The organism is Demequina muriae, from assembly GCF_030418295.1.
GTDB classification, from domain to species: domain Bacteria; phylum Actinomycetota; class Actinomycetes; order Actinomycetales; family Demequinaceae; genus Demequina; species Demequina muriae.
In genome coordinates this window covers 284,486-512,442 of record NZ_JAUHQA010000001.1, presented here as the reverse complement: position 1 = coordinate 512,442, position 227,957 = coordinate 284,486, and the positions used below count along the sequence as shown (strand labels likewise).

The 227,957-nt window shown below is 68.7% G+C and carries 207 protein-coding genes and 2 pseudogenes (2 of these 209 running past the window's edge); 134 read left to right on the top strand and 75 right to left on the bottom strand.

Annotated elements, in window-relative coordinates:
* A protein-coding gene (locus tag QQX02_RS02370) for a cation-translocating P-type ATPase (RefSeq protein ID WP_301140979.1) crosses the window boundary here: on the bottom strand, nt 1-44 show its 5' portion. It extends 2,542 nt beyond the left edge of the window; the window shows 44 of its 2,586 coding nt (coding positions 1-44); it begins with the start codon at nt 42-44; its stop codon lies off the left edge, out of view.
* Between the two features lie 251 nt (nt 45-295).
* On the opposite strand from QQX02_RS02370, the gene tig reads away from it, so the two are divergent.
* Nucleotides 296-1,651: a trigger factor gene (gene tig / locus QQX02_RS02365; RefSeq protein WP_301140978.1), complete on the top strand. Its 1,356-nt coding sequence runs from the start codon at nt 296-298 to the stop codon at nt 1,649-1,651.
* Between the two features lie 139 nt (nt 1,652-1,790).
* Here the strand turns inward: tig and QQX02_RS02360 are convergent, their stop codons facing one another.
* Nucleotides 1,791-2,339, bottom strand: a complete 549-nt coding sequence (locus QQX02_RS02360; protein WP_301140977.1) for a DUF4190 domain-containing protein — start codon at nt 2,337-2,339, stop codon at nt 1,791-1,793.
* 118 nt (nt 2,340-2,457) lie between these two features.
* The gene (locus QQX02_RS02355) at nt 2,458-2,934 is read right to left on the bottom strand and encodes a DUF4190 domain-containing protein (protein ID WP_301140976.1); all 477 of its coding nucleotides are present in this window, start codon (nt 2,932-2,934) and stop codon (nt 2,458-2,460) included.
* Nucleotides 2,935-3,158: 224 nt separating this feature from the next.
* Here QQX02_RS02355 and QQX02_RS02350 point away from each other — a divergent pair, with 224 nt between their 5' ends.
* The 4 genes and pseudogenes from QQX02_RS02350 (at nt 3,159) to QQX02_RS02335 (ending at nt 7,216) form a co-directional block, all read left to right on the top strand.
* Nucleotides 3,159-3,776 (top strand): ATP-dependent Clp protease proteolytic subunit, encoded by a 618-nt coding sequence (locus QQX02_RS02350; RefSeq protein ID WP_084631650.1) that lies wholly within the window; start codon nt 3,159-3,161, stop codon nt 3,774-3,776.
* Between the two features lie 17 nt (nt 3,777-3,793).
* Nucleotides 3,794-4,447 (top strand): annotated as a pseudogene (locus tag QQX02_RS02345) (ATP-dependent Clp protease proteolytic subunit); the annotation flags it as partial.
* 400 nt (nt 4,448-4,847) lie between these two features.
* Entirely contained in the window at nt 4,848-6,110 is a 1,263-nt protein-coding gene (clpX, locus tag QQX02_RS02340) for an ATP-dependent Clp protease ATP-binding subunit ClpX (protein WP_301140974.1), read from the top strand.
* Nucleotides 6,111-6,688: 578 nt separating this feature from the next.
* Entirely contained in the window at nt 6,689-7,216 is a 528-nt protein-coding gene (locus tag QQX02_RS02335; RefSeq protein ID WP_301140973.1) for an endonuclease domain-containing protein, read from the top strand.
* Nucleotides 7,217-7,273: 57 nt separating this feature from the next.
* Here the strand turns inward: QQX02_RS02335 and valS are convergent, their stop codons facing one another.
* From valS to QQX02_RS02320, 3 genes are all read right to left on the bottom strand, one after another.
* Nucleotides 7,274-10,051: a valine--tRNA ligase gene (gene valS, locus QQX02_RS02330; protein WP_436968493.1), complete on the bottom strand. Its 2,778-nt coding sequence runs from the start codon at nt 10,049-10,051 to the stop codon at nt 7,274-7,276.
* A 146-nt stretch (nt 10,052-10,197) separates the two neighbouring features.
* The gene (locus QQX02_RS02325; RefSeq protein ID WP_301140970.1) at nt 10,198-10,959 is read right to left on the bottom strand and encodes an anti-sigma factor; all 762 of its coding nucleotides are present in this window, start codon (nt 10,957-10,959) and stop codon (nt 10,198-10,200) included.
* A 2-nt stretch (nt 10,960-10,961) separates the two neighbouring features.
* Nucleotides 10,962-11,627, bottom strand: coding sequence for a sigma-70 family RNA polymerase sigma factor (locus tag QQX02_RS02320; protein WP_301140969.1), 666 nt, complete (start codon nt 11,625-11,627; stop codon nt 10,962-10,964).
* A 203-nt stretch (nt 11,628-11,830) separates the two neighbouring features.
* On the opposite strand from QQX02_RS02320, the gene QQX02_RS02315 reads away from it, so the two are divergent.
* The gene (locus QQX02_RS02315; protein ID WP_301140968.1) at nt 11,831-12,247 is read left to right on the top strand and encodes a carboxymuconolactone decarboxylase family protein; all 417 of its coding nucleotides are present in this window, start codon (nt 11,831-11,833) and stop codon (nt 12,245-12,247) included.
* Between the two features lie 16 nt (nt 12,248-12,263).
* Here the strand turns inward: QQX02_RS02315 and QQX02_RS02310 are convergent, their stop codons facing one another.
* Nucleotides 12,264-13,235: an HAAS signaling domain-containing protein gene (locus tag QQX02_RS02310; protein WP_301140966.1), complete on the bottom strand. Its 972-nt coding sequence runs from the start codon at nt 13,233-13,235 to the stop codon at nt 12,264-12,266.
* Entirely contained in the window at nt 13,232-13,570 is a 339-nt protein-coding gene (locus tag QQX02_RS02305) for a PadR family transcriptional regulator (RefSeq protein ID WP_301140964.1), read from the bottom strand. Before QQX02_RS02305 ends, QQX02_RS02310 begins: the two co-directional genes overlap by 4 nt.
* Before the next feature lie 111 nt (nt 13,571-13,681).
* Between QQX02_RS02305 and QQX02_RS02300 the strand changes: the two genes are divergently transcribed.
* The 3 genes from QQX02_RS02300 to QQX02_RS02290 all read left to right on the top strand — a co-directional run bounded on the left by QQX02_RS02300 (nt 13,682) and on the right by QQX02_RS02290 (nt 15,849).
* Nucleotides 13,682-14,077: a phage holin family protein gene (locus QQX02_RS02300; RefSeq protein ID WP_301140963.1), complete on the top strand. Its 396-nt coding sequence runs from the start codon at nt 13,682-13,684 to the stop codon at nt 14,075-14,077.
* 156 nt (nt 14,078-14,233) lie between these two features.
* Nucleotides 14,234-15,694, top strand: a complete 1,461-nt coding sequence (locus QQX02_RS02295; protein WP_301140962.1) for an NAD(P)/FAD-dependent oxidoreductase — start codon at nt 14,234-14,236, stop codon at nt 15,692-15,694.
* 11 nt (nt 15,695-15,705) lie between these two features.
* Complete coding sequence (locus QQX02_RS02290; RefSeq protein WP_301140961.1) at nt 15,706-15,849, top strand: hypothetical protein; 144 nt, start codon at nt 15,706-15,708, stop codon at nt 15,847-15,849.
* A gap of 31 nt (nt 15,850-15,880) precedes the next feature.
* On the opposite strand, the gene QQX02_RS02285 is transcribed toward QQX02_RS02290, so the two are convergent.
* The 5 genes from QQX02_RS02285 to QQX02_RS02265 all read right to left on the bottom strand — a co-directional run bounded on the left by QQX02_RS02285 (nt 15,881) and on the right by QQX02_RS02265 (nt 22,210).
* Nucleotides 15,881-17,503: a cation:proton antiporter domain-containing protein gene (locus tag QQX02_RS02285; protein ID WP_301140959.1), complete on the bottom strand. Its 1,623-nt coding sequence runs from the start codon at nt 17,501-17,503 to the stop codon at nt 15,881-15,883.
* Between the two features lie 47 nt (nt 17,504-17,550).
* The gene (locus QQX02_RS02280; protein WP_301140958.1) at nt 17,551-19,290 is read right to left on the bottom strand and encodes an alpha/beta hydrolase; all 1,740 of its coding nucleotides are present in this window, start codon (nt 19,288-19,290) and stop codon (nt 17,551-17,553) included.
* A 103-nt stretch (nt 19,291-19,393) separates the two neighbouring features.
* Nucleotides 19,394-20,026 (bottom strand): biliverdin-producing heme oxygenase, encoded by a 633-nt coding sequence (locus tag QQX02_RS02275; RefSeq protein WP_301140957.1) that lies wholly within the window; start codon nt 20,024-20,026, stop codon nt 19,394-19,396.
* A gap of 55 nt (nt 20,027-20,081) precedes the next feature.
* Nucleotides 20,082-21,338 (bottom strand): arginine deiminase, encoded by a 1,257-nt coding sequence (locus tag QQX02_RS02270; RefSeq protein WP_301140955.1) that lies wholly within the window; start codon nt 21,336-21,338, stop codon nt 20,082-20,084.
* A 44-nt stretch (nt 21,339-21,382) separates the two neighbouring features.
* Complete coding sequence (locus QQX02_RS02265) at nt 21,383-22,210, bottom strand: DeoR/GlpR family DNA-binding transcription regulator (RefSeq protein WP_301140952.1); 828 nt, start codon at nt 22,208-22,210, stop codon at nt 21,383-21,385.
* 230 nt (nt 22,211-22,440) lie between these two features.
* Here QQX02_RS02265 and QQX02_RS02260 point away from each other — a divergent pair, with 230 nt between their 5' ends.
* From QQX02_RS02260 to QQX02_RS02230, 7 genes are all read left to right on the top strand, one after another.
* Entirely contained in the window at nt 22,441-23,730 is a 1,290-nt protein-coding gene (locus QQX02_RS02260) for an ABC transporter substrate-binding protein (protein ID WP_301140950.1), read from the top strand.
* Nucleotides 23,731-23,814: 84 nt separating this feature from the next.
* Nucleotides 23,815-24,822, top strand: a complete 1,008-nt coding sequence (locus QQX02_RS02255; RefSeq protein ID WP_301140948.1) for a carbohydrate ABC transporter permease — start codon at nt 23,815-23,817, stop codon at nt 24,820-24,822.
* Between the two features lie 3 nt (nt 24,823-24,825).
* Nucleotides 24,826-25,722: a carbohydrate ABC transporter permease gene (locus tag QQX02_RS02250; RefSeq protein WP_301140947.1), complete on the top strand. Its 897-nt coding sequence runs from the start codon at nt 24,826-24,828 to the stop codon at nt 25,720-25,722.
* 52 nt (nt 25,723-25,774) lie between these two features.
* Nucleotides 25,775-26,635, top strand: a complete 861-nt coding sequence (locus tag QQX02_RS02245) for a ketose-bisphosphate aldolase (protein WP_301140946.1) — start codon at nt 25,775-25,777, stop codon at nt 26,633-26,635.
* A gap of 13 nt (nt 26,636-26,648) precedes the next feature.
* Nucleotides 26,649-27,884 (top strand): ADP-dependent glucokinase/phosphofructokinase, encoded by a 1,236-nt coding sequence (locus tag QQX02_RS02240; RefSeq protein ID WP_301140945.1) that lies wholly within the window; start codon nt 26,649-26,651, stop codon nt 27,882-27,884.
* Nucleotides 27,881-28,885, top strand: a complete 1,005-nt coding sequence (locus QQX02_RS02235) for a class I mannose-6-phosphate isomerase (protein ID WP_301140944.1) — start codon at nt 27,881-27,883, stop codon at nt 28,883-28,885. The genes QQX02_RS02240 and QQX02_RS02235 overlap by 4 nt, the downstream gene beginning before the upstream one ends.
* Nucleotides 28,886-28,983: 98 nt before the next feature.
* Nucleotides 28,984-29,391, top strand: a complete 408-nt coding sequence (locus tag QQX02_RS02230) for a ribonuclease E inhibitor RraB (RefSeq protein ID WP_301140943.1) — start codon at nt 28,984-28,986, stop codon at nt 29,389-29,391.
* A 58-nt stretch (nt 29,392-29,449) separates the two neighbouring features.
* Here QQX02_RS02230 and QQX02_RS02225 read toward each other — a convergent pair whose 3' ends face one another.
* From QQX02_RS02225 to QQX02_RS02210, 4 genes are all read right to left on the bottom strand, one after another.
* Nucleotides 29,450-29,683 carry a TM2 domain-containing protein gene (locus tag QQX02_RS02225; protein WP_301140942.1) on the bottom strand — a complete coding sequence of 78 codons (234 nt, stop codon included), beginning with the start codon at nt 29,681-29,683 and terminating at the stop codon, nt 29,450-29,452.
* A 61-nt stretch (nt 29,684-29,744) separates the two neighbouring features.
* The gene (locus tag QQX02_RS02220; protein ID WP_301140940.1) at nt 29,745-30,437 is read right to left on the bottom strand and encodes an alpha/beta fold hydrolase; all 693 of its coding nucleotides are present in this window, start codon (nt 30,435-30,437) and stop codon (nt 29,745-29,747) included.
* Nucleotides 30,438-30,449: 12 nt separating this feature from the next.
* Nucleotides 30,450-31,454, bottom strand: a complete 1,005-nt coding sequence (locus QQX02_RS02215; RefSeq protein ID WP_301140938.1) for a LacI family DNA-binding transcriptional regulator — start codon at nt 31,452-31,454, stop codon at nt 30,450-30,452.
* Nucleotides 31,455-31,493: 39 nt separating this feature from the next.
* Nucleotides 31,494-32,852: an MFS transporter gene (locus tag QQX02_RS02210; RefSeq protein WP_301143631.1), complete on the bottom strand. Its 1,359-nt coding sequence runs from the start codon at nt 32,850-32,852 to the stop codon at nt 31,494-31,496.
* A 136-nt stretch (nt 32,853-32,988) separates the two neighbouring features.
* Between QQX02_RS02210 and QQX02_RS02205 the strand changes: the two genes are divergently transcribed.
* From QQX02_RS02205 to QQX02_RS02195, 3 genes are read left to right on the top strand one after another with little or no spacing between them, the layout of a single operon-like run.
* Entirely contained in the window at nt 32,989-34,023 is a 1,035-nt protein-coding gene (locus QQX02_RS02205) for a serine hydrolase domain-containing protein (RefSeq protein WP_301140936.1), read from the top strand.
* The gene (locus QQX02_RS02200; RefSeq protein ID WP_301140935.1) at nt 34,020-34,661 is read left to right on the top strand and encodes a nucleoside/nucleotide kinase family protein; all 642 of its coding nucleotides are present in this window, start codon (nt 34,020-34,022) and stop codon (nt 34,659-34,661) included. The genes QQX02_RS02205 and QQX02_RS02200 overlap by 4 nt, the downstream gene beginning before the upstream one ends.
* Complete coding sequence (locus QQX02_RS02195; protein ID WP_301140933.1) at nt 34,658-34,858, top strand: hypothetical protein; 201 nt, start codon at nt 34,658-34,660, stop codon at nt 34,856-34,858. The genes QQX02_RS02200 and QQX02_RS02195 overlap by 4 nt, the downstream gene beginning before the upstream one ends.
* Before the next feature lie 72 nt (nt 34,859-34,930).
* Here QQX02_RS02195 and QQX02_RS02190 read toward each other — a convergent pair whose 3' ends face one another.
* The 4 genes from QQX02_RS02190 to QQX02_RS02175 all read right to left on the bottom strand — a co-directional run bounded on the left by QQX02_RS02190 (nt 34,931) and on the right by QQX02_RS02175 (nt 38,427).
* Nucleotides 34,931-35,617: a hypothetical protein gene (locus QQX02_RS02190; protein WP_301140931.1), complete on the bottom strand. Its 687-nt coding sequence runs from the start codon at nt 35,615-35,617 to the stop codon at nt 34,931-34,933.
* Between the two features lie 415 nt (nt 35,618-36,032).
* Entirely contained in the window at nt 36,033-37,112 is a 1,080-nt protein-coding gene (locus tag QQX02_RS02185) for a hypothetical protein (protein ID WP_301140930.1), read from the bottom strand.
* A 3-nt stretch (nt 37,113-37,115) separates the two neighbouring features.
* Nucleotides 37,116-37,640, bottom strand: a complete 525-nt coding sequence (locus tag QQX02_RS02180; RefSeq protein ID WP_301140929.1) for a DUF6318 family protein — start codon at nt 37,638-37,640, stop codon at nt 37,116-37,118.
* Between the two features lie 181 nt (nt 37,641-37,821).
* Nucleotides 37,822-38,427 (bottom strand): hypothetical protein, encoded by a 606-nt coding sequence (locus QQX02_RS02175; protein WP_301140928.1) that lies wholly within the window; start codon nt 38,425-38,427, stop codon nt 37,822-37,824.
* 143 nt (nt 38,428-38,570) lie between these two features.
* On the opposite strand from QQX02_RS02175, the gene QQX02_RS02170 reads away from it, so the two are divergent.
* The 5 genes from QQX02_RS02170 (at nt 38,571) to QQX02_RS02150 (ending at nt 43,797) form a co-directional block, all read left to right on the top strand.
* Nucleotides 38,571-40,046 (top strand): glycoside hydrolase family 32 protein, encoded by a 1,476-nt coding sequence (locus tag QQX02_RS02170; RefSeq protein ID WP_301140926.1) that lies wholly within the window; start codon nt 38,571-38,573, stop codon nt 40,044-40,046.
* 168 nt (nt 40,047-40,214) lie between these two features.
* Entirely contained in the window at nt 40,215-40,889 is a 675-nt protein-coding gene (locus QQX02_RS02165) for an SDR family NAD(P)-dependent oxidoreductase (protein ID WP_301140925.1), read from the top strand.
* An 83-nt stretch (nt 40,890-40,972) separates the two neighbouring features.
* Nucleotides 40,973-42,199 carry a mechanosensitive ion channel family protein gene (locus QQX02_RS02160; RefSeq protein ID WP_301140922.1) on the top strand — a complete coding sequence of 409 codons (1,227 nt, stop codon included), beginning with the start codon at nt 40,973-40,975 and terminating at the stop codon, nt 42,197-42,199.
* 81 nt (nt 42,200-42,280) lie between these two features.
* Nucleotides 42,281-43,240 carry a 5'-nucleotidase gene (locus QQX02_RS02155; RefSeq protein ID WP_301140921.1) on the top strand — a complete coding sequence of 320 codons (960 nt, stop codon included), beginning with the start codon at nt 42,281-42,283 and terminating at the stop codon, nt 43,238-43,240.
* Entirely contained in the window at nt 43,237-43,797 is a 561-nt protein-coding gene (locus QQX02_RS02150; protein ID WP_301140920.1) for a uracil-DNA glycosylase family protein, read from the top strand. The genes QQX02_RS02155 and QQX02_RS02150 overlap by 4 nt, the downstream gene beginning before the upstream one ends.
* A gap of 14 nt (nt 43,798-43,811) precedes the next feature.
* On the opposite strand, the gene QQX02_RS02145 is transcribed toward QQX02_RS02150, so the two are convergent.
* A complete protein-coding gene (locus tag QQX02_RS02145) occupies nt 43,812-44,219 on the bottom strand; it encodes a hypothetical protein (protein ID WP_301140919.1) in 408 nt (135 codons plus the stop codon).
* A gap of 186 nt (nt 44,220-44,405) precedes the next feature.
* On the opposite strand from QQX02_RS02145, the gene QQX02_RS02140 reads away from it, so the two are divergent.
* A complete protein-coding gene (locus QQX02_RS02140; protein WP_301140918.1) occupies nt 44,406-45,299 on the top strand; it encodes an endo alpha-1,4 polygalactosaminidase in 894 nt (297 codons plus the stop codon).
* A 41-nt stretch (nt 45,300-45,340) separates the two neighbouring features.
* Nucleotides 45,341-46,459, top strand: a complete 1,119-nt coding sequence (locus QQX02_RS02135) for an alpha/beta hydrolase (protein WP_301140917.1) — start codon at nt 45,341-45,343, stop codon at nt 46,457-46,459.
* Here the strand turns inward: QQX02_RS02135 and QQX02_RS02130 are convergent.
* On the bottom strand, nt 46,456-47,133 hold the full coding sequence (locus QQX02_RS02130; protein ID WP_301140915.1) for a DUF6308 family protein: 678 nt from the start codon (nt 47,131-47,133) through the stop codon (nt 46,456-46,458). The two genes, QQX02_RS02135 and QQX02_RS02130, sit on opposite strands and share 4 nt — an antisense overlap.
* Before the next feature lie 119 nt (nt 47,134-47,252).
* On the opposite strand from QQX02_RS02130, the gene QQX02_RS02125 reads away from it, so the two are divergent.
* From QQX02_RS02125 to QQX02_RS02110, 4 genes are all read left to right on the top strand, one after another.
* Nucleotides 47,253-47,666, top strand: a complete 414-nt coding sequence (locus tag QQX02_RS02125) for a hypothetical protein (RefSeq protein WP_301140914.1) — start codon at nt 47,253-47,255, stop codon at nt 47,664-47,666.
* Nucleotides 47,667-47,733: 67 nt separating this feature from the next.
* Nucleotides 47,734-48,171, top strand: coding sequence for an NAD(+)--rifampin ADP-ribosyltransferase (gene arr, locus QQX02_RS02120; protein ID WP_301140913.1), 438 nt, complete (start codon nt 47,734-47,736; stop codon nt 48,169-48,171).
* A gap of 51 nt (nt 48,172-48,222) precedes the next feature.
* Nucleotides 48,223-48,993, top strand: coding sequence for an SDR family NAD(P)-dependent oxidoreductase (locus QQX02_RS02115; RefSeq protein WP_301140912.1), 771 nt, complete (start codon nt 48,223-48,225; stop codon nt 48,991-48,993).
* Between the two features lie 8 nt (nt 48,994-49,001).
* A complete protein-coding gene (locus QQX02_RS02110) occupies nt 49,002-50,438 on the top strand; it encodes a DUF2252 domain-containing protein (protein WP_301140911.1) in 1,437 nt (478 codons plus the stop codon).
* Between the two features lie 398 nt (nt 50,439-50,836).
* Here QQX02_RS02110 and QQX02_RS02105 read toward each other — a convergent pair whose 3' ends face one another.
* Entirely contained in the window at nt 50,837-51,862 is a 1,026-nt protein-coding gene (locus tag QQX02_RS02105) for an NYN domain-containing protein (protein WP_301140910.1), read from the bottom strand.
* 90 nt (nt 51,863-51,952) lie between these two features.
* Nucleotides 51,953-52,930, bottom strand: coding sequence for a nuclease-related domain-containing protein (locus QQX02_RS02100; protein ID WP_301140909.1), 978 nt, complete (start codon nt 52,928-52,930; stop codon nt 51,953-51,955).
* Nucleotides 52,931-53,015: 85 nt separating this feature from the next.
* On the opposite strand from QQX02_RS02100, the gene QQX02_RS02095 reads away from it, so the two are divergent.
* The 3 genes from QQX02_RS02095 (at nt 53,016) to QQX02_RS02085 (ending at nt 58,602) form a co-directional block, all read left to right on the top strand.
* Nucleotides 53,016-55,607: an McrB family protein gene (locus QQX02_RS02095; protein ID WP_301140908.1), complete on the top strand. Its 2,592-nt coding sequence runs from the start codon at nt 53,016-53,018 to the stop codon at nt 55,605-55,607.
* A gap of 3 nt (nt 55,608-55,610) precedes the next feature.
* On the top strand, nt 55,611-56,849 hold the full coding sequence (locus tag QQX02_RS02090) for an McrC family protein (protein ID WP_301140907.1): 1,239 nt from the start codon (nt 55,611-55,613) through the stop codon (nt 56,847-56,849).
* Nucleotides 56,850-57,060: 211 nt separating this feature from the next.
* Nucleotides 57,061-58,602 carry a hypothetical protein gene (locus QQX02_RS02085; RefSeq protein WP_301140904.1) on the top strand — a complete coding sequence of 514 codons (1,542 nt, stop codon included), beginning with the start codon at nt 57,061-57,063 and terminating at the stop codon, nt 58,600-58,602.
* A 10-nt stretch (nt 58,603-58,612) separates the two neighbouring features.
* Here QQX02_RS02085 and QQX02_RS02080 read toward each other — a convergent pair whose 3' ends face one another.
* The 7 genes from QQX02_RS02080 to QQX02_RS02050 all read right to left on the bottom strand — a co-directional run bounded on the left by QQX02_RS02080 (nt 58,613) and on the right by QQX02_RS02050 (nt 76,706).
* Complete coding sequence (locus QQX02_RS02080; protein WP_301140903.1) at nt 58,613-60,742, bottom strand: DEAD/DEAH box helicase; 2,130 nt, start codon at nt 60,740-60,742, stop codon at nt 58,613-58,615.
* Nucleotides 60,739-61,998: a BREX system ATP-binding protein BrxD gene (gene brxD / locus QQX02_RS02075; protein WP_301140902.1), complete on the bottom strand. Its 1,260-nt coding sequence runs from the start codon at nt 61,996-61,998 to the stop codon at nt 60,739-60,741. The genes QQX02_RS02080 and brxD overlap by 4 nt, the downstream gene beginning before the upstream one ends.
* Nucleotides 61,995-64,727: a BREX-2 system phosphatase PglZ gene (pglZ, locus tag QQX02_RS02070; RefSeq protein WP_301143629.1), complete on the bottom strand. Its 2,733-nt coding sequence runs from the start codon at nt 64,725-64,727 to the stop codon at nt 61,995-61,997. Before pglZ ends, brxD begins: the two co-directional genes overlap by 4 nt.
* A 32-nt stretch (nt 64,728-64,759) precedes the next feature.
* A complete protein-coding gene (locus tag QQX02_RS02065; protein WP_301143627.1) occupies nt 64,760-68,458 on the bottom strand; it encodes a DUF6079 family protein in 3,699 nt (1,232 codons plus the stop codon).
* Entirely contained in the window at nt 68,455-72,003 is a 3,549-nt protein-coding gene (gene pglX / locus QQX02_RS02060; RefSeq protein ID WP_301140901.1) for a BREX-2 system adenine-specific DNA-methyltransferase PglX, read from the bottom strand. The genes QQX02_RS02065 and pglX overlap by 4 nt, the downstream gene beginning before the upstream one ends.
* Complete coding sequence (pglW, locus tag QQX02_RS02055; protein WP_301140900.1) at nt 72,000-76,106, bottom strand: BREX system serine/threonine kinase PglW; 4,107 nt, start codon at nt 76,104-76,106, stop codon at nt 72,000-72,002. Before pglW ends, pglX begins: the two co-directional genes overlap by 4 nt.
* A gap of 240 nt (nt 76,107-76,346) precedes the next feature.
* A complete protein-coding gene (locus tag QQX02_RS02050) occupies nt 76,347-76,706 on the bottom strand; it encodes a nucleotide pyrophosphohydrolase (RefSeq protein ID WP_301140899.1) in 360 nt (119 codons plus the stop codon).
* Nucleotides 76,707-76,921: 215 nt separating this feature from the next.
* Between QQX02_RS02050 and QQX02_RS02045 the strand changes: the two genes are divergently transcribed.
* The gene (locus QQX02_RS02045) at nt 76,922-78,763 is read left to right on the top strand and encodes a DUF2075 domain-containing protein (protein ID WP_301140898.1); all 1,842 of its coding nucleotides are present in this window, start codon (nt 76,922-76,924) and stop codon (nt 78,761-78,763) included.
* A gap of 274 nt (nt 78,764-79,037) precedes the next feature.
* Here the strand turns inward: QQX02_RS02045 and QQX02_RS02040 are convergent, their stop codons facing one another.
* From QQX02_RS02040 to QQX02_RS02030, 3 genes are read right to left on the bottom strand one after another with little or no spacing between them, the layout of a single operon-like run.
* A complete protein-coding gene (locus QQX02_RS02040) occupies nt 79,038-79,733 on the bottom strand; it encodes a hypothetical protein (RefSeq protein ID WP_301140897.1) in 696 nt (231 codons plus the stop codon).
* Between the two features lie 25 nt (nt 79,734-79,758).
* Nucleotides 79,759-85,704: a DUF4011 domain-containing protein gene (locus QQX02_RS02035; protein WP_301140896.1), complete on the bottom strand. Its 5,946-nt coding sequence runs from the start codon at nt 85,702-85,704 to the stop codon at nt 79,759-79,761.
* Nucleotides 85,705-85,743: 39 nt separating this feature from the next.
* A complete protein-coding gene (locus tag QQX02_RS02030) occupies nt 85,744-86,052 on the bottom strand; it encodes a hypothetical protein (RefSeq protein ID WP_301140895.1) in 309 nt (102 codons plus the stop codon).
* A gap of 83 nt (nt 86,053-86,135) precedes the next feature.
* Between QQX02_RS02030 and QQX02_RS02025 the strand changes: the two genes are divergently transcribed.
* The 18 genes from QQX02_RS02025 (at nt 86,136) to QQX02_RS01940 (ending at nt 104,837) form a co-directional block, all read left to right on the top strand.
* Nucleotides 86,136-86,594 carry a hypothetical protein gene (locus tag QQX02_RS02025; RefSeq protein WP_301140894.1) on the top strand — a complete coding sequence of 153 codons (459 nt, stop codon included), beginning with the start codon at nt 86,136-86,138 and terminating at the stop codon, nt 86,592-86,594.
* A gap of 117 nt (nt 86,595-86,711) precedes the next feature.
* Nucleotides 86,712-87,398: a DUF8548 family protein gene (locus QQX02_RS02020; protein ID WP_301140893.1), complete on the top strand. Its 687-nt coding sequence runs from the start codon at nt 86,712-86,714 to the stop codon at nt 87,396-87,398.
* A gap of 32 nt (nt 87,399-87,430) precedes the next feature.
* Nucleotides 87,431-87,913, top strand: coding sequence for a GNAT family N-acetyltransferase (locus QQX02_RS02015; protein WP_301140891.1), 483 nt, complete (start codon nt 87,431-87,433; stop codon nt 87,911-87,913).
* Nucleotides 87,914-88,078: 165 nt separating this feature from the next.
* A complete protein-coding gene (locus QQX02_RS02010; protein ID WP_301140890.1) occupies nt 88,079-90,730 on the top strand; it encodes an AMP-binding protein in 2,652 nt (883 codons plus the stop codon).
* Nucleotides 90,731-90,776: 46 nt separating this feature from the next.
* Nucleotides 90,777-91,838, top strand: coding sequence for a hypothetical protein (locus QQX02_RS02005; protein WP_301140889.1), 1,062 nt, complete (start codon nt 90,777-90,779; stop codon nt 91,836-91,838).
* 295 nt (nt 91,839-92,133) lie between these two features.
* Complete coding sequence (locus QQX02_RS02000) at nt 92,134-92,643, top strand: hypothetical protein (protein ID WP_301140888.1); 510 nt, start codon at nt 92,134-92,136, stop codon at nt 92,641-92,643.
* 63 nt (nt 92,644-92,706) lie between these two features.
* Complete coding sequence (locus tag QQX02_RS01995; protein WP_301140886.1) at nt 92,707-93,768, top strand: PrsW family glutamic-type intramembrane protease; 1,062 nt, start codon at nt 92,707-92,709, stop codon at nt 93,766-93,768.
* Nucleotides 93,769-93,945: 177 nt separating this feature from the next.
* Nucleotides 93,946-95,739, top strand: a complete 1,794-nt coding sequence (locus tag QQX02_RS01990) for an HNH endonuclease signature motif containing protein (protein WP_301140885.1) — start codon at nt 93,946-93,948, stop codon at nt 95,737-95,739.
* 101 nt (nt 95,740-95,840) lie between these two features.
* Complete coding sequence (locus QQX02_RS01985) at nt 95,841-97,139, top strand: MFS transporter (RefSeq protein WP_301140883.1); 1,299 nt, start codon at nt 95,841-95,843, stop codon at nt 97,137-97,139.
* Nucleotides 97,140-97,300: 161 nt separating this feature from the next.
* A complete protein-coding gene (locus QQX02_RS01980) occupies nt 97,301-97,615 on the top strand; it encodes a hypothetical protein (protein ID WP_301140882.1) in 315 nt (104 codons plus the stop codon).
* A 191-nt stretch (nt 97,616-97,806) separates the two neighbouring features.
* Nucleotides 97,807-99,063, top strand: a complete 1,257-nt coding sequence (locus tag QQX02_RS01975) for a 4Fe-4S dicluster domain-containing protein (protein WP_301140881.1) — start codon at nt 97,807-97,809, stop codon at nt 99,061-99,063.
* Between the two features lie 25 nt (nt 99,064-99,088).
* Complete coding sequence (locus QQX02_RS01970; protein WP_301140880.1) at nt 99,089-99,961, top strand: FAD/NAD(P)-binding protein; 873 nt, start codon at nt 99,089-99,091, stop codon at nt 99,959-99,961.
* A 15-nt stretch (nt 99,962-99,976) separates the two neighbouring features.
* The gene (locus tag QQX02_RS01965; protein ID WP_301140879.1) at nt 99,977-100,951 is read left to right on the top strand and encodes an NADH-quinone oxidoreductase subunit B family protein; all 975 of its coding nucleotides are present in this window, start codon (nt 99,977-99,979) and stop codon (nt 100,949-100,951) included.
* A complete protein-coding gene (locus QQX02_RS01960) occupies nt 100,948-102,255 on the top strand; it encodes a Ni/Fe hydrogenase subunit alpha (protein WP_301140878.1) in 1,308 nt (435 codons plus the stop codon). Before QQX02_RS01965 ends, QQX02_RS01960 begins: the two co-directional genes overlap by 4 nt.
* Nucleotides 102,252-102,779, top strand: a complete 528-nt coding sequence (locus QQX02_RS01955) for a hydrogenase maturation protease (protein ID WP_301140877.1) — start codon at nt 102,252-102,254, stop codon at nt 102,777-102,779. Before QQX02_RS01960 ends, QQX02_RS01955 begins: the two co-directional genes overlap by 4 nt.
* Nucleotides 102,770-103,117 (top strand): HypC/HybG/HupF family hydrogenase formation chaperone, encoded by a 348-nt coding sequence (locus QQX02_RS01950; protein ID WP_301140876.1) that lies wholly within the window; start codon nt 102,770-102,772, stop codon nt 103,115-103,117. Before QQX02_RS01955 ends, QQX02_RS01950 begins: the two co-directional genes overlap by 10 nt.
* Entirely contained in the window at nt 103,117-104,040 is a 924-nt protein-coding gene (locus QQX02_RS01945) for a DMT family transporter (RefSeq protein WP_301140875.1), read from the top strand. Before QQX02_RS01950 ends, QQX02_RS01945 begins: the two co-directional genes overlap by 1 nt.
* The gene (locus QQX02_RS01940) at nt 104,037-104,837 is read left to right on the top strand and encodes a DUF6390 family protein (RefSeq protein ID WP_301140874.1); all 801 of its coding nucleotides are present in this window, start codon (nt 104,037-104,039) and stop codon (nt 104,835-104,837) included. Before QQX02_RS01945 ends, QQX02_RS01940 begins: the two co-directional genes overlap by 4 nt.
* A 17-nt stretch (nt 104,838-104,854) precedes the next feature.
* On the opposite strand, the gene QQX02_RS01935 is transcribed toward QQX02_RS01940, so the two are convergent.
* Nucleotides 104,855-105,328, bottom strand: coding sequence for a DUF6328 family protein (locus tag QQX02_RS01935; protein ID WP_301140873.1), 474 nt, complete (start codon nt 105,326-105,328; stop codon nt 104,855-104,857).
* Between the two features lie 434 nt (nt 105,329-105,762).
* On the opposite strand from QQX02_RS01935, the gene QQX02_RS01930 reads away from it, so the two are divergent.
* Nucleotides 105,763-106,860 carry an Ltp family lipoprotein gene (locus QQX02_RS01930; protein ID WP_301140871.1) on the top strand — a complete coding sequence of 366 codons (1,098 nt, stop codon included), beginning with the start codon at nt 105,763-105,765 and terminating at the stop codon, nt 106,858-106,860.
* 44 nt (nt 106,861-106,904) lie between these two features.
* Here the strand turns inward: QQX02_RS01930 and QQX02_RS01925 are convergent, their stop codons facing one another.
* The 5 genes from QQX02_RS01925 to QQX02_RS01905 all read right to left on the bottom strand — a co-directional run bounded on the left by QQX02_RS01925 (nt 106,905) and on the right by QQX02_RS01905 (nt 112,600).
* Nucleotides 106,905-109,913, bottom strand: a complete 3,009-nt coding sequence (locus tag QQX02_RS01925; protein WP_301140870.1) for an AAA family ATPase — start codon at nt 109,911-109,913, stop codon at nt 106,905-106,907.
* A complete protein-coding gene (locus tag QQX02_RS01920; RefSeq protein WP_301140869.1) occupies nt 109,910-111,124 on the bottom strand; it encodes an exonuclease SbcCD subunit D in 1,215 nt (404 codons plus the stop codon). Before QQX02_RS01920 ends, QQX02_RS01925 begins: the two co-directional genes overlap by 4 nt.
* 73 nt (nt 111,125-111,197) lie before the next feature.
* The gene (locus QQX02_RS01915) at nt 111,198-111,698 is read right to left on the bottom strand and encodes a hypothetical protein (protein WP_301140867.1); all 501 of its coding nucleotides are present in this window, start codon (nt 111,696-111,698) and stop codon (nt 111,198-111,200) included.
* Between the two features lie 85 nt (nt 111,699-111,783).
* Nucleotides 111,784-112,368 carry a SecDF P1 head subdomain-containing protein gene (locus tag QQX02_RS01910; protein ID WP_301140865.1) on the bottom strand — a complete coding sequence of 195 codons (585 nt, stop codon included), beginning with the start codon at nt 112,366-112,368 and terminating at the stop codon, nt 111,784-111,786.
* 46 nt (nt 112,369-112,414) lie between these two features.
* On the bottom strand, nt 112,415-112,600 hold the full coding sequence (locus QQX02_RS01905; protein WP_301140864.1) for a hypothetical protein: 186 nt from the start codon (nt 112,598-112,600) through the stop codon (nt 112,415-112,417).
* 34 nt (nt 112,601-112,634) lie between these two features.
* Between QQX02_RS01905 and QQX02_RS01900 the strand changes: the two genes are divergently transcribed.
* The gene (locus QQX02_RS01900; protein ID WP_301140863.1) at nt 112,635-113,282 is read left to right on the top strand and encodes a DUF6226 family protein; all 648 of its coding nucleotides are present in this window, start codon (nt 112,635-112,637) and stop codon (nt 113,280-113,282) included.
* Between the two features lie 83 nt (nt 113,283-113,365).
* Here the strand turns inward: QQX02_RS01900 and QQX02_RS01895 are convergent, their stop codons facing one another.
* From QQX02_RS01895 to QQX02_RS01875, 5 genes are read right to left on the bottom strand one after another with little or no spacing between them, the layout of a single operon-like run.
* Nucleotides 113,366-114,385 (bottom strand): aldo/keto reductase, encoded by a 1,020-nt coding sequence (locus QQX02_RS01895; protein WP_301140862.1) that lies wholly within the window; start codon nt 114,383-114,385, stop codon nt 113,366-113,368.
* A complete protein-coding gene (locus tag QQX02_RS01890; RefSeq protein ID WP_301140860.1) occupies nt 114,382-115,422 on the bottom strand; it encodes an NAD-dependent epimerase/dehydratase family protein in 1,041 nt (346 codons plus the stop codon). The genes QQX02_RS01895 and QQX02_RS01890 overlap by 4 nt, the downstream gene beginning before the upstream one ends.
* On the bottom strand, nt 115,419-116,312 hold the full coding sequence (locus tag QQX02_RS01885) for a carbohydrate ABC transporter permease (RefSeq protein ID WP_301140859.1): 894 nt from the start codon (nt 116,310-116,312) through the stop codon (nt 115,419-115,421). The genes QQX02_RS01890 and QQX02_RS01885 overlap by 4 nt, the downstream gene beginning before the upstream one ends.
* Entirely contained in the window at nt 116,309-117,265 is a 957-nt protein-coding gene (locus tag QQX02_RS01880; protein ID WP_301140858.1) for a carbohydrate ABC transporter permease, read from the bottom strand. Before QQX02_RS01880 ends, QQX02_RS01885 begins: the two co-directional genes overlap by 4 nt.
* A gap of 21 nt (nt 117,266-117,286) precedes the next feature.
* Complete coding sequence (locus QQX02_RS01875; RefSeq protein WP_301140857.1) at nt 117,287-118,570, bottom strand: ABC transporter substrate-binding protein; 1,284 nt, start codon at nt 118,568-118,570, stop codon at nt 117,287-117,289.
* 264 nt (nt 118,571-118,834) lie between these two features.
* On the opposite strand from QQX02_RS01875, the gene QQX02_RS01870 reads away from it, so the two are divergent.
* Together QQX02_RS01870 and QQX02_RS01865 are read left to right on the top strand one after the other, a co-directional pair.
* Nucleotides 118,835-119,842, top strand: a complete 1,008-nt coding sequence (locus QQX02_RS01870) for a LacI family DNA-binding transcriptional regulator (RefSeq protein ID WP_301140856.1) — start codon at nt 118,835-118,837, stop codon at nt 119,840-119,842.
* Nucleotides 119,843-120,059: 217 nt separating this feature from the next.
* A complete protein-coding gene (locus tag QQX02_RS01865; protein WP_301140854.1) occupies nt 120,060-120,446 on the top strand; it encodes a hypothetical protein in 387 nt (128 codons plus the stop codon).
* Nucleotides 120,447-120,470: 24 nt separating this feature from the next.
* Here the strand turns inward: QQX02_RS01865 and QQX02_RS01860 are convergent, their stop codons facing one another.
* Nucleotides 120,471-121,811 (bottom strand): MFS transporter, encoded by a 1,341-nt coding sequence (locus tag QQX02_RS01860; protein ID WP_301140853.1) that lies wholly within the window; start codon nt 121,809-121,811, stop codon nt 120,471-120,473.
* Between the two features lie 171 nt (nt 121,812-121,982).
* Between QQX02_RS01860 and QQX02_RS01855 the strand changes: the two genes are divergently transcribed.
* A complete protein-coding gene (locus QQX02_RS01855; protein WP_301140852.1) occupies nt 121,983-122,444 on the top strand; it encodes a hypothetical protein in 462 nt (153 codons plus the stop codon).
* The gene (locus QQX02_RS01850; protein ID WP_301140850.1) at nt 122,441-122,953 is read left to right on the top strand and encodes an aminoacyl-tRNA deacylase; all 513 of its coding nucleotides are present in this window, start codon (nt 122,441-122,443) and stop codon (nt 122,951-122,953) included. Before QQX02_RS01855 ends, QQX02_RS01850 begins: the two co-directional genes overlap by 4 nt.
* 99 nt (nt 122,954-123,052) lie before the next feature.
* Here QQX02_RS01850 and QQX02_RS01845 read toward each other — a convergent pair whose 3' ends face one another.
* Nucleotides 123,053-123,622: a dienelactone hydrolase family protein gene (locus QQX02_RS01845; protein ID WP_301140849.1), complete on the bottom strand. Its 570-nt coding sequence runs from the start codon at nt 123,620-123,622 to the stop codon at nt 123,053-123,055.
* A gap of 80 nt (nt 123,623-123,702) precedes the next feature.
* Here QQX02_RS01845 and QQX02_RS01840 point away from each other — a divergent pair, with 80 nt between their 5' ends.
* A complete protein-coding gene (locus tag QQX02_RS01840; protein ID WP_301140847.1) occupies nt 123,703-126,063 on the top strand; it encodes a hypothetical protein in 2,361 nt (786 codons plus the stop codon).
* Nucleotides 126,064-126,087: 24 nt separating this feature from the next.
* On the opposite strand, the gene QQX02_RS01835 is transcribed toward QQX02_RS01840, so the two are convergent.
* The 6 genes from QQX02_RS01835 to glsA form a co-directional block, all read right to left on the bottom strand.
* Nucleotides 126,088-126,909, bottom strand: coding sequence for an anti-sigma factor (locus tag QQX02_RS01835; RefSeq protein ID WP_301140846.1), 822 nt, complete (start codon nt 126,907-126,909; stop codon nt 126,088-126,090).
* Nucleotides 126,906-127,520, bottom strand: a complete 615-nt coding sequence (locus QQX02_RS01830; RefSeq protein ID WP_301140844.1) for a sigma-70 family RNA polymerase sigma factor — start codon at nt 127,518-127,520, stop codon at nt 126,906-126,908. The genes QQX02_RS01835 and QQX02_RS01830 overlap by 4 nt, the downstream gene beginning before the upstream one ends.
* 75 nt (nt 127,521-127,595) lie before the next feature.
* Nucleotides 127,596-127,805 (bottom strand): hypothetical protein, encoded by a 210-nt coding sequence (locus QQX02_RS01825; protein WP_301140843.1) that lies wholly within the window; start codon nt 127,803-127,805, stop codon nt 127,596-127,598.
* Nucleotides 127,806-127,959: 154 nt separating this feature from the next.
* Entirely contained in the window at nt 127,960-128,103 is a 144-nt protein-coding gene (locus QQX02_RS01820; RefSeq protein ID WP_301140841.1) for a hypothetical protein, read from the bottom strand.
* 114 nt (nt 128,104-128,217) lie between these two features.
* Nucleotides 128,218-129,921 (bottom strand): cytochrome c biogenesis protein CcdA, encoded by a 1,704-nt coding sequence (locus QQX02_RS01815; protein WP_301140840.1) that lies wholly within the window; start codon nt 129,919-129,921, stop codon nt 128,218-128,220.
* 44 nt (nt 129,922-129,965) lie between these two features.
* Entirely contained in the window at nt 129,966-131,762 is a 1,797-nt protein-coding gene (gene glsA, locus QQX02_RS01810; RefSeq protein WP_301140839.1) for a glutaminase A, read from the bottom strand.
* 81 nt (nt 131,763-131,843) lie between these two features.
* On the opposite strand from glsA, the gene QQX02_RS01805 reads away from it, so the two are divergent.
* From QQX02_RS01805 to QQX02_RS01785, 5 genes are all read left to right on the top strand, one after another.
* Nucleotides 131,844-132,674, top strand: a complete 831-nt coding sequence (locus tag QQX02_RS01805) for a patatin-like phospholipase family protein (RefSeq protein WP_301140837.1) — start codon at nt 131,844-131,846, stop codon at nt 132,672-132,674.
* The gene (locus tag QQX02_RS01800; RefSeq protein WP_301140835.1) at nt 132,671-133,756 is read left to right on the top strand and encodes a 1-acyl-sn-glycerol-3-phosphate acyltransferase; all 1,086 of its coding nucleotides are present in this window, start codon (nt 132,671-132,673) and stop codon (nt 133,754-133,756) included. Before QQX02_RS01805 ends, QQX02_RS01800 begins: the two co-directional genes overlap by 4 nt.
* A 50-nt stretch (nt 133,757-133,806) precedes the next feature.
* Nucleotides 133,807-134,277: a methyltransferase family protein gene (locus tag QQX02_RS01795; RefSeq protein WP_301140834.1), complete on the top strand. Its 471-nt coding sequence runs from the start codon at nt 133,807-133,809 to the stop codon at nt 134,275-134,277.
* A gap of 303 nt (nt 134,278-134,580) precedes the next feature.
* Nucleotides 134,581-135,336, top strand: a complete 756-nt coding sequence (locus QQX02_RS01790; RefSeq protein WP_301140832.1) for an SDR family oxidoreductase — start codon at nt 134,581-134,583, stop codon at nt 135,334-135,336.
* A 48-nt stretch (nt 135,337-135,384) separates the two neighbouring features.
* Nucleotides 135,385-135,945, top strand: a complete 561-nt coding sequence (locus tag QQX02_RS01785) for a helix-turn-helix domain-containing protein (RefSeq protein WP_301140831.1) — start codon at nt 135,385-135,387, stop codon at nt 135,943-135,945.
* A 67-nt stretch (nt 135,946-136,012) separates the two neighbouring features.
* Here the strand turns inward: QQX02_RS01785 and QQX02_RS01780 are convergent, their stop codons facing one another.
* From QQX02_RS01780 to QQX02_RS01765, 4 genes are all read right to left on the bottom strand, one after another.
* Nucleotides 136,013-137,284, bottom strand: coding sequence for a PQQ-dependent sugar dehydrogenase (locus QQX02_RS01780; protein WP_301140830.1), 1,272 nt, complete (start codon nt 137,282-137,284; stop codon nt 136,013-136,015).
* A gap of 41 nt (nt 137,285-137,325) precedes the next feature.
* The gene (locus tag QQX02_RS01775) at nt 137,326-139,041 is read right to left on the bottom strand and encodes an MFS transporter (protein WP_301140829.1); all 1,716 of its coding nucleotides are present in this window, start codon (nt 139,039-139,041) and stop codon (nt 137,326-137,328) included.
* Nucleotides 139,042-139,224: 183 nt separating this feature from the next.
* Nucleotides 139,225-139,842 (bottom strand): hypothetical protein, encoded by a 618-nt coding sequence (locus QQX02_RS01770; RefSeq protein ID WP_301140828.1) that lies wholly within the window; start codon nt 139,840-139,842, stop codon nt 139,225-139,227.
* Nucleotides 139,839-140,720, bottom strand: a complete 882-nt coding sequence (locus QQX02_RS01765; protein ID WP_301140827.1) for a class I SAM-dependent methyltransferase — start codon at nt 140,718-140,720, stop codon at nt 139,839-139,841. The genes QQX02_RS01770 and QQX02_RS01765 overlap by 4 nt, the downstream gene beginning before the upstream one ends.
* Before the next feature lie 82 nt (nt 140,721-140,802).
* Here QQX02_RS01765 and QQX02_RS01760 point away from each other — a divergent pair, with 82 nt between their 5' ends.
* Both QQX02_RS01760 and ileS read left to right on the top strand, forming a co-directional pair.
* On the top strand, nt 140,803-142,347 hold the full coding sequence (locus QQX02_RS01760; protein ID WP_301140826.1) for an FAD-dependent oxidoreductase: 1,545 nt from the start codon (nt 140,803-140,805) through the stop codon (nt 142,345-142,347).
* Between the two features lie 396 nt (nt 142,348-142,743).
* On the top strand, nt 142,744-145,977 hold the full coding sequence (gene ileS, locus QQX02_RS01755) for an isoleucine--tRNA ligase (protein ID WP_301140825.1): 3,234 nt from the start codon (nt 142,744-142,746) through the stop codon (nt 145,975-145,977).
* A gap of 30 nt (nt 145,978-146,007) precedes the next feature.
* On the opposite strand, the gene QQX02_RS01750 is transcribed toward ileS, so the two are convergent.
* From QQX02_RS01750 to QQX02_RS01735, 4 genes are all read right to left on the bottom strand, one after another.
* Nucleotides 146,008-146,484, bottom strand: coding sequence for a hypothetical protein (locus QQX02_RS01750; protein ID WP_301140824.1), 477 nt, complete (start codon nt 146,482-146,484; stop codon nt 146,008-146,010).
* 68 nt (nt 146,485-146,552) lie between these two features.
* Nucleotides 146,553-147,098: a hypothetical protein gene (locus QQX02_RS01745; RefSeq protein ID WP_301140823.1), complete on the bottom strand. Its 546-nt coding sequence runs from the start codon at nt 147,096-147,098 to the stop codon at nt 146,553-146,555.
* Nucleotides 147,095-148,936: an alpha/beta hydrolase gene (locus QQX02_RS01740; protein WP_301140822.1), complete on the bottom strand. Its 1,842-nt coding sequence runs from the start codon at nt 148,934-148,936 to the stop codon at nt 147,095-147,097. The genes QQX02_RS01745 and QQX02_RS01740 overlap by 4 nt, the downstream gene beginning before the upstream one ends.
* An 86-nt stretch (nt 148,937-149,022) precedes the next feature.
* Nucleotides 149,023-149,385, bottom strand: a complete 363-nt coding sequence (locus tag QQX02_RS01735; RefSeq protein WP_367304223.1) for a DUF6507 family protein — start codon at nt 149,383-149,385, stop codon at nt 149,023-149,025.
* A 70-nt stretch (nt 149,386-149,455) separates the two neighbouring features.
* Here QQX02_RS01735 and QQX02_RS01730 point away from each other — a divergent pair, with 70 nt between their 5' ends.
* The 4 genes from QQX02_RS01730 (at nt 149,456) to QQX02_RS01715 (ending at nt 152,486) form a co-directional block, all read left to right on the top strand.
* Nucleotides 149,456-150,862 carry a bifunctional folylpolyglutamate synthase/dihydrofolate synthase gene (locus QQX02_RS01730; protein WP_301140820.1) on the top strand — a complete coding sequence of 469 codons (1,407 nt, stop codon included), beginning with the start codon at nt 149,456-149,458 and terminating at the stop codon, nt 150,860-150,862.
* The gene (locus QQX02_RS01725; protein ID WP_301140818.1) at nt 150,859-151,356 is read left to right on the top strand and encodes a DUF4233 domain-containing protein; all 498 of its coding nucleotides are present in this window, start codon (nt 150,859-150,861) and stop codon (nt 151,354-151,356) included. The genes QQX02_RS01730 and QQX02_RS01725 overlap by 4 nt, the downstream gene beginning before the upstream one ends.
* Nucleotides 151,353-151,841: a hypothetical protein gene (locus QQX02_RS01720; RefSeq protein WP_301140817.1), complete on the top strand. Its 489-nt coding sequence runs from the start codon at nt 151,353-151,355 to the stop codon at nt 151,839-151,841. The genes QQX02_RS01725 and QQX02_RS01720 overlap by 4 nt, the downstream gene beginning before the upstream one ends.
* Nucleotides 151,842-151,907: 66 nt before the next feature.
* Nucleotides 151,908-152,486 (top strand): dihydrofolate reductase family protein, encoded by a 579-nt coding sequence (locus tag QQX02_RS01715; RefSeq protein WP_301140816.1) that lies wholly within the window; start codon nt 151,908-151,910, stop codon nt 152,484-152,486.
* Between the two features lie 14 nt (nt 152,487-152,500).
* Here the strand turns inward: QQX02_RS01715 and QQX02_RS01710 are convergent, their stop codons facing one another.
* On the bottom strand, nt 152,501-153,010 hold the full coding sequence (locus tag QQX02_RS01710; protein WP_301140815.1) for an adenine phosphoribosyltransferase: 510 nt from the start codon (nt 153,008-153,010) through the stop codon (nt 152,501-152,503).
* Nucleotides 153,011-153,069: 59 nt separating this feature from the next.
* Here QQX02_RS01710 and ndk point away from each other — a divergent pair, with 59 nt between their 5' ends.
* Nucleotides 153,070-153,495 carry a nucleoside-diphosphate kinase gene (gene ndk, locus QQX02_RS01705; protein WP_301140814.1) on the top strand — a complete coding sequence of 142 codons (426 nt, stop codon included), beginning with the start codon at nt 153,070-153,072 and terminating at the stop codon, nt 153,493-153,495.
* Between the two features lie 66 nt (nt 153,496-153,561).
* Nucleotides 153,562-157,131: a chromosome segregation protein SMC gene (gene smc, locus QQX02_RS01700; RefSeq protein ID WP_301140813.1), complete on the top strand. Its 3,570-nt coding sequence runs from the start codon at nt 153,562-153,564 to the stop codon at nt 157,129-157,131.
* A 24-nt stretch (nt 157,132-157,155) separates the two neighbouring features.
* Here the strand turns inward: smc and QQX02_RS01695 are convergent, their stop codons facing one another.
* On the bottom strand, nt 157,156-158,451 hold the full coding sequence (locus tag QQX02_RS01695) for a hypothetical protein (protein ID WP_301140812.1): 1,296 nt from the start codon (nt 158,449-158,451) through the stop codon (nt 157,156-157,158).
* Nucleotides 158,452-158,562: 111 nt separating this feature from the next.
* On the opposite strand from QQX02_RS01695, the gene QQX02_RS01690 reads away from it, so the two are divergent.
* The 23 genes from QQX02_RS01690 to QQX02_RS01580 all read left to right on the top strand — a co-directional run bounded on the left by QQX02_RS01690 (nt 158,563) and on the right by QQX02_RS01580 (nt 179,192).
* Nucleotides 158,563-158,952: a hypothetical protein gene (locus QQX02_RS01690; RefSeq protein WP_301140811.1), complete on the top strand. Its 390-nt coding sequence runs from the start codon at nt 158,563-158,565 to the stop codon at nt 158,950-158,952.
* A gap of 34 nt (nt 158,953-158,986) precedes the next feature.
* Nucleotides 158,987-160,102, top strand: a complete 1,116-nt coding sequence (gene ftsY, locus QQX02_RS01685; protein ID WP_301140810.1) for a signal recognition particle-docking protein FtsY — start codon at nt 158,987-158,989, stop codon at nt 160,100-160,102.
* 157 nt (nt 160,103-160,259) lie between these two features.
* Complete coding sequence (locus tag QQX02_RS01680; RefSeq protein ID WP_301140809.1) at nt 160,260-161,507, top strand: ammonium transporter; 1,248 nt, start codon at nt 160,260-160,262, stop codon at nt 161,505-161,507.
* Between the two features lie 2 nt (nt 161,508-161,509).
* Nucleotides 161,510-161,848, top strand: coding sequence for a P-II family nitrogen regulator (locus QQX02_RS01675; protein ID WP_301140808.1), 339 nt, complete (start codon nt 161,510-161,512; stop codon nt 161,846-161,848).
* Between the two features lie 19 nt (nt 161,849-161,867).
* Nucleotides 161,868-163,664 (top strand): [protein-PII] uridylyltransferase family protein, encoded by a 1,797-nt coding sequence (locus QQX02_RS01670; protein WP_301140807.1) that lies wholly within the window; start codon nt 161,868-161,870, stop codon nt 163,662-163,664.
* 175 nt (nt 163,665-163,839) lie between these two features.
* A complete protein-coding gene (gene ffh / locus QQX02_RS01665; RefSeq protein ID WP_301140806.1) occupies nt 163,840-165,429 on the top strand; it encodes a signal recognition particle protein in 1,590 nt (529 codons plus the stop codon).
* Entirely contained in the window at nt 165,429-166,511 is a 1,083-nt protein-coding gene (locus QQX02_RS01660; RefSeq protein ID WP_301140805.1) for an amidohydrolase family protein, read from the top strand. Before ffh ends, QQX02_RS01660 begins: the two co-directional genes overlap by 1 nt.
* Nucleotides 166,512-166,625: 114 nt before the next feature.
* Nucleotides 166,626-167,981, top strand: coding sequence for a ferredoxin reductase family protein (locus tag QQX02_RS01655; protein WP_301140804.1), 1,356 nt, complete (start codon nt 166,626-166,628; stop codon nt 167,979-167,981).
* 4 nt (nt 167,982-167,985) lie between these two features.
* The gene (locus QQX02_RS01650; protein WP_301140802.1) at nt 167,986-168,462 is read left to right on the top strand and encodes an FMN-binding protein; all 477 of its coding nucleotides are present in this window, start codon (nt 167,986-167,988) and stop codon (nt 168,460-168,462) included.
* Nucleotides 168,463-168,492: 30 nt separating this feature from the next.
* Nucleotides 168,493-169,251 (top strand): FAD:protein FMN transferase, encoded by a 759-nt coding sequence (locus QQX02_RS01645; protein ID WP_301140800.1) that lies wholly within the window; start codon nt 168,493-168,495, stop codon nt 169,249-169,251.
* 60 nt (nt 169,252-169,311) lie between these two features.
* Nucleotides 169,312-169,989 carry a hypothetical protein gene (locus tag QQX02_RS01640; protein WP_301140799.1) on the top strand — a complete coding sequence of 226 codons (678 nt, stop codon included), beginning with the start codon at nt 169,312-169,314 and terminating at the stop codon, nt 169,987-169,989.
* A 159-nt stretch (nt 169,990-170,148) separates the two neighbouring features.
* Nucleotides 170,149-170,703, top strand: coding sequence for a 30S ribosomal protein S16 (rpsP, locus tag QQX02_RS01635; RefSeq protein ID WP_301140798.1), 555 nt, complete (start codon nt 170,149-170,151; stop codon nt 170,701-170,703).
* A gap of 2 nt (nt 170,704-170,705) precedes the next feature.
* Nucleotides 170,706-170,936, top strand: a complete 231-nt coding sequence (locus tag QQX02_RS01630; RefSeq protein ID WP_301140797.1) for a KH domain-containing protein — start codon at nt 170,706-170,708, stop codon at nt 170,934-170,936.
* A gap of 214 nt (nt 170,937-171,150) precedes the next feature.
* Complete coding sequence (rimM, locus tag QQX02_RS01625) at nt 171,151-171,690, top strand: ribosome maturation factor RimM (protein WP_301140796.1); 540 nt, start codon at nt 171,151-171,153, stop codon at nt 171,688-171,690.
* Nucleotides 171,691-171,692: 2 nt separating this feature from the next.
* Complete coding sequence (gene trmD / locus QQX02_RS01620; RefSeq protein WP_301140795.1) at nt 171,693-172,373, top strand: tRNA (guanosine(37)-N1)-methyltransferase TrmD; 681 nt, start codon at nt 171,693-171,695, stop codon at nt 172,371-172,373.
* Between the two features lie 168 nt (nt 172,374-172,541).
* Nucleotides 172,542-172,889 (top strand): 50S ribosomal protein L19, encoded by a 348-nt coding sequence (rplS, locus tag QQX02_RS01615; protein ID WP_062137053.1) that lies wholly within the window; start codon nt 172,542-172,544, stop codon nt 172,887-172,889.
* A 91-nt stretch (nt 172,890-172,980) separates the two neighbouring features.
* Nucleotides 172,981-173,607, top strand: coding sequence for a signal peptidase I (gene lepB, locus QQX02_RS01610; RefSeq protein WP_301140794.1), 627 nt, complete (start codon nt 172,981-172,983; stop codon nt 173,605-173,607).
* Nucleotides 173,607-174,284: a ribonuclease HII gene (gene rnhB / locus QQX02_RS01605; RefSeq protein ID WP_301140793.1), complete on the top strand. Its 678-nt coding sequence runs from the start codon at nt 173,607-173,609 to the stop codon at nt 174,282-174,284. The genes lepB and rnhB overlap by 1 nt, the downstream gene beginning before the upstream one ends.
* A gap of 69 nt (nt 174,285-174,353) precedes the next feature.
* Nucleotides 174,354-174,680 (top strand): DUF2469 domain-containing protein, encoded by a 327-nt coding sequence (locus QQX02_RS01600; RefSeq protein WP_062134871.1) that lies wholly within the window; start codon nt 174,354-174,356, stop codon nt 174,678-174,680.
* A 61-nt stretch (nt 174,681-174,741) separates the two neighbouring features.
* Nucleotides 174,742-175,395: a TetR family transcriptional regulator gene (locus QQX02_RS01595; RefSeq protein ID WP_301140792.1), complete on the top strand. Its 654-nt coding sequence runs from the start codon at nt 174,742-174,744 to the stop codon at nt 175,393-175,395.
* A 43-nt stretch (nt 175,396-175,438) separates the two neighbouring features.
* Nucleotides 175,439-177,064 (top strand): MDR family MFS transporter, encoded by a 1,626-nt coding sequence (locus tag QQX02_RS01590; protein ID WP_367304222.1) that lies wholly within the window; start codon nt 175,439-175,441, stop codon nt 177,062-177,064.
* A gap of 128 nt (nt 177,065-177,192) precedes the next feature.
* Nucleotides 177,193-177,783: an ArsR/SmtB family transcription factor gene (locus QQX02_RS01585; protein WP_301140791.1), complete on the top strand. Its 591-nt coding sequence runs from the start codon at nt 177,193-177,195 to the stop codon at nt 177,781-177,783.
* Nucleotides 177,780-179,192 (top strand): MFS transporter, encoded by a 1,413-nt coding sequence (locus QQX02_RS01580; protein WP_301140789.1) that lies wholly within the window; start codon nt 177,780-177,782, stop codon nt 179,190-179,192. Before QQX02_RS01585 ends, QQX02_RS01580 begins: the two co-directional genes overlap by 4 nt.
* Before the next feature lie 79 nt (nt 179,193-179,271).
* On the opposite strand, the gene QQX02_RS01575 is transcribed toward QQX02_RS01580, so the two are convergent.
* Entirely contained in the window at nt 179,272-179,991 is a 720-nt protein-coding gene (locus QQX02_RS01575) for a hypothetical protein (protein WP_301140787.1), read from the bottom strand.
* A gap of 86 nt (nt 179,992-180,077) precedes the next feature.
* Between QQX02_RS01575 and QQX02_RS01570 the strand changes: the two genes are divergently transcribed.
* Nucleotides 180,078-180,737 (top strand): recombinase family protein, encoded by a 660-nt coding sequence (locus QQX02_RS01570; protein ID WP_301140786.1) that lies wholly within the window; start codon nt 180,078-180,080, stop codon nt 180,735-180,737.
* 232 nt (nt 180,738-180,969) lie between these two features.
* Here the strand turns inward: QQX02_RS01570 and QQX02_RS01565 are convergent, their stop codons facing one another.
* The gene (locus tag QQX02_RS01565; RefSeq protein WP_301140785.1) at nt 180,970-181,878 is read right to left on the bottom strand and encodes a hypothetical protein; all 909 of its coding nucleotides are present in this window, start codon (nt 181,876-181,878) and stop codon (nt 180,970-180,972) included.
* A gap of 151 nt (nt 181,879-182,029) precedes the next feature.
* Nucleotides 182,030-182,620, bottom strand: a complete 591-nt coding sequence (locus tag QQX02_RS01560) for a hypothetical protein (protein ID WP_301140784.1) — start codon at nt 182,618-182,620, stop codon at nt 182,030-182,032.
* 83 nt (nt 182,621-182,703) lie between these two features.
* Here QQX02_RS01560 and QQX02_RS01555 point away from each other — a divergent pair, with 83 nt between their 5' ends.
* Nucleotides 182,704-183,855, top strand: a complete 1,152-nt coding sequence (locus QQX02_RS01555) for a hypothetical protein (RefSeq protein WP_301140783.1) — start codon at nt 182,704-182,706, stop codon at nt 183,853-183,855.
* On the opposite strand, the gene QQX02_RS01550 is transcribed toward QQX02_RS01555, so the two are convergent.
* Nucleotides 183,842-184,468 carry a recombinase zinc ribbon domain-containing protein gene (locus QQX02_RS01550; RefSeq protein ID WP_301143623.1) on the bottom strand — a complete coding sequence of 209 codons (627 nt, stop codon included), beginning with the start codon at nt 184,466-184,468 and terminating at the stop codon, nt 183,842-183,844. The two genes, QQX02_RS01555 and QQX02_RS01550, sit on opposite strands and share 14 nt — an antisense overlap.
* A 347-nt stretch (nt 184,469-184,815) precedes the next feature.
* Here QQX02_RS01550 and QQX02_RS01545 point away from each other — a divergent pair, with 347 nt between their 5' ends.
* The 5 genes from QQX02_RS01545 to QQX02_RS01525 all read left to right on the top strand — a co-directional run bounded on the left by QQX02_RS01545 (nt 184,816) and on the right by QQX02_RS01525 (nt 189,832).
* On the top strand, nt 184,816-185,172 hold the full coding sequence (locus QQX02_RS01545; RefSeq protein WP_301140782.1) for a YraN family protein: 357 nt from the start codon (nt 184,816-184,818) through the stop codon (nt 185,170-185,172).
* Nucleotides 185,169-186,686: a YifB family Mg chelatase-like AAA ATPase gene (locus QQX02_RS01540; protein WP_301140781.1), complete on the top strand. Its 1,518-nt coding sequence runs from the start codon at nt 185,169-185,171 to the stop codon at nt 186,684-186,686. Before QQX02_RS01545 ends, QQX02_RS01540 begins: the two co-directional genes overlap by 4 nt.
* A complete protein-coding gene (gene dprA, locus QQX02_RS01535) occupies nt 186,683-187,936 on the top strand; it encodes a DNA-processing protein DprA (protein ID WP_301140780.1) in 1,254 nt (417 codons plus the stop codon). Before QQX02_RS01540 ends, dprA begins: the two co-directional genes overlap by 4 nt.
* A gap of 65 nt (nt 187,937-188,001) precedes the next feature.
* Nucleotides 188,002-188,991: a tyrosine-type recombinase/integrase gene (locus tag QQX02_RS01530; protein ID WP_301140779.1), complete on the top strand. Its 990-nt coding sequence runs from the start codon at nt 188,002-188,004 to the stop codon at nt 188,989-188,991.
* 7 nt (nt 188,992-188,998) lie between these two features.
* The gene (locus QQX02_RS01525; RefSeq protein WP_301140778.1) at nt 188,999-189,832 is read left to right on the top strand and encodes a sigma-70 family RNA polymerase sigma factor; all 834 of its coding nucleotides are present in this window, start codon (nt 188,999-189,001) and stop codon (nt 189,830-189,832) included.
* 118 nt (nt 189,833-189,950) lie between these two features.
* On the opposite strand, the pseudogene QQX02_RS01520 reads toward QQX02_RS01525, so the two are convergent.
* Nucleotides 189,951-190,223, bottom strand: a pseudogene (locus QQX02_RS01520) (peptidoglycan DD-metalloendopeptidase family protein); the annotation flags it as partial.
* 504 nt (nt 190,224-190,727) lie between these two features.
* Here QQX02_RS01520 and rpsB point away from each other — a divergent pair.
* From rpsB to QQX02_RS01440, 16 genes are all read left to right on the top strand, one after another.
* Nucleotides 190,728-191,822, top strand: a complete 1,095-nt coding sequence (gene rpsB / locus QQX02_RS01515; RefSeq protein ID WP_301140777.1) for a 30S ribosomal protein S2 — start codon at nt 190,728-190,730, stop codon at nt 191,820-191,822.
* Nucleotides 191,823-191,831: 9 nt separating this feature from the next.
* Nucleotides 191,832-192,671 carry a translation elongation factor Ts gene (gene tsf, locus QQX02_RS01510; protein WP_301140776.1) on the top strand — a complete coding sequence of 280 codons (840 nt, stop codon included), beginning with the start codon at nt 191,832-191,834 and terminating at the stop codon, nt 192,669-192,671.
* Between the two features lie 59 nt (nt 192,672-192,730).
* On the top strand, nt 192,731-193,480 hold the full coding sequence (pyrH, locus tag QQX02_RS01505) for a UMP kinase (RefSeq protein WP_301140775.1): 750 nt from the start codon (nt 192,731-192,733) through the stop codon (nt 193,478-193,480).
* A gap of 23 nt (nt 193,481-193,503) precedes the next feature.
* Nucleotides 193,504-194,061, top strand: coding sequence for a ribosome recycling factor (frr, locus tag QQX02_RS01500; RefSeq protein ID WP_301140773.1), 558 nt, complete (start codon nt 193,504-193,506; stop codon nt 194,059-194,061).
* Between the two features lie 28 nt (nt 194,062-194,089).
* Complete coding sequence (locus tag QQX02_RS01495) at nt 194,090-195,064, top strand: phosphatidate cytidylyltransferase (protein WP_301140771.1); 975 nt, start codon at nt 194,090-194,092, stop codon at nt 195,062-195,064.
* Entirely contained in the window at nt 195,061-196,170 is a 1,110-nt protein-coding gene (rlmN, locus tag QQX02_RS01490) for a dual-specificity RNA methyltransferase RlmN (RefSeq protein ID WP_301140770.1), read from the top strand. Before QQX02_RS01495 ends, rlmN begins: the two co-directional genes overlap by 4 nt.
* The gene (locus QQX02_RS01485; RefSeq protein ID WP_301140769.1) at nt 196,170-196,724 is read left to right on the top strand and encodes a DivIVA domain-containing protein; all 555 of its coding nucleotides are present in this window, start codon (nt 196,170-196,172) and stop codon (nt 196,722-196,724) included. The genes rlmN and QQX02_RS01485 overlap by 1 nt, the downstream gene beginning before the upstream one ends.
* Nucleotides 196,721-197,869 carry a 1-deoxy-D-xylulose-5-phosphate reductoisomerase gene (gene dxr / locus QQX02_RS01480; protein ID WP_301140768.1) on the top strand — a complete coding sequence of 383 codons (1,149 nt, stop codon included), beginning with the start codon at nt 196,721-196,723 and terminating at the stop codon, nt 197,867-197,869. The genes QQX02_RS01485 and dxr overlap by 4 nt, the downstream gene beginning before the upstream one ends.
* Before the next feature lie 24 nt (nt 197,870-197,893).
* A complete protein-coding gene (locus tag QQX02_RS01475; RefSeq protein ID WP_301140766.1) occupies nt 197,894-199,204 on the top strand; it encodes a M50 family metallopeptidase in 1,311 nt (436 codons plus the stop codon).
* Between the two features lie 45 nt (nt 199,205-199,249).
* A complete protein-coding gene (ispG, locus tag QQX02_RS01470) occupies nt 199,250-200,404 on the top strand; it encodes a flavodoxin-dependent (E)-4-hydroxy-3-methylbut-2-enyl-diphosphate synthase (RefSeq protein ID WP_301140765.1) in 1,155 nt (384 codons plus the stop codon).
* Nucleotides 200,401-201,321, top strand: a complete 921-nt coding sequence (locus QQX02_RS01465; protein WP_301140764.1) for a GNAT family N-acetyltransferase — start codon at nt 200,401-200,403, stop codon at nt 201,319-201,321. Before ispG ends, QQX02_RS01465 begins: the two co-directional genes overlap by 4 nt.
* Before the next feature lie 103 nt (nt 201,322-201,424).
* Entirely contained in the window at nt 201,425-202,567 is a 1,143-nt protein-coding gene (locus QQX02_RS01460; RefSeq protein WP_301140762.1) for a sensor histidine kinase, read from the top strand.
* Nucleotides 202,564-203,250 carry a response regulator gene (locus QQX02_RS01455; protein WP_301140761.1) on the top strand — a complete coding sequence of 229 codons (687 nt, stop codon included), beginning with the start codon at nt 202,564-202,566 and terminating at the stop codon, nt 203,248-203,250. Before QQX02_RS01460 ends, QQX02_RS01455 begins: the two co-directional genes overlap by 4 nt.
* A 119-nt stretch (nt 203,251-203,369) precedes the next feature.
* On the top strand, nt 203,370-204,056 hold the full coding sequence (locus QQX02_RS01450; protein ID WP_301140760.1) for a hypothetical protein: 687 nt from the start codon (nt 203,370-203,372) through the stop codon (nt 204,054-204,056).
* Nucleotides 204,057-204,253: 197 nt separating this feature from the next.
* Nucleotides 204,254-205,528, top strand: a complete 1,275-nt coding sequence (locus QQX02_RS01445; protein WP_301140759.1) for a choice-of-anchor U domain-containing protein — start codon at nt 204,254-204,256, stop codon at nt 205,526-205,528.
* Between the two features lie 88 nt (nt 205,529-205,616).
* Nucleotides 205,617-207,410, top strand: a complete 1,794-nt coding sequence (locus tag QQX02_RS01440; protein WP_301143621.1) for a proline--tRNA ligase — start codon at nt 205,617-205,619, stop codon at nt 207,408-207,410.
* A gap of 37 nt (nt 207,411-207,447) precedes the next feature.
* Here the strand turns inward: QQX02_RS01440 and QQX02_RS01435 are convergent, their stop codons facing one another.
* Both QQX02_RS01435 and QQX02_RS01430 read right to left on the bottom strand, forming a co-directional pair.
* Nucleotides 207,448-208,518, bottom strand: coding sequence for an alpha/beta hydrolase (locus tag QQX02_RS01435; RefSeq protein WP_301140757.1), 1,071 nt, complete (start codon nt 208,516-208,518; stop codon nt 207,448-207,450).
* 102 nt (nt 208,519-208,620) lie between these two features.
* Nucleotides 208,621-209,613 carry a hypothetical protein gene (locus QQX02_RS01430; protein ID WP_301140755.1) on the bottom strand — a complete coding sequence of 331 codons (993 nt, stop codon included), beginning with the start codon at nt 209,611-209,613 and terminating at the stop codon, nt 208,621-208,623.
* Nucleotides 209,614-209,705: 92 nt separating this feature from the next.
* On the opposite strand from QQX02_RS01430, the gene rimP reads away from it, so the two are divergent.
* The 16 genes from rimP (at nt 209,706) to QQX02_RS01350 (ending at nt 226,026) form a co-directional block, all read left to right on the top strand.
* Nucleotides 209,706-210,170: a ribosome maturation factor RimP gene (rimP, locus tag QQX02_RS01425; protein ID WP_301140754.1), complete on the top strand. Its 465-nt coding sequence runs from the start codon at nt 209,706-209,708 to the stop codon at nt 210,168-210,170.
* A gap of 51 nt (nt 210,171-210,221) precedes the next feature.
* On the top strand, nt 210,222-211,250 hold the full coding sequence (gene nusA, locus QQX02_RS01420; RefSeq protein WP_301140753.1) for a transcription termination factor NusA: 1,029 nt from the start codon (nt 210,222-210,224) through the stop codon (nt 211,248-211,250).
* 12 nt (nt 211,251-211,262) lie between these two features.
* On the top strand, nt 211,263-211,544 hold the full coding sequence (locus QQX02_RS01415; protein ID WP_301140752.1) for a YlxR family protein: 282 nt from the start codon (nt 211,263-211,265) through the stop codon (nt 211,542-211,544).
* 136 nt (nt 211,545-211,680) lie between these two features.
* Nucleotides 211,681-214,395 (top strand): translation initiation factor IF-2, encoded by a 2,715-nt coding sequence (infB, locus tag QQX02_RS01410; protein ID WP_301140750.1) that lies wholly within the window; start codon nt 211,681-211,683, stop codon nt 214,393-214,395.
* Nucleotides 214,395-214,856 (top strand): 30S ribosome-binding factor RbfA, encoded by a 462-nt coding sequence (gene rbfA, locus QQX02_RS01405; protein WP_301140749.1) that lies wholly within the window; start codon nt 214,395-214,397, stop codon nt 214,854-214,856. The genes infB and rbfA overlap by 1 nt, the downstream gene beginning before the upstream one ends.
* Nucleotides 214,840-215,814 (top strand): tRNA pseudouridine(55) synthase TruB, encoded by a 975-nt coding sequence (truB, locus tag QQX02_RS01400; protein WP_301143620.1) that lies wholly within the window; start codon nt 214,840-214,842, stop codon nt 215,812-215,814. Before rbfA ends, truB begins: the two co-directional genes overlap by 17 nt.
* A 5-nt stretch (nt 215,815-215,819) precedes the next feature.
* Complete coding sequence (locus tag QQX02_RS01395) at nt 215,820-216,794, top strand: bifunctional riboflavin kinase/FAD synthetase (protein ID WP_301140748.1); 975 nt, start codon at nt 215,820-215,822, stop codon at nt 216,792-216,794.
* 39 nt (nt 216,795-216,833) lie between these two features.
* Nucleotides 216,834-217,607 carry an amino acid ABC transporter ATP-binding protein gene (locus QQX02_RS01390; protein WP_436968492.1) on the top strand — a complete coding sequence of 258 codons (774 nt, stop codon included), beginning with the start codon at nt 216,834-216,836 and terminating at the stop codon, nt 217,605-217,607.
* A gap of 63 nt (nt 217,608-217,670) precedes the next feature.
* Entirely contained in the window at nt 217,671-218,546 is an 876-nt protein-coding gene (locus tag QQX02_RS01385) for a glutamate ABC transporter substrate-binding protein (RefSeq protein WP_301140747.1), read from the top strand.
* Nucleotides 218,547-218,608: 62 nt separating this feature from the next.
* On the top strand, nt 218,609-219,262 hold the full coding sequence (locus tag QQX02_RS01380) for an amino acid ABC transporter permease (RefSeq protein WP_301140746.1): 654 nt from the start codon (nt 218,609-218,611) through the stop codon (nt 219,260-219,262).
* The gene (locus QQX02_RS01375; RefSeq protein WP_301140744.1) at nt 219,259-220,116 is read left to right on the top strand and encodes an amino acid ABC transporter permease; all 858 of its coding nucleotides are present in this window, start codon (nt 219,259-219,261) and stop codon (nt 220,114-220,116) included. Before QQX02_RS01380 ends, QQX02_RS01375 begins: the two co-directional genes overlap by 4 nt.
* Before the next feature lie 151 nt (nt 220,117-220,267).
* Complete coding sequence (gene rpsO / locus QQX02_RS01370) at nt 220,268-220,537, top strand: 30S ribosomal protein S15 (protein ID WP_062134782.1); 270 nt, start codon at nt 220,268-220,270, stop codon at nt 220,535-220,537.
* Between the two features lie 320 nt (nt 220,538-220,857).
* Nucleotides 220,858-223,077 carry a polyribonucleotide nucleotidyltransferase gene (locus QQX02_RS01365; protein ID WP_301140743.1) on the top strand — a complete coding sequence of 740 codons (2,220 nt, stop codon included), beginning with the start codon at nt 220,858-220,860 and terminating at the stop codon, nt 223,075-223,077.
* Nucleotides 223,078-223,350: 273 nt separating this feature from the next.
* Nucleotides 223,351-224,670, top strand: coding sequence for a M16 family metallopeptidase (locus QQX02_RS01360; protein ID WP_301140742.1), 1,320 nt, complete (start codon nt 223,351-223,353; stop codon nt 224,668-224,670).
* A 126-nt stretch (nt 224,671-224,796) separates the two neighbouring features.
* Nucleotides 224,797-225,540, top strand: coding sequence for a 4-hydroxy-tetrahydrodipicolinate reductase (dapB, locus tag QQX02_RS01355; protein WP_301140741.1), 744 nt, complete (start codon nt 224,797-224,799; stop codon nt 225,538-225,540).
* Nucleotides 225,541-226,026: a hypothetical protein gene (locus tag QQX02_RS01350; protein ID WP_301140739.1), complete on the top strand. Its 486-nt coding sequence runs from the start codon at nt 225,541-225,543 to the stop codon at nt 226,024-226,026.
* Nucleotides 226,027-226,035: 9 nt separating this feature from the next.
* On the opposite strand, the gene QQX02_RS01345 is transcribed toward QQX02_RS01350, so the two are convergent.
* The 4 genes from QQX02_RS01345 to QQX02_RS01330 form a co-directional block, all read right to left on the bottom strand.
* The gene (locus QQX02_RS01345) at nt 226,036-226,530 is read right to left on the bottom strand and encodes a GNAT family N-acetyltransferase (protein ID WP_301140737.1); all 495 of its coding nucleotides are present in this window, start codon (nt 226,528-226,530) and stop codon (nt 226,036-226,038) included.
* Nucleotides 226,531-226,570: 40 nt separating this feature from the next.
* Nucleotides 226,571-226,894 (bottom strand): AzlD domain-containing protein, encoded by a 324-nt coding sequence (locus QQX02_RS01340; protein ID WP_301140736.1) that lies wholly within the window; start codon nt 226,892-226,894, stop codon nt 226,571-226,573.
* The gene (locus QQX02_RS01335; RefSeq protein WP_301140734.1) at nt 226,891-227,589 is read right to left on the bottom strand and encodes an AzlC family ABC transporter permease; all 699 of its coding nucleotides are present in this window, start codon (nt 227,587-227,589) and stop codon (nt 226,891-226,893) included. Before QQX02_RS01335 ends, QQX02_RS01340 begins: the two co-directional genes overlap by 4 nt.
* An 84-nt stretch (nt 227,590-227,673) precedes the next feature.
* On the bottom strand, nt 227,674-227,957 hold the final stretch of the coding sequence (locus tag QQX02_RS01330; protein ID WP_301140733.1) for a GNAT family N-acetyltransferase. Its footprint extends 352 nt past the window's final position; the window shows 284 of its 636 coding nt (coding positions 353-636); its start codon lies off the right edge, out of view — the gene reads right to left on this strand; it ends in the stop codon at nt 227,674-227,676.

The following is a 227,957-nucleotide window of genomic DNA, read 5'->3' as shown; positions in this document are numbered from 1 at the left end:
GGCCCCGAGGCGTCGCGGGGCGTCCGCGCGAACAGGGCAGCCACGACAGTCCTTCCGCCAGGGGTGGATGGGTCTCCTCCAGTCAACCGTGCGGCCGCGCCCCGCCCGCGGGACCTAGGTCGCAGCGCCGCCCGCGCATCGGCGCTCCATCCTCCGCCCGCGCATCGGCCGCCTCATCGCCCAGAGCGAACCCGTTTGGGCGCGAGCGTGCATCGCGACTAGACTCGATGGGTTGCCCGACTGCGGTATGCCCGCATACGGCGAGGCCATCACCCCCATTCACAGGAGCACATTCGTGACCAGCGCCATCGAGAAGATCGACGCCACGACCGTCAAGCTGACGGTCAACCTGACCGAAGAGGACATCAAGCCCTCGCTCGACCACGCCTACCAGCACATCGGCGAGCAGGTGCAGATCCCCGGCTTCCGCAAGGGCAAGGTGCCGCCGAAGATCCTCGAGCAGCGCGTGGGCAAGGGTGCCGTCATCGAGCACGCCGTCAACGACGGCCTGCCCGGCTGGTACTCGGCCGCGGTCGAGGAGCAGGGCATCCGTCCGTTCGGCCAGCCCGAGGTCGAGGTCACCAAGGTGCCCGGCGCCGAGGACGGCGACGACAGCCTGGAGTTCACCGCCACGGTGGAGATCCGCCCCGAGGTCGAGCTGCCCAAGGCAGAGGACATCACCGTCGAGGTCGAGCCCGTCGAGGTCTCTGACGAGGACGTGCAGGAGCGCCTGGACCAGCTGCGCGAGCGCTTCGGCTCGCTCAAGACGGTCGACCGCCCCGTGGCCGACAACGACTACGTCACCATCGATCTGGCCGCCAAGCTCAACGGCGCCGACGTCGACAACGTGCAGGGCACGTCCTACCAGGTCGGTGCGGGCAACATGCTCGAGGGCCTGGACGACGCCCTGATCGGCCTGTCGGCCGACGAGGAGACCACGTTCGAGGCGCCGCTCGCCGCTGGCGACAACGCCGGCGAGAAGGCGCAGATCACCGTCAAGGTCACCGCCGTCAAGGAGCGCGAGCTCCCCGAGGTGGACGACGACTTCGCTCAGCTCGCCTCCGAGTTCGACACCGTGGACGAGCTGAAGGCGGACCTGCGCGAGCAGGCCGGTCGCATCAAGGCGAACAACCAGGCCGTCGAGGCTCGCGAGAAGCTCATCGACGCCCTCAAGGACGCCACCGACTTCGAGCTCCCCAAGAAGGTCATCGAGAACGAGGTCCACACGCACCTCGAGAACGAGAACCGCCTCGAGGACGACGAGCACCGCGCCGAGGTCACCGAGGAGGCGCACAACGCGCTGCGCGCGCAGATCCTCCTCGACCAGCTCGCCGAGGACCTCGAGATCGAGGTCGAGCAGAACGAGCTCCTCGACTACCTGCTGAACGCGTCGCGTCAGTACAACATGGACCCGAACGAGTTCATCCAGCAGGTGGAGAAGTCCGGCCAGATCCCCGCGATCGTCGCCGAGGTGGCCCGTTCCAAGGCCACCGCCTTCGCCCTGCGCCGCGCCACCATCAAGGACACCGCCGGCAACGCCGTCGACCTGTCCGCGGTGATCGGCTCGCTCGAGGATGAGAAGAAGGATGACGACATCGACGAGGCCGCTGTCGCAGCCGCCGTTCAGGACGCTGCGGGCGACGACAAGTAATCGTCAGTTCGCGCACAAGAGCCCGGGCGACCACCTGAATTCAAGGCATGGTCGCCCGGGCTCTTTGCTGTGCGGAATGCGCGGCTGTCTGCAGTGAGCTGACGCTGTCAGCGTGCATCCGGCCGATGCGCGGGCCGGGTCAGGCGGTCAGGCCAGCAGGTCTGCCGACGGCCTGGATCTCGATCGAGGTGTTCGAGCTGGTGCACCAGTCCGCGGGGTTGTCGCCGCCGCACTCGGAGCCGAGCCAGCCGAAGAACGCGATGAGCGCGATGATGCCGGCAACGCCCAGCACGAGCACCACATAGCTGATGATCAGGCCGGCGAGCCCGAACCCGCCGTTGTCCGCTTCGCCCTTCCGCGCGGCGCTGCGGCCCATGTGGCCCAGGATCACGCCGCCGATCGCGGTGACCCAGGTGAACAGGCCGATGATGGCGAGCACCAGCGAGGTGATGTTCATCCAGTTCTTCGCGGTCTCGGGACGAGGACCGGTCGGCGCCATCGAGGGGCCCGTGCCGTAGGGCTGGGCGTACTGGGGTTGGGCGTACTGGGGTTGGGCGTACTGGGGCTGCCCGTAGGCGGGCTGTGCGTACTGCGGCTGCTGCTGACCCGGCTGCGGCGCCCCGTTGTCCTGAGGCACTGTGCTGTCCTGAGGCGGCTGCTGCATGGGGTCGTCTGGTGTGGTGCTCATGGGATGCTCCTTGGGTCTCGTGATCCCTCCCAGATGAGCGTAGGCCTGGCGCCCGGCGACCGCATCGGCCGAGCGCCTGAGATATCAGCCCCAGACGTGAGGGTTGACCCGGAGGGGGTCAGTAGGTGGAGCTTCCCGCCACGAGGAACGCGCCGACGAAGATGACGTACGCGACGATCGCGAGCAGCCCCAGCGCGAGGAACACATACCCCGTGATGAGCCCCGCCAGGCCCAGGCCGCGGTTGTCGGCCTCACCCTTCTTGACGGCGTTCAGGCTGAGGTGACCGAAGATGATGCCGGCGATGCAGCCGATGCCGGTGACGATCGTCGAGAGCGACGCCACCAGGGCGACGATGCCCATCCAGTTCTTGGCCTGGCGCGGGTTCGGGCCGGCGTAGGGCAGCGGGTACCCCTGCTGATACTGGCCCTGGTCGTAGCCGGGCTGGGCGTACTGCGGCTGCTGGGCGTACTGCGGCTGGGCGTACTGGGGCGCCTGCGGAGCGGGCTCGCCCCAGGCCTCCGGCTGCGGTGCCGAGTGCTGCGCGCCGCCGTTCTCGGAGCTGCGGGCGAACGGGTCGTCGGGCGTGGTGCTCATGGGTGCTCCCTGGTCTGGTGATCGTCCACCGACGAGCGTAGTCCTGAGGCGCCCCCGCGGCACCCGCCACGCGCCTGGTGCCGGCCCTTCCCGGCGGGGAGGACGACTGGGCCCCGGCACCCGCATCGGCCGTTCACCCCGTAGCGAAAACCAGGGGGAACTGGCATGGATGCGCGTGCGTCGCCGTTAGGTTTGACGCAAGACCACAGGACGAGAGGACGAACGTGAGCGACACGATCACGGCACGCGGCGACGGCGGAGGCATGGGTCTCAACGACTCGATCTTCAACCGGCTGCTGCGCGAGCGCATCATCTGGCTGGGCGATGAGGTGCGCGACGACAACGCGAACGCCATCTGCGCACAGCTCATGCTGCTCGCCGCGGAGGACCCGGACAAGGACATCTACCTGTACATCAACAGCCCCGGCGGCTCGATCACCGCGGGCATGGCGATCTACGACACGATGAAGTACATCAAGCCCGACGTCGCCACCGTGGCGATGGGCATGGCGGCCTCGATGGGGCAGTTCCTGCTCTCGTCCGGCGCCCCGGGCAAGCGCTTCGCGACCCCGCACACGCGGGTGTTGATGCACCAGCCCTCGGGCGGCATCTACGGCACCACGACGGATGTGCGCATCGGCGCCGAGCTGATCATGCACATGAAGAAGGTGCTCTCCGAGCTGACCGCCGAGCAGACCGGCAAGTCGGTCGAGCAGATCACCAAGGACGCGGACCGCGACCGCTGGTTCACCGCCGAGGAGGCCCTCGAGTACGGCTTCGTCGACAAGGTGATCATGCACGCGGCCGATGCCGGCGACGAGTCTCAGGGAGGCAACGCGTGAGCGACATCACCCAGGCCATTCAGGCTGCTGGACGCACCGGCGGCTACGGCGGCTCGGCCCCCGCGGGCCCCAGTTCGCGGTACATCTTGCCCTCCTTCGAGGAGCGCACGGCCTACGGCTTCAAGCGCCAGGACCCGTACGCGAAGCTGTTCGAGGACCGCATCATCTTCCTCGGCGTGCAGATCGACGACGCCTCGGCGGACGACGTGATGGCGCAGCTGCTCGTGCTCGAGTCCCAGGACCCTGACCGCGACATCACGCTGTACATCAACTCGCCCGGAGGCTCGCAGACCGCGCTCACCGCGATCTACGACACCATGCAGTACATCAAGCCGCAGGTGCAGACCGTGTGCCTCGGCCAGGCCGCCTCCGCGGCTGCCGTGTTGCTGGCGGCGGGCCAGCCCGGCAAGCGTCTCGCGCTGCCGAACGCCCGCGTGATGATCCACCAGCCGCGCATCGAGGGCGGTGCCCGCGCGCAGGCCTCGGACATCGAGATCTACGCCGAAGAGATGGTCCGCATGCGCGAGTGGCTCGAGTACACGCTCGCCAAGCACACCGGCCAGACCGAGGAGAAGATCCGCGACGACATCGAGCGCGACCGCTTCCTCTCGGCCCAGGCCGCCAAGGACTACGGCCTCGTGGACCAGGTGCTCGAGTCCCGCAAGGGCGTCGACACGGTGGCTCCGGATGACCGTGCCTCGGCCCCCGTGCTCGGGTCGGCCAAGGACGGCGCCGCCAAGGACGCTGGCAAGAAGGACGGCGGCTCCTCGGAGCCCGACGCCAAGCCGGACCAGACCAAGTAGTCGCGGCTTCTGACCGCGCACTGACGGCCGCCCCCGATTCGTCGGGGGCGGCCGTTCGTCGTCCGGGCCAGTGGCCGCGCACCCATCCGTCAGCCCGGCCGATGCGAACCCTAGGTGAGGCTGCTTCGCCCCCCTCGCGACCGCATCGGCCGGGTGCCGGCAGGCGCGGTGAGCCGAGGGCGAACGCGCGGGGCGGCGAGTCGCCCGGCACGTGTCGGACAGCGTGGGTAGCCTGGACGAAGATGGCCACGGCCAGAAGGAGGCCTTGATGACTCGACCGGCGGACAGCGGCGACCTGCTGAAGTGCTCGTTCTGCGGAAAGACGCAGAAGCAGGTGCGCAAGCTCATCGCGGGCGGTGGGGTGTACATCTGCGACGAGTGCATCGAGCTGTGCAACGAGATCATCGAGGAGGAGTTCGCCGAGGCGGCGCAGACGGAGTTCGCCGAGCTGCCCAAGCCGCGCGAGATCTTCGACTTCCTGGAGCAGTACATCGTGGGGCAGGAGTCCGCCAAGCGGGCGTTGTCGGTCGCGGTGTACAACCACTACAAGCGCGTGCGTGCCGGCGAGGGGACGTCGACCGTCGCCGAGGACGGCATCGAGATCGCCAAGTCCAACGTGCTGTTCATCGGTCCCACGGGAACCGGCAAGACCTACCTGGCGCAGACCCTCGCGCGCATGCTCAACGTGCCGTTCGCGATTGCCGACGCCACCGCGCTCACCGAGGCCGGCTACGTGGGCGAGGACGTGGAGAACATCCTCCTCAAGTTGCTGCAGGCCGCCGACTACGACGTCGAGAAGGCGCAGCGCGGCATCATCTACATCGACGAGATCGACAAGGTCGCCCGCAAGGCGGAGAACCCGTCGATCACGCGCGACGTGTCCGGCGAGGGCGTGCAGCAGGCGCTGCTCAAGATTCTGGAGGGCGCGCAGGCCTCCGTGCCTCCGCAGGGGGGCCGCAAGCACCCGCACCAGGAGTTCATCCAGATCGACACCACGAACGTGCTGTTCATCCTGGGCGGCGCGTTCGCGGGGCTCGAGGAAATCATCTCGTCCCGCGTGGGCCGCAAGGGCATCGGCTTCGGCGCTCAGCTGAAGGAGGCCGACAACTCGGACCTCTTCTCGTACGTCACGCCCTCCGACCTGCACAAGTTCGGGCTGATCCCCGAGTTCATCGGGCGCATGCCGGTCATCGCCACCGTCTCGCCGCTGAACATCGACGCCATGGTCTCCATCCTCACCGAGCCCAAGAACGCGCTGGTCAAGCAGTACCAGCGCATGTTCGAGCTCGACGGCGTGGAGCTCGAGTTCGACCAGGCCGCGATCGAGGCGATCGCGGAGCAGGCTCTCGAGCGTGGCACCGGAGCACGCGGGCTGCGCGCCATCATGGAGGAGGTCCTCCAGGGCGCGATGTTCGAGGTCCCCGGCCGTGACGACGTGGCCCGCGTGGTCGTGACGCGCGAGGTCGTGATGGACCGCATCACCCCGGCGTACATCGAGCGCGAGGTCGAGCGCGAAGAAGGCGCCGCCTAACCCTGTCCGGCACTCATTGTCGCCTATGGAGCACATTGGCGCCCTGTCCGGCGCTGGTTGACGTCTCACTGGAGTCGTAGCGGCTGTCCCCGTCGGCGACGCTACGGCCTGGTTCCACAGACCAGCGGAGGATCGACGCTCCATGCCACCGCAGTCCAGGTACTCGTGGTCCCATGCGAACGCTCAGAGTTGTGCCACGGGCCGATGCCAGTACCGACTTCCTCGATCTCGTTCGACAAGATCCACGTGCGTTCACATTCGCTGAGCTGGTTTCGATGTCGTCGCCTCGTGCGGTGCGGGGTGCGCTCGCTCGCGGCCAACTCGTGCGGCTCTTGTACGACTCCTACGTCGCTGCAGAGCATCAGGGTTCCTTCCAGGCACGCGCCGACGCAGTCCTAGCGTGGCCCGGTGTGACGACGGCGCTAGGCGGAACCTCCGCGCTGTACCTCTGGGGAGCCTGGCCCGAGCCGCCGGCCCGGGTCGACCTGTGCATCGGCGCGCATGACCACGTTCGCGCTCCCCGGTGGGTGCGAGTCCGTCATGTCTCGTATTCGCTACCGACCGAGAAGCGTCACCGCATGGCCACGGTAGCGCCGCCGATAGCGGCAGTCCAAGCGTTCGGCGACCTTCCCGTCTCCAGACGTGGAGAAGCACTCTTTCACCCTCTCCGCGCGGGAGTGGTGAGCCCCGAGGACCTTCGCGATGCAGTAGAAATCGTGCCGCGGGTGCGAGGACGCAAGGACTTCTTGCGCCTGCTCGACGCCGTCGCCGCTGGCGCTGAGTCTTGGCTCGAGGCTGAGGGGATGCGTCGAGTCTTCAACACCACGGAGTTCGCACAGCTGTTGCCGCAACACGTGCTCGACGTCGATGGTGTGCGATATCGGGCGGACCTCTATGACACGAACACGCGAACCGTGATCGAACTCGATGGAAGCCAGTTCCACGACTCCAGCCCGCGACGCGTGCGCGACTTGCGCCGCGACGCGGCGTTGGCGTCGATCGGCATTCTGACGATTCGGCTCAGCTATCGCGACGTGGTGGAACGTCCGGAGTGGTGCCGTCGAACCGTCCGCGCCGCCCTCGATGCGCGCGCTAAACGTCCATGAGCGCCGGATAGGAGGTCGGGACGGCCCAGAGGCGACAATGAGTGCCGGACAGGAGAACTAGTCGGCGAAGACCACGTTCTCCGTGCGCATCACCGACGTGTCCGCGATCGACGCGCCGGAACCGTCCTCGGGTCCCTCGCCGTCGACACCCGGGTCCAGCGCCGCTTCCGCGTCCACGATCTGCAGCGCGCGCACGCGGCCAGCCGCCATCACGTCGGCCTTCGCCGCGAACACCGCAGCGACCTTCGCCTCAGGCACCAGCAGATCCACCGATACCAGCTCGGTGCGCTGAGAGACCTTCGCCTCGGATTTGATCTTGCGCAGCGTCGCGAGGGCGGCGCCTGCGGCGTCCACGAGGGTCGCGTTTGGCGCGTCGCCGGCGACGGCACGCAGCGTCTCGGACGTGGGCCACGGGGCGCGGTGCACGGTCTCGGGCCGGAACCATGACCACACCTCTTCGGTCGCGAACGGCAGCACCGGCGCGAACAGGCGCAGGAACGTCTCCAGCGCGATGGTCAGCGCGGCACGGGCCGATGCGGCCTCGGGCGAGCACTCCGCGAACGGGTCGATCGCCTCGCCGGGTGCCGCGCCGTCGTACGCGCGCGTCTTCACCAACTCCACGTAGTCGTCGCAGAAGGTCCAGAAGAGCGACTCCGTGAGCTCCAGAGCACGCGTGTGGTCGTACGCCTCGAGCGCGGCGCCGGCCTTGTCCACGACGTCGGCGAGCCCGGCCAGGAGCGCACGGTCCAGCGGCTGCGTGACGAGCGAGTGCGCAGATTCGGAACCGCCCAGCACCCCGCCGGTCACGTGAGCGGTCGCCCGCAGACCCTCCTCGAGCGACTCGTCGGCCGCTGTGGCGATGCCGGTCGCACCGAGGACGAACTTCGAGGCGTTCAGCACCTTCATCGCGAGGCGACGGCCCACCTTCATCTGGCCCTCGTCGAAGGCCGCATCGGTGCCCAGGCGAGCCGATGCCGCCCAGTAGCGCACCGCGTCGGACCCGTGGGTCTCGAGCAGGCCCATCGGCGTGACGACGTTGCCCTTGGACTTCGACATCTTCTTGCGGTCGGGGTCGAGGATCCAGCCGGAGATCGCGGCGTGCTTCCACGGCAGCGTGCCGTGCTCCAGGTGGGAGCGCACCACGGTCGAGAACAGCCAGGTGCGAATGATGTCCTGGCCCTGGGGACGCAGGTCCATCGGGAAGACCTTCGCGAAGAGCGCGGGGTCGGTGCGCCACCCGCCCACGATCTGCGGCGTCAGCGACGACGTCGCCCACGTGTCCATGATGTCCATCTCGCCCACGAAGCCGCCGGGCTGGTCCCGCTGGTCCTCGGTGAACCCCGGCGCAGCGTCCACGGACGGGTCCACGGGCAGGGTGTCCTCGGCCGGCACAATGCGCTGGTCCCACACGGGCTCGCCGGCCTCGTCGAGCGGGTACCACACGGGGATCGGCACGCCGAAGAACCGCTGGCGCGAGATCAGCCAGTCGCCGGTGAGGCCGTTGACCCAGTTCTCGTACCTCTTGCCCATGTGCGCAGGCACGAAGTCCAGCTCGGCGCCACGCTCCAGCAGCAAGCCGCGCAGCTCGGCATCGCGACCGCCGTTGGCGATGTACCACTGGCGCGAGGTCACGATCTCGAGCGGCTTGTCGCCCTTCTCGTAGAACTTCACGGGGTGCGACACCGGGCGCGGGTCGCCATCGATGACGTCCGCCTCGCGCAGCATCTCCACGACGCGCTGCTGAGCCGAGAACACCGTCTTGCCCGCCAGCTCCGCGTACGCCGCCACCGCAGCTGGCGAGTCCACGCCTGCCGGTGCATCGGCCGCGAACCGTCCGTCGCGTCCCAGCACCGAGCGCATCGGCAGGTCGAGTTCGCGCCACCAGATCACGTCGGTGACGTCACCGAACGTACAGATCATCGCGATGCCGGAGCCCTTCTCGGGCGAGGCCAGCCGATGCGCCACGACGGGCACCTCGACGCCAAAGAGCGGCGTGCGCACGTGCTTGCCGAACAGCGGCTGGTAGCGCTCGTCGTCGGGGTGCGCCACGAGGGCCACGCATGCGGGCAGCAGCTCGGGGCGGGTGGTCTCGATCCACACGGAGTCGTAGGAGCCGGTGGCCTCCTCCGTGTCCGCCGCGGGCTCGAAGGCGACGCGGTGGTAGGCGCCGGGGCGCTCGCGGTCCTCGAGCTCGGCCTGCGCGACCGCGGTCCGGAACGTCACGTCCCACAGCGTGGGGGCCTCCGCCTGGTACGCCTCGCCGCGAGCCAGCGACCGGAGGAACGCCTGCTGGGCGACGGCCTGCGCATCGGGCTCGATGGTCTGGTAGGTCCGCGACCAGTCCACCGAGAGCCCGAGGTGACGCCACAACGCCTCGAACTGCTTCTCGTCCTCCTCGGTGAGCCGCTCGCACAGCTCGACGAAGTTGCGACGGGAGACGGGCTGCTGGTCGGCGGCCTTGATCGACTTGCCTTCGCCGCCCACGTGCGGGGGCTCGAAGCCGGGCTCGTACGGGAGGGTCGGGTCGCATCGGACGCCGAAGTAGTTCTGCACGCGGCGCTCGGTGGGCAGCCCGTTGTCGTCCCAGCCCATCGGGTAGAACACCTCGCGGCCGCACATGCGCTGGTAGCGGGCGATCACGTCGGTGTGGGTGTACGAGAACACGTGGCCCACGTGCAGCGAGCCGGAGACAGTGGGGGGAGGGGTGTCGATCGAGTAGATCTGCTCGCGGTCCTTGGTCTCGTCGAACCGGTACGTGCCCTGCGACTCCCAGGCCTCGTTCCAGCGGTCTTCGAGTCCGTCGACGGTGGCCTTCTCTGGGATACGCGCAGTCATGGGGGCCATTCTTTCAGAACGCGGCCGATGCGCGGGCACAGCAGTCTGCGGGCGCCAGCGACGCTCAGCGTCCGCCAGGAATCACGGACCTCCGAATCGCGACAAGCACCGACCACTGGGACGCTAAGGCGGGGAAGGGCGTGCGGTTAGAGCTCGACGGCTGTCACGACTTCCGTCGGCGTCGTCGACCCGCCCTCGGGCTCCACGCTCACCGCGACCGCGGCGGCGCCGTCCAGGTCCGTGATCCACGCCAGGGCGAGTTCACCGTCGCCGAGCACAGGACCGGGCACGGGGGCCGAGCCATCCGCCGGCACCACCCACACCTGGTAGGTCTCGCCGTCGGGAAGGTCGGGGGTGTCGCCGATGAGTGCGACTCCGCCCTCTGCCTGGGACACGTGCAGGGTCGCGGCGCCCAGTCCGAGGGCATACTCGATCGAGTCATCGGCCGTGCGCACGCGCTCGGCCTCCTCCGCGAGGGCGCGTTCGTCGGCGCCGCTCGCGATGAACCCGATGCCCACGGCCACCACGGCCAGCACGCCAGCGGCGGCGACCAGCAGCCGCGGGCCGATGCGGCGGCGACGGCGATCGGCCGATGCGCGGGCCGCGTCGAGCGACGCGGGCGCAGCGGGGGAGTCTGGCGTCGTCGTCGATTCGGGCGCAGCGGCGTCCTCGGATACCGGCACCTGGGCGGTGCGGGCGATCTCGTCGAACACTGAGCCGTGCAGGCTTGCGGGAGCGACCGTCGACGCGTCGTCGCCGGGCTCGGCGAGGGCGTCGAGCGTGCCGTCGAGGCTGGCGAGCTCCGACTGGCACTCGTCGCAGTGGGCAAGGTGCTCCTCGAAGCGGCGAGTCTCGTCGTCGTCAAGGGCGTGGAGGGCGTAGGCGCCGACCATCTCGTGCAGATCCATGGCTATCCCTCCTCCAATGCGTCGCGTAGCCGTTTCATACCGTCTCGTATTCGGGTCTTCGTGGTGCCGAGCGGCACTCCGAGCCGTGCCGCCACTTCTGTCTGGGTGCATCCGCCGTAGTAGGCGAGCTCGATCGCCTCCCGCTGAATGTCCGTCAGCGTGTCGAGCGCTCCTCGCACTCGCTCCGACTGCCAACGTCGGAAGTCGACCTCCACCACGGTGTCCTGGTCCGCAGGCATCTCCTCGCGTTCAGCGACGGCGGCCTCGGCCTCCATCTGCTGACGCTGGCGCTGCTCGCGGCGCACACGATCAACGGCACGCCGATGCGCGATCGTGAGCATCCACGTCTTGGCGCTGCCGCGGCCGGGCTGGAACTCCGGAGCCTTGCGCCACGCCTCGACCAACGCCTCCTGAGCGATGTCCTCGGCCATGCCAGGGTCCCGCACGATCCGCAGTGCCAGCCGGTACACCGGCGTCGCCATCGCGGCGTACACCCCCTCGAACGCCTGAGCCGAGCCTCGGCCCGACGCCACCAGCAGGTCGTCCAGCCGCTGAGCGGCAGAGGCGTCCGGCTCGTGGCGCGACACGCGGGGCACGTCGTCGCTGACGGCGTGCAGGTGGCGTCGCTCCATGGGCGACCTCCGTTCGGGGCGGACGGCGGCGTTCATCTAGGCTCCCCCATCGAAGCATCGATGCAGTGGATCTCGGACCATCGCCGCGCCGTGCCGCCGCTCAGAAAGAGGCACGGCGCCGCGACTGTGACCGAGGTTCGCACGCGGAGGGGCGCCGGATTGGTCGGCGTCCTCCGAGGCGCCGGAGGATCACCAGGGACGGTGGCGCCGTGTCGGTGCAGGTTGGTAGCGTCGCCGTCGTGAGTGTCGCGAAGGTCAGTGCCGAGTTCCTCAGGTCCCTCGAGGGCTTCGACGCGACGGCGGGCAGCGAGCTCAAGCCGCGCCTGCGGGAGATGATCCGGCTCCGCTGCTCGCACATCAACGGCTGCACCTTCAGCGTGCGCCTGCATTCGGAGCAGCTCGCGGCCATGGGCGAGCGCCCCGAGCTGATTGCCGCTCTCGCGCGCCCCGTCATGCTGATGCGGGAGGATCTGGTGAGCGAGGGGGACGCCGCCGCGCTGCGGTTCGCCGAGATTCTCACCGACTACCCGCGCGGGCTCGAGCCCGCCGCTCGCGACGAGGCCGGCCAGTTCTTCACGAGGAAGCAGCTCGGCGCCGTGGTCGAGACGGTCGCGCTGGTCAACGCGTGGAACCGGGTCACGCGCGGGATGGAGTAGCGCTCCGCGCTCCCGCTCATCGAGGCGCGTGCCGTGCCCGTCGCCAGCCGGTCACGATGTCAGCGACGACCACGACGAGCACGCTGATCCAGAGCACCGTCTGGAATTGTTCGAGCGAGAGGGGCGAGGCTTCATCGGGCCATCCGAGCTCGTCGAATCGGTCCGTGTTGAGGAACGTACCCCCGAGCATCGACGGTGCGAGCAGCGCTGCCGTCGCGACGTTGAGCGCGAGCGAGACCCACCAGTCGCGCATGGTCCAGTGCCCGCGTGCGTGACGTGCGATCACGGTGACCAGCTCGATGACCATCAGCGCGAGCAGTGCTGGGAGAGTGAATGCCCAGAGCTCGGGATTGATGATCGGCTGGCCCGCGCTCGCGCCCCACCACAGCCCGTACTGCTGCCAGATGATCAGCGCCGCCGTCACGGCCAGGGCGACGGACGATCCCACCGTGTCGGACCAGCTCACGTGCGCCTCGGGGACGGTGGGCATGCGCTCGACCGTCCAGGGCGTCGTCATCTCCTCGATCTCCTTCTGGCTGGCACGATCAAGCACAGCGAAGACCACCGTCACCCAGAAGCCGATCATGATCGCGGTGGTCCACGCCGCTTCGAGCGCGGTGCCGACGACGGTCGCAGCGGACTCATCGTCGATGGCCGTCGCGATGCCGACGACGACGGCGACGATGGGCACGACGATGGATAGCAGCAGCACCGTGAGGCGCTTCCACTGGAGGTACAGGCGCGGCCCGATGAGATGGAGGGGCCTGTCGGCATACGTGGCCGCGAGCGCCTCGGGGTCGCCCATCGCGTTCAGGACTGCGGTCTCGGCGGCCGATGCGGGGTCGGTTGAGTCCGCGAACTCGCCAGCCTCGAGGCGCGCCTCGATGGCATCGGCGATCGCCGCGCGGAGATCCGCCTCGACGTCGCCGCGTTGGGCGGCGGGCGTGCGCGACAGGGTGGCGGCGACGTAGCGGTCGGTGAGGGTCATGAGTGCTCTCCGGTCTGATCGAGGGCGGCCGTGAGGGATGCCCAGTCCTGGCGAAGCACGGCGATGAGCTCCTCGCCGGCGGGGGAGGTGCGATAGGTCTTTCGCGGGCGTGCCTGGGTCGTGTCCCACTCGAAGGTGAGGAGGCCCTGCTTCTCCAGGCGGCGCAGCAACGGGTACAGCGTGTTGGCCTCGACGTCGAGCCCGAGCGCCGCAAGCCTCTCGATCAGGTGATAGCCGTAGTCGGGCGCGCTCGCGAGCAGTGCGAGGCACGCGAGTGACGACGTGCCACGGCGCAGTTCTTGGCGGTGTGCGGCGACGAGCGCAGAATCGAGCATGCACCACACGATACTGTGTGACGCACACTATTGTCTAACGATCGCGCCACGAGGGTCCGGAGTGCCCCGTTCGTCGCGCGCAGGGACCTGCTCAGGAGTAGCGTGCCGATCATGATCCGATTTCTGATCCGTGTGCTGATCTTCGTCGCGTCCTCTGCCCTCGGGCTCTGGGTCGCATCCCTGCTCCTCGACGACTTCGAGATCACCGTGTCCGGGTTCGTCACCGTGGTGGTGATCTTCGCGATCGCCCAGTCGATCCTGTCGCCGTTCATCCTGAAGATGTCGATGCGCTACGCCAACGCTTTCACGGGTGGCGTGGGGCTGGTGTCGACCTTCGTCGCACTGCTCATCGCGACGCTGGTGGGCGACGGGCTGGAGATCACCGGCGTCACCACGTGGGTGATCGGCACCCTCATCGTGTGGCTCGTCACGGCGATCGCCACCCTGCTGTTGCCGCTGTGGTGGCTCAAGGAGCGACGCGACTCGAAGTCGACCGCCCGCGGCTAGACCCCGCATCGGCCCTTCGCACCCCTCCGGGCCGTCCCCAGCGAGCGCGCGCACCCCTGGCGGGACTTCGGTCCCCCCATGTGCGGCGCCCAGGGGCGTATACCGGAACTATGTCGTGGCGTTCCGCGCCGTGATCAGCGAAGAAGGTGATCGAGCATGGCTCGTGTCGTGGTTCTGGGTGCGGGAGTCTCGGGTCACACCGCAGCCCTGTATCTGAAGAAGCGTCTCGGCAAGGCCCACGAGGTGGTGGTCGTTTCCCCGAACGCCAAGTACAACTGGATCCCCTCCAACATCTGGGTGGGCGTCGGACGGATGTCTCCCCAAGATGTCGTGTTCCCCTTGGCCCCGATCTATGCCAAGCACGGCATCAGATTCGTCCAGGCGAAGGCCTTCGCGCTGTGGCCCGAGGGCGATGCGGAGGACGACCGTCCTGCTGTCGAGGTCGAACTCACCTCTGCCGAGAAGGCGGGCGAGGTCGACAAGATCCGCTACGACTACCTCATCAACGCCACAGGCCCCAAACTCAACTTCGGCGCCACGCCTGGACTGGGTCCGGACGAGGGCAACACCGTGTCGGTGTGCACCCCAGCCCATGCCGAAGACGCGCACGTCAAGCTGCAGCAGGTCATCGCCGCCTGCAAGAACGGCGAGGACAAGCGCGTAGTCATCGGCGTCGGTCACGGCACGTGCACCTGCGAAGGAGCGGCCTTCGAGTACACCTTCAACGTCGAGCACGAGCTGCGCGAGGCGGGCGTTCGCGATCGCGTCGAGCTCGTCTATCTGACCAATGAGAACGAGCTGGGCGACTTCGGCGTGGGCGGGATGCAGTTCGAGCAGAACGGCTTCCGGACCACGAGCCAGCTGTGGACCGAGTCGCTGTACCGCGAGCGCGGCGTCAAGGCGGTCACGGGCGCCGCCGTCACGAGCATCGAACCGGGCGTCATCCACTACGACCAGCTCGACGGTTCGCACAACGACCTGCCGTATGACTTCGCGATGCTGCTTCCGCCCTTCAAGGGCGCCGACTGGAAGGCCTACGACCGCGCGGGCGAGGACATCACCGACACCGTGTTCGCGCCATCCGGCTTCATGAAGGTCGACGCCGACTACGCCAAGCGGCCGTTCGAGGAGTGGACCGCGAAGGACTGGCCCCGTACGTACCAGAACCCCACGTACCCGAACTGCTTCGCGGTGGGCATCGCGTTCGCCCCGCCCCACCAGATCTCGAGGCCCCGTGCCACGCCGGAGGGCCTGGCAGTGGCGCCGAGTCCGCCCCGAACCGGCATGCCGTCGGGGACCATCGGCAAGGTCGTCGCGTTCTCCATCGCGGACATGATCCTCAAGGGCGCTACGGTCCCGACCCATGCGGCGTCGATGGCCGAGATGGCGGCCGCATGCGTGGCCTCGGCGGGCACGGGCATGCGCTCCGGCACCGCCGCCGCGATGACCATGAGCCCCGTGGTCCCCGACTGGGAGAAGTATCCGGAGACGGGCCGCAACCTCAAGGAGACGTTCGGGGAGATCGGCCTCGCCGGTCACTGGGTGAAGCGGCTGCTGCACACGCTGTTCATCTACAAGGCCAAGGTCAAGCCAGGCTGGACCTGGATCCCCGAGTAAGGAGGCACGCCATGGATACCACCAACGAGCGCATCGCCCAGGCGCCGCTTCCCACGCCGCAGGAGCTGCGGCGCCGGCGCAACCCCGTGTTCCAGTTCTTCCGCTTCATGCGCATCAACTGGACCATGTGGAGGCTCGCCCGGAAGTCGCACTGAGGGCCTCAGAGACCAGCCGCCACCCGGGGGGCTAGGCCCGGGAGTCCGCCTCCGCGACCATGAGGTCAGCCGTCTCGTGCACGCCCACGATGACGCGGTCGGCGCCCATCTCCGTCAGGTACTCAACGTCCACGTCGCGGTGCCCGCGGCCGATGATCCGTGCCTCGGGTCGCATCGCGCGGGCCTTCGACACGATGGCGCCGGCGTTCAACGGGTCGGGGATCGCGACGATGACGACCGTCGCGGCGTCGATGCCCGCAGCCATGAGCACCTTCGCGCGCACGGCATTGCCCAGGATCGCCTCGCGGCCCTGCTCCCGTAGGGTCTCGACCCGGCGCTCGTCATCGTCCACGACGACGGTGGGGACGCCGCGTGCCCACAGGCCCTCAGCGACCCGCGCACCCACGCGCCCGAATCCCACGACGAGCACGTGGTCCTCGCCCTCGTACTCTCGTGGCGCATCGGCGATGGGCACCACATCCTCCGTCTCGCGGTAGGCGCGGGTGGCCCAGGCGAACAGCAGGGGGTTGGCGATGATCGACAGGATGGCTCCACCGAGCACCAGGTCTCGCGCGTCGCCGGAGAGGATCTCGAGGTCCGCCCCGAGAGTGACGAGGATGAACGAGAACTCGCCGATCTGCGCCAGCGCCGCGGCCACGACCAGCGCCATCTGCTTCGAGTACTTCAGGGCTCTGACGATGGCGAACGCCACCACGGTCTTGCCCGCGACGATCACGAGGAACGTGCCCAGCAGCGCCAGCGGCTGCTCGATGATCACGCGCCAGTCGAACAGCATGCCGACCGCGACGAAGAACAGCACAGCGAAGGCCTGCCGCAGCGGCAGAGAGTCCTCGGCCGCGCGATGGGAGAGGTCGGACTCGCGCAGGATCATGCCGGCGAAGAACGCGCCGAGCGCGAAGGAGACGTCGAACAGGTAGGCCGCGCCCACGGCCACGCCGATGCCGAGCGCGAGCACGCTGAGCGTGAAGAGCTCGCGCGAACCCGAGTCGGCCACGCGCCCGAGCAGCCACGGAATCGCCCGCCGTCCGACGACGACCATCAGCGCGACGAACGCGCCCACCTTGACGATGGTCCACGCGAGCTCACCGGCCAGCGCCCCCGGGCCGCCGACGTCGGAGGCCAGCACGGGGATCATCACCAGCGCGATCACCATCGCGAGGTCCTCGACGATCAGCCATCCGACCGCGATGTGGCCGCCCCGAGTGTCGAGGAGCTGCTCGTCCTCAAGCGCCCGGAGCATCACGACGGTGGACGCCACCGACAGCGCGAGTCCAAACAGCATCGACGCCCCGAGATCCCAGCCGATCCACAAACCCAAGCCGGTGCCGAGCGCCGTCGCGGCCGTCATCTGGGCGATCGCGCCCGGGAGCGCGACCTTGCGCACCGCGAGCAGCTCCCGGAACGAGAAATGGAGTCCCACCCCGAACATCAGCAGGATCACGCCGATCTCCGCGAGCTCCATCGCCAGCTCGGTGTCCGCTTCGTAACCGGGGGTGAAGGGGCCGATGACGATGCCGGCCGCAAGGTAGCCGACGATGGGAGACAAGCGCGCCTTCTGGGCGAGAAATCCCAATCCGAAGGCGACGACCAGGCCCGCAGCGATCGTGGTCAGCAGCGGGGCATGGTGCAACATGGGGTGATTCTACGTGGTCGAGATTTCGCGCAGAATCCGCCGGTGAGTCAGTCGGCGAGCAGGGATCGCTGGTCGTCGAGGCGCTCCGCCCGCTGCCTCAGATGCTCGCCCAAGGCGTCCGCATCGGCCGCATCCCAGCCCTCCGGCCGGGTGACGCCCGCCCATGCATCGAGGTTCGCGCGGTGCGTGTAGAGGTGCCCGTAGCCCTCGGGGATCGAGCCCGCCGCAGGCATGTCGAGCAGCACCTGCCACATGGTGACGATGGGGTACCAGGCCATCGTCTCGGCCACGTCGGGTGCGCGCTGGCCGGGCTCCAGCCACTCGGGGCTGGTGAAGGCCAGCGTCCCGTCGAACCACGTCACGGGGTCGGAGCCATGCTGCAGGTACACGAGGCGGGTGGGGCCCCAGGTGCCGCCGGCGTCGAGCCCGTACTGCTCCGCGGTGAACCGCACGGTCCGGCCCTGGTTGAAGACCGGCTGCCACGGCGGCGTGCCGGTGTCCCGCGCCGCGGTGATCTCGGTGTGCATCTCGTTGATGAACGGCGGTCCCACCATCAGCGCGCCGTCGATCGGCTCATTGAGGATGTCCACGCTCGACAGCACGGCTTCGACACCGGTGGAGCCGAGCGACAGGCCGTAGAGGTAGAACTGAGGGCGATCGTCCTCGGGAAGGGTCGCCCAGTAGTCGTGCACCGTGCGGAACACCACTCGCGAGGTCTCCCGGACCACGTCCTGGTCCGCGAGGAGCGAGATCCAGCTGGGCAGATACGAGTACTGGACCCCTGCGATCGCGGTGTCGCCGTTCCACAGGTATTCGAGCGGGTCGACGCCGGCGGGGTCGAGGTATCCGGTGCCGGTGACCGTGGCGAGCACCAGGATCTCTCGGTCGAAGGCTCCGGCGCGCTGCAACTCGTCGAGTACCAGTTCCGCGCGTTCCTCGAGAGTGTCCGCGGACCGCAGCCCCACGTACGCCCGGATGGGCTCGAGCGCACCGCCGCCCGTGTACTCGTCGATGTCCTCCGCCGAGGGGCCGCTCGCCACGAACGATCGGCCCTGGCGCCCCATGTGCTCGAAGTCGACGGCCGATGCGGGGGAGCCTGAGCGCTCGGGCTGCAGCGGCTGCTCGTCGCCTGGGTTGGACTGCAGGTCCCGGCCGGAGAAGATCCAGTTCGACGTCGTGAAGAAGGCATTGACGAATGCCCCGGACAGCACCCACCACAGCACCGCGACCAGGATCACGCCGGCAAGCGTCACCGCGAGCCGTCGGGGAAGCCACCGATTGAAGAGATCGTCGGCCTTGCGGAACAGCAGCCGCAGGGACCGTGCGATGACCAGCACGAGAGCCGCGACGGCGACCGCGACGATCGCGATGACGGGCCACACCAGGGGCGACAGGGGCTCCATGCCGAAGGCCAGTCGGGTCTGGTTCTGCCAGCCCACGTATCGCCAGATCGCCAGGGATGCCTGGAGTGCGATCAGGGCGAGCGAGACCGACAGCAGCGCGACGCGCACCCGCCCACGGGCCTGCGGCACGCTCAGGAACCGCATCAGCGCGTACGCGCCGGCCCCGAGCCCGTACCCGATCATGAACGCGACGCCCGAGTTGAGCCCCTGGGCGTAGCCGGCGCGGGGCAGCAGCGACGGCGTGAGGGAGATGGCCAAGAAGTACAGCCCGATGACAATGCCCACCGCAGAGAAGCTCGCCTCGAACACGCGCGGGGCTCGCCGGCGTGGCGCTGGGGGGCCGCTGAGCCGGGCGTAGGCGCGATCCCGGATTCCGGTGGTCACCACGCCTCCCCTCTGATGGTGCAGGGTCGTCGAGTGCTGTCGTGACTCGAGGCTATCCGATGCGGCGCCGTCGCTTGCGGGCCGTCAGGCCTGGGGTCTCCGGTCAGGCAGGTGTGGGGGCGCCCAGCTGGTCGAAGATCGCCGCATTGAGGCGGAAGGCCACCAGCGCCTCATCGACAAAGGCCTGCTCCTGCGCAGGGCTGAGCTCCAGAGCGTCCAACGCCGCACGGTACTCCGTCTTGAAGCGGGGCGCGGCGGCGATCTGCTCGAACCGATAGAACGACAGCTGCTGGGGCGTCGCGCCGTAGTGGCGCGCCATGAGTGCGCCGATCGCCTGGCCGCCGGACAGGTCTCCCAGATACCGCGTGTAGTGGTGCGCGAGGTAGCGCGGGACGTCGATGACGGGAATGGCGCGGAGGTGCGCGGCATAGGCGAGTGCGGCGTCGATGACCGGTCGGCTCTCCCAGTCGGCGGCGCCCAGGTGCGCCAGGTCGCTCGCGATCGACGGGAAGCGGTCCAGGCGGGGGTCGTTGAGGGGCGCGGGATCGCGGGGCTGGGGTGCCCTGCTCTCCAGTGCGCGGTAGACGTGGGCGAACTGGATCAGATACCGGGTGTAGGCCGCGAGGTCGAGCTCGCCGTCCATGAGCCGCGTGATGTAGCCGCGGGTCTCAGCGGCCCGGTGCTCGGCCGCCGTCGCCTCTCGGATGCGCACGGACAGCGTGCTCGCGGGGGTCATGCGGCCGAGTGTAGCCCGCAGGCCTCTGCCGCCACGGCGTCACCCGGGCCGGGCGTCAGAGTGGGTCCCGCACCAGCGGCTGGGTCATGCAATGCGCGCCGCCGCGGCCGCGGCCCAGCTCGGAGCCCACGATCTCGAGCACGTCGATGCCGGCCTCGCGCAGCAGCGCGTTGGTGTGGGTGTTGCGGTCATAGGCCACGACCACTCCGGGCTCGAGCGCCAGCACGTTGTTGCCCGAGTCCCACTGCTGACGCTCGGAGGCGTAGCGGTCGCCGCCGGTGGCGATGGTCCGCAGCTTCTTGAGGCCGAGCGCGTGGGCGACCACCTCCGTGAAGGGGAGGTTCTCCCGCACCACGTCCAAGGTGACGGGCGCATCGGCCGGGAAGAGGGAGTAGGTCTCGATCCCGTCGACGATGCCCGGGAAGACGGTGGCGACGTCGCGATCGGCCATGGTGAAGACGGTGTCGAGGTGCATCGCCGCGCGCAGCTTGGGCATCTTCGCGACGATCACCCGCTTGGCGGCGCCGGCCGTGAACAGCGACGTGGCGACCTGCGTGATGGCCTGGCGGCTCGAGCGTTCGGACATGCCGATCAGCACCACGCCGTTGCCGATGGGCATCACATCGCCGCCCTCGAGGGTCGCGAGCCCGTGGTCGCGCTCGGGGTCGCCCCACCAAGTGGTGACGTCGCCCGCGAAGTCGGGGTGGAACCGGTACACGGCCTTCATGATGAGCGTCTCGGCATGCCGCGCGGGCCAGTACAGCGGGTTGAGGGTGACGCCGCCGTAGATCCAGCTGGTGGTGTCCCGCGTGAACAGCGTGTTGGGCAGCGGCGGCATCAGGTAGTCGCGCATGCCCGACTCCTCCCGCACCAGCTGCAGGCTGGGCGCGGCGAAGTCGATGGGCAGGTCGGAGGTGGACAGGCCGCCCAGGACGTAGCGCGCGAGCACGTGGGGGTCCAGCAGGTCCAGGAAGGCGCGAACGTCCGGCACCAGGCCCAGCCCCACCTCGTCGGGCGTGATCTTGCGGTCCATCAGCCAGGTGCGCGCCTCGGGGATCGCGAGCGTCTGGGCCAGGATCTCGTGGAGCTCGAGCACCTCGATGTCCCGCTCGCGCATGAGCGAGATGAACTCATCGTGGTCGCGGCGCGCGTTGTCGACCCACATCACGTCGTCGAACAGCAGGGCGTCCGCGTTCGACGGGGTGAGGCGATTGTGGGCGAGGCCGGGGGAGCAGACCAGCACCTTGCGCAGGCGCCCCACCTCGGAGTGGGCGCCGTAGCGGTCCTGAGGCTTGACAGGGGCCTGAGTCATGAAGAAAACGTAACACCGGGGGAGGCCGTGCGACCGGACCACCGCTACTCGGGACAGATCACCTCGACGCCCGCTGCGGCGAACGCGTTCATGTACTCCGTGCCCGGCATCTGATCAGTGATGACGTAGTCCGCCATCGCCAGGGGAGCGAACTGGGCGAACAGCTTGCGATTGAACTTCGACGAGTCGATCATCACCGCGACGGTGTCGCCCGCCTCCATCATGTCCCTCATCATCGTCGCCTCGGCGACGTTGGACGTGGAGAAGCTCGCCGTGTTGACGCCGCCCACGGCGATCAGCGACAGGCGGCAGCGCACATCGAGGTCGACGCCGCCGGCGAGGCCACCGAGGTGGACGGGGCCGATGCTCACGTGATCATGGGTGCGCACCGTGCCGCCGAACACGTACAGATTGCGGATGCACTCCGGGTCGATCTCAGTGGAGAGCAGCAGGTTGTTGGTGGCGATCGTCAGGCTGCGGTGATCGGCCAGGTGTCGAGCGAGCGCGAGGGCGGTGGTGCCGCCGTTGATCATGATGGTGTCGCCGTCGTCGACGAGGCCCGCCGCCAGCTCGCCGATGGTCTCCTTGGCCGCCATCTGCACCTGCTTGCGCAGGTCGAGCGCAGTCTCCGGCTTGGCGCCGGACTGCGGGCTCACGGCACCTCCGTGGGTGCGAATGACGAGTCCGTCCGCGTCGAGACGGTCGAGGTCGCGCCGGATCGTGTCGGGCGAGACCGCGAACTTCTCGGCGAGCTCAGCGACCGTCACCTGCCCCGCGTCCGTGATCGCGTCCACGAGGTCGGCCTTGCGCCCCGCAGGCAGGCGACGCCCCGCATCAGTGCGCGGGCGATGCGCGGAATCTGCACGTGTCATGACTGAAGTTGTAGCACAAAAAAGCATGAAACAGCAGTGACTTTGGGTCCGCCAGGGCGGGAGGGCCGCAGACTCCCCGAGCGCCGATGCGGTTTTGTGACTTTTGATGCTTGACAACTCGCAAGAGGCCGCACTAGCGTGAGTAAAACCGCAGAAAAGCGCAAAGTGGCGCAGGCGCACTCCGCGTCAGAGCGGTCACTGATTGGAGAGACATGAGCAAGGAAGCTCGTATGAGGAAGTGGATCGGGGCGACAGCCGCGATCAGTGCGCTCGCGCTGGTCACCGCTTGCAGCTCCGAAGGCGCCTCGGATGGCCCGAGCGATGGTGACGGTGGCGGCAACGGCGAGACCGTCACGCTCGAGTTCGCGCAGTGGTGGGAGCCCGAGCTCCCGGAGGGCGTGCTGCGCGGCCTGATGGACGATTTCGAAGAGGCCAACCCTGGCATCGAGGTGGAGCTCCTGTCCGGCCCCTACGCCTCGACCCGTGAGCAGGTCGTCGCCGGTGCGGCGTCCGGCACGATGTCCGACGTGGTCGGCCTCGACGGCGCGTGGGTCAGCGACTTCGTTGACCAGGGGTCGATCGCGGACCTCACGGCACTGATGTCCGACGCCGGCTACGACGACGGTGAGCTCGCGAGCCAGGTTCAGCTGGGCGGCTCGACCTACATGATCCCGGTGGTGAACTTCGCGTACATGCTGTTCACCAATGACGGCCTGCTGGCCGATGCAGGCGTCGACGCAGCGCCGTCCACGCGCAGCGAGTTCGAGGCCGCGGCCATCGCCGTGTCCGAGAGCGACGAGAACACGAGCGGGTGGATTCTCCCGCTGTCGCTCGAGACCCCCAACGGCATCCAGAACGACGTGATGTCGTGGGCCTGGGCGTCAGGCGGGTCGATGCTCACCGAGGACGGTGCGCCCGACGTCAACAACCCCGAGGTCCAGAGCGCTGTCGACTTCGTGGTCGGTCTGGACGAGGCCGGCGCCATCGCACCGGGCGCCGCCACGCTCAAGGAGCAGGACAAGGTCGAGGAGTTCAGCAGCGGCCGCGTGGGAATGATGATCTCGTCCCTCGCGCACATCAACACGCTGCGCGAGTCCAGCCCCGACCTCGACTTCTCGCTCCACGCGGTTCCCGCCGAGGACGGGTACGCGGGAGAGCGCGGCACTCCGTACGCCTCGTGGGGCATCGGTGTCGCCGAGAACTCCGAGAACAAGGAGGAGGCGTGGAAGCTCGTGGAGTTCCTCATGAGCGCCGACGCCAATGGTGAGCTCGCCAACGCGGCCAACGCGTTCCCGGGCAACAGCACCGCAGTGCCGGAGTTCGTGACGCAGGACGAGATCTTCCAGTCCGCGTTCGACGTCTGGAACGAGGGCTACCCCGCCAACGAGTTCGTGGGACTGCCGGTCGCCGAGCAGCTCATGCGCGACATGGCAGAGGAGCTGCAGCGAGTCCTCAACGGAGACATCTCCGTCGAGGATGCGCTCACCGCGACCCAGACCAAGTGGGAGTCGCAGTTCTAGTCCGCTGACCCCGTCGGCCGCGCCCAGGCACCCCCACCATGGGGCGCGGCCGACGGACCCTCCCCAACAGATCAGGTGAAACTCGTGACACACCCCCCCGAGACCACGGAAGCAACGGCCGCAGCGCCGCTCGCGACCGCGCCGGCCAGCGCCGGCTCCGGCGACGGCGGCACCGGCGACGAAGCCGGCCCGACGCGCGGACGATGGCGAGGCCGACGGAGCTACCGCGGCACCGTGGCGCCGTACGGCTTTCTGACCCCCACGTTCGTCCTGCTGCTCGTCCTGATGGTGACGCCCATCGCGATGGTGATCGGCTACTCGTTCGTGGACCGCGTCATCATCAACCCCAACTCGGACTTCGTGGGCTTCGAGAACTACGCCCAGGTGCTGGGCGACCCCGTGTTCTTCAAGGCGGTCAGCAACACCGCGATCTTCGCGGGCGCGTCCGTCATCGCGCACTTCGTGCTCGGCATGGGCTTCGCGCTGATGCTCAACTCGCCCATGATCAGCAACCGGCTCAAGGCGGTCTACCGGGCCATCTACATCCTGCCGTGGCTGTTCACCGTGGCGATCGTCGCCGTGCTGTGGCGCATGCTGCTGTCGCCCAACGGCATCGTCAACTTCTTCGTCACCGAACTGGGGTTCGCGGAGGAGGAGATCGCGTGGCTGTCCGACCCGTCGCTCGCCCTGCCGGCGATCACATTCATCAACATCTGGGCCGGCTACCCGTTCTTCATGGTGTCGCTGCTCGCAGGACTGCAGGGCATCTCGAGCGAGCTCTACGAGGCCGCACGGCTCGACCGCGCGGGCCCCGTCAAGCAGTTCTTCAACGTCACGCTTCCTCAGCTGAAGCCCATCATCATCTCGATGGCGCTGCTGGACTTCATCTGGACCACCCAGCAGTTCGCGCTGATCTGGATGACCACCGGCGGCGGCCCCATCGACGCCACGGAGATGGTCTCCACGTACACCTACAAGCTGGCGTTCTCGACCTATGACTTCGCCGTCGCATCGGCCTCCGCCGTGATCATCTTCCTGCTGTCGATGACGCTGGCCTTCTTCTACGTCCGCCACCAGAAGTCGAGGGACTGACCCATGACTGCCACCAAGACTTCCCTGTCCGCCCCCACTCAGCTCGAGGTGCCCACCCGGGCCCACGTGATCCGTGCGCGCAAGCGCAAGAAGGCCGGACTGATCGCCGCGCTCACCATCGGTGCGCTGTTCCCCGCGCTGCCCGTGGTGTGGATGCTGTCGAGCTCGTTCAAGCCCAACGGGCTGATCTTCGAGTACCCGCCGCGCCTCATCACCGAAGGGTTCTCGTTCGACGCGTACGTCGCCATCCTGACGGACCCCGAGAAGCTCCGGTTCTTCTTCAACAGCTACTTCATCGCCGGGTCGGTGACGATCCTCACCCTGTTCGTGGCGGTGCTCGCCGCGTACGCGTTCTCCCGCTACGAGTTCAAGGGCAAGCGCATCATCAACGTGGTGGTGATCTCGGTCCAGGCCGTGCCGCCCATCACGCTGCTGATCCCGTACTTCGGTCTCGTGGTGGTGCTGGGGCTGTACAACACCTATCCCGGGCTGATCCTCACCTACATGGTGTTCACCCTGCCCTACGCGATCATCATGATGACCGGGTATTTCAACACCCTGCCGCGTGAGCTCGACGAGGCCGTCAAGGTCGACGGCGGCAGCCCCTGGACCGCACTCTGGCGCGTGCTCGTGCCGATCTCCGTGCCCGGCATGGTCTCCGTGGGCGTCTACACCTTCATGATCGCGTGGAACGAGTACCTGTTCGCACTCACCCTGACGCGCACGAACGACATGCGCACCGTGCCCATCGGCATCCAGCTGCTCATGGGCCAGCACGCCTACGACTGGAACCAGATGATGGCGATGAGCGTGCTCGGCTGCATCCCGGTGCTGATCCTCTTCCTGTTCTTCCAGCGATATTTCATCGGCGGCATGACCGCCGGTGCAGTGAAAGCGTGAGCCACCCCGAGCTCTCGACATCCCCCAGCACATCACCCGAAAGGAACCACCCATGCTTGTCACCGGCGACGACCTTCTGAAGGTCGCCAACCAGCACTCCTTTGCCATCCCGGCATTCAACATCTCGGACTGGGCCATGAATCGGGGAATCTTCGAGATCGGCGAGGAGCTCCAGTCGCCGCTGCTCATCGCGATCCACCCCGACGAGCTCGCCCACGTGGGAGACGAGCTGGTGCTCGCCATCCGTGAGCGTGCGCACCGGTCGAGCGTCCCGGTGGCGATCCACTTCGACCACGGCGCGACCATCGACCAGATGCTGTGGGCCATCCAGTCCGGCTTCACGTCCGTGATGCTCGACGGCTCGATGCTGCCGTTCGACGAGAACGTCGCCCTCACGCGCCGCGCCGTCGAGGCCGCGCACGCGGTGGGCCTGTCCGTCGAGGGCGAGCTCGGAACCATCGGCAAGACCGACTCAGAGGCCGAGGATGGCGCGGACGAGATCATCTACACCAAGCCCGACGAGGCAGTGAAGTTCGTCGAGGCCACCGGCGTGGACTCCCTCGCGATCGCGATCGGCACCTCGCACGGCATCTACCCGTCGTGGATGAAACCCGAGCTGAAGCTCGACCTGCTCCAGGAGATCAAGGCCGCGGTCAGCGTGCCGCTCGTGCTGCACGGCGGCTCGAACAACCCCGACGCCGAGATCGGTCAGGCGGCGAAGATGGGCATCAACAAGATCAACATCTCCTCCGACATCAAGGTGGCGTATCACGTGAAGATGCGCGAAGTGCTGGCGGACGGTTCGGTGCGTGAGCCCAACACCATCCAGCCCCCGGCGGTCGAGGCGATGAAGGCGGAGGCCGCGCACAAGATCCGCCTGTTCGGCTCCGACGGCAAGGCCGGTCTCTACTGAGACCCTGGGCAGCATGATGACCTCCTCCACCACGCCGAGCCCGAGCGCCACGGTGCTCGGGCTCGGCGGCTGCCTGGACTACGAGACCGTCTGGGACTCCGCCGTGATGACGGGCCTGGCCCGCGACCACGGCATCGGCCGCGACGACCTCGTGCGAGGCGACGTGATCGAGACCGAGCGCGACCTGGTGCGCTCGATCCTCGCGTTCGTGCGCGACGGCGTGGGCGGCGAGCGCGCCGTCGCCAGCCACGACGTGGTGGAAGCGGTCGCAGGACGGCACGAGCGCCGCGTCACCCTGGGCGGCACCTCGGTGCGTGCGGCGCTCGCGATGAGCGCGGTCGGCATCCCCTCGACCCTCCATCTGGTCGCGGAGGACGACCACGTGCGTGCGCTGCTCCCCGACGACGTCGAGTACATCTGCTCCCGCGACGCCGACGCGATCAACCCCCACCTGATCATGCAGTTCCCCGCGGGCGCGCGCGTTGAGCTCGCGGACGGCACCGTGGTCGAGTCGCAGCGTGCGAACCGGCTCATCTACGTGTGCGATCCGCCCAACCGCGAGATGGCGCTCGCTGACGAGTTGGGCGACCTGCTCGCCACGGCGCAGGTGTTCCTGATCTCCGGCTTCAACTCGATGACGGACCAGCCGATGCTCGTCCGGCGCATGCGCGAGCTGCGCGACGCGATGGAGCGGCTGCCCGCCGAGGCCACCGTGGTTTTCGAGGACGGCGGATACCACGTGCCCGGGTTCGAGCGCATCGTGATCGACGCCATCACGGACCGCGTGGACGTCTACGGCATGAATGAGGACGAGCTGCAGGCCTACGTGGGCCGGCCGGTGGACCTGCTCGACCCGGTGGACGTCGCGGCGGCACTGCGCCGGGTCCGCACCATCGTGCCCGCGCGCACGCTCGTGGTCCACACGCAACACTGGGCGCTCGCGCACGGGACGGCCGCCGCGACGATGGCGGCCGCGCTGGAGGGCGGCATCGACATGGCGAGCGCGAGGTATCTGCACGGCGACGGGCTCGACATCGCGCGGCTCGCCTCCGTGCGCGAGGTGCCGCGTCAGAGCGCCGGCGAGGAGTTCTCGCTCAGGCTCGCCGCGATGCTCGGCACGGACGTGGCCTGTGTGGCTGCACGCGAACTGGTGACCGATGCGCCCACCACGATCGGTCTGGGCGATGCGTTCGTGGGTGGCCTCGTCGCGTCGCTCGCCACCGGCGTCGCCCAGGGTCGCTCGTCGTGACCACAGCCGCGCGCGCGTGGATCCTGCCGGCGAACCAGCCGCCCGCCCGGTTCTACGCCGGAGGAGAGCGCATCGCGGCGTTCCGCGGCACCGGCCCCGCTCAACCCCACACACCCGAGGACTGGGTGGGGTCCGTGACCACGCTGTTCGGCCACGACCGGCTGGGGCTGAGCACGCTTGCTGACAGCACGCTGCTGGCCGATGCCGTCCGCGCCCACCCGGTGAGTTGGCTCGGTGCCGACCACGTCGCGAGGTACGGCGACGACCCCGCGGTGCTCGTCAAGCTTCTCGACGCGGGCCAGCGGCTCCCGGTCCACGTGCACCCGGACGTGCCGTTCGCGCAGCGTCACCTGGGACTCGGCCACGGCAAGACGGAGGCGTGGATCTTCCTCGAGCCCGCGCCGGTGTGGCTGGGGTTCGTCCGCGACGTGTCGCGGGAGGAGGTCCGCTCGTGGGTGAGGGACCAGGATGTCGACGCCATGCTCGGCGCGATGCACCGTCTCCAGCCCGCCGCGGGCGACGCGGTGCTGGTCCCTGCCGGCACGCCGCACGCGATCGGCAGGGGCGCGCTCGTGGTCGAGCTCCAGGAGCCCACTGATCTGTCGGTGCTGATGGAGTGGAAGGACTTCGCGATCGACGGCGTGCGGGACGGCCATCTGGGCCTGGGATTCGACGTCGCGCTCGAGGCGCTCGATCGCCGCGGTCGCGAGCTGATCGAGGTGGCGTCGTGGCGCGAGTCGAGCGCCGAGGACGACGGCGCACTGCTGCCGGGCGCGGCGGAGTTCTTCCGCGCGGAACGGCTGCGTGGCGACTCGCGCTGCGACGCGGGGTTCTCCGTGCTGGTCGTCGCCGACGGTGAGGGGGTGCTGGTGCCCGCACACGGGCCGGAGATCCCGGTGCGACGGGGCGTGACCCTCCTGACCCCGCATGCCGCCGGCGACCTGTCGCTGGAGGACCGCGGTGGGCTCGAGGTGCTCCGCTGCCGTCCACCCGCCGCGTGAGCGCGCGCAGGCCGACCCGGCCCGCGCATCGGCCCCGTGCAGTGAAGCCCAGGAGACTCGCGTGTCGAGTCCCGGTCGCGAGCGACTAGCGTTGGCCCATGGGATTCCTCTCGCGTTTCACCGGCGCACGCAAGCGTGTGGATCCGTACGGCCTGTACGAAGACGACTCGGCTCAGCTACAGCGGTTCGTCGATGCGGGGGCGGACGTCTCCGCGCCGCGCGACAGCGAGTTCTCCGTGACGTTCAAGGACGAGGACAAGGCGCGTGCCGCCGCGAAGGAGCTCGGCGAGCGTCGGTTCCCCGGCGAGCTCGTGGAGCCGAGCCACGGCGTCGACGAGTGGTCCATCATCATCTACGGCCGCGACGAGCCGCTGGTGCCCGACTTCCTGCGGGAGACCGTCGACGTCGCTGAGGGCATCGCGACCACCCACGGCGGCGAGTACGAGGGCTGGGCCGCGCTGTACACCGCCGAGGAGAAGGCAGGCTGGGGCATCGAGCCCCTCTGACCGTCAGCGCTGTCGGGCGGCCGATGCGGGGGCGGGCTTCAGCGCCTGCGCGATGATCTCAGCGGATGCCGACCGCGCGCTGGGCGTTGATCGCCCTCGTCTGCGACGGCAGGGTGAACAGGTCGATGATCCAGCCCACGCCGAACACGCCCGCAGTGAGCAGGTAGAGCAGGCCGCGCCCGATCTTGCCCAGGTAGAAGTGCTGCACGCCGAAGAGTCCCAGGAAGAACCACAGGATGTAGGCGAGCAGCAGGCTCTTGGGCGCGTGGATGGCGGTCGAAGGCATGCTCATGGCCTCAGGCTACGCCCATGCACCCGCAGCGGTGCGTGCGAAGCGCGACGCGCAGCTCGGCTCAGCTCATGATGTGGGCGGCGGTGGCCCGATGCGCGGGCGGCAGGTCCTGCGGCCGGTGCTCTGCGCCGGGCACGACGAGGTGGGTGGCGCCGCGGCTCTCCAGGTGCCGGGCGACGTCCTCATAGATGTCGTCCCAGCCGCCCGTGATGACCAGGGTGGGCACGTGCATGGTCCACTTGCGATCCAGGGGCGCCTCCCACGGCGCGCCCGCCTGGCGCATCGTGCGCCCCACCGCGTCCGTCAGCGGATCCTCGCGGTGCATGCGGCCGCCCAGCGCAGTCAGCAGCCGGTACCCGAGCTCGGCGTCGGTGCAGTCGAGGTCGGCGCGGCAGGCGAAGATGGGGCCTACTTGGGCGATGTGGGCCTCGGTCGCGGGAGTGTGGCGCGTGAGAGCCAGAGCCGCCGGCTCGAACAGCGTGAGGCTGGCGATGCGCTCGGGGTAGTGCTGCGCCGCGAGGAGCGCCCCGTTGCCGCCGAAGCTGTGGGCGATGACGTGCACCGGGCGGGTCGCGCTGGCGCCCTCGACTGCCCAGTCGGCGTGGTCGGCGAAGCCGCCGTTCGCCTCGCGGAAGTCGTGGAAGCGGGCGCGCTTTGCATCGAAGTCCGGCACGGCGCTCTCCAGGTAGCGCACCAGGTGGCGCCACGCCTCGGGGCCACCGGAGGCGATGCCTGGCAGGAACGCGACGTCCATGGGATCAGTGTGTCAGGAGGCCGGTGGGGTCGCGGGGTGAGGCGGTGCCGAGACGACGTTCCCGTCGGAGTCCAGCACCACGTTCTTGGCGGGGCTGGTGTCGCCGTCGATCCGTGCGAGCAGCAGACGTGCCGCGTGCGCGCCGATCTCGCGGGCGGGCAGCGGCACGGTGAGGAGGCTCGAGAGCGGGAGGGAGAAGCGCGGCAGCATCTCGCAGGCGGACACGGTGATCTCGCCCGGGTTGATGCCGCGCCGCACCATCGCCGCGAGCATGCCCACGGCGGTGAGGTTGTTGGCGGCCACGATGCCGTTGGGCGGAATCGGCAGGTCGAGGAGGTAGTCCAACGCGTCCGCCCCGCCCTCGGGCTGGAAGTCGGTCCAGACCAGGTACTCGTCGAGGGCTCCGCCGTTGCGCTCGCACACCTCGCGCCATGCCTCCGCGCGAGCACGGGCGGTCTCAGCGTGCGGGGGGCCAGTGATGCACGCGACGCGGCTGCTGCCCTGGGCGAACTGCCACTCCGTCGCCTCGGCCGCTCCGGCGAAGTTGTCCGCCATCACCGCATCGGCTCGCGGGTCCTCGATGTGGCGGTCGACGGCGACCACCGGCCGGCCCTCGTCGAGCAGGGGCACGAACGCCGTGCCCGTCGAGGACGGCGCCACGATCGCGCCCGGCATGCCCTCGTCCTGGATCACTTGGACGTACGAGGCCTCGTAGTCGGGGTTGTCATCCGTGTTGCACAGCACCAGCGAGTAGCCCGCCTGGCGCATCACGCCCTCGGCGCCGCGGGCCAGGGCGGTGAAGAAGGGGTTCTCGATGTCGGGGATGACGAGCGCGACCATCTCGGACTGGTTGGTGCGCAGGGAGCGGGCTCGGCGGCTGGGCCGGTACTCGAGGTGAGCGATGGCCTCGCGGACGCGCGTCTCGAGCTCGGGACGGACGGCTGTGCCGTTCATCACGCGACTCACGGTCGCTGGCGACACCTCGGCGTGCGCGGCGACCTCGTAGATCGTGGCCATCCGCTTACCTTAGGGGGACTTATCTGAGTGGGAGAGGACCTACGGCCCTGGCTCGCCGGGCTGCGCCGCCGCCTGCTCCTCCACGTCGGTGGGCGCCACCGGGTTGCGGATCCCGAGCCACGAGATCGCCGCGCCCGCGGTCATCGCGATCGCCGTGGCCCACATGGCGCGGTGGAACCCGTCGAGGTCCAGCGCGCCGCCCACGATCGCGCCCACCGCCGCGATGGCGATGAGTCCCGCGATGCGCGAGATCGCGTTGTTGGTCGCGGACGCGATGCCCGCGCGGGATGGTTCGATCGCACCCAGGATCGCAGCGGTGAGCGGCGACACGGTCAGGGTCAGGCCCAGGCCGAACACCACGATGCCCGGCAGCATCTGCCACCAGTAGTTGAAGTCGTCGCCGACCGCGAGCATCATCAGCGACCCCACCGCCATGCCGAGTGGACCGGCCGTCATGAACAGGCGCGGACCGAACCTCCCGGCCCACGCGCCCGCACGCGAGGACAGCGCGATCATGATGAGCGTGATCGGCAGCGACGCGAGGCCCGCCAGCGTCGCCGAGAGCCCCGCCTGCTCCTGCAGATAGACCACGATGACGAAGCCGCTCAGCGACAGCGCACCGTAGATCATCCAGGTGGAGAGGTTCCCCCACGCGAAGTTGCGCACGCGGAACATGCTCAGCGGGAGCATCGGCTGCCTGGCCGTCGCCTGTCGCCACAGGAACCCCGCTGAGGCGAGCGTGCCGACTACCGCGGGCACCCACACGAGCGGGTCGCCCCACCCCAGGTTCGGCTCCTCGATGAGTGCGAACACGATGCCGCCCAGGCCCGGGACGCACAGGAGGGCGCCCAGGTAGTCGATGTGCGCATCGGGCAGGCGGGCGTCGCGCTGCTGGAGGCGGGTGAGCAGCCACAGGCACGCCGCGATGGGCAGGACGTTGATGAGGAACACCAGCCGCCACGACGCGAGGTCCACGAACAGCCCGCCGATGATGGGGCCCGCGATCATGGCGCCGGCGGTCGCACCCGTCCAGGTGCCGATGGCCTTCGCCTGCGCCGCGCCGCGGAAGTTCGAGGTGATGAGCGCGAGCGAGCTCGGCACCAGCATCGCGCCGGCGACGCCCTGCAGCAGCCGCGCGATGATCAGGAATGGCGCGCTGGGCGCGACGGCGATCAGCACGGACGTGACGCCGAACGCGATCAGGCCCCAGCGAATGACGCGGATGCGGCCGTACGTGTCGGAGATCGACCCAGCGACCAGGATGAACGCGCCCAGGGTGATGAGGTAGGCGTCGACGGTCCACTGCTGCGTGGTGATGCCGCCGCCCAGCTCGTCGACGATCGCGGGCAGCGCGACGGTCACCACCGTGCCGTCGAGGAAGCTCACGAAGCTCGCCATGATGGCGATCCACAGGATGAGCGTCTGCTCGCGGGGGACGTCGGTCACGCCGGGCAGCCCGGCCGATGCTGGGGAGGGCACGGTGTCAAGCGTACGGCCGATGCGCGGGCCGGGTCGTGGCGGTAGCGTCAGAAGCATGAGAATCGATGACCCTGAGCTCGCCGAGGCGATCGACGTCGCCGCGCGCGAGGACGACTTCAGCGGACTCGTATCGGTGCATCGGGACGGCGAGCAGATGCTGGCTCGCCCGTACGGATACGCGCACCGCGCGCACCAGGTCCCCGTGACCCCGCTGACCCGGTTCGGGATCGCCAGCGGGTCCAAGGCCTTCACTGCGCTCGCGGCCGTGCGGCTGGTCGAGAGCGGCACGCTGTCGCTCGAGGCGCCCGTGCGACGGTGGCTCGGCGACGACCTGCCGCTGGTCGACGAGAGCGTCACGCTGGAGGAACTGCTGACCCACACCTCGGGCATCGGCGACTACCTCGACGAGAGCGGGGACGCCGATATCTCCGAGTACGTCCTCACGCGCCCGGTGCACACGCTGGTGACCGCCGAAGACTTCCTGCCCGAACTCGAGGGCCACGCGCAGCAGGAGGTGCCGGGGGAGACGTTCCGCTACAACAACGGTGGCTTCATGGTCGCGGCGCTCATCATCGAGCGTGCGTCCGGCGAGGCGTTCCAGGAGGTGGTGGCGCGGGAGGTGTTCGCGCGGGCCGGCCTAAAGGAGACGGCGTACGAGCGCTCCGACCGGTGGCCCGGAGACGTCTCTCTCGGGTATCTCGAGGAGACCGGGGACTGGACCAACGTGCTGCACCTGCCGGTACGCGGGGGCGGCGACGGCGGGGCCGTGACGAGCGCGGCGGACCTGGACCGGTTCTGGCGGGCGTTCGCGGACGGGCGCATCGTCAGCCTGGACTTCGCAGCCGAGATGATGCGCGCCCGCCACGACGTGCCCGACGAGGGCATGCGGTACGGGATGGGGTTCTGGCGGCACCCGACAGGGCCGCAGTGGATCATCGAGGGCTACGACGCGGGGGTGTCATTCCGTTCGACGTTCGACCCGGAGACCCGCGTGACCGCGACGGTGTTCGGCAACACGTCCGAGGGCGCGTGGCCGGTCATCGGCGCGGTGGCGGCGCGGCTGTTCCCCGACGCGGTCGAGGGCGTGTGACGTCGGTCGAGCCGCTGGTCGCGAGGGCGCGCTCCCTGGTGGCCAATGCGGGCGGCGGCCGGGTCGTGCTCGGTATCGTGGGCGCGCCCGGATCGGGCAAGTCCACGCTTGCTGATGCGGTGGCGGCTGGCGTCGGTGCGGCCGATGCGGTGGTGGTCCCCATGGACGGGTTCCACCTCGCGCACACCGAGCTCGAGCGCTTGGACCGGGTCTCGCGCAAGGGTGCGCCGGACACATTCGACGCCGCGGGGTTCGTGGCGCTGCTGCGCCGGATCGTCGCGCGCGACGAGGACGTGGTCTACGCGCCCGAGTACCGCCGGGACCTCAGGAACGGGGTCGCCGGTGCGATCCCGGTGCCGCGCGACGTGCCGCTGGTGATCGTCGAGGGGAACTACCTGCTGCTGGACTCGCCTCCGTGGGACCAGGTTGCTGGCCTGCTCGCAGAGTCGTGGTTCGTGGAGATCGACGAGGCCGCCCGCCTCGAGCGGCTGATCGCGCGGCACGTGGCGTTCGGCCGCACACCCGAAGCCGCGCGGGCGCACGCCCTGGGCAGCGACCAGCGCAACGCCGAGCTCATCGCCGCCTCCGCGCATCGGGCGGACCTCAGGGTTGCGCCGTCGCCTACGGTGGATCGATGAACCGACAGAATCGAGCGACCCTGATCAATGCCGGCAGCGGTGCGATCGTCGCCGTGGTGCTCGTCCTGGCCTTCGACATGCCCGTCTCGAACGCGATGATCGTCCTGGGCCTGTGGATCATCGCGGGCGCGGCGATGCGCATCCTGATCGAGTACGTGCGCGTGCGGCGCAGGGCCCGCGACTTGCCCGAGAGCTGACGGCTGCGGCCATGATTTGCGGCCATGATTGCTACGCAGGGCGCGCCGCAGGCGAGATGGTGGGCGTGACGACTACGCAGGAGGCTCAGCGCTCTCGAGCGCGGTGAGCCAGTCGGCCCAGAACTCCTTCCATGGCTCGGTGGCGGTCGGCTCCGCGATCTTCTCGTGGCTGACGGTGAACCGCGTTCCCGCCGGGGCCGAGTCAAAGTTGAACAGCACCGACCCCAGCGCGGCACCGTCCTTGGCGTCCGTCAACGCATAGCGGGGCGACTTGACCCCTGCCTTGGACGTGCGGGTCGCGACCACGTCGGGAAGCAGCGCCGCGCGCGACTCATCGTCCTCGATCAGGGCTTTGAGCGCATCGGGCGTGGCGGCGATGGTGCGCGAGCGGGAGATGGTGAACGTGCCGTCGGGCATCTGACCGGGCAGGCGCTTGCCGGTGATGCGCTCGTAGCCCACCGTCACGCCTTGTGCCCACCAGCCGCCGATCTCCGTGGTTGCCATCAGCCAGGCCGCGATGTCGGTGTGGGTGGCGTCGCGGCCTGGGCCGGCGTCGATGAGGGCGACCCACTCGTCCCAGACGCGGCCGGTGGCCTTGTGTACCTGTGCGTCGGTGGACTCGGGCTGCGAGACCCAGCCGGCTGGCGCATCGGCGCTGCTGGGCTGGGGGAGGAGGGCGCGGCGTGCGGCGGAGTACTTCTCGCCGGTCTTCGCCATGCGGGTGCGGATGCGCTTCTTGAAGGACTCTTGAGTGGTCATGGGAACTCCCGTGGGTCAAGCGCGTTCCCCGTCGCTCGCGCCGGCCGGGCCGCGCATCTGACACGGCAGTTCGTCCGCGTCGAGCACTCTCAGGTCCCCTTTGCCTCCACCGGCGGGCCGGTCTGCGGCAGCGCGAGTGCCGCATCGGAGGTCAGGCGAGACGGGTCGCCTGCGAGGTTCAGAATAGCGCCGATGCGCGGGGTTCGCGGGGTGTGGCGGGCGTCGGTGCGCGGGCGGATTGCCGATGCGACGGGCATCGCGACAGTAAGGAGTGCGGAGGTCGCATCGCCGTTGACACGACCCCCGCAGTCCTGCACGCGACTCGAGGCCGCGTGACTGACCGCCATCGTGTCAGCACTGCGGGTGATGGTGTGACGTTGTGAGGGCTCACACGCGAACCGTGACCTGATCGTTGCTATTCGGAGGCTGCGCTGCGTTCGCTGGAGGTCCAGCTCCGCCCGTCTGCGCGGGCGTCGAGATAGGCGTCGATGGCGTGGTCGGGGATCAGGTGGTTCTCGATGCCGTCGGCGTCGGGGTCCGTGAGAGTTGGGGCCGCCCGGGCCGGTCCGGTTCCGGTCGCGCAGTCGCCGCTCGTGTCGCAGTCGACCAGCTGCACGCGGGGGTTGAAGATGTGGATCGAGGTCGAGTCGGAGGTGGTGGTCGCGGTTCCCGGGGCCTCGGCCCAGGTGGAGCCGCCGTCGAGGCTGTAGTGCCCGGTCCACGTGGTGGCGAGCGTGAGCGCGGAGCGGTGCTCGTGTCGATCGAAGGTGAGGGGCTCGCCTCCGGCGTCGTAGCCGCGGCTGGTGTCTGAGGTCGTCAGCTCGGCGCCGTCCGACGTGGTCCAGGTGAACCGCGTGGGCGTGGCGCGCAACAGCACCGGGGTGCCGAGGACGGTGACGGCGCTGGTTTGCGGCTCGGCGCTCGCGACCGGGATCACGCCCATCGATGCGATGGCCCAGCCGGTCGCGGGCTCGGTGGTGTAGCTGGTGGGGGTGATGGTCATGGCGCGCCAGGCGCTCGCGATGGCCGCGGGGAGGGGGCTGGTGCCGCATTCGTAGCCGGTGATCTGGGTCCAGGGGCCGTAGCCGCCGTCGTCGAGGGCGCGCGACACCCAGAGGGGTGGGATCACTGTTGAGGCCGCAGGGCAGTCGAGTTCCGGAGTCTCGTATGCCTCCGTGCAGGCGGGGATCTCGCCCGGCCACTGGCGGGTGATGGGGGCCGTGCCTTCTAGGAGCACGAACCAGTCGTTGCACATCTCGCGCCGCTGGTAGCGGTCTTGAGGGGTGTCGGATGACGAGACTGGGGTGGTGTCGAAACGCGGCTCAGTGCCACCACCGCCGTAGCCGACCTCCACATTCGCTTGGCAGGTGTTGGCGTTCCACTCGTGTTCGTTGGGGCGGTCGCTGCCCCGGCATTCTTGAGCCGCCGCAACAGGAGAGACATGAATCGACGCGACGACAAGAAGTAGCAGTGCGAAGAGCCGCGTCGTCCTCATCGCCTACAGCTCCTGCGAGCCCACGTCGCGCACAGACCACGCTTCGCCGTCATGGTCCATAAGTACTGCAACGGTGTGCCTTGACTCAGGTACGTCGAAGACCGGTGCACCTTGGTCATTCAGGACAGTTGCTGCGTCGACCACAATGTCGAACTCCACTTGCCAGGTGCCGTCGGTTTGGAGCCCTCCACGAGGATCAGCGTCCTGGACCTTGATCTGGCCGCCCGTGAGCGTCTCATTAGCGGAGTCCAGAGATCGTGCGTAGTCGAGCGCACTCGTGCAGAAGGTGCAGGTGTCGCTTGACATCGCCTCGAAGAGACGCGTATCTCCATCGAGCACCATCGCCCGAGATTCGGTGACCAGAGTGCTTGCATACGCGAATGCACCCCAGATGTCTGCGGTCATTGCGCCGTCGGGGAGCGCCGCGATCACATCTTCCTCGGTGAGCGCCGTCGCAGATGGCGACGGGGTTGGCGAGGGGCTCGGAGACTCGCTCAGCGCCGGTGTCGCGGTGGGCGTCTCGGTCACGATTGGATCGGGGTCGCCAGCGCATCCGCCCACCACGAGCACGGCCGCGACCAGCGCGACCACAAGCCTGGACCGTCCCCACCCGCGGTTCATGGGCGCGACATTACCGACATACCGCGTTGAGCGACAGGGTCGGGGCGAACCTGGGGATAGCGAGAATGCACCTCGGGCCCCTGTCCTGTCATGGCTGCTCGTCGTCGAGTCGAACCGCGACGTCATGGACTTGCCAGTAGCCATCGTCGAACTCCACGACGCTGATGACGATTGCCTGTCCACCCGGCTGCATGTCGAGTTCAACGCCTTCCGGGCTGTAGGTGTACATATCGGTGAGTTCGACCTTCTCCTCCACCCACCAGAGCCCGTCGTCGTCCTGGCCGCCCATCGGATTCGCGTAAACGTCTCCCCATGCGTAGGTGCCGCCCTCGACGGTGGCATCGGTGTGCCTCGCACTATTCGAAGTATCGAGCGACTCGACACAGGTCCCGCATTGTGGATGGCTGAGGTGCGCGAAGAGGACTGCGTCACGATCCGACTCGAAGATCCTCGTGCTGAGGTCGAGGTAGAACCGCGCGAATACCGCGGCACCGAGCAGGTCCTCTGTCCGTGCCAGTGGGGGCAAGGATTCGATGATCTCCCCGGAGGTAAGCGCAGAGAGGGCCGGAGCCGATGTCGGAGTGGGTGTCGCGCTCGTCGCGGTGGGTGACGGCGAGCCAGCACTGACGGGATCAGGCGTCAGCGAGCACGAGCTCGCCGTCAGTGTTGCCGCGGCGAGCACGACCGCGATCATGGACTGTCGATGCCGGAGGTTCATGGCCGCGACGCTAGTGACGTAGTGGGAGCGACTGCGGCACAGTCGGCGAAACTGTGGACAACCTCCGAACCACCGGCCCTGTGCACGCGCATCGTCCGCCGTGAAATAGGGTCGTGACGGTGGAATCACCGACGACTGACGCACCCGAACTCGACTCACCCGGCGACCGCATCGGCCCTCCGTCGCCGCGTCCCGTGTGGCACCTCACTCCCGAGCGCAACTGGATGAACGACCCCAACGGGCTGGTCCACGTCGACGGCGTGTTCCACGCGTTCTTCCAGTACAACCCCGGTGGGGCGGGCTGGGGCAACATGAGCTGGGGCCACGCGGTGAGCGAGGATCTGCTCACGTGGCGCGAGCTCGACGTCGCGATCCCGTTCACGGACAACGAGCAGGTGTACTCGGGTTCGGCGGTGATCGACCACGGCAATACGTCGGGGCTCGGAGACGGCGTGACCGACCCCGTCGTCGCGATCTACACGGCCGCCACGACCGACAGACTGCAGGCGCAGGCGCTCGCGGTCAGCCGCGACCGGGGCATGACGTGGGAGCGATACGCCGGCAACCCCGTGCTGGACCGCGGCTCGCGCGAGTTCCGCGACCCCAAGGTGTTCCGCTACTCGGGAGGGGACGGCCCCGCGCGCTGGATCATGGTCGCGGTCGAGGCCGTCGCCCACGAGGTCCTCATCTACTCGTCCGAGAACCTGCGCGACTGGACGTGGGAGAGCAAGTTCGACGTCCCCATGCCGCTCGACGAGCTCTGGGAGTGCCCCGACCTCATCTCGCTGCCGCTCGACGGCGAGGAGCGTTGGGTAATGCTGCTGTCGACGCACAGCCACGACCCCGCCAACACTCAGGGCTCGCGGATGCGGTGGTTCCTGGGCGACTTCGACGGGCACCGATTCGTGCCGGCGCCGGGGGAGCAGTGGCGGCTGCTTGACCTGGGCCGCGACTTCTACGCCGGGGTGACGTTCGCGGATGCGCCCGACGGTCGCCGCCTCATGCTCGGGTGGATGTCCAACTGGCAGTACGCCCGCGAAGTGCCCACGGAGCCATTCCGCGGCGCGATGTCGTTGCCGCGCGAGCTGTCATTGCGACGGGCCGATGCGCGGGCTGGCTCCGGCGGCATCGACCTGGTGCAGACTCCGGTGGTCCCGGAGGGGCTCGAGTGGCGTCCGGTGGATGTCGCCGCCCACGAGCCCGCCGAGGTCGAGGTCGGAGTGACCGGGGTGCTGTCCGTCGAGGCCGACCTGGCGGGCGGCCGCACGCTGGCGCTGGAGCTGTGCTCGGGCGACGAGGTGCTCGCGACGGTGACCCTTGACGGCGCGTCGCGCGAGCTCGTGTTCGACCGGCCGGCGCCCGGAGGCGAAGGGGTCCACGAGACGTTCCCGAGCGTGCGGCGGATGCCACTCGGTGGCGACGGCAGGCTCGCGTCCGTCCAGATCTTCCTTGACGCCCACCTGGTGGAGATCTTCGCGTGCGATGGCGCGGCGGTGATGTCGCATCAGGCCTTCGTGGGCGCCGACGGGTGGCGCGTGCGGGTGGCTGGCGACGCGTCGGCGCAGGTGATGGTGGGGGCGACCGACACTGAGTGACCGGCAGGATCCGCGAGCTGCTCCGATCCGACACTGAGCGCCCGCTGCGACGCTAAGGCGGAGATGGGGCGAGGGGTGGGCCCGGGCGAGGGGCGGGCATCCGGAATGGGCTCAGGCCGGGGTCGCGTTAGGTTGAGCAGTAGATCCCCCTGTCGAAAGGACTCAGCCATGCCCACCATCGCGATCGTCGGAGCAGGACCCAACCTCGGAGGCGCCGTCGCCCGCCGGTTCGGACGCGAGGGGTACTCCGTCGCCCTCATCTCGCGCGACCAGGCCAAGCTCGACAGCCTCGCCGAGGCGCTCGCGGAGCACGGCATCACCGCCAAGGGCTACTCGGCGGACGTCAAGGACGGCGCCCAGCTCGAAGCGGCGCTCGCGAACGCCGCTGCGGAGCTCGGCCCCATCACCGCCCTCCAGTACAGCCCCCTGCCGTCGCGCGACTACCTCAAGCCCGTGCTCGACCTCACGCCGGAGCTCGCGCTCGAGGCGCTGCAGTTCTCGGCGCTCGGTCTCATCCACGCCGCGCGCGCCGTCCTGCCCTCCATGCGCGAGGCCGGCGAAGGCAGCATCATCCTCATCAACGGCGGCACCTCCGTGAAGGCCCGTCACGGCTTCGCGGGCACCTCCGTCGCCTTCCCCGCCGAGAGCGCCTACGGCGAGATGCTGCACGATGCGCTTGGCGAGGAGGGCATTCGCGTCACCCAGCTGGTGATCCCCGGCTCGATCCCCAAGCTGCAGCTCGAGAACGGCCTCGACGACGTCGCGGAGAAGATCTGGGAGCTCCAGACGTCGGGCGAGGACTTCCGCACCATGCTGATCCCGCTCGAGGACGGCCGCGAGTAGCCCCCACGCTCGACGCACAGAGAGGCGGCTGACGGCCGGCTCGGTAGAGTCGTATGCCAGCGGCCTCATCTCTTGGGAGACTCATGTTCGACGACTGGCTCGAGTACGCGATCCACACGGCGGCTTCCGTGGGAGTGGCGGTGGCTGCTGGGCTGGTGATCAAGCTGGTCATGCGGCTGGTGTCGCGCCGGCAGTCCTGGGCCAAGGCTCTCGTTCTGCACACACGTCGCCCCTTCTGGGCGCTGGTGCTGCTTGCCGGAGTGTGGGTCGGGGTGCGGGACTCGTTCCCCGCGGACGACTGGCTCCCCATCGTCTCCCGGTTGCTGACGATCCTGGTGATCGGCGCATCGGCGTGGCTGCTCGCCGGCCTTGTCGAGTTCGTGGCCGACCTGGCGCTCGACTACAACCGCATCGACGTGCCGGACAACAGGCTCGCGCGACGGCTCCGCACCCAGACGCTGTTAGTGCGGCGGCTCGCGATCGTGATCATCGTCATCGTCGCGATCGGCGCCGTCCTGCTGACCTTCGATTCGGTGCGCGCGCTGGGAGCGAGCGTGCTCGCATCGGCCGGTATCGCGACCATCGTGGCCGGCCTCGCCGCGCAGTCCCTGCTCGCGAACATGTTCGCGGGCCTCCAGCTGGTGTTCAGCGACGCGATGCGCGTGGACGACGTGATCGTGGCCGAGGGCGAGTGGGGTCGCGTGGGCGAGATCACGCTCAGCTACGTGGTGCTCGAGCTGTGGGATGACCGGCGGCTGGTGCTGCCGTGCACGTACTTCACGACCACGCCGTACGAGAACTGGACGCGCCACGGTTCGGAGCTGTTGGGCTCGGTGGAGTTCGATCTGGACTGGCGGGTGTCGCCGCAGCGCATGCGCGAGCACCTCAAGGAGGTCCTCGACGAGACGACGCTGTGGGACGGGCGCGCACAGGTGCTGCAGGTGACCGAGGCCGTGGGCGGATACGTGCGAGTGCGCATCCTCGTCACCGCCGCTGATGCGCCCACACTGTTCGATCTGCGCTGCTACGTGCGCGAGGCGATGGTGATGTGGCTGCAGAGCAACATGCCCGATGCGGCGCCCGCGCAACGCGTGATCGTCGCCGAGCCGGGTGATGCGCCCAGGGCCCGGCGCCCGCGCAAGAGCGACCCGACGGCGACGTCCGAGATTCAGGGCCTGTTCACTGGCAGCGCGGAGGCCGAGGAGCGCGCGACCCAGTTCACGAGCGGCATGGCGCGCGAGGTGCGCGAGCGGGAGGCCGAGGAGCATCCGGCCGATGCGGACTCCGGAGATGAGTCCGCTCGTTCCTGAGCGCTCGGGAGGGGTGCGTGCGCATCGGCCGGGCAGATAGGCTCGAGTCTCCGCCTGCGTCACCCGCCTTGGAGGTTTTCGATGCCCGCCTATGACCTCTCCGGTCGGCTCGTGGTGGGTGTCGCGTCCAGCGCGCTGTTCGACCTGACGGAGTCCGACGCGTACTTCCAGGCGCACGGCGAGGCCGCCTACGCCGAATACCAGGACCGCAACGTCGACGTGCCGCTCGAGCCCGGGCCGGCGTTCCCGTTCATCCAGCGCCTGCTGCAGCTCAACGACCTGAGGCCGGGGGACTCGCTGGTCGAGGTGATCGTGCTGTCGCGCAACGCGGCGTCGACGGGGCTGCGCGTGATGCGGTCCGTCGAGCATCACGGGCTGCAGGTGACGCGCGCCTTCTTCACGCAGGGCCGGTCGCCGCTGTCATACATCCCCGCGCTCGGCATGAGCCTGTTCCTCACCCAGAACAAGGACGACGTCTGGGCAGCCGTGCGCGCAGGCCATCCCGCCGGGCACGTGCTGCCCAACACCGCCGCCTACGAGGACTCGGACAAGTCGCTGCGCATCGCCTTCGACTTCGACGCGGTGCTCGCGACCGACGAGTCCGAGCGCATTTTCCAGACCGAGGGCATGGCTGGGTTCGTCAAGAACGAGGTCGCCAAGCGCGACGTGGCGCACTCGCCGGGCCTGCTCAAGCCGTTGCTCGAGGACCTCAACCGCATCCAGCGGCTCGAGCAGGAATTGCAGGCGGCCGATGCGACCTACGAGCCACGCGTGCGCGTCGCCTTGGTAACGGCGCGGGCTGCACCCGCCCACGAGCGCGCGGTGCAGTCGCTGCGGTCGTGGGGCGTCACCGTGAACGATGCGTTCTTCCTGGGCGGCATCGAGAAGGCGAAGGTGCTCGAGGTCATGCGCCCGCACCTGTTCTTCGACGACCAGGACGGGCACCTGTCGGGGGCCTTGGAGCACGTCGCGGGAGTGCACGTGCCATACGGGGTGGCGAACGAGGCGCTGGAGGATGCCGCTCCCGTGGAGAGCGCGTGACCGACCTCGTGGGCTACCAGGCCCGGGAGTCCTGGATGGGCGACGAGTACGTCACTCTCGGCGACGTCTGGCCTACGGCGGCGCGGGCAGCCATCGTCGGCTTGAACCCCTCGCCCGTGAGCGTGAAGGCCGGCCACTACTACCAGGGCAGGGTGGGTCAGCGGCAGCTGCGGCGCATCGGGGATGTGGCGGGCTGGAATCTGCCTGCAGGCGTCACTCAGTTCGAGGAGGCCGCGCTTGATGCGGGCTTCGGACTGACCGACATCGTGAAGCGACCCACCGTGGGTGAGCGCGACGTCTCCTCAGCCGAGCTTGACTATGGACGCGACGTGCTGCGCGCCAAGCTCGAGGAGCGCGGTGTCGGCCTCGTCATCTGCGTCTTCCGCCATCCGGTCGAGGCGCTACTCGGGGAAGCCGGGATGCCAGGGCTCCAGGGCGCCCGCACCGCATCGGGCGCACGCGTGTTCCGGATGCCGGGACCCTTCGACGCCGCTGACAAGGCCGATGCGGTGATGCAGGAGCTGCGCGAGCTCTTGGACGAGTCAGCGGACGCGTAGACGCCGGTCCGCGCTCAGTCGCACGTTCCGCAGATGCCCGTCGCCGGGAGCTCGGTGTAGCAGGTGGGGCACGGCTCGCGCTGCTCGTCGGCACGGTTGCGACGGGTGCCGCCCCCGCTGCCCCCGCCGATGCTGTTCGTCGGGAGCGGGACATGGGAGTAGGTGCCGGGCGCTGTCCGGAGCTCGACGAAGCCCGAGTGCAGCCACGCGAGCGCCGGTGGCCCGTCGCGCCCCTCGAAGGCCACGTACTGGCGGCTCTTCACTGGCATGTAGATGCGCCCGTGCTCGAACGTCGCGAGCGTCTCGCGGGCGAGCTTGTGATTCTCGACGGGGATCCGGAACTCCTTGAGCGCCTGCTCGACGTTCTCGAAGTACTGACGAGGGCTGTCATCGTCGATCGGTGCCGTAGGCGCTTCAGTCATGTCACTGACCTTACGGCGCTGGACGGGTGCCGCCTCGCGGCGGTGCGCTCCGTCGGCGGGCGCCCGAGCGCGGAGGCGGGTGCGATCTGGGCATTCCAGGAAATCCTAGAATGGCGCGACGGCACCCCACGAGGCCCGGCCCGCGACGCGGGTCGGCGGTGATGCCCGGCGAGAAGGGTCGAGCGCATGGGGCGTATCACCAGGCGTGACGAGCCGTGCTCGCAGGTCGCCCACGTGGGCCTGGGCCGGAAGGCGCGTGCGCTCGCGGTGGTGATGGTCGGCGCGCTCACGGTGGCCTCGTGTGCGGGCGAAGCGGACTCGGTGGAGGTGGAACTGCCGCCCACCGAGGGCGTGGTCGATTATCAGTTGGGTGGCGCGTACGACACGGTGGACGCGGGGGCCGGGCCGGTCGGCATCGACGTGGTGGTCCGCGACGCGACGGCCGAGCCCCTGGAGGGCGCCTACAGCGTCTGCTACGTCAACGGCTTCCAGACTCAGCCTGGCGAGGCGGAGCAGTGGCTCGTGACTCCGGAGCTGCTGCTTCGCGATCAGGCCAGCGAGCCGGTGGTGGACCCGGACTGGCCCGACGAGTTCATCCTCGACCCGTCGACGCCGACTCAGCGGGAGGGGATTCTCGACGTGCTGTCGCCAGTCATTGCGGGGTGTGCCGAGGCGGGCTTCGACGCCGTGGAGATCGACAACCTCGACACGTGGACACGGTTCGACGGGGTGTCCGAAGACGGCGCCCACTCCCTGGCCCGCGCCTATGTGGAAGTGGCGCACGAGCACGGTCTGGCGATCGCGCAGAAGAACGCCGCCGAGGTCACGCAGGTCGCCAAAGAACAGTTGGGCTTCGACTTCGCCGTGGCCGAAGAGTGCGCGGTCTGGGACGAGTGCGCAGCGTATGCGGACGTGTACGGCGAGCACGTGCTCCAAGTCGAGTACCCCGATGCGCTCGCCGAGGCGGGCATGACGTTCGCCGAGGTCTGCGGGCTGCCAGGCACGGCGCCGCTCACGGTGCTGCGCGACCGCGACCTGGTCGCCGCGGGCGAGCCCGGGTACGTCTACGAGTCGTGTTGAGCGCAGTCGTGAGCGGCGAAGGGAAGCGCTAGATTCGCGATATGAGCACGCTTCGGGGGACGCGTCCTGCCTGGTCGGCCGCGATGGTCGTGGTCGCCGTCGCCCTGGCCGGGTGCGCCGACACGGGGGACCCTGTGGTCACGTCCTCGCCGCCTCCTGAGGCGACGCCCGCCCAGAGCACCGTGTTTGAGTTCGAGTCCCAAGAACTGTCCGGCAACCTGTTGGGCGCCTCGACCGAGATCACCGTCGGCATCCTGCTGCCCGATGCGTACGTCACCTCCGACGACCCGCTTCCCGTCCTTTACTTCTTGCCCGGCTACACCGCGTACGACACGGCCGCGGACATGCCCGACGTCCTCGGCGAGGCACTCAATGCGACTGAGCCCATGATCGTCGTGACCATCACGGGCGCCAATGAGCTGGGCGGCAGTTGGTACACGGACTCGGATGCCATTGGTAACTGGGAGCAAGCCGTGGTGACCGAAATCGTGCCGTACGTGGATGCGCACTACCGGACCCGCGCATCGGCCGCATCGCGAGGCCTTGCCGGGCACTCGATGGGTGGATATGGCGCGCTCACCATTGGGATGAGGCATGCCGATGTGTTCGGCTCGATGTTCGTGATGGCTCCCGCGGTGGCGGGGGAGGAGGGGATTGGTGCGCCTGCGCTCTTCGGGTCGCCGTCGAACGCGCGAGCGGTGCTATCGGCGCTGGAGGGTCTTGAGGGTCTGGACGGCGAGGAGTTGCTGAGCGCCATGTCGACGTCGCCGGCGGGCTTCCCGCTTTCGTATGGCACGGCGTTCGCGCCGTCGCCGGAGCCGCCGTACTTCCAGTACCCGTACTCGCTGGTCGACGGTGAGGCCGTGCGCGATGACGACGTGTGGGCGCTGTGGGAGGCGGGCATCGGGGGCATCGACGTCGAGATCGCCCAGCACCGCGAGGCGCTGCTGTCTCTCGAGGCGCTGGGGCTGGACTGTGGCTCGAACGACGAGCTGCGCTGGATCGTGGACGGCTGCGACTTCATCGACGCGGAGCTCACCGCGCAGGGCGTGCCGCACACGTATACGGTGCACGACGGCACCCACACCAGCCTGTTCGACCAGCGGATGACCGACGTGGTGCTGCCGTTCTTCGCGGAGGCGTTTGCTGGGTCGTCCTAGGCCTTGTCGGTGGCGCAGGGCGGGCCGTCCGGGACGGTGCCGCGGCTCCACAGCACCACGTCGATCACTCGGAGCGGGCTCACCAGGGAGTTGACGCCGGCGGCGCGTCGCCACTGCTTGGCGGTCGTCCACAGGTCCCGCCGACCATCGGTGAACAGAGCCTGCATGGCGGCCCAGTGCTCGTGAGGATTGCTGACCTCCATCTGTTCGGCGACCACGGACCCGTACGCGGGGACGAGCTTGCCGCGCTTGCGGGCGAGCAGCTTGCTGACCGAGACCGGACCGAAGCCGGGCGCCTGGCTCCAGTGATCCCAGAGCTTCGCTGCAGGCCCGCCGTCCTTAAGGAGTTTGGTGCCGCTCTTGGTTCCGATCTTCGCCTTGACCGGGAGCTTCTTGAGCAGCTTCTCGGTCTTCTTGAGGTTGCGCTTGTTGAGCATCCACACGGCGGCCGGGCCTGGGACGGGTGAGGTGAGGGTGGCCAGCGCCACCAGGTCGCCGGGGCTGACGGTGTTGACCTTGGACTTCTTGTCCCAGGGGTGCCCGATGGTCTCGAACTCGGCGCCGCTGTCGGGGCTCGAGCAGTCGCACTTTCCGAAGTAGTGACGCAGTCGCGAGACGGCGTCGTCACGGTCGCCGACGGTCAGGGTCGTGGAGCCTTGCGATGTCGTGTTCATCCTTCGACCGTACGCGCAGGTTGCGGGAAGCGCAGATCCACGGCACATCGGGCTCCAGCGTCGGCCAGATCGTCTCCGGTGACAACGGTGGCTACACGGGTGGAGAGTAGGGTTCGGGCATGAAGCTCGGACGCCTTTCCCTACCCCAGCGAATCTCAGCTATCGCGATTGCGGTGGTCATTCTGGGTGCTTTTCTCCCGTGGTTCTCGATCCTCGGTGTGAGCGTGATCGGTATCGAAGGAGATGGGCTCATCACCCTGGCGCTCGCCTTGGCAGGAGCGGTGATTCTGGTGCTGACGACTGGCGTCGTGGGGCGTGAGCGTAGGCCGGGTCGTGCGTCACAGATTGCTCTGCTCGTGCTCGCGATCCTCGTGGCTTTCGTGGGGTTCTATGACACGAACGGCGCTGCGGCGATGGGCCTGTACCTGACGCTGTTCGCGGGCATCGCCTGGGTGGTCGGAGCGGTATGGCAACTGAATCTCGGAGGCCGGGGACGCTACTCGCGGGCGTTCGGGCCTCCCGGGCAGGACTGATCGCGGCGGCTCGTGTCCGAGGCCGACGACGGGGCCGTGGGCGTCAGGCGCCAGGAATGGGGGAGGAATGACGACGGAGGAAGTGCCACAACCCTTTGAGGTCTACGGGGACGGCGAGACGTACCTGCACGGCACCAAGGTGCTGCGACGAACGGGGGACGTCCTGACGCCGGGATATGCGTCGAACTACCGCTCGGACCGGGTGGCGAACCACCTCTACATCACGAAGACGCTGGACGCCGCGACCTGGGGAGCGGAGCTCGCTTCGGGCGAGGGACGCGGCCACATCTACGTCGTCGAACCTGTCGGCGCGGTTGAAGACGACCCCAACGTGACGGACAAGCGCTTCCCTGGAAACCCGACGATGTCCTACCGGACCCGCGAGCCGGTCCGCGTCGTGGGGGAGCTGCTCGACTGGGTGGGTCACCCGGTCGAACAGGTGCAACACATGCGGGACTCGCTCGCGGATCTCGAGCGGCGTGGCGAGGCCATCATCGACGACTGAGTGCGTCGCGCAGCCGGTCTACAGTGACTGGTGGAACAAGGGAGTTCATTCATGGGTACGTCACTGTCGCAATTCGATCTCGCCGGCCGCACGGCGGTCGTCACCGGAGCGACCAGGGGACTCGGTCGCACGTTCGCCCTAGCGCTTGCCGAGGCCGGGGCCACCATCGTGATCGTCGGCCGGGATGCCGATGCTGCGGCCTCCGTCGCGGCGGAGGTCGCCGACCGCGGGCGCGAGAGCGTGGTGGTGCTCGGGGATGTGACCGTCCGTGCCGATGTGGAGCGCATGCTTGCCGAGGCTGTCAGCGCATTCGGAAGCGTCGACATCCTTGTCAACAACGCGGGCACATGCATCCATAAGCCCGCGCTCGACGTCACCGACGACGAGTGGCGTCAGGTCATGAGCGTCAACGTCGACGGCGTGTGGCTGGGCTGCCAGGTTTTTGGCCGGCATATGGTCGACCGGGGCAGTGGTTCCATCATCAACATCGGCTCGATGTCGGCGCAGATCGTCAACCGGCCGCAGTGGCAGCCCGCGTACAACGCGTCGAAGGCGGCCGTTCACCACCTCACGCGCTCGCTCGCGGCCGAGTGGGCGCCTCTCGGCGTGCGCGTGAATGCGCTCGCCCCCGGCTACATGCGGACCGACATGTCGCCCGTCGACGAGCCGCAGTTCCAGCGCTACTGGAAGGCCGATGCGCCGCTCGGCCGGGTCGGCGAGCCCGACGAGCTCGCGGGGGCGATCGTGTACCTGGCGTCGGACGCCTCGTCGTTCGCCACGGGCACGGTGTTGACCGTCGACGGCGGATACACCGTCTTCTGAAGTAGGGGATGAATCACGTGGGCAAACAAGCGACCGAAGGTCACGATGTCGTCAGCGATGGCGACACCGACCGGCTCGCATACCAGTCGCTGCGCAAGCGTCCGGCCGACCGTTCCGAGCGCTACGCGCTCGGCAAGGCCCTGCGCAAAAAGGTGCCGAGGAGCTCGCTGGGCGAGTGGCGCATCGGCCGCGAGGACCGCGACCCCATCGCACTCGTGGAGGAGAACCATGAGGGACGCATCCCGGAGCTGGTCGCTGTGCGGGTGGCGCGGATGGCTGCTTCGCCGTACGGGTTCCTTCGCGGCTCCGCGGTGGTGATGGCCGATGACGTGGCACGGCTTCCCGCGACCGGGATCACGCCGGTGGTGTGTGGAGACGCGCACCTGGGCAATGTGGGCTTCTACGCCTCGCCCGAGCGCGACCTGGTGCTGGATCTCAACGACTTCGACGAGGCGCACCCTGGCTCGTGGGAGTGGGACCTGCGCCGGCTGGTGGCGAGCACCTGGGTGGCAGGCCGCGAGACCGGCGCCTCGGAGAAGAAGTGCAAGCAGGCGGTGCTCACATGCGCGCGGTCGTATCGCGAGGAGATCCGCTATCAAGCGAACCAGGCTCTCTTCACCCGCTCGTTCGAGCGACTCGACATGGACCGGATGGCCCTCCACGAGACGGGCAGTTCGCTGGACTCCGAACTCAAGCGGGCGGCGAAGCGGGCGCGCAAGCGCACCTCGGACCGCGCCCTGCCCCGCTTCACCACGGAGAACGGCGGCGCCCGCCAGATTGTCGAGGAGCCGCCGCTCATCACCCGGCTGCCCGAGGCCGAGGCCGAGATGGTGGCCGAAGGGCTCGATGAGTACCTGATGACTCTCGACCCGCACTGGCGGCGCCTGCTCGGTGGCTACACGCTCGTCGACGTGGCCCACAAGGTCGTGGGTGTGGGGTCCGTGGGCCTGCGCGCGTATGTGGCGCTGCTCGAGGGATCGAGCAAGGAGGACGTGATCTTCCTTCAGCTCAAGCAGGCTCGGAGGTCGGTGCTCGCGCGGCACGTGCACGGCGACAAAGCACTGCACGAGCACCAGGGTCAGCGAGTGGTGGAGTATCAGAAGGCGCTGCAGACCGTGAGCGATCCACTGCTCGGATGGACCACCGTGGATGACCGGCAGTTCTACGTGCGGCAGTTTCGCAACATGAAGGGCGCCGTGTCGCTCAAGAACATCTCCGGGAAGGCGCTCGCGAACTACGCGGGCATCGCCGGTCGCCTACTCGCGAAGGGCCACGCGCGCACCAGCGGCGCGTCGATGATCGCCGGCTATGTGGGAAAGGGCACCAATCTGGACAAGGCGATGGCGACGTTTGCCCGTGCGTATGCGGATCAGACGGAGGCCGACCACGAGGCGCTGCTGGCCGCGGTCGAGAGTGGCCGGATGCCGATCGCCGAGGGTGCGTAGCGGGAAAGGCTGGCGCGTGTCGACTTGTGACGAAAAGCCCGACCACTGTTGATACTGGCGCCACGCCCGTGGCCGCTGACGGTTGACGCACCGCCGAAGTCCCCATCTCCCCATCCCGCCGTCGACAACCGCAGGAGACGCAGCACCTGGCGACGAGCGCGTCCTGTGCGGTACGGGCTACAGGGGGCCGATGCGCGGGCGGCTTGGGAGCGGCCGGTGTCGGTTCTCGATTTGCACTCCCGGATTTCGCTGGATGCCGTGAAGGCGACCTGTTCGCGCCCGCGTAGATCGATACCCGGCAAGGAGCTGGAGCGACCCCCAGGAGCAGGCCATGCGGCACCGTGCCACCGTGCGCGCACGGTCGGGGAAGAGGTGTCTCCGGCTATTCGCTCGTCCCGCTACACGTCTTGCGCATCCATCTCGGCCCAGAAGGCGTTCCTTAGGCCGTGTCGTTCGGAATCGGTCAGCGAGTAGATCTGCAACACATCAGAGAGGTCCCGCAAGAGGGTTGAGTCGAGTTCCCGCGGGATAGAGGGACGGCTCGCTTTCAGTTCCACCAGTTCCGCCTGGGTCGCGGAACCAAGGAATGCTCCAAGGACTGCCCGCACCACGCGCTGGGTGGCTTCCTCGCGCTCGGACGGATCCACGTCGTTCAGCGGAGCATGGCCTTGCGGTGTTGCCGAGGGTGCGTCGCCTGACGCTGTCGAATAGACCGGAACAGCGGCGGGAGGGGGTGAAGTGGGGCGGACTGCGGTTGGCTTTGGCCTTGCTAGTTCAACAGGGCTCGGGTGGCGTAGCGCGGCGTCGACATCGTGTGGGATCACGGGCGCGGACGCCTCGAGCACGTTGGCAACTGCTCCTGCCAGGATGGTCTTGGCAATACGTTTGGCGATTGCTCCTTCGAGCATTTCCGAATTGAGGAGATCGAGTCTGTCCGCAGCTGCGTGCAGGTGGCGGGACACGCCGTGCGGGCGCCCTGTGGCATCTGGAACAGCGAGCACGATCACCTCGACGCCTGTGACCTGTGCCTGGTCGACTGCCTCCGTCAGGTCGTCATCACCCGAGATCAAGACAAGTGTGTCGATCGCGCCATTGCGTGCGTGAGTCACCATATCGAGGCCAATCTTGAGGTCTACGCCCTTCTGCTGGCCCTCGTTGCCGATGCGTCCGAGCCGGAGCTTCACCCGCGGGACCATCTCGATGACGCGCTGGTCGCTGTCGGGCGACTGGTTCGGCGCTGCGTCGTACCAGTAGGAGCGCAGCACGGGACGCCCGGCGATCTCCTCAGCCTGGCGGAGAACTCCGTTGATGAGTTTCGGGTAGTCCGGCTGGATACCTTGCCGAAACGAGCTCCCGGTAAGTCGTGTGGCTGCGGACGCCAGCAGATAGCCCGCATCGATGTAGACGGCTGCGTTGGACCTCATCGGTGCAGTTCTCCTCAATCGTGAGATTGTTCCTCGGTCCAACGTAGCGGTCGCCGACGACGTCTCGGTTGTACCAGTTACTTCCGCCGCTCATTCAATGGTTCGCCATGTCGTCGATCGGCGGGCGGTGTCGAACACGGCCTCGACCTGTTCCGGCGACAGAACGGCCGGCCGCTTCTTGAACCATTTGGGCAGGTCCCACTTGTCGAGCACGCGCACGTCGTCGGGCATCTGCTTGTAGGTCACCTCCGGGACGAGCGAGCCCGTGAGCACCACCACGCAGCCCACGACTGGAACCTCGAAGTCGAGCTGCGCGTCCAGGAGCTTCTTGGCCCGCCCGGCCTCGTGCCGAGAGTTCCGGAGGTAGGGGACAGGCTGGCCGTTCACGCGCATCTGGTACTTGGCTACCCAGATCTTCTTGCCGGCGTGCATCTTGCTGTTGACCGTGAAGACGCCGCCGGGCCCGATAGCGATGTGGTCGATATCCGAGTCACTTTTGCCGACCGGCACGCTGTGCAGCACGTGCCAGCCCTTGTCCCGGAGCTTGTCGAGCTTCGCCCCCACGTACTCCTCACCCTCGGCGCCTTTGCGCCACGCTCGCTCGTCGGTGTGATTGTCGAACACGTAGCGGTTGAGGGCAGCGAACACCTTGGAGCGGTCCTTTGAGGCGGTCCATTCGGCCTCGGCCAGCTTTCGCACGCCTTCACCCGGCCGATGCGCGGAGAGATCGGTCCACTCGGGTTCAGCTTCCTTCGGCGGGGCGGGCGCAACGGGCACGGCCACCGATTGCGCACCGTCTTCGGCGAATGCGGCAGCAGAGGCGGCTTGAACGGCTTGTACGTCCTCCTGCTTGCTTGCACCCATGAGGGGGAGATTGGGCGGAGTGATCTCGTTGTCCGCACACCACGCGAGCGCGGCGGCCTCGATCGCGTCACGGTCAGCGCCCTCGTCGAGCACATGCTCTCCGGACGCGAGGTCGAGGTACCCGACCTTGGTGCCGTCGGCGTCGGCGAAGTAGGCGCGGTCGTGCCCGTAGCGCTTCCAGCGCCGCACCTGGTAGATCGGCATGGCCTAACCGTAGGCGACTTCGAACACCGCATGGAAGCCTCATGTGACGAGTCCCGCTACTGTGACGGTGTCGAAAGGTTGCTCCATGTCGGACACGCCCGTTGAACTCACGCCCGCTGATCTCGCCGCCGAGTTGGGAGTGAGTCCACGCGAGGTGAGACGCTTTCTCAGGCGCGAGTTCGCCCGTCCCGAAGAGACGCACGACACTCCTTGGCAGGTCACTGCGGACGAGGCACGTGCGGTACGCGAGCGCTTCGCGCCCCTGGGGGCCGAGCGCAGTCAAGACCTCGGTGATGATGCGCGGTGGCGCGAATTCGCTGAGATTGCGCGAGATGTGCTTGAGGCGGGGCGCGTGGATATCGACCGCTACGAGCGCGAATACAAGGGAGTCGTCCGCGACCGCATGCGTGCAGCGCGGGATGCGGTCTCTGAGGGCCGCGACGGATGGGTCGCGGAACTCGCGGCGGCCTTGGATAGCGGCGAGAACCTGGTGTTTCACATCACTAGGGCCCGCTTCAGGGACTTACTCACCGAGCATCCGTCTTCCACACGCGCCCAGTTGCTCGAGCTTTGGGAGAGTGAGGGATCGCCCAAGGGCGTCGCGGCTTTCTCTGCGTTTGTTCGAGAAGCCAGACAGGATCTCGGCCCCGGCGATGCCGTTGCCCTCGCGTCGAACCTGTTGTTGGCCGTGGCAGACGTCGCACCGTTCCGCGCACGACCGGTTGCGCGCGCACTGCGGCTCGTCGGCGCAGAGCCCGCGCCTGCCGCGAACGTGGCCGCACGGTGGTCGCAGTTCATCGGCATGTTGACCAGGGCTGATATCGCACTCGAGGCGGCGGGCATTGAGCCTGACGACCGGATTCACACGCAGAGCATCGTCTGGACCCTGATCGAGTACGACGCGGCGGACATCGCGGACGGGCCGTTGGCGGACCGGGTGCGCCAGTGGCGCGGCGAAACTCAAGGACATGTGCGCGGCAACCGCATCAATGCTGTTGTGGAAGATGCCGCGTGGTCGATCCTCGAAGCGGGGCTGCGCATGGACGCGTCGCCTCTCACGGGAGGCGCTTCCGTGTGGACGGCTGAGGCTGCAATCGAGGTCGCGACTCGCATTTCGCAGCAACCACCGGGAGACCAGGCCCCCGGCTTCTACGAGCAGTTGAAGCTGCAGTTCGACGGCGCGTCGGTCGAGGCCGTGCAACTCCTTGCCGAGTTGCAGTTCGTCCGTCAGTTGGCGACGTCAAACGTTGGCCTTGCAGGGGCCCACAAGGCACTTGCGGTGTGCAATGGAATTGCCGCGACCGAGTGGGTACTCCCAGACGCGCTTGAGACGGCGTTCTCCGAGGAGGGCGTGTTTGGGGGCGGTGCGTACTTCAACCAGAGCCAGTGGCGTCATCTCATCTTTGCGGCACGGATGGTCGCCGAGTGGCGAGCTCTCGAGGTACCCGAGAGGGCGAAGTTGCTCAGCGACCCGTGGGAGTGGCTGGACTTCCTCGAAGGAGTCGAGGGGCCGACTGCCGCAGATTCACACATGCGAATGGTGCTCTGCTACGTCGCGTGGCCGAGCTACTTCCATCCGATCGTGTCGAGCGACCACATCAAGCGAATCCGGAAGGCATTCGCGCGCTTTCTCGGTGGGCAGCGGGGATCCCGGAATGTCGATATCCAGCGCGACCTGTTCGCGATTGACAGAGGCTTGCAGAGCGAAACCGGGACTGAGTATCTGAGCTTCTACGACTCTCCATTCCGAGAGCAGTGGCTCGAAGGAGAGAGCGAGAGTGGCAAGGGCGATGGGCCGAAGGTAGGTGTCAGCTTCGCGGATGTGGCGCATCGTGTTGCCGAAGACCTCCATATGACGCCCGCCCAGTTGGGCAGGATCGCGCGCGTGCTCGAGAGTCGTCGTCAAGTCGTGTTCTACGGCCCGCCCGGCACCGGCAAGACGTATGCGGCGCGCAAGCTGGCTCTGGCGATCGCCGGGTCGGAAGATGCGGTACGGCTGGTGCAGTTCCACCCGTCCTACTCCTACGAGGACTTCTTCGAGGGCTTTCGGCCGCGGGGTGGGGAGCATGACGGCGGCTTCTCTCTGCAGCGCGGACCTCTCCGGCTTCTCGCGGCTAGCGCTGCGGACAACCCTGATCAGCCGCACTTCCTCATCATCGATGAGATGAATCGGGGCAACCTCGCCAAGGTGTTCGGCGAGTTGTATTTCCTGCTTGAGTACCGGGGTGAGACTGCCTCACTGCTCTACAGTCCGAAGACCCAATTCAGCCTGCCTGACAATCTCCACATCATCGGCACGATGAACACCACCGACCGTTCGATCGGACTCGTTGATGCCGCAATCCGTCGTCGTTTTGCGTTCATGGAGTTCCACCCGGACACCGCGCCGGTCTCAGGCGTCCTGGATCGCTATCTCGCCGCCTCTGATGGCGACCCACGGCTTGCCACCTTGCTCGGGCGTCTGAACGCGCTTATTGAGGAACGTGATCTGCGCATCGGCCCCTCGTACTTCATGCGAGATGACGCGAGGACGGCCGAAGGGCTCCGCGACATCTGGGATTTCGACATCCTTCCACTCCTGTTTGAGCACTACTACGGGCACCGGAGCCCTGCGGCTATCCGTGAGGAGTTCTCGCTCGACCTGCTCCTGGGTACGTCGGGCGGGCAGGAGGCGTAGCCGATGCCGCAGACGGTCGTGCTCGACGAGTTGCGCGACGACGGGGCCACGGTGCGCTGCTCATCGGACGTGGCTGCTGCGCTCGACTCGACCGGGCTCGTCCGGGTAGAGCCACTCATAGGGGGCGATTACCGAGTTCTTCCGCGAGGCAAGGTCGGAGTGACTCGCATCGGTGATCTCCAAGTCGAGGTGCACCCGAAGGATAAGGTGCCGCTCGCATCGGTCCTCTTCTTGCTCGGGTATGCCGCTGACCCCTGGTTTCGAGACGAGAACGTTGAGATGGGACGTGACGACGATCTCTTCACTGCGATCGCCGAGGCGCTTGTCAGGCAGGTGAGTCGCGCTGTTCTGCGCGGGGTGCACCGCGGCTACGTCACGGTGGACGAGACTTCAAGAACCTTGCGCGGGCGCATTCGGATGGGGGACCAGGTGCGCCTGCACCACGGGCGATCGGTGCCGGCAGAGATCACATACGACGAGTACAGCGCCGACATCGCTGAGAATCGCATTCTCTTGAGCGCACTGCACCGGGTGCTGCACATCCCGCGGCTCGGTGATGAGACATATGCCAGAGCCTCCGCATTGACCGCCGTGTTCGAGGGGGTGAGCGAGATTGAAGTGCGGGGGCCACTACCGCCATACAAGCTGACGCGACTGACCGAGCGCTACCGTCCCGCGCTAACGCTTGCTGAGCTTGTGCTGAGGCATCAGTCGCTGAGGCTCGGTGATGCGTATGGTCTCGTCGGGGCGTCATTCGTGGCATCGATGGAGACCGTCTACGAGGACTTCGTCGGTGTGGCGTTGCAGGAGTCGTTGAGTCGCTATCGGGGTCGTACAACGCTGCAGTACGGAACCCGGCTGGACGAGCCGCAGATCGGTGTGCCTGCGGTAACGATGAACGTCGACGTCGTGCACGAAGTTGGTTTGAAGCCCGTGATCGTCGCGGATGCGAAGTACAAGGCCGAGTCGATGTCTGGACGGTTTCCGAATACCGACAAGTACCAGATGCTTGCCTACTGCACGGCGCTCGGGGTGGACCGCGCGTGGCTCGTCTACGCGGCCGGCGGAGCGCCAGTAGTGCGCAGGGTGCGCAATGTCAACGTCGAGATAGCCGACTGGTCGCTCGACTTGGCGATGTCGCCAATCGAGATCTTGGCGCAGGTGCAGGCACTGGCCGATGCGATGGCAGAGAGAGCGGGACTGGCTCGACAAATGGCTGCCACAACGCTGCAGACACGATGATGAGATCCCGAGATCCTTCGCGATCTGCTCGACGGGTCTGCCGCAGCTGTAGGTGACTCCTTCACCTGCCCCACAACCGGCTTCTGCGACTGTGAGGGGGTCGACTGAGGAGTCAACCACACCTGGGTCTGTCAAACCCGGGCAAGTCCAGACCGCACCAAATGGGGCCACAGCACCAGGCGCCTCGACCCGACACCACTAAGGTCGCAGTATGAGCGGGGAGCATATCGAGAGAATCGACACTGTACTTGTCGAGATCGAGCCGGGCACAGCACTGGTTTTCGGCACGCCTCCTCCGGGCCAACAGGTCGCTCCGTTCACGCTCCTGCCGGATTTTGATCGCAAGGACATTCAACGGCAGGTCGCGACGTCCATTGCCGCTGGAAGCGTCGCCGCTCAAGCGGCACAAGCGATGTCAGAGGCAAGTGGCCTTGTGCGGCTCGCGCCAGAGACGCTCGCTGCCATCAACTCAGGCGCACAACCCATTGCGAGCGGGGGCTACAACATTGGCGTCTTGGCCGGCGAAGGCGGGAAGTTCAGCTCGCAAGTCCTATGGGCTCCGGCATCCGCGGGGGGAACCGCCGCTGTTCTTGCGAGCGTAGGGCCGGCCGTCACACTTCTTGCTATCCAGGTCCAGCTCAATGAGATCTCGAAGATCTCCGAGCACACTCTGGCGCAGACGCAGCAAGTGCTGGGTACGTTGCGCGCCGAGCAGTGGGCCGAACTGAGCGGACTGGATCGCGCGGTCCAGCAGGCCGTCAGTGAAGCCATGCTCGTTGGCGCCGTGAGCACGGATATTTGGGACAACGTGCGAGCGCGTGAAGCGGACCTCGGCAAGCAACTTGACCTCTTCCAGAAGGCAACGGACTCGCATGTCCGGCAGCTTGGCCAGGCGCGTGACCACGCCAAGCGCCGCGACTACCTCATTGACAACGGAGAAGCGATACTTCAGGACGCACATGGGGCCGTCGTGGCACTCAACGCCTGGTTCAGGTACCAGGCGCTCCGTGCGAGTTGGGTGAGGTCCAGGATTCCTGAAGATCCCAGCAACGAAGTGCTCTTCGACAAGATCGTTCTTGACGCGAGGGTTGGACACAAGCGCTCGCTTGAGAACATCGGATTGCTTCTCGACGCGCTCGAGCGGGAGTTGTGGATCGCACACACGTTGCCGGGCAACAGGACTCTCCCCTTCTTGGGCAAGCGGAAATCGGCACGGGAAGCCGCAGAGATGGCCGCGGACCTTTCCGAAGCACTGCAGGCGATCGGCGCACCTGTCCGGTCGCCGAGAGATGACGTGGCGTTGCCGTCCACAGTCTGCTTTGGAGACGACGAAGCGCCGGACGCACTTGCCTCTGTTCTGCGCTGGCGCATGGAGCGAGACGAAACCGTCGAGGCTATTGCTCAGGGGCGCAATCGACTCCGGCGGCGAGAACTGATCGTGCTGACCTCTGAGCGATTGCTGAGTGCTCAACGTGCCGAGTTCGAGCGCCACGGCGTTTTTGATGTCGATGTCAAGGTGTCTGACATTCGCTACGTGAGACGCCGCGCCGACACGTCGGGCGCCCGTCTGGACGTGGTAACACGAGACCTAGACCGGTCTTGGGGTTTCGAGTCCACAGCTGCTGCCTCCGGAGAGTTTCTCAGTTTCGTTGCCTTGCTTCAGCGCCACATGAGGGTCCCCGATGCGGAGCGGGATGGTCTCCGAGAGCACCTGCCCCCTGCGCTCGAAGCGCACCAACTCGCAGACCGCTAGATGTGAAGCCTCAGGGGGTGGGCGACGGCAGGCCCTGAACCCATGTCCGCGGCACGGCCACTACCCGCGACGCGCATTCCGTATCGCCCACACGCGACGCCAGCGTCGCGATAGCGAGCCCTTCCGGAAGTGCTGCCGAGAACTTGAGCCCCCTCAATGCTTCCGGCCTGATTTCCGGGAGCGCCGCTTCTACATCCGCAGCGCGAAGCCGGTCGGCGAGAACCTCCGGAGTCGTTTCAGTACTAAGGCGGATGCGGAACGCGTGTGGTGACTGCACTGGGTCAGCGATGTCCCCGAGAGCCGCCGCGAGTGTGGCGTTCGCACCAGTTCCGGCCCAGGTCCACCACTCGACGTCACCCTTGCCGCTCTCGCGAAAAACCACCGAACCGGCCCCAGAGACCATTGGGGAGAACCTGTCGCGCGCCTCCGCCAGGGCATCGCTCGCGCGGCGAGAAATCGTCACACGCGGATCGCTTCCTAACAGCACCTCGCGCTGCGCCTGGCACAGCCGATACCCAAGCCCAAGGCCCGCGCTGAACCACTTGGACCGCCCCGCGATGTCGCTCGCCTCAACGAAGCAGCGCTTTCGTTTCCAGTCGATGTGGGTGACGCGCCACGACCGACCAGCCAACAAGACGATCCGAGGTCCGTCGACCTTGACGGTCAGCATAGAGGGGTCGACAGAGCCGAGTTCTTCGCGGCCGCGGACCACAGTGAACTCTGGCGAGGCAGTGAAGACCGCCACGAGATCCATGAAGTTGCGCCTGCCGAAACGCCTCTCGGCTTCGGGCCCGATGAACATCATGCCGCCGTCTAGTTCAAGGAATCCCTCATCGATAAGCCATGACACGATTTCCTCGGTGTCCATATGAGGTCCAAAGACCTCGAGGCCACCCCACCACTCGCGCCAGGTAGAGCGGCCAACACGATGCTCTTGAAGGCAGAGTGCAAGCACCTGTTGGGCCACAATGTGCCGAGGGTTTGGAGGCGCTGCAATGCGCTCCACGAAGCCTGACGACCACAAATGTAGGAGCCCCGCCGCTTGGAGCAAGGCGGTGGGGGTCGTCGCGAGAAACAGAGCATTGCGCGTGGCACCGTCGCGTCTCCCCGTACGTCCAATCCGCTGGAGAAACGACGCTACGGTTGAGGGAGAGTCGATCTGGATCATCCGATCAAGGTCGCCGACGTCGATGCCAAGTTCGAGCGTAGAGGTCGACACGATCACGCAGTCACGGGCCTCGGCAAATGCCTGCTCGGCACGATGGCGTTCGTCGCGGGACAGGGACGAGTGGGACACAAAGGTCGTGATGTCGCGTTGACGCAATGACCCAGCGAGTTCCTCGACCGCGCGGCGCGACTCGCAGAAGACCAGGCGCTTCTCGCCTCGGTGCAACTGAGCAATGACAGTCGCCGCATTGTCCAGCGATCCGACAAAGTCCAGGGTCACCTCACCAGGCGGCGGCGCGTCAGCGACTCCAGCACTCACGATGCCTGGCGCAATCACGGTGGCAGGTCTTTTTCCAGCATGGGACCCCTGGAGCCACGAAATGAGCTCGTCAGGGTTGCCAACCGTAGCCGACAAGCCCACTCGCTGAATCGGATGCCCGGCAAGGCGCTCAATCCGCTCTAGCACAGAGAGAAGGTGCCAGCCACGGTCGTCGCCTGCGAAGGCGTGCACTTCGTCGACAACAATCGCCTGGACCCCGGAGAAGAGCTCATGCGCGTCGACTTTGGTCGACACCAACATGGCCTCGAGCGACTCTGGCGTGGTGAGCAGAATGTCAGGCGGGTCTCGAAGAATGCGCTGCCGCTGACCCTGCGCTGTGTCACCGTGCCATAGTTGCGCCCGCCGGCCGAGCCAAGAGGTGTAGCCGTCCACGCGAGGCTCCAAGTTGTTGAGCAGCGCTCGGAGCGGGCAGACGTAGAGAATCGACAGGCCGGACCATCGTTCGGCCGATGCGCGGGTGAGCAGCGGGAACAGCGCCGCCTCGGTCTTCCCTCCAGCAGTTGGTGCGAGGAGAAGCGCATCGTCGCCCCTGCTCACCGGCGCGATTGCTTGCTCTTGCAGCGGTCGGAGCGACGGCCATCCCAACGTGTTAACGATGTGGTGCACGAGCACCGGGTCGAGTTCGTCGCTCACAGTTCGACGTCGTCGACCGACGATGCCGCATTGCGCTCGACATCGGTCATCTCCGAGCCCGAGACGGTGGGGGCGTAGTGCACACGGGGATCAAAGTCATCGAACTGTTCGACGCGGTCCAGCACGTCTGCGACCAGCTTCTTGAGAAACAGGCGCGGTGCGACACCCGCCCGGCCGCCCAATGAGCCGGTGACCGCGGCGGCGAGGTCACCGATGTACTGATCGTCGACGACGGACTTCAGCCGCTCTGATTGGGATCCGGACGCATACAGGTCGCGGACGGAGGTGCCCACCTCTTCGAGCATTGGCCGGGTGAAGCCGGGAAGCCTGATTTGCACAGCTCGGGGGTTGTCGAAGCGCGCGTCGGTCGTGAAGTCGGTGGCGATGCGTTGCGCGAGTGGGGGGAGCCGTTGCATCCCCTGCGTGCCATCGAAGAACGCCGGCGTGCCCGTGATCACAAGGTAGAGACCCGGGAATCGACCTCCATCTACTTCGTCGACGAGTTGACGCAGCGCATTGAGCGCCTTCTCGCGGACGTCCGTGCGGACGCGTTGGAGGGTCTCGACTTCATCGAGGACCAGCACGAGGCCCGGGTGACCCGAGTCGCGCAACACGGTGAGCAGCCCCTGGAGAAAGCCGAGCGCGCCAAAGTGGTCCAGGTCGCCCCGTACACCCGCGCTGCGGCGAATGCCGGACGCTACGTGGGGCTGGCCTGCCAGCCACGCCGCGAGGCCCTCGCTGGTGGAGACGTCGTCGTCTCCTTGCGCCGCGGCGTAGCCACGAAGGGCTGCCGCGAATGCGGGAGTGGTTTGGGAAACGGAGGCGAGCCGCTTCTCAATCATGGTGGCGACGTCGCCTTCTTGCTCGAGAGCGAAGATCCACGCGTCGACCACCGGTCGAAATGCCGACGGGGGGAACTGGAGCGTCTCCAGCGACTCGCACACGCGACGGTACACAGTCTCGAGGCGATGCAACGGCGTCTCAGTCTCGGAGATCTGAACCTCCGCAAAAGCGAGACCCTTCTGCTTGGCGCGCTCTCCGAGCCACCGGGCGAAGAACGTCTTGCCAGACCCGTATTCGCCCCGCACCGCCTTGAAGACCGCGCCCCCGGCGCGCACGGTCTCGAGCTCCGCATCGATCGTGCCTTCGAAGCGGTCGAGGCCGACAGCGAGCAGGTCAAGCCCTTGGTGAGGAACTGTTCCCCGCCGGAGTGCGTCGAGGACCTCCCTGCGCCGTCGCGGACTTGCTTGGCTCATGCCTTCACCTCGAACTGCTCGCGCAGGAGGTCCAGGTCCAGCACGATGTCGTCGTCGTCGCGGGAGATGACGGCGTACTGGTCGATGTTCAGGAGTCGCTGCACGTACGGCAGCGCCCCAGACACCCGGACCGTGGCGATGTTGAGCAGCGACGCTGCGGTCTGGATCGAGACCCGATGCGACGGTGCGTGGGCGAGCGCGCGTAGGAGGGTCAGGATGCGGGCCTCGTCGATCGGCAGTCGACCGGCACGGCTCAACTGGTCTCGATACACCGGCGACTGAGCAACGCGCGCCGCGAGGTCCCATGAAGGTGGCGTTTCCTGACGTTTGGGTGCTTGCTCAGCTCCGGTGTCGAAGAGGGTCGGCTGGTCGCCGCGTTCTTCCTTCTTACGCGCGGGCGGCGTTTCGCGGATTGCGGCAGTAGGGTCCGCCGCCACCTGGATCGACTCACGCCACCACAACGGCTCCTGCGGGGCGGCCTCGCGCCAGCGTCGCGGCGGGTCGACCGCGAGCACGTGGATCGGTATGACCACTTCCGCAGGCGCGGCGCCTCCGTGGTAGCCCGCTTTGAGCGAGCCGTACCGGAGCGATTCGTCGACCGCGAGCACAGCGTCACCGTCGTGCAGCAGCACTCGCGGCCCACGCACCCGCACCTCTTCGGCGGTCACTTCTGGTGGCAGACCACCGGGGCGCGACCGGTTGCTCGAAACGGTGCCCGCCTCGAGGACGTGACCCGCGCGCCGCTCGATGACGTGGCCGTGATCGGAGGTCAGCACCACAACACGCCCCGCGCGCTGGGCACTCTCAAGGAGTGGGCGCAGGTGCTGGACCGCGTCGGTGTCCCAATCGATGCCCGGATCGGTACGGTCGAGTGCGTCATCGATCGAGTTGAGCACGCACGCGACCACCTGATTCTGCGCAGTGTCGTCGATCGCTTGAGCAACGTCGCCAGGTAGCGACTCGCCGCCGCCGGACGATGCGAGGGATTTCTTGTGCAACAGCGTGCCAGTGAGGTTCTGGGCACGCAGGAGTTCGGCGAACCCGGAACGCTCCGCACTCTGGCCACCGGTGGCGAGGTGACCCGAGAGCATCGAGCACCGTGACACCTCGGTAAGCGAAGGCAGCACCGCCAGCGCGGTGGAGCGTCGCTCCTGATCGTCGGGCAGGCACTCGTGCCACAGTCCGGAGTCGAGCTGTAGAGAGTCGACGATCTCGGTTGCCACGGGCACGGACATCCCGTCTGCGACGACGAGAAGAACCGGTCGACCGCCACGGGCAAGGGGAGCGACGACTGTCGGGATGAGGTCCTCAATGCGCACGACGTCCGACGGGAGGGCCTCATCGAGAGCAGCGTGAGACGCGAGCAGCGCACCAAAGCGAGAGTCGGAGACCGCGCGACGGGCCTTCGTCGTTTCCACGACGGCGCGAAGCCCGGAGGCGAGTTCGGGAAGGCCGTCGACCCCGCGCCAGGCGTCCGCGTAGGCACGGTCGACCCATCCAAGCGCGTCTCGGTAGTCCCGTGTCGCGTCGGCAAGGTCCTGAAAATCAGGCGCCGGCTGTGCCAACCACCGCACAAGCCGTACGCCGGCGCGCGCGGTCCGAACTCGCTGGGTGGCGGCCGTGCCCGCGGCCGCGTGCTCTTCGACAGACGTGAACGCTTCTTCGATACTGACTGCGGCCTCAGACGGGATAGACACACCCCGTGGGTCCGCGAGCACGGCCTTGCGGGATCGCTCCGTGGCGAGTTGCAGAGCGCGGCCCAGGTGCTCGAGCCGGCGTTCGAGCGCACTCGGCAACAGAGTCGAGGCAGCGACGTCGTCGCCGAGGGATATGTCTGTGGCGAGTGCGTCGGCGTCCCGTAGCAGCCTCGACAGGTCGATGGCCGACTGCTTATCCCGGCGGTGAAGTCGCCGCAACGCTACGGACTCAGCGGCGCTAGCGAGTTCGTCGAGCCCAGCTTCGGAGACCTGCGTCCCACTCAGGTGCACGCGAGTCAGAAGTGCGCGGGGAACGTCGTTTCGACTCTCACGCACGGGGCGAGCCACGAGCCCCAAGGGGGCCAGACTTGAGGCGCGGTCGGATTCGAGAAGCGCGCTCACCGCGGGCCCCGCGGCACCACACCTGGCGGCGATCCACCGGAGCACCAGAGCCGTGAGCACCTCTCCCGCGCGTTCGCGCAGCGTTGCGATGTTGGCGACGGCGCGGGCATCCGCGCTCCAGTCCATGACATCTTCGAGGCTGAGTGACTGAGCGCCGCGCAGGGCCAGCACGCGCTCACATAGCGACCCGCAGACGTGGTCCAGCGTCAGCATCCCCGCCGGCGCGGGAGGTAGATCGAGTTCTTGTGCGACCGAGGCGAGGCCCAGCGCGAGATCGCGTGCGCGGGGGCCCGCGACCAGCCTGCGATCGAGGCGCGGTGCGCGGAACAGTGTGCGCACGGCGTCCCACGGATCGGGCGTACGGAGTCGCTGCCCGTTGAGATAGCGGGTCAACCCCACACCGAGGTCTGATTCGTCACAGTCCGTGAGGACGATCAGCCAGTCGTCGCTTGCCCGTTGCCGAATAGCCTGTCTCATTGCCAGTGGAGAGATGCACGGGCGCACATGCGCGATCACGCCGTGGTGGCTGAACGAGCCAGGACCGTCCCACTCCGGGAGCGCGCGCACGCCGAGGATACCGGATGAGACCGCGCCTGAACTTGAGGCGCGTTCCAGGAGCGAGCGCAGCACCGGGAGCGTGGAGCGCGCGGATCGCGGGCTATTCACTCGTCAGTCCGCCACTCGATGACCGCGCCGCCGTGCTCGTCAACGAACGCGCGCAACTCGGCCTCGACGGCCGAGAGCTCGGTCGTCGAGTGGACGGTGTGTCGCCCGCGGCCTGGAGAGAGAGTCGTCGGGTCCTCGGGGTTGAGTTTCGGGGCGGTCGTCTCTGGTGGTTTGGTTGCCGCTGAAGCCAGCCAGGCGAACGCGTCCGAATCGGCGGTGGACAGGGCGCTGGACATGCCCGTGACGATCTCGTCATGATCCAGTGCCTCGCGCAGCTTCGTGAGTGCGTTTCTGGCGCTTGTCGCGAGTTCGTCGCGGCCGCCCTCCGCTTCAAGAAGGACAGACAGCCGGGACCAGTCGAAACGGGCAAGCGACTCCGCGACGGAGGTCGCGTACGTCAGGGAACGAGAGGCCGCCTCATCGGAACACGGCAGCTCGAAGTCCGACAACACGGCCAGGCGGTCGACAGTGTTCGAAGCGGCACCGAGCTCAGCGAGCAGTTGCTGCGTGGAACGCGCTGTCGCCAGACGCCCGCCGCCGTCCGACTTCAGGCGAGTCTGCGCGGCTTCGAGTTCATCTACGAGTCGCTTGGAAGGCTCTTTGCCTTCCGTGCTCCGGAACTCCAGCGCCCCCGCCAGCTCAGCGGCGTTCGACCCGTTGAGGAACTCCGGTGTCGCGATTCCAAAGAGCTTGGCCGCGCGTCTCTGAGCCTCCTGCCAGGTTTCCAGGCTTGGAAGCGGGACGGGGCGCATGACGATGTCGTCGCTGATCTGTCCCAGGCGCGGCCTAGGAATCGGCGCGCCGTGTCGGTACCACGTGCGCCCCTCCGCCGTGGCCCACACGGAAATGATGAGGTCAACGACCTCTTTGCGGAGGCCGCGAGGAGGCTCAACTCCGTTCACCCAGGCACGTGCCTGGGCCACGCTGACATCCGAGCCCTCATCCAGGTTCTCGGCACCCATGCCTGATGCGAAGGCGCGGTTCCACGCGAAGGTCTCGCGTGCAAAGCGGAACCGATCCTCGCCCATCGTGGCGATATTCAGCGCCGGACCGATGCGCCGAAGCGTGGGGCGATCGCCGCCGTCAATGCGGATGATTCCGTCCGGCGTCTGCGTCGCTTCCTCGACCGCCTCGAGCACTCGCTCGAGCTGCGCGACGGTTACCTCGACTCGGCCGTTCTCAACGTCGGGATGCGCGGGGTAAAGCGCGGCGAAAGCCTGGTCGGCAAGGCCGCTGAACGCGGTCTCGAGGTCGGCACCGACGAGTGCGCCCGCAGCGAGTTCGGGGTAGAGCGATTGGATGACTCTTGTGTGCCCCTCGTCGATCTCGAGGTGGTCTGCGCTGGGACGAGCCGCGCCGTAGGCCTCCTTGATGATTTGGCGGAACTTCCCCAACAGGGAGGTACGCGCGTTCTCGAGGATGCTCTTCGCTTGCGGGCGGTCAGCGGTCGACAAGTGGCTAGAGGCGTGCTCCCACCGTTCGCCGGGCCCGGACATAAGCCAGTCGAGGATGACGAGCCGTCCTAGGTCACTGCGGACCGCGGGTGCGAGGTGGTGGGGCAGCCAGACGACGGTGGTCGTCGGTCCACGCTGCGCAAGCGACTCCACGCGCTGGTCGTCGTCACGCACAGACCGGCCCTCGTCGTCGAAGGGAAAGTCGATGACGAATCGCCACGTACCTTGGGTAGCGTCAAACAGGCTGTCGGGCAGCCAGTTCGTGTCTCGCACATTGCCGAAGACGACTTCGACCTCGCGCCGGGAACCGCGCCACACGTGAGGATGACGGGTCACCTGGGAGAGTTCCTCAACTTTGAGCTCCAGTCCCAGCTGCTCGAATACCAGGCGCTTGACGAGCTCCTGTCGACGGGCCGCACTGTCCTCTCCGCGTGCCTTGGCCACGACGGACTCGTAATCGACCTCGGAGACTCGTGCGCGAATCGTAGGATTCTTGGGGTCGCCCGTGAGGTGGATCTCCGGAATCTCCGCGCTCCATCGGCGCAACTTGTCGAGCACCATCGACGCTTCACGGCCCGGCAGGGGGCTCACAATCGAGCCGTGGTTGAGGGCCGCGAGGCGTGCCGCTGTCAGTTCCTTGAGCGCAGGAACCTCAGGCGCGATGGCCGAGAGCAGCAAGGTCTTCATCAGGCGGTCGTCGGCATGGAACGCATGTGACCGATCCAGCCCCTTGATTTCCGCTGACGACAGTTGGTGCTCGCGCAGCAGCATCGGCTGGACCTTCTGGTCGTACAGCTGTTGTGCGTTGCGAAAGCGGGCGTGCATTTCTGGCGTGATGGCGTGCGACCCATTGATGACGAGGTCGAATGTGTCCCCGACCGGAATGACGTCATCCACCGTGAGGTGGTCGCGGTGGTCGACGAGCAACTGCTGCATCACCTTGAGGGCCGTGCGGTCACGTTGCATGGCTGAGGACAGGGTCCGAAGGGTCGCCACGAGCGCGGGCGAGAAGGGGTACGTGCGTTGGAACGCGGCGCGGTCTGCGCCGCGATGACCCTCGACCGCTCCGTCGAGGAGGACGTCCCAGACCTCTGGCGATCCGTCGAGCTTGTGAAATGCGTCCTTGAGCACCTGCGCCGCAGCGTCATCGACGGGCCGGAGCAGACGTTGCTGGGCGACGTAAGGAAGGTTGGTGTCGCCGAGCTCGATCGTGGAGAAGCGTCCTTCCTGGTGTCGGAACGCCTTGTCAAGAGACTGCTGGTCGGCTCCCACCGAGTCCGCCGCATCGTCGAAGTAGCGCCGGAGGTCGAACTGCCGCGCGACGAATGAGACGAGCGGGATCGAGCGCTCGTGCTGGCCCTCAACGAGTTTGGTGATCTTCTGAGTCTCTCGACCGAAGAAGGCAGCGTCGCGCACGTGGAACGACAACCACAGCACCAGTTCGTCCAGGAACATCACTACGGTGTCGTAGCCGAGTTGCTTCGCGTGATCGCTGATGCGCGCGAGGCCCGTGTCGAGGTCCACGTAATCGTCGGTGTCGGCGAACGCGGCAAAGTACGAGCGCACGAGGGCATCGACAAGGGCGTGACGTTCGGGGTCGGCTTGTGCTGCGTGGCGCGCGTTGTCGTAGCGCGCGGGGCCCCAGCCCGAAGTGCCGAGCACCGAACTCCAGGGGCTCGGATTGGCGTTGTCGATCTCAAGCCCCTCGAAGAACTTGGCGTCGCCCATGCGTTCACGCCAGCGGTCAGCATCGGCAAGGAGAGCGTCGCTCTGGTGGACAGCCGGGAGCGGGGCGTCGGGATGTAGGGTCCGGATCTGGGTGACGTATCCGCCGAGGATGCACTGCTCGATGCTCTTGGCATCGAGGAAATGGAAAGCGAGGCGCAGGAACTTCTTGCCCTGCAATGTCGAATCGTGTTCGGCCACGACGCCCTGCAGTTCGGTTTTTGCACGGGCGGCTGGGTGTTCGCCGAGGAGTGCGTGGAGCACCGCCATGAAGTGGCTCTTCCCCGAGCCGAACGAGCCAGCGAGAAACGCCGCGCGGCTGTTGCGGGTGCGGAGCGAATCGGCGACGAGCGCGAGTGCCCGGTCGAAGGCGTCAGTGAGGTCGTCAGTCACCACGTAATCGTTGACGGTTTGCGCGAGACGGTCCTCGCTCACCCCTTCGGTAAGACGGAGGACGTAGTCCTCCGCTCCGGTGCGGGTGGGGATGTCGATGACGTCCTTGAGCAAGCGACTCATGCGCGTGCCTTCCTTCCTCGTGCGGTGGTGGGCCGCCATGCGTAAAGGTCTTCGCGTGTGATGCCGTTCTCGGCAAGAAAGGTCTCGAGTTCCGCAGCGAAGTACCGGGCGGGCGACTGGCCATAGAAGTCGTCGTGATCGCCGTGCCACTGCTCAACCCACGGCATGACTTCATCGAGTCCCGCGATGAGCGGAACGAGCCGGTCCCGGTCGGCGTCCTGGGTCTGTCCCGCGAGAACGAGCTGCGCGAGTGCCAGCGCCTGCTGCGCATAATCCCAGCCTGCCCAGCCGAGCACGTCCTCGCCCGAGCGACCTGCACCCGGGTAGAGAATGAAGCGTTCCTTCGGCACGTCGAGTTTGCCTCGATGCGACCAGTACTCGCTCCGGCGGAAGTCCGCAGTGACGTAACTCGGCGGCACGGGGATGGGCCCGTCACCGCCGTACCGGGTCGATGCGGGATTGTAGTTGCCGGAGTCCTCGCGCCGCTGGAGTGCCCAGGTGCGTTCCCACGCGGCTCGCTTGCGCATGCCGGATTCCTTGTAGCGGTGCGCGGCGAGGTAAGGAACCGCTTCTCCCTTAAGGAGCCGCTCGAGCGAATTCTGGACAGCGATGTCGGGTCGGCCCTCCCACAAGGCGAGGGCGTCGCGCAACGTATCGTCACGGGACACCTTGTCGGCAAGCACCGTGATCGACTGGGTCGCGGGTCGATGGCGCGCATCGAACCAGAGGGCGCGGTCCTCGAGCCGGTCGAGCAACCAGTCGCCTAGAGCGGCCTTCTCCTGGTCCTCCCAAGGTTCAGTCGCCCACCGGCGCTTGTGCTCAGGTTGCTCTAGCAGTGCGATGCACCGGTCGTTCGCGATGAGGTCGAGGCGCCGCTGCACTAGCTCCTGGTAGTCCGCGGGCCAGTGCGACGGCAAATCAGTGATGGGCGTAGAACGGTGTCGTGCGAACCACGCGGTGTCGGTTTCGCCGGCCTCAACTCGTCGTGCGAGCGCGATCTCGAAGGCGCGCTCTCCAAGGGCGAGAGGAGGTGGCTCGCCTCGATAGGTGAGGTCGTCACCGATGAGTCCGTAGAGGCGGTAGCAATCCCAGTCCAGTTCCTCCTGGGTGGAGATCATTTGGCCGCGAGCAGTATCGAACCCGGCGTGAGCCTCGTCGAGGGTTGCGCGCGAGGGTGTCGCTCGTTCAATTACGTTCCCCGGGCTGTTCGCCGCAAATTGCTGTGCGAGTGCGTCTAGCGATCGGCCGCGCTCAGTAGGCAGTACTGACGGGAGGGGGTAATCCTGGAGGGTGGTGCCTGTGAACTCGTAGCGGTCTGACCACGGCTGTTGTGAGACACGAGCACCGGAATCGCCGACTGGATCGCCGCCCTTTGGGTAGCTGTTCTGCTTGAGCCAGAAGCACGCCGTCGAAGAGTTCAAGACCCCGAGAAGCGCAAGGTGGTCATCCTCTGAGGCGTCGGCGGGGAGCTTGATGACTGGCGCCGACCTGTTGAAGACTCTCCCGCCACGGTCTAAGACGAAATGGTTGTGAGTGGCGACAAACGCAAACGTAATCGAAAGGGGGGGGTGCAGCTTTGAACGAAGAAGGATCGCGTACTCAAACCACCTCAGACCGCGCTCTTCCTTGGTTTGACCGAAGTAGATGCCGTTCTCCAAGGTGCGTCGGTTTCTCCAAAGCCAACGTGTGACAGGCTCCGACTCTAGTGGTGCAAGGCGGTCATCGTACGGCCAGAGGCGGACTTCAGCGCTCGCGACGAAGTCTCGGACGGCATCACCCACCACGAGTCCAACACTTTCCGCTTCACTCCAAGATGAAAGCTCGAACGCGTCGTCGGCGCCGAGGACTGCCGACACCCCGATTTCCGTCGCACGCTGTCCCAGGGTGGAGAAGTCGACCTCAGCAAGTGCGGCAGAAATCTCCGGTGCTCCCCCTCCAGAAAGGGACCATGGGTGCCTTGCCAAGCGATCTCGATCGAGGTCAGCAACCGACACCCACTCGTCCTCGTAGCCGGGTGCGTCGATGTTTGTCGCAATAGAGGTCCACACTTTCGCACGCGCGGGGTCGTCGGGTAGGCCCGGCTCGCCCCGCACTCCGAGCACCGTCCGCACGGTTGCCGTTGTTGGTTGAACAGGGCGTCCCACGATAATCACGGTAGGAGTGCCGTGGCCCGGAATGTATGCGCCAGAGGTATCGACGACCAGGCGCAGGTCCTGCTTTGGCAAGAACCACTCAATGAGTTTGGAGCCAAACTCGCGCTTCATGAACGAGTTCGAGGTGATCTGCCCAACCCATCCTGGGGAGTCTCCCGTCTTGGCCAGTGAGAAGAATTTCTCCATGAACGGCACTGTCAGGACGTACTTGCCTTTGCATGACGAGTAGCGCGCTCGGTAGACGTTCCGCAGTTTGGCGTCTTTTACGGAGATGTACGGGGGGTTTCCGACGACGGCGTCGTACCGCCCGTCTGCGAGTATCTCTCGGAGTACGCCAAGGTTCTCTGTGGCATAGGCGTGTTCGGCCGCTACACGATCGCTGGTGTGAGCCGCTCCGAGGTCGAGGGAGTAGGCATCTGCGGCGCCCCCGTGCAGCAGGGAATCGCCGGCCGCCAGGTGGTATCTGAACGCGGGGGCGGTTTCGAGGCTCGTCATTCCGCATGCCTGGAGCGCGGACACGGTCAGCCGGAACCGTGCAATCGCGACCGCGTACGGGTTGATGTCGACGCCATGGATAGCGTCGAGTGCACGTTGAACACGCTCGCGCTCATCGAGGCCCGGGGCCTCCCGATGCCACCGGTCGAGCAGTAGTGCGAAGGCGCCAAGGAGGAAGTGTCCCGAGCCGCACGTCGGGTCGATCATCCGGAACCCGTCGAGGGGTCGCTCGGCTAGCGCGGGCTCTAGGGTGTGGTCCAGAATGAACTCCTCGACGAAGTCGGGAGTCTGCAAGAGCGCATACCGCTCCCGCGCGGCCTCCGAGATGTCTTGGTAGAGGTCGCCGAGAAAGCGGGTGTCTAGTAATGGATCGACGAGATCGCGGCGCTGGGTGCCGTCTTCATCCCGTTCGCGCCAGAACGCGAGGAGCCGTGTGGCGGCGTCTCCGGAGGGGGCAACGAGCCACATCGGCGCGTTCGCGTCGACGAGTTCGCGTGTCGCTTCGAGAGACGAGAGGTGGGCGACGGCGTCCAGGATCCATTCTCGATCAGTGACATCCTCGCCAGCAGAGGCCTTGTCGCGAATGAAGTGGCTCTGCCGCTCGACTGCTTCAGAACTGCGCGGGCCGGCGATCCACACGGGCGATACCAGGCCATTGTCTTCACAGAACCTCACAAAGACGGTCGTGAGGACCCACGACACCGCAGCGAGCGTCACCCTCTCATCGCGCCACGCCTCCCATGAGGCGGACGTGCGCTCGGCTGAGATCGCCTGACGGTACTGTTCACGCCACTCGGCATCGACGTCGGGCTGTGCCGCGACCCGTGAACGGAGGTCGTCCTCGAGCGCGGTGACCTCCGCACGCAGTTCTGCGGTCAAAGAGGACTGTGCGCTCACGCGTGAGCTCCTTCCGCGGCGGTTGGTCCGCCGAGATGAACAAACTGCCCTGGATGGCTGGTGGGTACGGGCACGCCATCGAGTGCTGCCCCTCGGCCGGTCTCCTCCGGGAAGACGAGCCACACCGCAGCGGCCCTGGGGCGGGTGATCTCGCTGTACCGGGCGATGACGTCCAGGTGGCCGTAGCGTGCGAGCGGTGCTGTATCCGTCAGGAGGACTGGTCGTCCATCGGCATCGAGGAGTGCCTGGTCGATGTGTTCAACCAGAGTGGGCACCGCACGCTCCACAAGCACCGCAAGACCACGCCGGTCCTCCGACCCGGCGGTCGCGGAATCGGCATTGAGAACGAGATCCCAAGATACTCCGGCGTCCTCCGCTAGGCCCGTGAGCGTGTCAAGCAAGAGGTCCGTGACGTTGACCTCTCGGGCACTGAACGACTCCAGTAGTTGGCTGATGACGGCATCGTGGTGGCGGGGCCTCACGCCGAGCGCGAGGAAGGACCTTTCCGCGCCCGACGTCCGCAGTTCGCTCTCGTGCGTTAGTCCCGTGGGCCCAGACGGGACAGTGACAGTAGTGGAAGATGTGAGGACGGTGGCTGTCGCGGGAGCCGACGCAACGACATACGCCTTGCCATCCCACGTCAATCCCACGTCGGCCTCCGCCACCACGTCGTCAAGCTTGGGTCTTGGCGGGAGCGCCTTGGCGCCGGGGAAGCGCACCTTGACGAGTTGCCGAAGTTGCTGCGCGTCGAAGGCCTGCGACGATTCCGCAGAGCGGAGCGCGAGCCGGAGCGCCTCGGAGGCGCCAATGTTCAGGCGGAACAGCGAGCCATCCGCCGTAGCTCCGGCTGAAGTGCTGAAGCGCGCCGCGACCCGGTTAAGCCGTGCGTGATCGAGGGAGGCCAGCGGTCCGGCAACTTCGCGGAGGGTGGCGGCGGCACGTGCTTGCGGCATGACGGGGCTTCCGCTGTCCGTACCGATGGCCGAGTCTGCCTGCGTTCCTAGCGTCAACGCGGCATCGGCGAGCTTGGGGTCACGCGACACGAGCATGCGCCCGTCGCGGCGACGGCGGCGGACGAACCGTGGCTCCCCGGACTCCGAGCGTTCCCTGCAGAGGTGGTCGGCGGTGTCGAGCGAAGCGCGCACGAGGCCCGCCACGAGTCGCTTTGACCCCTGGTCTGGTGACAGTGCCGTGGCGAGCTCGTCCGTCCACGCGACGCCCGCGAGGTCCTCGAGGGCCGCCTCGACGCGCGCAGATAGCCCCTTGAGCAACGTTCCAGTGGCGGGAACCGCGGTCCAGGACTCGAACAGCCCAGATAGGACCTTCCACGCGTTGGGGGACGACGGTCCGAGTGCCGTCGACAACGCGGCTCCGATCGCGAACGCATCCAAATCGCCGTCGAGTCCCAGAATCAGCGCGGCCGCTCGTGCCTGGTCGGGCGTGCTGGCAGACGCCACAAGCAGTTCAGCCGCGTCGCGCGGGTGCAGCAGCACGTCGTCACTTGGGGTCTCGAGCGCGGCGTCGTCTACGGCTTCTCCTAGCCGTGCCCGCCACTGCTTGATGCGAGTGCCGATCTCAGTCTTGGTGGCGGCGACCAAGTGGGGCGTGCTGTTCACCCGGCGCAGGTCCAGGCGAGTGGCGTCGCCGACGGTTACTACCCCGAAGGGCTCGAGCGCCGACAGTGCCCTCGCACTCAGCCCAGCTTCGCTCAATGCGGTGTCGAGCGTCGCGCGGGCGGCGACCGCATCGGCATCCTCGGTGGCGGGAACGGTGGCGGGGGCGAGCGCATCTTTCCAAGCACGGTGCATAGTCTCTGCGCTCGCGTGCCGCTCCGAGATTTCGCCTGAGAGAGCGTGAGTGAAGAAGGTGACCAGGGCATCGGACGCCGCCGGGTCGAAGTCCGCGGGGTCGAGCGTGATCTGACCGCCGAACTGCGGGGCCGACTCTCCGTCGCCATAGACCGGACGCTTGCCGGTGGCCATCTCGTAGAGCGTCACTCCGACCGCATACCGCTCGGCTGCCGAGTCCCATCGGCGCCGCGACCCCACCCCCAGGAACGGATCTACGTACGGGGGCGTGCCCGCCTCGACGGCGTCGGGGCTTGCGCCCGTCATCGAGAAATCGAAGAGAACCAAGTGCTTCGCGTGATCCGACGGCTGCTCGCGTACGCCTAGGTTCGCCGGCTTGATATCCCGGTGATCAAACCCGGCGGCGTCGAGCGCGACGAGCGCCTCGAGCAAATCGCCACCCCATCGCTTCAGCAGATCGAGCGAAAGCCGACGGCTGTGGGCCTGCAGCACGTCGGCAAGGGTCTCCTCGCCAGCGGACTCGAGCAGCAGCGCCTGCCGACCGCCGATGTCCAAGGGCTCGGTGGCAAGAATTCTCACGAGTCGACGTGACGCGGTTGCGGCACCGAGGGCGACGAGCGTCTGAGCCTCGCGCGCGATGCGCGTTGTCGCCGAGTCGTCGAGAGCGACCTTGAGCACACGCTGAACGCCGTCTGCCTCAGCATCGGTCACCAGAAGGCCCGCTGCGGTTGAACCCGAGCCTAGGCGCCTCACGAGGGTGAAGCGGTCGTCGAAGACGGTCCCTGGGGGCGCCTCGAGCGGGTCGACATGATCGGCGGCCACCCCGATCAGCCCCGCCTCGACGAGTGAGAGCCCTTCGATGAACCGACCCGCGTCTGGCGTGCGCTTCGATACCTGAGGAGCGGTCGCTTCGCGCAGCAGATCGCGCAGCGACCGCGGAGCCTCAGGAAGATGCGCTGCTAGGTCCAGCCCTTCTTCGCGGGCAAGACGCTGCGCGAGCTCAGTAGCGCTGCCGGCCGGCGGCACTCCGGTGAGAATCAGGTAGGAGAGTGCACCGAGCGCGAACATGTCGAGCGGCACACGGCGCGCCTCTGGACTCCAGCGGCCTTCTGGCGCGACGAACGCGCCAACTGACCCGAGCGAGGTGACTGCCGCATCGTCGCTCCCGAAGAGACGTGTCGCCGCGCGGGTCGCTGCCGCTGCGGTGCTCGAGCGATCGATGGTGCCTGCCTGCCGCCACCCGCCGATGCGAAGTCGAGTGCGCCGTTGGTCATCGGTTGTCACTAGTACGTCCGACGGGCTGAGCGCACGATGTACGACTCCGTGGCCGTGCGCGTAGTGGAGCGCCTCCACTATCTGGCGCACCAACCCGAGGCGCTCCGCCAACGACAGGTCTGCGCTGTTGTCCGCGAGCCAGAGGTCGAGTGGCTGTTCGTCTTCAACACGGTCGAACACCAGCCCATCACCAGACTCATCGTCGACCAGATCGCGAGGCTGGAGGATTCCGTCGTGTCGGAGGTCTCGGGTGAGGAGAAACTCGCGCTTCGCTAGTTCTCGCCGCGCTCCACGCTCTTTCGCCGCGGTGCCCGCAGGCACGAGGTAGAACCGGATGCGCGCCGCGTCCTGCGTGATGCGGTGCTCGGCCGGCCGGTCCTGGATTCCCTCGGTGACGTCCTCTGCGGGGCCGACGAGGCGCCACGACCCGATCTCGCGCTCCCGTCGCTTGGCGAATCCCGCCTTCTCGATGAGTGCGAGAACCGTCTTCTCATCCACGCTTTGCTTGGGTGCGGTTTTGAAGAGGCCGGAGATACCTGGCAGGTTGCTGATGTTCTCCCTGCCATCGATCCCCCAGATGCCCTCTTCGGCGCCGGGATCCAGGTGCGACTTGCTATCCGGTGCATGCAGAAGAACGGCTGCGTCGATCCACGGCACGACGTGTGGCGGCAACTTCAGGTCGCGCGCCGCGTCCAAGAGGACGCTCTTAAGTCGCTGGGCCTTACGGCGGGTGGTGATCAGGGGAGATGGCTCTGAGCGGGAGCCGCGCTTCCACTGGTACGCGTTGCCGCTGATGGCTCCCCGGTAGTGCTTGAGTTCGACGAGAAACAGGCCAGCTGGAGCCAGCACGAGCAGGTCGACCTCGGCCCAGTGGTTCCGGCCGTCGGTGAACTCGAAGTTCGTCCAGGCATGGAAGGGAGGGCGGTCCGGAAGCCGCTTCTGGATGAGGGCCAGCCCCTCCTCCTCGTGGCGATGCTCGGAGTCCGTGACGGGATGCCAGCGCGCGCTGTCGGACTCCATTGAGACTTACTCACCCTCTCCTGCTCGAATGTGCTTCGACCATTGTGCCCAAGACTCCCACATTGGTAAGACATACATAATCGCTTCCGAGGTGGTGTCGGTACGTCGCGGGCCGCTGTTGGCGCGGGTTGCGACGCACGGTCATCTGATGCCGCCTTCGGAGCGCGATATCCGGTTTCGCGTCTTAGTAAGTCGGGCTGGCTCGTCGGCACGCTCTGAGCTTGCCGTCTCACGCGCGTGTCACCTCTTGATGGGCGCTTCGCCCCGAACATCCTTGGGCTCGAATCGTCTGCGAGATGACTCCATCTTCCGCGCAGTGGCCGACGCGAGGTCGATACCCAGGACGTCAGCGAGTCTCACAAGATAGGTAAGCACATCGGCCATCTCCTCCTCCGCACGCTGCTTACGCGCGGGCTCCGCGAACTCAGTCACCGCATCGGCCGCCGGCACCCACTGGAAGAGTTCAGCGAGCTCTCCGACCTCACCCACCAGCGCGAGAATTAAGGATTTGGGGTCGTGGAACTGCTCCCAGTCGCGCTCGCGAGCGAACTCGCGAATGTCCTCGGTGAGCGCAGATATTGAGTCGTTGGCGTCAGTCATGGGATGACTCTCGCACGCCTCGCTCGTGTTGTCAGCGCTGCACGATAGTGTGCTCGGCGTAAGCGCATCGACAGGCTTTCGCTCCTGCGAATAGGCCTCCCGCGCAGTCTTCTGGCTGTCAGGGAGTTCCGTTGCAGGTCGTTCGCCACAGTGCCCGTTCTCTTGCTCACTACGCAAGAAGCGATTTCTCCGTCGTCGAGGAAGCTCTCGCTGGCATGTTCCTGTTCCACGGACTCGGCATCCCTGGTGCCAACGAGCGCCAGTCGTGGCGCAACAGCATCCCGCAGCTCGCAAGCGTCCTTGATGACTCAGGGCTCGGCGACGTCGAGGTACTCCTCGAGCACAGGCTCCCACTCACGAGCAAGCGAGCCGACGTGGTGCTCGCGGGCGTACATCCGACCACCGGTGCCCCGTCGTACGTGGTCGTGGAGCTCAAGCAGTGGACGAAGGCCCGGCGCCACGAAGACTCAGAGACGCTGGTCGACGTTGATGGCATCGCCTACAACCCGGTGCTGCACCCCGCCCTGCAGGTCGGCGAGTACGCGCGGTACTACCGGGACTTCGTGCGAGGCCTCGAAGCGGCACCCGAGTCGCTCGTGGGTGCCGCGTACTTGCACAACGCGGACGACGCGGGTGTCGCCGAATTGTGGTCCGTCGCGCCCAGTGACGAAGGCCGGATGTTCACTGGCCAGCGCCGGGGGCAGTTCGCCGATTTCCTTGCCTCGCGCTTGGCGCCTGCGAGCGGCGCGGCGCCGGCCGATGCGTTCCTCAGTTCGGCCATCGCGCCCTCGAAGCAATTACTTCAGGTCGCGGCGGCCGAGATTCGGGAGCGGGAACAGTTCATTCTGTTGGACGAACAGCGGGTCGCGTTCGAGTTGGTAATGCGCGCGGTCGAGACGGCGCGGTCCGCTGACTCGAAGGAGGTCGTGATCGTCACTGGCGGTCCGGGATCGGGCAAGAGTGTCATCGCGCTGTCGCTGCTCGGCGAACTGGCGCGCCAGGGTCGGCCTGCGCTCCATGCGACGGGATCGCGCTCGTTCACCGAGACATTGCGCAAGGTCGCGGGCAAGGGGTCAACATCGACGCAAGCGCTCTTCAAGTACTTCTTCAACTTCATGGAAGCCGAGCGGAATGGACTCGACGTGCTGATTCTCGACGAGGCGCACCGAATCCGTGAACAGTCAGTGAACCGCTACACGCCTCAAACAAAGCGCGTGGCAGCGAGACCGCAGATTGAGGAGCTCGTCGACGCTGCGCGAGTGCCTGTATTTCTTCTCGATGAGCACCAGGTCGTGAAGCCCGGTGAACTTGGCAGTGTCGCGGATATTCGCGCGTACGCCGCCACCCGTGGCTTGTGGGTGAGCCAGGTCGACTTGAATGCGCAATACCGTGCCGGCGGGAGCGCCGCCTACATCGAGTGGGTGCTTGGGTTGTTGGGACTCGGAAGTGGAGGACCTGCTGATTGGCGGCACGAGGACGCCTTTGCGGTTGAGGTTGTCGACTCGGTTCACGAGCTCGAAGAGCGGTTAGCGCGAAAGCGAGCCGAAGGATACTCCGCGCGCATGACAGCCGGCTATTGCTGGAAGTGGTCTGATGTTAAAGACGGTCAACTGGTCGATGACGTGGTGATCGGAGACTGGAGGCGACCCTGGAACTCTCCGCTTAAGCGCCGGCTTGGTGACATCCCGCCTTCGGCGCTGTGGGCGACTGAAGCAGGTGGATTCGGACAAGTTGGCTGTGTCTATACAGCGCAAGGCTTTGAGTACGACTGGAACGGGATGATCTTCGGGCCAGACCTTGTCGTGCGAAACGGCAGGTTTGTCAGCCAGCGAGAATTCAACAAGGACCCGGCCTTCAGGAGTCGCAAGTCGGTCAGCGACGAAACATTCGACCGCAACGTTCGGAACATCTACAAAGTGCTGCTGACTCGAGGCATGTTGGGGACGGTCCTGTACTCGACCGACGAAGAGACGCGGGAGTTCCTGGCGGGACTTGTGTCGCGAGGCAAGGCCTCTCGTGCAGAGCGGGAAGCGTCTCGCCCCGACCGGATGCAATAGATGGCAACGTGGGCTGAGGACATCCAGACGGCTCTGAAGAGACTTGGAGGTGAGGGCAGTCTCGCGGAGATCTATCGCGAGATCGAGCAGATACGTCCGCCAGGCCGTCTGACGAGAACATGGAAGGCATCGGTGAGGGGCTCGCTTGAGCGCCATTCCTCTGACTCCGCCGTATTCAAGGGCACCGACCTGTTCCGTTCTGCAAATGGAATCGGCCGTGGACGATGGGCGTTGCGCTCGATGCGGTGAGTGACCCGCGCGCTCAGTCTGGGGACTACAAGTCCGCGATCGCCTGCGCTTCGGCGGCGCTCTCCTTGACCCTAATCAACTCCTTGCTCTCGTAACGGATCGCAACCTTCACCTCGTAGTCCTTGCCGTAGGCCATCGCTGTGATGTTCGTCCGCTCCAGTTCCCAGCGCTTGATGAGAGAGAGCCCCTCAGAGGCTATTGCTCTTCCCCACTTGTCGGGGCCGTCGTCTTCGTAGAGGTCGTCATGCCAAACTGCGTGGCTTTCCGTGGGCTCTCCGTACTTGCGCTCAAGGAGAGCCGCGAGCATCTCAAAGTCGCGGACATAGGAGTTCTCGTTCGCGTACTCCTCGCCCAGGAAATATGAGGCTGAGACGAGTCGGTTCTCGTGAAGGTCGTAGAAGGCGAATACATCGAGTCCAGCGAGTTGCGCACTCCATGCGATCTGGTCGTCGCTCTCGTGGTCCGGCGACGCCCCTTCCACGGCGCAGATGGTGTCCTTGGAGTCTCCCCAATGAGACGCCCTGAAGTCTGACTCCGTCGACCTGTCGATGGGAGCTCTCGCTTCCGTGGCAATGCTCGTTTCGAGGGTGGTGCGCTCGGGGCCGGGGTCACTTGCGGTCAGAGTCGCTCGGTCCTTCTCCTCCACGAATTGCCACGACCCGTTGTCGTGCAGGTAGACGAGCTTCGAGTCGGCGCTTGTGCGCGCCCATTCGCCAGTCATGGGCATCTCCTTTGGTCAGTGTTGGTCACTCTTCTGCAGCCACAAGATGTTCCCCGCGAGTCGTGAGGATCCCGCGTTCCAACGCCAGAGCGAGCGCAGCAGCGAGGCGCTCACGAGTCCCCTCCGTGAGCCGTGCGACTCCGAAACAGCTCGCGGTTCCTCGAAGGAGGTCTTCTCGCCCGGCCCCGAGGCCGATCCGAGCGACGCTCACCATCGCATTCCCAAGTTCGACCAATGAGACCTCGTCGGGCACGCGGCCGTCTTGGGGATCGCTCCGGCGCCACTCAGAATGAGTCAGGGGGTCGGTGTCCCGAGGGAAGTAGAAACCGTCAGGACCAATCTGGAAAGTCGGACGGACGACTGAGCGGATAGCTGCGAGCCGTCTCGAGGCTACGCGTTTCAATCCGAAGGAGTTGGCGACGAGCTTGGCTACGCGGTCGGGATGCGCGGGCCCCTCGTGGTCGACAACCCGCTTCGCGATGTGCTGGGCTTTCTGCCGTGTGTCCGCGTCCGCGAGGTAGTCGAGTTCATCGGCGGTGCCTACTTGTGGGGCTGCCCAAGCCCGCCATTTCGGCACTTTCGCAAACGGGTCGTGCGCACTTTGTGGTGGTGCGGATCTCCTTGCTGGGACGTTGGCAAGACTCGCAGGTCGACTACCTTGAGTCGCCGTCTCCTGACCGAGTCCGCTCATTGTCGGCGGGGGAGGTGGAGCAGGTACTTCGGGCCGCTGTGCTACATCGTCGACGAGCTCAGCGATACGGTCGACCTCACCTGGTGCGTCTCGCAGCCAGTCCGGGGTCCACACCCGAGTGACCGCTTTCCAGCCCATTCTTGCCTCGAGCAACGTGACGGGAAGTGCGTCACGGTCTCCAACGGTAGGACGCGCATGCCACGCGGCACCGTCGACTAGCACCCCAACGGTCCAGTGCTCGTGTCCGGGTGCGCGTATCGCAATGTCTACCTTGAACTCCGACAATCCGACGTCTGGCGCGGCATCGAGCCCGCGGGCCTTGAGCGCTTCGAGGATGGCGTCTCGGTGCCGATCAGGGGCCTTCACGACGCTCGATGCAATGGCACCTGATACCTGCGGCCCGTGCTTGGCCGTGAGTAGGTACTCCTTCAGGTGCTTAAGGCCCACCGAACTTGAATTCTCCGCTTGGAGTTCCTCTGGCTCGAAGGAGCTGAAGACCACTACTTGGCGCCGTGCGCGAGTGACCGCGACGTTGAGGCGCCGCTCCCCGCCAACCTTGTTCAGCGGCCCAAAATTGAGCGGTATCCGACCTGTTGAGTTCTTCGAGAACGCGACAGAGAACAGGATGACGTCGCGCTCCTGACCCTGCACTGTTTCGAGGTTCCACACTTCGATTCGCTCGTGCGCACTTTCGTCTTCGACAGGCTTCAGGAGTTCCTGGGTCGCGTCGTCGTCAATGTCCTCGAGGAGCGCTCGGATCAACTGCTGTTGGGGCTTGTTGAACGTGACCACACCCATGCTCTGGTTTGCGGAGGATGGGTCGTTGGCCCGGCGACGTATCTCCTCGACGATTGCATGAGCCTCAACCTCGTTGGTGCCGACGGGTGCGGTCGGTGAGCCCATCCCGCGCTGAACGAATTGGCCGTCCACACGGCGAAGGCTCACCCCCTTGGTTGCGAGCTCCGCAGACGGCGAGGGGAGGGAGTTGAGGTGGCCTTCGTAGTACTTGGCGTTCGAGAACGCGATGAGCGTCTCGTCTTCGCTTCGGTAGTGCCAGTTGAGCATCAGTGCGGGGACTCTCGCCTGCACGCACTCTGTCAGGATGCTCTCCTCGTCGATCACCTCGTCTTCTGCTCCGTCGTCCTCGACTTCGACAGCGACCTCGGCTATGGACGTCGGAGGCATCTGCTTGGAGTCACCGACTACGACGGCGGCCCGTGCTCTTCCAAGGACGCCTATGGCATGCGCCACCCTGATTTGCGACGCCTCGTCGAAAACCACCAAGTCGAAAGGCTCGTTGCTCGCATCGAGGTATCTCACCGCAGCGTCTGGAACAGCGAGCACGCAAGGCGTGAGCTTGGAGATGACGTGCCAATGGTCCTTGATGAGCTGCCGTACTGGCTTGGTGCCTCGACGCTTGCCGAGTTCGCGTCGCAATTCGCCGATGGCGCCGACAGTTGCACCTCCGTCGAATCCGCGCGCCTGAAGCATCTCGTGAGCCAGGATGCTGGGGCTCAGGCGTCGCAGCTCGGCCGATCCGCGTGCGTACGTCCGCACCTGGCTGTCGTGCTGGCGGCCGTCGAACGCATGAAGGGACTGCGACTCGATTTGCTGTTCAAGGATCGCCCCGAGGAGTCCGCGCTCGAAGGCCGACTCGGCGTCGTGGTACGCGACTTCTCCCGATGCGACTGCGTGCGCGTGGTCGCCAAGACCGCGGGAGCTTATGGTCGCCAGTTTGCTCTGTAGGGCTGTCCACCGCGACAGCTGGATGAGGCCGCGCTCCTTTACGTCAGAGGCCCACAAGGATGAGGCATCCGCCAACGCGCTGATCGGAGCACGATCCCGAAGCCACGCCTGCGTTGATGACGGTGTGGCGCCGAGTACCGTAAATAGGAGGGTGGTTGCGCGCGCGAGGTTGGCGACCGCGACTCGATCCTCGGCGCTGCCACGGCTTGCAAGGGTGCGTATGCGCGAGCGCTCCGAGCTGCCGTCATCTGCGAGCACCGCGACCGTCGAGTCAACAGCGTCCAGCTGTTGGAGCACGGCACCGCGGTCAAGTTCGCGCAGCGGATTCCATTCGGGACCAACATTGACTCCCGCGGTCGTCGCGACGTATTGAGCAAGCCTGGCCGCGCTCGCTTGCGCCTGACCCACGACCTCGATGACTGCCTCCAGCGCACCATCCTCGGGGCCGGGGGCACTTGCGACGTATGGTGCGAGCCGCTGTGCGACCGCGTTCACGCGTTTCTTTCGCCCGATGAAGAAACTCGCCCGTGCCGAGTCGAGCGAGGCGCGTATCTCCGCAGTTGGGGCAAAGAGGGACGCCTCGGATAGCCGAGTGTCAACCCTGCCCGGCTCCCAGGCCGACAACGACTGCCGAACGTCGTGACGCTGGCGAGTTTGGTCCTCGCCTGCAGCAGCATCCGCCAGTTGAACTGACCCGAGCGTTGCGGCGTCGACATTGGTCGCTGTGAGGACTTCGGCCATGTCGGTCAACGCGAGTAAGTACTCGCGGGCAGCGACACGATCCGATGCATTGGCGAGTGCGGAGGCAACGGCGTTCACAGCCTCCGAAATCTCGGTCCGGCGTTCTGCTGTGAGGTCGTCAGCCGTGATTGTCGCGATTGACCACGCATTGGTCTCGAGGCTGCCCGCTGCGGGGCCGATGTCTTGGAGGTCGCGCATCGTGGCACGGATCTCGGCCACGTCATCGCGCGACAGGCTCATCAACTGGGCAAGGGTGAACCGCAGTCGAGTACCCTCGCCCATCGCTAGAAGCCGGTTGCGCGCCGAGTACGCGGACTCCCCGAACTCGCCGATCTGGTGAAGGCGTTCGGGGTACTTCTTGAGAGGAGGGATCGCTCGGTCAATCTCGGCACGAGCGGTCGTGAATCCTTCTGCATCGGCGACGGCAGTCGCGTCCAACGAGCGTGCGAGTTGGTGCCGTACCTCGGCTGGGCTCATGCCGCGGCTGTGCAGGTTGAGGCCGAACGCGCCGAGTCCCACCTGCGCTAGTCGGTCACGCACCACACCGAGCGCGGTCGCCTTCTCCGCGATGAACAGAACTCGCATGCCGGAGTGCAAAGCCTGCGCCAAGAGGTTGGTGATGGTCTGCGACTTGCCAGTGCCAGGTGGACCCTGCAGGACGAAAGTCTGGCCATCCAGTGCGCGCATGACGGCACGTGCCTGGGACCCATCAGCAGCGATGGGGAGTCCTGCGGCGAAGTCGTCTAGGTCCACGGTCTCGTCGTTCAGCGAGGCCGTTGCGGGGTCGTCGAAGGCGTCGTAGGGCGAGTGGACCAGGTGTTTCACGAGCGGCCGCTCAGTGAGGGTCGGCCAGTGGTCCTGCAGGTCACGCCACATGCGGTAGGTGCTGAAGTCGAAGAAGCCGAGCGTGCAGGATTCGTCGACTCGGAACTCGTGCAGTCCTGCGCGCTGAAACTCAGTACGGACGTACGCGATAAGCGCCGGGACGTCGATTCCAGCGTCATCGAGCTCAGGCTCGATGAGCCCTGGAAGGTTGAGGCCCGCGTCACGCTTGAGCTTCTCCGCGAGGGAGAAGTTGGGCGTGACGGAACTCGTGGCATCTACTTCAAGATGGAAGGTGCGCGACCGGTTCGACGGAACGAGGTTGACGGGCAGAAGTATGAGCGGTGAGGACACCTCTTGCTTGCCCTCGGGTGTCCACACGACCATGCCAAGCGCGAGGTGCAGGCTGTTTGTGCCGTGTTCCGCAACCAGGGACCGCGCGTTTGCCGCGATGCGGCGCATGCGCGTGAGAAAAGTATCGCCTGACTCGAAGACGTGGAGTGCGCGGTCGACCGAGAGCGCACGGATTAGGTCGTCCTCGAGGCCTTGAGCGGGAGTCCTGCGTGCAGTGAGCCCTCCAATGCGACCTGAGGAATCTTCAAATCCAGGCGAGAGCTTGATCTTCACACCGCTCTGGAGCATGTCCTCGACAGTTCCAAGCGTCTGCGCCGGCACGTAGAGCGACGTGCTCGACGCGCGAGGAAAGCGGTAGTTGAGCAGCGGGTTGCGAAGCGTGAGGTCGAGCAGACTGTCCATCCACGTCTTGACGCGCCGCGGTGCGTTCTGCGAGGCAAGTCCGGCGCGCGTAGAGGCGTGTTCAGCGACCGCGTTCTCGAGCATGTTGACGGAGAACTCTTGTGGCCGGTACTCGACGACCTCGACGGAGCCATCCGACAGTTCGACCCGGGCGGGCAGGGGAAGGATACGTGCCTGCTGACGCGCGCGTACGACGTCAATCACCCATGACTCGCCCGCGAGTTCCGGATCGAGTGCACCGTATTGATCTAGGTTGTGCAGCCCGAGGCGGGACGCCTCGGCAAACGGCTTGGAAGCGGAGCCGCCGGTCAGCGTGGTGGTCTCAAAGAGCTGTAGTGCCCCACTTTGAACGTCGTTCATCACGTCTCGCACTGGTAGCACAGGCGCGCGATGGCCCGCGTGCTCGTCTCTCCAATAGCCCGCGAATGCATGGCCAGGCACGATAACGATCACGGGATAGAGTCCAACGTTTTCCACGAGAGCAGCACATAGCGCGGCAGTGTCGAGGCACGTGCCAAAGCGGTCCTCGAGCACCTGTGCCGCGGTGCGAACCTTCTGGCCCTGATGCCCGCTGGCTTGGGCGTCCCACGAGGGAGGCGGGTCGATGTAGCCGATGTCAAGTGTCCGAACGGCATCGTAGATAGCTCCGACCATCGCGTCGATGTGGGCCGCGCCCTCACCGTTAGCGGTCGACTGATACCCCGAGAGTTCGCCCGCCCGCCCGCCCCGCCGAAGGTTCTCGCGAGCGGTCTGCAGCACCGAAACTAGGCTCGGATGGTTTGGCTGGGCGAACGCTGCGAGTTCGAGCGCCGCGATGCTCTTGGGTGCAGTGACTGCCCAGAAGTTGTGCGCCAAAATTGATGCGTCCGAGGTTCGCCGCGCGATCTCTGTGTCACCGACGTTCACGCGAATTGTGAACCTTGACCACTGCTGATCGGTGAAGGCAGACACTGCGGAAGCGTCAATTCGGTTGTCCCGGAAATCCGTCGCATCCCACTGGACCGCGATGGGGCCAAGGATGTCGAGTCGTCGAGTCCACGGATCCATGAGGAGGACGCCGTCGGAGCTTTCCAGCGAGACTGTGACCAGAACATCGTGCACTGTAGAGCCGTCCGTCGTGCCGACTGCCAGGTGCTCGATGAAATCCGCCCGGTTGTAGGCCGCGGGATACGACACCGTGTCTCTGTGGCGGAATTGGATGTCAATTGTGGTCACGGGCGTGGCCCCCTCAGGCTGAGCCGTCATCGGCTGCGGTCATCGTATCTTGGTCGTTCTGTCAGGCAATTTGTCGGAAGGCGCATCGGCGATGGCCTGTGAGGTGTTGGCAGGACGAGCGATCTCGACCACGCCGTCGCCGAACTGGTCCTTGTACGCATCGAGCAACCGGCGCTCGTGGACGTCGCCCAGGTCCGCGGCGCGCTCCAGCATGGCGTCACGCTCGAAGCGCGGATCGTCCCGCCTCCCGGCCTTCACGTCGAGCCGGCGCAGAAAGCCGAACTCGCACTCGCTGGCGACTGCGAGATCGCTCGCGGACCAGATGACTGTGCCGTCACGAACCTGCATGCGACCCCCTCTGTCTCGGTGTCGACTGTAGGGGAGGGGTACGACAGGCGGGGGTGTCGGATGCTGTGCCTAGCCTGTGTGACATGACACCCAGCGACTCATCGGAACCGCTCGCAGATGGCGAGCTCGCTGCCGCGAGTTCGCCTCGGATGACGCGGGCGTGGAGGTTCAGCACAGCGGCGGGATTGCGTGCCGACCACAACCGGTGCTCCCGCGAACTTGCCGACAAGCGTGCTGCTGTCGAACTGGCCCGCGAGGAACTGCTCAGCGATAACCCCGATCCGCTCGCCGAGTCGGACATCGTGCTGCTGCTCCACAACCTCGTGGGAGGGCTGCTTGCGCATCAAGACTGCGATGAGTCTCATGTTGCGGAGGCGCTCGACTACGCCGATGAAGCCGTCGACCGGCAAGCACGTGTCTTGGTTCAAGCACTCAACGTCGAGGCCCATCCGCGTATCGTCGCCGAGCAGCGTTGGGTCCTTGCCGACGAGGTCGGGCTGCGCGAGACGGTTCGGAGTTTGGCCGGACTAGGGGACTTCTGAGTTTCAGCGCCCTGCCGGATGGCGAACCCGTGGTTCTTCAGGCGTCCCTAATGTCTGCGAGTCGACAGCGCCCGCGATTCCATTCGCCGTGTCAGACGCCGTCGCTATGGTCGACACATGACCGTAGATGACAAGGATGACATGACCGAGAAGCTAACTCTCCGCGTGCAGCGAGACTTTCCGGACGGAATTCCAATGCTCACGGGGTACGGCTATCCGGACTCGCTCGCGCTTTGCGCCATCGATTCTGTCTATTCGTTGTCCGTTCGATACGGAGCGACCCGCAACGTGGTCGCCCGGTACGTGGCGCACCGAGCGGCTAGCGGTGCCAACGCCAACACCGACTCGCTAGATGGCCTGCTGCGGACCATCAACGCCGTTGGAGGAGCTGCGGCTTGCGCCTCAGTGCTCTTCGAGAATCAGCATCGCGCTCCGGGCACCAAACGTCTCAAGTCGGAGGCGCTTCATGGTGCCGCGAGCAAACTTGTCGCCCTTGACATCAGAACGACCGAAGACCTCCGAGGGTGTGCAAGCGAAGACCTGGCCAACGTTGGCCGCGCCTGGACGTCCGAGTCGGGTCTGGGCTACGCCTCGTGGCGATACCTGCTGATGCTCGCTGGCGTGCCAGGTGTGAAGATCGATCGGATGATCTCTCGCTACGTTGTTCCCGTTCTCGGCAAGAACGTGACCAAGTCCGAGATCGAGGCCACATTCGCCGGTGTTGCTGAGCGACTGGAGGTCGGGATCCACGAACTGGATCATGCGGTCTGGCGCAAGCAATCCGGCCGCGTCGGTTCCGCGTAGAGGGCTCGGGTCTGACGAGAGGCGCACACACCATGAATTCACTCTGGCTCCCCAACGACTTCACCCACCCCCTCAGTGTCGACATCACCGACGACATCCACATCCGCCCCATCAGCCCCGACGACCTCGACATCGACATGCCCGCCGTCATGGGCAATCAGGCGATGCTGTGGGACAAGTACGGCGACGCCTGGGGTTGGCCGCCCACCACCATGACGGCCGAAGAGGACCGCGAGGACCTGGTGCTCCACGCCGAAGACATGGTCGAGAACCTCTCCTTCAACTACGCGATCCTGCCCAGCGACGAGAGCCGCCTGTTCGGCTGCATCTACATCGACCCCGCCGAGCTCGAACCCGGCTCCAGCGTCGAGCAGCCGGCCGCCGACGTCTCGTGGTGGGTCGTCCCGGACGCACCACAGGGGCTCGCCGAGGCCGTGCGCGACTTCGTCCCGAAATGGCTGGAGAGCTCCTGGCCCTTCGCGACCGTGCGCTACCCGTTCGGGGAACTGAACTGAGCTGAACTGAACTGAGCCCGCGCATCGGCCGCATGACAGCCCCAGCCCACCGCCTGCCAACCCCCGGGCCAAGCCAGGACTCTGGCGCATCGGGCAGGCCCAGCAGTACAGTCGCGACATGCTCCCTGAGCCCAGAGAGCGTGGTGATCCGGTGAGGGGGATCCGATGCTTCCGGGACTCTGCCTCACGGGAGGACGCACCGAAGATCCGGCGCTGATCGCCTCCGACCGCACCGTCAGCTACGGCGAGCTGCGCAGCCTGGTGGACGAGCGTCGTGCGGAGCTGGGGACCGAGCGTCGCCTGGTGGTGATCACCGCCGGGAACGCGATCGAGCCGGTCGTGACGTATCTGACCGCCCTGGAGGCGGGCCACCCGGTGCTCTTCGTCCCTGATGACGGATCCGCCGGTGCCGCCCACCGCGAGGCGCTGATCGAGCGTTTCGACCCAGACGTGGTCGCCGCCGGTGCGAGCGAGGGGTGGCGGCTGCAGGAGCGCCGTGCCGGCTCGCGCCACGACCTCCACCCGGACCTGGCGATGCTCGCGAGCACCTCTGGCTCCACGGGCTCGCCCAAGCTCGTGCGACTGTCGTTCGAGAACCTGCGCAGCAACGCGGCGGCCATCGGCGAGTACTTGCAGATCACGCCGCGCGACCGGGCGGCGACCACACTGCCCCTGCAGTACTGCTACGGGCTCTCGGTGCTGAACAGCTACCTGCTGGCGGGAGCGAGCGTGGTGCTGACCGAGCACAGCGTCTCGGACGAGCGATTCTGGGACGAGTTCACGCTCACGGGCGCGACGTCGTTCGCCGGCGTTCCCTATACGTTCGAGCTTCTCGACGCGTCTGGATTCGAACAGCGAGACCTCCCGAGCCTGCGCTACATCACCCAAGCCGGCGGGCGTCTGGCCCCCGACTTGGTCCGGCGCTACGCGCGGCTGGGTCGCGAACGCGGCTTCGACCTCGTCGTGATGTACGGGCAGACCGAGGCGACGGCGCGCATGGCCTACCTCCCACCCGAGTTGGCCGAATCCGCCGCCGGCACCATCGGCCGAGCCATCCCCGGTGGGTCGCTGCGCGTGGACGCCTCGACCGGCGACGGCTCGGGCGAACTCGTGTACTCCGGCCCCAACGTGATGCTGGGCTACGCGGAGCATCCCGCCGACTTCGCCACCGGCCGCGTGATCACCGAGCTGCGCACCGGCGACCTGGCCCGCCAGCGCGAGGACGGGCTCTTTGAGATCGTGGGGCGCGCCAACCGGTTCGTCAAGGTCTACGGACTGCGGATCGACCTCGACGCCGTCGAACACTTGCTCGCGGAGGCCGGCATCGACGCGCGCACGGCATCGGCGGACGAGCGGCTGCTGCTGTTCGTGCGGTCACCTCGGCTCGTCGACGTGGCCCGGGGGCGGGCGGCGGCGGCAATCGGTGTGCCCATCCACGCGATCGACTCCTTCGCGATCGACGAGTTCCCGCGCACCGAGAGCGGCAAGTCGGATACGGCCGCGCTGGTGCGTCGCGCGGAGGCGCATCGGGAAGCGTCCAGCGCTGTGGCGGGGGCTGTGGCCCCTGCTGCACCCGTGGGCGACTCGATTCGCGACCTCTACGCCGAGCTGCTGGGCCGTCCGGGCGCCACCATGGACGACTCGTTCGCGGCCCTCGGCGGCGACTCGTTGAGCTACGTCGAGGTCTCGATCCGACTCGAGACCATGCTGGGGCGGTTGCCCGCGGATTGGCATGCGCTGAGCCCTCGTGAGCTCGAAGCGCGGCTGGACGGCGAGCGGACCCCCTCTGAGACGGGCCCGCTGGGCGCCGAGCCCGCCGCCCCGCCCTCACTGTCCGCGCGCCTTCGCGCGTGGGCCGGGTCCATCTCCCGCGTGGAGACCTCCATCGCGCTGCGCGCGGCCGCGATCATCCAGATCGTGTTCATGCACGTGGGGCTGCTCAACCTGCAGGGCGGGTCCGCCGTCCTTCTTGCGGTGCTGGGCTACAACCTCGCACGCTTCCAGCTCGTCGACCTGCCAGGGGTGAGCCGGAGCAGGAGGCTCCTCGGCGTCGCCGTTCAGATCGCGATCCCCGCCGTGCTGTGGTCGGGGTTCATCGCGGTGGTGAGCGGCCACTACCAACCGACCACGGTGCTACTGGTGAACGCCTTCCTCCCTCGAGACGCGGCGTGGACATATCAGTGGGAGCTGTGGTTCATCGAGATCGCGGTCTGGACCATGGTGGCGCTCGCGGCGCTCTTCGCCGTCCCCGCGATCGATCGGTGGGAGAGGCGCACGCCCTTCGGCTTCGCGCTTGTCCTGCTCGCTCTTGCGTTCCCCGTGCGCTTCCTGCTGACCGACGTGGCGGGAAACGAGCTCGATCGATACATTCTGGCAACGGCGGCCTGGTTCGTGATGCTGGGCTGGGCCGGCGCTCGCGCACGCTCCTGGCGCGGACTGGCGCTGATCTCGACCGTCGCGGTCGCGGCGGCCCCGGTGTTCGCCGCTCGCGACCTGTGGGACTTCGTCGGCAGCATCGGCGTCCTTGCTCTGCTGTGGGTGCCGTGGGTCCCGGTCCCGCGGCCCCTCGTGGGAGCGGTGTGGGCGCTCGCGGGCGCCTCGCTGTTCATCTACCTGGTCCACTGGCAGGTGATCTTCCGGGTCGAGCCTCCGATTCTTGGCGCGCTGGCCGGGATCGGGGTGGGTATTGGGGCGTGGCTGACCTATCGCTTCGTGACGGCTCGGCTGGGCGTGTGGCGCCGCCGGTACACGACGCGCGGGCCCGACGGCACCCGTGCCCCTGGCGAGTGGTTGGTCGAGGACGCTGCCGGGCGGTAGGGAGCGTCGGCGATGGTTGTCCGAACCGCCAGCTAGCGTGTGCACTATGACCCAGGACTCTTCGCCGACCTCCAGCGCACTCGCCCTTCCCGACGATTTCCAGGAGCGCGTGTTCAAGGCGATCGCCGTGCAGCGCCCTGCGGCGACGGCGTACATCAAGGAGATCCGGCGCCGGAAGCCCGATGCGACCCCCGCCGAGGTCATGAAGACCATCGAGTCGCAGTACGTCGCGACCACGACCTCGGCGAGCGCCGCGGCAGGCGCCACCGCAGGCATCCCGGTGGTGGGCGTGCCGGTCGCGATCGGCCTCGGCGTCGCGGACCTGCTGTTCTTCTACGAGACCACGGCTCTCTTTGCCCTCTGCATGGCGGAGCTGCGCGGCATCCCCATCGACGACCCCGAGCGCGCTAAGGCCGTGGTGCTCGCCGCGCTCCTGGGGGAGAAGCGCAAGAGCCGCATCACCGAGATCGTCCTGAGCGCGCTGCCCGCAGGCGCGACCGTGGGCACCGCCCGCCGCACCGCCGGCGCCACCGTGTCGAAGGTCAACCCCAAGTGGGGCGACCTGCTGGCGACCCAGCTGCCCGACTCGGCGCTGGTGCCGGTGACGATCGCCCTCGCGAAGCAGATGGGGACGCAGGCCGCGGTGTTCGGAAGCGTGAAGATCGGCACCAAGGCGATCCCCGTCATCGGCGCGGTCGCCGGGGGCGTGACCAGCTACTACTTCGGCTCGAGCGTGGTGAAGGCGTGCCGCGAGGGCTTCTCCGAGCCGGCAGCGACGTGGCCCGCGTGGCTCGAGCCCAGGGAGGGCGATACGGCCGATGCGCTTGCTGGCTCGCGCGCGGTCGTCGCCATGCGCGCGGCGTCAGGCTCCGCGAAGGAGTTCGGCGAGGGCGTGTGGACGCGCGTGGTCGACGGGACGGCCGCGTTCCGTGGCACGGACGTCGACGGCGTGCACCACGAGCCCCAGGCGCTGACCGCGGTGAAGTCGGCGGGTGCGTCCGTGGGTGCGACGGTGGGTGGCGCAGCGGTGAGTGCGGCCAAGGCAGCGAAGGGCGCCGGAGCGAAGGCCGCCGGCGCGGTCGCGGACAAGCTCAAGCGCGACAAGTAGGCGCGGCGGGTCGAGCCGAGCGCTGAGGAGTAGCCAGCCCGCGCATCGGCCGGCCGAGCGGACCCGCGCATCGGCCGTCCTGTGCGCAGGCGCCGTGCGATGATCGCTGCTGCCGCGACACCCATGCGCGGCGGAGTGTCCGAACGGGATTCCGCAATAGTGAGTACCTGCCTATTTACGTCCGGGCGTTTCTCAGTAGGGTCGATGCGTGACGTAGGTGCTGAGGCCTGGGCCAATGAGGGTCCGCTCGCGCGCCGCTGGGCTGACCGCCCGGTTGAGGGGAGAGGGCACACCGATGCTGCTTGAGGTCATTGCGGATGTCTGCACGGCGTGCGCGCCATCGTCGCCGTCGATTGTTCCCACCATTGCCGGGGACGTCGGATCGCCGACGACGGGCCCGCCTCCGGGCAACTCGGACCGGTCCGACGCGCCGAGTGACGATAGCCCTCGTCCCACCGAAGACACGCCAGGAGACGACAAGCCGTCGTGGTGGGACCGTTTCTTTGACAGCGGCAAGGACGACGGTTCTCACGATGTCACCGTCGACGTCATCAAGACCGTGGGCCAGGACGTGGCGACCGAGATCGCGCTCGACATCGCGGGCAAGGCGCTGCCGGCGGCTGCGGGAACTGTGGGTGCCCTCGGAACGGTGGCGAGTGGAAGTCAGACCATGGCCGAGGGGATCACCATCATCAACGAGAACCAGGGGCGGGGCATGGGCGGCAGCTCCAAAAGCGGCAAAGCGGCGTGGGACGCGATCGCACAGGAGCAGAACTACGGACCCCGCGGTCGAAGGGGCGACTGACCCGTGAGCTCATCAACGCCGACCCCTGCGCCCTCGAAGCGGCCTCACTTCCTGTGGCACTGGGTGAAGACTCAGCCGATTGAGGCGCTGTCCGTCCTGGGGTTCGTTGTCGCCCTGATCTCGTTCTTCACGATCGTGATCCCCGAGTGGTCGCAGGGCGCGGGCGGACTCGTGATGGCCAACCTCGTGGCCCATTGGTATGTGCTGGCCTGGATGCTCGTGGCCACGGTGGTGGTGCGCACGGTGGGCATCCGTCAGACCGTCGCGATGTTCTTCTCGGGTTTCTTCCTGGCGACCACGGTGTCGTGGCTCTTCACCCGGCCCTTGTTGAACTGGTTCGGCGAGAACGACATGACCGTCGCGGTATGGGTGCCGCTCGTCGAGGAGTTGGCGAAGGCCATTCCGCTGGTGCTGTTCCTGTGGCTCTACTCGCGCAGGAGCGGTCAGTCGCACGGCGTGAGCGAACTGATGATGCTGGGCTTCGCGGTGGGCGGCGGCTTCGCCGTCTATGAGGATCTGCTGTGGAACCGCACCATGGCGTCGTGGGACGAGTCGGTGTTCGGGTCGTTCGGCGAGCCGTGGGGCGCGGTGTTTCCCACGTTCTTCACGGGCTACGGCGACCTGCTGATCGTGCACGCGGGCTGGACTGCGATCGTCGGACTGGGGCTGGCGCTGGCATCGATCTACCGTCGCCGCCGCATCCTCGCGCTGTGCTTCGCCATCGCCCCGCTGGCGCTCGTCACGCTCGACCATGCCGCGCTCAACATGCGGGGTGGGTTCGCGCCCGTGGTCAACGCCCTGACGCTCAACAATGTGCTGCCGCTGGTCGTGCTCGTGCTGGGCTTTCCGCTCGCGATCGTCTACGACGTGCTGCGCCGACGCCACCGTCCGCCCGCGCTGCCTGTGCCCGGGCGCGCGCTCTACCGGGTGGGGCTGCGTACGGGCGGCGACGTGTGGCGGGTGATCATCAACGTGCTCGCACTTGGCCACTATCGCCGGGGATGGACGGCTGCCGCCTATGACCGCGCATCGGTGCTGGGCCGAGGCGATGACGATGCCCGGCTCGCGGCCTGGTATCGGGTGGTGGTGCCGCCCGCGCGGGTGGCGGAGTCCGCGTCCGAGTAGTCGTGCGGCGGGCCGGGTGGGCCGAGTAGCCCCACTGGCTCCGCGGGGTGAACCGGGCAGGCTGGCCGGGCCCGCGCATCGGCCGGCTGCTGTTCGGTGTGGCGAGGGAGGGTGCTGGCTCGACTCGCGCCGATGTCAGACCACCCCGATGTCAGACCCCAGTGATGTGATGGATGCATGACCGAGGCACCCGTGCTGCTCGCCCCCGATGAGGGTATGGCGGGCGAGGCTGCGCGGGGTGGCGACGGGGCCGACGGTGGCTCGACGTGGGATCAGCGCGTGCGCGCGGCGCTCGTCGACCGGCGGGAGTTGACGCATGCCAGCGTCAGCGCGATGGCGGAGGACGACCTGGTCGCTCTCGGCGCGGCGCTGGGTGCGGTGCGCAAGGACGCGGACCGGATGATGGCGGTGGTGGCCGCCGAGCAGGCCGCGCGCTCCCGTGCCAAGGCGAACGAGGTGGGACTGGCGCGACGCCGCGGCAAGGGCGATGAGCGCGGGATGGTCTCCGCGCAGACCGGCGGCTCTCACGCGGAGGCGGGTCGCCTCATCGAACTGGGTGAGGCGCTGCGCGATGCCGAACGTGCTGATGCCGAACGTGCTGATGCCGAACCCGCTCCCGACAAGGGTCAGCCCGAACCCGCCCCGGTGTTTCCCGAGGTCGCCAAGGCCGTCAACGCGGGGGAGCTGGGCGTCGAGGCGTCCGCGATGATCCTGCGCATGCTGCGCCGCGTCGCGAAGAGGTGTCCCGAGCAGTCGCTTGCCTCCGCCGAGAAGGACCTGGTGCACTCCGCGCGATACATGCGGATCGACCGCCTCGCGGGTCTCATCACCCGCACCGAGGAGCGCCTGGATCGCGAACACCTGGAGGAGCTCGCGCGGGACCGGCGGGAGCGACGGTTCCTGCGCATCGGCGAGGCACCGGACGGCATGGTGACAGTCACCGGCCGCCTCGACCCCGAGAACGGCGCGCCCCTCATTGCGGTGCTGCAGGCGATGGTCACGCAGCACTTCCGCCTGCGCAAGAGGATGCAGGACGCGGCCAAGGCCGGTGAGTCGGTGGTGATCGACGAGCGCACTCCCGAGCAGGTGAGGGCCGATGCGATCGGTGACTTCGCGCGCCATCTCGCCGGGTGCGAGGTCGAGGTGTTGCCACGTTCAGGCGTGACCCTCGTGGTGAGGACCACGCTCGACGAGCTGCGCGAAGGACTGGGTGGCGCGTCCGTCGACGGTCTCTCGACCTCCGTGGACGCGGGAGCGCTGCGCAGGGCGGCCGCCGCAGCCGGAGTCATCCCTCAGGTGATGGGCGGCGAGTCCGTCGCCCTGGACCACGGCCGGCGCAAGCGGCACTTCACGCACGAGCAGAAGCTCGCGCTCGTGGAACGCGACGGCGGGTGCGCGATGTGCGGGGCGCCACCGTCGTGGTGCGACGCGCACCATATTCGCCATTGGGCCCGCGGTGGCACCACGGATATGGACAACGGCGTGCTGCTCTGTGTGCGGTGCCACCACGACATCCATCGTGACGACTGGCAGATCCACGCCACCCCAGACGAGGTGTGGTTCACACCTCCGGCGACCGTCGATCCGGCCCGGCGAAAGCGACCGGGTGGTCGGCGGCTCTTTGACGCCTATCCGCTGGAACCGGAACCGACGTCCAGCCCGAGTGACTCAGATCGCCGATGCGCGATGGCGGCACCGGTGCCATGCGTGGTGGCGCGGGTCACCCGTGACGAGGACGAGCACTGGCGCGAGGAACCGGCTGTGCGGACGAACGCGAATTCGACCGCCGGTCCGGCCGCCATTCCGAACGCCAGTCCGACCGCCATTCCGACCGCCACTCCGACTGCCAGCCTGCGCGTCACCGCACCCCGTCGCCCTCACGTCGCAAGCGCGCTGAGGGACCAGCGGCGGGCGCGCGGTCGGGCGAGCCCTGGCCGCCATGCGCCACGGCCGACGTCGAGATGCTTCTGACGACGGCGGGATGGGCCTGACGACCTCGAGACGTGCCAGTCGACGGCGGGATGCACCTGACGAGGTCGAGACGTGCCTGTCGACATCGAGATAATGGTCCCGTGGCATCTCAACGGTTCTTCCGCTTCCTGGTCAGCGACGACGAGGCCGACGCCGCCAGCGTGAGCCCCGAGGCCCGTCCCCACATCGCAGCCAATGGGATCCGGCAGATGGCCGCCCAGACGCTGCAATCCGTGGGCGATCAGGTGGTCAACGCCAAGACTGTCCTGCCCTGGCTCGTGACGGCCCTCGGCGCACCCAGCGGCTTCGTCGGCCTCCTGGTGCCCATCCGCGAAGCCGGCTCCATGCTGCCGCAGGCGGCGTGGGCCCCCCGGATCCGGCGCCGGCGCGTGCGCAAGTGGGTGTGGGTGGCAGGTGCGGCCGGGCAGGCGGGCGCGACCGCCGCGATGGCGCTCGTGGCGGCGACCGCATCGGGCACCGTGGCGGGCGTGGGTGTGCTGGCCGCTCTGGCGGTATTCGCACTCGCCCGGTCGCTCAGCTCGATTGCGAGCAAGGACGTGCTGGGCCGCACGGTGCCCAAGGGGCAGCGAGGCCAGATCAAGGGAGCGACCACGGTCGCGTCGGCCGCCGTGGCCCTGAGCCTCGGCGTGGCGTTGCGGACCTGGGGCGGCGAGAGCGTGGGAACGGGCGTGCTGGCGGCGCTGCTCGGCGCAGCGGCGCTTGCCTGGGTGGGCGCGGCCGCCGTCTACGCGACTATCCGGGAGCCCGCGGCGGAAGTCGCACAGGCCGATGCGGACGGCCCCGGGTGGGTGAGTCAGGCGGTGCAGCTGTGGCGCGAGGACGCGGTGTTCCGGAAGTTCGTCTTCGCTCGAGCGCTGCTGCTCGTGACGGCGCTCAGCCCGCCGTTCGTGGTGACCCTCGGCGTTCAGCAGGGGTCGGGGCTGTCCGCTCTGGGACTGTTCGTGATCGCGCAAGGAGTCGCGGGGCTCGTGGGCGGGCGCGTGTTCGGGAGGCTCGCGGACCGCTCCTCGCGGCGGCTGATGATCGGCGCCTCGCTGGCTGCGTCGGCGGTCATCGTGGCGCACCTGGGGCTGGTGCGTCTGCCAGGGATGGGCGAAGCCGTGTGGCTCGCCGCCGCCGCCTATCTCCTGCTCGCCCTGGTTCACGTAGGCGCGCGCCTGGCCCGCAAGACCTACGTGGTGGACATCGCGGAGGGTGATCGGCGCACTCAGTATGTGGCGGTGGCGAACACGCTGATGGGAGTGCTGCTGCTGGCGGTCGGAGCGGGAACCGCAGCACTGGCAGTCCTCGGCGCCGAGTTCGCCTTGCTGCTGCTCGCCGTGCTGGGCGTCGCTGGGGCGGTGGTGGGCCGGAGTCTGCCTGAGGTCGAGAAGGGGTAGGGTCGCGCCGATCTTGCTTCGTGCCATCCATCGTGGTCGGCGACGCGAGAACCATCACGCGCGGCGAGGGGTGACGCGAGTCGGTCCACGCCGATGCGCGCAAGGTGCCAGACTCGGGAGTGAACCCGCCAGGGAACCCACCAGCGACGAAGGAGGCGCCCGTGAGCATCCAGAACGACCTGCGGACCGTGGAGCGGCTGATGCTCTCCGAGCACTCCATCCCGATCCGCCTGCGCATGCGCGAGGGGCTGGACGAGGACGCGTACAGCGACCTCACCGCCGCGCTCGAGCGCCTCATCGACCACTACGCGAACCACTCCGACGTTCCCAAGCGCCTGGCGCTGGCGTTCGTGGACGTCGGCGCGGCCTTCGACTACCCCGAGGGCGCGTACCCCGACAGCGAGCTCGAACGCATCGAGGACGTGGGCCAGGAGCTGTCGCAGATGGGACAGATGCTCTTCGGCGACGCTGACTGAGCCGGTGCCTCGGGCCTAGGTCCGGCACCCACGCACCGAGCGACACCCGCACCCTGAGTCGCACTGACACGCGACTGCGATGCGCGGTACCGGCCGACAACCAGCACGCTCCCCAGCACCTCACCAGCCCCGGGACCAACGTCCCCTCCACGCGCGGCCCTGCGGTCTAGCGTCGCAAGTGGAGGCGTGTCATGGATGACATCCGACTGCTCCCGGTGACGGGACTCGAGGCCCTCATCGCGCAGCTGCGAAGCCGCGGCTACACGGTGATGGGCCCCACGCTCCGGGACGATGCGATCGTCACCGGCGAGATCCGCTCGGCCTCCGACCTCCCGCAGGGGGTGGGTGACGAGCAAGACCCCGCCCGCTACCGCCTGCGCAAGCGTGACGACGGCGCCTACTTCGGCTTCGCGGCCCCTGCGCAGTCGTCGAAGCCGGTGTTCTTCCCTGCGCACGAGGTGATCTGGCGTGGCCGCCGCGACCCTGCCGCTGCCTCGACCGGCGCTGCCTCGACCAGCGCGACCACCACCGCGACCACCAGCACCCACGACCCCGGCTTCACCGTCGAGCGCGACCAACTGGACGCCCCTCCGATCGCGCTCCTGGGCGTCCGCTCGTGCGACCTGCGCGCCGTCCAGATCCACGACAAGGTGCTCGCCGGCCGCACCTACATCGACGCCCACTACGTCACCCGACGTGAGGCCACCTTCGTGGTCGCCGTCGCCTGCTCCGACCCCGCTGCCACGTGCTTCTGCGCCTCGATGGGCACCGGCCCGCGTCCCGCCGCCACCGACCCGGCCACCGGCGAGCCCTCGTACGATCTGCTGCTCACCGAGATCGCCCCCAGCGACCCGGACCGGCACCACTTCGTCCTCGAGATCGGCACCGAGGCCGGCCGCGACGTGGTCCACGCGATCGATACGTGGCCCGCGGAGTTCGACGACCAGCACGAGGCGCTCGCCGTCACCGCCCACGCCGCCTCGCAGCAGAGCCGCCGCATCTCCACCGCGACCGTGCACGACGACCTGCGCGCATCGGCTGAGTCCTCGCGGTGGGAGGACGTCGCCTCGCGCTGCCTGTCGTGCACCAACTGCACGCTGGTGTGCCCCACGTGCTTCTGCACCACCGTCGAGGACGTCTCTGACCTCACCGGCGCGACCGCCGAGCGTCACCGCGTGTGGGACTCGTGCTTCTCGGAGGACTTCACGTACATCCACGGCGGCCCCACCCGCGAGTCGGTCAAGGCCCGCTACCGCCAGTGGATCACGCACAAGCTGTCCTCGTGGGAGGACCAGTTCGGGATGCTCGGCTGCGTGGGCTGCGGCCGCTGCATCGCCTGGTGCCCGGCAGGCATCGACATCACCGAGGAGGCCGCGGCGCTGGGACGCATGCGCTCCGGCGGCAGCCTTCCTCATGAGCCACTGCCTGTGGCAAGTGGGATCCAGTAGCGGGATCCAGTAGAGAGGAGCAGCCATGGCTGGCGTTGGCACCATCGCCGATGCGGTTGCTCGCACGGGTCGGGCCGACCCGATGATCCCGCGCCGCTTCGCGATCACCCGCGTGCGCCAGGACACCCGCGACACCTTCACCTTGCTGCTCGACCCCGTCGACGGCGGCGACGAGATGACGTTCCGCGCCGGCCAGTTCACCATGCTGCACGCGTTCGGCGTAGGGGAGGTGCCCATCTCGATCTCGGGCGACCCCCGTCACCCCGCGCCGCTCGAGCACACCATCCGCAACGTAGGCGCCGTCACCCGCGCCCTGGTCAACGCGCCTCCCGGCACCGAGATCGGCGTGCGCGGCCCCTTCGGGACCTCGTGGGATGCGGCCGATGCGCGCGGCCACGACGTCGTGTTCGTCACGGGCGGCATCGGGCTGGCGCCGCTGCGACCCGCGATCCTGGACGTGCTCGCCGAGCGCGACAGCTACGGCAAGGTGCTGCTGCTGTACGGGTCCAGGACCCCCGACGACACCCTCTACGGCGCGCAGATGCGGCGGTGGGCCGACCTCGACGGCGTCAACGTGCAGATGACCGTCGACAACGCGCCCCACGGATATCGCGGGCGCGTGGGTTTCGTGACCGAGCTGATCGGCCGCGCGGGCTTCGACCCCCGTCGGGCCTTCGCGTTCGTGTGCGGCCCCGAGGGGATGATGCGCGCCGCCGCGTCGGCCCTCGTGAGCCGCGGCGTGAGCCCCTCCCGCGTGCGGCTGTCGATGGAGCGGTCCATGAAGTGCGGCATCGGCCTGTGCGGGCACTGCCAGATGCGCGAGCTGTTCGTCTGCGTCGACGGGCCAGTGCTGGACTATGCGCGGCTCGAGCCGCTCATGGACGTGCGGGAACTGTGAGAGGGGAGCGGTGACATGACTCACCACGAGCACCACCACGGACCCGCAGCTGAGTCGGCTGGTGGAATTGAGCCAGCGTCTGGTCCTGAGCCAGGCGCCGCGCGCGAGCAGGCCGGTGCAGCTGAGCCAGGCTCTGGGCCCGAGCAAGGCGCCGTCCCTGAGCCCGCGCTCGCGGAGGCTGCGAAGCCAGCGCCAGCCCCCGCATCGGCCGCACGCCCCAAGCTCGCCGTCTGGAAGTTCGCCAGCTGCGACGGCTGCCAGCTGAGCCTGCTCAACTGCGAGGACGAACTGCTCTCGATCGCCGGCGCCGTCCACATCGCCTACTTCCCGGAGGCCACCCGCGCCGTGGTCGAGGGCCCGTACGACCTCTCGCTCGTGGAGGGGTCGATCACCACTCCCGAGGACATGCGCCGCATCCACGAGATCCGCGCGCAGAGCGGCACCCTGGTCACCATCGGCGCGTGCGCCACCGCCGGCGGCATCCAGGCGCTGCGCAACTGGGCGGACGTGGACGAGTTCCGCTCGATCGTCTACGCGCACCCCGAATATCTCTCCACGCTCGACACCTCGACGCCCATCGCGAGCCACGTCGACGTCGACTACGAGCTGCGCGGCTGCCCCGTCGACAAGCGCCAGCTGATCGAGGTGCTCGCGGCGTACCTGAACGGCCGCAAGCCCCGCATCCCCACCTACTCGGTGTGCGTGGAGTGCAAGCGCAAGGGCAACATCTGCGTGCCCGTCGCGAACGGCACGCCTTGTCTGGGCCCGGTGACGCAGGCCGGATGCGGCGCGCTGTGCCCCACCTACGGACGCGGCTGCTATGGCTGCTTCGGCCCGCAGGACACCACCAACACGGCGTCGCTCACCACGCAGCTGGTCGAGCTGGGGATGGCCGATGCGGACATCGTCCGCGTGTACCGCACCTTCAACGCGGGCGCACCGGAGTTCGAGGCGGCCGGCAACGCGGTCGAGGCGGGAGGCGCACGATGACGCACACGCTCAAGGACGGCGGCCAGGTCCTCAACGTCGGCATGCTCGCGCGCGTCGAGGGCGAGGGCGGGATGCACATCGAGATCAAGGACCGCAAGGTCGTCGACGTGCAGCTCAACATCTTCGAGCCGCCGCGCTTCTACGAGGGGTTCCTGCGAGGCCGCCACTACACGGAGCCGCCGGACATCACCGCCCGCATCTGCGGCATCTGCCCGGTCGCGTACCAGAGCGCGTCGACGGAGGCGATGGAGGTGATCTGCGGCGTCCAGACCACGGATGCGATCCAGACCATGCGCCGCCTCCTGTACTGCGGCGAGTGGATCGAGTCGCACGCACTGCACATCTTCATGCTCCACGCCCCCGACTTTCTGGGCTACGACTCGGTGCTGGAGATGGCCGAGACCCACGGGGACGTGGTGCAGATGGCGCTGCGGCTCAAGAAGTGCGGCAACGACCTCATGGACACCGTGGGCGGTCGCGCGATCCACCCGGTCAACGTGCGGGTGGGCGGCTTCTACCGCATGCCGGCCCTCGCCGACCTGATGGCCCTGCGGCCGGAACTGGAGCGCGGCCTCGAGGACGCGCTGGCCGCAGTCCAGCTCGTGTCCACGTTCGACTTCCCCGACATGGAGCAGGACTACACCTACGTGTCCCTGCGGCACCCCGACTACTACCCGCTCGAGCGCGGCGCCGAGGTGGTCGCATCGTCCGGGGTGCGGTTCCCCGTGGCCGAGATGCCGCTCCACGTCGAGGAGTTCCACGTCGCGCACTCGAACGCGCTGCACGCGCGGTTCGACGGCGAGCCGTTCTTCGTGGGGCCGCTCGCGCGCTACACCCTGAACTTCGACCAGCTCAGCCCGCGCTGCCAAGAGGCTGCGTTGTCTGCGGGCCTCACCGAGACGTGCCGCAACCCGTTCAAGTCGATCATCGTCCGCACGGTCGAGCTGGCCTACGCCTTCGAGGAGGCTCTGCGGATCATCGACGGCTGGACCGACGGGCACGCACCGTCGGTGCCCACGTGGCCGCGCGCCGGCGAGGGGGTGGGCGCGTCCGAGGCGCCGCGCGGCACCATCTGGCACCGCTACCGCGTCAACGAGGCGGGCATCATCGAGGACGCGCAGATCGTGCCGCCCACGTCGCAGAATCAGTCGAGCATCGAGATGGACCTGCGCACCGCCGCCGAGCAGTGGGTGGACCTCGACGACCACGCCCTTACGCACCGCTGCGAGGCGGCCATCCGCAACTACGACCCCTGCATCTCGTGCGCGACGCACTTCTTGGACCTCCGGGTGAAGCGATCATGAGCGCCGTCGAGGAAGTGGAGGGCGTGGTGGTGGTCGGACCGCTCGTCGTGGTCGGGCTCGGTTCGCCCGATCGGGGGGACGATGCGGTGGGCGGCGCCGTCGCCGCGCGCGTCGGCGAGCGGATGGGCGGCCAGGTGCGGGTGGTGACGCGCGAGGACCCGACCGCGCTCATTCAGCTGTGGGGCGGATGCCGCGAGGCCATCGTGGTCGACGCGGTGGCGTCGGGCCGCGAGCCGGGCACCGTCCAGGTGATCGAGGCCGGGGCGGACGCCCCGCCGCTGCCCACCGATGCCTTCGCGGCGAGCGGCCGGGGCGGCACCCACGCATTCGGACTCGCGGGAGCAGTGGAGCTCGCACGGGCGCTGGGGACTCTGCCCCCGCGAGTCATCATCGTCGGCGTCGAGGCGGCCACGTTCGCCTACGGGCCGATGTCCCCGCAGGTCAGCGCGAGCATAGGCGCCGCGGCAGCCGCCGTGGAGGCCGAGCTCGCCAGGGAAGGAATCGAGGCCACGACATGTGCCTAGGAACCATTGCCAAGGTCATCGAGGTGCACCGTGACGGCCGCGCCGTCGTCGATGTGGACGGGGTGCGTCAAGAGGTGCTCGAGATGACGTTGTCCGACGACGACATCGGGCCCGGCGACTGGGTGGTGATCAACTCGGGCTTCGCGCTCGAGCGGCTCACCGAGTCCCAGGCGCAGGAGGCGCTGCGCATCCGGGGTGCAGTCGGCCCCGCGCACCACGAAACAGCGTCCAGCACCGAGTCGCCAGAGACACCGGTGCCGCAGGGGACACCGTCCACCCAGGAGACCCAGGAGGCCTCACCCGAGCAGGGGGCCCCGCCCATCAAGGAGGTGCAGTGATGACCTCCACCCGCACGCGCGGCCTCGCGCTCGCCGCCGTCACCGCGACCATCTCCGGCGTCGCGATCTACGTCAACGCCAACGGCGTGGCCGCGTACGGCGACGCCACGGCGTACACGACCGCCAAGAACGCCGCATCGGCCCTGGTGATCGCCCTGGCCTTCGTGCTCGCGCGCCGCGCCAAGGGCGCCGGCGCCGTCTCCCTCACCCGCCCGTCGCGACCCGGGCACTGGTGGGGTCTGATCGTGGTCGCGGTGCTCGGAGGGGCAGTGCCATTCGTGCTGTTCTTTGAGGGACTCGCGAGCACCGCGTCCACCCAGGCGGCGTTCCTGCACAAGACCCAGCTGGTGTGGGTGGCCGTGCTCGCCGTCCTGCTGCTCAAGGAGAAGCTCACGTGGTGGCACGGCGCCGCGATCGCGCTGCTGATCGTCGCGCAGCTCGGGCTCGCGGGTGACGTGCGGATCATCGCCGACGTGGGCACCGCGCTCATCGCGGCCGCGACGCTGATGTGGGCCGTCGAGGTCGCCATCACCAAGCGCCTGCTGCGGGACATGTCGGCGTGGACCCTGTCACTCACCCGCATGGCGGGCGGATCGCTCGCCCTGCTCGCGTGGTCGGCCATGACCGGATCGCTGGGCACCGTGGTGCCGTCGACGGCCACTCAGTGGGGCTGGGTCGCCGTCACCGGAGTGCTGCTCGCGGGCTACGTGCTGTCGTGGCACGAGGCCCTCACGCGGGCGCAGGCTGTCGACGTGACGGCGGTGCTGTCGCTCGGCGCGCTCGTGACGGCCGCGCTCGCGGGGGCGTTCGACGCCGTGCCGCTCTCCGCTCAGGCGCCGTGGCTCGTGATGATCGCCGCGGGCACGGTCATGGTGTGGATCGCGCCCCAGCTGAGCCTGCGCGGGAGGCGAGCCGTGACGTGACCCTCACCGCGCATCGGCCGGACGCCGTGCCCCTCGGGGCCGACGGCGCGATCCTCTTCGGCCGCTACGCGTTCCCGCCCAACGAGAAGGGCTACTGCGGGCCCGACCGCGCCGGGGAGCTGCTCGAGCGCGTGAGCGAAGGTGCGTCGGGGCCTGCGCTCGCGGAGGTGGCGCGTGGCTTCGCGGGCGCGTGGCCGTATCTCGAGCACATCGGCGAGTGCCTGGGCCGGGCGCCGCTCGACGCGGCGGTGGTCGCGACGTACTGGCTGGGAGGGCCGGCGTTGGCCCGATGCGGGGGAGCGGCCTTCGCTCGCTCGCTCGAGGAGAGGTTCCGGCCGCGGCTGAGCCGTCAGGAGTTCGAGCGGCTCGAGGACGGGGTGCGAAACGGCGGGACCCCGCATCACAGCTTTCATGTGTTCGGGGTGTACCCGTGGGTGGGGCTGCTGCAGGGTGGGATGGGCGACGCGCCGCTCGAGGTGCTGGACCGCTGTCGCATCCGGTGGGGCCACGTGGTGTCGCTCGACGGGGAGGTCGCCGTGGTCCGCAGCCGGCACCTCGAGTGGGACGGGCGGCGCCTCCACCTCGGCCCGCGCACGCTCGAGACGGCGCAGCTGCGGCGCGACGGGCACGGGCTCAGCCGGCCGGTCGTGCCCGGCGACTGGGTGTCGCTGCACTGGGACTGGGTGTGCGATCGGCTGGATCCGCGCGAGATGTCGTGGCTGGTCCAGTCGACGTCCATCGAGCTGGCGGCGGTGAGCTCCTGCCGCTACTCCGCGCCGGCGACGGTTCTGTCCTGAGCGCTCTTGTGAGCGCCCTACTCGCGCGTGCGGCGGCTGCGCAGGAGCGGCAGCAGGTACCAGAGCACTGCCGTGAGCGTCGCGACGGCGGCTCCGGTGGCCACCCCCACCCATGCGACGTCGTGGAAGATGAACCGGGTCACCACGAAGACCGCTCCCGACATCGACGCCGCCAGCAGCACCATGCCGGTGATCGCGAACCTGATGGCGTACCGCAGCCGGGTGTGCCGGTAGGGGTGACTGCTGACCCGGTGGAAGGCTGCCGGCGCGATGAAGAACACGGTTGCGGCGGCGACCCCCAGCAGGACGAGCACGAACACGTTGCGCCCGAAGTCGTCGAGCTCCTCGAAACGAGCGCTGAACGGTGCCGTCAGCAGGAATGCGAAGAGCACTTGGGAGCCCGGGATGATGGTGCGCAGCTCCTCGAGCAGTTCGCGGTAGCGCTCACGCAGCTGCTCGACCTTGGCATCGTGGTCCGAGTCGGTCGCCATGGCTCTCCCGTCCCCTCTCGCGCGACGGTGATCTGCGCGTCGAGACGATCCTAATCCGGCGCGGTTGACCCCGCCCGGGTGTGCGCCATCGCGCTGCGGGTGACGACCTGACTCGACCCATCGGCCAGCCGCTCGACCTCGAGCTTCGCCGCGATCTGCTCCTTCATCGCCTCGACGTGAAGCGACCAATAGGCGGCATTTGCGACGGTATCTCCAGATGTTGGAGAAATGCGTAGGCGTATACGCGTAGTTGTCGAAATTCTCCGAACTTAAGGCTAAGCACGGTCCGGCGATCCGTGTGCACTGTGTGGCATTCAAAACACTGAGGTGACTTTCACCTGTGATATCACTAGCCTTTTCTCAGCACTAGCGGATGGTGCGATTTGGTCGGCATGGCCAGGAGCGAGTCTGCTGCTTGAGGGAGTGAACGAGCGATGACAGACAACGCACCCGCCAACTGGTACGCCCAGCCCGACGGTAGCCAGCGCTATTGGGACGGTTCGCAATGGACCGACCACATCGTGCCGGCAGCGTCACCGACATCAAGCGCGGAGCCGAACGCCGGAGTGGCGGCAAGCCCACCTCCAACGCCCGGCGAGCCCGACGCACGGCCGTGGTGGAAGAAGAAGCGCTTCGTCATTCCCGGTGCCGCGTTGGTGGCATTTCTGGGTATTGGTGCGCTCGGCGCCGCGGCCTCTGGCGGTAATGGTGAGGCGGTCGCGAGCCCGTCGCCCTCTCCGGTGGTCGCGAATTCATCAGCCGATCCGTCTGAGTCTGCGGTGCCGACGACGTTTGTGATGCCCGAGGTGGTGGGTTCCAACCTGCAGGACGCACAGGACTCGCTTCAGGCACTTGGCTCGTACCTTGTTGACCAGGAGGACGCGTCAGGCGAGGGACGGTTGCAGCTCGTCGACTCGAACTGGACCGTGTGCACCCAGGAGCCAGCCGCAGGTGCTGAGGTGCCCGTCGAGGCCCGAGTGCTTCTTGCCGCGGTGAAGGATGATGAACCGTGCCCTGGCGACGAGCCCGATGAGTCCAATCAGGCCAAGGAGCCAACAGAGCCACAAGAGACGGACGAGCCTGCCGACGATGCGCCACAAGAAACGGTCGCGCAGGAGAACGCCCGAGAGTCGGCTGTGTCTTACCTCGATTTCTCTGCCTTCTCTCGTGCGGGGCTCATCGGACAGCTCGAGTACGAAGGCTTCGCGTCTGCGGATGCCGAGTACGCGGTCGATGCGGTCGGGGCGGACTGGAAGGAGCAGGCTGCCAAGTCTGCTGAGTCGTACCTCGACTTCTCGGCCTTCTCGTACACGGGGCTCATCGAGCAACTGGAGTACGAAGGATTCACTAGCGACCAAGCGACGCACGGAGCCGATGCGGTGGACGCCGACTGGAACGAACAGGCGGTCAAGTCCGCCGAGTCGTATCTCGACTTCTCGTCGTTCTCACGCGCCAGTCTCATTGACCAGTTGAAGTACGAGGGATTCACTACCGCGCAGGCGACTCACGCGGTCGATGAGGTCGGCTTGTAGGCACTCCCAATCCGGGTTGGACTGGGACGACTGCGCCGCAGGTCCTACGTGGCCCGAGTCGGGTACGGCACCACCTGACTCGACCCATCGGCCAGCCGCTCGACCTCGAGCTTCGCCGCGATCTGCTCCTTCATCGCCTCGACGTGGGAGATCAGTCCGATGGTGCGGCCGCCCGACCTCAGCTCGTCCAGCGTGGACATCGCGACCTCGAGGGTGTCGCCGTCGAGCGACCCGAAGCCCTCGTCGATGAACAGCGTCGACAGCCGGATGCCGCCCGCCTCGGCGGTCACCGTCTCCGCGAGTCCCAACGCCAAGGACAGCGACGCGAGGAACGTCTCGCCGCCCGAGAGCGAGCTGGTGGACCGCGACTGGCCGGTGTGAGAGTCGGCGATCCTGAGGCCCAGCCCGGCCTGGGTGTTGCGGTACTGCTTGTCGTCGTCGTGCTCGAGCCGGTACTGCCCGCTCGACATCACCTGCAGCCGCACGTTCGCCGCCGCCACGATGCGCTCGAGCTTGGACGCCAGCACGAATGACTCGAGACGGATCCGGCGATCGTTCGGCGGGTTGCCCTCAAGGCTGTCCGCCAGCGTCAGCGCCACGTCGCGCGCGGCCCGCGCCTGCTGCGACGACTCCGCCTTCTCGGCGTACTCGGCGCGCAGGGCCTGGAACCGCTTGCTGCGCGCGACCGCGGCGGTCTCGGCAGCCACCGCGTCGTCTCTCGCCTGGGCCGTCTCGACGGCCGATGCGGTCAGCGCCTCGAGGTCCGTCGTCGCCGCGGCCTCCGCCACCGAGGGCAGGTCCTCGGCACTGAGATTGGCTACCACGGCCCTGGCGCCCGCGAGCTTCGACTCGTGCGTGGCGACGGACTCGCGGAGCGCCACCAGATCGACCTCCGGCAGCAGCGCGTCCCGTGCCGCCTCGGCGGTGTCGAAGCCCGACTCGTCGAGCGCCTCCGTGAGAGACGCCCGCGCCTGCGACACGGCGGATGTCGCAGCGGCCAGAGCTCCCACGGCCTGCGCGACCGCGGCCACCAACTCCTTAGCGCGTTCGAGGTCGCGCGCCCGGGCGCCCACCGACTCGTACTCGGCGCGGCTCTTCGCGACCGCCTTCTCCGCCGACTCGACTGCGGCCATCGCCTGCGTCCGTGCCGCGCGCGCCGCGTCGAGCGACCCCGACGTCGAGGCGAGCGACTCCTTGAGCCCTGACTCCCGCTCATCGAGACCCGCCAGCTGCTCGTCCAGCCGTGCGCGCTCGTCGGCCGCCGCATGCGCGGCCTCCAGTTGCGCGAGCGCGGCCTCGACGGCGGCGGTCGCCGACTCCGCGTCCCGGTCGCCCGCGGTCGCCCGCACGACCGCGAGATTCGACTCCACCCCCGCCACCGCGTCCTTGGCGCCCTTGAGCAGATCGGACGCCTCTGCCTCAGCGGCGCGTGCGGCGTCGACCTCGTCGTCGGTCACGTGATGGTCCGACGGCTGGGCGGGTGCGGGGTGCTCCGTCGCTCCGCAGACTGGACATGGCTCGCCGTCGGTCAACTCAGCCGCCAGGTGGGCCGCCTGCGACCGCAGGCGCCGCTGCACCAGGTCGTTGTAGGCCTCGGTCGCCGCGGCGTGAGCCTTCAGCGCCTCATCGCGGTCCTGGGCTGCACCGGCCAGTTCGGTCGCCAGCTCGAGGGCGCGCTCGTGGGCCTGCGCCACGGCCTCGGCGCGCACGTGCGCCTGCTCGAGGTCGTCGACACGTGCCGCCGTCGCCGCCGCCTCATCGCGAGCCGCGCGCAGCGCCTTCGCGAGCTCCGGCAGCGCGTCGATGTCCTTCTGCACCGCATCTCGGTTGTCGGCAGCCGCAGTCACGGCGGCCTCGGCCGACTCCGCCTCCTCGCGCAGCCGGGGCAGCGCGAGTTCCAGCTCCAGCGCCGTCGACAGCGCGCCGATCTCGCCCGCCAACTCGCTCACGCGCGCGGCCAGCGACTCTTCGGAGGCCTCCGCCAGCCTCCCGGACGCCTGCGGCCACGCGACCTCCGCCATGGCCGCGGCCCGAGCGCTGTCCAGAGCGGCGTCCCGCGCGAGCGTCGCCTTCTCGACCTCGGCCTCAGCGCGCTCCACGGCGCGCATCGGCGCCGCCACCGGCTTCGCGCGCGTCGCCGAATCGAGCCGGGAGCGATCGGCCTCGTGCTCGTGGGCGCGTGCCTCGAGCGCCGCCACCGTCTCGCGAGCCTCGGCCAGCTTCGCCTGCTTGTCCGCGGCAGCCTTCGCCGCTGCGAGGGCGGTGGCCGCCGCATCGGCATTCTTGCCTGCGCTGATGCGCGCGGACTCCGCCTCCAGTGCTGACTCCGCCAGCGCATCGGCCGTGGCAGCCAGCCAGGTGTCGCGCTCGGCGAGCCCCGGAGTCGCAACCCCGGCCTCTGACGACGCCCGCGCGATGAGCTCGCCCAAGCCGGCATCGGCCGCCTCGACCTCGCGTGACCGTTCCTTCGCGACGTCGCGCACATGGCGCTCGAGTGCGGCGAACCGGCTGGTGCCGAACAGCGACCGCAGCACGTCGCGGCGCTCATCGGTCTTGGCCTCCAGGAACTTCTGGAACCGCCCTTGGGCGAGCAGGATCACCTGCAGGAACTGGTCCGCGCTGAGCCCCAGGATGTCGGTGATGAGCTGCCCGGCCTCGACGGGGCGCACCGCCAGCGCTTCCCACGAGCCGTCGCGTTCGACCCACAGCGTCGCCTCGGCCTTCTGGGTGGTGAGGCCCTCGCCGCGCTGCTTGGGTCGCCGGAACTCCGGGGATCGCCGCACGCGATACCGCTCGCCACCCGACTCGAACTCCAGGGTGACGACGGTGGGGTCCTCGGGCGTGCAGAAGTCGCTGCGCACCGACTTGGCCGCGCCCTGGTAGCGCGGCACCGCGTCGTAGAGGGCGAACACGATGGCGTCCAGAATCGTGCTCTTGCCCGCGCCAGTCTTGCCGGTGATCACGAAGATGTCGTCGTCGAACTCGGCGAAGTCGATGGTCTGGCGCCGCAGATATGGGCCGAATCCCTCGACCTCCAGTGAGAGCACCTTCATCGGGTGGCCTCCCGCGCGTCGATCGCGTCGAGGGCCTCATTGAGCAGGGCGTGCTCGGCGTCGGTGGGGCCCGCGCCGTTGCGCACATACGTGAGGAACTCCTCGAGCACCTCGGCGTCGCTCTTGCCCTCGACGCGCTCCGCGTACTGCTGCGGACCGGCGTCGTAGCGGTTGGCGGGCCGATGCGACAGCGTCACCGCGTGCGGGTAGCGCGCCTGGAGCGTGCGCATCGCGTCGCGCGGCAGCTGGTCATCGGTGAGGATCACCTCGACCCAGGCCTCCTCGGCGCCGGGGTGCGCATCGGGGGCCATGAGCGCGGCCAGCGTCCCCTCGAGGCGCACGGCTGCGCGCGGGGTGGGCAGCTCGAGCCAGGTCGCACTCTCGAGGCCGTCCGCGCCCAAGTCCACGAGCCACATTCCCTTCGCGCTGCTCCGCTCGCCGAACGAGAACCGCAGGGGAGCGCCGCTGTAGCGGACCGTGTCGCTCAAGGTCTGGCGCGAATGAATGTGTCCCAGCGCGGTGTACGCCGGCCCGTCAAACGTCGCGATGTCCACCAGGTTGAGCCCGCCACGCGTGATGTCGCGCTCCTCGGCGCGGCCGGTGTCCTCGGTCGTCTCCGGCGGGGCGGTGCCTGCGGCCGATGCGGCGAAGCAGTGGGCGGCAACCACGTACCGGGGTGGGGTCTTGCCCTGCGTATCTGAACTGCCGGGGCGGGCGAGCGCATCGGCCCTGATCTGATCCATGGCGAATGCCAGGGCGTCCTGATGGGTCGACCCGGTGAACTCCGCGTAGGCGCCGCGCATGAACTCAGGGTGGAGATACGGGATGCCGTAGACGAGCACCTCGCCGTGCTCGTCGCTCAGCGTGACGGGGGAGGCGAGGTCCGTGTGGTCGGCCTTGATGTGGACGCCGCCGGCCGAGGCGAAGGCGGCATTGTGCGCGAGCCTCGCGGGGCCGTCGTGGTTGCCCGAGGTGAGGACCACCTGGGCCCCGTTGTCGCGAATGGCTCGGAGCGCATCGGCCAGCAGCGTGAAGGCCCCGGCCTTGGGGGTCGAGCTGTCGAAGATGTCGCCCGCGACGACGACGGCGTCGACGCTGAACTCAGCCACCGCATCGGCGATGGCGGCGAGCACCGACCGCAGGTGATCGTCGGTGCTGTGCCCGTGGAACGTGCGGCCGATGTGCCAGTCGCTGGTGTGGAGAAGGCGCATGGCCCGAGGCTAGCGGGCGCGACCGACGCCCACGCGCGTACCGGCGTCGTGACCCACGCTCGCGATGGGCCTGCTACTCCTCTTCGGCGATCGTGACGTTGCGGTCGAGGAAGATCGCGATGTCCTCGGCGAGCTGTTGGCCGTCGGCATTCGCGCGCAGGAGCGTCTCGTCTCCCAGCGCGCCGATGGCCGTGGCCTGCTCGGGGGTGAGCGTCTGGAACGGCTGCTGCACCAGCGCGATGCCGTCCTGCTCCGGCAGCGCCTCGAGCACCGTGCGGGCGCGGTCCTGGGCCTCGCGTGCCGTGGCGTCGACCGTGACGGCGAGCTGGATGAACTCGGCGTACTCGGAGCGCAGGTACCGGTTGTCGCGCGCGGGGTCGAGTGCATGTGGCATGTCCGCGAGCATCTCGGTCTCGATGGGGTCGAGCTCGCGGTGCGGGTCCTCGACCAAGGTGTCGGACGAGGACGGCGGCAGCGTGGTGAGCAGGAGCTCGACGTCACGAGCGAAGGCCTGCAGGATCTCGTCGGTGGTGACGTCGGGAGCGACGTCGGGGCTCTCGTTGGCGGAAGTCATCCCTCCACACTATGGGCGTTGCTGGGAGATGCGAATCGGCCGATGCGCGGTGCGGCGGTCTCGCCACCGGAGGTGGCTGCGGGGATCAGTCGAGCGCGTCGGCGATCGCTTGGACGACGTCGTCTCCCGTGCCGCCGAAGACCGAGATGAGGCCATTGGTGATGGCCGACTGCACGACAGGGGAGGCGAGCACGGTGCCGTCGACCACGATCGCGATCCGATTGCCGGGTTGGGGCTGGCCGACCGCTTCTTCGGTGAGGTCGGCGAGCGCCTGAGTCCCCGCCTCGGAGAACGTCAGCGTCACGGCGTCGCCTGTCTCGTCGTCGCGGGTGACCTCGACGCTCTCGACGTCCGTGCCGTCGAGAGCGGTCGCGCCGAGCAGGAAGATCTCGCTGCCATCCGCGGAGCACGCGGCCGCGAAGCCTTCACCGGTCGGGGCCTCCGCCGCGCAGTCGCCGGCCGCGAACCAGTCGGCGGCCTCGTGACCCTCGACTTCTGGGGGCAGTGCGTCGCCGGCCGACTCCACGAGCACGGCTGCCTCAACGGGGCGGAACGTCACGGCCGCAGCGTCCTCGCCGGGGCCGTCGTCACCTGGCCCGCACGCCGACAATGCTGCGACGCCCGCCAGGACGCCGGCCACGGTCACGAGTCTGGTGAGAGAGGAGCGCATGACCTTGAGACTCTCACAACGGCCGTGGCCGAGCCAGCGGGCAGGGTCAGGCGAGCGGGGTGTCGCGGGGTCCGGTCACGTCGGTATTCGCCTGCAGGGCGCCGGACCCTTCCCCGTGGGCACGCGAGCGGCGGACGACCAGCACGATGGTCACGACGATCGCGGTGGGGATCGCCAGCACGGCGAGCGTCCAGATGACGTCGTATACGGCGGGTACCAGCGGGTTGGCCATGGCCTCAGGCTAGCGCCGCGCCTACGCTGAGTCCATGGACTGGAGGCCGGACGTCGCGTTCGCGGAGTTTCGCGACGACTCGGGCGCCGTCATCCCGTACGGCGAGCGCTGGGACATGAGCCCGCCGGCCGACAGTTACTCGCGCACCGACCATCTGGAGCGCTTCGAGGTCGCGTGGACGCTCGCTCGCGCCCTGGTCGATCACCTGGTCGCCGAGTACGACGTCGAGGTAATCGCCGACGTGGACCCCGCGCAGGACCGTGCCTTCCCGGAACGCGCGCCCCGGCCCCGAGAGCCGATCGCCGGAGCACCGCCCGCCGTGCGCCGCCTCGTCCCTCGCGGGCCGGGAGCGCCGTTGACGGTGATCGAGACCGGCTCCCCGGGGGTCGTGATGCTGGCCGGCGCGACGCTCGAGACCAGCGCCCCCATGTGCAGCTGCGACGCCTGCGACGAGAGGGTCGAGGAGATGGCCGACTGGCTCGAGTCCCTGGCCATCGCGGTCGCCACGGGCATGGCGTGGGAGCGCGTGGAGCGTCGCGGACTGGCGTACGGGATGACGGGACGCGACGGCACTGATCGCAGTTGGGTCAGGCATAGCAGGCACGAGCGCCGTGCCGCCCGAGCCGCCATCAAGGCCGCGCCGGCGTTCGCCCCGTGGCCCACCCGCGCATCGGCCGACTGACTGGGCCGTCCCAGCTCTCGCCCCTTGGCCACCCGCGCATCGGCCATCTGACCAGGGCTAGCCGAGCGAGCGACTCCGCTGCGCTACCCGAGAGACCGACTCCGCTGCTCGACGCCAGCGGCGCCGTACGGCCAGTTGGCCGGCTGGGGGTCGCTGGCCTCGTCGAGCAGCGCGAGGTCCTCGGCGGACAGCTCCACGTCGCTCGCGTCGAGGTTGGACGCGAGCTGCTCGCTGGTGCGGCAGCCGAGGATGATCGAGCTCACGGCCGGTCGCGAGTCGAGCCACGCGAGCGAGACTTGGGCCTCCGTGCGGCCGATGCGTGTGGCGACTTCCGAGACCGCGTCCAGCACGCGCCACGTGCGTTCGTCCTGGGACCGCTTGCCGTAGGCCTCGACACCGCGCTCGGGGTCCTCGCCGAGCCGGGTCGCGCCGCTGGGCGCCGCGTCCTTGGTGTACTTGCCTGCGAGCCAGCCGCCGCCGAGCGGAGACCAGGGCAGGATCCCCAGGCCGTTCGCCTCTGACGCGGGAACGATCTCCCACTCGACCTCGCGCGCCAGCAGGTTGTACTGCGGCTGCATCGACACGAGCGGGAAGCGCCCGCGTGCGAGCGTCGCCGCCTGCGCGATCTGCCAGCCGAGGAAGTTCGACAGCCCCACGTAGGAGACCTTGCCGGAGCGCACGGCGTCCTCGAGGAAGCCCAGCGTCTCCTCGAGCGGCGTCAGCGGATCCCAGGAGTGCACCTGGTAGAGGTCGAGGTGGTCGACTCCCATGCGCGCCAGCGTGGCGTCGAGAGCGCGCCGCAGGTGGCGTCGCGAGAGGCCCGCCTCGAACGCGGGCACGCCCACCGGGAACCGGCCCTTGCCGGCGAGGAACATCGCGTCCGTGGTGGCATTGTCCCGGTTGGCCAGCCAGCGCCCCACGATCTGCTCGGAGACGCCGCCGCTGTAGACGTCGGCCGTCTCGATCACGGTGCCGCCGCGCTCGGCATAAAGATCCAGCTGCGCGTGGCTGTCCTCCTCGGACGTCTCCGCGCCGAACGTCATCGTGCCGAGCGAGTAGTGGGAGATGGCGGCGCCGGAGGCGCCGAGCTGACGGTACTTCACGTGAGGTTCTCCTCGTGGTGGGGTGCGGTGGGCGACGCGGCGGCCGCGGGGGGACGGAAGGTGTCTGCGAGACGGTCCATGAGGCCGTCCCAGCGGGGGTCGACGCGCTGGTGCTCCGGGTGCGCGTCGTGCCATGCGACCATCTCGCGAGCGCCGTCGCGGAACGGCACGGTGGCGCGGAAGCCCGGCACGATCGATCGGATCTTGGAGTTGTCGAACACCATGGAGTGCGACTTGTCGCCCAGCAGCGCGGCGCCCCACTCCGCGTCGACGGCGGCGATGTACGTCGACGGCACGTGCACCAGGCGGGGCGTGACGCCCGCGGCGGCGGCGATCGCCTCGTAGATCTCGTTCCAGGTGGGCGCCTGGTCCGAGGTGATGTGGAACGCCTCGCCCACGGTGTCGACCCGGCCCAGTAGGCCGACGAAGCCGCGCGCGAAGTCCGAGTGGTGGGTGATGGTCCACAGCGACGTGCCGTCGCCGGGCACCACGACCTCCTTGCCGGCCCTCATGCGATCCACGACGGTCCACCCGCCGTCGAACGGCAGCATCGTCTCGTCGTAGGTGTGCGACGGGCGCACGATCGTCACCGGGAAGCCGTGGTCGCGGTACGCCCGGAGCAGGGTCTCCTCGCACGCGATCTTGTCGCGGGAGTACTGCCAGTGCGGATTGCGCAGGGGAGTGGACTCCGTGACTGGGAGCCGCGTGACCGGCGTCTGGTACGCCGACGCGGAGCTGATGAATACGTACTGGCCCACGTGCCCGGCCATCGCCTCGATGTCCGCCTCGACGTGCTCGGGCACGAATCCCACGAACTGGACTACCGCGTCGAACTCGCCTGCGCGGACGATGCCGGCGACTGCCTCCCGATCGCGCGCATCGGCCGTGTGCAGGGTGACCTCGGGGTGGAGGGGGCGGAGCGTCGATGCGCCGCGGTTGAGGCAGTGGACCTCGTGGCCCTGGGCGACGGCCTCGCGGACGCAGCTCGCGCTGATGATGCCGGTGCCGCCGATGAACAGGATGCGCTGAGGGGTCATTTGAGTCCTCCTGCGGTCAGGCCGCTGATGATGCGGCGTTGGAAGATGAGGACGAGGATGATGAGCGGGATCGTGACGATCACGCCTGCCGCCATCTGCGTCCCATACGGCTTGTCGTACTGCGATACCCCCGTGAACTGGGCGATCGCCACCGTCACGGGCTGGGCGTCCGGGGTCTGAGACATGGAATTCGCGATCATGAACTCGTTCCACGCGGAGATGAACACCAGGATCGCCGTGGTGAACACCCCGGGCACCGCCAGCGGCAGGATGATCTTGCGGAAGGCCTGACCGCGACTGCACCCATCGACGCGTGCCGCGGCCTCGAGCTCCCACGGCATCGCACGGAAGAAGCTGGTGAGGATCCACACCCCGAGCGGCAGCGAGAAGCTGATGTCAGGGATGATCATCGCCTGGTACGTGTCGATCCACCCCAGTCTGGCAAAGAGCTGGAACAGGGGAGTGAGGATCGCCGCGCCGGGGAACATCGACGTCGCGAGGAACAGCGCGAGGACCGTGGTCTTGAACCGGAACTGTAGGCGGGCGATCGCGTAGGCCGCGAGCACGCCGAACAGCAGCGCGATGATCGTCACCGACCCCGCGATGACGAAGCTGTTGCGCAGGGCGTAGACGAACGTGTTCTCCGCGCCGAACACCGCCTCGTAGTTGAGCAGCGTGGGCTCGGCCGGGACCAGCGAGTTGTCGAAGATCTCGTCGGGGGACTTGAGGCTCGAGACGACCATCCAGTAGAACGGCGCGAGGCAGAACACGATGATCGCGGCGAGAGCGGCGTTCTGGCCGAGCATGGACAGGTGCGAGCCGCGGTGCACGGACTTCTTGCCGCGACGGCCTGCGCCCTTGACGGCGGTGTCGGGGGTGCGGGTGGTCATTCCGAGTCCTTCTTTCGGGGAGTCCGCACGCCGGCCTGCTCCACCGCGTTGACGTTGAGCATGCGCACGAACAGGAAGGCGGTGATGAAGATGAGCAGGAAGGTCAGCGTCGCCAGCGCGCCGCCGTAGCCGGGTTTCAGCTGGCTGAGGCTCGATTGGACGACGAGCACGGACAGCGTGGTGGTGCCGTTCGCGCCGCCCGTCATGATCGCCGGCAGGTCGTACATGCGGAGCGCATCGAGCAGGCGGAACAGGATCGCGACCAGCAGCGCGGGGCGCACCAGCGGGAGGGTGATGCGCACGAACTGCTGCCACGCGGTGGCGCCGTCGAGGCGAGCGGCCTCGTAGACGTCCTCCGGGATGATCTGGAGCCCGGCGAGCACCAGCAGCGCCACGAACGGCGCGGTCTTCCACACGTCCGCGACGATGATCGCGACCGTGGACGGCCCCTCGGCGCCGGTCCAGATGAGGTCCCACCCGGTCACCGCGTTGACGATGCCATTGGGGTCGAAGGCCCACTTCCACAGCACGGCGGCCACGGCCGTGGGGATCGCCCACGGCACGAGCACGCTCGCCCGCAGTAGCCCGCGTCCCCGGAAGGCCCGGTTGGCGACGAGCGCCATGCCCACGCCGATCAGTACCTCGAGGACGACGGACACTGCGGTGAAGAAGTAGGTGAAGCGGGCCGCGTCCCAGAACTCCGCGGAGCCGTTGCCCCACAGGGCATTGGCGTAGTTGTCCCCTCCGACGAACGGCGTGGCGCCGATGCCGTCGCCGTACAGCGATCTCACGAAGGACCACACCACGGGGAACGCGATGACGATCGTGAGGACGATGAGGGAGGGAACGACGAGCCAGAAGGCGAGCCGGCCGTCCTTTTCGCGGATGTCGCGAACGGGACCGGAGCTCGTCGTCGTGGGCTGGCGCTTGGTCAACGACGTGATGAGTGACATGACTCGCCTTCTGGCTGTCGACTACTCGGCGATGGCGAGCTCGAGATCAGCCGCCATGTTCGTGATGGCCTCGTCGACGCTCACGTCACCCTGGAGGGCGGCGTACGCGTTCTGCTGGATCGCGAGGCTCACTGCGTTGTAGTTGGGGGTGCGGGGTCGCGGCACGGCGTTCATGAGCGACTCCTGGAGGTTGGGCAGGTACGGCGAGACCTCGACCATCTCGGGGTCCGTGTACAGGTCCGTGCGGACGGAGGCCTGGTTCATCACGCTCACCAGCACGCGCTGCGCCTCGTCCGACTGCATCCACTCGACCCAGTCCTTGGCCGTCTGCTTGTTCTCCGAGAATGCGGAGACGCCCAGGTTGATGCCGCCCAGCGACGAGCTTCCGGGGCCATCGATGCCAGGAAGCACCGTCATGTCGAACTTGCCGGCAATCTCCGAGCCCTCTTCGCTGGCTGCGGTGTAGACGTAGGGCCAGTTGCGCAGGAACAGCGTGCTGCCGTCGAGGAACGCGTTCGCGCTCTCCTGCTCCTGGAACGTGATCGCGGCCGGGTCGATCTGGCCTTCGTCGAACATGTCCACGAGGTTCTGGAGGCCCTCGCGAGCCTCCGGCGAGTCCACGGCGACGGAGGTGCCGTCCTCGCTCAGGAACGAGCCGCCAGCGGAGGTGATCGCTTCAGCGGCGTTGACCGTGAGGCCCTCGTACTGTGCGAACTGTCCCGCGTAGCACTGCATGTCGTTCTCCTCCGCGATCGCGCAGTCCTCCCTGAGCTCGGCCCAGGTGGTCGGAGGCGTGTCGATCAGGTCGGAGCGGTAGAACAGCAGCGCGGCGTTCGTCATGAACGGCGCGGCCCAGACCTGACCGTCGTACGTCGCGGACTCGATCGCCGCCGGCAGGATGTCGTCGCCGGCCACGGCCTCGGCATCGAGCGGCTCGAGCCACCCGCGTGCCGCGAACTCCGAGGTCCACACCACGTCGCCCCAGACCACGTCGTAGTTGCCGCTCTGGGCCTGGAAGTCCTGGACGAACGAGGTGCGCTGGTCGTCGGGAGATGCCGAGAGCTCGAGGAAGGTGACCTCCTGCTCGGGGTGCATCTCGTTCCACATCTCGATGAGCTGGGGCATGGCGCCGGTCAGGTCCTTGCCCGACGCGAAGGTGATCGGACCGACGCCTTCGGCGTCCTCCGCTGCGGGGGAGCCATCCGACGGGTCGGCGTCTCCTGAGGCGTCTGAGCTGCACGAGGCCAGCGCGAGGACGGCGGCAGTGCCTGCCGCGACCATCGCGATTCGCTGAGTTCTGCGCACGTTTTCTCTCCTTTGAGTGAACTGCTGTCAGTGCTGACTGGCGGGGGCCAGCCACCGCATCGGTGGTGCGGCGCGATCAGGATGCACAGGCCGATGCGGCCCTGTCAAGTAACCGGTTACTTTCCGTAATCCAATCGTGACCCGCGTCAGCACAAGGCTGGATCCGGGCGACAGCGGAGCTATGGCGGTGCTCACTGGTAAACGGTTACTCGGGGCCGGATGCCCCGTGCTATCTTGTGGGAACGAATTCGTGGAAGGGGTTCCGTGGGCGTCACAGTGAAGGATGTCGCCCGGGTCGCAGGCGTCTCGACCGCGACCGTCTCGCGGGCGCTCCGAGGATTCGAGTCAGTCGATCCTGCCGTGCGAGCGCACGTCCTCGACGTCGCGCAGCGGCTCGACTACGTGGGCTCGCCTGCGGCGGCGGCCCTCACCACCGGCAAGGCCGGAAGCGTGGGCCTCATTACGCCGTTCGTGGACCGGCTGGGGTTCCAGCGCATGCTCGCCGGCATCGAGAGCGAGATGCGCGGTTCTGACTTGGACCTGCTGCTGCACTGCACCGGCGATCCGAGCGAGCCGCACCCCGTGCCTCCCCACAAGCGACTGGCGCGACGCGTCGACGGCTTCATCGTCCTGTCGATCTCCGCGGACAGCCGCGACCTCGAGCAGATCCTGCGACTGGGGATGCCCGTGTCGATGTTCGGCTCGCGTGGCGCGGACACGTCGAGCGTGCGGGTGGACGACCGCGCCGGGGCCTCACGCGCCATCGATCACCTGGTCGACCTCGGGCATCGCCGCCTGGGCATCATCTACGGGCGCGAGGCGGTGGACGCGGGAGTGCTCGAGCACGAGATGCACGTGGGAGTCCGTGACGCTGCGGAACGCGCGCGCATCTCCCTGGACCAGAACCTCATCGTCGCAGGTGACTACACGACCAGCGGCGGCGCCATCGCGATGGAGCAGCTGCTGGCGGGAGAGGACCCGCCCACGGCCGTCTTCGCGTTCTCGGATGAGATGGCGTACGGCGCCATGCGCACCATGCGCGAGCACGGCCTGGTGCCCGGCCGCGACATCGACCTCATCGGCTACGACGGTCACCCGATGTCGGACGTGCTCGACCTGTCGACCATCGAGCTGCCATTCGAGGAGATCGGATCCACGCTCGCGCGGAATCTGCTCGACGAGCTCCAGACGCCCACGGGCACCCACCGCGTGGTGACGCTTCCCACGCGGCTCGCGGTGCGCGGCTCGACGACGGGCGCGTCCGCCCCCTGACGCAGGCGTCTCGCCCAGTCCATTGCGGCGCACGAACCCGCGCAGAAACGCACACACCGCCCCCGATGAAGGGCGTGTAGCGGGGGATTCGTCACAGTTGCATATCGGCGGGTGCACCGGGCAGGCGGAATAGCCTCAGAGGTGGAAGAGTTGGCCTTGATGGCACGAATCCACACCGACTCTTGAGGAAACCGTGACAGTCACACACCCATCTGTCATGACCTTGGAGCCGGTGACAGAAGGCCGCCATCCGGTCCGCGTCACCGCTCCCACGGTCACGACTCCCCGCCCCGGGGTCGCCAGCCCGACCCGGGACCCGCGCACCGCGGCCGAGCACCGACTGCTGGTCGAGCGCCGTACGCGCATTGGGCTTCGCTTGGGATATGTGGCACTCCGGACTCTCGCGGTGGCAGGCCTCGTGCTCATCGCCTACTTGACTGTGACGCAGGGGTGGATCGGCGCCGCGACGGACGCCTTCCTCGGGTGGTACACCACCACGGTGGCCCCGTACCTCGCGATCGACCCCCTGGCGCCTCAGCTGCCGGTGGGCGACGGATCGCTGTTCGGCACCGTCACCACACCGTCGTTCGTCATCTCTGACTGACCGGTCTGGTGGCGGCCCCGTGAATCACCGCCGCTGACGCACGCCGCGACGTGCGAGCGCGCGCGTCGCGTCGGGAGCCACCGCCACGACGAGTGCCAGCGCGGCGGCGGACATCACGGCCGATGCGAGCGGCAGCCACTGCGCGCCCCACCACGCCAGCATGGCGGCGCCCAGCACGGACCCGACGGCGTTGCCCGCATTGAACGTGCTCGCCTGAGCGCCCACGCCGATGTCGCTCGACCACGGCGTGTGGCGCAGTGCCCAGTTGAGCATCGCGGCCACGAGCAGCGACCAGGCGAGCCCCTGCAGCAGCACCATCAGGATCGCGACGGGCTTGTGCTGCCCGAGCGAGGCGAGCCCCAGCCACATGATCACGAGGCCCGCCTCGCCCAGCGCGACGGCCCTGACGGGCCAGCGATCCAGGAACCGGCCGGTGAGCCACATGGAGACCACGCCCGTCGCGCCACCGAGCGCGAGCAGCACCGGCACGGTGGACTCTGCGAAGCCCGAGACCTCGACGAAGAACGGCGTGATGTAGGTCCAGGTGGTGGCCATCGAGGACGTGGTGAGCAGTACCACCAGCAGCACCCTGATGAATCGCCGCAACGACGGCACGTCCCCGCGAGCGGCAGAGCCCTGCTCCGTGCGGAAGCTCGGCATCAGCACTGCGATGGTGACCGCGAGCACCAGGCCGCCGATGCCGATGATCCAGAACGGCACCCGCCAGTCCGTCTGCTGCGCGAGCCACGTCGACATCGGCAGGCCGATCACGCCCGCGCCCGATGCCCCGAGCATCAGCCGCGTCACGGAGCGCCCGCGCATCTGGGGCGCGAACATGCCCGCCGCGGCCGGGGTCACCACCGCCCAGAACAGCGCGTGACCCATGGCGGTGATGACGCGCCCGCCCAGCACCTGAGTGAAGGAATCCGCGGTCGCCATGACGAGCGCGCCTGCGGACCAGAACGTCATGGTCGCGACGATGAGCGGCCGCCGCGGCAGGCGAGTGGTGAGGAGCGCGAGCGGCACGGTCGTCACCATCGCAACCACGGCGAACACTGTCGTCACCAGGCCGATCTCCGACTCGGTGCGGCCTAGGTCCGCCGCCATCAGCCGGATGAGCCCCATCGGCGCGATCTCGTTGGTGACGATCATGAACGCCGAGGCCGCGAGGGCGATCAGTGCCGCCATCGACCTGCGCGACGACGCGGGAGGGGTCCATGGCCGGGCGGAGGGGGCGGCGCCCGGCGCCGCGCTCTCCGGCGTGGGGTCGGCCGGCACGAGGGCCGATGCGCTCGTCCCTGGCGTCGGCACGGCATAGCCGTGCGGGTGCTCGGGTGAGCGGTCGGGGGTCGCGTCGTCGCGCATCGGCCGTTCTCCATCGTCGGGGGGTGAAGGTTGTTGCCCTCAACATATTGTGCCGCGTCCGGGGGCCGGCCGTGACCACGGCACCGTTCCTCTCTCCTGCCCGCGCATCGGCTAGCGTGGCAAGCGACAGGCGGCCGGTGCATCGGCCGCCCGCAATCCCAAGGAGTCCGCATGTTCCCAGGTGTCACCGAAGAGTCCTGTGCGATGGCGTGGTCCATCCTCGAGCCGGCGATCGAGAAGTCGCGGGAGATGGGCCTCATCAACGGACTGCGCGGCACCATCATGGTCCTCGACCCCGCGAACCCTGACCCGGCCGCGCCGCTGTTCGTCGGACACGTGGGCGAGCCGAACCCCGAGTACCTGCGCAACGTCGAGGGCAAGGTCGCGGTCACCATCCGCACCGGGCTCGACAGCTCACGCGTACGTCAGGACTTCCCGCACCTGTACCGCGAGGGCGACATCAAGTACCCCGGCGCGATCATCCGCGAAGGGCTGATCGTCGCCTTCAGCGGGGTGCAGGGCGACTTCGACGAGATGATCTGCGAGTGGATGGTCGCCGCGCTTCGGGCCATCGCACGCGATCGCTTCTCGCGCGCTGGCGGCGCCGACGACGCGGACGGCGCGTACCTGTGACCTCCGCCCCGGAGACGCCGGAGACGCCGGAGACGCCGGCGACGAGGGCGCTCGCCGCATCGGGCATCGAGTTCGAGGTCACCGCGCACGGTCCGGTCCGCTCTCTCGAGGAGGCCGCCGAGGCCCGGGGGCTCGAGCCGCGCCAGATCCTCAAGACGCTCGTGGTGCGCCGCGGCGAGGACGACTTCCTGTTCGTGCTCGTGCCGGGCGACCGCCAGATCTCTTGGCCCAAGCTGCGCGAGCACCTGGGCGTCTCACGGCTGTCGATGCCGGACAAGGACACCGCGCGCGACGTCACCGGCTACGAGCGCGGCACCATCACGCCGTTCGGGTCGTCGCCGTCGCCCGCAGGCACGCCCTGGCCGGTGATCGCCGACGCGCTGATCGTGTCGCGAGAGGGGCCGGTGTCGATCGGCGGCGGAGCCCACGGGGTCGCGGCGTCGGTGCACCCGGCTCAGCTGGTCGAGGTGCTGGAGGCGACGGTCGCCGACGTCACCGAGCCTGCGTAGCCCTGCGACAGTCAGCGACCTCCAGGAGACGCGTGAGCGCCGGATTCGTCACCCACTGCCCTCTGGCGCGCTAAGGCGGGGATTGCGGGGCGGGGTGGGCTAAGCGTCGAGGCGCAAGAGCCACTCGTTCAGCCGCTCCTCGAACGTGTCGGCGGCATCGGCGTCGTAGTCGCGCGTCGAGGGATCCACGAACATGTGGCGCTGGTGCGGGTAACGGTAGACCTCGGCGGTGGGGACCTCTCGCTCCAACGCGCCCACCTCGTCCGCGGTGCACCAGTCGTCGGGGTCCGCGACGTGAATCTGCAGCGCCACTCGCGGACGCCAGGTGGAGCCGTGCATCTCGGCGCTGCTCGCCCCGCCGACGAGCACGCATCCGCGCATGCGCCGGCGCACCTGCGCCAGGTGCTGCGCTGGCCCGGCGCCCATGGAGAATCCCATCACCACGTCCGCGTGAGGGTGGTGCCGCGCCTCTCGCTGCGCCGCCTCCAGCAGGGCGTCGTGCCCGATGCGGTCGGCGTACGCGATGCCGTCATCGATGCTGGCGAAGGTCCTGCCCCCGAACACATCGGGAGTGTGCACCGTGTGGCCGCTCGCGCGCAGACGGTCCGCCAGCGAGCACAGGCCCTCGGTGAGGCCGTGCACGTGGTGGAGCATCAGAATCTCGGCCATACCCCCAGTCTGCCTCTGCCGGGCCATCCGCGCTGACCGGGGCCCGGCGCACGTCGGAGCGCGGGTGTACCTTCGCTCGCATGGAACCGGTGGAGGAGCTCGTGCGGGTGCGCGTTCCCGACCGCACCATCGAGGTGCGGGTCCATGGGGTCTCGGGGACGCCACCCGAGGCGCTGCTCGGCGCGTTCCCGGTGCGGGTCGCGGGCGATGCCGATGCGGGGTTCTACCGCGCGCACGATGCGGGCACGTCCGGCGGCATCGCCGAGGCATTTAGCTGGGGCGGGCTCACCTCGCGCAAGCGCATCACCGCGTTGTGGCTGTTCCTCGCGCCGCTGTCCCTGATCAACGTGGCCGGGTGGATGACGCCCACGCACTCGCTGCCCGCCCGCGGCGCGTCGGGTGCCGCCGCGGCGTCGTCCCGGTCGCGTGCCTCGACGGTGCGCGACGCCGCGATGAGCATCGTCACGCTGGTGGCGACGGCGCTGATCGGTGCCGTCGCAGTCCAGGCGGCCGCCTCCGTGCTGGGCCTGATGACGGCCGATGCGGCGGTGGCCCCCGGCCGCGCGGCGGCGATGGTGGTGCTTGCCGCGCTGGTGCCCGCCGGGCTGCACGTGCTGGCGAAGGTGGGAGGAGCGCCCGACGACCGCGATCGCCACGACGACCCCTGGGGACGCGCCCTCGCGCTGCGCTCGCTCGCGCTGGCCCACCTGGGCGTCGCTCTCGCGGTGATCGCGCTCGTGGGGTGGGCGGTGACGCTGAACGGGAGCGCCGCCGCATCGACCGGAGCGGTGGTCGGGGCAGTCGCGGTGGCCGTGCTCGCCGGTGCCGCCCTGACTCTTGGCACCGCCGCCGTGCTGGGCACCCGCGTCGCGGGCAGTGACGCGGCTCATCCCGCAGGCGGCCCGGCCGCCGTGGTGGGAGCGGCCGCGGTGGTCGCCGCCGCCGTCGCCACCGCCGTGCGCGACGATGCGGCAGCCGCCGCGACGGGACTGACCGCCGTGCACTTCGTGCTGGCCGCGACGGCGGTGATCGCCCTGGGCGTCGCCTATGCGGCCGAGCGGCGCATGCCCGTCCGCGAGTCGGCGGGCTTCTCCGTGTCCTTCGCCGCACTGGGGTTCTTCATGTCGTACTCGGCGTTCGGGGCGCTGTCGTATGCGCTGCTCGCGTACGGCTCGGACCGGTCGGTCAGGGCGTTCGTCGAGGCGCCTGCGCCCGCCGCGATGTTCCGGCTGGTCGACTTCGCGGCGGTGGTGCTGACGTGCGGAGTGCTGTTCATCGCCGCGCGCGTGGTGGGCGAGGCGCGGCCGCTCGCTCACGCCGGTGACCTGGGCGTCGACGCGGCGGCACGGGTGCGCCGGGCCGTCGAACTGGCGCCGCTCGAGGTGCGCCGCGCGGGCCCCGGGATGCTGATCGCCGCCGGTGTGCTCGTCGCCGGCGAGGTCCTGCGCATCGGCCTTCCTTCCCAGGAGTGGGCGCAGCACGTGGGCCGCCTCGTCACGGAGCCGCGCCTGGTCGTCGGCGCGGTCGGCTGGCTGTTCGTCGTGTACCTGCTCGTGCGGGTGTGCCGCGGCAGGCGCGGAGCGCTGGTCGGCGCGGCCGTCGCTGCGGCGGGGGTCGCGGCCCTCGCGTGGCTGCTGCAGCGCGCGGGGTTCGATGTGCTGTCGTGGGCGCGCGTCGACCGGGCGGAGTCAGGCGCCCCGGTGGTCGGTCTCGCTCCCGAGAGCCATGGCTCCCCGACCGTGCTCGGCGGCTCATCGCCGGTGGACCCGGGGGCGATCGTCGCGACGGCCATCGGCGACCCGTGGGTCGCGGCATCCGGGTTCACGCTCGTCGCGGTGACGGTCGCGCTGTTCATCCCCGCGGTCTCGGTGCTGTGGTTCGTGCTCTCGGCCTCCGGCAACCGGGAGTCGCGCCGCGGCGTCGGCGTGCTGTGGGACCTCACCAACTTCTGGCCACGGCTCCACCACCCGTGGGCGCCGCCGCCGTACTCGGAAGCGGCGATCCCGGCGCTCGAGCGGCGCCTGGCCGACCTGCGCGCGGACCACCCGAGTCACTGCATCGTGCTCAGCTGCCACAGCCAGGGCGCGGTGCTGGGCTTCCCCGCGATGCGGCGCCTGCTCGCCGACGATCCCACCCACGCGGGCGAGCTGCGCTTCCTCAGCTACGGCACGCTGCTCTCCGCGCACTACCAGCGGCTCTTCCCGCATCTGTTCGACGACGCCCGGCTCCGCGCTCTCGACGACGTGGCCCCGGGCAGGTGGATCCACCTCTTCCGCGAGACGGATCCGCTGGGGCATCCCATCGCCGCGCTCGGCCCCGCGAGTCGGCAGGCGTCGCACACGCCTCCGCGCGGCGTCGAGCACGTGCTCACCCACTCGAGCTACGGCTACAGCCCCGAGTACCAGCGGGCGCTGGACGATCTCGCCGCGTGGGAGGGGTGACCGCGCCCTCCCACGGAAGAACACCTAGAGCTCGACGGTGAGCATCGGTTCCATCGTGGGGTGGGTCGAGCCGCCCGCAGGCTCCTCGGTGATGCATACGGCAGTGACGTCGCCCAGGTCCATGTGGACCACCGCCATGTACTCGCCGTCGTCCTGCGGCATGAAGGTGGGGCCTGGCATCGCCGTGCCGTCGTCCATCACGAGCCACACCTGGTACTCCATGCCGTCGGTGGGCATCGGGGCGGACGCGCCCATGAGCGCCACGCCGTCCATGCGCTCGCTCGCGACCACGTGGCCGTTGCCGAGGTCGAGGTCCATGGACTGCGCGTCGGGCGCCGACGTCACCATCATCACGTCCTTCTCGAGCGCGATCTGCGCGGCGTCGTCACCGCCGCCGACGTTCAGCGCGCCGACGGCCACGATCGCGACCGCGACGGCCGATGCGGCGGCGCCGAGGAGCGCGGGCATCCATCGCCGCGCGCGGCTGCGCTCGGCGCGGCCCGCCCGTCCGGCCGGAGCCGGCGCGTGGTCTGCGGCGAGCGCGTCGGGGCGGACCCCGGCGCGCGTCTCCAACCGCGCATCGGCCGCTGCGAAGGCCCGCGCATCGGCGCGTGCCGGCGTGAGCTGGGGAGTGCCGCCGACGGCCGCCATCACCCGCGACCGCAGGAAGGGGGGCGGAGCGGTGGCGTGCGCATCGGCGATCGCCATCGTCACCGCCGCGAACGACGCGAGCTCCTCGCGGCACTCCGCGCAGTCGTCGAGGTGGGCCTCGACGAGCGCGCGCTCGGGCGCCTCGAGCGCGTCGACGGCGTAGGCGCCCACCAGGGAGTGCGGGTCGATGGTCATCGCTCGCCTCCCAACGCGTCGCGGAGCTTGATGAGGCCGTCGCGAATGCGGGCCTTCGCGGTGCCCAGCGGCACGCCCAGTGCGTCCGCCGCCTCGCGCTGGGTGTAGCCCTTGAAGTACGTGAGCTCGATCGCTTCGCGCTGGCGCTCCGTGAGCGAGTCCATGCCTGCCCGGACGCGAGCCGACTCCCACTCGCGGTACATCACGTTCACCACCGAGTCCTGCTCGGCGGCGTCCACCTCGTCCCGCACTCCGTGGGCGTGCATCCGGGTCGTGTGCGCCTGCTCGGAGCGCACGCGGTCCACCGCGCGCCGGTGGGCGATGGTGAGTATCCACGAACGTGCCGAGCCCAAGGCGCTGTCGAACCGTGCGGCCCGGTGCCACACCTCGACGAGCGCCTCCTGCGCGATGTCCTCGGCCATGTCGCGGTCGCGCACGATCCGCACGGCGAGACCGAAGACGGAGCCCGCGACGGCGTCGTAGAGACGTTCGTACGCCTCGGCGTCGCCCAGAGCGGTGCGTTCGAGCAGCGACGTGACGTCCGGAGCGGGAGCGGATGCCCCGTCCGACGGCGTGTCGGGAACCGCGCGCAGGTGGCGTTCGGCGCTCATGCGGTCCTCCTTGTCGCTCGGGGTCATCGGGTGGGGAGCTGTCGAGAGCTCACGTGGGGAGGGGTCGGGGCGGGATCAGCCCTCGTCCTCCATCGCGTCATCCTCCATGCTGTCCTCCTCCATGGAGTCGTCCTCCTCCATCGAGTCGTCAGTGGGAGCCATGGTCTCCTCCATCATCTCGTCAGAGGGGTCGGTGGCGGGCTCGTTGTCGTCGCCGCAGCCGGCGAGAAACGTGCCCGAGAGCAGAATCGCGGCCGGAATGGCCAGGGTGCGAAGCGTGGGCATGGTGGTCCTCCCTGAGTGTGCCTGGCCCGAATGGCCCGGCACCAGTGGTTCGGCGCCGAGCGGCCGCCGGATGGGACGCCGAGCTCTCATCGGGCATGAAGAAGGGCGGCCGACCCGCTCAGTCGACCGCCCCGGGAGTGAGGTGAGGCGCCCGTCAGGGCGTGGGCGCCATGGTGTCCTCCATCAGCGGGTCTGACGTGGTGTCCAGATCGCCGTCGGTCGCGGTGTCGCCGCAGCCTGCGAGAAGGGCACCGCCGACGAGGACGAGGGCGGGAACTGCTGCCTTGCGAAGATCCATGGTGGGGCCTCCTTGGGGTCATGACAGAACGGGCCGCTCTGACCCGCCACTTCCATTAGCACCCGAAATGCCCGGTTCTGCACCTCGAACCAGGCAAAATCTTCGTCAACGGCTTTACCCAAAGGTGAAGGCGTACGCCTCGATGCCGGGGGAGAACTCCAGGATCATCACGTCGTCGAGGGGTGCGCCTTCGTACAGGTCGTAGAGGTCGGAGACGCCATTCACCTCGACCACGCGCTCGTAGTCCGCGTCATCGAGCAGGGTGACCCGCACCTCGCCCTCGCCCGCCATCACCAGGTGGACGTCCGCGGCGTAGAAGTTGAGCATCAGGCGCGCTCCGGCTCCCGAGAGGGCATGCTCCTCGGTCACGGTCCACTCGCCGAGGTACGCGAAGTGATCAGGCTGGGGGAAGGCGTCGTGGCCGAACACGGCGGCCTCGTCGTCGCGCACCTGACCCGCGTTGTCCGCGTACTCGAGGCGCCCGTACCCCAGGTATGTCTCCGGAGTGCGGCCCACGGTGTGACGGCCGGGGTTGGCGTCCACCGCGGGCATGGGCGCGGTATCGAGCAGTCGCTGGATCAGCTCTTCGGTCTCCGCGTAACGGCCCTCGCCGTAGTGGACCTGACGCACCACCCCGTCGGAGTCGATCAGGTAGTGCGCCGGCCAGAAGCGCTGGTCCCACTCGCGCCAGGTCTCGAAGTCGTTGTCGATCGCGATCGGGTAGTCGATCCCGTAGCGCTCCGCCGCATCAGCCACGTTGTCGACCTCTCGCTCGAAGGCGAACTCGGGGGAGTGCACGCCGATGATCGTGAGCCCGTCGTCGCGATAGCGCTCGTCCCATGCCGTGAGGAAGGGGAAGGTGCGCTGGCAGTTGATGCACGAGTAGGTCCAGAAGTCGATCAGCACCACGCCGCCGTCGCTCGTGAGCGCGTCGATGTCGAGGGCCCGGCCGTCCTTGGTGTTCAGCCACTCCTGGATGCCCACCAGGTCTCGCGCGGGGCCGCAGTTCTGCAGCGCATCGGGCGCGCCCGCCTCGCACTCGTCGAACGTGAGCGCATCGCCTCCCGCCGGAGCGGCCTCCTCCCGACCGGTGAGGCCGTCGAGCTCTCCGCGCACCGCGTCGTTGTCCTCGATTGCCTCTTGGGCGCTCGCGAGCACGCCGGGCACCCAGCGCTGCAGCGGCTCCGCGACGTTCGTGGCGACCACGAGCGCGGTCGCGAGCAGCACCACGCCCGAGCCGATGCGGATCGCCCGCAGGTGCTCGCGCACGGCCCGGATGCGCCCACCCATGGCCTGCCCGGCGAGACCGAAGGCGAGCAGCGGCACGGCGATTCCCACGGAGAAGCTGAGCGTCAGCACGACGAGCCCCCAGCTGTAGCCGTTGGTCGCCGCCAGCACGGTGATCGACGCGAGGATCGGCCCGGCGCACGGCACGAACACCAGCCCCAGCGCGAGGCCCATGACGAATCCGTTGCCGTCGCGCTTGAGCTGGGGAGGGCCGATGCGCTCGAAGGGCCGCTGCAGCAGCTCGCCGAGCGGCGGGATCGCGAGCCCCAGGCCCACGAGCGCGAGCACGACGATCCCGGCCCAGCGGAGCACGTCCTGCGGCAGGCCCAGCGACGAGAGCAGCAGACCGCCCAGCAGCGTGAACACCGCGAAGCTGGTCACCAGACCGGCGACCACCACCACCGGCCGCCGCCGCGAGGCCGCCCCGTCCTGGATGGAGCTCGTGAGGATCGCGGGCAGGACCGGCAGCACGCACGGGCTGATGGCGGTGATGATGCCGGACACGAGGCCGACGAGGGTGAGCAGGAGCATGACAGGTGTTCGGAGGCGACGCGGCCGCAGTTGGGTCGAGGGCGTCAGGTGCTGACGATGCCGGACCGCAGCGTGCGATCGGCCTCGCGGTACCCGTCACGGGCCATGGCGCGCCACATCTCGAGCGCGACGCGGGGCTGCTCGTCGGTGATCCGCTCGATCGACTCGGCAGAGAGCCGCAGCAGGGTGAGGTCGGTGACGGCGCGGATGCAGGTCTCCTGGATGCCCTCCGTGCCGAGAGCGAGCTCCCCGAAGGAGGTGCCCGGATGCATCGTGACCAGGTGGACCCGCGTGCCGTCGGGACCCTCCACCGTCGCTGCCGCCGAGCCGCTCACGATCACGTGGACCCCGGCGAAGTCGCAGCCCTTGTCCAGCACCACCTCGTCGGCGGTGAAGGTCACCTGCTCCATCTCCGCGTCGAGCACCGACCGCGCCTCGGGGGACAGGTCGCGCAGCAAGGGGTGATCGTCGACAAGCGTCTGCTCGTCGGTCGGCCCGTCGCCGTGGCGCCGCAGCAGTTCGTCCTCGCACCAGCGCACGGCGGAGTCGAGGTCGTCGAACATCGGGCTCGCCTGGTCGCTCCCGGCGTCGGGGTCGCGCAGCACGCCCTCGGGGTCCACGATCGCCGCCTCGCTCCCGGCCTCGCGCAGCATGGCGCGCAGTCCTCGCAGCGTCACGCGGGCCACGTCGGCCACGTCGTCCACTCGGCGCACGTCCACGATCGCCAGCTCGGGGCTGTCGTCCACGACGGCCCTGACCACGTGCTCGACTCCGGCGAAGAGCAGGTCGCCGTGCAGCTCATAGACCGTCGAATGGTCGGCGTGCTCGTCGAGCACCGCCTGGTCCGCCTCGGGACGGCGCCGGCGCGAGGCGACCTGAGACAGGGGGAAGCGGTTCCGCACGGCGGTGTTCGACGACCGGCCCACGTGCATGAGGTGCATCTCCATGTCGCGCGACATCCGCTCGCACAGCTGCACGCCGCGTGCACTGTTGCCGTGCTTGTCGAGGCGCGGGGAGTAGACCGCGAGCCCCACCTGCCCGGGAAGCACCGCGATGATCCCGCCGCTGACGCCGCTCTTGGCGGGCATGCCGACCGCGGAGATCCAGTCGCCGGCCGAGTCGTACATGCCGCACGTCGCCATCACGCTGAGGACGCGCTCGACGCTGGTGGTCTCGAGCACCCGTGCACCGGTGACGGGCTGCACGCCGCCGTTGGCGAGCGTGGCCGCCATGAGGGCGAGATCGCGGGTGTCGACGCTGATCGCGCACTGGCGCACGTACTGCGCGAGAGCGTCCTCGGGGTGGCCCTGGAGCACCTCGAACTCGCGCAGCATGTGCGCGATCGCCCGGTTGCGGTGCGTGGTGGTGATCTCGGAGTCGTAGATCGCGTCGTCCACGTCGAGCTCGCGGCCGGCGAACGCGCCGTACCACTCGAGCACGCGCTGGAAGCGGTGCTGGCCGTCATCGCCCGCGACGAGCGACGCCGCAGTGATCGCGCCGGCGTTGATCATCGGATTGCGGGGCCGGCCGGAGTCGGAGGCGAGGCTGATCTCGTTGAACGCGTCCCCCGAGGGCTCCACGTCGATCTTCGCGTCCACCGCCTCGAAGCCCTGATCCGCGAGCGCGAGCGCGTAGGTGAACGGCTTCGAGATGGACTGGATGCTGTACCGCAGGTCGGCGTCGCCCACCGTGTAGACGTGGCCGTCGATGGTGGCGAGCGCGAGCGCGAAGCCGTCGGGGTCGGCATCGGCCAGCTCGGGGATGTACGACGCCACCTCGCCGTCGGTCCCGCCGCACTGCTCGACGATGCTCTCCAGGTACTCCTGCACGGGGCTACGCATGCCATGAGACTAATGCGGCTCGGCAGGGGTGGTCGGGCGTCACCCGGCACGGCGGCCGATGCGAGCGCTAGCCTGAGGCGCATGACCGTGGGCTACGTGCTGGGCGGCGGGGGCGTGCGCGGCGCCGTCGAGGTCGGCATGCTGCGCGCCCTGTTCGATGCGGGCGTGACGCCAGACCTCGTGGTCGGCACCAGCATCGGCGCCATCAACGGAGCGGCCGTGGCCGCGAACCCCACCGCGGCCGTCGTGGACGTGCTCGAGCACGCGTGGGCCTCACCCACCGCATCGGCCGTCTACGGGGAGTCGTGGCCGCGCCAGCTGCGCCGGCTCGCGCAGTCGAAGACCCATCTCAACGATCCCGAGCCGCTGCGGCTGCTGCTCGAGTCGATTCTGGGCGCGGACGCGCAGTTCGAGGACCTGCCGGTGCCGCTCGCGGTGTGCGCCGCCAGCATCGAACGGGCATCCGAGCAGTGGTTCGACACCGGCCCGGTCGTTCAGGCGGTGCTCGCCAGCGCCTCGGTGCCGGCCGCACTGCCGCCCACGCGCATCGGCGACGAGCACTACATCGACGGCGGCGTGGTCAACTCGATCCCGCTGGGTGAGGCGATCTCCCGCGGCGCCGACGAGGTCTACGTGCTGCAGGTGGGCCGCATCGAGGAGCCGCTCGGGGTGCCTACGCGGCCGTCGGAGGTGGGCCGCGTCGCGTTCGAGATCTCGCGCCGCCACCGGTTCGCACGGGACCTGGATGAGGTGCCGGAGCACGTCACGGTGCACGTGCTCCCGTACGGCGGCCGCCAGCCCGGCGATGAACGGCTGAACGCCTACCGCCGCCTCGACCGCACGCACGCCCGCATGCAGGCGGCCTACGACGCGTCGCGCCTGTACCTCGAGTACCACCGGCGCGGCCGGTGACCACGGCCGATGCGCGGGCAGCCAAGCCCGCGAAGGCGCCACGACGCAGCGTCTTCTGGCGTCTGCCGCCGGTGTGGGTGCGGCGCGTGGTGATCGCCCCGCTGATCGTGCTCGCGGCGTTCGTGTGGCTGCCGCTGCTGGTCTGGATCGGCGTGGTGGTGGCGGGCGTGGTCGCCTGGGCGCTGCCGGGCCGGGTGCGCGTGCTGCGGGTGATCTTCATGGCGGGCCTGTACCTGCTGTGGGACGCGACCGCGCTGGTGTGGATGTTCGGGCTGTGGGTGATCTCGGGTTTCGGGTGGAAGCTGCGCACCCCGTGGTTCGAGCGCGAGCACTATCGCATCGCCGGCCTCATGCTGGGCTCGCTGTTCTGGGCGGCGCGCCGGGTGCTGCGCCTCGAGATCGAGTTCAGGGACGCGAACTTCGATGCGCTGGCGAAGGGCAGGCCGCTCATCGTGGTGTCCCGTCATGCGGGGCCGGGGGATTCGTTCATCATCGTCGAGGCGCTCATCAACCAGTACTCACGCGAGCCCGCCATCGTGCTCAAGGACACGCTGCAGTGGGACCCCGCCGTGGACGTGCTGCTCAACCGGCTGCCCACCCGGTTCGTCACGCCGGAGCGCCATCGCAAGCCAGGCGCGCCAGGAGGGTCGGCGTCCATCGGCGAGCTCGCGGCCGGACTCGAGGGAGAAGACGCGCTGCTGATCTTCCCCGAGGGGGCGAACGCGACCCCCAAGCGCCGCGAGCGCCGCATCGCGGAGCTGCGCGCGGCGGGTCATGGGGAGCTGGCTGACCGCGCGGAGGCCATGCCGCACGTGATGCCGCCGCATGCCGGGGGAGTGCTCGCCGCTCTCGACGCTCGTCCCGAGGCGGCCGTGGTCGTCGTGGCGCACACCGGACTCGAGGCGCTGTCGACCGCCAGAGACGTGTGGCGCGAACTGCCCGTCGACAAGCGCATCGTCCTCAAGGGCTGGACCGCCGCGCCCGAGGAGATCCCTGAGGGACGCGAGGCGCGTGCCGACTGGCTGTACGACTGGTGGGAGCGCGTGGACGCGTGGATCGACGAGCATCGGCCCGTTCCCTAGCGCGCCGCCGCCCGCCATGCTCATGGCTGCCCGTGACGTAGCGTGGGCGCATGAGTGCACTCAAGGACGGACGCTGGGGCCTGGTCGCGGTGCAGGGACTGCTGTTCGCCGCGGTCGCGGTGACGGCGCTGCTCCCCGGCCCGCTGCTGTGGCGGTCCCTGTGGACCGGGCTCGCGCTCGTGATCCTCGGTTCCGTCGGCGTCATCTGGTCCGCGAAGGATCTGGGGCGGGCGCTCACCCCGTCGCCGGTGCCCAACCATCAGGGGCTGGTCGCGCGCGGCCTCTACCGTCACGCGCGGCATCCCATGTACACCGCACTGGTGGTGATCTGCCTGGGAGTCGCCGTCGGCTCCGGCACATGGTGGTGCTACGTCTCCGTGGCGCTGCTCGCCGCGTTCCTGGAGTACAAGACCCGCGTCGAGGAGCGCTACCTGCTCTCCGAGTACGAGGGCTATGCGGAGTACTCCACGCGCACCGGCAAGTTCTTCCCCGGGGTGGGGCAGCGCGTCGCCTCTCGCTAGTCGCGTCGCCGTGACTGCGCCGGGCGAACCGGGTGCGGGTCTGTACGAATCGTTCCGATGCCGCTAGCATTCGGGCCAGGCTCATGGGGGGATGAGCTCGCGTGGTCGCTACGCAGGCGCGGTGTCTTCGGGGGGAGCCCTCGCGCGAGACGCATGGACGACCACGCTGTGCCGGGTTGATGGCGCCTGGACGTCGTCAGGGCCGGGGTGAGCCTTCCTTGGAGGAGGCTCGCCCCGGCCGCTGCGGTTCCTCATGATCCGGCTCGTGCCTCCGAGGCCGCGCCCATGACCTAGCCTCGTGCCATGGAACAGTTGCATGCCGTCGTCACCGGCGCATCGTCCGGCATCGGATACGAGACCGTCCGCTCGCTCACCCGCGACCACGGCATGCGCGTCACCGCAGTGGCGCGCCGCCGCGACCGCCTCGACGAGCTCGCGGCGCAGACCGGATGCGCCGTCGTCCAGGCCGACATCACCTCGCAGGAGGACGTCGACCGGCTCGCTCGCGAGCTGGACGAGCCCGTGCACGTGCTGGTGAACAACGCGGGCGGTGCGATCGGCTGGGACACCGTGGCCGAGTCGAGCCTCCAGGCGTGGAGCGACCAGTACGAGCTCAACGTGGTCGGCACCGTCCGCGTCACGCAGGCGCTGCTGCCCGCGCTCACCGCATCGGGCCGGGGCGACGTGGTGGTCGTGACCTCGACCGCCGGCCACGAGCCCTATGAGAACGGCGCGGGCTACGTCGCCGCCAAGCACGCCGCCGTCGCGATGACCCGCACGCTCCGGCTCGAGCTCACCGGCACCGGAGTGCGCGTCATCGAGATCGCGCCCGGCATGGTGCGCACGGAGGAGTTCTCGCTCAACCGGTTCGGCGGTGACGACCGCGCTGCGGACGCGGTGTACGAGGGCATCGAACCGCTGACCGCTCACGACATCGCCGAGGCGATCACGTGGGCCGTGACGCGGCCTCACCACGTCAACATCGACCAGCTGGTGATCCGCCCCCGGGAGCAGGCCGGGGCCGCTAAAACGGTACGGCGGCCCTCGAACACGCCCTAGGCCCAGGTCATCGGGCGACGACGGCGCGTTGCTCACTACGATGTGAAAATGGCGACTGAACGGGCACGACTCCTGCTGCATCCCGTGCGGATGCGCATCGTCATCGCGCTGTCGGCGCAGCAGCTCACCACGCGCCACATTCATGAGCTGATGCCCGAAGTGCCGCAGGCCTCGCTGTACCGCGCCATCGCGCAGTTGGCCTCCGCAGGCATCGTCGAAGTCGTGAGCGAGGAGCGCCGCGGCGGTGCCATGGAGCGCACGTACCGGCTCGCGCCCGACGACGTGCCGCTGACCGCGGAGGACGTCGAATCGTCGAGTCCCGAGGAGGCGCTCGCGGCGGTCCAGACCCTCGCCGACCTCATGGTCGCCAGCTCCAGCCGCTATCTCGCGCAGGCGGGCGACGAGTGGTCACAGTCCAGCCTCACCGTGCGGCACGCAGCGCTGTGGCTCACTGACGAGGAGCGCGCCGAGTTGGGCGACGAGCTGCTCGCGCTCCTCGCGCGATACGAGGCCAAGTCACGAGGGCCCAAATCGCACCTGCACAGCGTTCAGGTGGCCGTCATGCCCGAGGTCGGACCTCCGGACGTCTGTCCCGACGGCCAGGACTAGCGTCGCAGCTCGCGCCACGTCGCACTGCACAACTGCGCGTCTCGGCGTCTGGGCGGGCGAATGCCGGTCACTCCACTGGCTCGAGCTCCAGCCGGACGATGCGGTCGTCGCCGTCACGGGGGTCGCCCCGGCCATCGGTGTTGTTGGTCAGCGCATAGAGCGCTCCGTCCGGACCGATCGTCACGGCGCGCACACGCCCCAGGTCGTCCACCAGCACCTGCGGCTCGCCCACCCCCTCCGCGGTGAAGGGCACGCGATAGATGGCCTCGCCCCGCAGGGCAGCCACGTAGGCGCCCTCGGCGGTGACCGCGATGCCACTGGGGGAGGCCGCCGCGGTGGGGCGCCATTCGGCCACCGGGTACGTCAGGCCGTCGACGGTCTGGCCGAGCCCGGTGCCGTCCGGGGCGCCGATCAGTCCTTCGACCACGGGCCACCCGTAGTTGGCCCCCGGCACGATGACGTTGAGCTCGTCCGCGTCGGCCTGGCCGAACTCCGAGGCGAGCATCGTGCCGTCGGGGGACCACCCGAGGCCCTGCACGTTGCGGTGGCCGTAGCTCCACACGAGGTCGCCGAAGGGGTTGTCGGGAGCGGGTGCGCCATCCTCCTCGCCGTCGGGTCCGTCGGCGACGACGCGCAGAATCGTGCCGTGGAGAGTGGATCGATCCTGCGCGAGGTCGGCCTGAGCGGCGTCCCCGGTCGCGACGTAGAGGTGGCCGTCGGGGCCGAAGGCGATGCGGCCGCCGTCGTGGTTCGACGCCTTCGGGATGCCGGCGACGACATCGACCGGCGCGTCCAGGACGTCGCCGTCGAGGCTCATGCGCACCACGGCATTGCCATCAGCACGCGTCAGGTAGGCGTACAGCACGCTCGGGTCCGAGGGCAGCAGCGCGATCCCCAGCAGCCCGGCCTCGCCTGTGGCGTCGGTCTCGGCGAGTGCCTCGGCGCCCGGACCCGTGAGTTCCGTCGGGGTGCCGTCGGGGCTCACGCGCAGGACGCGGCCGTCGTCTCGCTCGGTGACGAGGATCGACCCGTCGGGCTCGAACGCCATGGCCCACGGAGCGGACAGTCCCGTCGCCACGTCCTCGCGAGCCACGACCACCATCTCCGCGACCTCACGCGACACCGACGGCGGCTGGGCCGATGGCGGGGGAGAGGCGCTGCCCGCGGTGACGCCCGGGACGTCATCGGGCGAGCCGGTCGTGGCGTCCGGAGTCGCATCGGATGAGCACGCAGCGAGCGCGAGCATCGTCGCGGCGACGATGGCACCGGACCGAGCCGCGCGGAGGCGTGGCAGCGGTCGGGTGCCGGAGTGCCGAGGAATGAGGGGCCGTCGGGACATATCGCCACCCTATGCGCGCGCATCGACGCTCGCAGGGCGTGTCAGACCCCGGGCTCGCCGCTGTCAGGAGGCCGCTTGGCCTCGCGCTGCGGACGGGCGCTCTTGCCGATGGGGCCCTTCACGACCTTCCTGAGCGCCGCGCCGCCCTTGGCGGCGGGGTCCTTGCGCGGGGACTCCGACCTGCGCGTCCGCGGCTTCGTTCCGGACTTGCTGGCCGCCTTGCCGCTCGTCTTGATCCGTGACGAGCGTGGGCGGCGTGCGGCCAGGTCGGCGTACGCGCGCGGCTGGTGGTGGTTGAGCTGCTGACGCCACCACCACTCGCGGCGACGCTCGTTGAGCGCGGCCTGTGCGGCGAGGGCCGCGCGCACCTGACGCGGCACGCTCAGGCGGCGGATGGTGCGGCTGTCGACAGTCGCGAGGATGCCCGCGGCGACGAGGGTCAGCGCGAGGGAGACCAGTGGCAGCCACCGCGCACCCCACGTCGCCACGACCACCGCGCCGAGCACCGGCCCCAGCGCCGCGCCCACGTTGAACACCACGGTGTAGGCGCCTGCGCCCATCTCGGTGCGCCACGGGGTGTGTCGCATGGCCCAGTTCAGCAGCGCCGTGACCGCGACCGCCCACGACGCCGCCTGGACCACCTGGAAGGCCACGGCCGACCAGGTCTGGCCGAGTGCCAGCAGGCACCACGCGACCGCGAGGGAGCCGATGGCGAGCGCGACGGTGTGCACGGGCCGTCGCGACAGGTGGCCGGAGATGCCGAGCGTGGCGGCCACCGCGACGGCGCCGCCCAGGCCGAACAGCAGCGGCAGCGACGAGGCGGGCATGCCCACCTCATCGGTCAGCAAGGGCACCACGTACGTCCAGGTGAGTGACATCGCCGTGGTCGCGACCAGCGTGACGCCGAGCACCCGCGCGAAAGCGGGCCACGACGGCAGGTCGCCGACCGTGCTGTGCTGAGTGGTGGCGGAGCGCGACGAGGGGAGCACCACCGCGAGAGCGACCGCCAGGACCAGGCCGATGACGGCGAGCCCCCAGTACGGCGCCTGCCAGGCGACGGAGGTGCCGAGCGCCGTGACGAGCGGGGTGCCGAGGACTCCAGCGGCGGCGGAGCCCAGCATGATGGTCGTCACCGTGCGTGCCCGCAGGTGCGGGGCGAACAGGCTTGCCGCGGCGGGCGCCACCACCGCCCAGAACAGCGCATGCGCGGTGGCGGAGATCACGCGTCCCGTGGCGAACATGGCGAGCCCATCAGCGTTCGCGACCACCACGACGCCGGAGGTCCACACGCCGAACGTCGCACTCAGCGCGACCCTCCGGCTCACGCGCTTGGTGACCATCGTCAGCGGCAGGGTCGCCACCACGACGGTGAGCGCGAACGCGGTCGCGAGCAGCCCGATCGAGGAGACAGGCACGTCCAGCCCCGCGGCGATCGTCGTGCTCAATGCGACCACGGACGCCTCGTTCGCACCGGCGGCGAAAGCGCCCACGGCGAGGGTGATCAGTCCGAGCCGGGCCCGACGCGGCGAGAGCGACAGGGCGTCTTCTGAGCGATAGCCGGGATCGGGCTCGTCGAGCACCATCGTGGCGGTGGTGCCGCCCGCGATCGGGATGGAAAGGGTGGCCGGCTCAGACTCGTAGTTCGACGGGTCGAAGCCCGGCAGCGAGCCGACAGGCAGCTCCTGTGTGTCCGCCAGGGGCTCGGCCGCGTCGTCGTCGCCCAGATCGAGCTCGAGAGTGCTGGTGGAGTCGGACAACGCGGGCGGCTTTCGTGATTCGTGGGGGAGGAAAAGGGGCTGGTACGAGGCGGAGTGTGCGAGGCAACTGACACAGTTGACGCAGGTCCGCGTCCCCTCGTTCAGCCAACGGGCGCGGCCCCCTCAATGTTCCCACAGGGACCGGCCTCTCATGGCCTCTCGCGGCGTCCTCACGGGCGCGAATCAGGCCGCGTCGGCGGCTCCCTCGGCGCGTGCGGGCTCACCCAGATCCGCCAGCTGCACGGGGCGCGAGTACCACCACCGGCGCGTGACCCGGGCCACCAGCGCCCCTGCGACGACCGCGAGCCCGCCGATCACCGCGACGCGCACGTCCCGTGTCACCAGCACGCCAGCGAGCATGCCTGCCGCCGCGATGCCGGTGCGGACGAACTCGAGCGTGCCGATCACCACCGAGTTCATGTTCGAGCGCACCTGCCACGGCGTCGTGCGGGCGAGGATGAAGCTCGTGAGCGCCAGCAGCGTCACCGGCAGATACACGGCCAGGATCGCCCAGTTGGCACGCACGTACAGTTCCATCCGGTCGGGGCCGGACAGGGCGTCGAACGCCCAGATGATCAGCACGGGGAACATCAGCACCACGAGCGCGATCGTGCCGCGCCGCGCCCCGATGAGCTCCGCCCGGCGGTGGTCGATCATGCCGTCGCGGCCCATGGCCGCATGGATGCCGGCCGTGCCGCCGTGCTGGAGCACCACGAGCAGCAGCGCACCGAACACCGCCCACTCGGCGACGGTGAGGTCCCAGATGGGCCACGCGCCCACGGCGTCCATGAGGCCGCTCATCGCCGCCTGCCCACGATCGGCCGCACGATCTTCTCGGGCTGCGGGATGTAGCGCGAGACGTCCTCGCAGGTCAGTTCGTAGTCATCGCCGATGCGAGCCGTCGCGCTGTCGAGCAGCTCCTGTGCGCTGAGCGCCCGTCGCATTGACATCGAGCCGTCATGGCGTGAGATCGGCTCTCGCATGCGCGTGCGATGCAGCATCCAGGCGCCCGCATGGGTCCAGAACCCGGGCGAGGGGTCGAAGTGGGCGAAGCCCGCCACCCCCAGATCGCCGTGCCGCGCAAAGAAGTCGCCCAGGGAGTCTCGCCCGATGTGGTGGAGCACGCCGGAGGAGATCATGAGCGTGCGTGCCGGATCATCGATCGCGAGGCTCGGGTCCAGGGCGTCGCCGTGAATGAACCGCACCGGGATGTCCTCGGCTCTCGCCAGCCGCGCCGCCGCGTCCACCAGCAGGGAGTTGAAGTCGAGCCCGACGAACTCCACATCGGGGCCGAGCGCGCGGGTCGCGGCCAGCACCCGGGTGTCGAAGCCGATGCCGCACCCCACGTCGACCACGCGGATGGTGCCTCCAGCGTCGTCACGCAGCTGCGCGACGATGGGCGCCAGCGACGACGCCATGCGCTGCGGCACGTGCACGAACTCGGACAGGCGCGCGAGCTCGAGGTGCACGGCGAGGAAGACCTGGTCGACGGGCACCTCCTCGAGGGTGCCGTCCTTGCGCACGGGCAGGCCGTCGAGCATCCGAGCCGCGCGTTGCTGGCCGCGGTCCTCGAGCTTGGCTCGCGCATCGGCCTTGTGCACGGGGAGCCGGTCGCCGGAGGGCATCTCGACGTCCCACAGGACGTCGAGCACTTCGAGTGGCTCGGCCTGGATGGTCACGTTCGCTCCCTCCCGCGGGTCGGTCTGGCTGAATAAACGCAAGGACGTGGGTGTTCATGCCCTCGAGGAGGTGTCGGCTGACGTGACGAGCATCGAAGGCGACGTGATCGTGGTCGGCGCTGGGCCTGTCGGAATGGCGACCGCCCTCGGCCTCGCTCACCATGGCGTGCGCTGCACCCTCGTCGAGCGGCGCGCCGAGCCCACGGTGGGGTCCAAGGCCTTCGGCGTCTGGGGACGCACGCTCGAGACGCTCGACGCGTGGGGTCTCAGCGAGCGATTCCTCGCGGCGGGCGATGCGCGGGATGCCGTCTCTCCCGTCACGGTCGAGACGGGTCGGCCCGCCTTCACCGTGGACTTCACGGCGCTCGCGGCCGAGAGCGCGATGCCGGGCCTGCTGCTGATCCCGCAGTCCTCGACCGAGCGACTGCTGCGTGAAGCGGTGACGAGTGCGTCCGGCATCGACCTGGTGGACGGCGACGTCACCGATGTCCGGCTGGACGATGCGGGGGCGGACGTGGACATCGCATCGCCCGACGGAGGCGTGACGACGATCAGGGCGGCCTACGTGGTCGGCGCGGACGGATCCCGCTCCGCGGTGCGCGAGTCTCAAGGCGTGCGCCATGAAGGACGCATCATCGACCACGACCTCCTCGTGTTCGACATTGCGCTCGAGGACGACGCGGACCTGAGTCCCGTGCGGCTCGTCGCGAAGCAGCCCGGCCTGCTCGCCGGCCTGCGATTCGGGCCGGGCCGATGGCGGGTGCTGGCCTCGCTCGAGGCGCTCACCAATCCCACCACGACGGCGACCGACGGCCCGCCGCCGCGCAAGCCCGATCTGCCAGTGGAGCGACTCGAAGGCTTCGCGCATCAGCTCTTCGGCGAGCGCGAGCTCGACGTGCTGTGGCAGAGCCAGACCACGCTGTACCAGCAGCGCGTGCCCGACTTCCGGCTCGGCGGGCGGATCCTCCTCGCGGGCGACAGCGCGCACCTGGTGTCGCCCGCGGGTGGGCAGGGCATGAACCAGGGTATCCAGGATGCGGAGAACCTCGCGTGGTCGCTTGCCGCGGCGCTGCGGGCCGGCGACGGCCCCACGGCGGAGTCCATGCTGGACGGCTACGCCGGCGAGCGCGAGCATGCCGCGGACGTGGTGGCGCGTCGCGCGCAGATCAACTCTCTTCTCGAGTTCGCGACTCCGCCGTGGCTGCGACCGCTCGGGTTCTTCGCGCTGCGGATCGCGACGCGGCTGTCGTGGTTCACGCGCATGCTCACGCGACGGCTGTCGATGCGCGACCTCCGCTACCGTCCCCATCACTCCGTGCGGCTGCGCGGGTCGAGCCGCATCGGCCTTGGTCCCGTGGGCCGCCGACTGGCGAACGTGGTGCTCCCGGATGGCACCCGGATGGTGACGCACACCCAGGGGCGCGCCGCAGTCATCTCGATCGCGTGCGACCCTCCGGCAGTGCCGCCCGGCATGATCGCGGTGCGCCTCGAGTCCGCGCCGCGGGGCTCCCATCTGCGGTCGGGTCAGGTGGCCGTGCTGCGCGCAGATCGCTATGTGGCCGCGGTGCTGCGCCGGCCCAGCGCGCAGCGCCTTGCCGAGGTCCTCGCCGACACCGTCGGCGCCTGACCTCTCCCCGCGCGATCTCTGCCCGCCCGCCATCTCCCCAGCAGTGCAGGAGCGCACGAAGTGGCCGAGAACGTGACCTGGTGCACTGCTGGGGCACGTCAGAGCGCCGCTTGACCCCCGCATCGGGCGCACTGCCTATACTGGTCGCACAAGCGACGACCCGGCCATCACCGGTGAGCTTGCGGAAGAACGGGCGTCACGCCTCAGTAGAACCGCACGGGCAGCCCGTCACAGCGAGTCCCCTCGGGGACATGAGCGGTCACGCACCGTCCGCAGCAGCGGGCGAGCGGGGCAAGCGAGGTGGTACCGCGCGAGCGGGATCGCGGCCGATGCGGTCGGGACCTGGGAGCGTCCTCGTGACAGCAGTCTTGTGTCCAGGACCACCGAAGGAATCGCATGTACCCGCAGCATCGCCCCGGCTCCGAAGTGCCCGCCTCGCCGAGCTTTCCCTCCATCGAGGAGGATGTGCTCGCGTACTGGAAGTCCGACGGCACGTTCCAGGCGTCGATCGACAACCGTGAGACCGCGCAGGAGTTCGTGTTCTACGACGGCCCTCCGTTCGCCAACGGGCTGCCGCACTACGGCCACCTGCTGACCGGGTACGCCAAGGACGTGGTGCCGCGCTTCGAGACCATGCGCGGCAAGAAGGTCGAGCGTCGGTTCGGCTGGGACACGCACGGGCTGCCCGCCGAGCTCGAGGCCGAGCGCGTGCTGGGGATCACCGACAAGGCCCAGATCGACGAGATGGGCATCGCCGCCTTCAACAAGGTGTGTCGCGAGTCGGTGCTGAAGTACACCGACGAGTGGGAGGAGTACGTCACTCGTCAGGCCCGCTGGGTCGACTTCGAGAACGACTACAAGACCCTCGACGTCACGTACATGGAGTCCGTGCTGTGGGCGTTCAAGTCGCTGCATGACAAGGGCCTCGCGTACGAGGGCTATCGGGTGCTGCCGTACTGCTGGCGCGACGAGACTCCCCTCAGCAACCACGAGCTGCGCATGGACGACGACGTCTACCAGATGCGCCAGGACCCCGCGCTGACGGTGCTGCTGCCGCTCGATCCTGCTGCCGTGGCCGCAGCCGCGCTCGGGGACGACGTGAAGGCCGCACTGACCGGCGCATCGGCCGTCGTGTGGACCACCACGCCGTGGACGCTGCCGTCCAACCTCGCCGTCGCCGTAGGCCCCGAGGTCGAGTACTCGGTGGTCTCGCCCGTCGAGGGCGAGTTCGTGGGCCGCAGGGTCGTGCTCGCATCGGCTCGCCTGGGCGCGTATGCGCGCGAACTGGGTGAGGGCGCGACCGTCGTCGCGACCGTGACCGGCGCGGAGCTGGCCGGGCTCACGTATCAGCCGCCGTTCGACTACTTCACGGGCCGCGAGAACGCGCACCAGATCCTGGTCGCGGACTTCGTCACGACCGAGGACGGCTCCGGGCTGGTGCACCTCGCGCCGGCCTTCGGTGAGGACGATGCGGCGGTGTGCGGTGCCGTGGGCATCGAGACCGTCATCCCGGTCGACTCGAAGGGCCGCTTCACGAGTGAGGTGCCTGACTATGAGGGCCAGCAGGTGTTCGAGGCCAACGCGCCGATCATCCGCGACCTCAAGGACGCCGGAGTCGTGCTGCGTCACGAGACCTACGACCACTCGTATCCGCACTGCTGGCGGTGCCGCAATCCGCTGATCTACCGCGCGATCTCGTCCTGGTTCGTGCGGGTCACCGAGTTTCGCGATCGCATGGTCGAGCTGAACGAGGACATCCGCTGGGTGCCGGACCACATCAAGGAGGGGCAGTTCGGCAAATGGCTCGAGGGCGCCCGCGACTGGTCGATCTCCCGCAACCGCTACTTTGGCACGCCCATCCCGGTGTGGGTGAGTGACGACCCTGCTTTTCCTCGCACCGACGTGTACGGGTCGCTCGAGGACATCGAGCGCGACTTCGGCCGCCTGCCGGTGAACGAGGACGGCGAGCCCGACCTGCACCGCCCGTACATCGACGACCTCACACGGCCCAACCCTGACGACCCCACGGGCCAGTCGACCATGCGCCGCATCCCCGACGTGTTCGACGTGTGGTTCGACTCCGGGTCCATGCCCTTCGCGCAGGTGCACTACCCCTTCGACAACCGGGAGTGGTTCGATGGCCACCACCCGGCGGACTTCATCGTCGAGTACATCGGGCAGACCCGCGGCTGGTTCTACGTGATGCACGTGCTTGCGACGGCCTTGTTCGACCGGCCGGCGTTCACGACGTGCATCTCTCACGGCATCGTGCTCGGCTCCGACGGGCGCAAGATGAGCAAGAGCCTGCGCAACTACCCGGACGTCAACGAGGTGTTCCACCGCGACGGCTCCGACGCGATGCGCTGGTTCCTGATGGCCTCGCCGATCCTGCGCGGCGGCAACCTGGTGGTGACCGAGGAGGGCATCCGCGAGGGCGTGCGCGAGGTGATGCTGCCGCTGTGGAGCTCGTACTACTTCTTCCAGCTCTATGCGGGAGCCGCGAACGGGGGAGCGGGCTATCAGGCCTCGCTCGTGGCCGACGCGGACGTCGCCTCGCTGCCGGTGATGGACCGGTACGTGCTCGCCAAGACGGCCGAGCTCGTCGACACCATGACCGCGCAGCTGGACGCATACGACGTGCCGGGCGCATCGGCCTCGCTGACCGCCTCGATGGACCTGCTCACCAACTGGTACGTGCGCACGCAGCGCGACCGGTTCTGGGACGAGGACCCCCAGGCCTTCGACACGCTCTACACGGTGCTCGTGACGATCACGGGCGTCGCGGCGCCGCTGCTGCCGCTGCTCACGGAAGAGATCTGGCGTGGGCTCACGGGCGGGCGCTCGGTGCACCTGACCGACTACCCGACGGCTCCCGAAGCCTGGCGCGATACGTCCCTGGGCGACGTGATGGACCAGGTGCGTGAGGTCGTGTCGACGGCGCACGCCCTTCGCAAGAAGGAGCAGATCCGCGTGCGCCAGCCGCTCGCGGCGCTGCACGTCGCCGTCGACGATGTCGCGGCCTTCGATCCCTACGCCGGCCTGGTGGCCGCCGAGCTCAACGTCAAGGCCGTGCACGTGCAGGCGGTCGCGGAGTTCACCGCCGCTCACCCGGTCGAGCAGCAGCTGACGGTCAATGCTCGCGCAGCCGGTCCTCGCATCGGCAAGGAGGTCCAGGCCGCGATCCGGGGCTCCAAGACGGGCGACTGGTCGCTGTCCGCGTCCGGAGAGGTGGTCGCCGGTGGCGTCGCGCTGGTCGAGGGAGAGTACGAGCTCGCGACGGTGATCGGTGGAGGTTCCGCTGGGTCGGACGCGGGTTCGGAGCAGGCAGCCGCGGTGCTTCCCAGCGGAGGGTTCGTCCTCCTCGAGACCGGCCTCACGCCTGAGCTCGAGGCCGAGGGCTACGCACGCGACGTCATCCGCACGGTGCAGGACCGGCGCAAGGCCGAGGGGCTGAATGTGTCTGACCGGATCCGGCTCACTCTGCGTGTGCCGATGGACCGGCTGGGTGCCGTCGAGGGCTGGGGCGGTCTGATCGCCCGCGAGACTCTGGCTCAGAACCCCGAGACTGGCGAGGACCACATCGAGGTCATCGCGGGCACGGAGCTCGACGTGGCGGTGGAAAAGGTCTAGCGAGGACGGCGATCGAGGTTCCGCGAGTGATCAGTCGACGGGCCCGGTCCGCTCGCTCTTGGGCTGGTCGGAGCCGAGGACGGTCATGGGGGAGACGATGAGCAGCACCAGACTCTCCGCCCGATCAGGCGTGGTCTCGGCCCAGGTGAGCTCGACGTACCACCCGCCGTCGTCGTCGTCGGTGCGCCGGTATCCATCCGACACTCCAGGCCCATCCGCACTTTCGCGTTCGCGCGAGTAACTCCACCCCTCCCCCACGAGATGGTCGTGGATCGCCTGGGCAGCGCGCTCGGAGCTGCCAGCCGAGTCATCGAGCCAGCGGTACTGTCGCACTTGCCACCATGCCGATGACGACGGTTCGCCTCCAGGGCCGTGCTCTGCGCCTTCGCGCGCCTCGGCTTCGATGGTGGGCTCGGAGTCGATGAGCTCGGCGGGAATCTGCGAGTCGAGGTCGCTGCGGAGCTGCTCGGTCTCGGCCTTGTACTCATGGAGTTTGCTCTCTGGCATCAGACACCCTCCTACGCCGACTGCGATCAGTGCGGTCACGGCAAGCGCAATCGATCCTCTAGCGGCGTTCACTCGTCGATCGCGGACCATTGGGCGTCAGGCGGGTCGGTTCCGAGGACGGTCGTGGGGGAGACGATGAGCACGTCTACACGCTCCACCCGGTCGGGACTGGTCTCGGCCCAGATGATCTGGATGTACCAGAGGCCGTCGTCTTCGTCAGACCGACGATACCCCTCAGTGAATGACGTGCCGCTGCTGCCCGTGCCTTCTCGTGAATAGCGCCATCCTTCATCCGTGAGGTGGTCCTGCAGCGCCTGAGCTGTTTGCTGCGAACTGCCGGGCTCGTCGATGAGTCTGCGAAAGTGATTGAGGTGCCACGAAGCGGGTGAGGATGGTTCGCCGCCAGGCCCGTGTTGGGCTCCTTCGCTTACTGATCCTTCGATGATGGGTTCGTCTCGGATGAGTTCGGTGGGGATCTGCGCGTCGAGTTCCACGCGTAGTTCTTCGGCGACTTCCCTATACTCGTCGAGCTCACTTTCTGGCATGGCGCACCCTCCTAGGCTGGCGGCGATGAGCGTGCAAAGGACGGCTGCGATGGTTCGGCGCATGATCACTTGATGACCGTATAACGCGGTGAGTAGTCGGGAGCAAGGTAGCCGGGAATGCTCACCGCGCCTTGGCGTGGCACCTCCACGAAGTGGTCGGGGACGAACAACTCCGCCTCGCCTCCCGTGATCACAGCCATGATGCTCTGAAAAGACGTCGAACCAGGCGTGAAGACCGTGCTGTGGCTGTCGAAAGCTGGCGGCGACCAGTTGCCAGTCGTGTTGTAACTCTCGATCCACTCGCTCCCGTGGTCGGACGCATCGATACGGCCCGTCTCTAGGCGAACGATGCCAGGGGTGTCCAGCGTGGAAGGGCCGTGGACCCAGTCCATGAACGACGGCTGGATCGCGCCCACGACCGAATCGTTGCGCGCCATGAGTGAGTACTGAGGGACGTCAGCGGTGTGGGGGAAGTCTGTGAGGCCGGAGTTCCCATCTCCCAAGCCCGCCGCAGCGACGTAGAGGATTCGATCGGCCTTCATACCCTCGGCTTGCGCAACCCCGACTGTCGCCCCGCCGTACGAGTGGCCGAGCACCGTCACACTCGATTCCGAGGGCACTTGGAGACCATTGACGAAGCTGGCGAGCTTGGGCGCGAGGTCATGGGAGTAGCTCGCATTGGTTGCTCCTGGAATGCTCTGCGGAAACTCTCCGCCAGCCCACTGGAAGACGGCTGTCCGCCCGTCACTGTCGTTCTCGTGTATCGCTTGTGCGCGCTCGGAGGACCAACCGACCATGCTGGCGCCGGTGCCTGGTACGGAGACTGCGACGTTCTCTATCCACGAGGGGACCTCTCCGGTGCTCGGGTCGATCGGGCCGTGATACGTGGCAACCGACTGCCGTTCGATGTCGAACGCCACCACCTGCGCACCGGTGATCCGTTGCCGAGCGCTGTACTCGTCGACGTAAGTAGTGGGGTCGTCAAGCAACCCTTGCCACACATCGATCCGGTCGTTGATCGCCGCGATCTGGTCTTCGATGTCGAACCGGGCGCCGACGTTGCCGGGTCCCTGCATCCTGTTCATTCGTTGGCGGAGTGCCTCGACTTCCTCCTGCTCGGCGTCGATAGCGTGCTGCATATTGATCCGGTTGGCTGCTATCCGGTGGTCTAGCCGCACGCCGTTGAGATTGCCCACGAGCAGGGGCGCGCCCGCGATGAGCGCCTGGGCCGTCGCGGTGTCGAGGTCGCTCCACCATTCTCGGACCTGAGTGGCCGATGGTGGCGTGTCGAGGAGCACGTCCGCCCAGTTCGGGTGGTCGCGGAGGAGCGCGGCAGCCTCCGCGCCGCCGTGATCCGCGAGCCTGTCGAAGATGGCGCTCGCGAGGCCGGCATGGAAGCGCTCGTGCTGTTCCGCCGGGGTGGTGGTGCTCGTCCAGGGTTCGTCAGTGCGGAACGTCGAGGTGACCGAGAACGGTGGACTCTCGATCCTGCTGAGAGCCTTCTGGCAGTCCTCGACGGCTTGTTGGATGAGCGTCTCGACCTGGAGGCATTCCGTGCGGAGCCTTGCATTCCATTCGTACTGGCCGGGACCCCACACCTCCGCATCGGGTGCGAACTCTTGTTCGTACTGTTCTTCGAGCGAGCGGCGGTAGGTGGCGACTCCTTCGCGCAGCTGAGGAATCTCCAGCCTGAGAGTGTCCACGCGCTGTCGCGCCTCTTGCAGAGCTGCCGCCAGGTCTCGTAGCGCCCCCGCGGCTTGAGAGAGCGCATCGGTGAAGTCATCGCCCGCCTGTGAGACGACAGCGAACTTCGACACGAGCGTCGGGGTCTCCGCCATCTCGTAGACGTCCCTCAGACCGCTCCACTCCGACTGGGCTTCCGACGTTCGGGTGTCGACCTCGGCCACCGCGGTCCGCAAAGCACTCGCAGCTTCGTCGAGCGCCCCTGGCTCCGCAGGAACCTCGGGGACGTGGGACAGTGCGACGAGCGCGCTCACTGCGGCACCTGTCCGAACCGTCGCGACGAGTACGGAGGTGGGCCTGCCTCTGTCGCGGTTCGCGCTGCCGTCGTCGAGGCGGCCATCGTCTGATCGGCCTCGACGAAGGCGAGCGTTCCTTCATGGACCGCCGCCAAGGTCGACCGAGCGCGTGACACGAGAGCCTTACCCGCCTCGCGGCGCGGGTCTGCTGCGCTCTCGAAGGCCGCACGCACCGCCGTCAGCGATCCCAGCGCGGCGCTCACCGCATCTGCCGCATCGGCCGCCGCATCGACGGACTGCTCGACGTCGGAAACGGTGCCGGACACGGTTTGAGAAAGCGACGCGACTCCCGCCGCGTCGACTGCATAGCCCCCCATAGCGAGTCCAACCTAGCAAGTGAGCAGCGTTCGGGTGGGACTCGCGAGGTGCACGTGGGACACTGGCCGCATGCCTGATCCCAGCGACCTCACGCTCGGCGGCCTCACTCCTGACGAGGCCGAGCGCGAGATCTACAGCCACATTCTCACCCGCAATCCCGAGCACGACTTCGAGCCCACGCTCGACCGCGTGAGGGAGGCGTGCGACCTGCTCGGCTCCCCTCAGTCGGTCTTCAAGGCGGTGCACATCACGGGCACCAACGGCAAGACCAGCACCGCACGCATGGTCGAGTCGTTGGTCCGCGAGCACGGGCTTCGCACCGGACTGTTCACCTCTCCGCACCTCAGCACCGTGCGTGAGCGCATTCAGATCGACGGCGAGCCCATCACCCAGGATGACTTCATCCGCCTGTGGCAGGACGTCGCGCCCATCGTCCACCTGGTCGACGCCCGCTCCCTCGAGCGCGGCGGTCCGCGGCTGAGCTTCTTCGAGGTGCTGGTCGTGCTCGCGTACGCCGCCTTCGCCGATGCGCCGGTGGAGGTCGCTGTCATCGAGGTCGGCATGGGCGGCGTCTGGGACGCCACCAACGTCGCCGACGGACAGGTCGCCGTCGTGGCACCCGTCAGCATGGACCACGCGCAGTGGCTCGGCGAGGATCTCGCGGCCATCGCAGGGGAGAAGGCCGGCATCATCAAGGACGGCGCCACCGCCGTGATCGCCGAGCAGACCGATGCAGTCATCCCAGTCCTGCTCCAGGCCATCGCCGAGCGCGGCGCCACGGGGCTCTGGGAGGGAGACGCCATCGAGGTCGTCGAGCGCCAGCCGGGCGTGGGCGGCCAGCTCGTGACGCTGCGGACGCCCGCCGCGACCTATGCCGACCTGTTCGTGCCGCTCTACGGCGAGCATCAGGCGCACAACGCCCTGCTCGCGCTCGCGGCCACGGAGGCGCTGCTGGCCGACGGCGGTCCTGTGGAGTCGCTCGACGGCCAGACCGTCGAGGCAGGCTTCGGCGCCGTGACGTCGCCGGGCCGGCTCGAGGTGGTCCGCACCTCGCCGATGGTGCTCGTGGACGTCGCCCACAACCCGGCGGGCATCGATGCCCTGGTGAGCGCGGTCGAGGAGTCCTTCGCCTTCGAGTCGATCGTGGGTGTGGTCGGGATACTCGACGACAAGGACCCCGAGGGCATCCTGGGCGGTCTCGACCAGCTGCTCGACCACGTGGTCATCACGGCCTCGTCCTCGCCGCGCGCGATCCCGGCGGAGGAGCTCGCCGAGATCGCCCGCAGCGTCTTCGGCGATGACCGCGTCCAGGTCGCGCGAGACCTGCCCGATGCGATCGATCGCGCCGTTCAGACGGCCGAGCGCGTGCACGACATGGGGGCAGGTGTCCTCGTGACGGGTTCCGTCACGGTGGTCTCCGAGGCGCGCATGCTCATGGGCGCCGACAAGCGCAAGGGCGCGGGCCAGGCGCGATGACGTCCGAGTCGATGCCGCCGCAAGGCGCGTCCAGCGAGCCGCGCGACGAGCCGGCCGACGCCGCACCGCAGCAGCGCCCGCAGCGGCCCGCGACCCTGGTCTTTACGCAGGCGGTGCTCGTCCTGCAGGCCTTCGTCGCGCTGTTCGCGACGCTCGTGGCGTGGAGCTTTGCTCACAACGGGCTTCTCGACGCTCCGGCGGGCGGGGTCGCCGCCGGCGGAATCGCGCTCATGGTCCTGCTCGGCTATGCCGCGGGCAAGCAGAAGAAGCGCTGGGGACGAATCCTCGGCTGGATCCTGCAGGTGCCGATGCTGGTGGGCGGATTGCTCGTGCCCGCCATCGCCGTGATCGGTGCGGTGTTCCTCGGGATCTGGATCCTGGGGCTGCGACTCGGCTCCCGCATCGACCGTGAGCGCAAGGAACGTGACGACGCAGCCACGACCCACGCCGCGACGCCGGACGGCGCGCACACGCCAGGGGAGGCCACCGCGTGAGGTCCTCGTCGCTCGTGCGCCGCGTGACGATCGCGATCGTCCTCGGGGTGATCGGTCTGACCATGCTGATCTACGCGCTCGAGCGCACGTCGCTCATCAACTTCGCCGCCACGCACGACGGCACCGAGGCTGTCATCCCCACGCGCGTCTACGTCACCATGTTCGTCGGCCTCGCGGTGGTGAACCTCTGTGCGTTCTGGGCCCTCGACCACTGGGGGGCGTACCTGCGCACCCATCCCGAGGTCAAGCAGCTTCCCGTGTGGTTCCTGGTGCTGCTGATCGTGCTGCCGGGCGGCGCGCTCGTCACCTCCGTCGCGACCCACGCGGGCTACATCCGGAGCCTCGACGCGGTGCCGGTCGACCCCAACGCGGGGTTCGTCGCCTTCCAGGTAATCATGGCGGCGCTCGTGATCATCGCCCTCGTGCTGCTCGGCGCGCGGTGGGCGCCGGGGTACAAGCCGCGCGAAGCGCCCGCCCAGAACTGAGGTGCGGCACGCCCGACGGCCTGGCGAGCGCTGGCGGGGCCTCGCCGCCCGCCGTACCCTCCAGTCATGGGACGGCTCGTCTACTCGTATCTGGCATCGCTCGACGGCTACATCGCCGATGCGTCCGGCGCGTTCGACTGGGCGGAGCCCGACGAGCAGGTGCTCGCGTTCATCAACGAGCTGGAGCGAGGGGTCTCGACCTACCTCTACGGTCGTCGCATCTACGAGATGATGGTCGTCTGGGAGACGGATCCCGACCTCGCCGCCAGTTCGCCCATGAGCGGAGAGTTCGCCGGCATCTGGCAGCAGGCGGACAAGGTCGTGTTCTCGCGCACCATGGACGAGGTCGCCACCCGTCGCACCCGGATCGAGCGCGAGTTCGACCGCGCCACCGTCGAGGCGATCAAGGCGAGCGTCGACGGGGACCTGGCGGTGTCAGGGGCGACTCTCGCCGCAGTCGCGGCGCGGCTGGGGCTCATCGACGAGGTCCAGGTGTTCTTGGCCCCCGTGGTGGTGGGCGGCGGCCAGCGCATGTTCCCCGACGGCGTGTGGCAGGACCTCACGCTGCGTGACGAGCGCCGGTTCGACAACGGCATGGTGTGGCTGCGGTACGACGTGGCCCCGCCCGCCGGCACGGCCTCCTGAGGCGGAAGCGTCGCCTACGCCGGCACCTCGACCACGGACGTGACCACGAAGTCCTTCAGCACCTCGCGACCCGGCAGTCCGCCCAGTTCGAGCAGGAACGCATAGCGCACGCTCGCGGCCCCCGCTCGGGCGAGCATCTCGCCGACGGCGCTCGCGGTGCCGCCGGTCGCGAGCACGTCGTCGACCACGAGCACGCGCTTGCCCTCGAGCCCGTTGGGGCTGAGCACCAGCTCCGACGCACCGTATTCGATCGTCGCATCGGACTCGAGGAGGTCGCCGGGCATCTTGCCCTTCTTGCGCACCATCGACATTCCGATCCCGAGCGTCTGCGCGACCACGGGCGCGAAGATGAAGCCACGGGCGTCGACCCCCACGACGATGTCGACGGATCCTGGTGCGGGGGTGAGCGCGTCGCACGCCTCCCGGAACAGCGCGGGATCCGCGAGGATCGGGCTGATGTCGTAGAACAGGATTCCCGGAACGGGGAAGTCGGGGTGAGTGTCGAAGTGGGCGAGTGTGATCACGCGGACATCATCCCAGAACCCGCGCGAGCGATCCGGCAACAGCGGTTAGGCTCGTCGCCATGACCGAGACAACGCTCATCCTTGTGAAGCCCGACGGCGTCAAGCGCGGACTGTCGGGAGAGATCCTCCGTCGCGTCGAGGCCAAGGGCTACGTGCCCGTGGCGGTCGAGCTGCGCACCGCGACCCCCGAGCTGCTCGCCGAGCACTACGCCGAGCACGTGGGCAAGCCGTTCTACGAGCCCCTGGTCGAGTTCATGCTCTCGGGGCCGACCCTGGCCATCGTCGCAGAGGGGCAGGGCGTCATCCCCGGCTTCCGCTCGCTGGCGGGCGCCACCAACCCGACCGAGGCGGCCCCTGGCACGATCCGGGGCGATCTCGCCCGCGACTGGGGCCTCAAGGTCATGCAGAACCTCGTGCACGGCTCGGACTCCGAGGAGTCCGCCGCGCGCGAGATCGCCATCTGGTTCCCCGCCTTCCAGCGATAGAGCCGATGCGGGCCCGACCCGCCCGCCTCGGTCACCTATGCGCACCGAGCCTCTAGACTCGCCCACGTGCACCTCAAGACGCTGACGCTCCGCGGCTTCAAGTCGTTCGCGTCGGCGACCACTCTGGAGTTCGAGCCCGGCGTCACCTGCGTGGTGGGCCCCAACGGCTCGGGCAAGTCCAACGTGGTGGACGCTCTCGCGTGGGTGATGGGCGAACAGGGCGCGAAGACGCTGCGCGGCGGCAAGATGGACGACGTCATCTTCGCGGGCACCGCGGGACGCGCACCGCTGGGCCGCGCCGAGGTGTCGCTGACCATCGACAACACGGACGGCGCGCTGCCGATCGAGTACACCGAGGTCACGATCACCCGCACGCTGTTCCGCACCGGCGGGTCGGAGTATCAGATCAACGGTTCTCCGTGCCGGCTGCTCGACATCCAGGATCTGCTGAGCGATTCCGGCCTCGGCCGCGAGATGCACGTCATCGTGGGCCAGGGGCAACTCGACGCCGTGCTGCGCGCCACCCCCGAGGACCGCCGCCACTTCATCGAGGAGGCCGCTGGCATCCTCAAGCACCGCAAGCGCAAGGACAAGGCGTTGCGCAAACTCGACGCGATGCAGGCGAACCTCACGCGCGTCACCGACCTCACCGCCGAGCTGCGCCGCCAGCTGGGGCCGCTCGGGCGCCAGGCCGATGTCGCCCGCCAGGCGCAGCGCATCCAGGTCGACGTGCGCGATTCCCGCGCGCGGCTGCTGGCCGATGACATCGCGCAGCTCGAGGCGCGCTTCTCGCAGGAGAGGGCCGATGAGTCGGCGCTGCTCGAGCGGCGCGCGGAGGTCGACAAGGCGCTTGGCGACGCCCGGTCGCGGCTGGCCGACCTCGAGCGCGCATCGGCCGAGGCCACGCCGGCCCTGACCAAGGCGAACGACACGTACTACCGGCTCAGCGCGATCCGCGAACGGTTGCGCAACCTCTCGTCGCTCGCCGAGGAGCGGCTGCGGATGCTCGGCAACGCCACGCAGGAGGCGCCGCCGCGCGACCTGGTCGACCTCGACGAGCAGCTGGACCGTGCGCGCGCCGCCGCAGCGGAGCTAGATGCGGAGGTGGCTGCCGCCGCGACCGCTCTCGAGCAGGCGGAGCAGGGCCGCCGCGATGCGGAGCAGGTGGCGGAAGAGTCCGAGCGTCACCTCGCGAACCTGCTGCGATCCGTGGCCGACCGTCGGGAGGGCGTTGCACGCCTCGCCGGCGACGTGTCCGCGCGCCGGTCGCGCGTGGAGGCGGCCGAGGCCGAGATCGGTCGCCTGCGGGAGTCCCTCGCGGACGCCCAGAAGCGAGCGCATGAGGCGACCACGGAGTTCCAGCACCTCGAGACGCAGGTGGCGTCGGTGGAGCAGGGCGAAGAGGATCTCGACGACGCTCACGAGGCCGCGACGGAGGAGTGGGACGAGGCCAAGGCCGCTCTCACGGACCTCAAGGACCGACTCAACACGTCCATGCGCGAGCGGGACACGTGGGCGGCGAAGGTCGAGGCTCTCGAGCTGTCGCTGGCGCGCAAGGACGGCGCGGGCGCGCTGCTGGCGTCAGGGTCGCGGTCGGTGCGAGGCACGGTGGCCGCGCACCTCGAGGTCAGTGCGGACGCGGAGGACGCGATCGCCGCCGCGCTCGGCCCGCTGGCCGATGCGCTCGCCGTCGACTCCGTCGAGGATGCGGTCGATGCGATCCGGTGGCTGCGCGACGAGGATGCCGGGAGGGCGCGGTTCCTGGTGGCGGATTCCAGCGCCACCGTCGACAACCCGACGGTGACGCTGCCCAGCGGCGCCGCGTGGGCGTCCGACCTGGTGTCAGGCCCGGCCGGAATCGTCGACACCGTGCGCGCACACCTGTCCGGAGTCGCGGTGGTGGACGATCTCGCCGCCGCCCGCGCACTCGTCGCCGTGCACCGCGAGGTCGTGGCCGTCACCCGCCGCGGAGACCTGCTGGGTGCCAAGAACGCCTCCGGCGGCGCCGGCGACGCCCCGAGCGTGCTGCACATGCAGGCGGCTCTCGACGAGGCCAAGCACAAGCGTGATCAGGCGTCCATCGTCGTGGAGAGCACCACGTTCGAGATCCGCGGCGCGGAGGAGCGCGAGTCCCAGGCCCGCACCCGCCACGAGATCACGCTCGAGCGGCTCAACGATTCGGACGCGCGCATGGCGGCTGTCGCGGAGCAGCTGGGCCACCTGAACGCGTCGGCGAGGGCGGCCCGCGCCGACGGCGAACGGCTCGAGACCCAGATCGTCGCGGCACAGGAGCGCATGGCCGAGCAGTCGGCGGAGCTCGCGAGCCTCGCCGAGCGGCTCGCCGCCGCGCAGGCCGAGCCCGAGCAGACCGAGGTCGACACCGCCGCGGCCCAGACGCGCCGCGACGAGGACGCGCAGGCGGCCGTGGCCGCCCGCGCCAAGGAGACCGAGGCACGGCTGTCGCTGCGCACCTCGGAGGAGCGGGCGCGTGCGCTCGCCGCTCGTGCCGAGAGCCTGGAACGTGCCGCCGTCGCCGAGCGCGACGCCCGCGCCCGCGCCGAGGCGGCGGCCCAGCGCCGCGAGCGCCAGGCGGTGGCGGCACGAGAGGTCATCGCCGGGACGGTCGACGCGCTGGCCGCGATCGACATCGCCGTCGCGCATGCGGACGACGCGAGGGCCGCCGCCGAGGCCGCTCGCTCCGAGCGCACCTCCGACCTATCCGAGGTGCGACGCGAGGTCGAGGGGCTCGCCGACGAGCTGCGCCGCCTCACGGACGAGTCCCACCGCGACGAGCTGGCCCGCGCGCAGGTGAAGGTGCGCCTCGAGCAGCTCGAGCAGCGCGCCGTCGACGAGCTCGGGATGGACCCCGCGAAGCTCGTGGAGGAGTACGGCCCGCACCTGCCGGTGCCCGTGCACTCCGAGGACGGGGACGGCGAGCCCGACGAGGATGGCGAGCAGCGCACCCAGCCCTACATCCGCGAAGCCCAGGAGAAGCGACTGCGCTCTGCTGAGCGCGCGATGAAGCAGCTGGGACAGGTCAACCCGCTCGCTCTCGAGGAGTTCGCGGCACTCGAGGAGCGCCACAAGTTCCTGCAGGACCAGCTGAGCGACATCAAGAAGTCCCGTGAGGACCTGATGGAGATCGTGCGCGAGATCGATGAGCGCGTCGAGCGCATCTTCGTCGACGCGTTCGAGGACACGCAGGCCCAGTTCGACATCATCTTCCCGCGGCTGTTCCCGGGGGGCGAGGGCAAGCTCGTCCTCACCGACCCGTCGAACATGCTGGAGACCGGCATCGAGGTCGAGGCCCGTCCCGCAGGCAAGAAGGTCAAGCGCCTGTCGCTGCTGTCCGGTGGCGAGCGTTCCCTGACGGCCGTGGCGCTGCTCGTCGCGATCTTCAAGGCGCGCCCCAGCCCGTTCTACGTCATGGACGAGGTCGAGGCCGCGCTCGACGACGCCAACCTGGGCAGGCTGCTGGAGATCTTCACTGAGCTCAAGGACGACTCGCAGCTGATCGTGATCACGCACCAGAAGCGCACCATGGAGATCGCCGATGCGCTCTACGGGGTCACGATGCGCGGCGACGGCGTCACGACGGTCATCAGCCAGCGGCTCACCGACGAGGACGTCGCCTGACGCTGCCCGTCCCGCCCGTGGTGGCTACTCGCCGCCACCGGGGACGATGCGCAGGTCGTAGTCCGCGGCCGTGCCGGTGAAGTAGGTGGTCACCGCGATGATCCACTGACCCTCCGGCACCGTCTGATCCAGGAGCGGGTCGAAGTCCGCGAGCACGTCGGAATAGGGGTTGCCGTCCGCCCACGCGAGCCGGTACGGCGCCTCATCGAAGCCCAGCACCTCGAGCACCAGGTCCTGGTCCGTCAAGGTCGCCGCCTGAATCGTCAGTCGTTGCGCCTGATCGTTGTCGAGGCACACGTAGGTCCGTTCGCCCTCGACCGTGAGGGTGTCTCCCGGCGCGACCGAGGCGCCATCGTCGCACACGTCCGGAGTGACGCCGGCGTGCATGCTGGTCGCCTCGCTCCGTCGGAACAGGTCGGCATCGTCGTCGTAGTAGATCTCGACCGCTCCCGTGGCGCCGCCGAGCCACGCGCTCGCCGCGACCATGTACGTGCCCGGCTCCAGCGCGAGGCTCGTCTCGGGGTCGAAGCCGATCGCATCGTCCGCCGTGCGCACGAGCGTCGCGTCACCGTCGTCGCTCGCCAGGTAGACGGCCATGGTGAGGTCGGGGGAGTCGATGTCGTCGGGGTCCTCGGAGGCGACGCCCACCTTGGCGAACACCGGCTCGTCGACCACCACGCAGGCGTAGTGCACGTCGCCGGCCGCGCTGGGGTCGAGCGTCGCGTCGGCGGCGCTGGAGTCGTCCACGACGGACACCGGCGCGTCGTCCGCGAGCTGCGGCACCTCCGCGCCGCATGCCTCGGCGGGCGGCACGGAGGCAGTGTCCACGCCCTCGCCGGGCGCGGGAGAAGCCCCGGGCTGCGGCGCGAACGTGGCGGTGTAGAGCAGGAAGGGCGGGTCCTCTCCCATGACGAGTCCCGTCACCTCGATCACGTAGCTGCCGGGCTCGAGCTCGACGCTGACTTCGGGATCCCACTCCGGCGCGCTCGCGGCGGACCCGAGCTGGGTTCCCGTCGCGTCGTACACCGCCAGCTCGATGGTGTCCGTGGGCTCGAGGGCCGCGGCGCCGATCGTGACCGAGGCCGCGGCGTCGAGCTCGAAGCAGGTGCGCGGCTCGGGCTGCACCACCTGGGTGTCCAGGTCGATAGACTGTCCCTCGACGCCAGCGCAGCCGTCACTCGCCTCGGTGGGGCCCGTCGTGGGCTCGACCGTCTCGGAGGAGCCCCCCAGCGTCACCAGCACCGCGATCAACGCGCCCGTAGCGACCACGGCTCCTGCCGCCCAGAGGGCAACCTTCCGGCCATGCCGCGCGTTGTCCATGCTGGGAGGGTAGCCGCTTGATCCCGTGCCGTCTGAGACGCTGCCGGGCGCGCCCTCCTGAGTGAATCTGAGTTGAATCTGAGTTCGGTGGCGAGTCACACTCTGTCCGAAATGTCCCACGAAGGAGACGTGATGCTCTCGTCCATGATCGGCCCGCTGTCGTTCGCCATTGTCCTCGCCATCGCCCTGATGCTGGCGGCCATGGTGGCCGAAGGTCGCGGCCGTCACCTCGCGCGTCTCGTGTTCGGCCTGCGGTCGCGCGAGAACCTCGCGGCCATTCTCGAGGATGCGCCCCGCGAGACGGGCGACTGGGAGCTCGTGGCACGCGTCGACTCCACTCCCGACCGGCCCGCGCCGGGCGCCCGCGCCGCGGCCTGGGCCGCCGACGCCGGGGCCAAGGCGTCGCGGGTCGTCGCCGAGCGCGCATCGGCCCTTGGTCGTCCGGAGGACGTCGTCGAGACGACGCCGCGCAGCGGCGAATTGGGCCTCGCGCGCCAGTAGGCGAACAGCGGCGAACACCTGACAGACTGACGCCATGGACGTCTCATGGATCCCCGGTTCTGCTGATCTCGTCGTCGTCATCGTCGCCGCTGTGGCGGTGCTGGGCGGCGCAGGTGCGTATCTCAAGAGTCGCCGCAGGAGCGGCGAACCCACGCAGCGCGGGTACGCCCCGTACCCCGTGGACGACGCCGCCGTGCGGGAGACCCCGGCTGAGCCCTCCGTGGTCACCGAGGCGCCCGAGTCTCCGGATTCGCGTCTGGCGCGCCTGCGCGCGCGCATCGGCGGCGGCCTCGGCGCGAGTCTGCTGGCGATCTTCTCGCGCGGCGCCTTGTCGCAGGACGACTGGGACGAGCTCGAAGAGACGCTGCTGCTCGCTGACGTGGGCGCCTCGGCCACCGACGACATCCTCGCCGGTCTCCAGGCGCGCCTGCGCGCCGAGCCGGACGGCGACCCGAGGACCATGCTGCGGGCCGTCCTGATCGAGACCATCGACCCCACTCTCGACCGCTCGCTGCGTCTCGCCGAGCCGGGTGCGGGGAAGTACGAGCCCATCGTCGTGGTCGGCGTCAACGGCGTCGGCAAGACCACCACTGTCGGCAAGATCGCGCGCATGCTCGTGGCAGAGGGGCATGCGGTCGTGCTGGCCGCCGCCGATACGTTCCGTGCGGCGGCCGCCGACCAGCTCGAGACCTGGGGCGCCCGCGTGGGAGTGCCGGTGGTCAGGTCGGACCGTGAAGGGGCGGACCCCGCGTCCGTCGCGTTCGAGGGGGCGGACCGCGCCCGCACGGACGGCGCCGACGTGCTGCTCGTCGACACCGCGGGCCGGCTCCAGAACAAGGCCGGACTCATGGACGAGCTGGGCAAGCTCGTGCGCGTGGTGACCAAGGTGAAGGAGCCGGTCGAGGTGCTGCTGGTGCTCGACGCGACCACCGGTCAGAACGGACTGGCCCAGGCTCGCGTCTTCGCCGAGGTGGCGCAGGTCACGGGCATCGTGCTGACCAAGCTGGATGGCACGGCGAAGGGCGGCATCGTGGTCGCGGTGCAGCGTGAGCTGGGCGTGCCCGTCAAGCTCATCGGTCTCGGCGAGGGCGCCGACGATCTCGCGCCGTTCGACGTCGAGCAGTTCGTCGACGGACTGCTCGGGTCCTGACCCGCCCGTCTGGCCTCGGGCCCCGCAACACACCTTTTACCGCAGCGCGGTTGATGTAACCGTACGGAAACACGGCGGAGGTTCAGGGGCAACATCCGTGCGGGAGGGTGACTCCTGACTCGCCGAGCGGGCGAGGGATACAAGGAGAAGCGAAACTATGGACAGCCCAAACGTTGCATGGCTGCTGACTTCCGCTTCGCTCGTGTTGCTGATGACGCCTGGACTGGCGTTGTTCTACGGTGGCATGTCGCGTCGCAAGTCGGTGCTCAACATGATGATGATGTCCTTCAGCGCCATTGGCGTTGTCGGCGTTCTGTGGGTGATTGTCGGATACTCAGTCTCGGCGGGCGACACCGTCGGCGGCTGGTTCGGCAACCCCGCGTCTGACTTCGGTATGCAGTCGATCTTCCAGTCGGGAGTCGACGAGGCCGAAGGTACGGAGGCCGACCTGATCCTGGCCGCCTTCGGCGCGACCTTCGCGATCATCACGGTCGCGCTGATCTCGGGTGCGGTCGCTGACCGCATGAAGTTCTCGGCATGGCTCGTGTTCGCGGCCCTGTGGGCCGTGATCGTCTACTCGCCGGTCTCGCACTGGGTGTGGGGCGGCGGTCTGCTCTCGTCGGACTACCTGTTCTCCGACCTGACTGCTCCGCAGGACATCGCGGGTGGAACAGTGGTCCACATCAATGCCGGTGTGGCCGCTCTTGTGCTCGTGCTGCTCCTCGGCAAGCGCAAGGGCTTCGGCAAGGAGCCCATGCGTCCGCACAACCTCACCCTGGTGATGCTCGGTGCCGCACTGCTGTGGTTCGGCTGGTTCGGATTCAACGCCGGCTCCTGGTGGGAGGCGGACGTGTTCGCCGCTCAGATCTGGCTGAACACCCTGGTGGCCACCGCCGCCGGTATGCTCGGCTGGCTGCTGCTGGAGAAGCTCCGTGACGGCAAGGCCACCTCGCTCGGCTCCGCATCTGGTGTCGTCGCAGGTCTGGTCGCCATCACCCCGGCCGGTCTCTCGGTCTCGCCGCTCGGCGCGATCACGCTCGGCTTCATCGCCGGTATCCTCTCCGCACTCGCGGTGGGGCTCAAGTACAAGCTCGGCTACGACGACTCGCTCGACGTGGTCGGCGTCCACCTGGTGGCTGGCCTCTGGGGCACGGTCGCCGTGGGTCTGTTCGCCACGGACGTCAACGCGTTCGGCGACGCCGGTCTGTTCTACGGTGGCGGTGCGAGCCTGCTCGTGTCGCAGATCATCGCTGCGGTCGTCGTGATGGCGTACTCCGCCATTGCTACGCTCATCATCGGACTGGCCATCAAGTTCACGATCGGTCTCCGCGTGTCCGACGAGGATGAGGTCGCTGGCATCGACTTCGCCGAGCACGGCGAGACTGCCTACGAGGAGGCGATCTAGTTATGAAGCTGGTCACTGCAATCATCCAGCCGCACCGCGTGGACGAGGTCCGTGCAGCTCTCGAGGCCGCAGGCGTCAAGGGCGTCACGGTCTCCGAGGCAGCGGGCTACGGCCGCCAGAAGGGCCACACCGAGGTCTACCGCGGTGCGGAGTACACGGTGGACCTGGTCCCCAAGACCCGACTCGAGGTCCTCGTCGACGACGCGGATGCCGCTGTCGTGACCGAGGCGATCGTCTCGGCCGCGCAGACCGGCAAGATCGGCGACGGCAAGGTCTGGACGGTCCCCGTGGACGACGTGGCTCGTGTTCGCACTGGCGAGCACGGCGCCGACGCCCTCTGATCGGTACCGTTCACTATCAATGAAGGACCAGATGGGCACTGCCTCTGAAGGTCCGCACGCTGAGGTCCCGCACCCCCACGGGGTGCGGGACCTCAAGCGTGAACGGGCCGCACTCGCCGATTCGCTCGTCAGCGCCGGAGTGACCGGGCCCGAACGCCGCACGGCGATCACGGACCTGATGCTCACGCGGCTGCGCGAGCACTGGGACGCCTCCGAGCCGCTCGCTGAGGGAGTGGCTCTGGGTGCGGTGGGGTCGATCGGCCGCGGCGACGCGGGCCCGTGGTCCGACCTCGACCTGGTGCTGATCCATGACGGGCGCACCCACTCCACGCAGGACGTCGCGGCGCTCGCCCAGCGGCTGTGGTACCCGATCTGGGACGCCGGGCTGGAGCTCGACTACTCGATGCGCTCGCTCACCGAGTGCCGCCAGGTGGCGTCGAAGGACCTCGCCGCCGCCGCAGGGCTCCTCGACCTGCATCCCGTCGCGGGGGACGCCGCGCTGGCACAGCAGGCGCGCTCGGCGATCTATCAGGACTGGCGTTCCGCCGCGCGCAAGCGTCTTCCCGAGCTGCTCGCCGCCTCGCGCCAACGCGCCGAACGCCACGGCGAGCTCGCGTACCTGATCGAGCCGCACCTCAAGGAGGCGCGCGGAGGCCTGCGCGACCATATGAGCCTGACCGCGCTGTCCGCGACGTGGCTGACCGACCGACCGCACGGCGCGGTCGATGAGGCCGGAATCCACCTCAAGGACGTCCGGGACGCGATCCAGATCGTGACCGGCCGGCCCGTGAACGTGCTGGGACGGCACATCGCCGACGAGGTGGCTGAGCTTCAGGGCTTCGATCACCCCGACGATCTGCTGGCGTCGCTCGCGGAGGCGGGCCGCACGGTCGCCTATGCCCTCGACACCACCGAACGAGGCGCGCGGCGTGCGCTCGAGCGCTCCGGCATCGGCTCGCGGGCGTGGAAGGCGCGCCGACGCGGCATCGCTCCTCGCCACGTCGAGGTGGCGCCCGGTCTCATCGACGTCGACGGCGAACTCGCGCTGGCTCCCCACGCGGAGCCCGGTGCCGACGCCTTGCTGCCGCTGCGCGCCGCCTCGACGGCTGCCACGACGGGGCTGAGCTTCTCGCCGCACCTGCTGGCGTCGCTGGCCCACACCCCGGACCTTCCCGAGCCATGGCCCGAGCAGGCGCGCGTCCACCTGCGCGATCTGCTGCGCGCGAGCCAGCACCTCATCGCGGTGTGGGAGGCAATCGATCTCCACGGTCAGGCGGTGCGCTGGGTCCCCGAATGGGACGGCGTCCGCAACCGGCCGCAGCGCAGCCCGGTGCATCGCTTCACGGTGGACCGCCACATGCTCGAGACGGTGGTGCTGGCCGGCAAGCACCGTCGCCACGTGGCCGACGGGGACGTGCTCCTGCTCGCGGCCTGGCTCCATGACATCGGCAAGCGGCCGGGAGCCACCAACCACTCTCTCGACGGCGCCGCGCTGATCCCCGCCATTGCTCGCCGGCTCGATCTGGCGCCAGCCGCCGCGCACGACCTCGAGCTGCTGGTGCGCGAGCACCTGACGCTCGCGGAGCTCGCGACCAAGGAGGATCCGGCCTCGCCCGCGACCGTCGCACGTCTGCTGGATGCCGTGGAGCATCGGCTCGATCTGCTCGATACGCTGCGCGCGCTCACCGAGGCCGATGCGCGAGCCGCCGGGCCCAAGGCGTGGACGACCTGGCGCGCCAGCCTGATCGACACGCTCACCGCGCACGCCCGGCGTGCGCTGGCTCAGTCGAACGGGCGTCGCGAGCGCGACGCCTGAGCACGCCCTCCTGGCAGTCGCTGAGTGCTGAGTTCGGGCCAAGAATCCGCACTCAGCGACTGATGGCGCGCGTCTCGTGGTCGGGCGTGCGGCCGATGCGCGGGCTGGGGCGCGATCAGACGCACCGTGAGGCGCCGGGTAGGCTGGTGGCCACGCTTTCCTCGAAGGGACACCTGTGTTCGCGAACCTCTCTGACCGCCTGACCTCCACCTTCCGCAACCTGCGGGGCAAGGGCAGGCTGACCGAGGCGGACATCGACGGCACCATCCGCGAGATCCGCCGCGCACTGCTCGACGCCGACGTCGCCGTGTCCGTCGTGAAGACCTTCACGGGCAACGTGCGCGAACGTGCGCTGGGCGTCGAGGTCTCCGGTGCGCTGAACCCGGGCGAGCAGGTCGTCAAGATCGTCAACGAGGAGCTCATCGCGATCCTCGGCGGCGAGTCCCGCCAGCTCCGCCACGCCAAGCACGGGCCCACGGTGATCATGCTCGCGGGTCTCCAGGGAGCCGGAAAGACCACCCTGGCGGGCAAGCTCGCTCACCACCTCAAGGAGCAGGGCCACACCCCGCTGCTGGTGGCGGCGGACCTGCAGCGCCCCAACGCGGTGAACCAGCTTCAGGTCGTGGGCGAGCGCGCAGGTGTGCCGGTGTTCGCACCCGAGCCGGGCGTCACGCGCGAGGGAGAGCGCGAGCGCGGCAACCCGGTCAAGGTCGCCAAGAAGGGTCTCAAGGAGGCCGAGCAGCGCCAGCACTCCGTGGTGATTGTGGACACCGCCGGCCGCCTGGGCGTCGACGCCGAGCTCATGAAGCAGGCCGCGGACATCCGCAAGGCGATCGAGCCGGACGAGGTGCTGTTCGTCATCGACGCGATGATCGGCCAGGACGCCGTCGCCACCGCGACCGCCTTCCAGCAGGGCGTGGACTTCACGGGTGTGGTGCTCACCAAGCTCGACGGCGACACGCGCGGCGGCGCGGCGCTGTCCGTGCGCGAGGTGACCGGCCGCCCCATCATGTTCGCCTCCACCGGCGAGAAGCTCACCGACTTCGAGGTCTTCCACCCCGATCGCATGGCGGGGCGCATCCTCGACATGGGAGACGTCCTCACCCTGATCGAGCAGGCCGAGAAGGCCTTCGACCAGGACGAGGCCGCCCGCATGGCGGAGAAGGTCTCGAAGGGCGAGGACTTCACCTTCACGGACTTCCTGTCGCAGATGCAGCAGCTCAAGAACATGGGCTCGATGAAGAAGATGCTGGGCATGCTGCCCGGCATGGGCGCGATGCGCGACCAGATCGAGAACTTCGACGAGCGCGAGCTGGTGCGCACCGAGGCGATCATCCAGTCGATGACGCCCCTCGAGCGCGACAACCCCAAGCTCCTGAACGGCTCCCGCCGTGCGCGCATCGCGCGGGGATCGGGCATGACCGTCGCGGACATCAACTCGCTGGTCAAGCGCTTCGAGCAGGCGCAGCAGATGATGCGCGCGATCAACGCCAACGGCGGCAACATGCCGCAGCTGCCCGGTCAGGGCGGCGGTCCCGGCGCGTGGGGCGGCATGCCGGGCGGCAAGAAGTCCAAGGGCAAGCAGGCGCCCCAGCGCAAGGTCAAGGGCAAGTCCGGCAACCCGGCCAAGCGCGCCCAGCAGGAGGCGGCGGCCAAGAACCGCGCCTCCAAGCAGGCGGCGCCCGGCAGCGCCTTCGGCCTGGGCAAGCAGGAGGACTTCGATCCGTCGTCCGTCGACGCGGACCTGAGCAAGTACCTCAAGTAGTGCCCGCACTCCACCTCACGGGGCCCGTCGTCGTCGGTGACGATGACGTCCGCGCCGAGGCGTGGGTGCTGGACGGGCGCATCACGTACGAGCGCCCGCGGCACGGCGGCGTGGTCACCACGGTGCCCGGCACCGTCATCCCCGGCCTGGTCGACGTCCACTGTCACGTGGGCCTGGACTCCGGCGGTGCGACGGACCGCGACCTGGCCGCCAAGCAGGCGACGGTGGACCGAGACGCGGGCACGCTGCTGATCCGCGACGCTGGCTCTCCGCTCGACACCTCGTTCGTGCACGAGCGCACCGACCTGCCGCGGCTGATCCGTGCCGCGCGGTTCATCGCGCGCCCCAAGCGATACCTGCGGCACTACGCGCGTGAGATCGAGCCGGAGGACCTGACCGCGGTCGCCGTCGACGAAGCCCGCAAGGGGGACGGCTGGATCAAGCTGATCGGCGACTGGATCGACCGCGAGGAGGGCGACCTCACCCCCTTGTGGAGCCCCGTCCAGCTGGCGGAGGCGCTCGCGGCCGTCCACGCGCAGGGAGCCCGGGCGACGGTCCACGCCTTCTCCCACGAGGCGATCGGCCCGCTGCTCGACGCCGGCATCGACTGCATCGAGCACGGCACCGGGATGACCGAGGAGCACATGCGCGTGGCGGCCGCCGCCGAAATCCCCGTGGTGCCCACGCTGCTGCAGGTGGATCAGTTCGCGGCCTATGCCGACGCGGGCGAGGCCCGGTTCCCGCGCTACGCCGAGCGGATGCGCGGCATGCACGCGCGCCGCTACGAGCAGGTGCGCGCACTGTGGGAGGCGGGCGTCCCGCTCCTGGTCGGGACCGATGCGGGCGGCACGCTGGGGCACGGTCTGCTTCCTCGCGAGGCGGCCGAGATCGTCAGGGCGGGCGTCCCTGCGGCCGATGCGGTGGCGGCGGCGAGCTGGCGCGCGCGAGCATTCCTGGGCGCGGACACCCTCACCGAGGGGGCCAGTGCGGACCTGGTGGTCTATGCGGACGACCCCCGCGAGGACATCGGCGCGCTCGCGAGCCCCACGCACGTGGTGCTGCGGGGGCACAGGGTCGCGTGATCGCGCCCGGGCGAATGCTGATGGTCTCCTGAGAATTCGCGGACGGGCGCTGACAACCGAGGGTCGCCCGGGGGATACTGACCGCGTTCCGCACGCGCACACCAGGGGAGAGACGTGACAGCAACGACGACGGGCATGCGCGCCCGGGCCGCCGAGCGCCGAGGGTGGTGGGTCGACGGCCTCGAGGCGGCGATGTGGCTCGCAAGCGCGTGCGGCATCGCGCTCATGATCGCCTCGGGCGGGCTGCTGGCCGAGTCCACCACGGACTGGTTCTACACCCTGGGGCGTGCGCTCGGGATCATCGCCGCGGTGCTGATGATGACGCAGGTGCTGCTCGCCTCCCGTGCGCCATGGGTGGAGCGCGCCATCGGCCACGACCGCGCAATCGCCCGGCACACCCGCATCGGCCCTGTCGCCATCATCCTGCTGTTCGTGCACCTGGCGCTGATGACCGGCATGTCGGGCATCTACGACGGGCGCTCCTTCGTGGAGCAGTCGCTGGCGTGGCGGGACTACGGATGGTTCATGCTGTTCGCGCAGATCGCCGCGGCCGCCTTCTTCGTGGTGCTCGTGACGTCCGTCGCGGCGGTGCGGCTGCGGGTTCCGTATGAGCGCTGGCACGCGGTGCACATGCTGGTGTATCTCGGGGTCGCATTCGCGGTGCCGCACCAGTTCCTCGAGGGCTCCACCTTCCGCTCGGGAGGCCTCGCGTGGTGGTTCTGGGCGACCCTGTGGACCGCGTCGATCGGCTCGTTCGTGGCATTCAGGCTGATCCGGCCGCTCGTGCTGATGCGGCGGCATGGGCTGACGGTGGAGACGGTGGAGTCCCGCCCGGACGGTTCCACCACGGTCACTCTCACGGGTCGGGAGCTCGAGCGCCTGCGCGCCAGCGCCGGCCAGTTCTTCCTGTGGCGGTTCCTCGCGCCGGGGCTGCGCACGCAGTCGCACCCGTACTCGCTCTCGGCCGCCCCTCGCGACCGCCTGCGCATCACGGTGAAGGCCTCGGGCGATGGTTCGGCACGGGTGCGCGCTCTCGAGCCCGGCACCCGCGTGCTCGCCGAGGGTCCGCTCGGGGTGTTCACGCATGCGACCAGGACCGGCGACGCGCTGCTGCTGGTCGCAGCAGGCATCGGCGTCACACCCGTGCGAGCCATGCTCGAGGAGGCGGAGCCAGGGGACGACGTCACCGTGGTGATTCGGGCGCGCTCGCGCGACGAGGCGCCGCTCCTGGAGGAGATCGAGGCGCTCGCTGCTGACCGGGGGGCGCGGCTCGAGCTGATGCTGGGACCGCGCGGGGACACGTGGGGGACGCGCGAGCGGCCCGGCGTGCTCGGCGATCTCGTCGAGCGGACGGGCGATACCGATGTGTACATCTGCGGGCCGCGTCCGTGGGCGCTGCAGGTCGAGGCCGATGCGAAGGCGGCGGGCATTCCGCCCCACGCCGTGCATCGCGAAGAGTTCGGGTGGTGACGGGATGAGGACATCGCGAGCGGTGATGGTCGGCGGAGCGTCGGCAGTCATCCTGACGGCGGGGTGGGCCGCGGCGCCGAGCCCGCTGGAGGAGCTGTCGCCAGGGGAGGAGCCTTCGACCGGGGAGGAGCCTGCGGCCGCGCCGACCGAGGACGCGCCTGACAACGACGCCGCGCCCGACGACGATGCGACGGGCGACAGCGCCGAGCAGACCATCGACGGACCGGTCGTCACCAACATCCGCGGCGACTACCAGGTGCGGCTGCACGTGGTCGACGGCGAGGTCGTTGACGTCGAGTTCCCCGTGGCGGGGACGGAGGCCGCTGAGTCGCGGCGCGTCAATGGGATGGCGTTGCCGGTGCTGGAGGAGCGCTTCCTCGAGGCGCAGAGCGCCGACGTCGAGTACGTGTCTGGCGCCAGCTACACGTCGCCCGCGATGGTCGAGTCCGCGCAGGCGGCGTTCGACGACGCAGGGCTGTAGGGCATGGCGGCCTCCCGCACGGTCACCGCGATGACCATGGACTTTCGCCTGGAGGCGGAGGGGGACGTCGCTCCCGAGTCGCTCGACGCGGTGATGAGCCACGTCGAGTCCGACCTGAGGTGGGTCGACGACGTGTTCTCTCCGTATCGTGAGGACTCGTGGATCTCGCGCCTGTCGCGGGGAGACTGCGGAGTGGGTGATGCGCCTCCTGCCGTGGCCGAGGTGCTCGACCTGTGCGAGCGCTTCCGCGACGAGACCTCGGGGGCTTTCGACGCGCGCAGTCCCTCCGGCGCGATCGACCCCACCGGCATCGTCAAGTCCTGGGCGATGGAGCGGGTGCGGTGGCGGCTCGGACTGCTCGGAGCATCCGGGTGGCTGTGGGGATGTGCGGGCGACGTCGTCGTTCACGGCCGTGGGCCGGCCGACGGCGGCTGGCGCGTCGGGATCGCGGACCCTCGCGGCGACGCTGCAGCGTTGTCCTCGGCGCCGATGGTGAGCACGACCGTGCTCGATGCCCGCGCATCGGCCCTCGCCACGTCCGGCGACGCGCACCGACCGGGCCACATCTGGGACCCGCGGACGGGGTCAGCCGCGACGCACTACACGCAGGTCAGCGTGCGGGGGAGCGACCTGGTCGCGTGCGACGCCTGGGCGACCGCGATCGTCGCCGGAGGGAAGCGGACGCTGAAGCTCGCCGTCGATAACGGTATCGATGTGATGGCGCTGCGCACCCTCGAGGGCAAGGTGCACGCGCAGTCGAGCCCCGGTTGGGAGCGCGCACGGGCGTGATGCGGCATTCTCAATCTTGCGCTAGATTGACGGGCACACGGCTGAGCCGAGGGGAAATCGATGGCAACGATGAACAATCCCCGGCGGGCATTGGTGCTCGCTGGCGCGTTGGTGCTCGCAGCATGCGAGCCCGCGGCATATGACAGCGCGCCTGCGCAAGCGGAGCTGCAGACGGACGTCTCGACCGCGGCGGACTCGTCAGCGATCGACGCAATCGAGGGCGGAAGCGACGCGAGCGACACCGCCGATTCCGCGTCGACTCTGGTGTCCGAGGGCCTTCATCACCTCGTGGCGATGTCCGGAGAGCCGGGCGACGACGGCGCCCTCGGGGCAGGCTGCGCGGACGAAGAGGCGGAGACCCTGCCCGACGGCGACTGGTACGCGTTCGTCGTCGACTACGACGAGTTCCGCGTCACCGTGGACGTCGCATGCGTCTACGGTCCCGGCACGGAGCAGTTCGAGGCGTATGCCGCGACCGAGACCGACGAGGACGAGCGCGGCGTGCTGGCGAATCACGTCGTCAACAACGATGTGGTGCACGAGCGCACGCTGCGGATCGCCGCGGGCGCGGAGGCGTTCCTGGCGTCCACCCAGTGGGAGCCGATCACCGCAGCGGGCTTCCCGCAGGCGACGAACGCCCCAGGCACGGGGGACAACCGCGGGGTGTGGCTGCGGCTCGAGGACGGCGTCGTCACCGCGGTCGTGCAGCCGTACATCGCAGGCATCGCCGCCGGCTGACGCGCGCCGTTGCTCGCGAGGTGACGGATCTGGCACAATAGGGGGCTGGTCGTAGCGGCCCTCTACCCGCCACGGCTATTCGTCTTGCCAGCAACCGCTGCCCACCTTTCCCCGGGTGGCGTGCGCCGGCTCACACCGAATACACAAGGAGAAGCCATCATGGCTGCAAAGATTCGCCTCAAGCGCTTTGGCAAGAAGAAGGCCCCGTTCTACCGTGTCGTCGTGATCGACAGCCGCGCCAAGCGCGACGGTCGCGCGATCGAGGAGATCGGCATCTACCACCCCCTCGCGAACCCCTCGGTCATCGAGATCGACTCCGAGCGTGCGCTGTACTGGCTCGGCGTGGGCGCCCAGCCCTCCGACCAGGTCCGCAAGCTGCTGACGCTCACTGGCGACTGGGGCACGTTCAAGGGCGACAAGGACTCGAAGAGCACGGTCGAGGTGGCCGCAGGCAAGCTGTCGCCCGCTGACCAGATCCAGGCCAACTCCGACGCCGCTGAGAAGCTGAAGGCCGAGAAGGCCGCTGCCGACGAGAAGGCCAAGCAGGAGGCCGATGCGGCCGCCAAGGCTGAGGCCGATGAGGCGGCGAAGGCTGAGGCCGAGAAGGCTGCCGTCGCCGATGCCGCGCCTGCCGAGGATGCTGCCGCTGCAGCGCCCGCGTCCGACGAGGCCACTGGGCCGGCTGAGCCGGAGCCCGCTTCCGAGGACAAGTAGCGATGGTCGTCGACGCGCTGGAGTTCCTGATCAAGAGCATCGTCCGCAACCCGGATGATGTCACCGTGACGGAGCGCGATGGTCGCCGCGGCACCACGCTGAACGTCGTCGTCAACCCGGAGGACCTTCCTCGCGTGATCGGCCGTCGTGGCCGCACCGCGACGGCGATCCGTACGGTCATCGACGCCATCGCGCGTGATGACGTCCGCGTCAACATCGTCGACGTCGACTGACGCCACGCACGCGACAAGGGCCCCTGCCGCGCACCGCTTGAATCCAAGCCGTGCGGCAGGGGCCCTTTCGCGTGCCTGCTCCGCGCTGTGCAGTCTGTGCACTGACGATGTGCTGGCTCGTCAGTCCGGAAGCCCCCGATGCAGGTCCTGCACGGACGCACAGCCGAGACGCCCGTGCACTCCCTGCGGTCGACCGCGCCGTACCCTGGGTGCCATGAAACTGACTGTCGCGCGCATCGGCCGTGCCCACGGACTGAAAGGCGAGGTCAGCGTCGAGCTGCACACGGACATCCCCGAGGAGCGGCTGGTGCCGGGCGAGGCGCTTGAGACGGAGCCCGCCGCCGCAGGACCGCTCACCATCGAGTCCGTGCGCACGCAGTCCGGTCGCTGGTACGTCCGCTTCGATGAGGTCACCACGCGCGAGGGAGCCGACGCCGTGCGCGGCGTCGAGCTCGTCATCGACGCAGAGGAGTCCGACGAGGACGACGCGTGGTTCGTCCACGAGCTGGTCGGTCTGGCGGCGGTGCGCCCCGACGGCGAGAAGCTCGGCGAGGTTGTGGACCTGCTGTCGATGCCCGCCCAGGATCTGCTGGTCATCAAGCAGCCCGACGGCCACCGCGCGATGGTGCCATTCGTCGAGGAGTTCGTGCCCGAGGTCGACATCGACGCCGGCACCGTGACGCTCACGCCTCCGTACGGGCTGCTCTCGGGTGAGACGCCTGAGGCCACCGGCGAGACCCACGGGGCGAGTTGACCGTGCGGATCGACGTCCTGACGATCTTCCCCGAGTTCTTCCAGGTGCTCGACGTGTCGCTGCTGGGCAAGGCCCGCCAGGCCGCGCTGGTCGACACCCACGTGCACGACCTGCGGGACTGGACCCACGACGTCCACGGGACCGTGGACGACGCGCCCTTCGGCGGCGGCGCCGGCATGGTCATGAAGGCCGATGTGTGGGGTGCGGCGCTCGACGACGTCCTGCAGCCCGGCGCCCACCTCGTGATCCCCAGCCCGGCCGGCACACGGTTCACGCAAGGACAGGCCGCGGAGCTCGCCACCGAGAGTCAGCTGGTGTTCGCCTGCGGGCGGTACGAGGGCATCGACGCGCGCGTCGCCCAGCACTACGCCAAGGCGGGCTTCAGCGTGAGCGAGGTGTCGCTCGGCGACTACGTGCTCAATGGGGGAGAGGTCGCGGCCTTCGCGATGATCGAGGCGATCACGCGGCTCATCCCCGGCTTCATGGGCAACGCGCAGTCGATCGTCGAGGAGAGCCACTCCGATGGCCTGCTCGAGTACCCCAGTTACACCCGTCCCGCCTCGTGGCGCGGTCTCGACGTCCCTGAGGTGCTGTTGAGCGGTCACCACGCGAAGATCGCGCAGTGGCGACACGATCAGCAGCTCGCGCGCACGCGTGAACGACGCCCCGACCTGCTCGGGTAGGAATCGCGCCGCGCACGGGCGGCGCCTGTGGCATAATTGCTCCTCGGTGCGTGCGGCGCTCTTGCCTGCCACAGGGGGTCGAGCGAAATCCGCTGCGCACAGCAACCATCAGATGCCGCAAGGCAGATACCGTGCAGGACCTGTGGCGTGCGCGAGGAGAAGAATCTCATGCAGAAGCTTGACCACATCACCGCGGGCCAGCTCCGCGACGACGTGCCGGACTTCCGTCCCGGTGACACCGTCAAGGTGCACGTGAAGGTCGTCGAGGGCACCCGCTCGCGTATTCAGATCTTCCAGGGCGCCGTCATCGGCCGCCAGGGCCAGGGCATCGGCGAGACCTTCACGGTCCGCAAGGTGTCGTTCGGCGTGGGCGTGGAGCGCACCTACCCGGTGCACACCCCCACGATCGACCACATCGAGCTCGTGAGCCGCGGCGACGTCCGCCGCGCGAAGCTGTACTACCTGCGCGACCGCCGCGGCAAGGCTGCGCGCATTCGCGAGAAGCGCGAGAACTGACATCAGCGACACTGACGGCGCACCGGCGGTAGGGCAGCAGCCCTCCGCCGGTCGTCGTCTGTGGGGGTGGGGCAAAGAGCTCCTCATCATCGTGGTCAGCGCTCTCGTGCTGTCGCTGGTGCTCAAGACCTTCTTCTTCCAGTCGTTCTGGATTCCCTCGGGATCCATGGAGCCCACGCTTCAGTTGAACGACCGCATTCTCGTGACCAAGTGGCGTCCGGGCGTGCTGGACCTGCGCCGCGGAGACATCGTGGTCTTCAAGGATCCCGGTGGCTGGCTCGAGCCCGTCGACAACTCGGATGACACGCCCCTCGAGGCGGCAGGCAAGACCGTGCTGACGTTCACCGGACTGCTTCCCGAAGATGCGGGCGAGCACCTCGTCAAGCGCGTGGTGGGACTGCCCGGCGAGACCATCGAGTGCTGCGACGCGGACGGACGTCTGCTCGTGGACGGCGAACCGCTGCACGAGGACTACCTCGTCGACGGCATCGTTCCCTCCGAGACCGACTTCACCACCACCGTGCCCGCGAACTATGTGTGGGTGATGGGCGACAACCGCCCACACTCAGCCGACTCGCGTGCTCACCAGGGCAATCCCGGTGGCGGCTCCGTGCCGATCAGCTCGATCGTGGGCACCGCCTTCGTGACGGTGTGGCCGCTCCAGCAGTGGCAGACGCTCGGCAACCCGTACGAGAACCCGGACGCCGTCGAGGACTGATGCCGGTCTCGCTGGCACGTGAGGCGTCCCTGTGGGACGCCGGCGCCACCGTGGTGGCCGGGATCGATGAGGTGGGCAGGGGAGCGCTGGCCGGCCCCGTCTCCGTGGGTGTCTGCGCCGTCGAGCGGTGCGACGCCTGGCCAGACGGCCTCGCGGACTCCAAGGAGCTGTCCCTCCCCAAGCGTCTGGCGATGGCCGATGCGCTCGCCACCTTCGCGGGGGCCGGCTTCGGGCTGGCGCGGGCCGTGGGCCACGCCAGCCCCGCGGAGATCGACGAGCACGGCATCATCGCGGCGCTCCGGCTCGCGGGCATGCGCGCGCTCGGCACGATTGCCGATGCCGGCGTGACCGTCGACGCGGTGCTCCTCGACGGCAAGCACGACTGGCTCACCCCGCCGCCCGTGACCCTGTTCGACCAGCCCCCACGCGCATCGGCCGGTGTGCCGGTCCCGCCCGTCACGATGGTGATCAAGGGAGACGGTCTGTGCGCATCGATCGCTGCCGGGTCCGTGATCGCGAAGGTGGAGCGCGACGCGATCATGACCGCGGCTCACCGTGACCACCCCGAGTACGGCTGGGACGGCAACAAGGGATACGGCGCCGCGAGCCACCTCGACGCGATCCGCGCTCTCGGGCCCACGCCGCTGCATCGCCGCAGCTGGAAGCTGCCCTCCTGACCGCAGTCGCCGGGGATGGTCCCGGCGCGCCGGATGCGCGCATCGGCCGTCTGTGTCCATGATGGTCCGGTGAGCAGCGAGGACCTCGAGAACTATGAAACCGACGCCGAGCTGGCGCTGTACCGCGAGTACCGCGATGTGGTGGGCCTGTTCCAGTACGTCGTCGAGACGGAGCGACGCTTCTACCTGTGCAACAAGGTGGACCTGCAGGTGCGCGCGTCTGGCGGCGACGTCTACTTCGAGGTGACCATGACCGATGCGTGGGTGTGGGACGTGTACCGCTCGGCGCGGCTGGTGCGCAACGTGCGCGTGGTGACCTTCAAGGACGTCAACATCGAGGAGCTGTCGACCGACGATGGCGCGATTCCCGACATCCGCCACCTGAGGCCGCGCTAGCGCCACTTGACAGTTCGTTGCACACTCTGCAAATATGCAGACTATGCAACAGACTGAGCTCGTGGCTGTCCGCGCGCCCGACGCCGCATCGGACACCAAGCCCGAAGGCCTGCGCGAGCGCAAGCGCCGCGAGACCCGCGACGCCACTCGGCGTGCGGCGATCGCACTCGGCCTCGAGCACGGGTACGACGCGGTGACGGTCGACATGATCTGCGATGCCGCCGGCATCTCGCCGCGGACGTTCTACAACTACTTCCCGAGCCGCGAGACCGCGGTGCTGGGGGAAGGCAAGCCGATGCCCGACGAGGCTCAGGTCGCCGCGTTCGTCGCCGCCACCGGCGTCTCCGACGTCGAGGCGTTCGCGGTCATGATGGCCGAGGTGTGGACGGACGCGGAGCCCGACCGCGAGCTGTTCCGTCAGCGCCGCCGCCTCCTCGACGCCACGCCAGAGCTCGCGGCGCTCAACATGATGCGGATCACCGAGGCCAGGGCGCAGTACGCCGAGATCGTGCGTCAGCGCCTCGACGCGACCCGTCCGGGTCTCTCGGATGCGGACGCTGAGATCGAGGCCGCCATGGCCGTGTCCATCGCCATGGGCGCGCTTCAGGTGGTGGCTCGCGGCTGGCTCGCCGGCGACGGCGAGGCCCCGCTCGCCTCGCTCATTCACGACTACTTTCCCCGCGTGCGGCGCCTCACCCAGGCGCCGACCGCGTGACGCACGCCGCCCGACCGGCGGCAGAACAGACGAGGAAATGACGGTGTCCCACCCCACGCACACCCGAGACCAGACGCCAGCCGAGACGCCCGACCGGCGCCAGCTGCTGCTGATGTTCATCGGCCTCATGACCGCGATGCTGCTCGCGGCGCTCTACCAGACCATCTTCGCGACTGCCCTGCCCACGATCGTGGGCGAGCTCGACGGCGTGGATCGCATGCTGTGGGTGACGACCGCCTACATTCTGGCGGCGACGGTCACCATGCCCATCTACGGCAAGCTCGGCGACCTGTACGGCCGCAAGGGGCTGTTCATCACGGCGATCGGGCTGTTCTTGGCCGGCTCGGTGGTGGGCGGATTGGCCCAGGGCATGGACTCCCTGATCGTGGGCCGCGTGATCCAGGGCCTCGGCGGCGGCGGGCTGTTCGTGCTCGCGCAGGCGATCATCGCCGATGTCGTGCCGGCGCGAGAGCGTGGCCGCTACATGGGGGTGATGGGTGGCGTGTTCGCGTTCGCGACTCTGACGGGGCCGCTGCTCGGCGGCTGGTTCACGGAGTCCATCGGATGGCGTTGGGTGATGTGGTTCAACCTCCCGCTTGGTGCTCTCGCGATCGCCTCTGCGGTGCTCTTCCTCAAGATTCCTGCACGTCCCCGCGCCGGGCGCAGGATCGACGTGGGCGGGATGGTCCTGCTCACGATCGCCTCGACGTCGCTGGTGCTCATGACGAGCTTCGGCGGCCACCAGTACGCGTGGGGGTCGCCGCAGATCATCGGCCTGATCGTGCTCACGGCCTCGGCCGCGCTGGCGTTCGTGGCGGTGGAGCGCCGCGCGAGCGAGCCGGTGATTCCGCTCGCGCTATTCCGCCGCCGCAACTTCGTGCTGCCCACGGCCGCCGGCCTGCTGGTGGGTGTCGGCATGTTCGGCACCGTCGGCTACATGCCCACGTACCTGCAGATGGTCGCGGGCGTGAGCGCCACCACGGCTGGACTGCTGATGGCCCCCATGATGGGCGCGATGCTCGTGACGTCCATCACCGCTGGCCGGGCCGTCACGCGCACCGGTCGCTACAAGGTGCTGCCGATCGTGGGGTCGGTGTTCATCGGGGCGGGCCTGTACCTGCTGTCGACCCTGACCGCGGACGGCGCCCTGTGGCACGTGTGCGCGTACCTCGCGGTCCTCGGCACCGGCCTGGGGCTGTCGATGCAGATCCTGGTGCTGGTGGTGCAGAACACCTTCCCGGTGTCGATGGTGGGGACGGCCACGGCGTCCAACAACTACTTCCGGCAGATCGGCGCCTCGCTCGGCACCGCGATCGTGGGCGCCCTGTTCACGGAGCGCCTGGTCGGGCTGCTCGCCGACCGGCTGCCCGCCGGCGGGGGAGCGCTCGAGGGTGGGACGAACTCGCTCACCCCCGCGCTCGTGCAGCAGCTGCCGGACGCACTGAGCGACGTGATCGTGGGGGCGTACAACGACGCTCTCACGCCGGTCTTCCTCCTGATGGTGCCGCTGTCGCTGGTGTCGTTCGTGCTGCTGCTCTTCGTGAAGGAGGCGCCGTTGGCGACACGGATCGAGCGCGAGATCGATCGCGACGCGCCGGTGCCTGCTGAGGCCTCCGCAGGCCCGGCTAACCGCGACCCGGCGCTGGTCCCCGCCCGCCCTTCGACGTAGGAACGTGAGGACTCATCGTCCCGTCCCCGCGTCTCCGGGAGGAAGCACAGGACTCCCGCAGGCGTGCGCGTCGGTAGGTTGCAAAGAAAGTCTTGCAAAGAAGTCTTTGCAAGGATATCGTCGTGCACATGACCACACCTCAGCGTCGACTCGACGCCGCAGCACTCAAGGGACTCGCGCACCCGCTGCGCGTCGACATCCTCGACAGCCTGGCCATGGCGGGTCCCGCCACCGCCTCGCTGCTCGCGGACCGGCTGGGGGAGTCCTCGGGCGCCACCAGCTACCACCTGCGCCAGCTCGCGCGGCACGGCTTCGTCGAGGAGGACCCCGATCGCGGCACCGGGCGTGAGCGGTGGTGGCGCATGGTTCCCGGCGGCCTGACCCTCGCGGCGACGGACATGCGCGAGGACCGCGCCGCCATGGACTCCACCATCCTGGTCGCGCGCCAGTTCGCGGATCAGCGCGCGCGCCACGTCGACACGTTCCTGCGGCGCGGCGAGGCGGAACTCGGTCCCGCATGGGTCGACTCGTCGATGCTGATCTCCGCGAGCGTGCGGATGACGGCGCACGAGCTCGACGAGCTGACCGACGCCGTCGAGGCGTTCGTCTCCGAGCGGCTCACGCCCTTCCGAGACCGCGAGGAACCGCCCGAGGCCAAGGTCGTCGCGCTGCACGTGAATGCCTTCCCGGTGGTCGGCGTGGACGGGGACGGGTCATGAGCGCCGCCGCGACCCGGGTCGCTGCCACGGACCCGTCTGCGAACGACTCGTCGTCGAAGGGGCCGGCTCTGGGCAAGGACTTCGGGAGGCTCTGGGGCGCGGCCATCGGCTCCAATCTGTCGGACGGCATCGCGCGGCTCGCGATACCCCTGGCGGCCGTCGGACTGACCACGGACCCGATCGCGATCGCCGTGCTCACCGCGCTTGCATATGTCCCCTGGCTGATCTTCGGCGTGCCGTCCGGAATGATCGTCGACCGCGTGGACCGTCGACACGCGATGGCCGCCGCCTCGGTGGTGCGCGTGGTCGCCGCCGCAGGGGTCGCGCTCGCGATCGCCACGGACCAGATCACGCTGTGGGTGCTCGCCGCCGCCGTGCTGGTGTTCGGACTGGGGGAGACGCTCTTCGACAACGCCACCAACGCGGTGCTGCCGTCACTGGTGCGCCGCCGCGGCCTCGACAAGGCCAACGGCCGCATTCAGGCCGCCCAGGTGGGCGTGGACATGTTCGTCGCCCAGCCCGTCTCGGGCGTGCTGTTCTCGCTGGCGATCGTGCTGCCCATGGTCGTCAGCGGGGCCGGCTACCTGATCGCGGGCGCCCTGGTGCTGCTCCTGCCGGCGACAGCCGCGCGGGCAGGTCGGTCTGAACTTCCGGCGGCCGATGCGGGGGACGGCGACCGATCCGGCGAGGCTCCGGCTGCGGTCCCGCTGCGCGCGGCGCTGGGCTTCCTTTGGCGTCACCGCTACCTGCGGTCGATGGTGCTGGTCACCTCGCTCGTGGGTGGGTTCCTTGCCTTCGCGCAGGCGATCACCGTGCTGCTGTTCGTCGATCACTACGGAGTGACCGCCGAGCTCGTGGGCATCGTCACCGCCGGCATCGGGCTCGGCGGCGTCGCGGGCGCGCTGACGGCCGGTCGCGTAGTGGTGCGCCTGGGCCGCGGCAGGACGATGCTGGGAGCGGCGATCGCCGGTGGGGTGGGACTCGTCGGCGTGGGGCTGGCGCCCAACGCGTGGGTCGCCGTCCTGGCGTACTCGGCGAGTGCGTATGGCATCGCAATGTGGAACGTCCCGTGGGGGTCGCTGCGGCAGTCGATCATCCCCGGGCACATGCTGGGCCGCGTGCTCGGCGCCGCGCGCACCGTCACGTGGGGTCTCATGCCGGTGGCGACGATGCTGGGCGGCTGGGTCGCCCGCGTCGACCTGCAGCTGCCCTACCTGATCGGCGGCGCGGGAACCGTGCTGGTGTCGCTGATCGCCGGTCGGCTGCTCCTTAGCGCCGATGCGCACATGCCCGCTGACGACAAGAACGACACGGACGCGACGCAGGTGGTCTCCGACGCCGAACCTGTGGAGGAGGTGCGTCCCGCCGGAGCTGGCGTCACGGTGCCCCAGGCTCCTCGACGTTCTTGACTGGTGGAGGCGCTCGGCCGGTCCGCGAATTCTCAGTGACTACCGATCGGCGGCCGAGAACTGCTTCTTCAGAAGAGGTTCACTTCTCCGGCTTCACATAGTCGCGCGCAGCGGTGGTGAAGGCGCTCATGGCACCCTCGAGCCTATCTTCTTGGGGCCCGAGGTCGAAGTTGCTCCATGTCGGCACATCGGCCCAGACGACTTCCGCCATCTCGTCCCAATACGCGCCGAAGGCCTCCGCATCGAACCCACCGCCATCGGCGCTCGTCTTCACGATCGCACGTTGGATCTCGTCGCTGACGAGGCTACTCACCAAAGAGGAGTCCATGTAGGCGCTGACCACCCGCTGACCCGGCTCGACGAGGGCCTCCGGGATATGGAGTGAAAGCCGGTTGAAGGTCCTGGAGAACGCGGCCAATTGCTCCCTGCGGCCCTCTGCTTGCGTGCTGACGGAGGGGAAGTGGTTCACGTTCTTCTTCGCAATGCGATGCATGCGCTTCGCGTCGGTAAGAACGATCCGCGCCAGCATCTGCGTCTCCGAGAACTCCTTCCAAAGTTCCGTGACCGCGTCGAGACCGCGCTGCGCCTTCTGGAGTTCCAGTTGCTCCTCAGAGACCTGCGCGATTCCATAGGTCGCCACGACGTACGAAGTCGTGACCGCCACGAGAATCAGAGTCGCGACTGCCTGCACGAAGGTGGAGATGTTCTTCCCAAACGCGTCGTCGACTACGAACGCGAGTACGGCGGCCAAGGTCAGGGCAATCCCCAACGGCACCCAGAAACTTGGTCTCTTCAACATGCTCCGACCTCCTGCCGAGAGCCTAGCGACCAGCACCGACGGTTGACATCGACACCCGCACCCAGTTGATTTCGACCACGGATGCTGTGACCTACGTCCGGGTCTTGACCCAATGCGAAGCGCTCGACGGCTACGGACTCGACGTGCAGGAACGACTCTTCCTCGACTACGTGAAGCGGGCTGGCCTCGAGGTCGTGGACGTTCACAAGGACGAAGGTTTGTCCGGGACGCTGCTGTCAGCCGAACGGCCGGCGCTGATGGACGGTCTGTCCGCTCTACGGGATGACCTCGCGGATGTTCTGGTCGTTGCCAGTTTGGACCGCTTGGCCCGAGCGTTGACGACGCAGGAGGCGATTCTCGCTGAGTGCTGGAAATACGGCGCACAGGTCCACGCTGCCGACACGGGCCGTGTGCCGGAGGACGATCCCGATGGCCTGATGCGAACCGCCATGCGCCAGATGGCCGGCGTCTTCGCTGAACTCGACCGCGCGGTGACGGTCAAGCGACCACGGGATGGCCGCAAAGCCAAAGCTTCCAAGGGCGGACACCCCAGTGGCTCGTACCTGTATGGGTTCTCCAAGCAGAGGCCCGTGCCGGGGGAGCAGCGCGTACTGGCCGAGGCCAAAGCCATGCGCCGTGCGGGTCACGACTGGCAGGCCAGCGCGGATGACCTCACCCAGCGTGGCCTCAGTCCGAGGAAGGCTCAGGCGTGGACGAAGGCGAACATCGCCAAGGTCATTCGCTGACTGGTTCCTTGCTTCTGGACAACATCTCTCCCAGGGGTGGTGCTCCGACGAAGGTGATGAGCGTGACGATACTTGCTGTCATAGTCAGTACCTCCTTCCAGTTTTCTCGAAGCAGCAGCAACAAGGTTGTAGCGATTGGTGCAATGCATGCAAGGAGCGTCCTGGCGAGAGAGTGTCCAAAGCTAGATGCTGTCCACAAGCAAGGAACGCTTCAGTTTACCATGCCTTTACACTATGGTGCTGGCGAGGATGAACCTGCGGAAGGTGATGGCTCCGGTGGGATCCCGTCTCCATTGGTGTCGCAGTGCGCACCGTCGGGCTCGACGAGCGGCCGAATATCGCAATAGACGATGAACAGCGGGTCACCCCGATGCCACTGGATAGTCGAGCCCTCTTCGGGTGTGTCCTGACGCAGATAGTACGTGCCGCCATCGCCGGTCTGGAGCCAGGTGGTTGCGAAGGGGTAGCTCTCGCCGTCGAAGCCAATCCATGCCGTCGGCTGCGCTGAAAACGCAGACTGGAAGAGGCCAAAAAGCAGCGAGGCGAGTACGGCAATAACGCCGACCGGCATGAGTAGCGACTCGAACGCTCTGCGAAGCGCACTGCCCCGTCTGCCCCGCTGGCGCGACGACCTTGACGGGAAAAAAGTGTCTCGCGAGAGTTGGAAGTACGTCTTGTTCTCGCGCTTCATTGCCTCACTGATGTCCCAAAGAGCCATCGGCATGACTAGCGCGCTGAAGGCCCACACTGCGCCCACGAGCCAGCGTGTAACCCCGTCCTCCGTCGTTGTGAATGTGACGACTGCAAAAAGCCCCATGGTTCCGAAGGCGGCCCATTGCAGCGCGGCGAGCCGGTTCCTGAAGAAGAGTGGGATGGACAGTGCGCTTAGAAGTGCACCGAGCGGCACGACGTACGCGGCTGACGCCATCGCGAATCGTGCGAAGTCGGTGCGCGCCAATACTACGGAGGCGGCATCCATATCGCCTTGCGCAAGCGTAATGACGCGGATGAGTACGTAGACAGGCGAGAGGAGCGCGACGAACACACCGATGATTCCGAGGGTTGACCGAAACCGGGCCCAGTCGAAGAACGGGCGTTCGGTGACCTCCGGCGCTCCGGGTTGGGTCACGTCCTCAGCCATGTCGACACCCTACCGAGCCACGCGGACGCCGCCGCCCGGCTAGTTGGACCCGCCGCGGCTTCAACGTGCTCAGACGCGACGACAGCCCGCCCCAGATGAGCGCGACGGGCCGTCGTCGTTGGGTGCCTATACGGGTCCCCGTGAATCGCCGCTAGAGACGCGGGTCGTCTTCGTCACTGAGTTTCCCGGCCTCCCGCCGCTTTTTCTGCCACTGGAAGAGGTGGGGCTGTTGTGCTTCGAGTGCGAGGCCGACCTTGCAGTCGTCGAGAGGTTCACCGCAACTGCACTCGTCCTTCGAGATGACCGGATTGTGCACGCCCTCGATCCTCGTGAGCGCGAGCATGGCCATATCCCTGGCGTACCAAGCCTTCGCCCGGTCCTCGTGGGCTTCGCGCACAAGGTCATTCACGTAGTACCGCTCTACGACATCGGGAGGCAAGTCCTCATACTTCGCGTCGAGCTGCTTCTCGTAGTCCTTGATGATTGCGCGCTGTTTGGCCACTTCGGATTTGAGGGCGTTGACGGTGGAATTCAGTTCGGTGGTGTCCTTGTCGTACTTCGCACGCCACCGTGCCTTATGGTCGTCATCCTGTTTCTTGGGGATCGTCGTTGCACTAAATCGGTGAGACTTGCACGCGCGACACTGAGCGACGTCGTGTGCGTTCGTGAAGTTGAACGTGTCGAGCATGCCGCAGCACACGCAACGGTCGGTGACGTCCCGGTGAAGGATTGTCTTGGGCATGATGGTCCACGCTCTCGTTTCTCTAAGGGTCGCCCGAGGGTCTGACACGTGAGTGCGACACGCCGTGCCGCTAGTGTGCGCACATGACGGACGTGAACTGGCTCCTATCCGCGATGATGCAGTCCGGCGCTGCCATCGTCGCCATCGTCGGTGGCATGGCCGTAGCTAGGTTCGTGTCCAGCCGCCGCGACTTTGACATCTCGAAGGCTGCGTCTGAGAGCGCAGATCTGCACCTGGAGCGAGACGAAATAAGTGCGGAAGAACTTGCTCGGAACGCGAACCGCCTCGAGGGTCAAGTCCTCGCGACTGAGGGCGCTGTCTACGACGAGATCGCGCACCACGTTGACGTCGACTACCTCGTCGAAACCCATGCCTTCAGCGCGTCAACCGCTGTGCGGAGCGCATTCAAGGAGCGATGCGAGACCAGGATCGACCTGCTAGCAGAGTACGAAGGCGAACTCGACCTTCTAGGGAGGACTTCCAATGTGGTGGTCACGTGGGAAGAAGTGGCACAACGCATCCCGATACGAAAGCGCATGGCTGATCAGTACCTGTGGAAGTATGCGTATCTGGTGACCTTGGAAGGGATGGCTGCCCGGTCGCTCCTCCTTTGGGGCGAGGTTGAGGAGTTGCGTAGGGAGGTAGACGCCGACGTCGAGCGGGCCAACGAAGAACTTGAGAAGCAACTGGGTCGTGCTCGGGAACAGGAACGCCAGAAGCGGGAGGTGGTCACCAAGTCGATCGCAGAGTCTGCCACCGCACGGGCCGAGTTCGCGCGGGTGAAGGCGAGTGACGATTACTCATTGATTATTCGGGTCCTGGGCTACGCAGCCGTCCTCATGATCTGCTACCCGTTGGTCCTCCTGGCTCTGCCGCTGATAGAGGTGCCATTGGTGTGGCGGCTGACCGCTGTACTTCCTTTCGTCGCGGGTCTCGGGGCGATGTCGCGATTCATGGCGGTGTACGCGAACTACTTGAACGGCAATGTCGAGCAGATCCCTCGCACTCTCGCCGAACTTGCCGGTGCACCGCGGGGGCGATTGTTCGGTCCAGAAGACGAGGGCCTTGGGCTTCTCGCGGCTAAAACGTCCAGGTGGGAGCGGTTCGTAGACGGAGCGAAAGCCGCACGACCCCACTTGCTTCCCCGCGTCGTTATGTGGGCTCCGGTCGGGGTGGCGTTGGTACTGCTCAGCATCTTCGCCACCTACGTGGTGCCGGCGTCTACTTCGTCTTGATGGTCACGCGCTGACGTATGCCCTCACGCTGGTGGGCCTCGACTCGTGCACGGTGGTCGTCAACGGACTCGCTGGCTCGCTTTGGAAGGCCGGTAGCCATCCCCTCCGGCCACTTATCTACGACGACCTGAGCAACTAGCAGCCGGATGAAGTTGCGGCGTCTGGACACGTTCCATGAGCGCCAGTCAAGACCATCGGCCATCGCCGCGCTGAGGACAGTCGTGCCGAGCATCGAGTCGATGCGACCGTTCAGCGACTCCAGTTCGGTGTTGATGCGCGTGACCTGCTGGCGCATCTCTTGTTCGGGCATTAGTCCTTCGACGAACAGTGACCGTGCGCGACGTGCGTGTTCTTCGAGGTTGGCCTTCTGACCTTCCAGACGGGCCAGTTCGGCGTCATGGGCAGGGTCCTGTTCAGCCGAGCGCTGCTGCCAACGGGGGTTCTCTTCGAGAGAGGCGATCACGGTGTCGAAGACGTACGACTCTAGGCGTTCGTAGTCCACCGTCAGATGACCGCAACCGCCCGTGTGCTTCGCGCATCGGAGGCCCGCACGGTTGCTGCGCTCCTTCCCCCGCTTGTAGCTCGTCAGGGATGCACCGCATAGGCCACACACGCAGAGGCCTCCGCCAAGTGAGTACCGCCCACCCTTCACGCCGGGGGATATGGTCTTGCGTCGCTCCGGGTCCGAGAAGATGCGGACGAGCCGGTCGAACGTCTCAACGTCTACGACTGGCTCCCACTTGACCTCACCGAGTTTTGGATTCTCCGAGCACGGCACGGTTGCGGCGAACCGGACGGAGACTTGCTACGCGCCAGATCTCGCCGGTGCGCGGGGCGCGACCTAGACGACCGCAGTAGCGCCGTCCCCAGCGTTCGCCGCGCTCGACTCATCCCCCGCCCGCCCCAGGCTCCCGCGCATCGGCCGGACGAACCCTCCACCGTGGGCCGCGGAGGTGGGACATGGCGGCGAAGGACGCGGTGGGTCGGCACGGGGAGCAGGTCGTGGCGCGGCGGCTCGAGGAGGACGGCTGGGAGGTGCTCGCGCGCAACTGGCGCGTGGCTCGCGGCGAGATCGACATCGTGGCCGTCGACGGGCACGCGGTGGTCGCGGTCGAGGTCAAGACGCGGCGCACCGACGCGTGCGGTTCGCCTCTCGAGGCGGTGACGCCGGCGAAGGTGGCTCGCCTGCGCGCACTGCTGGCGGCGTGGCTGCGGCAGCAGAGCCGCACGTTCTCCGACGCGCGCATCGACGTGGTCGCGGTGACGCTCCCGGCGGCAGGGGCCGCTCAGCTCGAGCACGTGCGGGGCGTCGAGTGATCGGCCGGTCACGGGCCATCGTGCTGGCGGGTCTCCACGGGCACGTGGTCGACGTCGAGGCCCACATCGGGTCGAGCCTGCCAGCCTTCACCATCGTGGGATTGCCCGATGCGTCGCTCACCGAGGCGCGCGACCGCGTGCGTGCTGCGGTCGCCAGTTCAGGGCTCTCCTGGCCGCAGCGGCGCATCACCGTGAACCTCTCGCCCGCGTCCTTGCCCAAGCGCGGGTCGGCCACGGACCTCGCCATCGCGGTCGCGGTGCTCGCGGCGGCGGGGATGATCGACCCTGCGCGGGCGGGGGCGGGAGCGCACCTCGGCGAGCTCGGGCTCGACGGGAGGGTGCGGCCCATCGCTGGCGTCCTCCCCGCAGTCGCGGCCGCCGTCGGCGCGGGCATGCCCTCGGTGACCGTGCCGTGGGCCAACGCCGACGAGGCCAGGCTCGTGCCGGGCGCCGAGGTGCACCCCGTCGCCTCCCTTGCCGAGCTCGCTCGGGCCTACGGAAGCGCCGATGCGGTGGCGTCGGCCAGTGAGCCGGTCACGTCACCGCCAGTGCCAGCGATGGCAGAGTCTCAGGCGGACCTGAGTGAGGTCAGGGGCCAGGGGGAGGCGCGCTGGGCGCTCGAGGTCGCCGCCGCCGGCGGGCATCACCTGCTCATGACCGGGCCACCCGGCGCCGGCAAGACGATGCTGGCGTGCCGACTGCCCAGCGTGCTGCCCCCGCTTGCGGACGCCGATGCCGTCGCCGCGACCTCGATCCATTCGCTCTCCGGCTCGCTCGACGTCTCCGGCGGGCTCATGCGTCGGGCACCGTTCGAGGCGCCGCACCACTCGGCCTCGGCGGCGGCGATCGTGGGCGGGGGCAGCGGCTTGGCGCGCCCCGGCGCGATCTCTCGCGCCCACGCGGGGGTGCTCTTCCTGGACGAGGCTCCCGAGTTCCCGGCCCGTGTGCTCCAGACCCTCCGCCAACCGCTCGAGAGCGGCGAGATCGTGCTCCACCGGGCCAGCGGCGCGACACGCTATCCGGCCAGATTTCAACTGGTGCTCGCCGCGAATCCCTGTCCCTGCGGCCACTTCTATGGGAACGGCACGCGGTGCACGTGCAGCGCGATCGTCCGGCGGCGGTACTTCGGAAGGCTCTCGGGACCGCTTCTCGACCGCGTCGACATCCAGGTCGACGTCCATCCCGTGCGCCGCGGCGCCGACGAGCCAGGCGAGAGCTCGGCGGAGGTGGCCGCGCGAGTGGCACGGGCTCGGGAGAGGGCGGGCGCCCGGCTCTCGTCTCACGGGTGGTCCCTCAACTCCCAGGCCTCCGGCGCCTGGCTGCGCCGCCACACGCCTCCGCGCGCGGTCACTCCCGTGTGGAGGGCTCTCGACACGGGAGTGCTCTCCGCGCGAGGCGCGGACCGGGCTCTCAGATTGGCGTGGACGCTCGCGGACCTGCGCGAGGCGGACGAGCCAGGGGAGGACGACGTGGCTCAGGCGATGACCCTGCGGTCGCGAGGGTCGGCCGCATGAGCGCCGATGCGTGGATCGAGTGGAGTGCGCTCGCCGAGCCGGCGGACGAGGCCGCGGGCTGGCTCATCTCCACGCTCGGCCCGGATGCGGCACGGGAGTGGGTGGACGTCGCCGCACGCGATGTCGTCGAGGCCACGATCATGCTCGCGGGCAGCGCGCCGGAGCGCACCATCACCGACGTGGTGCGCGCGAGCGAGCGGTGGGCGCGACGGCGGGAGGGGGCACGCTCGGATGACCTTCGTGAACGCGCCGATCACTGCGGCGCGCGCGTGGTGGTGCGCGACGACGCCGAGTGGCCCACGGCGGTGGACGCGCTCGGGCGCGGGGCGCCCTTCGCGCTCTGGGTGCGAGGCGTCGAGCCCCTGGCCGCCCTGTTGCCGCGATCGGTGGCGATCGTCGGCGCGAGGTCGTCGACGTCCTACGGCGATCACATCGCCAGCACCATGGCCGCCCACGCGGCCGATCACGGCTGGTCGGTGGTGTCAGGCGGCGCCTACGGCATCGATGCGGCGGCTCACCGGGGTGCGCTCGCGGCCGGGGGTCGCACCCTCGCCGTGATGGCGGGCGGGGTGGACCGCCTGTACCCGGCGGGCAACGGCGACCTGCTCACGCGAGTGCTCGACCAGGGTGCGATCGTGAGTGAGGTGCCGCCAGGGTGGGCACCGCATCGGTCGCGGTTCCTCACCCGCAACCGCCTCATCGCCTGTGCGACCGCCACCGTGGTCGTCGAGGCGGCGGGGCGGTCGGGCGCGCTCAGCACCGCGAACCGTGCGGCCGAGCTCGCCCGCCCCGTCGCGGCGGTGCCCGGCCCCGTGACGAGTGCCACGTCCGCAGGCTGTCACCGGCTGATCCGCGACGGCATGGCGGTGCTGGTGACCGGCGGCGCCGATGTGCTGGAGCTGGCGGGGCCCATCGAGCTTCGCGAAGGCGACGCCATCGACGGCGGTGCCGGGCGTGGTGAGGGCAGCAACCGGGCGATGCCCGAGTTCGCGGCCCCCGCGGACCGCGCCGTCTTCGATGCGCTCGGGCACCGGGCGAAGGCCGTGGAGGGGCTCTCCGCCACCGCGGGCCTCACACTGGCGGAGGTCAGGGCCGCCCTCGGGCGACTGGAGCTCGCCGGTGCAGTCCACCGGGACGGCACTGGATGGCGTCGCGCGTCGCCCCCGCAGGCGAAACGTTTCGGCGCCCGGGAGCGCCCACGGCCCCGTCAAGAAAGGGACGAAACGGGACAAAAGATGCGTGAGGCATGAGATTGATGTGACGAATGTGACAAGAGGGGTTGATATGACAGGTGTGACGGTGCCACAGTGACTCCATGCCGACCAGGGGTGCGAGGGGACGGACCGGGCTGATTGCCCTGTTCGAGGGCTACCTGCGCCATCAGCGAGGTCTGTCCGAGAACACGGTGCGCGCCTACCGGGGCGACCTCTCCCACCTCGCGGCCTTCGTGACGCATGGCGACGTGATGCCGTCATCGCTCCACGACGACCACGACGATCGTGACGACCTCGGTGACGACGTCCTGGATGTCGACTCTGCGCTCGAATCAGTCGAGCTCCAGGATCTGCGCGCATGGCTCGCGATGATGGCCGGCGCCGGACTCAGCCGCACCACCCTCGCGCGACGGGGCGCGGCCGTGCGCGCCTTCTATGCGTGGGCGCACAAGAACGAGCACGTCGACCACAACCCGGCCCTGCGCCTTGCGTCCGCCCGCGCCGCATCCACGCTTCCCGCGGTGATGAGCCCGGCGGACGTCATGACGCTGCTCAGCGTCGCCCAGACCCGGTGCGACGACGGCGACGCGATGCATCTGCGCGACTGGGCTGCGGCAGAGCTCCTCTACGCGACCGGCATGCGCGTCGGAGAACTGGCCTCCGTCGACTTGGCGGACATCGATCTCGACGAGCGGCTCGTGCGCGTGGTGGGCAAGGGGAACAAGGAGCGAGTCGTGCCTTTCGGGGTTCCGGCCGCCCGCGCGATCCGCGCATGGATCGCTGACGGCCGACCGGCCCTCGTGAGTCACGAGACCGACTCGGCGCTGTTCCTCGGCCGCCGCGGCGGCCGAGCCGGGCAGCGTCAGATCCGCGAAGCGATCCATGCCCTGTGCCGAGCGGCGGACGTTCCCGAGATCGCTCCTCACGCCCTGCGACACAGCGCGGCGACGCACCTGCTCACCGGCGGCTCCGACCTTCGGTCGGTCCAAGAGGTGCTGGGCCACGCAAGCCTGAACACGACTCAGCGATACACCCACGTGTCCGCAGAACGCCTGCGCGCCACCTACCAACTCGCGCACCCGCGCGCCTAGGAGAACCATGTCGAGCTTGAACGCGGTGCGCACGCACGCCACGGAGGAGCTGATGAGTGGCGCCCCCGAGCGTCCCGAGGCCAGCACGGTCGCGACGTGGTGGGAGGATCTCCACTCCGAGGACGAGGCCATCCGCCTCGAGGCGCGCGATGCGCTCATCACCCACCATGCGCCCCTGGTGACGCAGGTGGCGTCGCGAATGATCGGCCGGCTCCCCGACACCGTCGAGCTCGCCGACCTCGTGTCGTACGGCATGTTCGGTCTGATCGATGCGGTCGCCAAGTTCGAGCCCGCTCGCGGGTACAAGTTCGAGACCTACGCCGCCCAGCGAGTGCGCGGAGCCATCATCGACGAGCTGCGCGCCGCCGACTGGGTGCCGCGCTCCGTGCGCTCGAAGGCACGCACCGTCGAACAGGCGACCCGTGCGCTCGAGCAGACCCTGCTGCGGCCCGTCACCGACGAGGACGTCGCCGATCATCTCGGTTGGCACACCGCCGAGGTGCGCACGGTCCGGGCGCAGGTCGCGCTGTCGCATGTGGCGGCGCTCGACGGCATGGTGTCCGGTGGCGAGACGCAGGCCATCGACTCCGCACTGGCGCACTCCGCTCCCGAGGCCTCCATGTCGTTCGAGGCACGGGAGACGCGCGCGCTGCTGGCGACGGCCGTCCAGGGCGTGCGCGATCGTGAGCAGGAGGTGCTGCGGCTGTACTACTTCGAGAACCTGACCCTCGCGCAGATCGGTCAGATCCTCGGGGTGACGGAATCGCGGGTCTCCCAGATCCACTCCGGGGCCGTGAAGAAGCTCCGGGAGTCGCTGCTGCGCACCGGCGCCTTCGCCTGAACGACTGCGCCGAGCGCGGCAGGAGCCGCACCGGTCCGTACCCCTCGAGCGCGTCGAGAGGGTCGACGTAGTCGCCGTCGAACCGCACGCCCCAATGCACGCACGCCGCAGGGGCGCAGTGCCCGTCCGCGTCGCCGACAGTGCCGAGCACTGCGCCGCGGCCCACGCGGTCACCCGCAGTCACCGCCGCATCGACCGGCTCGAGGCTGGTCAGCCCGCCATCGTCATGCCTGACCGTGACGACGCCACGATTCACCACCCAGCCGACGAACTCGACGACCCCTGGCGCAGGTGACTCCACCGGCGCGCCGATCTCTGTGGCGAGGTCCACGCCGCGGTGCCCGGCGAGCCAGGGCTCGGGCGGGATGCGCGCCAGCGCGACCACGCGCATCGGCTCGATGGGGGATCCGTAGGGCGCTGCCGGCGCCCACGGCGGGCTCACGGTCGCGGGCGCCGGCGAAGCGAGCGCGACGGCGGTGACGGCGAGCGCCAGCGTGGCCGGAGCCGCACGACCCCACCTGAGGTGACGTGTCATCACGCCATCTCAGCCGCGCGCATCGGCCCGTGCCACCCGAACGGGCTCGACCGGGGGAGGCGGCGGGGACCGGCACGGCGGGGGACCGCTGAGGCCGTCAGGTATGCCGTCCGTGCTCCCGTCAGGTATCATCGCCAGTGCATCCGGCATGCCCGGATGACATCGCGTGCCATTCGCGCCACCCACCGGTTCACCGGCAGGGAGCGCGCCGGGAAGGCGAGGTCCGAGCGCAGCTCGGTGCCGACCCGCGTTGGCACTAGGGATTCGGCCCAGATGGGTCGCATCGTCAACCGAACACGCGGGGTCCTCCGACCCCGCACACGAACATGCACGCCTCGCGCGTGCGGAACAGGACGAACCATGGCCGTCGTGACCATGCGACAGCTGCTCGACTCCGGTGTCCACTTCGGACACCAGACCAGCCGCTGGAACCCCAAGATGAAGCGCTTCATCTTCACCGAGCGCAACGGCATCTACATCATCGACCTGCAGCAGTCGCTCGCGATGATCGACTCCGCCTACGAGTTCGTGCGCGACACGGTCGCTCACGGCGGCACGGTGCTGTTCGTCGGCACCAAGCGCCAGGCGCAGGAGCAGATCGCCGAGCAGGCCAAGCGCGTGGGCATGCCCTTCGTGAACGAGCGCTGGCTCGGTGGAATGCTCACCAACTTCCAGACCGTGAGCAAGCGCGTCTCGCGCCTCAAGGAGCTCGAAGAGATCGACTTCGACGACGTCGCAGGCTCGGGCCGCACCAAGAAGGAACTTCTCGGGATGCGCCGTGAGAAGGACAAGCTGGACAAGACCCTGGGCGGCATCCGCGACATGGCCAAGACGCCGTCCGTCGTGTGGATCGTCGACACCAACAAGGAGCACCTTGCCGTCGACGAGGCGCGCAAGCTCGGCATCCCCGTGGTGGGCATCCTCGACTCCAACTGCGACCCGGACCAGGTCGCCTATGGCATCCCGGGCAACGACGACGCCATCCGTGCGGTGGGCCTGCTCACCCGCGTGATCGCCGATGCGGTCGCCGAGGGCGTGCGCATCCGTCACACCCCCAAGGGCGACGAGGCTGAGGCCGACGGCGCCGCTGAGCCGCTCGCCGAGTGGGAGCAGGAGCTCCTGGGTGGCGACAAGGACGAGGCGAAGGCCGAGAAGTCGGACGCCAAGGCTGACAAGGATGAGGCGAAGGCTGACGAGGCCGAGGCCACGTCCGACGAGCCCGAGGTGAAGGCTGACGACGCCGAGACCGCCGAGGACGCCGCTCCCGAGGCCGACGCTCCTGCGGAGACGGACGCCAAGGACGAGAAGGCCGACGAGGCCGCTGCTGAGAAGCCTGCGCCCAAGAAGGCGCCGGCCAAGAAGCCTGCGCCCAAGAAGCCGGCCGCCAAGAAGACCGCCGATGCGGACGAGGCGAAGGCCGATGAGCCTGCCGCCGAGACCGCCGACGAGAAGTAAGGAATCCCTATGGCGAACTACACCGTTGCTGACATCCAGGCGCTCCGTGAGCGCACGGGTGCGGGCATGCTCGACGTCAAGAAGGCGCTGGACGAGGCCGAGGGCGACCTCGACAAGGCCGTCGACATCCTGCGCGTGAAGGGCCTCAAGGGCGTCACCAAGCGTGAGGGCCGGTCGGCCTCCGAGGGCCTCGTCGCCGCATCCATCCAGGATGTGGATGGCGGCCAGGTGGGCACGCTCATCGAGCTCAACTCCGAGACCGACTTCGTCGCGAAGAACGACAAGTTCGTGGCCCTGGCGCAGACCGTGCTCGACGCGGTCGTCGCATCGGGCTCGGACTCGGCCGAGGCGGCACTCGCCTCGCAGTTCAATGGCACGTCGCTTCAGGACGTCATCGACGCCGAGGCCGGCATCCTGGGCGAGAAGATCGTCCTGCGCCGTGTCGCACGCATCGAGGCTCCGGTCGTGACCGAGTACCTCCACCGCACCAACAAGGACCTCCCCGCCCAGGTGGGCGTCCTGGTGGGCTCCGACGCGAAGGCCGGCGAGGTCGCACGCGACATCGCGATGCACATCGCGGCGTACTCGCCCACGTACCTCGTGCGCGAGGACGTGCCCGAGGAGACGGTCGCCAACGAGCGTCGCGTCGCCGAAGAGACGGCCAAGGCAGAGGGCAAGCCCGAGGGCGCCCTGCCGAAGATCGTCGAGGGCCGCCTCAACGGGTTCTTCAAGGAGAACACCCTGGTGGACCAGGCATTCGCGAAGGACCCGAAGACCACGGTCGGCAAGGTCATCGAGGCCGCTGGCGGCCAGGTGACCGGCTTCGCACGCTTCCGCGTGGGAGCGTAGTCTTCCCGTCAGGAGACTCGACCACACAGCACGACGCGCCGCGACCCTAGGAGGCCCCGATGTCCGAGCCCACCACCATGAGACCGGACACCGCGGACTCTGGACGGGCGCGGCGCGTTCTGCTGAAGCTGTCGGGTGAGATGTTCGGCGGTGGGTCCGTCGGGCTCGATGCCGACGTCATCAACCGCATCGCGGGTGAGATCGCCAAGGCAGTCAAGGAAGGCGTGCAGGTCTGCATCGTCGTCGGAGGCGGAAACTTCTTCCGGGGTGCGGACCTCTCGGAGCGCGGCATGGAACGGGCACGCGCCGACTACATGGGCATGCTGGGCACCGTGATGAACGCCCTCGCGCTGCAGGACTTCCTGGAGCAGGCCGGCGTGGCCACGAGGGTCCAGACCGCCATCACCATGGGCCAGGTCGCGGAGCCGTACATCCCGCTGCGCGCCGTGCGGCACATGGAGAAGGGCCGCGTGGTGATCTTCGGTGCAGGAGCGGGCATGCCCTACTTCTCGACCGACACCGTGTCGCTGCAGCGCGCACTCGAGGTGGGCTGCACCGAGGTGCTGATGGGCAAGAACGGGGTCGACGGCGTCTACACCGCCGACCCGCGCAAGGACTCGAGCGCGACGCGCCTCGACCACGTCACCTACGGGGACGCGCTCAAGCAGGGACTCGACGTCATGGACGCCGCCGCCTTCTCGCTCGCCAAGGACAACGCCATGCCGATGGTCGTGTTCGGACTCGAGGAGCCGGGCAATGTGACTCGTGCGCTCCTGGGTGAGAGAATCGGCACGCTGGTCACGGCCTGAGCCGTGCAGACAAGGGAGCACACGTGATTGACGACATCCTTCTCGAGGCCGAGGAGAACATGGACAACGCCGTTGCGGTGGCGAAGGACAACTTCGCAGGCATCCGCAGCGGCCAGGCATCGGCGTCGATGTTCGCGAACATCACCGTCGACTACTACGGCGCGCCCACTCCGTTGCAGCAGCTGGCATCGATCACGGTGCCCGAGGCTCGCATGGTGCTCATCTCGCCTTACGACGCGTCCGTGAAGAAGGAGATCGACTCCGCGCTGCGCAAGTCCGACCTGGGCGTCAACCCCTCCGACGACGGCACCGTGCTGCGCATCCAGATGCCGCAGCTCACCGAGGAGCGCCGTCGCGACTACGTCAAGCTCGCCAAGAGCAAGGCAGAGGACGCCCGGGTGACGGTCAGGAACATGCGCCGCAAGGCGAAGGACCTCATCGACGCCGCGGTCAAGGACGGCGACGTGGGCGAGGACGAGGGATCGCGGGCGGAGAAGGAGCTCGACGGCCTCACGAAGCGGCATGTCGACGCGATCGACGCTCTGCTCGCTCACAAGGAGAGCGAGCTGCTCGAGGTCTAGCCTCGCGCCGCCTCTCCGGGGCCGATCCATGAGCATCTTCCGACGCAGTCGCCCAGCCGACGCCCCCGCGAGCACCGCCCCGGCGGCGCAGTTCGGCACGGCTGTGGTGCGCGACGGCGTGGATGACCCGCGGGTCGACCCTTCAGCGCCGGAGGGGGTCGAGGAGCCCGTTCCGCAGGTCGCCCCCATCTCCCGATCGGGGCGCAACATGCCCATCGCCGCTGCGGTGGGCCTGTTCCTGCTCGGCGGCGTGATCGCCGCAGCGTGGTGGCACCCCTTGGCACTTGCCGCATTGGTCTGCATCGGCGCGTTCGCCGCGGTCATTGAGTGGCGCCGGGTGCTCGCGCGGACGGACCGCCGCGTCCCGCTGGCACCGATCGGACTGGCGACCGTGGGCCTCGTGGTCGCGACCTGGTACGGCGGTCCCGAGGGACTGGTCGTGGCGCTCATGGTCGGATGCGCGGGCACGGTCGCCTGGCGCGTGGTCGACGAGCGCATCGAGAACACTCTCGCCGACTCCATGGCGTCGATGCTCACGCTGCTGTGGATCCCGTTCCTCGCGTCCTTCATGGTGCTCATGGAGCTGTCGCCGGACGGGTGGCAGCGCGTGATCGTGGTGGTGCTCGCCGCCGTCGGCTCCGACACCGGGGGGCTGTTCGCCGGCATGCTGTTCGGCAAGCACCCGATGGCCCCGCGCGTGAGCCCCAAGAAGACCTGGGAGGGCTTCGCTGGCGGTCTGGTGCTCGGCACGGTCACGGCGTCGATCGCCGCCTTCTTCTTCTTCGATGGCCGGTGGTGGATCGGTGCCGTCGTCGGCCTCGCCTCGGCATGCGCCGCCGTCCTGGGCGATCTGGCGGAGTCCGCGGTCAAGCGCGACATCCAGGTCAAGGACATGTCCAGCGTGATCCCGGGTCACGGCGGCATCATGGATCGCATCGACTCGCTGCTCTTCGCCGCGCCCGTGGCCTACGTCGTATTCGGACTTCTGTTGGGAACCTCATGACTGATCGACCACTGCTCCAGATGTCGGCGCCCCGGCGCGGCAAGGCGCCTCGTCACTTCGCCGACCTCACTCACGACGAACGCGTCGAGAGCATGCGGGAGCGCGGGCTGCCCGCGTTCCGCGCGAAGCAGCTCGAGACGCATTACTACACCCACCTCACGGTGGATCCCGACGACATGACGGACCTGCCGGCATCGGTGCGCGATGACCTTGCGGCGGAGATGTTCCCGTCGCTGATGACCCCGGTGAAGTCACTCGTGGCGGACGGGGGAGACACGCGCAAGACGCTGTGGAACCTGCACGATGGCGTGAAGGTCGAGTCGGTGCTGATGAAGTACCCGGAGCGCGCGACGCTGTGCGTGACGAGCCAGGCGGGCTGCGGCATGGCGTGTCCGTTCTGCGCGACCGGCCAGATGGGTCTCACGCGCAACCTCTCAGCCGCCGAGATCATCGAGCAGGTGCGGCTCGCGGCGCGCTCCTCGCGCGACGGCGAGCTGGGTGAGCCGGTGCGCCTGTCGAACGTGGTCTTCATGGGGATGGGTGAGCCCCTCGCCAACTACAAGGCCGTGATGGAGACGGTGCGCGCCCTGGTGGCCCCTGAGCCTCATGGCTTCGGGCTGTCGGCGCGTCACGTCACCGTCTCCACCGTGGGACTGGTGCCGGCGATGGACAAGCTCACCAAGGAGGGCATCCCGGTGACGCTCGCGCTGTCGCTGCACGCGCCCGACGACGAGCTGCGCAACGAGATCGTGCCCATCAACACCAGGTGGACGGTGGACGAGGCGCTCGACGCTGCGTATCGCTACTACGCCGCGACGGGCCGTCGCGTGTCGATCGAGTATGCGCTGATCCGCGACATGAACGACCAGGCGCATCGCGCGGCCCTGTTGGCCCGCAAGCTGCGCGAGCGTGGGGACGGCTGGGTGCATGTGAATCCCATCCCGCTCAACCCCACCCCGGGGTCCATCTGGACTGCGTCCGACCCCGCGGTGGAACGAGAGTTCGTGCACACGCTCCGGGATCACGGGATTCCGACCACCATCAGGGATACTCGAGGCAGCGACATCGACGGCGCCTGCGGGCAGCTCGCGATCAAGGAGGACTGATGGCCGACCTGTTCCCACGGGTGCGCACATTCGCGCTCGGCTACCGCATGGCGGAGGTCGACGAGTACTTCAACCACGCGCGCGCCGCGTACGAGCAGCCCGGGCTGTCCGACGAGCTCGCCGCGATCGACGTGCGGCGCGCCAGCTTCGACCTCAAGCGCGGGGGCTACTCCACCGCCGCGGTGGACTCGGCCCTGGACCGCCTCGAGGTCGCGTTCGCCGTGCGAGTCCGTGAGCGGTTCATCAAGGAGCACGGTCACGACGCGTGGATGGCGGAGCTCGCGAGGCGTGCCCAGGTGCTGTACCCGCGCCTGCGCCGGCCGGCGGGGGAGAGATTCGCGGCGCCGGGCACCCTCCACACGGGGTACGACCGCGCCGAGGTCGACGCCGCGCTCGACCGCCTCACCGCGTTCTTCGATCAGGGCCGACCGCTGACGGCGGAGGACGTGCGGAGCCTCACCTTCAAGCGACGCCGCGCGTGGGGCGCCTACGAGGAGCGCGTCGTGGACGCCTACCTCGCGCGTACCGTCGACATCCTGCTCGGGGCCGCGTGAGCGCTTCGCGCACCGTCTCGCTGCTGGGGTCGACCGGATCGATCGGCACCCAGGCGCTCGATGTGATCGCGCGCCACCCCGACCGCTTCGACGTGGTCGCCCTCGCCGCAGGCGGCTCGGATCCCGACGCGGTGATCGCCCAAGCGCTCGCGGTGCGCCCGGCGCTGGTGGCCGTCGCATCGGCCGACGCGGCGGCTGAGATCGCGCGAGCGCTCCCCGGCATCGAGGTGGCAGCGGGGCCCGATGCGGTGGTCGCGGCGGCAGGCTGTGGTGCTGACGTGGTGCTCAACGGCATCACCGGCTCAGTGGGACTGCGTCCCACGCTCGCCGCGCTCGAGGCGGGCAGCACCCTGGCGCTCGCCAACAAGGAGTCGCTGGTGGCGGGTGGGGCGCTGGTCAAGGCCGCCGTGCGCCGCGAGGGTCAGATCGTTCCTGTGGACTCCGAGCACTCGGCTCTCGCGCAGGCGCTCCGCGGAGGCCGCGCCGATGAGGTGCGCAGGCTCGTCGTGACGGCGTCGGGCGGTGCCTTCCGCGGCCGGACCCGCGCCGAGCTGGCCGATGTCACCGCGGCGGACGCACTGCGTCACCCCACCTGGGACATGGGCCCGGTGGTGACGATCAACTCCGCCTCCATGGTCAACAAGGCCCTCGAGGTGATCGAGGCGCATCTGCTGTTCGACATTCCGATGGAGCGCATCGATGTGGTCGTGCACGCCCAGTCGGTGGTGCACTCGATGGTCGAGTTCATCGACGGCAGCACGCTCGCGCAGGCGTCTCCGCCGGACATGCGCCTCCCGATCGCGCTCGGGCTGTCGTGGCCGGACCGCCTGGCAGATGCCGTGCCCGGCTGTGACTGGACGCAGGCGACCGCCTGGACCTTCGAGCCCCTCGACGAAGATGCGTTCCCCGCCGTCCGCGTCGCGCGCGCCGCCGTGGCCGCATCGGCCCTCCACCCCGCAGTGTTCAATGCGGCGAACGAGGAGTGCGTGCAGGCGTTCGTCGACGGGCGGCTGCCGTTCCTCGGGATCGTCGACACGGTGCGAAGCGTTGTGGAGCAGTACGAGGCTCCCGCGGAGCTGTCGCTCGACGCCGTCGATGAGGCGGAGCGATGGGCGCGTGAGAGGGCCGCGGCGCTCATTGGCTGAACCACGAATACGTAGGGTAGGAGCATGGACACGCTGATCGGCATCCTGGTGCTGGTGATCGGACTGCTGGTCTCGATCGCGCTGCACGAGGTGGGGCACATGGTGCCCGCCAAGAAGTTCGGGGTGCGCGTGAGCGAGTACTTCGTGGGATTCGGCCCACGGGTGTGGTCGCGTCGCGGACGCGAGACCGAGTACGGCGTCAAGGCCATCCCGCTCGGCGGTTACGTGCGTCTGGTGGGCATGATTCCCCCCGAGGACCGGGTCAAGCCGGTGCGCGGCACGGGGTGGGCTTCGCGGCTCATCGCCGATGCGCGTGAGGCAGCAGTCGAGGAGATCCAGCCGGGCGAGGACGCCCGCGCCTTCTACCACCTGGCGTGGTGGAAGAAGGCGATCGTCATGCTCGGCGGCCCTCTCGTCAACCTCGTCCTGGCCGTCCTCATCTTCACGGCCGTGCTCACGACGGTGGGGTCGCCCACGCAGTCCCTCACGGTCGGGGAGGTCGTGCCGTGCGTGCCGGCCGCGGCCGCCACGGAGTGCGCCGCGGGCGACCCGACCTCTCCCGCCAGCGAGGCTGGCCTCGAGGCGGGCGACACCATCGTCGCGGTGGGGGGCACTGTCGTCGACGACTGGGAGCAGGCCACGGGGATCATCGCGGACTCGCCCGGGGAGACCCTGACCCTCGATGTGACGCGCGATGGCGAGCCGCTCGCGCTCACGGTGACGCCAGGGGAGCGCGACAGGGCCCTGCTGAGCGACGACGGTGAGGTGGTGCTCGACGCGTCCGGCGCACCGCTGACGGAGACCGTCGGGTACCTCGGCGTCTACTCCGAGGTGGTGACCGAGCCGCAGTCCATCACCGCCGGCGCGGCGTTGACGTGGGACTACCTGGGCCGCACGGTCGAGGTGGTCGCGACATTGCCGGTGCACCTGTACGACGTGTCGCGCGCCGCTCTGGGGCTGGAGGAGCGCAGCCAGGACTCGATCATGGGCGTGGTGGGCGTGGGCCGCGTGGCCGGAGAGATCTCCGGCGCCGAGGTCGACGGCTACGGGCTTTCGCAGAAGGTCGCGGACATGCTGATGCTGTTGGGTGGGCTCAACCTCGCCCTGTTCGCCTTCAACATGATCCCGCTCGTGCCGCTCGACGGAGGCCATGTCGCGTCCGCATTGTGGCAGGGGATCAAGAACGGGTGGGCGCGGCTGAGGTCGCTGCCGACCCCCGCACCGGTCGACGTGGCACGCATGATGCCGGTCGCCTACGCCGTCTTCGGAATTCTGCTGGTCATGGGCGTCGTTCTCATCTACGCGGACATCGTCGCACCCGTCAGGATCGTGTGACGTGCCCCGGACCGGCTTCCCCGATCTTGAGGAGATAATGACACTGTGACTTCCATCGGACTAGGAATGCCCGCGATGCCCCCGCCCACCCTGGCGCCTCGCAAGAAGACGCGCAAGATCAAGGTGGGCAGCGTCGACGTGGGCGGTGACGCCCCCGTGAGCGTGCAGTCGATGACGACCACCAAGACCACGGACATCAACGGCACTCTGCAGCAGATCGCGGAGCTCACGGCGTCCGGTTGCGACATCGTGCGCGTCGCGTGCCCCACGCAGGACGACGCGGATGTGCTGCACATCATCGCCAAGAAGTCTCAGATCCCCGTGATCGCGGACATCCACTTCCAGCCCAAGTACGTGTTCGCCGCGATCGAGGCTGGCTGCGCCGCCGTCCGCGTGAACCCCGGCAACATCCGGAAGTTCGACGACCAGATCAAAGAGATCGCGCAGGCCGCGAAGGACCACGGCACGTCGATCCGCATCGGCGTCAACGCCGGGTCGCTCGACCCCCGCCTGCTGAAGAAGTACGGCAAGGCGACGCCTGAGGCGCTCGTCGAGTCCGCCGTGTGGGAGGCGAGCCTGTTCGAGGAGCACGACTTCCACGACTTCAAGATCTCGGTCAAGCACAACGACCCCGTGATCATGGTCGAGGCCTACCGCCAGCTCTCCGAGCGCGGCGACTGGCCGCTCCACCTCGGCGTGACCGAGGCAGGACCCGCCTTCCAGGGCACCATCAAGTCCGCGACGGCGTTCGGCGCGCTGCTGAGCCAGGGCATCGGCGACACCATCCGGGTGTCGCTGTCGGCCCCGCCCGTCGAAGAGGTGAAGGTGGGGATCCAGATCCTCCAGAGCCTCAACCTGCGCCCCCGCAAGCTCGAGATCGTCTCGTGCCCCTCGTGTGGGCGTGCCCAGGTGGATGTGTACGAGCTCGCCGAGAAGGTCACGGCGGGTCTCGAGGGCATGGAGGTCCCGCTCCGCGTGGCCGTCATGGGCTGCGTCGTCAACGGGCCTGGCGAGGCGCGCGAGGCGGACCTCGGCGTGGCGTCCGGCAACGGCAAGGGCCAGATCTTCGTCAAGGGCGAGGTCATCAAGACCGTCCCCGAGAGCATGATCGTCGAGACCTTGATCGAAGAGGCGATGCGCATCGCCGAGACGATGGAGCCCGTCGAGGGCGCGAGCCCGCAGGTGATGGCAGGGTCATGACCGATTCGCTGCTCCGGCGCGCACAGCACAGCCTGGCGCCGGCGCAGCGGCGCGACCTGGAGGAGATCCGCGCCATGTGCGCGGAGGACCCGGTCGCGAATGTGGTCCCGATGGCTCATGTCGAGGGCGCGCTGTCCTCCGGGAGTCTTCCCGCGGGGCTGTGGACGGTGCGTCGGCGAGCGGGCTGGGGCCGGGAGATCACCGGAGCTGTCTGGGCAGGCGCCAACGTCTGCGCCGTGCTGCCGGAGGTGGACCCGGAGACGGGCGAGGAGCGGATGGCGGGGCTCGCCGCGGCGCTGGTGAGCCGTGTCAGCCGGCCCGCCGCGCTGGTGGGCCCCGCGGCGACCACCCTGGATCTGTGGGGTCGGGTGGAGCCGTGGTGGGGACCTGCCCGCGAGGTGCGTGCGCGACAGGTCTCCATGCGCATCGACGGGCAGGCACGCCATGTGCCGCCCCTCGCCGTTCCCTCCCTCGCCCTCGATGCGGTCCGCCCGGCTCGAGAGGACGACTACGACGCATTGCTTCCGGCGTGCGTGCACATGTTCATCGGCGAGGTGGGATACGACCCCATGCGCCACGGTCGCGCCTCGTATGAGGACCGGCTGCACCGGCTCGTGACGGCGGGGCGCGCCTACGTGCAGTTCGGCATCGCGGAAGGGCGTCGGCAGATCGTCTTCAAGGCCGAGGTGGGCGCGCTCGCGGGCGGAGTCGCCCAGCTGCAGGGAGTCTGGGTCCACCCGCATCTGCGCGGCCGCGGCCTCGCCCGCGCGGGGCTGGCCGCCGTGGTCGAGGCTGTCCGCGCGGATATCGCGCCCACGGTGTCGCTGTACGTGAACGACTTCAACGCGCCTGCCCTGGCGACGTATGACGCGGTGGGCTTCGTTCGCGTGGGGACCTTCGCGACCGTCATGTTCTGACGAGCGCATCCCGCTGGTGCGCTGGGTCGCACCTCGCGTTGGCGTGCGAAGGCAAGCGGACAGGCCCTTCCGCCGCGATCACGCGGCCGATAGATTCCCTCTTGTGAGCGCACGCGCGCGGCCGTGGGGTCGCCTGGCACGCCCCGCGATGATCGACATCGCCATCGCCGGCCTATTCATCGTGCTCACGATCGCGGAGTCCATGACGGCCGACGACCCACGCGATGCGTGGCGGCTGGTCATCGCCCTCGTCGGCGTCACCGGGTTGGCGTGGAGGCGCACCGCGCCCGTCCTTGTCGCGAGCGTGCTCGTGCTGTCCGACCTGTTGACGAATCCCGCGGGCGAGTTCTCGACGGTGCTCGCGCTGGTCGTGGCTGCGTACACGGTGGGATTCGAGTCTCCGACGCCACGCCGATACGCAGGCCTCGCGGTGCTGCTGGTGCCGTTCGTGGGCGCTGCCGTGATGAGAGAGGAGTTCGAGTTCTCCGACCTCGCCGCGTCCGCCGTGTTCCTCGCGGGGCCGTGGCTCGTCGGGGTCGGCACCGCGGCGCGAGCCGAGCGCTCCGCTGAGGCGATCGCCCTGGCGGATCGTCTCGAGCGTGAGCAGAGCAGGCGAGAGGCCGATGCGATCGCGGATGAGCGCGCACGCATCGCGCGTGAGCTGCACGACGTGGTCGCGCACTCGCTCACCGTCGTGACGATCCAGCTCCAGGCGATCCGCCGCCGGCTCGGAGACGACCACGCCGACGAGGTCCGGGATCTCTCGGCCGCCGAGGCCGTCGCGCGCGAGGCGATGGGGGAGATGCGCCGCCTGCTCGGGGTCCTGAGAGGCGGTGGCGATGGCGACCTCGCTCCGCAGCCGGGCCTCGACGAGCTTCCGCGTCTCATCCACCGCCTCGACACCACGGATACGCCCGTGAGGCTTACCGTGGAGGGAGAGCCGTCTGCGTTGTCTCCGGGGATGGATCTCGCGATCTTCCGTGTGGCACAGGAGGCGCTCACCAATGCGACCCGGCACTCCGAGGCGAGCCGCATCGACGTGGTCCTTCGCTGGGAGGAGCACGCGGTGAGCGTGGACGTCCGAGACGACGGCCACGGCTTCGCGCCAGCATCGAGCGGGAGCGGCCACGGGCTCGTGGGAATGCGCGAACGGATCGCCCTCTATGGAGGTGACCTGCGCATCGAGCCCGCACCCGGGTCGGGCCTCCTGGTGCGGGCCACCTTTCCTCGCGAGACGTCGCCATGACCGCCCGCGCGATTCGCGTGGTGATCGCGGACGACCAGGGGATGGTGCGGGCAGGCTTTCGCTCGCTGCTCGACGCTGAGTCGGACATCGAGGTCGTGGGCGAGGCCGCCGATGGGGAGCAAGCGGTCGCCGTCGTGAGACGCGAGCGGCCCGACGTCGTGCTCATGGACATCCGGATGCCGGTGGTGGATGGCATCGAGGCCGCGCGGCGGGTCGCCGCAGCTGGCCTTCCCACCCGCGTGCTGGTGCTCACCACCTTCGACCTCGACGAGTACGTGTTCGCCGCGCTCCAGGCCGGTGCGTCCGGGTTCATGCTCAAGGACGCCCCGGCGGAGGAGCTCGCCGCGGCGATCCGGGTGGTGGCCGCGGGGGAGTCGATGCTCGCACCCCGGATCACAGCGCGGGTGATCGATGCGTTCGTCACACGCGCAGCGGTGCGTCGTCCGATCTCCCGCGGCGAGCTGGACAGGCTGACGGCGCGAGAGCACGAGGTGCTCGGCTTCCTCGCGAGAGGAGCGTCGAACGCGGACATCGCCCACGCCCTGTTCGTGACTGAGGCGACGGTCAAGACGCATGTGTCGAATCTCCTCGCCAAGCTGGGCCTTCGGGATCGGGTGCAGGCAGTGATCTTCGCCTATGAGCACGGCATCGTCGCGCCAGGGGAAGACCCCGCTCCGTCCTGAGACGTAGAGCTGAATCCGACTCGTGGCGGAGCCAGGAATCGCGCGCGCGACCGATCCGCTCGCGTGTCGCATCGGGCCACCCTGGTGTCTCCCGCTCCGACAGACAAGGAAACACGCGCATGACCACTGCAGTTCCCAGCCTCGCCGCATCCACGGTCGAGGCCACCCGTCCCGCTCTCGCGCTGCGCATGCGGCGCTGGGCGCTCATCGCGATGCCGGTGCTCGCCGGGGTGCTGTGCACCATCGCGACTCTCGCCGACCCGGCGCCCGGCGCCGTCGGGCCGGAACTCGACCAGGCGTACACCGACGGCATGGCTGCGCTGCAGATCAAGTCGTTCGCCTTCCACTGGGGATACGCGCTCTGGGCCTTGCCCGCCGTGCTGATCGCCGCGAGCATCACGCAGCGCGGGCGCGCGATCGCAAACGCGGCGGCCGTGCTGGGGGTGTTCGCGCTGGCGACCCTGCCCGGCATGCTGATGGTCGACTGGATTCAGTCCGCGATCGGCCAGCTCCACGGCCCGGAGGCGATCGCCCCGGTGTTCGCGCTCGTGGAGGACCAGGCATGGGCCTTCCCGCTGCTGCAGGTGCCGTCCATGCTCGGCCTGTTCCTCGCGCTCCCGTTGGCGATGGCTGCGCTGTGGCGCGCGGGCCGGGTCCGGTGGTGGGGTCCGGCCGCGGCTCTGCTGGCATTCATCGCCTTCATGGTGTCAGCGGCGACATGGCCGGGCACCGTGGCCGCCACCGCGTTGCTCGCGATCGTCGCGGTGGCGCTGGAGCGGGCCACCCGGCACGGCGCCGGTTCATAGCGCCGGCGCCCGCGTCGCCCGCCGGTCTGGCCGGCGGGCGGCGTCGCGTCGCGCTGCTTCGCCCATCGGTCGACACGACGACGGGGCGAGGGTGGCGATCATCACAGTGCCGTTGTGCGCCATTCTCACAACCGATAGCGTTCCCCCGACAGGATGGCCGGGCTTGTGCGCGGTCGCCGCAACGCTGAGGGGACCCCATGACCATCACCACCCGCTCGAGCAGCCCGCTCGAGACCATGCGCCGCCGCCCGCTGGCGATGCTGGCAGCCGCAGGCCTCGCAGGCCTCGCGGGCACCGCGATCGCCGCATCGGCCACCGCCGTCGTCGCAGCCGAGGACGGCGCCCCGGCCCCCATCGTGGTCGGCTTCGAGTCCGAGGAGACCTCGGACGTCAACCTGGTCGAGAGGGTCGCAGCCGACGACGCGATGCCCGCCGCCGCTGGTTGCTTCTACGGCGCCGCGCCCGTGACGAACTACTCGACGCACGGTTCCGACGGGTTCGTGAATACCGCGTACGCCGGCTACTCCTCGGTGTATCCCGAGGGCGGCTACACCGCCTCCGCTGACTTCTACCTCGCGGCCGATGCCGAGCAGGGCCAGTTCTCCTGGTCCCACGGCGTGAACGGCACCGACGGAGTCCACCAGCGCGACTTCATCTTCCACGCTGGGTCCACAGGCAGCGGCACCTGGAACGTGGGGGCGAGCTACTCCGCCACCACGACGGACCCGTACGTCACGTCCTACCCGGTCGAACCGCTGACGATCTCGACCGAGGGCTGGTACACCTTCCAGCACACGATCCGCGACCAGGATGGGCTGCTCTACGTGGACCTCACGGTCCTCGACGACGCCGGCGCCACACTCGCCGAATGGACGCTCGGCGGCCAGGAGGCCGACGTCATCGCAGACGCGGTGGGCGGCAACCGCTATGGCTGGCTCGTCAACAACCCGTTCGCAGGGCTGCCGATCGACAACGTGCTGCTCGACTCGGCACGCCCCACGGACACCTGCGGTCCCGAGACCACGCCTGAGCCGAGTCCTGAGCCCGAGGCTCCGGTCGAGGAGGGTGAGCCTGCCGCTGAGCAGATCGCGATGGGCGACGCTGAGGTGACGTTCGAGGCCACCCTGGGTGACCACCCCTCTGGCGAGCTGGTGCTGTCGAGCGAGTACACGGAGGACCCTGCCACCATCGGCGACCTGCCGTCCGACGCTCAGTTCTCATTCGGGGCCTTCTCGTACGAGCTGAACGTGGCGGAGGCGAGCACCGCGACCGTGACCATCGTGACCGAGACGCCGGCGAACACGCTGTTCAAGTTCATCGACGGCGAGTGGTCGGAGTACCCGGCCGAGTTCGACGGCACCACCATCACGTTCGAGCTCACGGATGGCGGTGCGGGCGACCTGGACGGTGAGGTCAACGGCGTGATCGTCGACCCCGTGGCGCCTGCGCTCGTCGCGACCTTCACGGGCTGACGCCCGACTCGACGCCCCCGTCGGACCGCGAGGTCTGACGGGGGCGTTCGTGCGTCCGCACGCCACTAGGCTGGGGCGCATGCTTCGCATGACCACCCTCTTCCTTCGCACCCTTCGCGAGGACCCGGCCGATGCCGAGGTCGCCTCCCATCGACTGCTCCTCCGGGCCGGCTACATCCGGCGGGCCGCTCCCGGCATCTACTCGTGGATGCCGTTGGGACTGCGGGTGCTCGCCAAGGTCGAGGCCGTCGTGCGGGAGGAGATGGCACGCGCCGGCAGCCAGGAGGTGCACTTCCCGGCCCTGCTGCCGAAGGAGCCCTACGAGGCCACGGGACGGTGGGAGGAGTACGGCCCCAACCTGTTCCGGCTCAAGGACCGCAAGGGTGGCGACATGCTGCTCGCCCCCACGCACGAGGAGATGTTCACGCTGCTCGTGAAGGACCTGTACTCGTCGTACAAGGACCTGCCGCTGTCGCTGTACCAGATCCAGAACAAGTACCGCGATGAGGCCCGGCCGCGCGCCGGGCTGCTGCGCGGGCGTGAGTTCATCATGAAGGACGCCTACTCGTTCGACATCGACGACGACGGCCTCGAGGCGTCCTATCAGGCGCAGCGCGCCGCCTACATCCGGGTGTTCGACAGGCTCGGCATCGACTACGTGATCGTGTCGGCGACGTCCGGAGCGATGGGCGGCTCGAAGTCGGAGGAGTTCCTTGCGCCGACCCCGATCGGTGAGGACACCTACGTGCGCTCGCCCGGGGGCTACGCCGCCAACGTCGAGGCCGTCACCACGCCGGTGCCCGACCCGGTGCCGTTCGAGGATGCTCCGGCCGCCCACGTGGAGGACACGCCCGACACCCCGACGATCGACACCCTCGTCGCGCACGCCAACGCCCACCACCCGCGCGCTGATCGGCCGTGGACGGCGGGGGACACCCTCAAGAACGTCGTCCTCGCGCTCACCACACCTGCGAAGGAGCGCTCGCTCCTGGTCGTGGGGCTGCCGGGAGACCGCGACGCGGACATGACGCGGCTCGAGGCCGCTCTCGCACCCGCGACCGTCGAGCCCGCCACCGAGGCCGACTTCGCCCGCCACCCGGAGCTCGTCAAGGGGTACATCGGCCCCGGCGTGCTCGGCCCCCAGGGGCGCCCCGACGGAGTCGCGCGCGGCGCCGACGACGATGCGGCGATTCCGTACCTGCTGGACCCGCGCATCGTCCCGGGTACGCGCTGGATCACGGGAGCCAACGAGCCCGGCCGCCACGTGTTCGAGCTGACGGCCGGCCGTGACTTCACCGCCGACGGCACGGTCGAGGGAGCCACGGTGCTCGAGGGTGATCCCGCGCCCGACGGTTCGGGTCCGCTCGAGCTCGCTCGCGGCGTCGAGATCGGACACATCTTCCAGCTGGGTCGCAAGTATGCCGAGGCGCTCGGCCTCGAGGTGCTCGACGTCAACGGCAAGCGCGTGACGGTCACGATGGGCTCGTACGGTATCGGCGTCACCCGCGCCCTCGCGCTGCTCGCCGAGCTGAACCATGACGAGCTGGGGCTCAAGTGGCCGGCCCACGTCGCGCCGTTCCACGTGCATGTGGTGGCGACAGGCAAGGACCAGGAGGTGTTTGAGGCCGCCGAGCGACTCGCCAGCGAGCTCGACGCCGCAGGCATCGAGGTGCTCTACGACGATCGCCCCAAGGTGTCGCCGGGGGTGAAGTTCAAGGACGCGGAGCTGCTGGGCGCGCCCTTCATCCTCGTGGTGGGCCGCGGTCTTGCCGATGGCGAGGTCGAGCTCAAGGTGCGTGCGCAGGGGTCCAGCGAGGCGCTGTCGCTGGCCGATGCGGTCGCGACGGTGTCGGCACGCGTGCGCGAGGCGCTCAGCGACTAGGCCGGCTGTGTTGCCGCCTCGGCGCGCGCGGGTCGAGTCATCCTGATGTGCTGGGCGTCGCGAGCGCGTCGTCCAGGAACGACACCACGCGCTGCGCCCATGCCTCCGGCTCGGTCGCCAGCCCGCCAGTGTGAGGTGCCTCCGCGATCTCCCAGACGTCGACGTGGGGATGGCCCTCGGCGATCCATGCGGCCGCCATCGGCTCGTCGGGCACCTGTCCCGACGCGATGAGCAGGATCGGTGCGGCGGTCTCGGTGGCGGCCTCCCGCAGCGTCGGGGGCCGGGGCGCGTCCGTGAGAGCGACCGTGATCGCGTCGCGCTCCATATCCATCCCGCGCTGCACCCAGCCCAGGGGATGCCGTGGCAGCCAGCCCGCCTTGTCCGCCGAGGTGCGCTGCGTCGCCCCTTCGGCGACCACCGCACGCACGCGCCCGTCGACTCCTGCGGCACCGACTGCTGACTCTCCGCCCATCGACAGCCCCACCAGGCCCAGTCGTTCCGGATCCACGCCCTCCAGCGTCGCGAGCGTGTCCAGGGCTGCGGAGACGTCCGCCTCGCCCCACCAGCCCAGGTCCATGGCTCTCCCCGTGGAATCGCCATGTCCCCGCGCATCGATCGCCAGGACGCCGTACCCGGCGCTCGCCAGCACCTCCGCCTGCGCGACGACCGCGTCGCGCGTCGACCCCGCGCCATGAGTGAGCACCACGGCGGCCCCCGTCTGAGACGGGAGGAACCAGCCGGCCAGCGTGACGCCGTCCGCTGCCGGCACGGTGACATCGGTGGCGCCTGCCGGGCGGCCGCCGTCATAGCTCGCGTGGGGCGGGTACGCGGCCCACGCGGCCACCCCGGCGGGGAAGGCGATCAGGATCACCACCACCCCGCCCCCGAGAATCAGTGCCGCACGGGCGACCGGTCGGCGCGCTGCGCGCACGGAGACGAAGATGAGGCCGCCCGCAAGAAGAACCGTGACGACGGTGGCGGCGGCGACGCCGAGCGTCAGTCCGTCATCGCTCCAGCGCGCGGGCCCGAGGCTCGCGGCCATGCCCAGTGCGACAGCGCTCACCAGGACCGCACCGACGATCCCGACCACGCGGAGCGCTCGAGCCATGGTCTGCCTCCCTTCGGTCACGATACGACCGCAGGCAGGGCCGTGGCATGGGACCGAAGTCACACAGATCTCCGAGCCCGGGAGGGGGCCGGCGACTGCGCCCTAGCTGCCGCCGCCCACCGTGACGCCCGGCAGCGGAGGCACCGTGTAGGACGCCGCCGTCGGCTCGCCGAAGGCGGCCGCCTGCGCGTAGGCGTCGAACGCGGCGTGGAGCAGCCAAGGCATGTCGTCCGCGTCGGCGCCGTCGAGCATCGTCGCGTACGTCTCGCCGGCGGCGGTCTCGAGGTCCTGAGCCGTCGCGAGCCGCGCCGCGGCGTCCCCGGAGTCGTCGCCGAGCAGCACGTACACCGACTCGCGTCGGTCCTCGACGCCAGGCAGCTGCGCGAGAGCCGTCGCGCGGGCGTCCTGCAGGTCCCGACGGGCCAGCCACTGGTCGCGCTCCTCGTCGGCGGCCCGAGCGGCGAGCACCTCGTACGCATACCGCGCCTGGTCGTGCATCACGACGAGGTCCGCGAGGACGGCCGCGTCGACTCCTGTCGCGGACGGCACCGGCCCGGCGTCTGGCAGCGCGGGCGAGTCCAGCAGCCGGACGGAGACGACAGGCTCGGTCGACTGCGCGATCGCGTCCTCCACCCACCCGGAGTACCACGACGAGAGCGCGTGCGACAGACCGGCAGAGCTGAGCAGCAGGGCGAGCGCGGGGTCGTCGGTGACGAGAGCCTCCGCGAGATGTCCGTCGCGCGCGTCCATGCTCGCGCCGATCAGGTCCAGTGCGCCGTCGCTCGGGGAGGGCGACGGGGACTCGTCCGGATAGGGCACGTAGAGCCCGCCCAGCGCCTCGAGCCGTGCGGGTGCGGCGACGGCTTCGATCTCGCTGAGCACGGCGGCGCGTGCCGTCGTGGAGCCCGAGGCGCCGGCGCCGTCAGGCGTGGCGTCGACGACCGCCTGCTCGCGGGCGGCTGCGGCATCCCGCACCAGGGTCTCCGGACTGGGGGAGGGCCACTCGGGGGGAGGCGTCTCGAGCCGCCAGGAACATGCTGCGAGCGCGAGCACGGCTACCGAGACGGCCGATGCGCGGAGGAGTCGGCCTGTCATGGCCGCCATCCTTTCATGGCGGGCGACTACACTGTCCTTCGACGAACTTCAGGAACGGACCGCTGCCTAAGCGCACAGGAGGCTTGAGCCCCATGGACCTCACGACACGAATCTCCGAGCTCGCTGGGCCGGCCGCCCGCGAGGCGGGGCTGGAGTTGGATGGCGTGACCGTGACGAGCGCGGGCAAGCGCTCGCGCGTCGTCGTCACCGTCGACCTCCCCGAGTCCGAGGTGGGCGCTGCGGATCTCGACACGGTGGCCGTCGCGTCGCGTGCCATCGGCGCTGCTCTTGACGACGCCAATGTGCCGTCGACCCCCTACACGCTCGAGGTGTCGACCCCCGGCGCCGACCGACCCCTCACGGAACGACGCCACTTCATGCGCGCGCGCACCCGCAAGGTGGCCCTGTCGCTCGCCGACGGCGGCGAGCTGACCGGCGTGCTCCAGGAGGTGGACGGTGACGTGCTGGTGATCGCGACGGACGCTGCGACGGAGCGCGTGGCGATCGCGGACGTGACCGCCGCCGCGGTCGTCATCGAGATGAGGCGCCTCGACTGACCTGCATCGCCCTGACACCGTAGATTGACGATTGAACAGCAAGGAGGCGGCATGGACATCGACATGCAGGCCCTGAAGAGCCTCGAAAAAGAGCGCGACATCCGGCTCGGAATTCTTCTCGACGCCATCGAGCAGGCGCTCGTGTCCGCGTATCACAAGACCCCCGGCGCCTACCGGCATGCGCGTGCCCACGTGGACCGTGACACGGGCAAGGTGTCGATCTTCGCGCGTGAGGACCCCGACCCTGACGCCGACGAGCCGCAGCCGGAGCTGCCGGAGTTCGACCACACTCCCGACAACTTCGGTCGCATCGCGACGGCGACTGCGCGTCAGGTGATCTTCCAGCGCATGCGCCAGGCGGGAGACGACGCGGTGCTCGGCGAGTATGCGAGCAAGGAAGGGCACCTGGTCTCGGGCATCATCCAGCAGAGCGCCGACCCCAGGAACGTCCACGTCGACATCGGCGACGTCGAGGCACTCCTGCCGCCGCACGAGCAGGTGCCGACCGAGCGATACGAGCACGGCCAGCGCCTGCGCGGCTACGTGCTCGATGTCGGTCGCGGCATGCGGGGTCCATCGATCACGCTGTCGCGCACCCACCCGGGACTGGTGCGTCAGCTCTTCGAGCTCGAGGTGCCCGAGATCGCCGACGGCACCGTCGAGATCATGAGCCTCGCACGCGAGTCTGGCCACCGCACCAAGATGGCGGTGCGTGCCGTCGAGCCGGGCGTCAATGCCAAGGGCGCCTGCATCGGCCCGATGGGCTCGCGCGTCCGCGCCGTGATGAGCGAGCTGCACGGCGAGAAGATCGACATCATCGACTGGGATGAGGACCCGGCCACGTTCGTCGGCAACGCGCTGTCGCCCGCGCGTGTGGTCTCGGTGACCGTCGTGGATGAGGAAGCGCGCGCCGCACGCGTGGTCGTCCCCGACTTCCACCTGTCGCTCGCGATCGGCAAGGAGGGCCAGAACGCCCGCCTCGCGGCCCGCCTCACGGGCTGGCGCATCGACATCCGTTCCGACGAGGCACCAGAGGTTCCCGGACGCGCCGACGAGCCCCGTTCCTCGCCGGAGCGCTGACGCGCTAGACTGATGAAGCCGAGACAGCCTTCTGGTGACCCTGGCGCGCTCCCGCACGTTCCTGTGCGGACGTGTGTGGGATGCCGCAGCAAGGCCTCTCGGTCGGTTCTGGTGCGATACGTGCTTGAGGGCGACCGTGTGGTCGTCGACGAGAACGGAAGCAAGCCGGGACGGGGCGCGTGGCTGCATCCCGATTCCGACTGCATCGCACTTGCACTCCGACGACGTCAGTTCGGGAGAGCATTGCGCTCACCCGGAGCCGACGTGTCGGGCGCCGTCCTTCCGGACGCGTGAGTGCGCGTGCCGCCCGCCATCCAGCCATCGACAGAACGGGACGAAAGCCCATGGTCGTCTGATGAGTGCCTCGCAATGAGTGCCCACCCGTAACGATGGTTCGACCCTGCCTCGGTCGAACCGAGACAGGAGAATTGTGGCAAAGCCCCGCGTTCACGAGATCGCGAAAGAGCTCGGAGTACCGAGCAAAGCGCTGATCACCAAGCTCAACGAGCTCGGCGAATACGTCAAGGGTCCGTCGTCGACCCTGGAAGCGCCTGTGGTGCGCAAGGCCCGTGAAGCCTTCCCCGCAGCGCCCGCGACGACCGATTCCGCCCCCGCGGCGACGTCGGCCCCCAAGCCTGCGGCCAAGCCCGGACCCAAGCCTGCGGCTCCCAAGCCCGCGGCCCCGGAGCCGGAGGCCGCAGCCCCCGAGCCCACGCCTTCGCCCGCGGCTCCGTCGGAGCAGGCGCCCGCATCGGCCCCGGCCCCGTCCGCTGACGCTGACGCCGCCCCCGACGCAGGGTCGTCCTCGGACATGCCGAAGCCGCGCCCGCGCCCGGGCGGCAACAACCCGTTCTCCGAGCGCACCGCCGGGCCCCGCCCGCGGCCGCGCCCCGGAGGCAACAACCCGTTCCAGACGCAGCGCCCCGGTGCTCGTCCCGGCGGTCGTCCCGGTGCCCCCGCACCTGGTGGCGCTGGCGCACCTGCCGGTCCCGGTGGGCCCGGCGGCTCGTCCGGACCTGGCGGCAGGGGACCTCGTCCCTCGCCCGGTCAGATGCCCAACCGCACGCCCGGTCGCGGCGGCCCTGGTGGCCCCGGCGGTCGTGGGCCCGGCGGTCCCGGCGGCGCCGGTGGTCCTGGTGGCCCCGGTGGCCGTCCCGGCTTCGGAGGCCCCGGTGGCCGTCCTGCGGCCGGTGGACGCGGTCGCGGCGGCGGCACCGCTGGCGCCTTCGGTCGCCAGGGTGGACGTCCTGCACGCTCGCGGAAGTCGAAGCGGGCCAAGCGGGCCGAGTACGAGCAGCAGCAGGCGCCGTCCATCGGCGGCGTCCAGATCCCTCGGGGCAATGGCGAGACTCAGATTCGTCTGCGCCGCGGCGCGACCCTGTCGGACTTCGCCGAGAAGATCGACGTCAACCCCGCCTCGCTGGTGACCGTCCTGTTCCACTTGGGAGAGATGGCCACGGCCACGCAGTCCCTGGACGAGGCGACCTTCGAGACCCTCGGTGAGGAGCTGGGCTACAAGATCCAGATCGTCTCGCCCGAGGAGGAGGACCGCGAGCTTCTCGAGGACTTCGGACTCGACATCGAGGCCGAGCTCGAGGCGGAGACCGACGAGGACCTCGAGCAGCGTCCCCCGGTCGTCACCGTCATGGGTCACGTCGACCACGGTAAGACCCGTCTGCTGGACTCGATCCGCAAGGCCGACGTCATCTCCGGCGAGGCCGGCGGCATCACCCAGCACATCGGCGCCTACCAGGTGCACCACGAGCACGAGGGCATCACGCGTGCCATCACGTTCATCGACACCCCGGGTCACGAGGCGTTCACCGCCATGCGTGCCCGTGGTGCGAAGGTCACCGACATCGCGATCCTCGTGGTCGCGGCGGACGACGGCGTGATGCCTCAGACCATCGAGGCGCTCAACCACGCCCAGGCCGCCAATGTGCCCATCGTCGTGGCGATCAACAAGATCGACGCCGAAGGTGCGAACCCGGAGAAGATCCGTCAGCAGCTCACCGAGTACAACCTGGTGGCTGAGGAGTGGGGCGGCGACACGATGTTCGTCGAGGTCTCCGCTCTTCAGAACAAGAACATCGATGCGCTGCTCGAGGCGGTGCTGCTCACCGCAGACGCCGGTCTCGACCTGCGTGCGAACCCGGACAAGGACGCTCGCGGTGTGGCCGTCGAGGCTCACCTCGACAAGGGTCGCGGTGCCGTGGCGACCGTCCTCGTCAACTCGGGAACGCTGCGTGTTGGCGACTCGATCGTGGCCGGAACGGCCCATGGCCGCGTCCGCGCGATGTTCGACGAGCACGACAACCCGGTGCAGGAGGCGCTCCCCGCGCGTCCCGTGCTGGTCATCGGTCTGACCTCGGTGCCCGGAGCGGGAGACACGTTCCTGGTGGCGGACGACGACCGCACTGCCCGTCAGATCGCCGAGAAGCGCGAGGCCGCCGAGCGGGCCGCGCAGCTCGCGAAGCGCCGCAAGCGCATCAGCCTCGAGGACTTCACGAAGGCCATCGAGGAGGGCAAGGTCGACACCCTCAACCTCATCATCAAGGGAGACGTGTCGGGTGCCGTCGAGGCGCTCGAGGACGCTCTGCTGCAGATCGATGTGGGCGAGCAGGTCGACCTGCGGATCATCCACCGCGGCGTGGGCGCTGTGACGCAGAACGACGTGAACCTGGCGACGGTCGACAACGCGATCATCCTCGGATTCAACGTCCGTCCCGCCGAGCGCGTCCAGGACCTCGCGGACCGCGAGGGCGTGGACATGCGCTTCTACTCGGTGATCTACCGCGTGCTCGAGGACGTCGAGGCGTCGCTCACCGGCATGCTGAAGCCCGAGTACGAGGAGCGTCAGACCGGTGGTGCGGAGGTCATGGAGATCTTCCGCAGCTCCAAGTTCGGCAACATCGCCGGATGCCTGGTGCGCAACGGTGTGATCCGTCGCAACGCCAAGGCGAAGGTCGTGCGCGAGGGCGTGGTGATCGGCGAGCCGACCATCGACACCCTGCGTCGCTTCAAGGATGACGCCACCGAGGTCAAGGATGGCTTCGAGTGCGGCATCGGTCTGGGCAAGTTCAACGACATCCGTGTCGGCGACATGATCGAGACCTTCGAGATGGTCGAGATTCCGAGGTCCTGATGGCAGACAGTGCACGCGCTCTCCGGCTCGCGGGGACCATCAAGAAGTTGATGGCCCGCGCGCTGGAGAAGGAGATCAAGGACCCTCGCCTGGGGTTCGTCACGGTGACCGACGTTCGTGTCACCGGCGACCTGCAGCAGGCGTCCGTCTTCTACACCGTGTACGGCGGGGACGAGGAGCGCGCGGCCACGGCCGCCGCCCTCGCCTCTGCCAAGGGGCGACTGCGCTCCTTGATGGGCAAGGAGCTCGGCATCAGGCTCACGCCGTCGCTCGAGTTCCACCTCGACGCGGTGCCGGAGACGGCGGCGACGCTGGACAAGGCGCTTCACGAGGCGGCCCAGCGTGATGCCGAACTCGCCAAGCTGCGCGAGAACGCGGCCTACGCGGGTGAGGAAGACCCCTACCGTCGTCCAGAAGACCGTGATGCTGACGGTCGCGACGCGGATGGCGAAGGCTCCTAAGCCCGAGCCCATTCCTGGGCTCGTGATCGTGGACAAGCCTGCCGGCTGGACGTCTCACGACGTCGTGGGCCGCATGCGCAGGCTTGCAGGCACGCGCAAGGTGGGCCACGCGGGCACGCTCGATCCCATGGCCACCGGCGTGCTGGTGGTGGGGATCGGGCGCGCCACACGCCTGCTCACCTACATCGTCGGCCACGACAAGGCGTACGACGCGACCATCCGGCTGGGCCAGTCCACCGTCACGGATGACGCGGAGGGCGAGGTCACGACCTCGCACGACGCCTCGACCGTCACCGACGCCTCGATCGCCGATGCGGTGGCCGGCTTGACCGGCGACATCTCGCAGGTGCCGAGCAGCGTGAGCGCGATCAAGATCGACGGACAGCGTGCCTACAAGCGCGCCCGTGACGGCGAGGCCGTCGAGATTCCGGCTCGTCCGGTGACGGTGAGCGCGTTCGAGGTCCTCGACATTCGCCGGGACGGCCGCGTCATCGACCTCGACGTCCACGTCGAGGTCTCATCCGGCACGTACGTGAGGGCACTGGCCCGCGACCTCGGCACAGCCCTCACCGTGGACGGCACGGGAGTCGGCGGCCACCTCACGGGGCTGCGGCGCACCCGCGTGGGTGGACTCACGCTGTCCGACGCTCACACCCTTGACGACCTCGCCGCGCTCGTCGACTCCGGCGCCGAGCTGCCGCGCGTGCCGCTCGGCGCCGCCGCATCGGCCGTCCTGCCCACGCGTCGCCTGAGCGAGCCCGAGGCGAGGGCGCTGGGCTATGGCCAGGCGATCCCGGCATCGGCGCTGGACGAGGCCGATGCGGGGGAGGGGCCCGTGGCGGGCCTCGCGCCCGATGGCGATCTCGTGGCGGTGCTCGAGCGTCGCGGCGACACGTGGCGCCCTGCGGTGGTCTTCCGACCGTCGGTGACTGCGCCGGCATCAGGCGAGGCACAATGAGCGCCATGCAGATCTGGCGCTCTCTCGACGAGGTACCCGCTGACCTGGGGCCGACGGCTGTCACGCTGGGCAACTTCGACGGCGTTCACCGCGGTCACCAGGCGGTCCTCGTGCAGATGGTGGCCGATGCGCGCGAGCGCGGACACCGCGCGGTCGCCATGACATTCGAGCCGCATCCCAAGGCCGTGCACGACCCCGAGCACCCTCCGGTGCTGATCACCGGCCTCGACGACAAGCTCGACCGGCTGGCGGAGACCGGCCTGGACGGCGTGCTCGTGGTGCCGTACACCCTGGAGTTCGCGAGCCAGACGCCGCAGGAGTTCGTGCGCCGCTGGCTCGTCGACGGCCTGGGTGCGGCGACCGTCGTCGTCGGGGCCGACACCAAGTTCGGTCGTGGCAACGCCGGCGATGTCGAGACCATGCGCGCGATCGGCGCGACGATGGGCTTCGAGACGGACATCGTGGACGACGCGTGCGCGGTGTCGGAGACGGGGCGTCGGTGGTCGTCCACCTGGGTGCGGGAGCTGCTCGACGACGGTCGCATGCGCGAGGCCGCGACGGTGCTCGGCAGGCCGCACCGACTGCGGGGAATCGTGGTGGACGGTGACAAGCTGGGCCGCGAGATCGGCTTCCCCACGGCGAACCTCGATGTGACCGGCGGGATGGTGCCGCGCCACGGCGTCTATGCCGGCTGGATGACGGTGCTCGATGGTCGCGGCAACGACCGCGCCGCGGCGCTGGTCGGCGAGCGCCTCGCGACCGCGATCAGCATCGGCATCAACTACACCGTCGGGGCCCAGGGACTGCGCATCGAGGGGTTCGCCTTCGACCGCTCGGGCCTGGATCTCTACGGCGCTGACGTGGCGTTCGACCTCATCGAGTGGCGTCGCCCCATGCTCGACTTCGGTTCGCTCGAGGGCCTCAAGGACGCCCTCGCCGCCGACGTCGCCTGGTGTCGCCAAATGTTACAAGTCGATTAAACCAGGCCAAACACCGACATCTGGGGCTATGGTCGGGAGATGGACGAAGCCCCAGGGTCGGTGGAGGCGGGCAGCGGCGAGCCGCTGGTCGTGCTCGATCACGTCAACAAGCACTTCGGAGACCTGCATGTCCTGGAGGACATCAATCTGACGGTGAAGCGCGGCGAGGTCGTGGTGGTGATCGGCCCCTCCGGCGCAGGCAAGTCCACGCTGTGCCGGGCGATCAACCGCCTCGAGACCATTGACAGCGGCACCATCGAGATCGATGGCGTCTCTCTTCCTGCGGAGGGGAGACCTCTCGCCCGGCTTCGCGCAGACGTGGGCATGGTGTTCCAGTCCTTCAACCTGTTCGCGCACAAGACCATCCTCGAGAACGTCACTCTGGGCCCGACCAAGGTGAGGCGGCTGCAGAAGGCACAGGCTCGCGAGCAGGCGATGGCGCTGCTCGAACGAGTCGGTGTGGCGAATCAGGCCGACAAGTACCCTGCTCAACTCTCGGGCGGGCAGCAGCAGCGCGTGGCGATCGCAAGGTCTCTCGCGATGCGGCCCAAAGTGATGCTGTTCGACGAGCCCACGTCGGCACTGGACCCCGAGATGATCAACGAGGTCCTGGACGTCATGACGGACTTGGCGAAGGACGGGATGACGATGATCGTCGTGAGCCACGAGATGGGCTTCGCGCGCAAGGCCGCGAACCGCGTCGTCTTCATGGCCGACGGAAAGGTCATGGAGGAGGCGACTCCCGAGGAGTTCTTCACGAACCCTCAGACCAGCCGGGCCAAGGACTTCCTGTCGAAGATTCTCACGCATTGAGTTTGGCGCGCGCTGTGCGCCAGGGGCCCCGGGCAATCCCCGGGGCGGGAGAGAGGAGAGGCAATGTACACACGTACCAGGATGGTCGCGCTGGGCGCGGCCGCGGTGCTCGCACTCGCTGCGTGCTCGTCGGGGGATGGCGGCGAGGACGAACCGGAGGAGGTCGATCCGAGCGCATTTGCAGAAGGCTCCACGATGGCGGCGCTGGCGGACGCGGGTGCGATCACCATCGGCACCAAGTTCGATCAGCCCCTGTTCGGGCTCAAGCCGCCGAGTGGTGACCCCGAGGGCTTCGACGTGGAGATCGGCAAGATCATCGCCGCCGAGCTGGGAATCCCGGAGGACGGCATCGAGTGGGTCGAGACTGTCTCCGCGAACCGCGAACCCTACATCGAGGGTGGCCAAGTGGACATCGTCGTCGCGACCTACACCATCAACGACGAGCGCAAAGAGGTCATCTCCTTCGCCGGCCCGTACTACAACGCTGGCCAAGCACTCATGGTGATGAGCGACAACGAGGACATCATGGGACCCGACGACCTCGCTGGCAAGAACGTGTGCTCGGTCGAGGGGTCCACCCCCGCCGCGAACATCGCCGAGAACTACCCCGATGCCGAGCTGTCGCTGTTCGGTGCGTACACCGACTGCCTCGAGCCGCTGCGCAATGGGCAGGTCGACGTCGTGACCACGGACAACGTGATCCTCGCCGGCTACGTCTCGGAGTCAGACGAAGAGTTCAAGGTGGTCGGGGAGCCTTTCACCGAAGAACCCTACGGAATCGGCCTCGCACGCGAGGACACGGACTTCCGCATGTGGATCAACGACGTGCTCGAGGAGATCTTCGAGGACGGCCGCTGGCTCGAGGCGTGGAACGAGACCGCAGGTACGGTCCTTCCCGAGCCTGAGGTTCCGACCATCGACCGGTACGAGATCGAGTGACGCACTGACGGAGTGCCCCGGCGCCACGAGCGCCGGGGCACACCCTCACGCGGGACGGGACCATGGGCGCACTCTTCGACAACCTCGACGTCGTTGCGAAGGCATTCGGCAACACGCTGTGGATCAGCGTGGTCGCTGGCATCCTGTCGTTCGTGTGGGGCGTAGTGCTGGCGGCTTTCCGCGTGTCCCCGGTCGGTCCGCTCCGCGCGTTCGGAACCGCCTACGTGAACGTCATCCGCAACACGCCGCTGACGCTGGTCTTCATCTTCTTCCTCGCAGCTTCACCCCAGCTGATGGGCTTGGTGGTCCCTCTCGGCGCGACCATGGCGATCATCGCCATGACCCTCTACACCTCCACCTTCGTGTGCGAGGCAGTGCGGTCCGGCGTCAACTCCGTCGGAGTCGGCCAAGCCGAGGCGGCCCGTAGCGTGGGGCTCACCTTCATCCAGACCTTGACGCACGTGATCATGCCGCAGGCGTTTCGCAGCGTCATGCCGCCGCTGATCAATGTCTACGTGGCCCACATCAAGAACACCTCCGTCGCGGCCGGCTTCGCGACCACGGAACTCGTCGCCATTGCGAACAGGCTGGCCAATGGCAATCCCGGGGACGTCGTCGGCATTTTCTTCGGCATCGGGCTGGCGTTCCTCGTGTTGACAGTGCCGCTCTCGGTCGCGGCGGAGCGCCTCGAGTCCCGAGTGGCGGTGGCGCGATGAGTGAACAGCACGTCCTCTTCGACATCCCTGGCCCCAAGGCCAAGCGGCGCGACGTCTACTACAACATCATCTTCACGGCCGTCATCCTCGTGCTGGTGGGATGGGTCGTGTGGACGGCCTGGCAGCGAGGCATCTTCGACGATCGCTGGGCCGTGCTGTGGGACCCGCCGCGCAATCAGACGGCGTCCGATGTGTGGCGCACGCTGCTGTGGTCCGGACTCGTCCAGGGGACGCTCAAGGCTGTCGCGATCGCGGTGCCCGTCGTCGCGGCACTCGCCGTCATCCTCACCGTCGCGCGCCAGGCGCCCTACGCCGGTGTCCGCTGGGCTGCGTACGGGTTCACGCACGTCTTCCGCGGCATCCCCGTGCTCCTCATCATGTACTTCGGAGTGATCGCGCTCAATCTCGATCCCCTGTGGGCGGTGGTCCTCGGGCTCGTGGTGTACAACACCGCAGTGGTGGCCGAGATCCTCCGCGCGGGCATCGCCGCGCTGCCGAGCGGGCAGCGGGAGGCAGGCCTCTCGATCGGGCTCACTCCGCTCGCCACGTTGCTGACGATCCAGCTGCCCCAGGCCGTGCGCATCATGCTGCCGGCCCTGATCAGCCAGATCGTGGTGCTGCTCAAGGACACCTCGCTGGGCTTCATCATCGCGTACGTGGAACTCTTGACCACGGTGAAGAACCTGTACAACTACTTCGGCGACAGTTCGAAGGTCCCCTTCGTGCTGGTCGGAGCCGTCATCTACATCGCAGTGAACATGTCCGTCGCGCGGCTGGCGACATGGCTCGAGGCTCGCATGCGGCAGTCGCCGCACGTCGCGCACGCACCCGATCCTGGAGGTGCGGCCCTCTAGCGCCGCGACGTGGAACGCCGTGAGGACTGAGCGTCGCGCATCGGCCGCGCGTCCGGTATGCTGGACCGTCGCCGTAGAACGGCCGCGGATCCCAGTGCCCCGGAGAACCAGCCCGGGTGCGCCGCGCAACGAGACCACAAGGAGCTAGTCGATGCCTCTCGATACCGCTGTGAAGAAGAAGATCATGACCGAGTACGCCACGACCGAGGGCGACACCGGCTCCCCTGAGGTCCAGGTCGCACTGCTGACGCAGCGCATCACGGACCTGACCGAGCACCTCAAGATGCACAAGCACGACCACCACTCGCGTCGTGGCCTGCTGCTGCTGGTCGGTCAGCGCCGCAACCTGCTGAACTACCTCTCGCGCATCGACATCGAGCGTTACCGCTCGCTTATTGAGCGCCTGGGCCTGCGCCGCTAGGCGCGCCCGGTGCGCTCGGCCCGGCTGCTCCTCTCTTCCGAGAGTCGAGCGGCCGGGCCTTTCACTTGTCCCAGGTGCGACACGCCTCAACCCGAGGTGCGCATCGGCTGATAGCATGGACTCGGCCCGCCAGCAGTGGCGGCGCCCAATTTCATACACCTGGCAGGCCGGCTGAACGCTGATCCTCGGTGGAGATGGGCAGAATCCCCGCGTTTGACACCGCGGCTACGAGTCTGGGCATGTCGACTGACGATCAGTGAGGCAATACAAGCCCCTTTGAGTTCGCCTGGCCTGCTCCCACAGAATGGAGCGACTTCCCTATGGAAGGTCCCGAGATCCAGTTCGCCGAGGCGACCATTGATAATGGTTCGTTCGGCACCCGCACCGTCCGCTTCGAGACTGGCCGTCTGGCCAAGCAGGCTGCGGGTTCCACCGCCGCCTACCTCGACGGCGACACGATGCTGCTCGCCGCCACCACGGCAGGCAAGCACCCCCGCGAGGGCTTCGACTTCTTCCCCCTCACGGTGGACGTCGAGGAGCGCTCATACGCAGCCGGAAAGATCCCCGGCTCGTTCTTCCGTCGCGAGGGCCGTCCCTCGACCGACGCGATCCTCACCTGCCGTCTGATCGACCGGCCGCTGCGCCCCACCTTCGTGTCGGGCCTGCGCAACGAGGTCCAGGTCGTCATCGACGTCCTCGCGATCAACCCCGACGACGCCTACGACACTCTCGCGATCAACGCCGCGTCCATGTCGACGCAGCTGTCCGGACTGCCGTTCTCCGGCCCCATCGGCGGCGTGCGCATCGCGCTCATCGACGGTCAGTGGGTCGCGTTCCCGCGTCACTCCGAGAAGGAGCGCGCGGTGTTCGACATGGTCGTCGCCGGTCGCATCGTCGGTGACGACGTGGCGATCATGATGGTCGAGGCAGAGGCCACTCCCGATTCCTACAACCTCATCTCCGAGGGCGCTCAGGCTCCGACGGAAGAGGTCGTGGCTCAGGGCCTCGAGGCCGCCAAGCCCTTCCTCAAGCTCCTGTGCGAGGCGCAGATCGAGCTCGCCGGCAAGGCCGCCAAGGAGGTGCAGGAGTTCCCGCGCTTCCTTGACTACCAGGACGACGTGTTCTCGGCAGTCGAGGGCCACGTGTCCGCCGACCTCACCTCCGCGCTGCAGATCTCTGACAAGCAGGAGCGCGAGAGCCGTCTCGACGAGATCAAGGCGAACACCCTCGAGCACTTCGCCGGCCAGTTCGAGGGCCGCGAGAAGGAGGTCTCCGCTGCGATTCGCTCGGTGACCAAGCAGACCATCCGCCAGCGCATCCTCAAGGACGGCGTCCGCATCGACGGCCGTGGGCTTGCGGACATCCGCCCGCTGTCGGCCGAGGTCGGCCCCATCCCGCGCGTGCACGGCTCGGCGATCTTCGAGCGCGGTGAGACCCAGATCATGGGCATCACCACGCTGAACATGCTCAAGATGGAGCAGCAGATCGACTCGTTCAACCCCGAGACGAAGAAGCGCTACATGCACCACTACAACTTCCCGCCGTTCTCGACGGGCGAGACGGGTCGTGTGGGTTCCCCCAAGCGTCGCGAGATCGGCCACGGTGCGCTCGCCGAGCGTGCCCTCGTGCCGGTGCTCCCGAGCCGCGAGGACTTCCCGTACGCCATCCGTCAGGTCTCCGAGGCACTGGGCTCGAACGGCTCCACCTCGATGGGTTCGGTGTGCGCCTCGACGCTCGCCATGCTCAACGCGGGTGTGCCGCTGAAGGCTCCGGTCGCGGGCATCGCGATGGGCCTCGTCTCCGACACCGTTGACGGCGAGACCCGCTACGCGGCGCTCACCGACATCCTCGGCGCCGAGGACGCGTTCGGCGACATGGACTTCAAGGTCGCCGGTACGTCCGAGTTCATCACCGCGATTCAGCTCGACACCAAGCTCGACGGCATCCCGTCGTCGGTGCTGGTGGGCGCGCTGAGCCAGGCCAAGGATGCGCGTCTGCACATCCTCGGCGTCATGAACTCCGCGATCTCCGAGCCCGACGAGATGAGCGAGTACGCACCCCGCATCATCACGGTGCGCGTGCCCGTTGACAAGATCGGTGAGGTCATTGGCCCGAAGGGCAAGATGATCAACCAGATCCAGGACGACACCGGTGCGGACATCAGCATCGAAGACGACGGCACCGTGTTCATTGGCGCCGTCGACGGTCCGTCGGCCGAGGCCGCGCGGTCCGCGATCAATGCGATCGCGAACCCGCACGTGCCCGAGGTCGGCGAGCGGTTCGTCGGCACGGTCGTCAAGACGGTCGCGTTCGGCGCGTTCATCTCGCTGTCCCCGGGCAAGGACGGACTGCTGCACATCTCGCAGATCCGCAAGCTCGTGGGTGGCAAGCGCGTCGAGAACGTCGAGGACGTGCTGTCCATCGGCCAGAAGATTCAGGTCCAGATCGCTGAGGTCGACCCGCGCGGCAAGCTGTCGCTGGGCGTCGTCGAAGACGGCTCCGAGGGCGACTCCGACGACGAGGGCGACGACGACAACTAAGTCGCCGCACATCTGAACCACACGAGGGCGGTTCCGGCTCAGGCCAGGGCCGCCCTCGTGGCATCTCCAGGGGTTCCCGGCGCAGCGGCCCGGTCGGGCTCGGCCCCGCAGGTTCGGCACTGGTGACGTGCGGATTCGCCAGTGGGGAGTCTGCACAAGTGGGTTCAGCACTGATAGCCCGCATATACGTCAGTGCATGGCCTACGGGACCCGGCTCGCGCATCGGCCGATGCGGGGGCGAGCAGGTGCGCCCGCCGCGTTAGGCTCGCTCTCATGCCTCACGCACTTCCGCTCGTGCCCACCTCCTCCATGGGCGCCCATCTCACGGTCGAACAGGATGCCGGCGCCATCATTCAGCGCAGCGTGCTGCCTGGCGGTGTGCGGGTGCTCACCGAGCACATCCCGGGCATGCGCTCGGCGACCATGGGGGCCTGGGTCGGCGTCGGCTCGCGCGACGAGACCCCCGAGCACGCGGGCTCGACCCACTTCCTCGAGCACCTGCTGTTCAAGGGCACGGCCAGGCGCAGCGCTCTCGACATCGCCGAGGCCTTCGACCGGGTGGGCGGCGAGTCCAATGCGATGACGGGCAAGGAGTACACCTGCTACTACGCCCGCACCATCGACACCGACCTGCCGCTCGCCATCGATCTGATCCTCGACATGGTGACGTCCGCGCGGCTCGACGAGGCAGACTTCGAGATGGAACGCGGCGTCATCCTCGAGGAGCTCGCGATGGCCGAGGACGACCCGGGCGACGTCGCGCACGAGCGCTTCACCGAGGCCGTGCTCTCGGGCCACCCGCTGGGGCGCCCCATCGGCGGCACCCCGGACATCATCCGATCCGTGACGCGCGACGCTGTGTGGGAGCACTATCGGCAGCACTACACCCCGAGCGGACTCATCGTCACGGTGGCCGGCAACGTGCACCACGAGACGGTCTGCGCCCTCGTGTCCGACGCGCTCGCCCAGGGCGGCTGGGACCTCACCGGGGAGATCGCGCCGAGCGCGCGGCGCGACCCGTTCGCTCCTCTCGACGCGGTGCTGGTGCCCGAGGTCTCCGTCACCCGCGACCTCGAGCAGTCGCACGTGCTGCTCGGCTCGCGCGGGTACCGCGCCACGGATGAGCGGCGCAGCACCCTGAGCGTGTTCAACGCGATCCTGGGCGGCGGGATGTCCTCGCGGCTCTTCCAGGAGATCCGCGAGAAGCGCGGCCTCACCTATGCGGTGTACTCGTTCGGCGCCCCCAACGCGGAGACCGGCATCTGGGGCATGTACGCCGCGTGCAATCCCAAGGCCGCGGACGAGGTCGAGCGGCTGCTGGGCGGCGAGCTCGACCGCATGGCGGAGGGCGTGACGGCGGAGGAGCTCGAGAAGGCCAAGGGCCAGATCGCCGGGACCACCGTGCTCCGCCTCGAGGACTCGTACTCACGGATGTCCCGACTCGGCAAGTCGGAGCTCGTGTTCGGGGAGCTGTGGAGCATCGGCGAGGCGCTCGACGAGGTGCGCGCGATCACGGCGGACCAGGTGGTGGGTCTCGCCGCGGAGCTCGCCTCGCGCGACCGCACTCGCGTGAGGGTGGGCCCCGCCGCCTGAGCGCGGCCCCCGCCCCCGCATCGGCCGCGCGCTGGCAGTGCACGAGCGCACGGAACAGGGGGCGAGCGTGCCGCGACGCACTCACAGGGCGCAGGGGAGCCGCAAGGCGGCCCGTAGAGTAGACGCATGATCAATGTCGCAGTGCTGGGCGCCGCTGGGCGCATGGGTTCTCACGTCGTGCAGGCGGTGCAGGGCGCGGAGGACCTGGAGTTGGTCGCGGCCCTCGACACCGACGATGACATCGCGGCCGCCACGCGCGCGAAGGCCCACGTCGCGATCGACTTCACCGTTCCTGACGCCACCGAGGGACACGTGCACGCGCTCATCGATGCGGGCATCCACGCGGTGGTGGGCACCACCGGCTGGACGAGCGACTCGCTGTCCCGCGTCGAGGAGCACCTCAAGGAGCGCCCCGACCTGGGTGTGCTGATCGCCCCCAACTTCGCCATCGGCGCGGTCCTCGCGATGCGATTCGCCGCCGCGGCCGCGCCCTACTTCGAGTCCGCGGAGGTGGTGGAGCTCCACCACCCCGACAAGGTCGACGCGCCCTCCGGGACCGCGATCCACACTGCCAGGGGCATCGCTGCGGCACGGGCGGCCGCGGGCCTGGGTGCAAGTCCCGATGCGACCTCCCACGACCCCGACGGCGCCCGCGGCGCGAGCGTCGACGGGGTTCACGTACACGCCGTGCGGCTGCGGGGCATGGTCGCTCACGAGGAGGTGCTGTTCGGCAACGCGGGGGAGGCGTTCACGATCCGCACGGACAGCTTCGATCGCGTCTCCTTCATGCCCGGGGTGCTGCTGGGCGTCCGCGAGGTCGCGGCGCATCCAGGCCTCACCGTCGGGCTCGATCGCTACATGAGCCTCTAGATGGGCGTGTTCCGCAACCCCGCGTTCCTCGCGGCCGTGGCCATCACGGTCATCGTCGCGCTGTACTTCGCCTTCGTGGCCGACTTCGCGTTCGCATTCGTGCGTGCCGATGAGCTCGCGGCGCGCGGGCTGGGCGCGGCACTCCTCGTCCTGCCCCTCGTCGGAGCATGGTGGCTCTTCCACGAGTGGCGGCTGGGCATCACCGTGCAGCGCATGGCGAGCCAGTTGGAGCGCGAGGGTCGACTGCCCGTCCACGCGGGTGAGCGCGAGACTTCCGGGCGCCTCACGGAGCAGGCGGCGGACGCGATTTACGAGACCGCGCGCCGCGACGCCGAAGAACGGCCCGAGGACTGGGCCGCGTGGTTCCACGTGGGGTACGCGTATGACGCGAATCGGGACCGATCGATGGCCCGAAAGTCGTTGCGCTACGCCGCAGACCTCTACCGCGCGGAGCGCAAGGCCGCTCGGCGCGGCAACGCCTCGTAGAAACGCGCGCTACTCGCCCAGCTCGGCTCTGAACATCCTCTCGGCCATCTCGCCGTCGGGGCCTTCCATTCCGCGCCGCACGCCGCCTTCGCCGAGACCGGCGCCGGTGAGGAACGCCTCGCGCGCGGTGTCGCCCTCCAGCGCCCACGCCCGCACGCTGGTGCCGCCCGTGATGCGCAGGGTGTCGACGCACGCCGCGAGCAGGCGCGACGCGTGACCCCGGCGACGGTGCTCGGGCGCCACCTCGAGCGCGATGATCTCGCCCGCGGAGGCAAGGGCGGCGAAGCCCACCACGTGCGGGCCGTCGGTCGCGACGAAGACGCGGTGCTCGCGGGAGGGCGGGGATTCGATCGCGGCGCCCCACGCGGCCAGCACCTCATCGCCCGGCAGGGCGTCCACCGCCTCGGCGCCGATACGTTCCCGCCACGCGGCGAGCTGGATCGCGGCGATCGCCTCCTCGTCTCCAGGGACGGCAGGGCGAGCGGACACGTCGGCGGTGGGCATGCCGCCAAGGTTACGCGGCTGCGGCCCGGCCTCGATCGAGTCAGGCCCACCCGAACAGCCGCAGCCCCGCCGCGACCGCCGCGGCGGCGAACACGACCACGATGAACGGGGCGCGGCGCCACAGCAGCACCGCCGCCACGACGACCGCCACGATCCGTGCGTCGACGACGATCGCCGAGCCGGACGTGAACCCCTGCACCCCGAACAGGGCGGCGAGCAGCGCGACCGTGACGAAGGCCGCGATGCGGTGCACGCGCGGGTTCTCAAGACATTCCTCTGGCACCACGTGGCCGGCGTACTTGGTGGCCCACGCGAGCAGCCCGGCAGCAACGATGGCCACCCACATGAGGGTGTACTCCGTCATTCGGGAACCTCCTCGCGGGGTGCGCGCCAGCCCGCCGCGACCGCGACGAGCGCCGCCGCCAGGATTGGCAGCCCCGACGGCAGGAGGGGCGTGAGCAGGAGGGCGAGGACGGCCGATGCGCCAGCCACGGCCTGCGCGAACCGCGTCGCCAGCCGCGGCCACAGGAGGCCGAGGAAGGCTGCCGCGGCTGCGGCATCCAGCCCCCACTGCGCGGGGTCGCCGATGCGCGCTCCCAGGACGGCGCCGACCACGGTGATCGCGTTCCACGCGACGAACACCCCGATGCCGGTCCACCAGAAGCCGGTGCGCCTCGCATCGACGTCGGCGGCGGGCTGCGCCAGCGCAACTGCCGTGGACTCATCGATGGTCACCTGGGCGGCCCCCGCGCGACGCCACGCGCGCATCGGCCGGAGCACGGGCGCCAGTCCCACACCGTAGAAGCCGTTGCGAAGCCCCAGGAATGTGCTCGTGGCGACAGCGGCTGCGGCGGTGCCGCCCGCACCGATCACGCCCACGAACGCGAACTGGGATCCCCCGGAGAACACGAGAAGGCTGAGGGCCATCGTCTGCCAGATGTCGAGACCGGCTGCGACGGAGAGCGCGCCGAAGCTGATCGCATACATGCCGGTCGCGACCGACACCGAGATCGCCTGCTGGCGAGCGGAGTCCCGCTGAGTCGGGGTGGCGCGGGGCATGGGGCAATCCTGACAGAGCGGGCCGGGGCCACCGGCCTTCCAGGTGGCACCGCGCCCGTCATTGGCCGGGCGTCAGTGCTGACCTCAGCCGGTCTCCGGAGGTCCGGTCAGCTCCGTGCCGTCTGCGGCGAACATCCATAGCTGTGTGGGCAGCAGGATCTCCTCGTCGAGCAGATCGGGCTCGGCGACCCATACCCGCATCGGCGGGGATCCCTGCTGGGCATAGGACGGCTCCACGCCCACGAACGTGAATCCCATGCGGCGGGCGACGGCGTTCGAGGCCTCGTTGTCGGCGTTCGCCCAGAGCTCGACGCACGGCAGACCCATGGGGCCGAGCGCCGCCTGCGTCAGTGCTCCGGCCGCTTCGC

What these genes read in the sequence shown, in the direction of transcription:
- QQX02_RS02360 (WP_301140977.1), bottom strand. Translation starts at nt 2,339, where the DNA reads ATGAGCACCACACCAGACGACCCCATGCAGCAGCCGCCTCAGGACAGC.
- QQX02_RS02355 (WP_301140976.1), bottom strand. Translation starts at nt 2,934, where the DNA reads ATGAGCACCACGCCCGACGACCCGTTCGCCCGCAGCTCCGAGAACGGC.
- clpX (WP_301140974.1), top strand. Translation starts at nt 4,848, where the DNA reads ATGACTCGACCGGCGGACAGCGGCGACCTGCTGAAGTGCTCGTTCTGC.
- QQX02_RS02335 (WP_301140973.1), top strand. Translation starts at nt 6,689, where the DNA reads ATGGCCACGGTAGCGCCGCCGATAGCGGCAGTCCAAGCGTTCGGCGAC.
- valS (WP_436968493.1), bottom strand. Translation starts at nt 10,051, where the DNA reads ATGACTGCGCGTATCCCAGAGAAGGCCACCGTCGACGGACTCGAAGAC.
- QQX02_RS02325 (WP_301140970.1), bottom strand. Translation starts at nt 10,959, where the DNA reads ATGGATCTGCACGAGATGGTCGGCGCCTACGCCCTCCACGCCCTTGAC.
- QQX02_RS02320 (WP_301140969.1), bottom strand. Translation starts at nt 11,627, where the DNA reads ATGAACGCCGCCGTCCGCCCCGAACGGAGGTCGCCCATGGAGCGACGC.
- QQX02_RS02310 (WP_301140966.1), bottom strand. Translation starts at nt 13,235, where the DNA reads ATGACCCTCACCGACCGCTACGTCGCCGCCACCCTGTCGCGCACGCCC.
- QQX02_RS02305 (WP_301140964.1), bottom strand. Translation starts at nt 13,570, where the DNA reads ATGCTCGATTCTGCGCTCGTCGCCGCACACCGCCAAGAACTGCGCCGT.
- QQX02_RS02300 (WP_301140963.1), top strand. Translation starts at nt 13,682, where the DNA reads ATGATCCGATTTCTGATCCGTGTGCTGATCTTCGTCGCGTCCTCTGCC.
- QQX02_RS02295 (WP_301140962.1), top strand. Translation starts at nt 14,234, where the DNA reads ATGGCTCGTGTCGTGGTTCTGGGTGCGGGAGTCTCGGGTCACACCGCA.
- QQX02_RS02290 (WP_301140961.1), top strand. Translation starts at nt 15,706, where the DNA reads ATGGATACCACCAACGAGCGCATCGCCCAGGCGCCGCTTCCCACGCCG.
- QQX02_RS02285 (WP_301140959.1), bottom strand. Translation starts at nt 17,503, where the DNA reads ATGTTGCACCATGCCCCGCTGCTGACCACGATCGCTGCGGGCCTGGTC.
- QQX02_RS02275 (WP_301140957.1), bottom strand. Translation starts at nt 20,026, where the DNA reads ATGACCCCCGCGAGCACGCTGTCCGTGCGCATCCGAGAGGCGACGGCG.
- QQX02_RS02270 (WP_301140955.1), bottom strand. Translation starts at nt 21,338, where the DNA reads ATGACTCAGGCCCCTGTCAAGCCTCAGGACCGCTACGGCGCCCACTCC.
- QQX02_RS02265 (WP_301140952.1), bottom strand. Translation starts at nt 22,210, where the DNA reads ATGACACGTGCAGATTCCGCGCATCGCCCGCGCACTGATGCGGGGCGT.
- QQX02_RS02260 (WP_301140950.1), top strand. Translation starts at nt 22,441, where the DNA reads ATGAGGAAGTGGATCGGGGCGACAGCCGCGATCAGTGCGCTCGCGCTG.
- QQX02_RS02250 (WP_301140947.1), top strand. Translation starts at nt 24,826, where the DNA reads ATGACTGCCACCAAGACTTCCCTGTCCGCCCCCACTCAGCTCGAGGTG.
- QQX02_RS02245 (WP_301140946.1), top strand. Translation starts at nt 25,775, where the DNA reads ATGCTTGTCACCGGCGACGACCTTCTGAAGGTCGCCAACCAGCACTCC.
- QQX02_RS02240 (WP_301140945.1), top strand. Translation starts at nt 26,649, where the DNA reads ATGATGACCTCCTCCACCACGCCGAGCCCGAGCGCCACGGTGCTCGGG.
- QQX02_RS02230 (WP_301140943.1), top strand. Translation starts at nt 28,984, where the DNA reads ATGGGATTCCTCTCGCGTTTCACCGGCGCACGCAAGCGTGTGGATCCG.
- QQX02_RS02225 (WP_301140942.1), bottom strand. Translation starts at nt 29,683, where the DNA reads ATGAGCATGCCTTCGACCGCCATCCACGCGCCCAAGAGCCTGCTGCTC.
- QQX02_RS02220 (WP_301140940.1), bottom strand. Translation starts at nt 30,437, where the DNA reads ATGGACGTCGCGTTCCTGCCAGGCATCGCCTCCGGTGGCCCCGAGGCG.
- QQX02_RS02215 (WP_301140938.1), bottom strand. Translation starts at nt 31,454, where the DNA reads ATGGCCACGATCTACGAGGTCGCCGCGCACGCCGAGGTGTCGCCAGCG.
- QQX02_RS02210 (WP_301143631.1), bottom strand. Translation starts at nt 32,852, where the DNA reads ATGGCGAGCTTCGTGAGCTTCCTCGACGGCACGGTGGTGACCGTCGCG.
- QQX02_RS02205 (WP_301140936.1), top strand. Translation starts at nt 32,989, where the DNA reads ATGAGAATCGATGACCCTGAGCTCGCCGAGGCGATCGACGTCGCCGCG.
- QQX02_RS02195 (WP_301140933.1), top strand. Translation starts at nt 34,658, where the DNA reads ATGAACCGACAGAATCGAGCGACCCTGATCAATGCCGGCAGCGGTGCG.
- QQX02_RS02190 (WP_301140931.1), bottom strand. Translation starts at nt 35,617, where the DNA reads ATGACCACTCAAGAGTCCTTCAAGAAGCGCATCCGCACCCGCATGGCG.
- QQX02_RS02185 (WP_301140930.1), bottom strand. Translation starts at nt 37,112, where the DNA reads ATGAGGACGACGCGGCTCTTCGCACTGCTACTTCTTGTCGTCGCGTCG.
- QQX02_RS02175 (WP_301140928.1), bottom strand. Translation starts at nt 38,427, where the DNA reads ATGATCGCGGTCGTGCTCGCCGCGGCAACACTGACGGCGAGCTCGTGC.
- QQX02_RS02165 (WP_301140925.1), top strand. Translation starts at nt 40,215, where the DNA reads ATGCCCACCATCGCGATCGTCGGAGCAGGACCCAACCTCGGAGGCGCC.
- QQX02_RS02160 (WP_301140922.1), top strand. Translation starts at nt 40,973, where the DNA reads ATGTTCGACGACTGGCTCGAGTACGCGATCCACACGGCGGCTTCCGTG.
- QQX02_RS02155 (WP_301140921.1), top strand. Translation starts at nt 42,281, where the DNA reads ATGCCCGCCTATGACCTCTCCGGTCGGCTCGTGGTGGGTGTCGCGTCC.
- QQX02_RS02145 (WP_301140919.1), bottom strand. Translation starts at nt 44,219, where the DNA reads ATGACTGAAGCGCCTACGGCACCGATCGACGATGACAGCCCTCGTCAG.
- QQX02_RS02140 (WP_301140918.1), top strand. Translation starts at nt 44,406, where the DNA reads ATGGGGCGTATCACCAGGCGTGACGAGCCGTGCTCGCAGGTCGCCCAC.
- QQX02_RS02135 (WP_301140917.1), top strand. Translation starts at nt 45,341, where the DNA reads ATGAGCACGCTTCGGGGGACGCGTCCTGCCTGGTCGGCCGCGATGGTC.
- QQX02_RS02130 (WP_301140915.1), bottom strand. Translation starts at nt 47,133, where the DNA reads ATGAACACGACATCGCAAGGCTCCACGACCCTGACCGTCGGCGACCGT.
- QQX02_RS02125 (WP_301140914.1), top strand. Translation starts at nt 47,253, where the DNA reads ATGAAGCTCGGACGCCTTTCCCTACCCCAGCGAATCTCAGCTATCGCG.
- arr (WP_301140913.1), top strand. Translation starts at nt 47,734, where the DNA reads ATGACGACGGAGGAAGTGCCACAACCCTTTGAGGTCTACGGGGACGGC.
- QQX02_RS02115 (WP_301140912.1), top strand. Translation starts at nt 48,223, where the DNA reads ATGGGTACGTCACTGTCGCAATTCGATCTCGCCGGCCGCACGGCGGTC.
- QQX02_RS02110 (WP_301140911.1), top strand. Translation starts at nt 49,002, where the DNA reads ATGAATCACGTGGGCAAACAAGCGACCGAAGGTCACGATGTCGTCAGC.
- QQX02_RS02105 (WP_301140910.1), bottom strand. Translation starts at nt 51,862, where the DNA reads ATGAGGTCCAACGCAGCCGTCTACATCGATGCGGGCTATCTGCTGGCG.
- QQX02_RS02100 (WP_301140909.1), bottom strand. Translation starts at nt 52,930, where the DNA reads ATGCCGATCTACCAGGTGCGGCGCTGGAAGCGCTACGGGCACGACCGC.
- QQX02_RS02095 (WP_301140908.1), top strand. Translation starts at nt 53,016, where the DNA reads ATGTCGGACACGCCCGTTGAACTCACGCCCGCTGATCTCGCCGCCGAG.
- QQX02_RS02090 (WP_301140907.1), top strand. Translation starts at nt 55,611, where the DNA reads ATGCCGCAGACGGTCGTGCTCGACGAGTTGCGCGACGACGGGGCCACG.
- QQX02_RS02085 (WP_301140904.1), top strand. Translation starts at nt 57,061, where the DNA reads ATGAGCGGGGAGCATATCGAGAGAATCGACACTGTACTTGTCGAGATC.
- brxD (WP_301140902.1), bottom strand. Translation starts at nt 61,998, where the DNA reads ATGAGCCAAGCAAGTCCGCGACGGCGCAGGGAGGTCCTCGACGCACTC.
- QQX02_RS02065 (WP_301143627.1), bottom strand. Translation starts at nt 68,458, where the DNA reads ATGAGTCGCTTGCTCAAGGACGTCATCGACATCCCCACCCGCACCGGA.
- pglW (WP_301140900.1), bottom strand. Translation starts at nt 76,106, where the DNA reads ATGGAGTCCGACAGCGCGCGCTGGCATCCCGTCACGGACTCCGAGCAT.
- QQX02_RS02050 (WP_301140899.1), bottom strand. Translation starts at nt 76,706, where the DNA reads ATGACTGACGCCAACGACTCAATATCTGCGCTCACCGAGGACATTCGC.
- QQX02_RS02045 (WP_301140898.1), top strand. Translation starts at nt 76,922, where the DNA reads ATGTTCCTGTTCCACGGACTCGGCATCCCTGGTGCCAACGAGCGCCAG.
- QQX02_RS02040 (WP_301140897.1), bottom strand. Translation starts at nt 79,733, where the DNA reads ATGACTGGCGAATGGGCGCGCACAAGCGCCGACTCGAAGCTCGTCTAC.
- QQX02_RS02030 (WP_301140895.1), bottom strand. Translation starts at nt 86,052, where the DNA reads ATGCAGGTTCGTGACGGCACAGTCATCTGGTCCGCGAGCGATCTCGCA.
- QQX02_RS02025 (WP_301140894.1), top strand. Translation starts at nt 86,136, where the DNA reads ATGACACCCAGCGACTCATCGGAACCGCTCGCAGATGGCGAGCTCGCT.
- QQX02_RS02020 (WP_301140893.1), top strand. Translation starts at nt 86,712, where the DNA reads ATGACCGTAGATGACAAGGATGACATGACCGAGAAGCTAACTCTCCGC.
- QQX02_RS02015 (WP_301140891.1), top strand. Translation starts at nt 87,431, where the DNA reads ATGAATTCACTCTGGCTCCCCAACGACTTCACCCACCCCCTCAGTGTC.
- QQX02_RS02010 (WP_301140890.1), top strand. Translation starts at nt 88,079, where the DNA reads ATGCTTCCGGGACTCTGCCTCACGGGAGGACGCACCGAAGATCCGGCG.
- QQX02_RS02005 (WP_301140889.1), top strand. Translation starts at nt 90,777, where the DNA reads ATGACCCAGGACTCTTCGCCGACCTCCAGCGCACTCGCCCTTCCCGAC.
- QQX02_RS02000 (WP_301140888.1), top strand. Translation starts at nt 92,134, where the DNA reads ATGCTGCTTGAGGTCATTGCGGATGTCTGCACGGCGTGCGCGCCATCG.
- QQX02_RS01990 (WP_301140885.1), top strand. Translation starts at nt 93,946, where the DNA reads ATGACCGAGGCACCCGTGCTGCTCGCCCCCGATGAGGGTATGGCGGGC.
- QQX02_RS01975 (WP_301140881.1), top strand. Translation starts at nt 97,807, where the DNA reads ATGGATGACATCCGACTGCTCCCGGTGACGGGACTCGAGGCCCTCATC.
- QQX02_RS01970 (WP_301140880.1), top strand. Translation starts at nt 99,089, where the DNA reads ATGGCTGGCGTTGGCACCATCGCCGATGCGGTTGCTCGCACGGGTCGG.
- QQX02_RS01965 (WP_301140879.1), top strand. Translation starts at nt 99,977, where the DNA reads ATGACTCACCACGAGCACCACCACGGACCCGCAGCTGAGTCGGCTGGT.
- QQX02_RS01960 (WP_301140878.1), top strand. Translation starts at nt 100,948, where the DNA reads ATGACGCACACGCTCAAGGACGGCGGCCAGGTCCTCAACGTCGGCATG.
- QQX02_RS01955 (WP_301140877.1), top strand. Translation starts at nt 102,252, where the DNA reads ATGAGCGCCGTCGAGGAAGTGGAGGGCGTGGTGGTGGTCGGACCGCTC.
- QQX02_RS01950 (WP_301140876.1), top strand. Translation starts at nt 102,770, where the DNA reads ATGTGCCTAGGAACCATTGCCAAGGTCATCGAGGTGCACCGTGACGGC.
- QQX02_RS01945 (WP_301140875.1), top strand. Translation starts at nt 103,117, where the DNA reads ATGACCTCCACCCGCACGCGCGGCCTCGCGCTCGCCGCCGTCACCGCG.
- QQX02_RS01935 (WP_301140873.1), bottom strand. Translation starts at nt 105,328, where the DNA reads ATGGCGACCGACTCGGACCACGATGCCAAGGTCGAGCAGCTGCGTGAG.
- QQX02_RS01930 (WP_301140871.1), top strand. Translation starts at nt 105,763, where the DNA reads ATGACAGACAACGCACCCGCCAACTGGTACGCCCAGCCCGACGGTAGC.
- QQX02_RS01925 (WP_301140870.1), bottom strand. Translation starts at nt 109,913, where the DNA reads ATGAAGGTGCTCTCACTGGAGGTCGAGGGATTCGGCCCATATCTGCGG.
- QQX02_RS01920 (WP_301140869.1), bottom strand. Translation starts at nt 111,124, where the DNA reads ATGCGCCTTCTCCACACCAGCGACTGGCACATCGGCCGCACGTTCCAC.
- QQX02_RS01915 (WP_301140867.1), bottom strand. Translation starts at nt 111,698, where the DNA reads ATGACTTCCGCCAACGAGAGCCCCGACGTCGCTCCCGACGTCACCACC.
- QQX02_RS01910 (WP_301140865.1), bottom strand. Translation starts at nt 112,368, where the DNA reads ATGCGCTCCTCTCTCACCAGACTCGTGACCGTGGCCGGCGTCCTGGCG.
- QQX02_RS01905 (WP_301140864.1), bottom strand. Translation starts at nt 112,600, where the DNA reads ATGGCCAACCCGCTGGTACCCGCCGTATACGACGTCATCTGGACGCTC.
- QQX02_RS01900 (WP_301140863.1), top strand. Translation starts at nt 112,635, where the DNA reads ATGGACTGGAGGCCGGACGTCGCGTTCGCGGAGTTTCGCGACGACTCG.
- QQX02_RS01890 (WP_301140860.1), bottom strand. Translation starts at nt 115,422, where the DNA reads ATGACCCCTCAGCGCATCCTGTTCATCGGCGGCACCGGCATCATCAGC.
- QQX02_RS01885 (WP_301140859.1), bottom strand. Translation starts at nt 116,312, where the DNA reads ATGACCACCCGCACCCCCGACACCGCCGTCAAGGGCGCAGGCCGTCGC.
- QQX02_RS01880 (WP_301140858.1), bottom strand. Translation starts at nt 117,265, where the DNA reads ATGTCACTCATCACGTCGTTGACCAAGCGCCAGCCCACGACGACGAGC.
- QQX02_RS01865 (WP_301140854.1), top strand. Translation starts at nt 120,060, where the DNA reads ATGACCTTGGAGCCGGTGACAGAAGGCCGCCATCCGGTCCGCGTCACC.
- QQX02_RS01860 (WP_301140853.1), bottom strand. Translation starts at nt 121,811, where the DNA reads ATGCGCGACGACGCGACCCCCGACCGCTCACCCGAGCACCCGCACGGC.
- QQX02_RS01855 (WP_301140852.1), top strand. Translation starts at nt 121,983, where the DNA reads ATGTTCCCAGGTGTCACCGAAGAGTCCTGTGCGATGGCGTGGTCCATC.
- QQX02_RS01845 (WP_301140849.1), bottom strand. Translation starts at nt 123,622, where the DNA reads ATGGCCGAGATTCTGATGCTCCACCACGTGCACGGCCTCACCGAGGGC.
- QQX02_RS01840 (WP_301140847.1), top strand. Translation starts at nt 123,703, where the DNA reads ATGGAACCGGTGGAGGAGCTCGTGCGGGTGCGCGTTCCCGACCGCACC.
- QQX02_RS01835 (WP_301140846.1), bottom strand. Translation starts at nt 126,909, where the DNA reads ATGACCATCGACCCGCACTCCCTGGTGGGCGCCTACGCCGTCGACGCG.
- QQX02_RS01830 (WP_301140844.1), bottom strand. Translation starts at nt 127,520, where the DNA reads ATGAGCGCCGAACGCCACCTGCGCGCGGTTCCCGACACGCCGTCGGAC.
- QQX02_RS01825 (WP_301140843.1), bottom strand. Translation starts at nt 127,805, where the DNA reads ATGCCCACGCTTCGCACCCTGGCCATTCCGGCCGCGATTCTGCTCTCG.
- QQX02_RS01820 (WP_301140841.1), bottom strand. Translation starts at nt 128,103, where the DNA reads ATGGATCTTCGCAAGGCAGCAGTTCCCGCCCTCGTCCTCGTCGGCGGT.
- QQX02_RS01815 (WP_301140840.1), bottom strand. Translation starts at nt 129,921, where the DNA reads ATGCTCCTGCTCACCCTCGTCGGCCTCGTGTCCGGCATCATCACCGCC.
- glsA (WP_301140839.1), bottom strand. Translation starts at nt 131,762, where the DNA reads ATGCGTAGCCCCGTGCAGGAGTACCTGGAGAGCATCGTCGAGCAGTGC.
- QQX02_RS01805 (WP_301140837.1), top strand. Translation starts at nt 131,844, where the DNA reads ATGACCGTGGGCTACGTGCTGGGCGGCGGGGGCGTGCGCGGCGCCGTC.
- QQX02_RS01795 (WP_301140834.1), top strand. Translation starts at nt 133,807, where the DNA reads ATGAGTGCACTCAAGGACGGACGCTGGGGCCTGGTCGCGGTGCAGGGA.
- QQX02_RS01790 (WP_301140832.1), top strand. Translation starts at nt 134,581, where the DNA reads ATGGAACAGTTGCATGCCGTCGTCACCGGCGCATCGTCCGGCATCGGA.
- QQX02_RS01785 (WP_301140831.1), top strand. Translation starts at nt 135,385, where the DNA reads ATGGCGACTGAACGGGCACGACTCCTGCTGCATCCCGTGCGGATGCGC.
- QQX02_RS01780 (WP_301140830.1), bottom strand. Translation starts at nt 137,284, where the DNA reads ATGTCCCGACGGCCCCTCATTCCTCGGCACTCCGGCACCCGACCGCTG.
- QQX02_RS01770 (WP_301140828.1), bottom strand. Translation starts at nt 139,842, where the DNA reads ATGAGCGGCCTCATGGACGCCGTGGGCGCGTGGCCCATCTGGGACCTC.
- ileS (WP_301140825.1), top strand. Translation starts at nt 142,744, where the DNA reads ATGTACCCGCAGCATCGCCCCGGCTCCGAAGTGCCCGCCTCGCCGAGC.
- QQX02_RS01750 (WP_301140824.1), bottom strand. Translation starts at nt 146,484, where the DNA reads ATGCCAGAGAGCAAACTCCATGAGTACAAGGCCGAGACCGAGCAGCTC.
- QQX02_RS01735 (WP_367304223.1), bottom strand. Translation starts at nt 149,385, where the DNA reads ATGGGGGGCTATGCAGTCGACGCGGCGGGAGTCGCGTCGCTTTCTCAA.
- QQX02_RS01730 (WP_301140820.1), top strand. Translation starts at nt 149,456, where the DNA reads ATGCCTGATCCCAGCGACCTCACGCTCGGCGGCCTCACTCCTGACGAG.
- QQX02_RS01725 (WP_301140818.1), top strand. Translation starts at nt 150,859, where the DNA reads ATGACGTCCGAGTCGATGCCGCCGCAAGGCGCGTCCAGCGAGCCGCGC.
- QQX02_RS01715 (WP_301140816.1), top strand. Translation starts at nt 151,908, where the DNA reads ATGGGACGGCTCGTCTACTCGTATCTGGCATCGCTCGACGGCTACATC.
- ndk (WP_301140814.1), top strand. Translation starts at nt 153,070, where the DNA reads ATGACCGAGACAACGCTCATCCTTGTGAAGCCCGACGGCGTCAAGCGC.
- QQX02_RS01695 (WP_301140812.1), bottom strand. Translation starts at nt 158,451, where the DNA reads ATGGACAACGCGCGGCATGGCCGGAAGGTTGCCCTCTGGGCGGCAGGA.
- QQX02_RS01690 (WP_301140811.1), top strand. Translation starts at nt 158,563, where the DNA reads ATGTCCCACGAAGGAGACGTGATGCTCTCGTCCATGATCGGCCCGCTG.
- ftsY (WP_301140810.1), top strand. Translation starts at nt 158,987, where the DNA reads ATGGACGTCTCATGGATCCCCGGTTCTGCTGATCTCGTCGTCGTCATC.
- QQX02_RS01680 (WP_301140809.1), top strand. Translation starts at nt 160,260, where the DNA reads ATGGACAGCCCAAACGTTGCATGGCTGCTGACTTCCGCTTCGCTCGTG.
- QQX02_RS01675 (WP_301140808.1), top strand. Translation starts at nt 161,510, where the DNA reads ATGAAGCTGGTCACTGCAATCATCCAGCCGCACCGCGTGGACGAGGTC.
- QQX02_RS01670 (WP_301140807.1), top strand. Translation starts at nt 161,868, where the DNA reads ATGAAGGACCAGATGGGCACTGCCTCTGAAGGTCCGCACGCTGAGGTC.
- QQX02_RS01650 (WP_301140802.1), top strand. Translation starts at nt 167,986, where the DNA reads ATGAGGACATCGCGAGCGGTGATGGTCGGCGGAGCGTCGGCAGTCATC.
- QQX02_RS01645 (WP_301140800.1), top strand. Translation starts at nt 168,493, where the DNA reads ATGACCATGGACTTTCGCCTGGAGGCGGAGGGGGACGTCGCTCCCGAG.
- QQX02_RS01640 (WP_301140799.1), top strand. Translation starts at nt 169,312, where the DNA reads ATGGCAACGATGAACAATCCCCGGCGGGCATTGGTGCTCGCTGGCGCG.
- rpsP (WP_301140798.1), top strand. Translation starts at nt 170,149, where the DNA reads ATGGCTGCAAAGATTCGCCTCAAGCGCTTTGGCAAGAAGAAGGCCCCG.
- QQX02_RS01630 (WP_301140797.1), top strand. Translation starts at nt 170,706, where the DNA reads ATGGTCGTCGACGCGCTGGAGTTCCTGATCAAGAGCATCGTCCGCAAC.
- rimM (WP_301140796.1), top strand. Translation starts at nt 171,151, where the DNA reads ATGAAACTGACTGTCGCGCGCATCGGCCGTGCCCACGGACTGAAAGGC.
- rplS (WP_062137053.1), top strand. Translation starts at nt 172,542, where the DNA reads ATGCAGAAGCTTGACCACATCACCGCGGGCCAGCTCCGCGACGACGTG.
- rnhB (WP_301140793.1), top strand. Translation starts at nt 173,607, where the DNA reads ATGCCGGTCTCGCTGGCACGTGAGGCGTCCCTGTGGGACGCCGGCGCC.
- QQX02_RS01585 (WP_301140791.1), top strand. Translation starts at nt 177,193, where the DNA reads ATGACCACACCTCAGCGTCGACTCGACGCCGCAGCACTCAAGGGACTC.
- QQX02_RS01580 (WP_301140789.1), top strand. Translation starts at nt 177,780, where the DNA reads ATGAGCGCCGCCGCGACCCGGGTCGCTGCCACGGACCCGTCTGCGAAC.
- QQX02_RS01575 (WP_301140787.1), bottom strand. Translation starts at nt 179,991, where the DNA reads ATGTTGAAGAGACCAAGTTTCTGGGTGCCGTTGGGGATTGCCCTGACC.
- QQX02_RS01565 (WP_301140785.1), bottom strand. Translation starts at nt 181,878, where the DNA reads ATGGCTGAGGACGTGACCCAACCCGGAGCGCCGGAGGTCACCGAACGC.
- QQX02_RS01560 (WP_301140784.1), bottom strand. Translation starts at nt 182,620, where the DNA reads ATGCCCAAGACAATCCTTCACCGGGACGTCACCGACCGTTGCGTGTGC.
- QQX02_RS01555 (WP_301140783.1), top strand. Translation starts at nt 182,704, where the DNA reads ATGACGGACGTGAACTGGCTCCTATCCGCGATGATGCAGTCCGGCGCT.
- QQX02_RS01545 (WP_301140782.1), top strand. Translation starts at nt 184,816, where the DNA reads ATGGCGGCGAAGGACGCGGTGGGTCGGCACGGGGAGCAGGTCGTGGCG.
- dprA (WP_301140780.1), top strand. Translation starts at nt 186,683, where the DNA reads ATGAGCGCCGATGCGTGGATCGAGTGGAGTGCGCTCGCCGAGCCGGCG.
- QQX02_RS01530 (WP_301140779.1), top strand. Translation starts at nt 188,002, where the DNA reads ATGCCGACCAGGGGTGCGAGGGGACGGACCGGGCTGATTGCCCTGTTC.
- QQX02_RS01525 (WP_301140778.1), top strand. Translation starts at nt 188,999, where the DNA reads ATGTCGAGCTTGAACGCGGTGCGCACGCACGCCACGGAGGAGCTGATG.
- rpsB (WP_301140777.1), top strand. Translation starts at nt 190,728, where the DNA reads ATGGCCGTCGTGACCATGCGACAGCTGCTCGACTCCGGTGTCCACTTC.
- tsf (WP_301140776.1), top strand. Translation starts at nt 191,832, where the DNA reads ATGGCGAACTACACCGTTGCTGACATCCAGGCGCTCCGTGAGCGCACG.
- pyrH (WP_301140775.1), top strand. Translation starts at nt 192,731, where the DNA reads ATGTCCGAGCCCACCACCATGAGACCGGACACCGCGGACTCTGGACGG.
- QQX02_RS01495 (WP_301140771.1), top strand. Translation starts at nt 194,090, where the DNA reads ATGAGCATCTTCCGACGCAGTCGCCCAGCCGACGCCCCCGCGAGCACC.
- rlmN (WP_301140770.1), top strand. Translation starts at nt 195,061, where the DNA reads ATGACTGATCGACCACTGCTCCAGATGTCGGCGCCCCGGCGCGGCAAG.
- QQX02_RS01485 (WP_301140769.1), top strand. Translation starts at nt 196,170, where the DNA reads ATGGCCGACCTGTTCCCACGGGTGCGCACATTCGCGCTCGGCTACCGC.
- QQX02_RS01475 (WP_301140766.1), top strand. Translation starts at nt 197,894, where the DNA reads ATGGACACGCTGATCGGCATCCTGGTGCTGGTGATCGGACTGCTGGTC.
- QQX02_RS01465 (WP_301140764.1), top strand. Translation starts at nt 200,401, where the DNA reads ATGACCGATTCGCTGCTCCGGCGCGCACAGCACAGCCTGGCGCCGGCG.
- QQX02_RS01455 (WP_301140761.1), top strand. Translation starts at nt 202,564, where the DNA reads ATGACCGCCCGCGCGATTCGCGTGGTGATCGCGGACGACCAGGGGATG.
- QQX02_RS01450 (WP_301140760.1), top strand. Translation starts at nt 203,370, where the DNA reads ATGACCACTGCAGTTCCCAGCCTCGCCGCATCCACGGTCGAGGCCACC.
- QQX02_RS01445 (WP_301140759.1), top strand. Translation starts at nt 204,254, where the DNA reads ATGACCATCACCACCCGCTCGAGCAGCCCGCTCGAGACCATGCGCCGC.
- QQX02_RS01440 (WP_301143621.1), top strand. Translation starts at nt 205,617, where the DNA reads ATGACCACCCTCTTCCTTCGCACCCTTCGCGAGGACCCGGCCGATGCC.
- QQX02_RS01435 (WP_301140757.1), bottom strand. Translation starts at nt 208,518, where the DNA reads ATGGCTCGAGCGCTCCGCGTGGTCGGGATCGTCGGTGCGGTCCTGGTG.
- QQX02_RS01430 (WP_301140755.1), bottom strand. Translation starts at nt 209,613, where the DNA reads ATGACAGGCCGACTCCTCCGCGCATCGGCCGTCTCGGTAGCCGTGCTC.
- rimP (WP_301140754.1), top strand. Translation starts at nt 209,706, where the DNA reads ATGGACCTCACGACACGAATCTCCGAGCTCGCTGGGCCGGCCGCCCGC.
- nusA (WP_301140753.1), top strand. Translation starts at nt 210,222, where the DNA reads ATGGACATCGACATGCAGGCCCTGAAGAGCCTCGAAAAAGAGCGCGAC.
- QQX02_RS01415 (WP_301140752.1), top strand. Translation starts at nt 211,263, where the DNA reads ATGAAGCCGAGACAGCCTTCTGGTGACCCTGGCGCGCTCCCGCACGTT.
- rbfA (WP_301140749.1), top strand. Translation starts at nt 214,395, where the DNA reads ATGGCAGACAGTGCACGCGCTCTCCGGCTCGCGGGGACCATCAAGAAG.
- truB (WP_301143620.1), top strand. Translation starts at nt 214,840, where the DNA reads ATGGCGAAGGCTCCTAAGCCCGAGCCCATTCCTGGGCTCGTGATCGTG.
- QQX02_RS01395 (WP_301140748.1), top strand. Translation starts at nt 215,820, where the DNA reads ATGCAGATCTGGCGCTCTCTCGACGAGGTACCCGCTGACCTGGGGCCG.
- QQX02_RS01390 (WP_436968492.1), top strand. Translation starts at nt 216,834, where the DNA reads ATGGACGAAGCCCCAGGGTCGGTGGAGGCGGGCAGCGGCGAGCCGCTG.
- QQX02_RS01385 (WP_301140747.1), top strand. Translation starts at nt 217,671, where the DNA reads ATGTACACACGTACCAGGATGGTCGCGCTGGGCGCGGCCGCGGTGCTC.
- QQX02_RS01380 (WP_301140746.1), top strand. Translation starts at nt 218,609, where the DNA reads ATGGGCGCACTCTTCGACAACCTCGACGTCGTTGCGAAGGCATTCGGC.
- QQX02_RS01375 (WP_301140744.1), top strand. Translation starts at nt 219,259, where the DNA reads ATGAGTGAACAGCACGTCCTCTTCGACATCCCTGGCCCCAAGGCCAAG.
- rpsO (WP_062134782.1), top strand. Translation starts at nt 220,268, where the DNA reads ATGCCTCTCGATACCGCTGTGAAGAAGAAGATCATGACCGAGTACGCC.
- QQX02_RS01365 (WP_301140743.1), top strand. Translation starts at nt 220,858, where the DNA reads ATGGAAGGTCCCGAGATCCAGTTCGCCGAGGCGACCATTGATAATGGT.
- QQX02_RS01360 (WP_301140742.1), top strand. Translation starts at nt 223,351, where the DNA reads ATGCCTCACGCACTTCCGCTCGTGCCCACCTCCTCCATGGGCGCCCAT.
- dapB (WP_301140741.1), top strand. Translation starts at nt 224,797, where the DNA reads ATGATCAATGTCGCAGTGCTGGGCGCCGCTGGGCGCATGGGTTCTCAC.
- QQX02_RS01350 (WP_301140739.1), top strand. Translation starts at nt 225,541, where the DNA reads ATGGGCGTGTTCCGCAACCCCGCGTTCCTCGCGGCCGTGGCCATCACG.
- QQX02_RS01345 (WP_301140737.1), bottom strand. Translation starts at nt 226,530, where the DNA reads ATGCCCACCGCCGACGTGTCCGCTCGCCCTGCCGTCCCTGGAGACGAG.
- QQX02_RS01340 (WP_301140736.1), bottom strand. Translation starts at nt 226,894, where the DNA reads ATGACGGAGTACACCCTCATGTGGGTGGCCATCGTTGCTGCCGGGCTG.
- QQX02_RS01335 (WP_301140734.1), bottom strand. Translation starts at nt 227,589, where the DNA reads ATGCCCCGCGCCACCCCGACTCAGCGGGACTCCGCTCGCCAGCAGGCG.